This window comes from Aminobacter sp. 01T433 (genome assembly GCF_056398585.1).
Map to the genome: position 1 here is coordinate 167,652 of NZ_JBFTPR010000003.1, position 224,083 is coordinate 391,734.

The following is a 224,083-nucleotide window of genomic DNA, read 5'->3' on the forward strand; positions in this document are numbered from 1 at the left end:
CAGCGCGAAACGGTCGTCATCTGGGACAAAGCGACCGGCAGGCCTATCCATAACGCCATCGTCTGGCAGGATCGGCGGACAGCGTCGCTCTGCGCCAAGCTCAAGGAACAAGGTCTGGAGCCGCGCTTCACCAAGAAGACCGGCCTGCTGCTCGATCCCTATTTCTCCGGCACCAAGATCGCCTGGCTGCTCGATCATGTGAAGGGTGCGCGCAAGCGGGCCGAGCGCGGCGAGTTGCTCGCTGGCACGATCGACTCGTTCCTGATCTGGCGTCTGACCGGCGGCAAGGTGCACGCAACCGACGCCACCAACGCCTCGCGCACGCTGGTCTACAACATTGAGGAGAATGCCTGGGACGCCGAATTGCTCGACCTCCTGCGTATTCCCGCCGCCATGCTGCCGGAGGTCAAGGATTGCGCCGCCGACTTCGGCGTCACCGACACATCGTTGTTCGGCGCCGAAATCCCGATCCTGGGCGTTGCCGGCGACCAGCAGGCGGCGACCATCGGCCAGGCCTGTTTCGAGCCGGGCATGATGAAATCCACCTATGGCACCGGCTGCTTTGCCATCCTCAACACTGGCAGCGACATCGTGCGCTCCAAGAACCGGCTGTTGACCACCATCGCCTACCGGCTCGACGGCAAGACGACCTATGCGCTGGAAGGCTCGATCTTCGTTGCCGGGGCTGCAGTGCAATGGCTGCGCGACGGCATCAAGGTGATCGGCAAGGCCGAGCATAGCGGCGAGCTGGCGGCAAATGCCGACGACACGCAAAGCGTCTATCTCGTGCCGGCCTTCGTCGGTCTCGGCGCGCCGCATTGGGACGCCGACGCGCGCGGCGCGATCTATGGGCTCACACGCAATACAGGCCCTGAGGAGTTCGCACGGGCGGCGCTGGAATCGGTCGCCTACCAGACCCGCGACCTGCTCGACGCGATGAAGAAGGATTGGAAAACCAGGAACGGCAAGACGGTGCTGCGCGTCGACGGCGGTATGGTCGCCTCCGACTGGACAATGCAGCGCCTCGCCGACATCCTGGATGCGCCTGTCGACAGGCCGACAGTGCTCGAAACCACCGCCCTTGGTGCTGCATGGCTGGCCGGCTCTCACGCCGGCGTCTGGCCGAAGGCCAAGGAATTCTCCAAGGCCTGGGCGCTCGACCGCCAGTTCACGCCTCAAATGGAGCCAAAGCTGCGCACGGCCAAGCTGAAAGGGTGGCACGATGCCGTGCGGCGCACGCTGACGCCGAAGTAGCACCAAATCGGGTAGTTCTATCTGGCAAACTTCACAAGTAGCGCCTGTGCTTCGTCAGCGAGCGCACGCGTCAGCTCGGCTGCAGGCATTTCGCGGCCCAAGCGTGCCGCCTGTCCCGACCACAACGACATGAAATCGCCAGAACCCTGCGGCTCCGACTTCGCCCTGAGCGGAGCCATCGCGCCGCCGGCGAGCGGGAACGCGGGCGCCAGATCCGACATCGGACCAACTTCGCGCATGACGCGGTTGACGATGCCGCGCGCAGGGCGGCCGGTGAAGACATTGGTCAGTGCCGTGTGGTCGTCCTTCGCTGTACGCAGGGCGACCTTGTGGGGAGCAGCGATCTTCGCTTCCGGGCAGAACAGATATGCCGTGCCGATCTGCACAGCTGACGCACCAAGCGCGAAGGCGGCGACGATGCCACGCGCGTCGGCAATGCCGCCAGCTGCGATGACCGGGACGCGCACCGCATCGACAACCTGCGGCACCAGTGCAAATGTGCCGGGCTGGTTGGCGACATCGTCAGTCAAAAAGATGCCACGGTGGCCGCCGGCCTCGGCCCCCTGGGCGATGATGGCGTCACAGCCCCTCTGCTCCAGCCACACCGCTTCGTCGGCGGTCGTTGCCGAAGACAAGACCTTGGCGCCGATCGCTTTGACACGGTCGAGCAATGCGGCGTCGGGCAGGCCGAAATGGAAGCTCACCACCTCTGGCCGAAACTCCTCGACGATCTCGCAGAACTCGGCGTCGAAAGGCGCGCGTGCCGAGCGCGGCGCAGGCGTTGCCGGATCGAGCCCCAGCTCGACATAGAAAGGTTGGAGACGGCGCTTCCAGGCAGCTTCGCGCGCGGGATCTTCCTCAGGCTGCTTGTGGCAGAAGAAATTGACGTTGATCGGCCGCGCGGTGCGCTGGCGGATGATGCCGAGTTCCGTGCGCGCCTTTTCCGGCGACATCAGCGCACAGGGCAAGCCACCAAGCCCGCCCGCCTCCGAAACGGCAATCACCATCTCGGAATCGACAGGCCCCGCCATCGGAGCCTGAAGGATCGGAAGTTCGAGGCCCAGAAGATCAAGAATTCGACGATCGGGCCACATGGAGTCTTCCTTGTTTTACATCAGGGCAGTCAGGCCTGCTGGCGCTCGGCCCTGCGCGCTGCAATCTGGCGCATGGCGATGACGCGGCGGCGCCAGATCTCGGTGCGCATCGCCATAAGATGCAGAGTGAAGAACAAAAGGGTAAAGCCAAGCGCCATCGTCATCAGGGGCCACAGCATGCTTGGGTCGATCGTCGGGCCGCCGAGACGGAACACGGAAGCCGGCTGATGCAGCGTGTTCCACCACTCGACTGAAAACTTGATGATCGGGATGTTGATGAAGCCGACAAGCGTGATGACCGCTGCCGCCCGGGCCGAACGTGCCGGATCGTCGAGTGCGCGGGTCAGGGCGATGATGCCGAGATACATCAGGAAAAGGACGAAGACCGAGGTCAGCCGGGCGTCCCACACCCACCATGTGCCCCACATCGGCTTGCCCCAGATCGAACCGGTGAGCAGTGCAAGCGCGGTGAACACGGCGCCAACCGGTGCCGCCGACTTCAGCGCGACGTCGGCGAGCGGATGGCGCCAGACAAGCGTTCCAAGCGCTGCTATCGCCATCACCGAATAGCACATCATGGAGAGCCAGGCGAAAGGCACGTGGATGTACATGATGCGGACGGTGCTGCCCTGCTGGAAATCCTCGGGCGCTGCAAAGCCGAGATAGAGCCCGGCTGCCAGCACCAATGCCGACGCCCCGGCAAGCCAGGGCACGATCTTGTCCACCAGCGCGATGAAGCGGGTCGGATTGGCGAGGTCGCTGAAACGCCAGGCTTGCGAGGTCGTCTGTGTCATGGACGCTAAATAGCCCTGGCAGGTTTTCTTCGCAATCGGTTCCGACGTCGCGGGCGACAATGCAAACGGGGCGCCGAAGCGCCCCGTTCCAAATCTTGCATCAGGCCAACAACCGTCAGGCCGCAGCCTCGACGTGGGTGACGCGGCGGACTTCCTCATCGTTGAGCAGGCCACCGGCGCGCAGCAGCGAGGCAAAACGCCCGTTGCGAGCCGAAAGCTCGGCGAAGCCACCCATCTCAACGACATGGCCACGATCCATGAACACGACAAGATCCGCGTCGCGGACAGTGCTCAGTCGGTGCGCAATGATGAAGGTCGTGCGGCCGTCGCGCAGCATGTCGATGGCGTCCTTGACCCTGTTCTCGGTCTCGACGTCGAGCGCGCTCGTCGCCTCGTCGAGAACCAGGATCGGCGCGCTCTTGAGGATGGCGCGGGCAATCGCGATACGCTGGCGCTCGCCACCGGACAGCTGTCCGCCGCGCTCGCCGACATTGGTGTCGTAGCCTTCGCTCTTCGACAAGATGAAGTCCTGCGCGGCCGCCGCACTTGCAGCAGCATGCACTTCCTCATAACTCGCGCCGGCGCGGCCGACGCGGATGTTGGCCTCGATCGAGCGGTTAAGCATGCCGGCGTCCTGGAACACGGTGGCGATCGAATGGCGCAGCGACTTCTTGGTCACCGTGCGCGTATCGATACCATCGATGAGAATGCGGCCCTGGTGCGGCGTGTGGACCCGCTGCAACAGGTTGATCAGCGTGGTCTTGCCCGCACCCGTCGGGCCAACGATGGCGACCGTCTGGCCGGCGCTGACTTCGAAAGAAACGTCGGTGACGCCCTGCCCCGAATTCGGGAACTCGAAGCTGACATTCTCGAAGCGCACGTGACCGGTGACATTTTCCAGCTCGCGCAAACCTTCTGGCTCGCGATCATCGCCCGCGGAGTCCTCAAGGCGATAAAACTCTTCTAGCTTCGAACGCGCATCGAAGATCTGGTTGGCGAAGTTGGAAACCTGGTCGAGCCTGCTGATCAGCAAAGCGGCGAAGCCGGTGAAGGCAACGATGTCGCCAATGCGCAACTGGTCCTTGCTGACGAGATACGCGCCGATCAGCAGCACGACCATCATCGAGATGGTCGAGGCCAGCCGGTGCATGGCCGAAGCCAAAGCCCACCAGTCGAGGACCGGGTTCTGCGTCGCGATCAGCGCCTTCACATAGCCGCGAAGGGCTTCGGTTTCCTGGCCGACACGGTTGTAGCTCTGCAGCACCGCGACGTTGCTGACCGAATCCGAGACGTGGGAAAAGACCTTGTGGTAGTGGCGCTCGACCGAGGCCTGACCTTCCTTGGTCTTGCGCATGACGAGCCGGCCGATAGCGATATAAAGCACGCCCAGAACCATCAGCACCAGCGACATGCGGGCGTCGAGCGAAAACGCAGTCGGGACAAGCAGCACCAGCGCCACCGCCGTCGACAGATGCGTGCGCATGAATTCGAGCCACAGGCTGAACAGTGCTTCGATCGCACGCAGCAAGGTGTGCAGCGAATGCGACGTGCCGCTCTGCTGATGCCAGGCTAGCGGCATGGTGATGACGCGTTCGAACGACTGGCAAAGCACCTCGCCGCGCCGCGCATGAGCGAGGCGGTCGGCGCCGCGCGCCACCAGCACGAAGGCGACGATATTGAACGCGCCGAAGCTCGCCCATAGCGCCATGGTCGGCACGACTTCTGTCTTCCCGGCGATGGCATCGATGATACGCCCGAACAGGATAGGCTCAGCAATAGTGACGATTGCCAACACAATGTTGGCAGCGCAAATCAACCCGACCTTCTTGCCGTCTGCGGCAAGATAACGCAGGGCTCTCCAATAGACTTCAAGCAACGACACTTTGGTACCCCTTGAGTCCCGTTCGTCCCTTTATTGTGCACTGCACCATGGCCGACAGATAGCGACCTCAGGTCCGCAAGACAATGCGCAGATAGCCGTTGGGTTCAAAAAAATCGACCAACACATTTCAACGGCCCGTAATCTGGTGTGATCCGATAAGGAATTGAGAACTAACGTAAAAAAGGCATCGTTGCGGCGAAATGATGACGAAGATCGCGGACTAGCGCATTGACGCAAAAAAAGGCAAGCCCGATTTGCTGATTGAATGAAAAAGAGCGCCGCCCGTCGTGTTGACGCGCGGCGCTCCAATCATCCTTGTCGCACGGCTGGCTAGGCCGGAATGCGGATTATTACTTCGACCTCGCCGCTGTCGCGCATGGCAAAGGACGCGTCCTTGCCCTTCACGCCATCGACTTCGGCTTTCACAGCTTTAGCGGCTTTGTCCCTCACCACCCGCAACCTGTAGACGGCGCCGCCCAAACGAAGCGTGGCCGAATAGCCTTCCCAATGCTTGGGAATAGCTGGCGAAACCACCAGCCGATTGCCGCGCTGGGAGATGCCGAGGATGCTTTCGACGGCCGCGCGATAGAGCCAGCCGGCCGAACCGGTGTACCAGGTCCAGCCGCCGCGCCCTGCCTTGGAGGCATCGGCATAGACATCTGCCGCCACGACATAGGGCTCTACCCGATAGGTCTCGGCTGCCTTCTCGTCGAGCGCATGGTTGACGGGGTTGAGCATGGAGAAGCAGCGGTAGGCCTCGTCGACCTGCCCCATTTCCGCCAAAGCAATGACAAACCACGTCGCGGCATGGGTGTACTGACCGCCATTCTCGCGCACACCGGGTGGATAGGCCTTGATGTAACCCGGATCTTTTTCGGTCTCCGAGAAAGGCGGCGTAAACAGCTTGATGAGCTGCAGCTCGTCGTCGACCAGCATTTTTGTCGCCTGCGCCATGGCGGTCTGCGAGCGGGCTGGGTCGCCCTCGCCCGAAATCACGCTCCACGATTGCGCGATCGAGTCGATCTTGCATTCGTCGGAATTTCGCGAACCAAGAGGGGTGCCGTCATCGAAGCTGCCGCGACGATACCATTCGCCATCCCAGGCGGCATTCTCAAGCGCCCGCTTCAAGGCATTGGCGTGCTTGTCCCAGGCGTTGGCACGCTTGGAATCGCCCTCGGCCTTGGCCAAGGGGGCGAATTCGCCCAGGGTTCTCAGCAGGAACCAGCCAAGCCAGACACTGTCGCCCTTGCCCTCTTCGCCGACACGATTCATGCCGTCGTTCCAATCGCCCCCAAGGATCAGCGGCAGGCCGTTTTTGGCCGTCCGCTTGATCGCAATGTCGAGCGCACGCGCGCAATGCTCGTAGAGCGAGACCTTCTTCTTCGACGCTTCCGGCGTGAAGAACGCATCGTGCTCGCCCGGATTGAGCGCCTGGCCTTCGATGAAAGGCAGTTGCTCGCCCAGGATCGCTGTATCTCCGGTCACCGAAACGTAGCGCGCGGCAGCACTCGCCAGCCACACGACATCGTCAGAGATCATCGTGCGCACGCCCGCGCCGGTGCGCGGCAGCCACCAATGCTGGACATCGCCTTCGGCGAACTGCCGGCCAGCCGCAGTCAGGATCTGCTCGCGGGCGAGGCCTGCGTCATGCATCAGCAGCGCTAGCGTGTCCTGCAACTGGTCGCGGAAGCCAAATGCGCCGCTTGCCTGATAGAAGGCTGAGCGCGCACGGATGCGGCAGGCAAGGCTCTGATAGGGCAGCCAGTTGTTGACCATTGCGTCGAGCGCCTTGTCGGGCGTCTCGACCTCGATCGTGCCCAGGAAAGAGCGCCAATTGCGTTCGTTCTCAGCCAGCCTCTGGTCGAAATCGACCTTGAGATGGCGGGTTACAAGCGTGCTCGCCTCTTCGTCCGAGCCGGCGTCTCCGAGCAACCAGAGCAGCGTGACAGAACCACCCGCGGGCACCTCGATGTCCCTTGATATCGCCGCACATGGATCAACGCCTGCCTCGACGCGGCCTGTCAGCTCGACGCCGAGCGTAACTGCGCGTGGCGCCTCGACCGTTCCGCCTGAGCCGATGAATTCATGGCGATCGGAGGTGACCGAACTGGCCTTGCCATCCATCGCCATGAAGGCAACGCGCTCGCCGAAATCAAGCCCGTAGGTGTTGCGAGCCAACAGCGCCCCGGTTGCTGTGTCGAGCGAGGAGACGATATTGGGCGCGGTCTTGGCCCGGCTATTGCCGAGCACCCACTCGACATAGGCATAGACCTTGAGTTTTGCCGGCACAGCGCCGCTATTCTCAATACGCAGGCGCGAGATGCGAACCGGGTCGTTCGGGTCGACAAGATGGGTCAGTTCGGTGGACAGCGTGCCACGCTTGGAGCTGAAGGTCGAGAAACCCTGGCCGTGGCGGGCCTCATAGGTTGCGCCCGCGTCGCGGGCGACAGCTGCAATCGGCGAATATGTCCGCCCGCTGGCACGATCGAAGATGTAGATCGCCTCGCCCGGACGGTTGGTCACCGGGTCATTCGACCATGGCGTCAGCTGGTAGTCGCGGCTGTTGCGGCTCCAGGTAAAGGCAGCACCCTCGGCCGAGCTGTGGAAACCGAAGCCCGCATTGGCAATGACGTTGATCCAAGGCTGCGGCGTGGCGCGGGCTCCATTGAGGCGCACGACATAGTCGCGCCCGCCAGCGTCAAAGCCGCCGAAGCCGTTCCAATATTCCAGCCCGTCGCCGACGCTCTTGCGGGCGCTACGTGCAGGCGACGTTTGAAGCGCCGCCGTGTCAGGCCTGTCGGTAGCCTGGGCAGCCATGAGCGCGTCGCGCGCCTGAAGCGCTGCGGCCTCGGCCCGCTCTATCTGGTCGAAGATAGTGCCGTTGCGGGTGTGCAGGCACACACGGGCGACAGCCAGCAGCGTGCGGTACGACGCCTCGTCCATCAGGTCGCGGCGCACAGCGAAGATGTGCTGGCGAGGTCCGAGCTCCTTGCCGCGCAGGCGGCTGTTCTCGCAAAGTGCCTCGATCGCCTGCTGCAGGTCCTGCACGTAGGAAGACGCCTGCTCGTTGACGATGACGAGGTCGGCGACAAGGCCGCGTGCCCGCATATATTCCTGGAACCGGAGCACCTGGGCGATAATCTCGATGTCGGCGATATCGCCGATCCTGATCGCCAGGATGGGGAAATCGCCAGAGATCGCCATCGGCCATAGTGCCGACTGCCGGCCAAGACCGGAAGCGATGGCATCCGCCGACAGGCGCAGGAACGGATCGGGATAGATCAGGTAGCGTGCCAGCTTCTGCACATTGGCGGCGTCGGTGAGATTAAGGCCAAGATGCCTGGTCTGCACCTGCGAGCGCGTCCAAGACAGCATCGCCTGGCGCGGGAAGCCCTCGGGGTGGTCAAGCCGGGCGACCGTCTCTTCGACTTCCTCGCGGGTCGAACCGACGATCGTCCAGAAGGTCAGCGACACTTTCTTGTTGGCCGGCACGCGGACACGCCGGCGAAGGGCTGCCACAGGATCGAGCGTGAAGCCGGCGCTGCCCGAAAGCTTGGCGCCGGGATCGAAAGCCGCCGCATCGGCGATGGTGCGGCCGCGGCCGATGAAGGCGCGTCGGTCGGTTTCGGCTTCGGTGTCGCGCACGAAACCCGACTGGTCGGTGACGAAATGTGCTGCCACCACCGATGGCTCGTTGGCTGCCCGCGTGCGGCGGGTCGCCAGGATGGCGCTGCCGTTGTGGGTGATTTCGGTCTCGACGAACATCTTCGAGAACGCTGGATGCGCGTTGTCATTGGCTTCGGGTGCGAGCACCAGCTCGGCGAAGGAGGTCACCTCGATGTGGCGGTCAACGGCTGCGTCGTTCCAGATGGTGACCTTGCGGGCTTCGCCATTGCCTTCGGAGACGACGATGCATTCGACCTCGCTGCGCAGCGAGCCCACGGTCTTGATGAAGCTCGCCTTGTCGTCGGAGAAGACCGTCTGGGTCTGCTCGCCGGTGGCACGCTTTGGCTCGGCCGTCGCGGACCACCAGTCACCGGTGTCGATATCGCGCAGGAACAGGTAGGTGCCCAGTCGATCCTCGGTGGGATCAGGTTGCCAGCGCGTGATCGCCATGTCGTTCCAGCGGCTGTAGCCGGAGCCGGTGGCGGTCACCATCACCGAATAGCGGCCGTTCGACATCAGATTGGTCGAGCGCAGCGCGCGCATCGGATTGAGCACAATGCGCGTGTCGGCGCTGTGATCGGCCGTCTCGTCCTTGGTGTGCTCGGCCACTTCGGTGCGGACGGTGGCGACGGGAATGTCGCGCGGTGCCTTTTCCTGCAACAGAAGTTCGGCTGCCTCGATCACGGGATCGCTGTGGAAGCGGTCGCGCATGCGCCCTTCGAAGATGGCGTTGGCGATCGATACGATCGACATGCCCTGATGGTGAGCCATGTAATTGTAGACGACCGCATGGTCGGTGCCTTCCGGCACGCGCTGCGGCGTGTAGTCGACGGCATCGTAGTAGCCGTAGCGGCCTAGCGCGCCGAGCTTGCGCAACCGCCTGAGGTTGGCGGTCGCCTCGCTCGGCATGAACTGGGCTGCCAGCACCGTCGCATAGGGCGCGATGACCGTGTTCTGGCCAAGGCCACGCTTGAGGCCAAGCCCCGGCACGCCGAAGTTGGTGTACTGATACGTCAGCTCACGGTCGCGGCCATTGTAGGCGGCTTCGGAAATGCCCCACGGCACGCCCTTCGAGCGACCGTACTGGATCTGCCGGCGGATGATCAGCTTGTTGGTCTGGTTGAGGATGCCGCCTTGCGGTTCCTTCATCACCAGCGGCGGCATCAGATACTCGAACATCGAGCCCGACCACGACATAAGCGCGCCCTGGAAGCCGATCTCGACGATCGGCCGGCCAAGCCTGAACCAATGCTCGGTCGGGATGTCACCCTTGGCGATGCCAAACAGGCTGGTCAGCCGCGCCTCGGAGGCAAGCAAGTCATAGCAGCTTTCATCGAGCTGGTGCTCCTCGACGCGGTAGCCGATGGACAGGAGCTTGCGCTCGTTGCGCATCAGGAACGAGAAATTCATCTCGAAGGCGAACTTGCGGGTTCGCTCGCGCAACTCCACCAGCTTGGTCCGCAAGGCGGTAACGGTCTGGTCGTCGCTGTGGGCGTCGTGCACATGCGCCTCACAGGTGACTTCGAGCGTCCTTGCCCAATCGGCCAAGGCTTCGCTCTTTGTCGAGGTGGCCTCGGCGTGGATGGCGCCCGCGAGCTTGCGGATTTCACCTGACAGCACCGCCAGATTGATGGTGCGGATCGACGCCATTTCAGGCTGCGACTTGATGGTTTCCACCGCCCGGCGCATGCCGTCGATGCGGTCAATGAGCCTCTGGCGCAACGGCCTCAGCTGCCTGCGATCGTCAGGCAGTTCGGCGACGCTCTCCTCGATGATCGAAACAATGTCGAGAATGCCGTCGAAGTCGCCCTGCAGATGGACCGACGGTGCCTCCGCCCATTCCGCACAGGCGGCAGCGACCGCCACAAGATGGCCGGCGAGATTGCCGCTGTCGACGCTCGAAACATAGAGCGGGTAAAGCGGCCTCAGGCTCGTGGTGTCATACCAATTGTAGAGGTGGCCCCGGTAACGCTCCATTTTCTCGATGGTCGAAACCGTGGCATCGATGCGGGCAACAGCGTCGGCAAGGCTGATCCAGCCGAAATCGCGGGCCGAAACAACCGACAGGAGATAGACGCCGATATTGGTTGGCGAGGTGCGGGTGGCGATGACGCCTGTGGGGTTTTCCTGGAAATTGTCCGGCGGCAGATGGTTCTGCTCAGGCGTCACGAAAGTTTCGAAATAGTGCCAGGTGCGGCGCGCCACCGTGCGTAGCATGTGCACATCCCATGGTGCGACATGCAGCCGGTCTTCGGTCTCGGCCGAGCGGCTGATCAGGCAGGCGAACGCCGGCGAGCCGGCCCAGAAGATGGCAAAGGCGAACGCGACGAAAGCTCCGGTCGAATCCGTCATCACCGGCAATACCAGGCCGATAAGGGCGATGATCACCGCGCCATACATCATGCGGTAATAGGCGGCGAGATCGTTGTCGCCCGACTTGTGGGCCTGCGAGGCGGTGCGCCACTCCAGAAGGTTCTTGCGGCTGACGAACAAGCGGTAGAGCGTGCGGATAATGGCGTCGCCCATCATCCAGGCGAGATGCGCCATCAACACGATCTTCAGCGCCACCATCGCCGTGCCGAATGCCAGGTCGCGGGCGAGCGCGCTGAAATGGCCACGCGGCGTGGCATCCCGGTTCTTGGGCAGGATGGCGTCGATGATATCGAAGGTCGGCGCCATGAACAGGGTGAGGATCAACAGCGCCTGCCACTGCGCGGCCTGGGTGAACGGCAACAAAGTCCATCCGGCAATCGCAGCCATGACCCAGAAGATCGGGGTCAGCGAGCGACGGAGATTGTCGACCATCTTCCAGCGCGACAGTGCCGGCACACCCGACTTCGGATCAAAGATGAAGCCGAGCAGCTGCCAGTCGCCGCGCGCCCAGCGATGCTGGCGCGAAGCGTCGACCGAATAGCGGGTCGGATAATCCTCGACCACCTCGACATCGGTCACCAGCGCCGAGCGGGCGAGCGCGCCTTCGAGCAGATCGTGGGAAAGCACGGTGTTTTCGGCGATGCGTCCCTTGAGGGCCGCTTCCATCGCATCGACATGGTACAGGCCCTTGCCGGTGAAGGTGCCTTCGCCGAAGACGTCCTGATAGAGGTCGGAAACGGCAAATACATAGGGATCGAGGCCACGGTGGGCCGAAAACACGCGCTGGAAGAACGAGGCTTCGTCGCCAGTCGTCAGCGACGGCGTCACGCGCGGCTGCAAGATCGCATAGCCAGCCGTCACCAGGCGCTTTTCGACGTCGAACTCAGGGCGATTGAGCGGATGGCACATCTTGCCGACCAGCTTGGTCACCACGCCGCGCGTCATGCGCGTATCGGCGTCGAGCGTCATGACGTGAACGACGTTATCGGGCAGCGGCGTGTCGGTCGGCATGAAGGTGGTGTCGCCGTCGCCGCGCAGCAGCAGATTCAGCTCGTGCAGCTTGCCACGCTTGCGTTCCCAGCCCATCCAGCAGCCCTGCGCCGGGTTGTAGAGCCGGCGGCGGTGCAGCAGGTAGAAGCGCGCTGCGCCTTCGCTTGGATAGCGCTGATTCAGCTTGGCGATTTCGCGGCGCGCGTAGTCATAAATCTCACGGTCGCTGACCGAAATCTCCGCCTGGCTGTCGGGCCAGTCCGACAGTACCGCAAAGTGAATTTCGCCCGACATGTTGGCGAGATAATGCACCTCGATGTTGCGGATATTCTCTTCTACATCGTCGCGCGAGCCGATCAGCGATGGCACCACGACAAGCGTGCGGGCTTCCGCAGGCACGCCGTCCTTGAATTCGTAGCCGATAAGGCGGGTCGGCTCGAGGAACTTGAGCACGATGGTGTTGAAGAAGGCGAGCGCGCCTTCGCTCGCCGGCACTGCAAACAGCGTCAACATCAGCACGATCGCTGCTGTCGTCATGCTCGGCAAACCGAGAGCGGCAAGCGCATTACCCGCCAGGAAAAGCAGCAGCACCGTCAGGGCAAAGACCGGGAGAGCTATGCCCACCCAGTTGGTCTTGCGAAACGCACGATTGATCAGACGCCCGATGGTCGGGCGATAGCCGATCGCCTCCTCCAGCTCCTGCCGGCGCGGGCCGACAAGGAAGAAGCCGACATCGGAGCACTCTTTTTGCAAGCCGTCGCGATGCTCGGCCGGGGCAGGCCTTTCGGTGTGGGCGAAATCGGTCGCACGCTCGGCAACCTGAAATTCGGACAGGTTGGAGTGACGGGCCAGTTCTTCGATCGCAGTGCGATACTGGTCGCGCGAAGCAAAATCGAGCGCGGCAAAATTGGTGCGTTCGCGCAAGAGCATGTCGACACGGCTGACATCTTCGAACCAGACGGTCCAATCCTGGTCGTCGATGAGACGAAGGCCACGAATAATATTGCCGGTGGTAACGTTGCCGCTCGACAGCGTGTGGTGTTCGCCGATGATGATTTCTTCGGCGTCGCTGCCCGACTTCTCAAGCTCGTCTTCGAGCCAGATCAATGCCTTGCCGGCGTTTTGCGAGCCGTCACGCAAGCGATAGAGCAACTGCGTGGCAAAGGTCGTGTCGCGGGCATGGACGGCATAGGCCTTCAGCAACGCAAGACCGTCGTCCTGTTCCTGCACGCTCTGCAAGCGGTCGGCGACGTCGTTGGCGATGGCGCGCATCTCGCGCGCGCGGTTGACCCGCACGGCGATGCGCCGCAGGTTTTCGACCAAAACGAAACGCAGAAGTGACGGAAGCGCCCAAAGCTCGCCGATATGCAGCGGTTCGACGGACTGGTAGCCCTCGACTACAGCCTTGAACATCTGCGCCGACACGGTGCTGTCGGAATGGGCGACATAGACCCAGGCGATGGCGAGCGCGCGTGGCACCCGCTGTCCCTCGGTGAGTTCGATCGTCGGCAATTCGCGATAGAATTTGCGCGGCAGGTCGCGCTTGACCTGATAAATGGTCTCTTCGACCAGATAGTTGTTGTCGAGCAGCCATTGCGCGGCGGGCGTGATCGGTTCGCCCCTGCCCTGCGCGGCATTGGTGTCGCGATAGACCTGCAGGATCTTTTTGGCGCTCTCGCGGATGCGGGCGTGGAAGTCGAATGCTTCGAGACCAAAATACGAGCGGAGCTCCTTGCGCGCCAGGCTTTCACCCGTCGCCCTGAGGCGGTCCTCATGCAGCACTGTGGCCCTGATCGGCTGTTCCGCGACAGCCGGGAAGCTGGGCACTACATCTTTGATCCGGCGCAGGTCAGTCTGAATATTCATCTACAGCATTTCCGTTTGACAGAAAGTCCGCGGCGCCTGTCGACGTCGCGGACCTGTCGCATAAACCGTTTCAAACAAGAATTGGTTGCATCGCAACACAACAGGTCGATAGATCGCTCTCGCACCGCCATTAAGTGGAAAATATGGCAGCGTCGGCGCCCACGCCGCCACGCGTCTCATAGCAGTGCCGGGCAAAGATCGGAACGCAAGGATTCGGGCTTTTTCGTGTTTTGATTGCTGAAATTTGGCCATGTTTCAGGCAGCGTCCGTCAAAGGGCTTCGTGTTGGCTTGTGCGAAGCCGAATCTGCATCCTGACGTCTTCCCAGTATCCTTTCGACGGCGCGTGTCTCCGCCATGAAAGGCTCGCTGCGCCAGTCACCCGCCTCGCGGCAACACAGTGTAGACCCTGACGACAAACTGATGGAATTTGACCATGTATTCCTTCAGGAACTCAGCGGTTTCGTCATTGGTCACCTCGCCATCGTCGGTGATCAGGCCGGGCTTGAACTGGATGTAGGCTTCGGGCGCGTTCATCTGCGGCGAATTGCAGAAACTGAGCACGCTGCGCAGGCTTTGCTGGGCCACCGCTGTGCCGATCGCACCCGGCGACGCCCCGATGACGGCCGATGGTTTGCGGGTGAAAGAATTGCTGCCATAGGGCCTGCTCGCCCAATCGATGGCATTCTTCAGGCCGCCGGGGATGGAGCGGTTATATTCGGGTGTAACGAACAAAACAGCATCGACGCTGGCCAGCGCCTTCTTGAAGGCGCGGGCGGGCGGCGGAAAATCAGCGTCATAATCATAGCTGTAGAGCGGCAGGTCCCGAAACGGGATCTCCTCCATGTGGAGATGTTTCGGCGCGAGCCTGACCAGAGCCTTGGCGAGCTTACGGTTGATCGAGCCGACAGCAAGGCTGCCGACCAAATAGCCGACCTTGTAGGTGTCCATGGCACATTCTCCATTACGCCGCACGACAACCATCGGCGGCCTGACCTACCCGTCCCCACGGGGATAGTTGGCCAGTTCCATCAGGATGTCACGACGATTTTGGAGATTGCTCGGTCAATGGTTGCGAATGACGACGTGCAGAAGCGTCACGGGCTCGCTCGGTTCGATGCTCAGGATCGACGGCCCGTCGTAGAGATGCAGCGTGTCCAAAGCTGAAAGCGTCTCGTGGCCGATGCGCGCCGAGCCCGAAGCCAGGAAGACCAGATTTGCGCCCTCGCCTAAAGCGATTTCGGTCGGCTCGGAAAACTCCAGCCGCGCGACCACATGGCTGAAGCGGCCACGTCGGGTCATGACGTTGAAATCGAGGACGGGGCCATCGATCAAGGTGGCGCCGGTGCTCACATCGCCGGGAAACGCATAAGGCCGCGACTGCGGCGTGAGTTCGACCGACGACGCATCAGTTGCGGCTAGGCGCATAGAGCCAGCAAGAACCGTCAGTGTTCGGTCAATGCCGGCAAAAACGGAGAATGGCCCGCCGGACGCCACCTGCGCCATCGAGATGCGCCAATCGAAACTGTCGAGCCCGGCCTTGGGTGGCCAGGCCATGATTTCGGTCGTCACGCCACCGCCGTTCTTCCACGGCATCGGGCGGCGGTCGGCATGACGAATGATGCGCATGGTTCAGCCCAGAATACCCGGCAGATCGAGGCCGTGCTGCTTGGCGCAGTCGACGGCGATGTCGTAGCCGGCGTCTGCATGACGCATCACGCCGGTTGCAGGGTCGTTCCACAGCACACGTTCGAGACGCCGCGCCGCATCATCCGTACCGTCCGCAACGATGACCATGCCCGAATGCTGCGAGAAGCCCATGCCGACGCCGCCGCCATGGTGCAGCGACACCCATGTGGCGCCCGATGCGGTGTTGAGCAGCGCATTCAGCAACGGCCAGTCGGATACCGCATCAGAGCCGTCCTTCATCGCTTCGGTCTCGCGATTGGGTGAAGCGACCGAGCCCGAGTCGAGGTGGTCACGGCCGATGACGACGGGCGCTTTCAGCTCGCCATTGGCGACCATCTCGTTGAAGGCAAGACCGAGCCGGTGACGATCGCCGAGACCGACCCAGCAGATGCGCGCCGGCAGGCCCTGGAAATGGATGCGCTTGGCCGCCATGTCGAGCCAGTTGTGCAGGTGCTTGTTGCCGGGTGTCAGCTCCTTCACCTTGGCGTCGGTCTTGTAGATGTCCTCCGGATCGCCCGACAGTGCTGCCCAGCGGAACGGGCCCACACCGCGGCAAAACAGCGGCCTAATATAGGCTGGCACGAAGCCGGGGAAATCGAAGGCGTTTTCAACGCCCTCTTCCAGCGCCATCTGGCGAATGTTGTTGCCGTAATCGACGGTTGGCACGCCCATCTTGTGGAAGTCGAGCATGGCGCGGACCTGGACCGCCATGGAGGCACGAGCCGCCTTTTCGACAGCCTTAGGGTCACGCTCGCGCTTTTCCTCCCACTGCGCCACGGTCCAGCCCTGAGGCAGGTAGCCGTTGACCGGATCATGCGCCGAGGTCTGGTCGGTGACAGCGTCCGGGCGAACACCGCGCTTGACCAATTCGGGGAAGACATCGGCGGCATTGCCGAGCAGCGCAACCGAAATCGCTTTTTTGTCCTTGCCGGCCTTGGCGATGATTGCGAGCGCTTCATCGAGGTCCTCGGCCTGCACGTCGACGTAGCCGGTCTTCAGCCGCATCTCGATGCGGCTTGCCTGGCACTCGACGGCGAGGCAGGACGCACCGGCCATGGTGGCGGCGAGCGGCTGCGCGCCACCCATGCCGCCCAAGCCGGCGGTCAGGATCCAGCGGCCGGAAAGGTCACCGCCATAATGCTGGCGGCCCATCTCGACGAAGGTTTCGTAGGTGCCCTGAACGATGCCCTGGCTGCCGATGTAGATCCAGGAGCCGGCCGTCATCTGGCCGTACATCATCAGACCCTTCTTATCGAGTTCGTTGAAATGGTCCCAATTGGCCCAATGCGGCACCAGGTTGGAATTGGCGAGCAAGACGCGCGGCGCATCCTTGTGGGTGCGGAACACACCCACCGGCTTGCCCGACTGGACGAGCAACGTCTCGTCGCTTTCCAACTTGCGCAGGGCGCCGACGATACGGTCAAAGCTCTCCCAATCGCGCGCAGCCCGGCCGATGCCGCCATAAACGACAAGCTCGCCCGGCTTTTCGGCGACCATCGGGTCGAGATTGTTCATCAGCATGCGCAGCGGTGCTTCGGTGAGCCAGCTCTTGGCCGTCAGCTCGGTGCCGGTGGCGGCGCGGATGACGCGGGCATTGTCGATGCGGGTATGTTGGGTCATGCAAAAACCTCCCTTGGAGTGGGTGTCAGCTGCCCGCCCAAGCGAGCGCAGTTTTGAGGATGTCCGTCAGCGTCGCCCTGATAGGGGCGGCGAAATCGGCGTCGTAGCGCACCGGCCAGTTCGACGGCTCGCCCTTGCCTTCGGGCTCGAGCAGGTAACCGCGATTGGCGATCTCCATCTGCAACCCATGGATGCCGTTGGCGGGATTGGCGTGATGACGGGTGATCCAGCCGCCCTTGAAGCGACCATTGACCACCCACGGGCGTCCGGTCGCCGCGATGATCGCAGCGACTTTCTCTTGCAACACCGGATCGGTGCTCTTGCCGTCATTGGTGCCGAGATTGAAGACCGGCAGCCGGCCTTCAAACAGGCGCGGCAGCACCGAGCGGATCGAATGGCAATCGTAGATCACGATCTTCGGATGCAAGGTCCTGAGGCGCGCGATCTCGCTTTCAAGCGTGGCGTGATAAGGATCGAAATAGGCGGCACGCCGCCTGGAAATCTCATCCGCATCCGGCTCCTGCCCTGCTTTATAGAGCGGGTCGCCATCGAAGGTGACGGTCGGGCAAAGCTCGGTCGTCGTCTGGCCAGGATAGAGCGAAACACCTGAAGGGTCACGGTTGACGTCGATGATCGAGCGCGAAACCGTGGTGCGCACAATGGTTGCGCCGAGATCTTCTGCGAAAGCATAGAGCTGATCGATCCACCAGTCGGTGTCGCGCCGTGCCAGCCAAGGCGACACGAAACGGTCGTCGAGGCCGACAAGATCGGTCCCGGTGTGCGGCAAGCTCACCAGCAAAGGTGAATTGCCACGGATAGTCGTAAGCCAGGGCGTGTCGCTCATGCCTGGGCTCCCGATATCTGCGGCAAGCCAACACCGGCAATCGCCTTGACGATCGCGCCGCTGCGCACCAGGGCAATCGCCTTTTCCATATCAGGATGGAAATGGCGGTCGTCGTCGAGATGCGGAACCTGCGCGCGGACGACCTTGCGCACCGCTTCCAATGCGTCGCTCGACGCCATCGGAGCGTGGAAATCGCAGCCCTGTGCTGCCGCAAGCAATTCGATGCCAACCACGCCACAGGCATTTTCGATCATCGACAGCAGGCGGCGCGCGCCGTGGGCGGCCATGGAGACGTGATCCTCCTGGTTGGCCGAGGTCGGGATCGAATCGACTGATGCCGGATAAGCCTTCTGCTTGTTTTCCGAGACCAGTGCCGCAGCGGTCACCTGTGGGATCATGAAGCCGGAATTCAGCCCCGGCTTTGGCGTCAGGAACGCCGGCATGCCGGACAGTGCCGGGTCGACAAGCATGGCGATGCGGCGCTCGGACAACGAACCGATCTCGCAAACGGCCAAAGCGATCATGTCAGCGGCGAAGGCCACTGGCTCAGCGTGAAAATTGCCGCCCGAAAGTGCTGTATCGTCCTCAGTGAAGATAAGCGGGTTGTCGGTGACACCGTTCGCTTCGGTACCGAGCGTATCGGCGGCCTGGCGCAGCAAGGTAAGCGCTGCCCCCATCACCTGGGGCTGGCAGCGCAGGCAATACGGATCCTGCACGCGCTCGTCGCCGACACGGTGGCTCTCGCGAATGGCGCTGCCGGCCATCAAATTGCGCAAAGCGTCCGCGGTTTCGATCTGGCCGCGATGCTTCCTCAACACGTGGATGCGCGGATCGAAAGGCGCGTCCGAGCCCTTGGCCGCATCAGTCGACAGCGCACCGGTGACGAGTGCCGACTGATAGAGCACTTCCGCCTCGAACAGGGCAGCCAGCGCATAAGCGGTCGAGAACTGTGTGCCGTTGAGCAGCGCCAGGCCTTCCTTGGCGCCCAGCGTGATCGGCTTGAGCCCATGCGTGACGAAGGCCACCTTGGCTGGCACGATGCCATGCGGGGTATGGCAATCGCCAACGCCGATCATCGTTGCCGTCATGTGCGACAACGGGGCCAGATCGCCCGATGCGCCCACAGAGCCTTGCGCCGGGACCATCGGGATGACGTCCCTGGCGAGCATCGCCTGCAGAAGGTCGATCGTCTCGGGCCGCACGCCCGAGGCACCCTGCGCCAGGCTCGCGAGTTTGAGCGCCATCATCAGCCGCGCCACAGCCACCGGCATCGGCTCGCCGACGCCCGCGGCGTGGCTCAGCACGATGTTACGTTGCAGCGTTTCGAGATCGCCCGTCGGGATACGCACGCTGGCGAGCTTACCAAAGCCGGTATTGATGCCGTAGACCGGCTCGCCCTTGGCAACGATCCGCGCCACGGTCTCAGCGCTGGCCTTGATCTTCGGCCGGCAGGCCGCGTCGAGTTCGGGAACCGCGCCGCGATAGATTGCGCGCCAGTCGGCAAGCGTGGCATTGCCCGGGTTCAACACAAGCGTTGTCATTTCCCTCTCCAGATACGGGCATGGAGCGGGTTGAACCCCATGCGATAGACAAGTTCGGCCGGGCTTTCGATGTCCCAGATGGCAAGGTCGGCCCATTTTCCTGTTACAAGCGTGCCGGTTTCGGGCAGCAAGCCGAGCGCACGCGCGGCCTCGCGGGTGACACCGGCGATGCACTCCTCGACCGTCATAGCAAACAGCGTCGCTGCCATGTTCATGGTCAAAAGCAGCGAAGTCAGTGGCGATGTGCCGGGGTTGTTGTCGGTGGCGACCGCCATTTTCACGCCGTGCTCTCGGAACAGCGCCACCGGCGGTTTTTTGGTCTCGCGGATGAAATAAAAGGCGCCAGGCAGGATGACAGCAACCGTACCGGCCTTGGCCATGGCGGCGGCACCCGCCTCGTCGGTATATTCGAGATGATCGGCCGACAACGCGCCATAGCTCGCGGCAAGCGCTGCGCCGCCAAGATTGGACAACTGGTCGGCGTGGAGCTTGACGGGCAGGCCCTTGGCCTTGGCGGCATCGAAGACGCGCGACATCTCCGCAGGCGAGAAGGCAATACCTTCGCAGAACCCGTCTACGGCATCGGCGAGGCCTTCAGCCGCGATCTTGTCGAGCATCGGCCCGCAAACGAGGCCGATATAGGCATCCTTGTCGCCATTGGCTTCCGGCGGCAAAGCATGTGCGCCCAGAAAAGTCGTGCGCACCGTCACCGGCCGCAGCTCAGCAAGTTGCCTGGCGGCACGCAGCGACTTGGCTTCGTTCTCCAGGTCGAGCCCATAGCCCGACTTGACCTCGACAGTGGTCACGCCTTCGGCGATCAGCGCATCGAGCCGCGGCAAGGTCTGCGCCACGAGCTCGGACTCGCTTGCGGCGCGCAGCGCCTTGACCGACGAGACGATGCCGCCCCCTGCCCGCGCCACCTCTTCATAGGTGGCGCCCGCAAGGCGCATCTCGAACTCGTTGGCGCGGTTGCCGGCATGAACCAGATGGGTGTGGCAGTCGATCAGGCCTGGCGTGATCCAACGGCCCTGGCAATCTATGATCTCGACACCGTTGTTAAAGCCCGAAGGCAGATCGGCTTCGGGGCCAACAAAAACGATGCGGCCGTCGCGCGCGGCGACCGCGCCATGCTCGACAACGCCAAGACCAGCCAATCCTTCGGCAAGCGTGGCCAGCCGTGCATTGCGCCAGACCCGTGCTGCTGATTGCTCTCCAGCCATGATCTTTTTCGTTTCCTCCACCTGCTGTTATGTATATACATATCAAAACGCGATGCAAGTGCTATCGTGTGGCGCGCAAAAGAGGTGGGGAGATTATGGTGGCGACAATCTTCGCGGAGCAAGCGCTTCTGGCCGATGGCTGGCAGCATAACGTCAGGCTGACGCTTGCTGGCGGCCGCATCGACAAGGTGGAAACCGCAGCCAAGGCGGAAGCCGGCGACGAGCGCCACGCCATTGTCCTGCCCGGAATGCCCAATCTGCACAGCCACGCCTTCCAGCGCGGCATGGCAGGCCTCGCCGAAATCAGAGGACCTTCGTCAGACAGTTTCTGGTCGTGGCGCGACGTGATGTACCGCTTTGCGCTGAACATGACGCCCGAGCAAGTCGAAGCGGTCGCCTCCCAGCTCTATGTCGAGATGCTGGAGGCCGGTTTTTCACGCGTCGGCGAATTCCACTATCTCCACCACGACCGCGACGGCAGCCCCTATGCCAACATCGCCGAGATGGTCGAACGCATTGCAGCTGCCTCGGTCGAGACCGGTATCGGGCTGACGCTTCTGCCTGTGTTCTATGCGCATTCTGGTTTCGGCGGCGCGCCCGCCAATGAAGGCCAGCGGCGTTTCATCAACGATACGAATCGCTTCGCCAGGCTTTTTGAGAAGTGCGGCGAAGTACTCAACGGCATAGACGGCGCCGTGCTCGGTCTCGCACCGCACAGCTTGCGCGCGGCAACGCCAGATGAACTGGCCGCTGTCACCGCCATGACTGGCGGCCCGATCCACATCCACATCGCCGAGCAGGTCAAGGAGGTCGAGGACTGCCTTGCCTGGTCCGGGGCACGACCCGTCGACTGGCTGCTTGGCCATGCCGACGTCGACAAACGCTGGTGCCTGATCCACGCCACCCACATGACGGAAGCCGAAACCATCGCCCTTGCCCGCACGGGGGCGGTCGCCGGCCTGTGCCCGATCACCGAAGCCAACCTCGGCGACGGTGTCTTTTCAGCACCGCTGTTTGTAGAACATGGCGGTAAATTCGGCGTCGGCTCGGACTCGAATGTCGAAATCGGCGTCGCTGACGAGTTGCGCATGCTCGAATATTCGCAGCGCCTCGCTCACCGCGCCCGCAACGTGCTTGCCACTTCTGGCCAGTCGACCGGCCGCGCGCTGTTCGATGCCGCACTTGGCGGCGGCGCTCAGGCGCTTGGAGCTGGCCCGGCAGGGCTCGCGGCAGGCTCGGCGGCGGACTTCGTCTCGCTCGACCCAAACCACCCGACGCTCGCCGGTAAATCAGGGGACGCCATACTGGACGCCTGGATCTTTGCCCGTGGCGGCAAAGTCGACTGTGTGTGGGCGCATGGCCGCAAGCTCGTATCGGGTGGCGCACATTTCCGCCGCGACGCTATTGCCGCGAGGTTCCGCAACGTGATGATGGAACTGACGGCGGCATAGACGGAGGAAAATTCTGGTGCCTGATTCGATGGCGGAGATTGTTGAAGAGCCGGTAGGCAGCGATGCGTCGACATCGCTCTACCAGCGCATCCTCAACGATATCCGCGACCGCATCGTTTCGGGCGAATGGGAGCCTGGCTACCGCATTCCCTTCGAGCACGAATTGACCGAAGAATATGGCTGTTCGCGCATGACGGTGAACAAGGCGCTGTCGCAGCTCGCCAAAGCCGGGCTGATCGAGCGCAGGCGTCGCTCGGGCAGCTTCGTGCGCCGACCACAGTCGCAAGCCGCAGTGCTCGAAATCCACGACATCCGCATCGAGGTCGAAGCGCTCGGACTGCCCTATCGCTATGAACTAATCTCGCAGTCGAAGCGGCGGGCCGGTACAGGCGACCGCGAAAGGCTGGGATCAGGCGTATCTGGACAGCTTCTGGCGTTGAAATGCCGCCATTATGCCGGGGTGCGACCGTTTTGCACCGAGGACCGACTGATCAATCTTGCCGCCGTGCCGGAAGCGGCGGACGAGGGATTCATCGAAACAGCGCCTGGGCCGTGGCTGATCGGCCAGGTGCCATGGAGTGCGGCCGAGCACGTCATCCGGGCCGCTGCCGCCGATGCCGAGACCGCCGCCGATCTGAATCTGGCAGCCGGCGCACCTTGCCTTGTCATCGAAAGGCGAACCTGGAGCGCCGAACGCCCCGTTACCCATGTGCGCTTCACCTATCCGGCGAATGCCCATGCGGTGGTGGCCCGCTTCACGCCGTCAGACAGCTGAAGCGGACCATTCCGTCGTTCTGCTTACGCAGCGGCCGTGATGATGATCTCGACCTTGTATTCCGGGCCAGCGAGCTTGGCTTCGCCGGTCGCGCGCGCCGGCGTGTTGCCCTGCGGCACCCAACCGTCCCACACCGAGTTCATTTCGGCGAAGGTCGACATGTCGGACAGCCAGATGATCGCCTGGATGATCTTGGTCTTGTCCGTGCCTGCCTTGGCCAGCAAGGAGTCGATCTCGGCCAGGATGGCCTTGGTCTGCGCGGCAACGCTCTCGCCCGGTGCGCCAACCTGGCCAGCCAGGTAAACCGTGTTGTTGTGGATCACGATCTGGCTCATGCGCGGGCCGACATCGATACGACGAATGCTCATGGTGGTCTCCTTCCGTTAGGGGTGGCGCCTTCTTAGATTTTGCCTGCCCCCCGGCGCAAGGCCGCAGCGATGGATTTCCGTAGGCCAGACGCACTACCCACCGGGTTTGCTAGATAAATCCACCGGATTGTCAGGTCGCGCTCGTTGACTAATGTAATAACATCACATATCCAATGACGACTTCGCCGCAGCTGAGCCATGAGCCGATGACCGACGCCTGCCTGACATTCAAGGACCTGACGCTGGGCTACAGCAGCCATCCGGCGGTGCATCACCTCAATGGCTCGATCAAGAGTGGCTCGCTGACCGCTGTCGTGGGTGCCAATGGCTCGGGCAAGTCTACCTTGATGAAGGGGATCGTCGGCGTGTTGAAGCCGATGGCCGGCGCCTGCACGGTCGCGGCAGGCAAGCGCGTCGCCTACCTGCCGCAGCAGTCGGAGCTTGACCGCAGCTTTCCCGCGCGGGTCGTCGACCTCGTCTCGCTGGGCCTTTGGCCCAAGCGCGGCCTGCTTGGCCGCTACAGCCGCGAAGATCGCGTAGCCGTGTCCGAGGCGCTGATGGCAGTCGGCCTCGAAGGTTTTGAAAAACGTGCGCTCGACACGCTCTCCGGCGGCCAGCTCCAGAGGGCGCTGTTTGCCCGCGTTCTGGTGCAGGACGCGGACCTGATCCTGCTCGACGAGCCGTTCAACGCGGTCGACGCCAAGACGGTCGGCGACCTGATCAAGCTCATCAAGCGCTGGCACGGCGAAAACCGCACCGTGATGGTGGTCGCCCACGACCTCGATCTGGTGCGCGCCCATTTTCCCAACACCTTGCTGCTGGCCCGTCAGCCGGTGGCCTGGGGCGAAACACTCGAAGCGTTGCGCCCGGAAAACCTGCTCAAGGCCAGGCGTTTCGACGAGGCCTGGCACGACGATGCGCCCTGGTGCGAGCCGGATGGCGGTCATGCCCATGTCCATGCGCATTCCCATACTCACGACGAGCATCACCATCACGATCACGGCGAGGTCCATGATCGTCCCGACCATGAATCCGGCCCCCGGGCAGCGTGAACCTCGCCATGTATGATTTCCTGATCGCCCCGTTTGTCGAATTCGGCTTCATGCAGCGCGCGCTTGCCGGTTCACTGCTGCTGGCGCTGGGTTCATGCCCGGTCGGCGTGTTCCTGATGCTGAGGCGCATGAGCCTGACCGGCGACGCCATGGCGCATGCCATCCTGCCCGGCGCTGCCGCTGGCTTCCTGCTTTATGGACTGCAGATCGTTCCGATGACCATCGGCGGGCTGATTGCCGGCGTCATAGTGGCGCTTGGCGCAGGTGCCGTGTCGCGCTTCACCGTGCAGCGCGAGGATGCCTCGATGGCGGCGTTCTATCTGATTTCCCTGGCGCTCGGCGTTTTGATCGTGTCGCTGCGCGGCTCGAGCGTCGACCTGATGCATGTGCTGTTCGGCACCGTGCTGGCACTCAACAACGACGCGTTGACGCTGATCGCGCTGATCTCGGGCATCACGTTGCTTACGCTTGCCATTTTCTGGCGAGCGCTGGTCGCTGAATGCCTCGACCCGCTGTTCCTGCGCTCGGTCAGCCGACTCGGCACGCCGGTGCATTTCATCTTCCTCGGCCTTGTCGTGCTCAACCTCGTCGGCGGCTTCCAGGCGCTCGGCACGCTGCTGTCGGTCGGCCTGATGATGCTGCCGGCTGCCGCCGCGCGCTTCTGGACGTCGCGCGTCGAGCCGATGTGCGCGCTTGCCTTCGGCTTCGGCGCCATATCCTGCGTCAGCGGGTTGCTCATTTCCTATCACGCCTCGCTGCCCTCGGGCCCGGCGATCATCTTATCGGCTGGTGCGATCTATCTCACTTCCATTCTTTTCGGCACGCGCGGCGTCTTCAACACCAAGCTTCGCCGCCACCGCCACCGCACCGCCTGATCCGCTTCAACATGGAGAGACCTATGCTCAGGACAATTGGCTTCGCCTCGCTTATGAGCGTTATAACATTAACTCCTTTCACCGCGACTTCGGCCTCTGCCGAACCACTGAAGGTCGTTGCCAGCTTCTCGATCATTGGCGACTTTGCCCAAAATGTCGGCGGCGACCGCATCGAGTTGACCACTCTGGTCGGCCCCGACGGCGACGCCCATGTCTACGAGCCTTCGCCTGCCGATGCGGTGAAGATGTCAAAGGCCGACGTCGTTCTTGTCAACGGTCTGCAGTTCGAAGGCTTCCTGCAGCGCCTTGTCGAAGCGAGCGCCACCAAGGCTTCGGTGGTCGAGCTGACCAAGGGCGTCGAGCCGATCAAAATGAAGGAAGAACATGAGCACGCCGCCGAGGCAGGCGGCGATCACCATCACCATGGCGACCTCGACCCGCATGCCTTCCAGGCGATCGCCAACGCCAAGATCTATGTGAAGAACATCGTCGATGCCTTCTGCGCCGCCGATGCTACCGGCTGCGATGCCTATAAGGCAAATGCCGGCGCCTACACTGCCAAGCTCGACGCAGCAGAAGCCGAAGTAAAGGCTGCGGTTGCCTCGATCCCCGAGGAAAAGCGCACCATCATCACCTCGCACGATGCCTTCGGCTATTTCGAAAACGCCTATGGCATCACGTTCCTGGCGCCTGAGGGCATTTCGACCGAAGCGGAGGCATCGGCTGCCGATGTGGCCGCGCTGATCTCGCAGGTTCGGGGCGACAAGGCTTCGGCGATCTTTGTCGAAAACATCACCAATCCGCGCCTGGTCGAGCAGATTTCCGCCGAAACCGGCGTGAAAATCGGCGGCACGCTCTATTCCGACGCGCTTTCCAAAGCCGATGGTCCGGCCGCGACCTACATCGACATGATGAAAGCCAACATCGCCATCATCAAGGGCGCGATCCTCGGTAGCTGATCGCGCTCAACTGCGGCAATCGGCTCTGCCGGTCGCCTACCGGCCCAGCACAAGGGCCCGATCAACCAGCCTGAATGAAGGCGGGGCCAAAACCTCGCCTTTTTCTTCAAGTCAATCTGTTATGTAATAACATTATATGAGGAAAACATGAAACATCTGCTCGCCACAGCCTCCGGACTTGCCATGCTGCTCGCCCTCGCTGCCGCTCCGGCCTTTGCCGAAGAAAAGACAGCATGGCGGCTCTTCGTCTCCGATCATGCCGCGCCGATCGTCCACGCCATCGACATGGAAACTGGCACAAAGATCGACACGTTCAACGTAAAAGCACCGACCAGCCTCTATCGCTCCGACAGCGGCCGCACGGTGTTTGCCGTCCAAGGCAAGGGCGATGTGATCTCGGTGCTGTCGAGCGGCATCTCGTTCGGCGACCATGGCGATCACGGCGACATCCACGTTGAAGCACCGAAATTGCTCGACGTCGCATTCGAGGGCAAAAAGCCGTCGCATTTCGTCGACCATGACGGCGACGTCGCCCTGTTCTTCGATGGCGAAGGCAAAGCCCGCGTCACCCGCGAAGCCGATATTCTGGACGGTAAACCGGCCATTCGCGAGGTGGCAACCGCAGCACCGCACCATGGCGTGGCCGTGGCACTTGGCGATCACGTCCTGATTACGGAGCCGAACCAGCAAAAGCCGGACGAGCTTCCGATCGGTATTCGCGTGGTCGACCGTACCGGAACCTCGGTTGGCAATGTCCACGACTGCCCCGACCTGCACGGCGAGGCCTCGTCTGGCAATCTGCTTGCCATTGCCTGCGCCAAAGGCCTGTTGATCACCTCGTCAAGCGAAAGCACCCCGGCGATCGAGCTGCTGCCCTACGCCGGTCTTCCCGAGGGAAAATCGACGACTCTGGTCGGCGGCCGCGGCCTTCAGTATTTTCTTGGCAGTTACGGTCCCAGTGCCGTTGTTCTGATCGATCCGAAATCCGAAGACGCCTTCCGGCTCATCGACCTGCCGACGCGCCGCGTGCATTTCGCCGTTGATCCGGTGCGGGCGAAATTCGCCTATGTTTTCACCGAGGATGGCCAGTTGCATCGGATCGATGTGGTGGCGGGCAAGATCGATGCCTCGCTCAAGCTGACAGAGCCCTACAGCATGGACGGCCACTGGAGCGATCCGCGCCCGCGCATCGCTGTCGCCGGCAACCGGATCGTGGTTTCCGATCCGCTCAAGAGCGTGCTGCATATCGTCGATGCCGAAAGCTTCAAGCAGGGCGACGACATCGCGCTCGAAGGCAAGCCCTTCAACCTCGTTGCCGTAGGCGGCTCTGGCGAAACGCACTGAGGCTTGGGCTGGCTTCGGTTGCCAGGCTCTCAAGGGGCAACAACAGTTGCCCCTTGGCTCCGACAGTGGCAAGACTGGCGCCGACCAGCCGCAAGCGTGGCCAACAAACTCGCGAGGACGAACATGGAATACCGCCAGATCACCGACGACTACTCGGTTTCCGGCCAGATCACGCCGGAAGAGGTTGCCGCCATCAAGGCCGCCGGCTTCAAGAGCGTCATCTGCAACAGGCCCGACGACGAGCAGCCCGGCCAGCCTTCCGCCGACAGCGTCAAGGCAGCGGTCGAAGCCGCCGGCCTCGCCTTCCGCTACATCCCTGTCATCAGCGGCCAGATGACCGGCGACAATGTCGCCGACATGGCCGACGCGCTCGACGAGATGGACGGCCCGGTATTCGCCTATTGCCGTTCGGGCACCCGCTGCACCAACCTCTACATGGCGATCCAGCAGAGCAAGAGCTGAGCAGCAGAAACGGCGACGGGATCACGCTTGTTTGCGTGAAGAGCAATTATGACCTAAATTATGGTCATGAGGATTACGCCGATGAATGTTTCCGTCGCCGAAGCCAAGGCCAAGTTCTCCGAGCTCATCAAGCGGGCGGAAGCCGGCGAGGAGATCGTTGTCACGCGCCACGGCAAGGCGGTGGCACGCGTCATGCCACCGGAGCCGGAACAAGAAATGCTTCCGCGCATCGGAGCACTCAAGGGCAAGATCTGGATTGCCGATGATTTCGACGCGCCTCTTGACGACTTCAAGGAATATATGAAGTGACCGGCGAGGCGTTCCTTGCCGATACTCATATCATTTTGTGGTCAATCAACGACGATCCGCGATTGAAGCGAGCGCACAGGGAAGTCCTTGCTTCATCAGCCCTCGTCTATGCAAGTGCTGCGAGTGTCTGGGAGATCGCAATCAAACAAAGCATCGGAAAGCTGGATGTGCCAACCGATCTCGGCTTCCTGCTTCCAAGGATGCAGTTTACGCCACTTGCCATCACTATTGAGCACGCCCAACGGGTGGCGGAACTACCTCGCCACCACGGAGATCCATTCGACCGGCTGCTGATCGCGCAGGCGCAGATCGAAAACCTGTCGATCCTCACCGCCGATCCATTGTTTGCGCGCTACGACGTGGTGCTCGCTTAAAGCTTGAGCCGCTCGACCTCTTCACCTCGAAAACGCAGATCATAGTCCAAGAAGAATTCGTCGAGCGGAGGTGGCGCAACTGACGTGCCCGACAGCATCGCATGCACCTGCCCGCGATGATGGATCTCGTGCAGGAACAGATGCGTGAGCAGGTCGCCGATACGCTCGGGTATCTGCCCGGCCTTGCCACGATCAGACAGGACCCGCCTATCGAGGTCAGCCTCCGTCAATCGGTCGCAGCAAGCCACCAGACGTCGGTCGAACGCGCCTTGGGCCTTGGCGATTGCTTCCGCATCGTCAAACTCGATGAAACGGTCGAACACTTTCTGCCCTTCGCCGCCTTCCTCGATCATGTCGAGATAATAGATGTCGACAGACAGGATGTGGTTCAGTGTCTCCTTGAGCGAAGGAAAAAAGCTCGTGCGTGCAGCCTCGAACTCGCCTGACTGCAAGGCCTTCACGGCGCGGTAGATGCGGTCGTTGGACCACAGATTGTTCCGCGCCATGCGGCGAAAATGGCTGGCCATGTCCATCGCTACTCAGGCCGGTTCGAACCGTCCCACCTGCCGCTCGATGGCGCCGAAGATCGAATGCCCGTCCTTGCCCTTCATCTCGACGCGCAGCGTGTCGCCGAGCGAAACTGAGAGCGTCTCCACCGCGCCCCTGACGATGGCACCGGTACCGATCGGCCGGGTGGCCGAAGCGTCCGCGATCAGTTTCGGAAAGCTGGTCCAGACGGAAGTGACGCTTCGCCCACCGGCGAGCAGCGGCAGGTGCACGGCCCCGTCCCAGGCGTCGCCCAATTCATCTGGCGTTACCGCGACGGGCGACAAGACGGACGTGCCGTCTTGGCCGCCATCCAGCACCGTGTCGGCGGAGAGCACGACAAGGGCGATCGCGTCCTTCGCATTCTCCAATGTCGCGGCCATGGCAACATCAGAGACGATCACTGATACAGCCGCCTCGACCTTGGCATCGCGCGTCTTGCCGGCGAGTTCGAGCGGATCGCGGGGGCCGGCGAAAGCATCGCCCCCACCCAGGCGCTGATAAGCGCGTGGCAAAGGTGAATGCGCATCATGCTCATGGAATCGCGACGATGGCACCGAACCGACCTCGAGCGATTCGGCCAGGGCCGCGAGGTGCGGAGAAATCCGGCGCCAGTCGTCGAGCGCCGCCTGCAGGCTCAGTGCCAGGAAAGAGGCATCGGTGTATCGCGTCAGGTCGCGCGAGACGATGACCAGTTTTCCGTCACGCGAACCGTTCTTCAGCGTCGCCAGTTTCATGCGGGTCCTCCTGAGTTCGGACGGTATCGTCCTCGATCACCACAACAAGCCCGTCGCGGCCGATCGTCAAGGGACCATTCCATGTTTTCCTGACAGCCTCGATCCAATCGGCCTCGCCGATCTCCGGATCGTCGGCCGGAATGAGATGGTTGAGCACCAACCGCCCGACCCCGGCGCGCGTGGCAATGGTCCCCGCCTCGCCGGCCAGGCTGTGGCTTGCCATCAGATGCTCCTTCAACCGCGCACCGTTGCCAGTGCGTGCAACGAGCCGCTCGACGCCCTCTTCCAGCATAGCCTCGTGAAGCAGGATGTCGGCACCATGCGCGAACTCGGCCAGCGGCGGGAAGAAGGCGGTGTCAGCAGAAAAGACGACGCTTGCGCCTGCGTGCTCGAAGCGGAAGGCAAAACATTCTGTCACGGGCGGGTGGTCGACTCGCAAGGCAGTGACGTTCAACGCGCCGTCGCGCAATACCTCGCCTTCGCCGAACTCCACGACCTCGACCATCTCGCGCAGGTCGGGGCGGCCTTCATCGTCGATCCGGGTTTCGATGTCGAATTCAAGCGCTTGCACAAAATTCTGCCAGTATCGATTCAAGCCGACAGGGCCGAACAGCCTGACCGGCGTCGCAAGCCCGGCCGTCCAGGCGGTATGGATCAGCGGCCCGAGTTCCAGCACATGGTCGGAATGGAGATGGGTGATAAAGACCAGGTCTAGCGCCTTGAGGCTCAGGCCCGCATCGGTCAAACCGCGCGTCACGCCGAGCCCGCAATCGACGACGATGGCGCGACCGCCAAGTTCCAGCAGTGTCGATGTAGGCCAGGGTCCGCCGGGCCGGATCGCCGGGCCGCCCTTGGTGCCGAGCAGCACGAGACGGCCGCTCATGCGCACCTGCCCGAGCAAACAGCGGCGAGTTGAACTTCAAGTTTCATGCCCGTACCTCTTCACGCCTGCGCCCAAGCTAGAGCGCCTGTAGCAACCGAGGCAAGATCAAAGCGTCAATCGACGCGGCGCGGATATTGCGCGCGAGGCGGGATCCAGTGATGGACCAGCGCCAGCAGCAGCAGGCTGATACAGCTCAACAGCACCACGATGAATAGCGTACTTCCCTGATAGGGCGTGGCTGTTGCAACAAGCGGGATTGCCCCCGCAGGCGGATGGGTGACACGGAACATCAGCATCAGGGCAATCGAAACGCCAACCGCCACAGCCGATACCTCCCACAGACCGGGGAATGCCATCGCGGCGGCAACGCCAACTAGCGTGGCAATGAAATAGCCGGCGAAAATGTTGATTGGTTGCGCCAAGGGACTAGCCGGTTGGCCGAACAAGAGCACCGCGGTTGCACCCAAGGGGGCGATCAGCATGGGCAGGCCGGTCATCGAAGCAAGCCCGCCAACTGCCGCCAGACCGACAACAGCGCCCGATCCCGACTTTACGTGCGAGAGCATCTGTCCTTTCGGCTCATGCCGGGCGGTAAGGGTGCGTATGTGACGGCGCATCGTCGTTTCCAGCCGAAGGGCCTGTTTCGATAGCAACAGCAACTTCGGCTGGCAACGTGGCTTTGTTCGAAAAATTCACCTTACAGTAAAAAAACTTTCCCTACATCACCAATCCATGACGACTTTGCCTGAGTTGCCGCTACGCATGGCGTCGAAACCGGCTTGATAGTCGTCGATGCCGAAGCGGTGGGTGATCAGCCCGGTGATGTCGAGCGGCCCCTGCACAAGCGCGATCATCTTGTACCAGGTCTCGAACATCTCGCGCCCATAGATGCCCTTGAGGTGCAGCATCTTGAAGATCACCTTGTTCCAGTCGATCTCAAAACCGGTCGGCGCAATGCCAAGAATGGCGATCTTGCCGCCATTGTTCATGGTGTCGATCATGTCGCGGAAGGCGACAGCAGAGCCCGACATCTCGAGGCCGACATCGAAGCCTTCGGTCATGCCCTCATCACGCATCACGTCGCGAAGTTTTTCCTTGGAGGCGTCGACGACGTGATGGACGCCGAGTTTTTTTGCCAGCGCCAGGCGCACCGGGTTGATATCGGTGATGACGACCTTTCTGGCGCCAACACATTGGGCGACCAGCGCTCCCATGATGCCGATTGGCCCCGCCCCCGTCACCAAAACGTCCTCGCCTACGAGGTCGAATGACAGGGCGGTGTGCACGGCGTTGCCGAGCGGATCGAAGATCGCGGCGATCTCGTCGGGCACATCGTCGGGGATCGGCACGACATTGTGCTGGGGGATCGCGACATATTCGGCGAAAGAACCCGGCCGGTTGACGCCGACGCCAAGCGTATTGCGGCACAGATGCCCGCGCCCGGCACGGCAGTTGCGGCAGTGACCGCAAACGATATGGCCTTCGCCCGACACGCGCTGGCCTACCTTGTAATCGGTCACGCCCGCGCCGAAGTCGGCGATCGTGCCGACGAACTCGTGGCCGGTGACCATCGGCACAGGCACTGTCTTTTGCGCCCACTGGTCCCAGTTGTAGATATGGACGTCGGTGCCGCAGATCGCCGATTTCCTGACCTTGATCAGTACATCGTTGGGGCCGACCTCGGGGAGCGGCACTTCTTCCATCCAGATACCCGGTTCGGCCTTGGCCTTCACCAGCGCGCGCATCATGTTCGACATCGTCTTGTCCTCGGAATCGCTTGATCCAGAATCGCTTTTGGCGATTCTGCCACGTTATGAAATGACGCCCAACTCACGCCCGACTTCACCGAACGCAGCGATCGCACGATCTATATCGGCTGTCGAATGCGCTGCCGACATCTGGGTGCGGATGCGCGCCTGGCCCTTGGGCACCACTGGAAATGAAAAGCCGATCACATAGATGCCACGCTTCAGCATCCTTGCCGCCATCTCCTGGGCTAGGGTCGCATCGCCCAGCATGACCGGGACAATCGGGTGATTGGCGCCGCCAAGCGTGAAGCCGAGCTTGCCCATGCCGGATCGGAAGCGCTCGGCATTGGCATAGAGCTTTTCACGCAAGGCCGCACCCTCGGCTATCAGGTCCAGGACCTTGATCGAGGCACCGGCAATCGAAGGGGCAAGCGTGTTGGAAAACAGATAGGGCCGCGAGCGCTGGCGCAGCCAGTCGACGACGTCGCGTTTGCCGCTGGTGTAGCCGCCCGACGCACCACCCAGCGCCTTGCCGAGTGTGCCGGTGATCATGTCGACACGGCCCTCGACGCCGCAATGTTCCGGCGTGCCGCGGCCATGCTTGCCGACGAAACCTACGGCGTGGCTGTCGTCGACCATCACCATCGCCCCATATTTTTCGGCGAGATCGCAGACGCCCCAGAGATTGGCGATGATGCCGTCCATCGAGAACACGCCGTCGGTGGCGATCAGCTTGAATCGGCTGCCTTCGGCTTTCTTCAATTCCTCCTCAAGTGCCGCCATGTCATTGTTGGCGTAGCGAAAACGCTTGGCCTTGGACAGGCGCACGCCGTCGATGATCGAGGCGTGATTGAGGGCATCAGAGATGATCGCGTCTTCTTCCGAGAGCAGCGTCTCGAACAGGCCGGCATTGGCATCGAAACAGGAGGAATAGAGGATCGTGTCCTCCATGCCGAGGAAAGTCGACAGCTTCGCCTCCAGTTCCTTGTGCTCTTCCTGCGTGCCGCAGATGAAGCGCACCGAAGCCATGCCGTAGCCATAGCGGTCGAGCGCATCCTTGGCGGCGTTGCGCAGCTCATGGCTGTCGGCGAGGCCGAGATAGTTGTTGGCGCAGAAGTTCAGCACTTTTTCGCCACCGACTTCGATTTCGGCGCTCTGCGTCGAGGTGATGACGCGCTCGGACTTGTAGAGGCCGGCCGACTTCAGCGCCTCCAGTTCGGAGGCGATATGAGAAAGGAAATTGCCGCTCATGCACTTGCTCCCTGCTGCCGCGAAAATCGGGCGTAGCTTGCCTCAACGCTATCACAAATGCGACTTGGCCGCTCGCCGCTTCCCTCGCCTCGGCAGCGGAGCCGACGCGCTAAGCTCCATGCGATTTCGCACATGACCGTCTTGGGGACAGCATGATTGACGCTACGATTTCAAGCATCCGCATTTTTCGCCAATGGCAGCCGTTTCGCGACGGCACCTACCGTTGTTCGGGCGGACGAAGCGCGGAAGGCTTTGATTCGACAATCGTCGAGATCACCAGCCGCGACGGCATCAGCGGCCACGGCGAGATGGCCCCACTTGGCAGCTTCTACGATCCCGCGTTTGCCGCCGGTGCGCGCGAGGCAATGCAAGAACTCGCACCGCAGCTTCTTGGCTGTGACGCATCCGGCATCGAGGCGCTGAACCGGCGCATGGATATTCTGCTCAAGGGCCACCCCTATGCCAAATCGGCGCTCGACATGGCGCTGTGGGATCTTGCCGGCAAGCGATCGGGCCTATCGCTTGCCGCAATGAGCGGAGGGGCGGAAGGCACAAAGCTTGCGCTCTATCGCTCAATCGCCCAGCAATCCCCCGACGCGATGGCGACGCGGGCACAAAAATACGTCGCGGAAGGCTACCGCCGCCTCCAGGTCAAGGTTGGGCTCGACGTCAATGAGGACATCGCCCGGCTGGAAGCGGTCCGCGCAGCTGTGCCGAACGACACGGTGCTGTTTTGCGACGCCAATGCGAGCTGGGGCACAGCCGAGACCCGACGCTTTCTGATGGCGACGCGGACACTCGATTACACGCTGGAGCAGCCCTGCGCGAGCTACGACGAAAACCTCGCCATCCGCCGCGCCACCGACCGGCCGCTCATTCTCGACGAGACCATCGACTGTGTGGATGTACTGTTGCGCGCCATATCGGACGGGCTTGTCGACGGCATCACCATCAAGCTGGCGCGTGTCGGCGGCCTGACCAGGGCCAAGCTTTTGCGCGACATCGCCATTGCCAAGAACCTCAAGGTGACAATCGAGGATACTGGCGGCGCGCAGATCGACACTGCGGCCTATTCGGGCCTGCTGTTGTCGACGCCAGAGAATCTCAGGCAGCACACTGTCGACTTCCACAACTGGGTGACTGTGTCGAACGCGCGCGGCGAATTCGCCATCGCCGAGGGCATGATGGCCCTGCCCGGCGGTCCAGGCCTTGGCCTGGACGTCGACCCGGCAGAATTCGGCACGCCGATATTTGCCTTCAAATCATGAATTGGATGGCTGGACGGACACGCCCCCGCACCCGTCCAGCCAGCATCGGCGCTATGGTAGCGGCGCGCCGATGACCTGGATGTTGTTTTTCGCGCAAGCATCGAAGAAGCGCTTGGCAGTCTCCGGCGTCCGCTCGGCCTTGGGCGGCAGGGCTGCCGACGGCGCCGGCAAGCTCATCTGACGGACCATTTGCTCGAAGTCGCCACCCTGGGTGACGATCAGGCAGGTCGCGCCATCGGTCGATTCGACGCGGAAAGTGTGTGGAACTCCCTTGGGCGCCATGACGGTCTGCCCGGCATTCGCGAGGAAAACCTTGCCGTCGACGCGAAAGCGCATCGTGCCTTCAAGGATGTGGATGATCTCGTCTTCGCAAAGATTGACGTGCAGCGGCGTCGTTTCGCCTTGCGGCATGCGGCATTCAATGATGCTGATCTGGTCATTTCCCGCACTGGCGGGCACGCGGATCGTCATGAGATTGTCGCCAAACCACAAAATCTGGCTGGCACTCTCAACCTTGGCCTGGGCGTTCACCGACAAGATCCCCTCTCCTCACAGCCGGCGAACTGCCGGACAAATCGGGAATTATCGGCGCGATGTAACCGTTTGAGGTCGGGAACGTCAGTGACTGTTTCCGTACCATGAAACAATTCGCACTTTAGACGAATTATATTCGAACCACCTAAACTCCAATTCGAAAGCCGCACGCAACTCAGAGTCAACAGATTTGCCTGAAAATGAAAAGACGGCCGCGGGATCACTCCCACGGCCGCCAATGCAGTGCCCAGATATGATTCAGGCTTAGAAGAACGCCTGCAGTCCGGTCTGTGCCCGGCCGAGGATCAGCGCATGGACGTCATGCGTGCCCTCATAGGTGTTGACCGTTTCCAGGTTCTGCGCGTGGCGCATGACATGGTAGCCGATCTGGATGCCGTTGCCGCCATGCATGTCGCGAGCCTGCCGCGCGATATCGAGCGCCTTGCCGCAATTGTTGCGCTTGACCAGCGAAATCATCTCAGGCGCAAACTTGTGTTCGTCCATCAGGCGACCGACGCGAAGCGAACCCTGGAGCCCGAGAGCAATCTCGGTCTGCATGTCGGCGAGCTTCTTCTGGTAGAGCTGGGTGCCGGCCAGCGGCTTGTTGAACTGCTTGCGGTCGAGGCCATACTGGCGGGCGCGGTGCCAGCAATCTTCGGCAGCGCCCATGACGCCCCAGGAAATGCCGTAGCGGGCGCGGTTGAGGCAACCAAACGGCCCCTTCAGGCCAGACACGTTGGGCAGAAGCGCGTCTTCGCCGACTTCCACGCCTTCCATGACGATCTCGCCGGTGATCGAAGCGCGCAGCGACAGCTTGCCGCCAATCTTCGGAGCCGAAAGCCCCTTCATGCCCTTTTCGAGCACAAAACCGCGAATCTGGTTGTCATGCGCTGCCGACTTCGCCCAGACGACAAAAACGTCGGCGATCGGGGAGTTGGAAATCCACATTTTCGAACCGCTGATCTTGTAGCCGGTGGCGGTCTTTTCGGCGCGGGTCTTCATGCCGCCAGGATCGGAACCGGCATCCGGCTCGGTCAGGCCGAAGCAGCCGATCCATTCGCCCGAAGCGAGCTTGGGCAGGTATTTCTTGCGCTGCTCCTCGGAACCATAGGCGTAGATCGGATACATGACCAGCGACGACTGCACTGACATCATCGAACGGTAGCCCGAATCGACGCGCTCGACTTCACGCGCGACCAGACCATAGGTCACGTAGCCGGCACCGAGACCGCCATATTCCTCAGGAACAGTGATGCCCAACAGGCCGGCCTCGCCCATCTCGCGGAAGATCGCCGGATCGGTCTTTTCGTCGAGATAGGCCTCTTCGATGCGCGGGGCGAGCTTGTCGGCAGCAAATGCCGATGCCGCGTCGCGCATCATGCGTTCGTCTTCGGTCAGCTGATCTTCGAGAAGGAAGGGGTCGGCCCAGACAAAGCTGGCGGCCGCCGCCGGTTTGGATGTGTTCATTGTTCCTCCGGGAGAATGAGAGCGCTTTTTCATATCCTAGCCCGCTTCAGGCCTTTTCGCTAACAAGTAATCTTGTAAAGTTGATGCGCAAAATCGATCAACTCAAACTCCAGGCCACCCCATGCGCCGCGCTTATGTGCCAACAATCGCCGAACTTGAGGCGTTCCGCGCCAGCGCACGCTACGGCACCACAATTCGCGCTGCCGATCAGCTTGGACTGACGCAAAGCTCGGTGAGCCGGTCTATCGGCCAGCTGGAGGACAGACTAGGCGTCGCCCTGTTCCACCGCGTCCGCCAGCGCCTGGCCCTGTCGGATGCCGGCCGCCGCTTTGCCCGCGACGCCGACGCGATCCTCGACGCCCTGCATGAGGCTACCGTCAGAACCATGGCCTTTGGCGGCCAGTCCGACATGCTCAGCCTCGCCGTGCTGCCGACACTTGCCGACCGCTGGCTGATCCCGCGACTGGCGGGTTTCCACCTCGCGGCTCCTGATGTCGCCATCGATCTGGCGGTCCGGCTTGAAACGGTCGATCTCGAAACCGAGGCCTTTGACGCGGCGATCCAGCGCGGGCCGGTCGAGCCCGGCCAGCCGGGCATGCTGCGCCTTTTCGACGAAGAACTGGTGGTGGTTGCCTCGCCTGTGCTTCTCGACGGCCGAGCTTCGCTCGATGATGCCGAACTCGCAGCACTACCACTGCTGCAGCAATCGACCCGCCCCACTCTATGGCTGCAATGGTTCCAGGCCGCCGGCATCGACCCGCGTACCACCTTGCGCGGCCACCGCTTCGAGCAGTTCTCGATGGTCGTCGAAGCGGCAGTCGCCGGGCTCGGCGTCGCTTTGGTGCCGCAGGTGCTGGCCGCGCGCGAATTGGCTTCTGGCCTGCTGGTCATGGCCTCGGCCAACCGCCTCGCCGGCGAGTTCCCCTATCGTCTCGCCTTCCGGCCCGGCACGGAGGATCGCCCGGGCCTGCGTGAATTCCTGCGCTGGATCACGGCTGATGTGGCCGCGTTCAAATCCTCAGGCCGAACCTGATCCCGTCATAGATCGCCGCATGAATGTTGCGGGCCTGGACCGCATCGCCGATGCGCAGCAAGACGAAGCTCGCGTCCCTGACCTCGGGGAAAATCTCTCCGCCATGGATGAGGCGTTCGTAGTCGATCGCGCCGCCATTCTTCGACAGCGGCTTGAGCTCAAGATAGAGATCGTCGAGCGGCAAGGTGCCATGCTCGACCACCACCTGGTCGACCCGGCGCTCCTCGCTCCAGCCCTTGGCGTAGTCGGAAGAAAGTGTGGCCACCAGCTGATTGCCCTCACGCCTGACCGACTGCAGCCGCGTGTTGATGGTGATCTTCACGCCAGTGCGGTGGAACGCCTCCATATAGGGCACATGGTTCATGCCGCCCATTTCGGGTGCGAAGAAACGCTCAGGCGTGACCAGTTCAAGCTTCGAGCCACCCTTGCCGATCAGCTCCGCTGCCGTCATGCCCTGGTGGCCGCCATTGTCGTCATAAAGCAGCACGTTTTCGGCCGGCTTCACAGCACCTGCTATGATGTCCCAGCTCGACGTCACCAGCTCGTCGCCGGCATCCAAAGGCGGGTTCTGCGGCAAACCGCCGGTAGCGATGACGACTGCGTCGGGATGGAGCGCAAGAACATCGTCCTTGCCGGCCCAGATGTCGTAGCGGATCTCGACGTGAAGCCTCTCAAGCTCGGCTAGGCGCCAATCGACGATACCGATCAGCTCACGCCGGCGCGGATTCTGCGCCGCCAGCCGCACCTGCCCGCCGGCCTGGCTCGACGCCTCCAGCACGGTCACCTTGTGGCCGCGTTCGGCCAACACCCGCGCGGCCTCAAGGCCGGCGGCACCCGCGCCGACCACGACAACCTTGCGCAGCGGGCCTTCGGTGCGGGAAATCACATGCGGGATGGTTGCCTCGCGGCCGGTCGCGGCGTTGTGGATGCACAGCGCGCCGCCCCCCTCATAGATCCGGTCGAGGCAGTAGGTGGCGCCGACGCACGGCCGGATCTGATGCTCACGCCCCTCCAGCACCTTCTTGATGATGTGCGGCTCGGCGATATGGGCCCGCGTCATGCCGACCATGTCGAGCTTGCCATTGGCAATGGCATGGCGGGCTGTTGCGACGTCGGAAATACGCGCGGCATGAAAGACCGGGAATTTGGTTGCCGCCCTCACCTCGCCGGCAAAATCGAGATGCGGCGACGAGGCCATGCCGTGCAGCGGGATGACACCGGTCAGTGCCGCGTCAGTGTCGATATGGCCGCGGATGATGTTGAGGAAATCGAACTTTCCCGACGAAGCCAATCGACGTGCGATCTCGATGCCCTCGTACTTCGACAGGCCTTTTTCGAAATCCTCATCAGCGACCATGCGGATGCCGACAACGAACTCCTTGCCGACAGCCGCGCGCACCGCATCGATCACCTGCCAGGTAAATCGCAGCCGATTGTCGAGCGAGCCGCCATAGTCGTCGTCGCGGTGGTTGGTCGCCGGCGACCAGAAACCATCCATCAAATGGCCGTAGGCCTCGAACTCGATCCCATCCAGCCCCGCCGCCTGCATGCGCTGGGCAGCGGAGGCATAGTCGGCGACGATACGCTCGATGTCCCAATCCTCGATGGTCTTGGGGAAGGTTCGATGGGCGGCTTCGCGCACCGGAGAAGCGCTGAGCACCGGCAGCCAATCGGCCTTGTTCCAATTGGTACGGCGGCCGAGATGGGTGATCTGGATCATCACCTTGCAATCATGCTCGTGGCAATCATCCGCGAGTTCACGCAGCCACGGCACGATGGCGTCATCATAGGCGTGCAGATTGCCGAAAGCGGCCGGACTGTCGCGCGAGACGATCGCCGAACCCGCAGTCATCGTCAGCGCCATGCCACCCCTGGCCTTTTCGGCATGGTAGAGCCGGTAGCGCTCCTTGGGCATGCCGTCTTCGGAATAGGCCGGCTCGTGGCTCGTCGACATGACGCGGTTTTTCAGCGTCAGATGCTTGAGCTGGTATGGCTGGAGGAGCGGGTCGTTGCTGGTCATTGCCTTCCTGCATTATCCGGCGCTAGTACACGCCACCTAAATAATCTGGCCCGCGCAGTTTGGCGTCCGCCGTTGCGCTAGCAATAAGCCAGAGCAAGTCAGAAGAGCCACCCAATGACTGCCACCGACAGCCTTACCCAACTCGGCGCGAAGGTCGAAACGCCGACCTCGCCGGAAACGGCCGTGCTCGAAACCGTGCCCTACACGCGCGGCGACGGCCCACCGGCGATCGTGCGCTTCACCTGCCCCGAATTCACCTCCTTGTGCCCGGTCACCGGCCAGCCCGACTTCGCCCACATCGTCATCGACTATGCCCCGGACAAGCTCCTGGTCGAATCGAAGTCGCTGAAACTGTTCATGGTCTCGTTCCGCAACCATGGCGCCTTTCACGAGGACTGCACGGTCATGATCGGCCGCCGCGTCGTCGAAGCTACCAAGCCGCTGTGGCTGCGCATCGCCGGCTACTGGTATCCGCGCGGCGGCATCCCGATCGACGTGTTCTGGCAGACCGGCACTCCGCCTGAGGGATCGTGGTTGCCGGACACCGGCGTCGCGCCTTATCGCGGGCGAGGCTGAGCTGCTGTCGGGCTTCTTGAGGGCGTTCATTCGCATTGGTACTGGCTGAACGCCCATTCGTTGGTCACCGACAAAAAGTCGGCGATCTTCCATTCGCCGTCGACCTTCTTCAACTTCCATTGCATGCGGTGCGGCTCGCCTGACGCCGTGAACGTTGCAACCACGATCGCGCTGTCGCCGCTCTCCGCTTCGTTCAGTTTCAGGCTCTTGTCGAGCTCGGCCTTGTCGTAGGCGACACTGTCGAGAGGCATGTTCGCATCAAGACAATCCCCCTGCCCTGATTTTTCGAGCTGGTCGCGGGCATCGAGCACGGCCTTTGCCGGGTCGACGAACCGACCGCGCTCGGCTGGATCGAGCTCCAGGCCGATATGGTCGTAGAAGGGTTTTACGGCTTCCAGTGGTGTTCCGGCCATGGCCGGCGTCATGAGCAGGGGTAGGATGGCAGTTGCAAAAGCGGCTTTCATGGCGGGCTCGGCGTTGGATTGGCTGCCCTCAATACCATGCATCATGAATTGTTGCCTTGCGCAGCAGCGTCATCTTTCACCTCGACGCGAATGATCCTGCCCTGCGCATCGAAATGGACCGTCTCTTCGCCGGAACGTTTGAGGCATGCGCCGGTGACCGCATGGGTCGCTTCGAGCCGCCAGCGCGACCATGCGGAGCGCGGCGACAGCATGGCCACCTCCTCATCTTTGGAAACCTGGTCGCCATAGACGGCGAAATAGCCACGAAACGCCTCCAGGATCGCGTGGCGGCCAACAATCGCGCCAACGCCGTCCGAGACATATTCGGCATCGGGCGCAAAAAAGGCTTCGATGGCTGCGAAGTCGAGGGCGTCGATCGCCGCATGATAGGACTTCAGCGCCGCCATGGGATCGAAGGCCGGATCGCGTTGCGTGCTATCGTCCCGCATCAATACCACGCATCGTCCATCGACGCCTTCTTGCGCGCCATGAAGTCGTTGAGCGCTTCGTCGATGCCCGGATCGAGCGGCGGCGCCTCATATTCTGCGAGCATCGTCTTCCAGCGTTTGTTGGCGCGCGTTGCAGCGTCCACCGAGCCGGCCGCCTGCCATTTTTCAAAAGGCTCGTTGTCGGCGACCGCCGAATCCCAAAAGGCTGTCTCGTAATTCTGCATCGTGTGCGCGCAACCGAAGAAATGGCTGCCCGGGCCGACTTCCCTGAAGGCGTCGAGCGCCAGCTGGTTGTCGTCAATCTTCACGCCGTCGAGATAGGTGTGCAGCGCGCCGCAAAAATCGGCGTCCATGACGAACTTTTCGTAAGACATCGACAAAAGCCCGTCGAGGAAGCCGGCCGAATGCAGGATGAAATTGGCGCCGCAATGCACCGCCGCCAGCATCGACATCGTGCCTTCGTTCATGGCGTGCGCGTCGGGCAGCTTCGCTGTGGTGAAGTTGCCGGAGCAGCGGAGCGGCAGGTTCAGTCGCCGCGCAAGCTGCCCGATGACCATCGAGCCGATGGCCGGCTCTGGCGTGCCGAAGGTCGGCGAGCCGGACCTGAGCGACATGGACGACAAAAAATTGCCGAAAATGACCGGCGCGCCGGGCCGCTCGAGCTGGGTCAGCGCGCAGCCGGCCATGGTTTCGGCCAGCGACTGGGCAATGGCGCCGGCATTGGTGACCGGCCCCATGGCACCGCCGAGGATGAAGGGCACAACGACCGCCGCCTGGTTGGCCCGCGCATAGGCGCGCAGCGCCGTGGTCATGGTGGCGTCCCAGACCAGCGGTGAGTTGGCGTTGACATTGCCCAGGATGACGCAATTCTCGTCGGTGAATTGCTCACCGAAGACGATGCGGGCCATGTCGATGGAGTCTTCCGCCCGGCTCTCCGACGTTACCGAGCCCATGAAGCCACGGTCGGAGTAGCGGATATGGCTATAGACCATGTCGAGATGGCGCTTGTTGACCGGTACGTCCACTGGCTCGCAGATCGTGCCACCGGAATGATGCAGCCAGGGCGAGGATTGCGCCAGCTTCACGAAGTTGCGGAAGTCCTCGATGGTGCCGTAGCGCCGGCCATTGTCTAGATCCATGACGAATGGCGAGCCATAGGCCGGCGAAAAGACGACGCCCTTGCCGCCGATGTCCACCGAGCGTTCAGGGTTGCGGGCATGCTGGGTGAATTGGGCGGGTGCTGTCTTCAGCACTTCGCGCAGCATGCCCGGCTCGAATTTGACGAGCACGCCATCGACCTTGGCCCCAGCCCGCTTCCAGTGATCGAGCGCCACCGGGTCGTCGCGAAACTCCATGCCGATTTCAGCCAGGATGCGGTCGGCCGTCTCTTCGATGCGGACGAGGTTTTCCTCCGACAATATGTCGTAGGTCGGGATGTTGCGGAGGATGTAGGGCCGACCATGCGCCTCTGGCCCGTGCGAACGCTGTTCGCGGCGCGCATTGCGGCCGCCACGCTCGCGGCGCTTCGTTGGCTCAGTCTGGATTTCAGGCGCAGCGACGTTCATGCATGGCTCCAAAGCATTCCAGCATGAAGCTAGTCTTTGGACCGGTTGCTGTGACGCTTGAAAATCCTCATCATTTGCATAAGCTGCATTTATGCAAAGCCTACGCCATCTCTTGCCCTCCGCCGGCAGCCTGATCGTCTTCGAGGCGGCGGGTCGGCTGTCGAGTTTCACAGCTGCGGGCCGCGAGCTCGGCATGACCCAGGCTGCTGTCTCCTATGCCATTCGCGGGCTGGAAGAGCAGCTCGGCGCGCAACTATTCCAGCGCCGCCACCGTCAGGTTTTGCTCACGGAGGCAGGCGAGCGCTTTCATGCCGATGTGACACTCGGGCTATCGCACATCCGCAAGTCGGCAGAAGAGCTGCGCGCTCGTGCCGGCGGCATGCATGTCACGCTGTCGGCGTCGACCGCCTTTGCTTCGTTCTGGATGATGCCGCGCCTGCAGAAATTCCGCGACGACCTACCCGGCATCGACCTGCGCATCCAGACCGCCGACCGCGATCTCGACCTGATCGCCGAAGGCATTCCTTTGGGCATTCGCGGTGGCGACGCCGAGGACTGGCCGGACTACGAGCTGCTGCCGATATCAGGCGAGGAAATCTATCCGGTCGCAGGCCCGGCCTATGTCGCGCGCGCCGGCACCCCGAAGACACCGGCCGAAATGACGCTGCATCACCTCATCCATCTCGAAGAACCCTTTCGGCCGGCTGCAACCTGGAACGAATGGTTCCAGTCGGCGGGCCTCAACGGCGCGGTGGCCAAGCGTGGGCTGGTCATCAACGACTATGTGCTCGTCATCCAGGCCGTCATGGAAGGCCAGGGCATCGCGCTCGGCTGGCGCCATCTCACCGACCGGTTGATCGCTGCCGGGCTGCTGGTACGCCTGACCGATCACATCATGACCACAGGCAAGGGCTTTCACGTCGCCTGGCCGAAAAATCGCCCTCTTAGCGAAAGTGCCGAAAAGGTCCGCGACTGGCTGGCAGCGCAGGCTTGAGAAGCCTGTTCACCAAGCAGATCAAGCCGGGCTGGCAAGCGCGTTCCTGACAGGGATTTCCGCCAAGTATCCATAGGCAAGAGCCTGTCCGCGCCGACGCGAATCCCGCTATAGTGCCCCGATGTCCATTCGCCAGCTTTCCGAAACCATGATCAACCAGATCGCTGCCGGCGAGGTCGTCGAACGACCTGCCAGCGTGGTCAAGGAACTGGTCGAAAACGCGCTCGACGCCGGAGCCTCCCGCATCGAGGTGGCCACCGCAGGCGGCGGGCTCAATCTGATCCGCGTCGTCGACGACGGCTCGGGCATGCCCGAACAAGAGCTTTCGCTGGCGATCTCGCGCCACTGCACCTCCAAGCTCGGCGAAGACATTCTCAACATTCGCTCGCTCGGCTTCCGTGGCGAGGCGTTGCCGTCGATCGGCTCGGTGTCGAAGCTCGCCATCCGCTCGCGAACCAAGGCTGCCGACAGCGGGGCTGAAATCACGGTCGAAGGCGGCCGCGTTTCGGCGGTGCGGCCGGCACCGACCAATCGCGGCACCTCGGTCGAAGTGCGCGACCTGTTTTACGCCACCCCTGCCCGGCTCAAATTCATGAAAACCGAGCGCGCCGAGGCGACCGCTATCGCCGATGTGATCAAGCGGATCGCGATTGCCTTCCCCGCCGTGCGCTTCACGCTGTCCGGCACCGACCGCTCCACACTGGAACTGTCCGCCGCATCAGACGATGTTCAAGGCAGGCTGACCCGCATCGCCCAGGTGATGGGCAAGGATTTCCCCGACAATTCGATCGTGATCGAAGCCGCGCGCGAAAGCGTGCGCCTCGATGGCCATGTCTCGATCCCGTCCTACACCAGGGGCAACGCGCTGCAGCAATATGCCTATGTCAACGGCCGGCCGGTGCGCGACAAGCTGATCGCTTCGGCCATCCGCGGTGCCTATGCCGACGTGCTGCCGCGTGATCGTCACGCCGTGACGGTGCTGTTTTTGACCCTCGACCCCGCCTATGTCGACGTCAACGTGCATCCGGCCAAGGCCGACGTACGTTTCCGCGATCCCGGGCTGGTGCGCGGGTTGATTGTCGGCGCGGTACGCCAGGCGCTGGCTGGCGCGGGCATCCGCCCGGCCACCACAGGCACGCAAGCAATGATGGGGGCGTTCCGCCTCGGTGCGACCGCCTATGGCCATCCCGGACCGGCCAGTGGCCATCGCGCCTACAATCCGGATTTTCGCGCCGCGACCTCTGGGGGATTCGACCCGCTGCGTTCACCGCACCGTCCGCTCGACACTGGTTTTGCCGAGCAGCGGCAGGCAAGTTTCGATACCGGCCCGCTGCACAGCGCCGACGCGCGCGCCGGGCTGAGCGAGGTTGCCGAAGCCCTGCTGCGAACCGAACTGGGTGCGGCGCGTGCGCAAGTGCACGAAAACTACATCGTCGCCCAGACCACGGATTCGCTTATCATTGTCGACCAGCACGCCGCCCATGAGCGGCTGGTCTATGAGGCGCTCAAGAACGCGCTGCACTCACGACCGGTGCCGGCACAGATGCTGTTGATGCCCGAGATCGTCGACCTGCCGGAAGAAGATGCCGAGCGCCTGGCGCTGCATTCGGAGACGCTTGCCCGCTTCGGTCTCGGCATCGAGCGCTTCGGCCCAGGCGCAGTTGCGGTGCGCGAAACGCCTGCCATGCTTGGCGAGACCGATGTCACCCAGCTGGTGCGCGACCTCGCCGATGAGATCGCCGACAGCGATACGGCGGATACGCTGAAGGAGCGGCTGGATGCGATTGCCGCGACCATGGCCTGCCATGGCTCAGTGCGGTCGGGCCGCCGTTTGAGGCCTGAAGAGATGAACGCGCTGCTGAGGCAGATGGAGGCGACGCCGGGTTCGGGCACCTGCAACCACGGCCGCCCGACCTATATCGAACTCAAGCTCGCCGATATCGAAAAGCTGTTTGGCCGGCGCTAGAGCCGGCCAAATCGGCCATCACCGCTTGAGATTGACCAGCACCACACCTGCCAGCGCCAGTACGCCGCCCAATATGCCGAACAGGCCAGGCGTCTCGCCGCGCCACACGAAGCCGATCAACACGGCGACCGGCGGCACGCAGTACATGAAGTTGGCAGCGCGCGAGGCAGGCAGGCGAGACAGCACCACCGACCAGCTGGCATAGGCGATCAAGCTCGGCACGATGCCGAGAAAGATGACCGACCAGAATGGCTCGCTATCGGCGACCGCCATCTGCGCGAAACCGCTGGGCAGTGCCGGCGCCAAGCATAATGCGCCGAGGATCATGTTCCAGGCCGAGACGGTCAGCGGGTGGTGGCGGCTGAAAAGCCGCTTCTGCACGATGCTGTTGATCGAGGTGCAAAGTGCCGAGCCCAGGATCAGCAGAGCGCCGGTGTTGAAGGTAAGTCCCTGCCCTTCGCCAAGCGCGATAATGCCGATGCCGGCGAAAGACAGGAAGGTGCCCGCCCAAGCCAATGCAGGAAAGCGCTCGCCCAGCAACATCATCGCCAGCACCGCTGTGATGATCGGGTTGACGTTGATGATGAAGCTTGCGGCACCGGCCGAAATGGTCAGCTCGCCGTAGTTGAGCAGGATGGTGTAGAGCGCGACGAAGAAGATGCCGCCAAAGGCGAAGCGCCAGAGTTCGTTGAATGCCGGCAAGGCGGGCCGGCGGATCAGCAGGTAGATCGCCGACGGCACCGCCGCTATGGCGAAGCGCAAGGCACCAAGCTCGATGGGACCGATCGCCGTCAGCCCGGCGCGGATGGCCGGGAATGCCGAAGCCCAGCCAACGATGGTGACGACCACGGCAAGGATGGTCACGGCGGACGCTGCCGGTGCGGAATTCAACGTACTTGTCTGGATGGCCATGGCATTGATCTCGAAAATTGGCTGAGGGCCATAGATGACGTCATTCCGAGCTGATTGACAAACGATCAATTCAAGGATCAGCTGTGAGCATGGATCACAGCTTGGAACCGATGCTGCCGCTTGAAACCCTGCGCGCCTTTCAGGCGGCGGCGCGTTCCGGCAGCTTTTCAGCAGCCGCCGAAAAGCTCAACATGACACATGGCGCAGTCAGCCGGCAGGTTGCCAAGCTGGAGAGCTGGCTTGGCCTGAAACTGTTCGAGCGCAAGGCGCGCGGCGTTTCGCTGACGCTCGAAGGCCAGCGCCTGCACCTCAGGACCAGTGAAGCCTTTTCGCTGATCGCCAACACAACCGACCGTTGGGTCGAGCCGCGTGGTGCAGCGGTGGTGCGGCTGAGCTCTATCCCGTCAGTCGCGGGGCTGTGGCTGATGCCGCGCCTTTCGGCGCTCGAAGCCGGCACCACCCCACTGCGGATCGTGCTCGACATCGACATCCGCCAGGCCGACCTCGCCGACGAGGGCATCGACCTGTCGGTCCGCTGCGGCCGCGGCAAGATCCCCGGCCGCGTGTCGGCACAGCTTTTCGAAGAGTACTGTTTCCCGATCGCCGCGCCGGCACTCGCCGTCCAGATCGGGGCCGGCAAGGCCGAACGACTGCTGAAGCACCCGCTCATCCACGATTCGGATGCCTCAAGCTGGCGCTCATGGTTCAGCGCCCACGGCCTCGACTATCGCCCCCGACCGCAGGATCGCCGTTTCGAGGATTACAATCTGGTGCTCGACGCCGCCGCTCATGGCCTCGGCATAGCCTTGGCACGTCCACCGCTGACCGAATCCCACCTCAAATCCGGCCGCATCGCCGTTATCGACGAACGGAGCGCGCTGAACCCGGTATCTTATTGGCTCGACCGGCCGGTTGGACGGCCTCGGCCTGCTGCTGCGGAACTCGCGCGCCGCATCGGTGCGCAGGCAGGTCTTGCGCCCGAACGGATCGAGCGGTTCCTGGCAGAAGACAGGTAACTTGACCTCAGGCATTTTGTGGCCATAAAAGCCAATATGCAGCGCAGCCACTCCCTTCTGGGGACGCGCGGACGCGGTTAGATTTGAACCTGTGCATTGATCGATCCCGATTTTCGAGACCATGCACCAGGATGTTGAGCACAAAGCGATGATGAACCGTTTCGAAGGCCCCGGCGCACGCGAAGCTCGCATTCGCTACCTCGACGGCGATTTCCAGGTAACGAGCCCCGGTTCCTTCGTGCGCTGCGCCGTGACGTCGGAGTCGATCCCTCTCGACGAGCTCAAATACTGGAGCGTCGCCCGGCAGGAACCTTATCGCGATGCAGCGATTTCATTGGCGCGCGAGATCGAAATGAACCCGGATCTGCGCAAGCGCGGCTAGTCAGCCCGATATCTTTCGCCGCCGCCAGACTTCGAGCGTGTCGCCTATGATGCGTTCGGCCGTGTGCTCGATGTCGAACACCGCATCGATCTCCATCACGTTAAGCCGCTCCAGGAATTCCGGTGAAGCTGCGCCGTGACGCAGCCGTGCGGCATCCTTCGATGTCGTGACAAGTTCCAGCTCGCCGGCCTGAGCTGCGGCAACCAGATCGTCCAGATCTTCAGGCAGATAGAAGTGATGGTCGGCAAAAGCCCGTTCCAGCACCACCGTACCCCCAGCCTTGTTCAGCGTGGCGAAGAACTTTTCGGGATGACCGATGCCGGCAAATGCGAGGAAACGCCGACCCACGAACGCCTTCTTGTTGCGCGGCCGCGCGGTCGCAGCGAAGATGGGCTTGCCGGCGCGCGCCGCCTGACGCACCACCGCATCGGCCTTCTCGCCCTCGCCCATCTTGAGGACGGCATCGGCAAATCGAAGTTGGTCAATCAGCCGCGCGCGCATCGGCCCGCCGGGGATGACATGGCCATTGCCGAGGCCGTAGCGCGCATCGACCACCACCAGCGCATAGTCGATATGGATGCGCGCGCTTTGGAAACCGTCGTCCATGATGAGGAAGTTGCAGCCGCGCTCGATCAGCAGGCGCGCACCCGCTGCCCGATTGGCGGAGACAGCGACCAGCGCGTGTTCGGCCAGAAGCAGCGGCTCGTCGCCGACATGCTTGGCGCTGTCATGGTGCGTGTCGACGACATGGGGTTCAGCGAAGCTACCGCCATGGCCGCGCGACAAGATGCCAGGCACGAGCTGCATGCGCTTGGCCTGCTTGGCGAGCGCGATTGCGATCGGGGTCTTGCCGGTGCCGCCGACGGTGAAATTGCCGACGCAAAGCACCGGCGCATCCATCTTCTCGCGCCGGGCGGTTTTCATGCGCCGGCCAGCGACCAAGGCGTAAAGCGACGAGACCGGGTAGAGCGCGTAAGCGCGCCAGTCCGGCTTTTCCCACCAGAAAGGAGGCGCTTCGCTGGCCAGCTCTACCTCCCCCCCGCGCCCTTGAGGCGCGACTGAACGATCAGTGGATGAATATAAGGTTCGAGCGCCTTCAGCGTCCGTGCCAGCGCGCCGCGCATTTCCTCGACGGTCGAGGCACCGGCCGCCATCATGTCATGGCGGGCGATCTCGTTACCGAGCAGGAAGTTGACGGCACCCGCCAGCATGTCGCGGTCGCGGACAATCTTGGCGCCGCCGCGATCGATCAGCCGCTGATAGGTGTCGCGGAAATTCTGGACGTTGCGTCCTGCAAGCACGGCGGTGTCGAGCATAGCCGGCTCGAGCGGGTTCTGGCCGCCCTGTGCGGTCATCGAGCGCCCAACGAAGGCAATCTCGGTGAGGCGCAGGTAAAGCCCCATCTCGCCTATCGTGTCACCGAGCAGGATATCGGTATCAGGCGTGATCGGATCGCCGGTGCTGCGACGCGCAACATTCAGCCCCATCGCCGTCAGTTCCGTCATCAGCGCTGTGGCACGATCGGGATGGCGCGGCACGATTATGGTCAAAAGACCCCGATGACGATTGCGCAGCATGGTATGCACTTCCGCCGCCATGACTTCTTCGCCGTCATGGGTCGAGACGGCAGCCCAGGTGGGACGCCTGCCGATCTGGCGCTGAACCATGTACAGCGCGCGTTCGTCGACCGGTGGCGGCGAGGTATCGACCTTGAGATTGCCCGAGACGGTAACCGGACGCGCACCGAGCGCGCGGAAACGCTCGCCGTCGACCTCCGACTGCGCCACCACATGCGCCATGTTCTCAAACAGAGCCTCGGCGATATAGTTGCGCTTCTTCCACGACTTGAACGACCGGTCCGAAAGCCGCCCATTGACCAGGATCTGCGGTACGCGCCGTGCGCCAAGCTCAAGGATGGTCATCGGCCAGATTTCCGATTCGGCGATGATGGCGAGATCCGGATGCCAATGATCGAGGAAACGGCTGACCGCAGGCTTGAGGTCGAGCGGCACATATTGATGGATGATGCGGTTGCCCAGCCGCTCTTCGGCGACCTGGGCGGAGGTGACGGTGCCCGTCGTCAGCACGACGTTGATGCCGTAGCCAAGGATAGCCTCGATCAACGGCACCACGGCAATCGTTTCGCCAACGCTTGCGGCATGGAACCAGATCAGCGGCCCATCAGGCCGTTCGCGGCTGGGCACGCCATAGCGCTCACGACGGCGATTGTGGTCTTCCTTGCCCTTGGACGCGCGCCAAGCGACATAGCCACCGACCATCGGATAGGCCGCGGCGCCGGCATAACGATAGGCTTTCAGAAAAGCACGAGCCCAGCGTTCGCTCATTGGATGCCATCCACCAGGCGGTAAGCCTGCACGGTGGCGTGATCGATGGCAGCGGTCAGCTCCTGGCGCTTGCGCTCCATCTCGGCGTCATCAGCATCTGCGGCAACCTCGATCGGAGGCGCGACGAAGAGCGCGCAACGGCCGAAAGGAAGATTGATCGTGGTCTTGTCCCAAGTGCCTTCCAATACCTTGCGGCGGCTCGTGGCGATGGCTGTGGGGGCGATCGGTCTGCCCGAAATGCGCGCAAGAAGAATAATGCCCATGCCCGCGTCGCGGGGCGTGCCATGCGGAATGTCGGCAATCATGCAGACATTCTTGCCTGCATCGAGTGCCTTTTTCAGGGCAATGAGCGCGGTTGCTCCGCCCTTGTCGAGCCTGCTTTTGGTTTCGCGGCCACCCGACCCGCGTACCGCCTCGATGCCAAACTTGTTGACGACCAGCGCGTTGAGCTCGGCGTCGGCACTGCGCGACACCATTGCCACCAGGCCGCGCTCGCTCGGATAAAGCGCTGGCGCAAGCAGATGCTGGCCGTGCCAGAGGCCAATGATCAGCGGTTCGCTGTCGGCGTAGCTGCCACCTGCGAGCTTGAAAGAGCCTTTCGCCATCGGGTTGGTCAGTTTGACGAAGCGCATCGCGCCGGCGAACAGGCTCGCTATCGCGCCCTTGGCAAAGCGCGACTTGGCGAGCGGCTCGCGAATGCGGCGCCAGAACGTCTTCGACGCCGGCTGCTTGACACGCTTCTTCTTCGCCGCCGACCTGACGGCCGGCGACGCCATGCGGGGTTGCTCCATCAGTTCTGACCGGCGACCTTCGCGTCCGGCTCAAGCAACCGATGCAGGTGGACCACGAAGTAGCGCATGTGGGCGTTGTCCACGCTCGCTTGTGCCTTCGCCTTCCAGGCCAGCTCAGCCGACTTGTAGTCGGGGTAGATGCCAACGATATCGAGCGCATCGAGATCGCGGAACTCGGTTCCACCCAACTTCGTCAGCTCGCCGCCGAACACCAGATGCAACAGCTGCTTTTTTCCGTCTTCTTCGGACATCTGCTTCCTTGATTCATCATCTCAGGGACCGCCTGATCTAGACCAAAGCGGGCCATTTTGAAACACTTCGCGAATTCTTAGCCGTCGTGGCTTGCCATCACTCTAGTCATGACGTCGAGCAATGTCCCACTGCCCGCCATCAATGCGCCGTGAACTATGTCGCGGCCGGCAAAGGCCGGCTGGCGGCCTTCTTCATCGAGTAGCTTTCCGCCCGCCTCGGTCAATATAAGCTCGGCAGCGGCAATATCCCAGTCATGCGCGTTTGGCTTGACGAAGGTTGCATCGAGTGCACCGCTCGCGATCATCGCCACGCGATAGGCAAGCGAAGGTATGTACGCTTCGCGATCGAGCCGCTCTTGCCATTCTTCCGGCATCTTGTCGATCATCGGCTTGGGACCGGCGATACGTGCGCGTTCGCCCAACTCACGCACCCTGAGCGGGGTTCCGTTGAGGAAAGCACCGCCGCCGGCTATCGCCCAGTAAGTCTCGTTGCGTGCAGGGCATTCGAGTACGCCGGCCAGCGAACGGCCGTTCTCGACGACGGCAACACTCACGCACCAGGCCGTCCGGCCCTCGACGAAGCCACGCGTGCCGTCGATCGGGTCGACGACGAAAGTGCGGCGCGCGGCGAGCCGGTCGAGATTGTCGGCGGTCTCTTCCGACAGCCAACCATAGTCGGGCCGCGCTGCCATCAGCGTTTCGCGCAGATAGTGATCGGCGGCGTAGTCGGCTTCGCTGACTGGCGAATTGCCGCCCTTGAACCAGACTTCGGGGCTTTGACGGAAATAGCCCATGGCTATCCGCCCGGCCTCGGCAGCTGCCGCACGCAGCAGTTCGAGCTCGGTCTGAAGTTCTGATTTGTCGATAATCTCAGTCTCCGGCAAGGGTCATGCCTTCGATCAATAGTGTAGGCGCGGCGGTACCGAAATTGCGATCGAGATCGCTTGCCGGCACCATGCGCAGGAACATGTCCTTGAGGTTGGATGCGATCGTCACCTCCGAAACGGCCCAGGCAAGCTCGCCGTTTTCGATCCAGAAGCCCGATGCGCCGCGGCTGTATTCGCCCGTCACCATGTCGACGCCCTGGCCGAACACCTCGGTGACGTAGAAGCCGCGTTTCAACGAACGGATGATGTCTTCGGGCGACTTCTCTCCCGGCTCAATGGCAAAATTGGTCGAGGACGGCGACACTGACGAGCCGCCACGCGCGCCGCGCCCGTTGGTCACAAGACCGAGTTCGCGCGCCGCCGAGGTCGACAGGAACCAATGGTTGAGAACGCCCTTGTCGACCATCTTGAGGGTCGCGCCCTCGATGCCTTCGCCGTCGAAGGGGCGCGACGCCTGGCCACGCCGTTTCAATGGCTCGTCGATAGCTGTGATGGCGGCTGATGCCACCTGCTTGCCCATCATGTCGCGCAAGAAGCTGGTCTTGCGGGCGACCGAAGCGCCATTGATGGCACCTGCCAGATGGCCAGCAATGCCGCGCGCGACGCGCGGATCGAAGACGACGTCGACCGGTCCGGTGGCTGCCTTGCGCGCATTGAGCCGCTTGACCGCGCGTTCGCCAGCCTTGCGACCGATCTCGTCAGCGGCATCCAGATCGGCGAAATGCAGGCGCGAAGAATATTCGTAGTCGCGCTCCATCGAGGTACCCTCGCCGGCAATGACGCTGGCGGAACGCGAGAAGCGCGAGCCGACATAGTGGCCGACGAAACCGTGAGAGGTCGCAAGCACCAGACCACCGAGACCAGCGGCGGCACCCGCGCCGGCTGAGTTGGTGACGCCCTTGACGGCGAGCGCTGCCTCTTCAGCGGCAAGCGCGTCTTCCTTCAGGCGCTCGGCCGAAACCACAGTGTTGTCGAAGAGGTCAAGATCGCGCGGCGCATGGGCCAGCAACGATGCGTCCGCCAGACCTTGATACGGGTCCTCAGGCGAAACCTTCGCCATCGCCACCGCGCGTTCCGCAAGGGTCTTGGGATCGGAAGCGGCGGTCGCCGAAACACTGGCCACACGCTGGCCAACGAAAACCCTGAGCGACATATCCTCGCTCTCCGAGGCCTCGGTGCCCTCGACCTTGCCGAGACGCACGGAAACGCTCGTCGAGCGGCCACGCACGGCAACCGCATCCGCGGCGTCCGCCCCGGCCCTTTTTGCCGCCTCGACGAGGCTCGCCACCCGGTCGGCCAGTTTCGCGGCGTCGTTGGTATCGTTCATTGGCGTGTTCCGATTGCTCGCCGCCCATTGGTCGCGGCCCGTACCACCCATCTATTGTCCCGAACCCGCTTGTGCAATGGGCGGGTGCATGGTCAAACGACCAGACTGCGGCGCTTCGGTGCCGAAATCCTTGGGAAAACGCATGTCCAAACAGGCCCCGGCGGCAGTTCCGGCAAAGTTCACCACCGGTTCGACCATGCGCCATGTCGTGGTCATGACGGGCACCGGCTCGATCGGCCTGATTTCCATTTTCATCGTCGATGCGCTCAATCTTTTCTACATTTCGCGGCTCGGTGTCGAAGAGCTGGCAGCAGCGATCGGCTTTGCCTCCACGCTTTTGTTCTTCACCCTTTCGATCTCGATCGGCTTCACCATCGCTTGCGGCGCACTCGTGGCACGCTGCCTCGGCCGCGGCCAACGCGAGGAAGCCGCTCGCATGGGTGGCGCATCGATGGTCTTCATGGGGCTGGCGACCTTGCTGATGACCATCGCTGCGATGCCATTCCTGCGTCCCATGCTGTCGATGCTCGGCGCGACCGGTGCCACGCTCGACCTGTCGACACGGTTCCTGCAGATCGTCCTGCCATCGTTCCCGATCATGGCGCTTGGCATGTGCACCACCGGCATCCTGCGCGGTGTCGGCGACGCCCGACGGGCAATGTATGTGACGTTGGGCAGTGGCATCGCCGCTGCGATCCTCGATCCTATCCTGATCTTCGGCTTCCATCTCGGTCTCGACGGTGCTGCCATTTCGACCGTGCTGACGCGCTTCGTGATGCTGGCCATCGGCCTGCACGGTGCCCACGTCGTGCACAAGCTGATCAAGCTTCCCGATCTGAGCGGCTTGCGTGATGCCGTCCGGCCATTCTTCGCCATCGGCGTTCCGGCCATGCTGACGCAGGTCGCTACCCCTGTCGGCAACGCCTATGTCACGATAGAGATGGCCTCTTTCGGTGATCAGGCAGTAGCCGGCTGGGCGATCATCGGCCGCCTGGTGCCAGTCGCCTTTGGCGTCATCTTCGCGCTGTCAGGCGCAGTCGGGCCGATCCTCGGCCAGAACTACGGCGCCCACAAATTCGACCGCCTGACCACGACGATGCGCGACAGCCTGTTGTTCACGATCGCCTATGTACTAGCGGTCTGGGCGCTGCTGGCGATCTTCGCCAATCCGATCGCCAGTGTTTTTGGCGCTGAAGGCGTGGCGCGTGAACTCATCGTGTTCTTCTGCCACTTCGCCGCCGCGAGCTTCCTGTTCAACGGCGCGATCTTCGTGTCGAGTGCCGCCTTCAACAATCTCGGCTACCCGACCTATTCGACGGTGTTCAACTGGGGCCGCTCGACGCTCGGCGTCATCCCCTTTGTCTGGGTCGGCGCGCATTACTGGGGTGCCATCGGCGTCATCGCCGGTTGGGGCCTGGGCGCGGTTGTGTTCGGCGTGGTGTCGATGCTGGTTTGCTTTCGTGTCGTCAACGCCATTGCAAGCGAACCCCAGCATCAGGACGAACCAGTGCCGACACCGCCGCCAGCTTCACAGTCGCCCTTCTCCACCGGCAAGGCATCGACGCTGCAGTAAGGACTGCTGCCAGAGCGAAACTACTGGAGGATTTCGTCCACAGCGCGCTTGAGCTCGTCCTTGATCGCCGCCGTTTCGGCCATCACCTGGTCGATCTTGAGGAAATCGAGCGCCCTGAAGCGCGACACCGGCGGCCTGAGGAAGATGTCGGGCGGGTTCTGGCCGAGCTTGTTGGCGATGATCGACTGCATCATCAACTGGCTGGCGCCGAACATCAGGTCGATGGAATTCGGCTGCTTGCGCCCATTTTCAAACGGTGCGCCAACGACATCAATGGCGATGGTGAAGTCTGCAAGTCCCTCAAGCAGGTCGAACGGCACCGGGTTGTAAATGCCGCCGTCGATGTAGAGCGTATTGCCTCGCGTCACCGGCCTGAACACCGCCGGAATGGCCGCCGACGCGGCAAGCGCCGAAAACAGCTCCCCCTCCTCGAACACCGACATGCAATGGCCGTAGTAATCGGTCGCCGTCACCTTCAACGGTAGCTTGAGCTCCTCAAAAGTTGCCGGCACGCCTTCGGGCAAGAAGGACTTGAGGATACGCTCGACATTGAACTGGGTGACCCTGATGCCGCTTTCGACCATCTCAGAAAGCGTGCCCGGCCGCGCCCGCCACATGCGGCTGGCGACTTCAGTGGGCCGGCCAAGCACCGCACGCGAGTGCTCATGGATTTCACGCCCTGTCAGGCCGGCAGCCATGCCAGCGCCCATGACCGCGCCGATCGATGAACCGGCGATAGCCACAGGCTTGATACCGAGTTCGTCCAGGGCCTCGATGACATGGATATGCGCAAGACCGCGCGCGCCGCCGCCGCCGAGTGCGAGTGCGAAGGTCGGGCTCATCCCTTTTTTGCCTCGGCCAGTTTCGGGCCGAGGATCATGACCGCGGGGTCGACAGACAACAGCTTGCGCGCTGCCGCCTTCACGTCATCGAGCTTGACCGCGTTGATGAGATCGATGCGCCGCTGCATGTAGTCGATGCCGAGCTTGTCGGTCTGCAGGTCAACCAGCGTGGTGGCAATCGCGCCCGACGAATCCAGATTGTTGATGGCATAAGCGCCAATCATGTATTTCTTGGCAGCCTCAAGCTCCGCTTCGGTCGGGCCTTCTTCCACCATCTTGCGCACGACATCGCGGATGACACCAAGCGTTTCGGCCGCCCTGTCCGAACGTGTCGCCGTGCCGATCACCAGCGACGATGAATGCTCCTGGTCGATGAGTGCGGAACTGACGCTATAGGCCAGGCCGCGCTTTTCGCGCACTTCGTCGAACAGGCGCGAGGAGAAGGTGCCACCGCCAAGAATATGATCCAAGAGGGCCGCGGCGAGGAAATCGGGCGCCTCGCGCTGCACACCGGGATAGATCAGTTGCAGAGAGGTCTGCGGCAGCGGGTACTCGATATGCACTGTCTGGCCGAGCTTCGGCTCAACGCGCTCCACTGGGAGCAGTTCCGCCTTTTCCGGCAATTCGCCGAAGACCTCATCCAATCGCTTCTTCAGTGTTTCGGCATCGATTGCGCCGACAACCGCGACATGGAGGTTTTCACGCGTGAAATTGGCCTTGTGGAAGGCGCGCAAATCATCCGCCGTGACCGTCTTCAGCGATGCTTCCGTGCCGGTATCCGGGCGTGCGTAAGGATGCGTGCTGTAGATCGCCTCGGCCCATTTGCGCGAAGCCTGGGTTTCGGGGTCACGCGCATTGGCGGCGATGCCGGAGACAATCTGCGAGCGAATGCGGTCGATCGGCGCCTGATCGAAGCGCGGCTTTTCAACCGCAAGCTCCAAGAGTTCGAAGGCCTCGTCCTGCCTGTCGGCCAGCATGCGCATGCCGCCGCCGACGGCATCCTTGCTTTCGCTGAAGCCCATTTCGGCGCCGGCTTCGTCGAGCTTGGTCTGGAAAGCGTCGCTGTCGAGGTCACCGGCACCTTCGTCGAACAGTCCGGTCATCAGATTGCCAAGCCCTTCCTTACCGGCCGGATCCTGGGTACTGCCGCCATCGAACCGGAACTTGATCGCAATGATCGGCACCGAATAATCCTCGACGAGCCAGGCGGTTATGCCCTTGTCGGACCTGACCTCCTGGATCCGGACCTCGGCGCGTGCGGCAACGACAGCCGGCAGCACCAGAAACATCAGCGCCAGCACCAGCGTCGTTGCCGATGCAAACACCCTGAAACGCATTGCCATGAGCGTGGTCATCAAATCATTTCTCGACAGATTTTGCCGGCAACAGATAGCCGGCAACCGAATGGTCGGGATTGAGGTACTTGGCGGCAACCGCTTTGATCTGGTCGGCTGTCACCGCCTGAATCCTGTCTGGCCACTTTTCGATATCTTCGACCGTTCCGCCGGTGGCCAGCGTGCTGCCATAGATGTTGGCCATGCTCGCCTGATTGTCACGAGCAAAGATCATGGCGCGGACGAAGCGGTCCTTGGCCTTGTCAAGTTCATCGGCCGTCACGCCGTCCTTGATAATGCGACGGATCTCGACATCGACCGCCGTTTCGACCTGCTGCAGCCCGGCTTCGCCACGCGGCGCGCCATAGACCGTGAAGCTGGTGTCATCGACCATGGTGCCATCAAACATGGCGCCAGCAGACGAGGCAATCCCGTCCTTGACGACCAGCCCCTGATAGAGCCGGCTGCGGTTTCCGCCGCCAAGGATCTCCGAAAGCAGGTCGAGTGCTTCTGCCTCCCCGGCTTTGGCCGTCTGGTAGGACGGCACCACCCAGGACTTGGAGAAACTTGGAATGCTGACACGCTCGTCGGTAAGCTCGACGGTGCGCTTGGTGTTATGCTCCGGCTCTGTCGGGCGAATGCGTGGTGGAAGGTCCGGCCCACGCGCGACCTTGCCATAGGTCTTTTCGGCGAGCGCCTTGACTGTATCAGGCTCGACATCGCCGGCAACGATCAGGATCGCGTTGTTGGGCGCGTAATACTGGTTGTAAAAGGCGGTCGCGTCGACCCGGTTGAGCTTTTCGATCTCATGCATCCAGCCAATCACCGGAATGCGGTAAGGCTCATTTTGGAACAGCGTCGCATCGACCTCTTCATTGAGCAGCGCGCCGGGGTTGTTTTCGATGCGCGCGCGGCGCTCTTCGAGGATGACGTCGCGCTCAGGCCCGATCACCGCATCGGTCAGCACCAGATTGCGCATCCGGTCGGCCTCGAAACTCATCATCGTTTCAAGTGCCGCAGGCGTGACCGTTTGGTGGTAGGCCGTATAGTCATACGTGGTGAAGGCGTTCTCGCTGCCGCCGATTTCGGCAACCTTCTGCCCGAACTCGCCGGCCTTATGGTTGGATGTGCCTTTGAACATCAGGTGTTCAAAGAAATGCGCGATGCCCGACTTGCCGGGCGCCTCGTCGGCACTACCGACCTTGTACCAGACCATGTGGGTGACGATCGGCGCGCGGTGGTCGGGGATGACCACGACCTGCATGCCGTTGTCGAGCGTGAAGCTGGTGACGGTCCAATCGCTGCGCGGTACTTCTGCCAGAGCCGGTGCCGCCCAGGCCAGGCCCAAGGCAAACACGGTCGGCAGCGAACCTTTAGCCCGCAAGAATCCCAATATCATCGACTGCCTCTGATTGTAGACGTGCCTGCCTTATAGGCTTTGGCACAAAGCGGCGGGAAGTGAATTGTTCGTAATGTTCGGCTCGGAAAGAGGCCGAAGTCAGGCGCAGCCGGCTATTCAGCCACGATGAAGCGGATCACTGTCTCGCCGTAGGAGCGCTCGTCGACGATGGAAAAGCCGGGGCCAGGCTCGAAGGAAGCCGTCGCAGCCTCCTCGATGACACACAGTGCGCCAGGCGCGAGCCAGCCGCCAGCACGGGCCGAGCGCAACGCCTTTTCGCCCAATCCCTTGCCATAGGGCGGGTCGGCGAAGACCAAGCCGAAGGGCCCAAGCGTGCCGGCGTCGCCGAGACCGATTGCGTCGCGGCGGAAGATCTTGGTCCGGCCCGTCAGGCCGAAGCTTTCGACATTGGTGCGGATGAGCCCGCGGCCTTCCGCTGATTCCTCGATGAACACGCAATAAGACGCACCGCGCGACAGCGCCTCGATGCCAAGGGCGCCGGTGCCCGCGAAAAGATCGAGCACGCGCGCGCCTTCGAGCCTGTCGCCGAAGCGATGGGCAAGCATGTTGAACACCGCCTCGCGGGTGCGATCGGTGGTGGGACGGATGGCGTTGTCACGCGGCGTGGCCAAGGGCCTACCGCGCAATTCGCCACCAACAACCCGCATCAGCCGCGATCCCGGCGCGGGCCGCCCGGACGTCCACCGCGCGGACCATCGCCCTTGGGCTTGTCAAAGCGGGGCTTGTCAGAACGAGGCTTATCGAAATGCGACTTGTCGCGCGGCGGCCTTGCCGCAGCTTCCGCCTTGGCCTTTTCGCTCTGCGGCCGTGCTCCCGGTGCCATCCAGACATTGGCCTTGCGCGCGCCAGGGGTTTCGAACGGCTTCTTTTCGCGTTCGTCACCCTTCTTGCCGCCGAACTTAGGCTTGTCGCCAAATTTGGGCTTGTCACCAAACTTTGGCTTATCGCCGAAGCTGGGGCGCTCGGTCGACAGACGGCCGAGCATATCCTCGCGGTGGCGCTCGTTGGAACGCTTGCGGTTCTTGATCAGCCCGCCCTCGCCGATACGGCCACGTTCGCCGTCGCGCTGGAACTTCGGACGCTCCGGTTCTTCGGCACGTGGCGTCTCGTTGCGGAAGGTCGGCTTGTTGGAGAAGGGCTTGACGATGTCGGCGTCGAAATTGGCACCCGACTCCTCGATCAGCCGCTCGCCAAGCTGGTCGCGCAGCATCTTGCCCTTGATCTCCTGGACATGGCCCTCGGGCAGCTCGCCGAGCTGGAACGGGCCGTAGGAGATGCGGATCAGGCGGTTCACTTCGAGGCCGAGCGCGCCGAGGATGTTCTTGACCTCGCGGTTTTTGCCTTCGCGCAGGCCAATGGTGATCCAGGCATTGCTGCCCTGCTCACGGTCGAGCGTTGCTTCGATCGAGCCATAAAACACGCCGTCGACAGCCATGCCGTCCTTGAGCCCATCCAGGGTCTTCTGCTCGACCTTGCCGTGAACGCGGACGCGGTAGCGGCGCAGCCAGCCGGTTGCCGGAAGCTCGAGCACGCGCGACAGCCCGCCATCATTGGTGAGCAGCAGCAGGCCTTCGGTGTTGATGTCGAGCCGGCCGATGGTCATCAGGCGCGGAAGTTCCTGCGGCAGCACGTCGAAGACGGTCTTGCGGCCTTCGGGGTCGCGGTTGGTGGTGACGACACCTGCCGGCTTGTGGAACAGGAACAGGCGCGTGCGCTCGATGGGGGGAATTTCCATGCCGTCGAGATGGATGATGTCGTTCGGCATGACGTTGACCGCCGGCGACGTCAGTATCTTGTTGTTGACCTTGACACGGCCTGCGGCAATCAGCTCCTCGGCATCGCGGCGCGAAGCCAGGCCCGCACGCGCCAGGCGCTTGGCGATACGCTCGCCTGGCTCTGGTGCATCCTCGGGAGCGCGCGAACGCGGCTTGAAGCCCTCGGTGGCCGGACGACGGTCGCCATCGGGCCGTGGCCGGAACGTCCTTGCTTCGCCATCGCCGCGTTTCTCGTAAGGCCTGCCGCCTTCAGGGCGAGGCCCCGAACGGAACGGGCGATCGCCACCCTCGGCAGGACGCGCGCGGTAAGGCTTGTCGCCGCCAAACGAGCGGCCGCCTTCACGCTTTTCATAAGGCTTGCCCTCGGGGCGCGGACCCTTGTTGAACGGGCGCTCGGAGCGAGCTTCACCATCGCGCGGACGGTCGCTGCGGAACTCGCCGCGCGGACGCTCAGCGCCTTCAGCTGGACGCGGACGATATGGCTTGTCGCCAAAGGAACGGCCACCTTCACGCTTTTCGTAAGGCTTGCCCTCGGGGCGCGGCCCCTTGTGGAACGGTGCCGCCGAGCGTTCGGGACGCGCAGCACCGTCGCGCGGAGCGAAATCGCGCTTGGGACGCTCGCCGCCTTCAGCACCTTCGTCGCGCCTCACATATGGCTTCTTGGCAAAGGGCTTGTCGCCGAAAGGCTTGCCTTCACGCTTCTCGTAAGGCTTGCCCTCGGGGCGCGGACCCTTGCGAAATGGCGTTGCCGAGCGTTCGGGACGCGCAGCACCGTCGCGCGGAGCGAAATCGCGCTTGGGGCGTTCGCCGCCTTCGGCACCTTCCGCGCGCTTCACAAATGGCTTCTTCGCAAACGGCTTGGCGCCGCCTTCAGCGCGCGGCTTGCCGAATTTCTTCGGAGCGCCGTCACGGTCACCTGCGCCAGCTGGTTTGGAACCGCCCTTGCGCGGGAATTTTTTTCGATCGTCGTCCATGGTGGCCTTTGCCCTTTTCGGCGGCTAGATAACAGGAAGCTCGGGGGTTAGCGAGGGGTAACAGGATGGTTGAGGCGTGAAACGGCCCGATTACATGGCATTGGCCTTCGCGGAGGCCGAAGCTGCCGCCCAACGCGGCGAAGTGCCGATCGGCGCGGTCATCGTCCGTGGCAACGAAATCGTCGCCCGCGCTGGCAACCGCACCCGCGAACTCAACGACGTCACAGCCCATGCCGAAGTGCTGGCGATCCGCGAGGCGTCGGAGAAATTCGGCTCCGAACGGCTCACCGGCCACGATCTTTATGTCACGCTGGAACCCTGCACGATGTGCGCTGCCGCCATTTCGTTCGCACGGCTGAGGCGGCTTTATTTCGGCGCTGTCGACGACAAGGGCGGCGCGGTGGTCAGCGGCGTGCGCTTCTTCGCTTCGCCGACCTGCCATCACGCGCCCGATGTCTATCCCGGGATAGGCGAAATGCGCGCGGCCGAAATACTCAAAGGCTTCTTCAAGGACCGTCGCGACCTTTAGAGCCGCGACGCGTAATCAACGCTCGATCAGAACGGCCACCAGCTGCTGCTCTTCTTGGCCTGCTGCTTCTTGCGGCGTTCCTTCTTGACCTCGTCCTCGCCGAGCTCGTCTTGCGCGGCGGTAGAGGCTGCCTGACGATAGGCCAGCGGCGGTTCGCTCAGATATTTGCGCGATGTTGTGCTGCCCTGCTTGCTTTCGCGCAGGCGGCGCTCGATCTCGAGCTTGCGCTGCTCTGGCGTCCACTTGCTCATGTCAGGGCCATTCAGCGCCGACATGTCGTTGATGACCTGAGGCTCGAAATTCGGGTTGTCGCGGTTCTTGGTCGCGTCGTCGCGAATCCGGGCGCGGCGCGCCTCAGGCGATTCGGGCCAGTCGGCGCTCGCGGTCTGAACGATGTTATCCTGCGGGGTCGGCAGTGCGGCCTGAGTCCCGGTCTTCGGCTTCACCAGTTCTGGACGCGGCTTGTAATCAATGTTGTTGGTCTTCGGCTTCAACGACACGATGTTCGTCAAGTCGCTGGCAAGCTGATTGGTCGCCGACCTGTCGGTACCGTAGGTGGGCGCGCTCATGCAGCCCGTAAGCGCCAGGCCGGAAACGGCGAGCGACGCAAGCAAAGCTCCGCGCGCGCTGATGCGGTCCGTCATGCCAGTAATTTTCACTCGAACGCCTCTCGCTAGATGCCGGCTTTGAGCCGTGTCCCGGTCCGTATGCTCATCCGACGGAATTCCGGCGACAAAATGTCTGCCGAAGTTTCGCGCTTTTACCTTAACGAGCCGTCAAGGGCAACGACCGGCCGGAGATGTCAGGCCGGTCGTTGCATTTCAGCAACCGACTACAGGCGACCCAGCGCCTGCAGTTCGTGCAGTGCCGCCGCATCGCGGGCGGACACGTCGGCGAATGCAGCGTCCGAGCCGACGTCGCTTGTGTAGCGCCAGGAGCGCGCGCACTTGATCAACCCGCGACCTTCCGCCTTTTCCACAACGACCGCCACCCCCGGAACCTCGCGCAACGCCAAGGAATCGACCGGGATTTCTTCGTGGGAAATGACAAGATCGCTGGTGATGCTGATCTCAGCCAGGTCGATGCCCGACAAGGCCTCTTCAAGCACCGCATCGGTCATGTAGACGACTGGAACCGCTTCCAGCGACGATCCGATGGTCTTTTTTGCCCGCTCCAGCTCCAGGGCACCGGTGACAACACTGCGAACCTGACGGATCTTGTGCCACTTTTCGGCCAGGGCTTCGTCGCGCCAGGCCGCAGGCACCTCCGGGAACTGCTCGAGATGCACCGACTCAGCCTGCGGGTTGCGCTCCAGCCATGCCTCTTCGGTGGTGAAAGGCAGCATCGGCGCCAGCCACTTCACCAGGCAGTTGAACAGCTCGCGCACGACATGCACGGCTGCCTTGCGGCGGGTGCTCGACGGCGCATCGCAGTAGAGTACGTCCTTGCGGATGTCGAAGTAGAAGGCCGACAGCTCGACGCCCATGAAGTCGATCAATGCACGCGTGATGCGCTTGAACTCGAAGTCGTCATAGCCCTTGCGCACCAGCGCATCGAGTTCGGCAAGCCTGTGCAGCATCAGCCGCTCCAGTTCAGGCATCTCGGCAAGTGCGACCTCCTCGCCCTCGTCATGGGCGAGCGTGCCGAGCATCCAGCGCATGGTGTTGCGCAGCTTGCGGTAGGCATCGATATTGGTCTGCAGCACGTTCTTGCCGAGGCGCTGGTCTTCCCAATAATCAGTGGTCATCACCCACAGGCGCAGGATGTCGGCGCCCGACTGCTTGAGGACGTCCTGCGGAACGACCGTGTTGCCGAGCGACTTCGACATCTTGCGGCCTTCCTCGTCCATGGTGAAACCATGGGTGACGACGGCCTTGTAGGGTGCACGGCCACGCGTGCCGCAGCTCTCGAGCAGCGACGAGTGGAACCAGCCGCGGTGCTGGTCGGAGCCTTCGAGATAGACGTCAGCAGGCCACTTCAGGTCGGGACGGTCTTCAAGCGTAAACGCATGCGTCGAGCCCGAGTCGAACCAGACGTCGAGAATGTCCATCACTTGCTTCCACGCCTCATTGGCGCGGGTCCCCAAAAAGCGCTCGCGTGCGCCTTGGGCGAACCAGGCGTCGGCACCTTCTTTTTCAAAGGCTTCGACGATACGGGCGTTGACCGCCTCGTCCTTCAGCACATTGCCGTCGGCATCGGCGAAGATGGCGATCGGCACGCCCCAGGCGCGCTGACGCGACAGCACCCAGTCCGGGCGATCCTCGATCATGGCGCGCAGACGCGTCTGACCGGCAGCGGGCACAAAGCGCGTGTCATCAATGGCTTGCAGCGCGCGGCTGCGCAACGTCGTGCCGTCGCCAAGCTGCCTGTCCATGTAGACGAACCACTGCGGCGTGTTGCGGAAGATGATCGGCTTCTTTGAGCGCCAGCTGTGCGGATAGGAGTGCTTGAGGCGACCGCGCGCGAAAAGCGCGTTGCGCTTGATCAGCTCGTCGATGACCGCCTTGTTAGCGTCGCCCTTCTTGCCGTGATCGTCGATGACGCGGACTGCCCCACCCTCGCGGTCCGGACCGAAGCCTGGCGCGTCCTTGGTCAGGAAGCCAGCATCGTCGACAGTGAAGGGGATCGCCGGGTTGATGCCGCGCTTTTCAAGCTCGGCAACTGCGTCCATCCACGCGTCGAAATCCTCGCGGCCGTGGCCGGGTGCGGTGTGCACGAAGCCGGTGCCGGCGTCGTCGGTGACGTGGTCGCCGGCGAGCATCGGAACTGGGAATTCATAACCGCCGCCGAGGCCTTCGAGCGGATGAGAAAGCACAAGCTTTCCAAACTCTTCGCCTGAAACGTTGCGAAGCAGATTCAACGTGACCTTGGCTTTGGTTGCAGCCTCTTCGGCAAGCGCTTCGGCAAAGATCAGCTTTTCGCCCGGCTGCGGGCCAAAATCGTTCTCAGCAGCGGTGACCTCGTAGAGACCGTACCCGATGCGCGGCGAATAGTTGACGGCGCGGTTGCCGGGGATCGTCCAGGGCGTGGTCGTCCAGATAACGACAGAAGCACCTGCCAACGCGTCCGAGCCGGAAGCCACCGGGAATCTCACCCAGATCGTGTCGCTCTCGTAGTCCTGATATTCAACTTCGGCCTCCGCCAGTGCCGTGCGCTCGACCACCGACCACATCACCGGCTTGGATCCGCGATAGAGCTGGCCCGACATGGCGAACTTCAACAGCTCGCCGGCGATGCGTGCTTCGGCGCGGAAGTTCATCGTCGTGTAAGGATTGTCGAAATCGCCGACGACGCCGAGCCGCTGGAACTCAGCGGCCTGCACCCCGATCCAGCCGGCGGCGAACTCGCGACATTCCTTGCGGAACTCGTTGATCTCGACCTCGTCCTTGTTCTTGCCGGCGGCGCGATACTTTTCCTCGATCTTCCACTCGATCGGCAGGCCGTGGCAGTCCCAGCCCGGCACGTAGTTGGAGTCATAGCCGCGCATCTGGAACGAGCGGGTGATGACGTCCTTGAGGATCTTGTTCAGCGCATGGCCGATATGGATGTTGCCGTTGGCATAGGGCGGGCCGTCATGCAGCACGTATTTTTCGCGGCCGGCTGCGGTTTCGCGCAGGCGCTTGTACAGCCCCATCTTCAGCCAGCGCGCAACCGTCACCGGCTCCTTCTCGGGCAGGCCGGCGCGCATCGGAAACTCCGTCTGCGGCAAATAGAGGGTCTTGGAATAGTCGATCTTTTCGGACGTATCGGTCATCTGTCTTGCCATCGTCTTGCCCGGCAAAGTTGCCACGGGCGTTCAACTGTCATGATCTGGAAAGGCGCCATGCGGCGCGCAGGCAAAAAGTCCCGGACTTGCGGACAGCCTTAGGCCACCCGGAAGGCCGGGCCAGTAATTCGTATCGCAGTCGCGAAGACGGGCGCGAAAAATCTCATGGCCGCGCTTTTAGCGGAGGTGCCGCGCGGAATAAAGCGTCTAATTCGCTTGAGATCAAAGGTTGAAGTCGAACCGGTAGCTGGTCGAGACACCAACCGTCACCTGATCGCGTGAGCCACGCTCCTTGACGATCGTGGAATCCGCTGCCGGTCCCATCAGCCTGGAGTACTCGGTGAACAGGCTCGCGGTGACATTATCGGTAGCCTTCCAGCCGATCGCGCCACCGATGCCAACCGAATTGATGCCACTGCCAGGATCATACTGGCCAAGACCTGATGCAGCCGATTGCTGCGCGTTGACGCCATAGTAGGTTTCAAAATAGTCGGCCGACGCGAACGAAACGCGCGGCCCGCCCGAAAGTCGAATGTTCGGCGTGACATCGCGGTACGCATCCAGCGCGATGTCGCCAACGAAACCGTTGTGCGACCTGATGCCATGGCGCAGCTCGGCGCGTGCCCGCAGCCAGTCGGTGGGATAGAATTCGAAGAAACCGCCGAGCTCGCCGCCCCAGGGGATGTCATCCAGTCCCTGCAATTCATCTTTGGCGTCGCGGCCAAAATTGATTTTTCCGGCGATACCGGCGCGAACGACGCCGTCATCGATCATCGCAAACGAAATGTTGTCGTTTCGCGAGGAATAGCGCAGCTCCGGACCAGCCTTGCCGAGCGACACGAGCGGCAGAGCACTCAGCATGTATTCCTTCGAGCCCTCGAAGGTTGGACGGACCATGCCGGTTGCGCCAAGCGTCAGATACCAGTCGCCCGACAGCCAACCGAAGGCACCTTCGCCTGCCATTGCCGGGCCGCTCGCCAGGGCAAGCGCCGAGACCGCTACCGAAATACGACGAACAAAAACCATCACAACCCCGCGTACGCCACAAACCCAATCGCCAGGAACGACTGGGTTTGATGCCAACAGCGTAAAATTTGAATTAAATTCTTATGCTGCCACAAACGTTTATTTCTCTGCCTCGACCGCCCACCACTGGACCGACTCGGTTGCCGAGACTAGCCTCCAAGATGGGCACAGTGCCACTCTTGTTGAGGACTGATCATTTCAAGGAGACGGGTTCGATGGCTATTTCAGAACAATTGCCGCAAGTACGCTCCAAGTGGGGCTGGTTCGTAGCACTTGGCGTACTTGTACTTGCCTTGGGTATCATCGCTGCGGGCAATCTTATGGTCGCGACCGCCGCATCGGTGCTTTTCGTCGGAACGCTGATGATCGTGGCCGGCGTGATCGAGATCGTGCACGCTTTCGGCGTGAAGAGCTGGGGCACGTTCTTCTGGTGGCTGCTGAGCGGCATCCTCTATGTCGTCGCCGGCTACCTGGCTTTCACCAATCCGTTGCTCACGACGGCAATCCTGACACTGTTTCTGGCGATCAGCCTGATCGCGTCGGGCGTTCTGCGCATCTGGATCGGCTTCACGAGCAAGGGGCTCGAAGGCTGGGGCTGGGTCGTGTTCTCCGGTGTCATCACCGTGCTTGCCGGCCTGGTCATTGCGGCCGGCTGGCCGGTCAACAGCCTATTTGTCCTCGGCATCTTCCTTGCCGTTGACCTTATCATCCAGGGCATCACCTACATCGCCTTTGGCCTGGGCCTCAGGAAAGTTGCTTAAAAGGCGATAGCCTGGTCAAGTTCCGAGAGAGGGCGCACGCCAGAGAGCAGCGCCCTCGCCTCGGCTTCGTCCTGCTTCATCTGGGCAACCAGCGGGTCAAGGCCGTCGAACTTCACTTCGCCCCTGAGATAGCCGAACAGCGAAACCGACGCGACCTCGCCATAGAGATCGCCGGAAAAGTCAAAGACAAAAGTCTCGAGCAACGGCGCGCCATTGTCGTTCACGGTCGGGCGCCGGCCAAAACTTGCCACGCCGTCAAACAATGTGCCGTCGGCACGGCGGAAGCGGACGGCATAGATGCCTTCCTTCAGCCCGGTTTCGGGCGAGAGCCGCATGTTGGCTGTCGGAAACCCCAGCGTACGGCCAAGCTTCGCGCCGCCCACCACCTCGGCCTCGACCGTGTAGCGATAGCCAAGCAAGCCCGCCGCTTCGGCCGGCTCTCCGGCTGCAAGCAGCTCGCGGATGCGGCTCGACGAGATGATCTCGGCACCCTCGTCGCGAAACGCATCGACCAGAGTCACGCCAAATCCGTGTTGTTCACCCGCCGCCATCAGGAAGGCTGGGCCGCCTTGGCGGTTCTTGCCGAAATGGAAATCGAAGCCGGTCACCACATGGCTGATGCCGAGCTGCTGCTCCAAAATGGCGGTGACGAAATCCTCGGCCGAGAGACTGGAGAACTCCCGCGTAAACGGCCGCTCTATCACGGCTGCAAAGCCGAGCGCCTCAAGAAGCCGCGCCTTGACATGGGGCGGCGTCAGCACGAACAGCGGAATGTCGGGGCGGAACACTTTGCGCGGGTGCGGCTCAAAGGTCAGCACGAGTGCCGGCACATTGCGCCGACGCGCCTCTTCCAGGGCGCGTTCCAATACCGCCAGATGGCCACGATGGATGCCGTCAAAATTGCCGATGGCAACGACGCCGCCACGCAGCCGCTCCGGCACGGATTCCTCACCTGAAACGCGGATAAAGCCCTGTTCCATCACCTTGCCTACCGAAGCTTCGGAATGGTGGCCACCGGTGCATAACCGTGCTTGTCGAGGAAGGCGGCAAGCTTGGCCGGATCCGGCATGTGTGCATGCTCTCCATAGTCGCGGGCGTGGATGCCACCGGAGACGTAGAGCACATCGATGCCGTTGTCTGCTGCACCCTTGACGTCGGTGAACATGCCGTCGCCGATGGCGAGCGCCTCCGATCTGTCAACCTCGCGGCCGAGCACATCGCCGGCAGCAGCGAGTGCCGCCTCATAGATAGGGCGATGCGGCTTGCCGGAAACCAGCGTGCGTCCGCCAAGTTGTCCGTAGTCGCGGGCAAGAGCACCGGCGCACCAGATCAATTCGTGGCCGCGCTCGACCACGATGTCGGGGTTGGCGCAGATGAACGGCAGGTTGCGCGCGCGCAGCCGGCGCAACATTTCGGCATAGTCGTCGGGCGTCTCGGTCTCGTCGTCAAAGAGCCCGGTACAAACCACTGTCGATGCCTCGAACTCCTCGACCAGGTCGACATCGAGGCCATCATAGAGCGGGTAGTCGCGGTCGGGGCCGATGTGGAAGACGCGGCGCGGTCCAGAGCGGATCAGCTCGCGGGTGACATCGCCAGATGTGACAACCTGGTCCCAGGCGGATGTGGGCACACCAAGGTTGGCGAGCTGGGCGATAACGCCTTCGCGCGGACGCGGCGCGTTGGTGATCAGCACAACCGCCACCCCCTTCTCGCGCGCCGCCCGAAGGGCCGCGGCTGCTTCAGGAAAAGCTTCAACACCGTTATGGATAACACCCCAGACGTCGCACAGCAGGGCCGAATAACGGCCGGTCAGCGCTTCGAGCGACGCGATTGATTGCGGCAAGCCCGCCATTGTCTGTCCTTCGATCGATCCCAACGGGAGAGATTGGCCGGTCGGCCAAGCAGCCCGGAATTATCCGAACCGGCCCGTCCTGTCACCAGCTTTCGCCTGAGACAGCAGCAACGACGGCGCAAACGCCCCCCGCCAGTGGCTGCAAACCTTGCAGCAGCGCTCACATGGTAAACGACAGGCTAAGCCGGCGCTGAACTTTCTCGGTTGCTCGGGAACCGCAATTTCATGGTTTTGCGCGACTTTATTAGCTTGAGCTTGGGGGCCAAATCCATGATCCGCAAATTCCTGAAAGACGAACGCGGCAACTACGCCATCATGACGGTGGCTGCGATGGTGCCGATCATGGGCGCGCTAGCCCTCGCCATCGATTACGCGGAGATCTCGCGCGAGCGTGAGGCAACGCGCAACGCGCTTGACGCGGCGGGCATCGCAACCGCGCGACGAATTGTCGAAGGCGTAACCGACGATCAGGCCAAGGCTTATGCGAAGAGTTTTTTCGAGGCAAATCTGGGTCACGTAAAGCCGGCCAATACGACGCTTACCGTGACCCTGCCAAACAACACTAGCGGCGGCGGCACGCTGAAGCTCGAAGCTGCACTCAAATACGACCCGTATTTTGTCCCTGTCGCCGCCGCCCTGCTGGGTAAGAGTTCCGGCTCAACGCAGATCGATTTTTCAGCAAAATCGGAGATCCGCCTCAAGAACACGCTCGAAGTGGCACTCGTCCTCGATAACTCGGGATCGATGGATTACATCGGCTCCGGCACCGGCAAGAAGCGGATGACGCTGCTCAAAGAGGCGGCGGCACAACTTGTCGATACGCTCTCACTTCAGGCCGAGCAGATGAAGCAGGTCGTCAATCCGGTGCAGTTCGCCGTCGTGCCATTCGCGGCATCAGTCAATGTCGGAGCTGGCAACAACAAAGAAACCTGGATGGACACGACTGGGGTATCGCCAGTTCACCACGAGAACTTCACCTTGCCTGTAACAATTGGAACCAACAAGAAAATCGAACGCGTGGGCAGCTATGTTCGCAAGACGGGCAAAGGCTGGGGCGCGAATGAAAACGATATTTTCACGCGCTTTACGCTCTACGACGACATGAAGGTCTATTCGAACTCTGGGCAGACACAGACCAAAGCCTATACCAGCTGGCAGGGCTGCGTCGAATCCCGTCCGGCACCTTACAACATGCTCGACACGGCACCGACCTCAACACATCCGGAAACATATTTCGTTCCGATGTTGGCTCCGGATGAGTGGGACAAAACAAAAAACACCAACAATAACGATGTCAGCGCTTTGAACAGTTGGTGGTCCGACAACACGAGCTACAGCTACAACACACCGGCAAACGCCGCTGCCAGGCAGCGAGACCTCGCCAAGTACTACAACGTCATCCAGAGCTACGGTGCCACGGTCAAGAGCAGTGAGGGGCCGCACTACAGCTGCACGACCAAGCCAATCACGCCATTGACCGACGTTTCCAAACCGGCAGGCGTTACCGCCATAAAGGCGGCAATCACCGCAATGGCATCAAGTGGCGCAACCAACGTTCCGGAAGGGCTGGCCTGGGGCTGGCGTGTATTGTCGAGCGGGGCCCCATTTACCGGCGGACGACCGGAAACCGAAAAAGGCAATGACAAGGTTGCCATCGTTTTGACCGACGGCGCGAACACTTATTATCCCTTGAGCTTCTTCAACGTGACCGACTTGGCTGGAAGCAAATCGAGCTACTCTGCGTACGGCTATGCTGGACAGGCGCCTATTGGTGGCTCGGATACAAGGCTGTTTATGGCTCAACCCACATCCGGCTTCGACAAGACCCAGCACACGGAAGCCAACTACACCGTCGCCATGAACAACCACATGGCAACCACATGTACGAACGCAAAAGACAAAGGCGGCGTCATCGTCATGACGGTTGCGCTCGATCTCGATCCGACAAAGGGCACAGCGGCTGAAAAAAAGGCGACAGCAGCCCAGATCGACGGTCTGAAGTCCTGTGCTTCGGAGTCGCGCTTCCGCAAGGACGCAAACGGCAAGCCGGAAAAGCTTTTCTTCAACACGACCAGCGGCGACCTGGTTGAAACTTTCAAGAAAATCGCTGACGAACTATCCAACCTGCGCATCGTTGGCTGACGAAAAATCGCCTGCCAACGGACTGAAAAAGGCGCCCTCCACGCGGGACGGGCGCCTTTTCCTTGTCAGTCCATGTGTGCCGCAGGTGCGCCGCCAACCGGTTGGGCCGTTGGCTTGCGCAGCAGCAGCGCCAGCGGGATGGCACAGAGCGAGACGATCATCATCAGCTTGAAGTCGTCGATGTAAGAGATCATCAGCGACTGGATATTGACCATCCCGTCGATCTGCGTCAGCGCCAGGGGGTCACCCGCTGCCGCACCGGGCGACACGGCCATGAGGTTGGGGTTGAACGCTGTGATGTTCGTCGACAGTTCCGCATGGTTGATCTGGATGTTGCGGGTCAACAGCACAGAGACAATCGAAATGCCGATCGACGATCCAATGTTGCGGACGAGGCTGAACAGGCTCGCCGCATCGGTGCGGTGACGCGGCGCAAGCGTCGCGAACGCCACAGTCGACAGCGGCACGAACACCAGCCCCAGCCCCAGCCCCTGGATCACGCCTGTCGAGATGATCAGGAAAGCGTCCATCTGCGGCGTGAAGCCTGTCATGTAGTAGAGCGAGAGTGCAGTCAGCAGCAGGCCAGCGACAACCAGATATCGGTTGTCGACCAGGCGCACCAAACGCCCGACAAGCAGCATCGAGACCATGGTGCCGACGCCGCGCGGCGCCATGACCAGGCCGGTGGTGATGGTCGGATAACCGTAGATGCGCGTCAGCATCGGCGGCAGGAGCGCAAGGCTAGCCAGCAGGATGACGCCGATGACGAAGATGAACACCAGACCGGTCACGAAATTGCGGTCGGTGAATATCTTCGGGTCCAAAAAAGTGTGTTCGGACGTCGCCATGTGGACGGCAAAGACCCAGAAACCAGTGATGGCGAGCCCGAGCTCGATCCATATCTCGGCCGCCGAAAACCAGTCGACCTCGCCGCCGCGGTCAAGCATCAGCTGGAGTGCGCCGACGCCAAGCGACAGCATGGCAAAACCGAAGAAATCGAACCCGCGCAGGCGCTTGACGATGGTCGGCAGATAGGCGGCCGAGCCCAGGAAAGCGACGATGCCCACCGGCAGGTTGATGAAGAACACCCAGCGCCAGTTGAAGCTTTCGGTGAGCCAACCGCCGAGCGTTGGGCCGATGATCGGCCCAACCATGATGCCGGCACCCCACATGGCCATTGCCTGGCCGTGGCGCTCCTTGGGATTGATGTCGAGCAGGAAGGTCTGGCTCAGCGGCACGATCGCCGCGCCGAACACGCCTTGAAGCAGGCGGAACAGCACCATCGACTCGAGGCTCCAGGCAACGCCGCACAGCATCGACATGATGGTGAAGCCGACGACGGAAACGAGAAACAGTTCCTTGCGGCCGAAGCGATCCGACAGCCAGCCAGTCAGCGGCGTCATGATGGCGGCGGCGACGATGTAGGACGTCAGCACCCAGTTGATGGTGTCCTGGGAAGCACCGAGATCGCCGACCATCGAGGGCAACGCAACATTGGCGATGGTGGTGTCGAGCACCTGCATCACCGTCGCCAGCATGATGGCGATGGTGATCAGGCCGCGATGCGGCACCTCGGTAAGGGGCTTAGTGGCTGACTGGCTCATTCGACCAACTCTTGCGACCAACTTGGGACCTGCGGTCGTCAAGCGGCGACCCGAAAAATCGGAGGGCCGGCCGCTTTGACGGCCGGATCAGTCCGGGACTTTAAGCGCGCCGCTGTGGCGCGGATTATTCCGCGGCCACCGCGTGGCCGAAGATGCTGCCGAAGCCGCGGGATTTGCCGGTGTCGATCGACACCGTGGCGCTCATGCCGGTGCGCATCGCCAAGCCAGCATCGGCGGTGTCGACCTTGACCCGCACAGGGATGCGCTGCGTGACCTTAACCCAGTTGCCGGTCGCGTTTTGTGCCGGCAGCAGCGAGAACTCCGCGCCAGTGCCGGCGCCGATCGCTTCCACCGTGCCGCGGAAGGTACGGTCGGGATAGGTGTCGAGCACGATATCGGCTTCCTGGCCGGGCTTCATATGAGTGAGCTGCGTTTCCTTGAAATTCGCCTCGACCCAGGTGTCGCCGGTCTCGACCAGGCTGAACAGCGCAGTACCTGCACTCACGAACTGGCCGACCTTGAAGGATGCGGCCTGCGAGACCACGCCATCGGCAGGGGCGCGAACCGACGTCTGCGCCAGGTTGAAGGCTGCGTTGTCACGCGCAGCGAGTGCCGCCAGCACTGTCGGGTGCTTGTCGGTCTCAATGTCGGGATTGCCACCGAGTGCTGCCTTGGCGCTGACGATGCCCTGCACGGCAGCGCTGTGCTGCTGCCGGGCCTTGTCGAGTTCCATGCGGGCCTCGTCCAGCGAAGACTTGGTATTCACGCCCTTGGTGACCAGATCATTGCTGCGGTCGAACTGCGCCTGGGCATAATCTAGCCCGCTGGCCGCGACCCGCTCCTGAGCGACTGCCTGGCTGTAGGCGGCGCGAAGCTGCTCGACGTTGAGACGTGCACCGGCGAGCGCGGCATCGGCCTGCGCCAAAGCGATCCTGTAGGGCTCGGGATCAACCTCGAACAGCAGGTCGCCGGCCTTCACCGTGGTGTTGTCGGCAACATCAACCTTGATGATGCGGCCAGCCGCCTCCGAGGCGATGATCGCCCTGGCCTGGCGCAGATTGGCGTTTTCGGTTTCCTGGTAGCGGCCGCCGGTCACGTAGAAATAACCGCCGCCGACAACCAGGGCCAGCGGCAACACCGCCATCAGCACAAAGCGCCCACGCTTCTTGGGAGCCGGCGCTGGTGCCGCCAATGCGGGTTGAAGCTGGGCTGCCGCAGGGCTCTCGAGTTCGAGCTTTGCGCTGTTTTCGTTCACTTTCGCCACCGCGTTCATTTTGTCGTCTCTCTCAAACAATTCACATTGGCGGGTTCGCCCGCGGAAAGGTTGTCGACTATGGTGCGCAGGCCATGGACCGTGGCGAGCCGCTCTTCGGGAGAAAGTCCGTCCAGCGCCCGCTCATAGACCTCGCCGGCAACTGCCTTGACCTCGGAAAAGGCCTCAAGCGCCTTGTCGGTCGGGAAGATCATGCGCACACGCCTATCCGCATTACCTTGACGGCGTTCGATCCAGCCGCCCTCCTCCATCCGGTCCAGCAGTCGCGACACGCTGATCGGCTCGATTTCGAGAAGCTCGGCAAGACGCGCCTGCGCCACACCCTCTTCCTTGACCAGCCTGACAAGCAGTCGCCACTGCGCCGCCGACAGCCCAAATTCGCTACCGCGCTGCTCAAAGTTGCGACGCATCAGCCGCGCCGCGTCGTGGATGAGGAAGCCCAGCCTTTCGATGCCTTCATTTTTCATGAGCGGCATATATTATAAGCATGCTCACCATTCAAGCGGGGATTTTGCACCGCACCATGATTTTACGTTCACACTGTTGTGCGCTCACGCGACGATCAGGCCGCTGTCAATCATGGTCGCTCATCGTTTAGGAAAGGCCCCAGACGTGAACAGGATCGATTGCATGCAGGACCGGTCGCCAAACAGGCGTCATATTCTCAAGGGCATTGCTGGGCTGAGCGTGATGGCGCCCATGCCGCTTTGGGCCAATCCAATGCCGAGCGTGGACGAAGTGGCCTTCGATCCTGATATACCGGTGCTCGGCAATCCGGACGGCAACGTCACCGTGGTCGAATTCACCGACTACCAGTGCCCCTACTGCAAGGTGAGTTTCATCGAACTCTCAAAGGTCATGGCTGAGGACGGCAACATCCGTGTTCTCTTGCGCGACTGGCCAATCTTCGGCGAAGTATCGCGCAACGCGGCTTTGCTGACGCTGGCTTCCCACAGCCAGGGTCGCTACGCCGACGCCGTGCGCACGTTGATGACCACGCATGAGCGCCTGACGTTTCGCAGCACCGCCGACCTTCTGGGTGATATCGGCGTCGATGTCGCGCAAGCCCGCGGCGAGCTCGACTCACGTCGAGACACCTTCGTGGGCCTGCTTGCGCGCAGCCACGCCCAGGCCACAGCCTTCCAGCTCCGGGGCACGCCCGGCTTCCTTATCGGCAAGGCTTTGTACAAGCGCGGCATGACGGCTGACGACTTCCGCAAAGCCATCGCCCAGGCACGGGCATAAACCCACGAATCTCGCTGTCATGTGGATGTCGTTCCCTTGACAGTAAAAGGGCGACGGCCTATCTCACCGGCACGTTAGCACTCTCCTGAAGTGAGTGCTAACCAAGTCCGGCCAGCCCGGACCGAGGAACGTTCTCAACAGTTCACCGAGGAAATTCAAATGACAAAGTCGAAGTTCCGCCCGCTGCATGACCGCGTGGTTGTTCGCCGCGTCGAATCCGAGTCCAAGACCGCAGGCGGCATCATCATCCCCGATACGGCCAAGGAAAAGCCGCAGGAAGGCGAAATCGTCGCCGTCGGTTCCGGTGCCCGCGACGAAGCTGGCAAGATCATTGCGCTGGACGTCAAGGAGGGCGACCGCGTCCTGTTCGGCAAGTGGTCCGGCACCGAAGTGAAGCTCAATGGCGAAGACCTTCTGATCATGAAGGAATCCGACATCATGGGCATCATCGGCTGAACCGTCGAAGTTAGTTCGCAACCACACCAGAAGTAACGGGCATTCAGCCCAGGAGCTAAAACATGGCTGCTAAACACGTAGTATTTTCCCGCGACGCCCGTGAGCGCATGCTGCGCGGCGTCAACATCCTCGCCGACGCCGTGAAGGTCACGCTCGGCCCCAAGGGCCGCAACGTCGTCATCGACAAGTCGTTCGGCGCCCCGCGCATCACCAAGGACGGCGTTTCCGTCGCCAAGGAAATCGAGCTTGAAGACAAGTTCGAGAACATGGGCGCGCAGATGGTCCGCGAAGTTGCTTCGAAGACCAACGACAAGGCCGGCGACGGCACCACGACCGCGACCGTTCTCGCACAGGCTATCGTCCAGGAAGGCCACAAGGCCGTTGCCGCTGGCATGAACCCGATGGACCTGAAGCGCGGCATCGACCTGGCTGTCGGCGAAGTCGTCGCACACCTCGTCAAGAGCGCCAAGAAGATCAAGACCTCCGAGGAAGTCGCCCAGGTCGGCACGATTTCGGCCAACGGCGAAGCCTCGATCGGCCAGATGATCGCGGAAGCGATGCAGAAGGTCGGCAACGAGGGCGTCATCACCGTCGAGGAAGCCAAGACCGCCGAGACCGAACTCGAAGTCGTCGAAGGCATGCAGTTCGACCGCGGCTACCTCTCGCCCTATTTCGTCACCAACCCCGACAAGATGATTGCCGAGCTGGAAGACGCCTACATTCTTCTCCACGAGAAGAAGCTCGGCAACCTGCAGGCCATGCTGCCGATCCTCGAGGCTGTCGTTCAGACCTCGAAGCCGCTCGTCATCATCTCCGAGGACGTCGAAGGCGAAGCTCTTGCAACGCTGGTCGTCAACAAGCTGCGTGGCGGCCTGAAGATCGCTGCCGTCAAGGCACCGGGCTTCGGTGATCGCCGCAAGGCCATGCTGGAAGACATCGCCATCCTCACCGGTGGCCAGGTCATCTCCGAAGACCTCGGCATCAAGCTCGAGAACGTCACGCTGGACATGCTCGGCCGCGCCAAGAAGGTGTCGATCTCCAAGGAGAACACCACCATCATCGACGGCGCCGGCAAGAAGCCTGAGATCGAAGGCCGCGTCGGCCAGATCAAGCAGCAGATCGAAGAGACCACGTCGGACTACGACAAGGAGAAGCTGCAGGAACGTCTGGCGAAGCTCGCCGGCGGTGTTGCCGTGATCCGCGTCGGCGGTGCGACCGAAGTGGAAGTCAAGGAAAAGAAGGACCGCGTCGATGACGCGCTGAACGCAACCCGCGCTGCCGTCGAAGAAGGCATCGTGGCTGGCGGCGGCGTCGCTCTCCTGCGCGCCACCCAGGCGATCACTGCCACCGGCATCAACGCCGATCAGGCTGCAGGCATCAGCATCGTCCGTCGCGCTCTGCAGGCTCCGGCCCGCCAGATCGCTTCGAACGCAGGTGCTGAAGCCTCGATCGTCGCCGGCAAGATCCTTGACAACAAGGGCGCTACCTTCGGCTACAACGCCGCGACCGACGAGTATGGCGACATGATCGCCATGGGCATCGTCGACCCGGTCAAGGTCGTCCGCACCGCACTTCAGGACGCAGCCTCGGTTGCCGGCCTGCTCGTCACCACCGAAGCCATGATCGCCGAAGCTCCGAAGAAGGAATCGGCTGGCGGCGGCGGCATGCCTGGCGGCATGGGCGGCATGGGCGGTATGGGCGGCATGGATTTCTAATCCAGCCACCTGGCTCAAGCTTACGGAAAGGGCGCCTTCGGGCGCCCTTTTTCGTTGCGCGGCGCGCTTCCTTGCGACCTACGCGGTTGATCAATACTCGGCGCGCATGACCGAGACGCCAGTTTGAGAGAACGCCGCGACACGGTCATGCGCGGCCTTGCCGTCGACGATCAATGTAGCGATGTCATCGAGACCGCCAACCTGGAATGGCGACACGGCACCTACCTTGTCGCTTGTCGCAAGCACGACCGTTTCGGCGGAGCAGGATACCAGCTGCCGCTTGATCGCCGCCTCCTCCATATCGCCCGTGGTCAACCCTTCCGTCACATGGACGCCGGTGACGCCGAGGAAAAACAGATCGGCACGGATGCGCGATATCGCCTCGGCCGCCAATGCTCCAACCGCCACCATCGAGTGGCGGTACAGTTTTCCGCCGATGATCACCGCCTCCACCTGCGGTTTGTCCTCAAGTGCTACCGCGATGGTCGGGCTGTGGGTGATTGCCGTGAAGCTGGCCGCAACCGGGAGGTGGCGGATGATCTCCAGGTTCGACGTACCGCCATCGAACACCACCGTCATGCCATCCCTGATCATCGCCGCCCCTGCCTTGCCCAGCGCCGACTTGGCGTCCATCGCCATGGTTCGGCGTTCGCCGATCGGAACCACCGTTGGCGACACCGGCATCGCGCCGCCATGCACGCGCAACAGCAATCCTTCCGCCGCGAGATCCCTGAGATCGCGCCTGATCGTGTCTTCCGACAATTCCAACTGGTGGCTGAGACGCTTGGCGACGACCTGTCCATCCTTGGCAAGCACGTCGAGGATCAGGCGTTTTCGTTGGCTTGTGAGCACTTTGACGTTCCGTTCGTTCAGTGATGCCACACGATATTGCATGATATCGCACGAAGCTATATTCATTTCGTGCAGATTCGTGCAATTTCGGGAGACCTCATGAACACCGTTATGAAACCAATGCTCATCTTGATCGCCGGCCCCTACCGCTCCGGCACCGCCGACGACCCCATCAAGATGGAGGAAAATCTGAACCGTCTCGAAAGCGCCGCGGTTCCGCTTTTTCGCGCGGGCCATATCCCGATGATCGGCGAATGGGTCGCACTTCCGCTCGGGCGGCAGGTCGGTTCGAAGGGTGCCGGCGATCCGCTCTACGATGAATTCGCCTACCCGGTCGCCGACCGGCTGCTGCGCCATTGCGATGCCGTGCTGCGTTTGCCCGGCGCCTCCAAGGGGGCGGATGAGGATGTGCGACTGGCCTTGGAGCGCGGCCTCAAGGTCTATTACGACCTGTCTGAAGTGCCCAGGCTGGCGTGAGGCCAGGCATCCTTTTTCGTCGCGACAATTTTCTGAAAATAAACTGCAACGAGATGGAACCTTTTGCGGCGATGGCCGTTTCATGCTGGTCCGAGGCACGTCTGGATGGAGCAATCCTGAAGGAACACCAAAGGACAAACAGGACGCCTCCAGCACTATTGAAGGTGCGGGAGGCGTTCTGATTCATGCCCTCCTGCAGCCGCCGAGCCGGTCAGTTCGCGCCGCGAGATGCAATTTACAGAGCGTCCAACACGCCGGCGTGGCGGCGGATGTCGGCAACGGCCTCCTGAAACCGATCATTGACCCTAAGTGTCTCGCGCCCTGCCGCGATGGTAAGGTCGACCTGATCGATCGGCAGTTTCAGTCGGGTCGGAACGCGGTTGAGCTCGGCTTGCGCCGAGCCATCAAGATCCGAAAACGACAGATGCTCGACCACCAGGCGCACGTCGTGGCAATCCCAGCCAGCCAGCGAACCGCGGAGGCGCCTGACGGCCTCAGCCGGCAGGCTGCAGCGATAGCGGATGAGTTCGCCACGCCACTCACTGACGGCGAATTTCAGCGCATCCAGCTGATCGCGGACCGAAGCCGAAAAAGAAGTATTGGTCGCGGCTTCGAGAAGGTTGGCCAACCTGGGACCTTCTATCCGTTCACCCCAATCCACCTCCTGGTCGCGGCCAGCGTCGGCAACAAGGAACAGTAGCGTCCGCAGCTTTACGGCCGCCGCCGGCGACAGCGGTCCATAGGGTGTGCCAGCTGACGAGCGCTCGATGGTGAAGCCGGTGATGCCGAGATTGTCGGTCAGTCCGCCATCAAGCAGCTTCACATAATCGAGGCGGTCAGCTTCTTGATAGGCCTTCAAGGCACCGGCATAGGCCTTGAGACGGATTGAGGCGTCGGCATCGGCAAGCGCGCGGCTTAGCCACTCAGGCTTGCTGTATCCGCATTTCGGGCTGGTTGCGGAGATGACCACCGGCGCAAAGATGACGGGAACAGCGGCCGACGCGGCTACGGCATCGGCAAGCCGGACCTTGTCGAGATCGCTGCACAGGGCGGCGAACGTATCGTAGGTGAACAGGAACGGCGTGCGATTGTAGATATCGGAGGCGTTTATCCAGACGATCGGGGCGTCGGAGCGTCGCAAACTCGCGTAGCTCGCACCATCGAAGAGGTTGTCGTCGAGCCATTTGGCGAAACTGTTGCGGTCGTTGACGCCGCCGTTGAGCGCGCGCGCAAGATTGAGCGGCGATATTCTTGATTTCCTGAGATAGGCTTCGGCGTCCCGGATCAGAAACCGTTCACGGAAATCGCGGTAGTCGTCCCTTCCCCTGTAGCCAAAATATGAAGCGGCGACCGCACCGCCCGACGCGCCCGAAATCATGCGGATGTTATCGGCGAGGCTGCGCGTTGCCGGTTGCTCGTCGATGATGGTGTCGTCGAGTTCGCGCAACACGCCAAAAGCGAAGGCGGCCGCCCGCATGCCACCCCCGGAAAAGGCAAGCCCCACCACCGTCGAGCCATCATCGCCCGGCTCCGGGATGAATTCCGGCGAGGACTGGCCAACCTGCGAGGTGAGCGTGTTGATCGGACCGACATCGCCGGCCACGCAGCCGGCCAAAGCAAGGCTCGCGGCTAACGCTACACTAACTGCCCACCGCATCCATTCCCCCGACTTCTGCCCGCCCAGCTATATCGAAACACCGCAACAGGGGAACCCCTCGGCGTCCCGCACGTTGATCCCGCGCATAAGCCACAGGAGATGCGAAATGGTGAACAAGGATCAGGTCAAGGGCGTTGGCAAGCAGATTGCCGGCTCCGTCAAGGAAGCGGCCGGCAAGGCCACCGGCGACAGGGAAACCCAGGCCAAAGGCACTGCCGAGAAGATCGCCGGCAAGGTTCAGAAGGCCTATGGCGACACCAAGGAAAAGATCAAGAAGGCGCTTTGACCACAAGTGCTTGCGGGACAAGAGGCGGCTTCGGCCGCCTTTTCTCATGCCAACAGCGTCGATCTTCACGCGACATCCAAGCTGAACCGATTAGGTTCTTGCGCAGCGCCAATCTCCGCTTGAAGCCTTGTGTGCAACGCGATAGGCCGATGCCCGCAACGACATTTTGCGGAGACAGATCGTGACAGCCCAGAAGACCAGAACCGAGACCGACACCTTCGGACCGATCGAGGTCGCTTCCGACCGCTATTGGGGTGCGCAGGCACAGCGCTCACTGGGCAACTTCAAGATCGGCTGGGAAAAACAGCCTCTTTCCGTCGTCCGCGCGCTCGGCATCGTCAAGCGCGCCTGCGCCGAAGCCAACATGGCGCTTGGCCGCCTCGATCCCAAGATCGGCGAAACGGTGGTGGCTGCCGCGCAGGAAGTCATCGACGGCAAGCTCAACGACCACTTCCCGCTGGTCGTCTGGCAGACCGGCTCGGGCACGCAGTCGAACATGAACGCCAATGAGGTGATCTCGAACCGCGCCATCGAGATGCTGGGCGGCGAGATGGGCTCGAAGAAGCCCGTCCACCCCAACGACCACGTCAACATGAGCCAGTCGTCGAACGACACCTATCCGACGGCCATGCACATCGCCTGCGCCGAGCGCATCGTCCATGACCTGTTGCCGGCGCTGAAGCACCTGCATGCCGCCCTCGACAAGAAGGCTCGGGAATTCGACCACATCATCAAGATCGGCCGCACCCATACCCAGGATGCGACGCCGCTGACGCTGGGCCAGGAATTCGGCGGTTATGCCGCGCAGGTCGCCTCGTCAATCAAGCGCATCGAACTGACCCTGCCCGGCCTCCAGGAGCTCGCCCAGGGCGGCACCGCCGTCGGCACCGGCCTCAACGCCCCGATCGGCTTTGCCGAAAAGGTCGCCGAGCAGATCGCCGCTATCACCGGTATTGCTTTCGTCACCGCGCCCAACAAATTCGAAGCGCTCGCCGCCCACGATTCGATGGTCTTCAGCCACGGCGCCATCAACGCCACGGCCGCGGCACTGTTCAAGATCGCCAACGATATCCGTTTCCTCGGTTCGGGCCCGCGCTCGGGCCTCGGCGAGCTGTCGCTGCCCGAAAACGAGCCGGGTTCCTCGATCATGCCGGGCAAGGTCAACCCAACCCAGTGCGAGGCGCTGACGCAGGTCTGCGTGCAGGTGTTCGGCAACAACGCAGCGCTTACCTTCGCAGGCAGCCAGGGCCATTTCGAGCTCAACGTCTACAACCCGGTCATGGCCTACAACTTCCTGCAGTCGGTGCAGCTGATGGCGGACGCTGCAATCTCGTTCACCGACAATTGCGTTGTCGGCATCGAAGCACGCGAAGACAACATCAAGGCGGCACTCGACCGCTCGCTGATGCTGGTGACGGCGCTTGCGCCCACCATTGGCTATGACAATGCCGCCAAGATCGCCAAGACCGCGCACAAGAATGGCACAACGCTACGCGAGGAGGCCTTGGCGACTGGACTGGTGTCTGCGGAAGACTACGACCGGATCGTACGCCCGGAAGACATGACCCATCCCGGTTGATTACCTGTTTTCCTACGCATAGAGCGCTGCGCCTCCGAATGGACGCGCGGCGCTTTAACGCAAAATCATTCCAACTGTGAACGATCTGTCGACACATTCGCGTCTTTAGTGAACAGTCGAAATCCACTAGATGTGGGGCATCGAATTTCAACGGAGCCTCACCCCAATGTCCAACGCTTCCATCGCTTCCGAAAAGGCCATCAGCGGCAACGCTTCGGCCCTCATCCTCGCCGGCCGCGTCCTGCTGTCGATCATCTTCATCCTCGCCGGCTTCGCCAAGCTGACCGCCATTTCCGGCACTGCCGGTTGGTTTGCCAGCATTGGCCTGCCGCTGCCGACAGTCACGACCGTCGTTGTCGGCCTGGTTGAACTGGTCGGTGGTATCGCCATCCTAACTGGTTTCCAGACCCGCATCTCAGCGATTGTGCTCGGCCTGTTCACTCTGGCTGCTACCGCCATCGCCCACACCGACTTCGCCGACCAGGTTCAGATGATGTTCCTGCAGAAGAATCTGGCAATCGCCGGTGGCCTGTTCGTGCTCGCAGCATTCGGCGCAGGCGCTCTGTCGATCGACGCGCGCCGCCGCTAAGCCAAGCAGAATTCCTCCCCAAGATTGGCCCGGGTTCGTCCCGGGCCTTTTTGCATCGTGAAGCGTTCGACACGGTGATGACATCAAGGACGCGCGGGTGCATCCTGCGGCTGCGAGGACACGCCGATGCTCAACAATCTGTTGCTGCTTGTCGCCAGAATCCTGATCGCCGCGCTTTTCCTGCCCAGCGGCATCAGCGCCCTGTCAAACATCTCCGGCGCCGCCGGCTATTTCGCCGGGCTCGGCTTTCCCCTACCGACATTCGTCGCGCTGGGCGTTGGATTGCTGGAACTGATCGGTGGAGCGCTGATCCTGGTCGGCTTTCAGACCCGCGCGGTGTCACTGCTGCTCGCCGCCTTTGCGCTGGCTGCCGGTTTCATTGGCCATTACGGCCAGGGCGGCGACAATCCGGCGATGGCCTTCATGCACCAGCAGGCCCTGATGAAAGACATCGCCACATCAGGCGGCCTGATTGCGCTGTCAGTCGCAGGTGCCGGTGCGATCTCGCTCGACCGGATGCTGTTCCGCCGATCTATTTGACCGAGATGCTCGGGCCGTCTTCGACTGCCAGCACCAGCTTGCGACCAGTGACCTTGGCAAGTTGCGCCAGACGCCCTGCCGGCCGCTCACCGTAGAGCTGGCCGAATTCGGCTGGGATGATCAGCGCCAGCACGCCATTGCCCCGGTCTTCCCAGCGCAGCTTCGGCATCACGCCGGGCATCGAGGCCGTGAGCAGATAGACCACCCGCATCATGGCGCCCAGGAGGCGTGCGCGTTCGAGATAGCGTGGTGTCGCCAGCTCCTTCAGCTCCGGAGCAAAGGTGTCGTTGAAGACCCCGTCGTGGCGGAACAGGTTGGCCAGGGCCAGAAAGGCACGGCCCGGATGGTCGACACCGATAAACGAGGCGTGCGCGATGATGTTGAGCGATTGCCTGCCCCGATACTCAGGATGGGCGCGCCAGCCGATATCGGCGAGCAGGCAGGCAGCATGACGATAGCGCGCCTCCTCCTCCGTCTCTTCGATGCCAAAGGCAGCGAATGACTTGCGTGTCCATTCGGCAAGCTCATGCGCATGGCGCACCGAACGCGCGCGCAGCAAGGCCAGTTCTTCGGCAGCAGAGATAAGCGGATCGGCACGTTGCTCCTGCTCGTCGAGCAGCGAAAACAAAAAGCCCTCGCGCACACCGAGAGCCGAGACAACGATCTTCGACGGCTCCATCGCCTCAATGATTTCCTGCAGCACCACAGCGCCATAGGGCAAAAGCGAGCGGCGGTTCTTCGACACGCCTTCGATGCCCTTGACCTTCTCGACATCGCCACGCGCGACCTGCTTGAGGAAGGGGATCAGGCTCGTGGGATCGAGTTCGTAGTGGTGCATCACCTCAAGCGGATAGTTGGTGATGTTCATATGCAGGCGGGCGAGGTTTCGCCACGTGCCGCCGACGGCATAGAAGGTCCTGCCCTGCCCGCCCTTGAGCAGCTTGGCGCGCATGAGTTCGGTACGCGCGATCTTGGCCGCCACCACCGGCGAGCCTTTCGCCATGTCCTGGAGTCTCAGGCCACCGAGCGGCAAGGTGATGCCCTCGCCGATGTCTTCGCCCCTGACGTCGACGAGTTCCAGACTACCGCCGCCCAGATCGCCGGCGATGCCGTCAGCGGGATGGAAGCCGGAGATCACGCCAAGAGCGGAATAATGGGCCTCTTCGCGGCCGGTAAGCACCTGGATCTTGGTGCCGAGTACGTCTTCTGCGCGCTGGATGAAATCGGGACCGTTGATGGCCTCGCGCGCGGCAGCGGTCGCCAGCACATACATTTTTTCCGCGCCCGCCTGTTCGGACAACCCGCGAAAACGCCTGAACTCCTCCATCGAGCGCGTCACGCCCTCAGGGTCGAGCTTTCCCGTCGAAACGATGCCGCGGCCAAGACCGGCCAGCATCTTTTCGTTGAACAGAAGGGTCGGCGAGCGCGCCAACCCTTCATAGACGACCAGACGGATGGAGTTCGAGCCGATATCGATGATCGACAGCGGTCGGCGGTCCTTGAGCCGGCCCTGCGAAAGTTGCGCCATCAGGTGGCCGCCGCCTCAGCCTTCTTGCGACGTTTGAACTGGGCAATGCGCTTGGGCGCATGAGACTTCAGCGCGTCACCCCGTCCGGACAGACTCGGATTGGTCATGAAATATTCCTGCGCATTGAACGGCTCTTCGCCCTCGTCCAGCGTGATCCGCCGCGAGGTTCCATCCGCCAATACTTCGAAACTTTGCTGGTTGTCCATGATGTTTCCGAGCATGACCTGGCCAAGCACCTGCTCGTGCACAGTCGAATGCGTGGTGATCGGCACCATGCATTCGACACGGCGGTCGAGGTTGCGCGGCATCAAATCCGCCGAACTGATGTAGACAACGGCCTCGTCTGACGGCAGGCCATGGCCATTGCCGAAGCAGTAGATGCGGCTGTGCTCGAGGAAGCGGCCGACGATCGACTTGACTCGAATGTTCTCCGACAGCCCGGGCACCTGTGGCCTCAGGCAGCAAATGCCGCGCACCACAAGGTCGATCTCGACCCCGCTTCGGCTGGCATCGTAAAGCGCGTCGATGATGATCGGATCGACCAGCGCGTTCATCTTCATCCATATCTGCGCCGGCTTGCCATTGCGGGCATGCTCGACCTCCTCGGCGATATGCTTGAGGATGCGGCTGCGCAGCGTGTAGGGCGACAAGGCGATGCACATCTCCTCCGCCGGCTCGGCATAGCCAGTGATGAAATTGAAGATCTGCGCCACGTCGCGCGCGATCGCCGAATCGGTGGTGAAGAACGACAGGTCGGTGTAGATGCGCGCGGTGATCGGGTGGTAGTTGCCGGTGCCGAGATGGACGTAGTTGCGAAGGCGCCCGTCCTCGCGGCGAACCACGAGCGACATCTTGGCGTGCGTCTTGAGTTCTAGGAAACCGAACACCACCTGCACGCCAGCGCGCTCGAGGTCGCGCGCCCAGCGGATATTGGCTTCCTCGTCGAAGCGCGCCTTGAGTTCGACAAGCGCGGTCACCGACTTGCCGGCTTCGGCAGCATCGACCAGCGCACGCACGATCGGGCTGTCATTGGACGTCCGGTAGAGTGTCTGCTTGATCGCCACCACTTCAGGATCGATCGCCGCCTGGCGCAGGAACTGCACGACGACATCGAAGGATTCGTAAGGGTGATGGACGACGAAGTCCTTTTCCCGGATCGCCGCGAAGCAGTCGCCGCGGTGTTCGCGGATACGCTCTGGGAAACGCGGATTGAATGGCGGGAACTTCAGGTCGTCGCGCGGCACGGCGACGATCTCGGATATCTGGTTGATGGCCAGCGGCCCACTCAGAATGCTGACGCGGTTGGCAGCAACGCCAAGTTCGCCGGCAACAAATTCGCGCAGTGCCGCCGGCATCTGGCTGTCGAACTCGATTCGGACCACCGAACCACGCCGCCGGCGCTTGAGCGCGGTCTCAAACAGCCGCACCAGGTCTTCGGATTCTTCCTCGACCTCGATGTCGCTATCGCGGATGATCTGGAACGTGCCGGAACCTTTGACCTCGTAGCCGGGGAAGAGCTTGCCGATGAACAGGCTCACCGTCTCCTCGATCGGGATGAAGCGCACCGCACGTTTGCGGTCCGGTAGGCGGATGTAGCGGCGCAGGGCTACCGGCAGGCGCAGCAAGGCCGTCATTTCCTCACCGTTCTTGCGGTGACGCAGCTGTAGCGCGATGGAGAATCCGAGATTGGGGATGAACGGGAAAGGATGCGCCGGGTCGATCGACAGGGGCGTCAAGACCGGGAAGATCTGCTCCATGAAGTGGTCCTCGAGCCACTTCTTCTCATCCTTGGTGAGGTCGGTCGCGGAAATGCTCTCGATACCTTCGAGCTTGAGCAGCTCCATCAGGCTCGACAGGCTCTTCTGCTGATCTTCCTGCAGGCGTTCGACCTCGAGCAGCAGCTGTTCGAGCTGTTGTTCGGGCGTGCGGCCATCGGGGCTGCGAATGGTGATTCCCTCGCGCACCTGCCCGGCCAGGCCAGCGACGCGGACCATGAAGAACTCATCGAGATTGCCGGCCGAAATCGACAGGAAGCGGACGCGTTCGAGCAGCGGGTGGTTGGGGTTTTGCGCCTGTTCGAGCACCCTTCTGTTGAATTGCAGCCAGGAGAACTCACGATTGACGAAGCGATCGGGGTTGCCGTCTGCCGCGTCTGTCGGCGACTTGTCGTTGACGAAATCGGTATGTACCGGCCTCAACTGATTCATATGCAACCCTTCCCCACCGCAGCGTTCCGCCGCTTATCCGGCTCAACTTATCCTCTGACAGGCAATTGCGACAGTTTCATTTCAGCATCTTGCAAACCTGCCGCTTATGATACAAACGCTTCGGATAACGGCGTCGCAGATCCCTTGGACGTGCAAGCGAGCCGTGGCATTCATGCGCGCAGTTCCTCGGAAGGGAAAAACACCATGGCCGGCGGCTCCATCCCCCACTTCCAGAACGATGCTGGACATGCCTTGATCGAGATCGGCGTGAAGGAATTCATGTGCGTGGGCGCCAACCCGCCCTTCGATCACCCGCATGTGTTCCTCGACATGGGCGCGGACGCCGAAAAGGTCTGCCCCTACTGCTCGACGCTCTATCGTTTCTCGTCCAAGCTGAAGGCGACCGAGACTCAGCCGTCAGGTTGCCTGTACGTCGCCGACCGCGCAGCCTGACGACTAAGCCGCGGTCATGCAATCGCGACAGATCGTGATTGCGGGAGCCGGCGTCGCCGGGCTCACTGCGGCGCTCGCCTTCGCAAGACATGGCTTTGGCGTTCGCGTTCACGAACGCGCGCCGACGCTCGAAGAAGTCGGTGCAGGCCTCCAGCTTTCTCCCAACGCGAGCCGCATACTAGACCGCCTTGGTGTGCTCGACCTCCTCAGTGCCTCGACCGTGCGGCCGGAAGCGGTCGTTCTGCGCGACGCAGCGACCTTGGCCGAACGGGCGCGTGTGCCGCTGGGTGCTGCGGCCGAGCGACGCTGGAAGGCTCCCTACCTCGTTGCCCATCGCGCCGACCTTCAACATGCCCTGCTCGCACAGGTCGCGAAAAGCCCCTTGATCGAGGTCACCACCGGCTCCGAGGTCACCGGCGTCGAGGCGCAGGCGGACGGTATCACGGTGTCGATCACGCAAGGCGGTGTCGCCTCCAATGTCGAGGCTGTTCTGTTCGTTGCGGCAGACGGCGTCTGGTCGGCCAGCCGGCGCCTTGTCGGCCCAAACGAGAAGAGCCGGTTTTCCGGCGAACTGGCCTGGCGCACCACGCTGTCTGCTGACGGCGACGTCGGCCGACATTTTGCCGAGCTGAGCTCGCCAGCCATGGTGACGACTTATCTTCACGCGGGCTTTCATCTCGTCGCCTACCCGATCCGTGCCGGCACAGCGATCAATCTCGCCGCCTTCACGCCAGGCAATTCGATCGCCGAGCAATGGTCGGGCGAGACCGATGCTGGTGCATTGAAACGAGCCATGCGAGGCACGGCACCTGCCCTTTCAAAGCTGATCGACGAAGCCGGGCCGTGGACGGTCTGGCCACTGCATACCGTCGACCAGGCCCGCCCATGGACCGCGCCAAGCGGCATCGCGTTGATCGGCGACGCGGCGCACGCCATGACGCCCTTCGCCGCCCAAGGTGCCGCGATGGCGATCGAAGACGCCTTTACGCTGGCGGATGCAATTGTGTCAGGCCCGGCGATCGCTGACGCGCTGTCGCGATGGGAAATGGAGCGCAAATTGCGCGTGCGCAAAGTGGCACGGCGCGGCGCGCTCAACCATTTCGCCTGGCATGCCAGCGGGCCGGTGGCAGTGGCGCGCAATCTGTTCCTCAAACTCAAATCGCCGGAAAGCCTCGCCGCCGACATGGATTGGCTCTATGGCTGGACCCCGCCCGGCTGGTCGGACCAAGGCCGGTTATAGAGCCCAAGCGACCAGTTCAGCGTCGCCGGCAAGGGGTTCCACCAGCCCGTCGTCAAACCGGCCTCACGCAGCGCCGCCGCCGTCCAGGTGTTGCATCCCGCCAAGGCGTTGAACTTGCCTTTGGCCTCAAAGAAACCGTCATAGGCGCCGTAGTTCACATCCGGTATGCGCTGTACGCCATTCGGCCCTTGCTGGAAGCTGCGCTCGATGAAATCGAGCAGTGCGGCAAAGCCGGCCTCGCCGATATCGAAGCGACTTACAGTCGGGTGCGGCAGTGCAATTTCGCCAGCCAAATCGACATGCATCACTGAATTGTCGAGCGTGAGCGCCGCAAGCACAGGCCCTGGCTTGAGCTCCGCCCATGTCGGCGTGCCAATGTAAAAGGCCTTGCTGCCCCAGCCGAACACCAGATAGCGCGCCCCCGGCAGGTCCGCCTCAATACCGGCGTCGAGCAGAAAGCTGAACTTTTCCAGCACCGACGCATCAAGTGGCACGGCAATGTCGGTGTGGATTGGGTTGGTGAAAACAAGGATGTGGCGCGGCGTTACGGCAGCTTGGTCGCCGCCGAAAAGCGGCCTTGGCACCAGCGCGCCGAACGCCACTGCGGTGAAAACCAGCAGGACAACGATGCCCAGAAGACGAAAGATTCTTCTCACTGGCAGGCTGTCCCCATTGTCGAAGCGTGCAGTTCCAACAAAAAAGCCCGGCCGAAATGCGACCGGGCTTTTGGATCGTTGAGCCAGGGCCTAATGCAGGATCTGGCTGAGGAACAGCTTGGTGCGTTCGTGGCGCGGATGGTCGAAGAACTCGCTCGGCGTGTTTTCTTCGACGATCTGGCCCTGGTCCATGAAGATGACGCGGTTGGCGACCTTGCGGGCAAAACCCATCTCGTGGGTCACGCACAGCATGGTCATGCCCTCTTCGGCGAGGCCAACCATGGTCTCGAGCACTTCCTTGATCATTTCGGGATCAAGTGCCGAGGTCGGCTCGTCAAACAGCATGATGCGCGGGTTCATGCAAAGCGAGCGCGCGATCGCCACGCGCTGCTGCTGACCGCCCGACAGCTGGCCGGGATATTTGTTGGCCTGCTCGGGGATCTTGACCCGGCGCAGGAAGTGCATCGCCTGCTCTTCGGCCTGCTTCTTGGGCGTCTTGCGCACCCAGATCGGCGCCAGTGTGCAGTTTTCCAGGATGGTCAGATGCGGAAACAGGTTGAAGTGCTGGAACACCATGCCGACTTCGCGGCGAACCTCGTCGATCTTCTTGAGATCGTTGGTCAGCTCCTTGCCATCGACAATGATCTTGCCCTTCTGGTGCTCTTCCAGCCGGTTGATGCAGCGGATCATCGTCGACTTGCCCGAGCCCGACGGGCCGCAGATGACGATGCGCTCGCCGCGCATGACGCGCAGGTTGATGTCTTTCAGAACATTGAACTCGCCATACCATTTGTGCATGCCGACAATGTCGATCGCCACATCGGTGTCCGAGATGTGCATCTTGGCCCGATCGACCTTGATCTCGTCGGCGCTGACTGCGTTTTCGATGGCCATGGGCCGTTCCCTTTTGTTGTTCGTTATCGTTTATGCCCGGTGTCGAGCCGGTGTTCCATATAGATAGAATAGCGCGACATGCCAAAACAGAACATCCAGAACACCAGTGCCGCAAAGACCAGCCCTGACGACGGGGTCTGGGGCGATGCCCAGGCCGGATCCGAGAAGTTCTGACGCACGACGCCAAGCAGGTCGAACATCGAAATGATATAGACGAGGCTGGTGTCCTTGAACATGCCGATGAAGGTGTTGACGATGCCGGGAATGACCAGCTTCAACGCCTGAGGCAGCACAACCAGCCTCATCTTCTGCCAGTAGCCAAGGCCAAGCGAATCGGCGCCCTCGTACTGCCCCTTGGGGATCGCCTGCAGACCGCCGCGCACAACTTCCGCCATGTAGGCCGAAGCGAACAACGACACGCCGATCAGCGCGCGCAGGAATTTGTCGAAGCTGACCCCCGCCGGCAAGAACAGCGGCAGCATGACGCTCGCCATGAAAAGCACCGTGATCAAAGGCACGCCACGGATCGTTTCGATGAAGATGACGGAGAGCATCTTCACCACCGGCATCTTCGAACGCCGGCCAAGTGCCAAAAGGATGCCGAGCGGCAACGACACAACGATGCCGACGAAGGAAAGGCTGAGTGTCACCAGGAGCCCGCCCCAGAGCGGGGTTTCGACATGCGGCAGGCCAAGCATGCCGCCAATCAGCAGCATGAAGGCGACGATCGGGAACACCAGGAAGAGCAGGAACGCGTTCAGCCCCTTGCGCGGAACGCGCGGCATCATCAGCGGAACCAGCAGCACCACGAACATGATGGCCACCAGGATGACGCGCCAGCGTTCCTCTATGGGATAGCGGCCAAACATGAACTGGCCGAACTTGGCATTGACGAACGCCCAGCAGGCGCCTGACCAGCCGTCAGGCTGTATGCCGCCCTGTGCCACAGTCGCACAGAACGTCCGGTCAGTACCCGTCCACTGGGCATTGACCACTGCCCAGTTGAACAGCGGCGGCACAATCATGGCCACGATCACTAGACCGAGGATCGTCAGCACCGAATCGAATGGATTGGCAAAAAGGTTCTTGCGTATCCATGCCGCTGGCCCGCGCTCGCGAAGAGGTGCTGGTTGGGGCAGCGCCAATTCGGTGCGGACGTATCCGATATCTTGCGACATGTCCGCCTCCTACCTTTCCACCAGCGCCATCTTGGCGTTGAACCAGTTCATGAAAGCGGACGTGACCAGGCTGAGACCGAGATAGACAACCATCCAGATGACCACGATCTCGATTGCCTGTCCGGTCTGGTTGAGCACCGTTCCGCCTACCGCGACCAGGTCGGGGTAGCCGATGGCGATGGCCAGCGACGAGTTCTTGGTCAGGTTGAGATACTGGCTGGTCAAGGGCGGGATGACGATGCGCAACGCCTGCGGCACCACCACCAGCCTGAGCGCTTGTCCCGAGCGCAAGCCAAGTGCCGAGGACGCCTCGGTCTGGCCCTTGCTGACACCCTTGATGCCGGCACGCACGATCTCGGCGATGAAGGCCGCGGTATAAAACGACAAGGCCAGATAGAGCGCCAGGAACTCCGGCTTGATCTGCAAGCCGCCGGTCAAATTGAAGGTCGATTTCTTTGGGAAATCGAAGCTCATGGGAAAGCCCGTCGCGGCGAGCGCCAAAAGAGGCAAGCCGATGATCAGCGCAAGCGACGTCCAGAACACGGGGAATGTCGCACCCGTCGCCATTTGCCGCTGGCGGGCACGCCGGGCGACGAACCACGACATCCCGATGCCAAGCAGGAACGCCACCGGCACCAGCATCGAACCCTCGCCCCAGATCAGCTTCGGGAAATAGAAGCCTCGGCTGTTGAGAAACGAGCCGAAAGGCAGCTCAATGCTCTCCTTGGGCAGCGGCAGCACCGAAAGCACACCGAAATACCAAAAGAAGATGACGAGCAGCGGCGGGATGTTGCGGAATATCTCGACATAGACGGTGCAGATCTTGCGGATCAGCCAGTTGTGCGACAGCCGGCCGATGCCGATGAGAAATCCTAGGATCGACGCGGTTATGATGCCGGCGACAGCCACAACAAGCGTGTTGAGGAAGCCAACCAGCAAAGCGCGCTTGTAGGTCGAATCGGAATCGAAGGCGATCAGCGAATCGCTGAGGTCGAAGCCGGCACGGCCGTTGAGAAAGGCGAAACCCGACGCGATATTGGCGCGCTTCAGGTTCTCGATCGTATTGCCAATAATCCACCAGACGAACGCCGTAAGCGCAACGACCACGAGGATCTGGAAGAAGATGCCGCGCACCTTCGGATCGTAGAGAAGCGACGCGCGGCCGCCCCCTACGTCATGGGGTATGTCCTGCGTAGCCATCGGAAGTCCCTCTTAAAGAGTGACCGGAAGGCGGATTCGCCGCCTTCCGGGTGAGACTTCGGATCAGCGGATGGGCGGTGCGTACTGCAGTCCACCCTTGGTCCAGAGCGCATTGATGCCACGTGCAATCTTCAGCGGGCTGCCCTGGCCGACATTGCGTTCAAAGACTTCGCCATAGTTGCCCACGGACTTGACGATGCTGACGACCCAGTCATTGCCGAGGCCGAGATCGGTGCCGATCTTGGTGTCAGTCTCGGTGCCGAGGACGCGCTTGACCTCGGGATTACCCGACCCCTTCATTTCCTCCACATTGGCCTGAGTGATGCCGAGTTCCTCGGCGGTCAGCAGCGCAAAATAGGTCCACTTGACGATGTGGTACCACTTGTCGTCGCCCTGGCGCACGGCAGGTCCGAGCGGTTCCTTGGAGATGATCTCGGGCAGAACGACGTGATCGTCTGGCGAAGCAAGCGTCAGACGGATGCCATAGAGGCCCGACTGGTCGGTGGTGTAGACGTCGCAACGGCCGGCATCATAAGCAGCGTTGACCTCTTCAAGCTTTTCGAAGACGACCGGATTGTACTCCATCTTGTTCGCCTTGAAGTAGTCGGCGAGATTGAGTTCGGTCGTGGTGCCCGTCTGCACGCAGACTGCAGCACCCGAGAGCTGGAGCGCGGAATTCACGCCCGGCAGCTTCTTGGCATTGATCATGAAGCCCTGGCCGTCGAAATAGGTAACGCCAACGAAGTTCAGGCCAAGTGCCGTATCGCGGTTGATGGTCCAGGTGGTGTTGCGCGACAGAAGGTCGATTTCGCCCGACTGAAGAGCGGTGAAGCGCTCCTTGGCGGAGAGCGGCGTGAACTTGACCTTGGTGCCATCACCAAAGACCGCTGCTGCAACCGCGCGGCAGAAATCGGCATCGAGCCCCTGCCAGTCACCCTTGTCGTTCGGTGCGGAGAACCCGGCCAGGCCGGTGCTGACACCGCATTGCAGGAAGCCCTTTGCCTTGACGTCCTCGAGGGTGCCGGCAGATGCGGCGGTCGCCACCATGCCGAGCGTAGCAGCCCCGAGAATGCCTGAAATGATATACTTCATGACCCACGAACCCTTTTCTGTTTTTTTGCAGGCGTTGCCTGTCTTTTTGATCTGTGAACTCAGCGTCCCCTATCCGGCCCATTTCCCGGATTGCGCACCTATCCGGCGCGCATTGCTGCAGTCCGGTTCACAAATGACATCGAAGGCGATAATTCTTATTAGGTCAAGCAATAAAGGCCCGGGATGGACGCCTCGGTCTTTAGTATTAGAAAGGTCCCGGCGCGATCTGTGCTGCGCGCGACTGGCGTGGTTCCAGCCGCTTAGCCGGCAGCGCGCTTCAACCTGCGGAATCCGGTGGCGGCTGGCAGGAGCTTGCCCGGTATTGGGCGGAAACCGACCCGACGCGCAGCAAAGAACCTGGCGATAATGATCGTCACGATGAGCCCGAACAGATAGCCGGCCGCAACGTCGGATGGATAATGCGCGGCGGCCGGAATCCGCAAAGCCGAAAACAGCAGGCCAACGATGCCGATCGGCAACCAATGGCGCGGGAACCAGATCATCAGGATCGCGGCGACTGTTCCCAGCGTCGTCGCATGGCCCGAGGGAAAGCTCGACGAATAGCGCGTCACCACGAAGGGATCGAAATAATAGGCACCGTATTCGCCGTAAAATGCCGGCCTGGCGCGGCCGAAAAACAACTTGACGATATTGACCGCGATGCCAGTGACTGCAACGCAGCCGAAAACAAAAGCTGCCTGGCCAAACAGCGTCACCAGCCGAGCCCGGAAGCCATAGCCGACGCCGCGCCAATCGGCGGTCGCGGTTGCCAGATAGACCAACAAGGAAGGAATGAGGTACCATTCGGACCTGCCGACATCGCTCAGCCAAGCCAGCCAACTCGTCAGCTTGTTGCGGTTGGAAAGGATGAAATTCATCACCGCCGAATCGATGAAAAACAGCAATCCGACAACACAAGCACCGCAAAGCAACAACAGCGTCAGCTGACGTGTCCAGACCGGCGGCGGAGTGCCTACAGGAGCGCGCCACATGCGGCGCCAGGTAAACGCGATCGTCACAAAGAGGCGCCCGGCAAAACCCGCTGGCCATATCTGGCCCAGCCGAACGGGGCCGCGCGGCGGTTGCGCCGGTAGAGCGGTCGCATTATGGCTGGCGTCTTCGCTGAAAGGGTGCGGTTTCATGACTCGAGACAACGGTAGGATCAAAGGCGTCAACACGCGGCTCGCGCATTGCGGGCACGATCCACACGGCTTTCATGGCTTTGTCAATCCGCCGGTCGTGCGCGCCTCGACGGTTCTTTATCCCAATGCCGCAACGATGGCGGGGCGTGCTCAAAAATACACATATGGCACCCGTGGAACGCCCACGACCGACGCCCTGTGCGAGGCGATTGACCAGCTTGAAGGTTCGGCCGGCACAATCGCGGTTCCCTCGGGCCTCGCCGCCGTCACCGTGCCGCTGCTCGGCTTCCTGTCGGCCGGCGACCATGTGCTGATCACCGACTCGGTCTATCATCCGACCCGTCATTTCGCCGACACCATGCTGAAGCGTCTCGGCGTCGAGGTCGTTTATTACCACCCGCATGCGGGTGCGGCCATTGCCGAACTGATCAAGCCCAACACCAAGGTCGTGTTCACCGAATCGCCGGCATCCAACACCTACGAGGTGCAGGACATCCCCGCGATCGTCAAAGCCGCGCATGCAGCGGGTGCGATCGTCATGATGGACAACACCTGGGCCACGCCGCTGCTGTTCAAGGCGCTCGACTTCGGCGTCGATGTCTCCATCCACGCCGCAACCAAGTATCCGGCCGGCCATTCCGACATTCTCAGCGGCACGGTTTCGGCGAACGCCGCCTGCTGGCCGCGCCTCAGGGAAGCCTTCGACACGCTCGGCTGCTGTGCTGGCCCTGACGACGTCTACCAGGTGCTGCGCGGCTTGCGCACAATGGGCGTCCGCCTTGCCCATCACGAGAAGAGCGCGCTTGAAATCGCCCGCTGGCTCGAAGGCCAGCCCGGCGTTGCGCGCGTGCTGCACCCGGCACTCGAAAGCCACCCCGACCACGCCATGTGGAAACGCGACTTCGCAGGCTCCAGCGGCATCTTCTCGGTGGTGCTCGCCGGCGGCGGCACCAAGAAGGCGCATGCCTTCCTCGATGCGCTCGAAATCTTCGGCCTCGGCTATTCCTGGGGCGGCTATGAGAGCCTTGCCGTGCCGGTATTCCTCGGCGACCGCAAGATTGCCAACGAGCCTTACGAAGGACCGGTCATCCGCCTGCAGATCGGGCTGGAAGACGTTGCCGACCTCAAGGAAGACATTGCGGCCGCCCTGGCTGCGGCCAACAGCGCGGAGTGAGGTCGAGCCGTTCGGACCGATTCGAACCTTCGGGGTAATGCTGCACACATTGACGGCGTAGTCGGCGAGCGCAACAGTGGTGCCTTGGCAACTCTTGGCGAGGATCCAAATGGCCGCGTCCGACCGTCCTTCAGAAATCGCCCACTGGACCGAGGTCGAACGGCCGGACGGCGAGACATTTTCCGGCACCGACGAATTGAGGGGCATTGGTGCCCCCCTTGGCGCGCATTTTGGCCTTGAGCGGATCGGCATCCACCATGTCCGTCTGCCGCCTGGCCGGCGGACGTCGTTTCCGCACGCCGAAAGTGCCGAAGAAGAGTTCGTCCATGTCCTGGAGGGCGAGCCCGATGTCTGGCTGGACGGCAACTTGCATCGGCTGAAGCCCGGTGACTCCGTGGGATTTCCTGCGGGCACCGGACAGGCCCACAGCTTTCTCAACAACACCGAAACCGAGGTTCGACTTCTGGTGATCGGCGAAACCAACAAGTCCGAAAACCGCATCGTCTATCCGCGCAATCTTGAGCGCAAGGCCATGCGCGACGACTGGTGGGGCGATGCGCCTGAACGGATGCTCGGAGACCATGACGGGGTGCCCGACAAGCTTCGTGCGATGCGAGAAAAAGGGCGCAGCTAGCGCCAGGATTGAATTCGTCCAGCGGCTACTCGGGCGGTGTTGTTGAGGTCCAGCTCGTCGCAACTATCTGGGGCGTAACACTCAATTCGCCGACAAGATGCTCCACCAGGCTGTCTTCCTCGCGCGCGCTGAATACCAGAGCCTCGACCTCTACCGAGCTCGTATCCGGCAGCGCATGGCTTTCCAATGACTGCAACCTGAGCTTGCGCACGCTGAGCGCCTGGAGAAGCATGGTTCGCACCATCGCCTCGTCACGCGCTTTGCATTTCAGCTCGATGACATAAAAGCGCGGGACTTCCTTGCTCTCGGGGGCCATTTCATCGACGAGCCAGCTCAGGCGCGGAAGGACAAGGTTGATGAAGACGATCAGAACCGCCAGTTCAGCCGCCTCCACGGGATTGCCGTAGCCGGCAAGCACGCCAACGGCGCCAGTTGCCCACACGGTTGCCGCGGTGCTCAGGCCGCGCACGCTGAGGCCGTCCCTCATGATCAAGCCGGCACCCAGAAAACCGATGCCCGTTACCACCTGACTGCCCATGCGAACTTCGCTGGTGACACCGACCAGTGTCGGCAGCGCGCTATAGGCCGCAGCGCCAAGCGCCACCAGCGCATGAGTGGTCAGTCCCGAATGTCGCTGTCGCCACTGACGTTCGATGCCGATCAGCACGCCAAGCAAGACGGCAACGACAAGTCTGGGCGCAATAGACAGGAATTCAGGCAGTGAATGTGTCATTCGATCCCGCTGGCCAGCTATGAAGCAATGGAGCGAGCCCTGCCCGCAAGCAGGATTTAAGCGGCTTGCGTCTTGAGAGGCAAGCTGGCGTCAGATGCCAAAGAAGATGGTGTCCAAAGTCACCGCAATCGCAGTGCAAGAAGATGGCGATCCCGACAGGATTCGAACCTGTGACCATCGGCTTAGAAGGCCGGTGCTCTATCCAGCTGAGCTACGGGACCGCTGGCCGGCCCATGGCGAGCCGGCATAATCATGCCTTAAGACGTCAGTGCGTCCAGGGCGTCCTGCGGTCATAACGGAAATTGTCCGAGTAGGAAATCTGCCGGCGCTTGGCTTCTTTCGGCTCCTGGACGCGGAAGGCTAGGCCTTCCTTTTCGGCATAAGCAACCGCTTCTTCGCGGGTCTCGAAGGTCAGACGAATCTGGCTCTTCATGTCGCCGGAGCTGGTGTAGCCCATCAGCGGATCGATCTTCTTCGGCTTTTCGGCGTCGAATTCGAGCACCCAGTGCCCGGTTTTGGCTTTGCCCGACTGCATGGCGGTCTTGGCAGGGCTGAAAATTCGCGCGGACATACTTACCTCACTCGTGATTCCGCGCAGACGCACGGACATCCAGATGAGCCCGTCATTACTGTGCAATCGCCTTTGCTGCAAGACGAAAGCCGGTTTCGTCGTTTTTGCCCTTGCCTTGTCGAGCGGAAGCCACTAGGCACGGCATCGAAATGTGATTTCGGAGTGTAGCGCAGTCTGGTAGCGCATCTGGTTTGGGACCAGAGGGTCGGGAGTTCGAATCTCTCCACTCCGACCATTTTACTTTGCAAGATCAATTGCCTGGATTGCGCAGCCCATTGGCCTTGCCGATCAGGCAAACTCCCCTCCACAAGCACATGTTAGGCACGGCGACGGTCGAAACGAATCGCGCGCGGCCCGATGGCTTCATGCCTCCCGCCCTCGTAGCGAAGTCGCTGGGTGTCGGATCACCGCGTCCCCGTGAGTCGTTCGAAGCTCGACAGGATCAGGATCGCGGTCGCCGCCAGTCCAGCGCTGAGCCCCCACCACACGCCCGTCGGGCCGAGCGCATAAGACAGGGCCACGGCCACGGGAAAGCCGACCAGCCAATAGCCGACGAGGGTCAAGCCAAGCGTCAGCCTGGCGCGACCGAGGCCACGCATCAGACCCACGCCGATGTTCTGCGAGCAGTCGAAGATTTGCAGGATTGCGGCAATCGTCAGCAGTTGGGCGGCAAGCCTCATCGTCTCCGTGGTGCTCGGTCCCGTATCCGATCCGAACGGAAGAAGCACAAGACCTGGCATCGCGATGTAGCCCGCACCAACGATCGCCATGATCACTATGCCAATGCCGACGCCGATCGCACCGTAGCGCCGTTTCAGGGCGCCCTGCCCCTGGCCCTGCGCCTCGCTGATGGCAACTGATGTGCCATGCGACAAGCCAACCGCCAGCATGAAGGCGATGTAGATGATCTGGTTGACGATATTGTGCGCGGCCAGTGCCGCCTCGCCGAACGTGCCCATCAACAAGGCAATGGCGACTGTGAAAGCGGCCTCTGAACCATATGCCGCCGAGGTCGGCACGCCGAGGGCCAATGTTCGTTTCCAGGCGCCCACATCAAGCTGCAGCAAAGCCGGCACGATTCTGTAGGCGCCATAGCCCGGCGACCGCAGCACATGCATCGAAAGCGCGGCGAAGCTCGCCAGGTGCACCAAGGCTGCAGCAAGGGCAACGCCTGTCGCGCCAAACTGCGGCAAGCCGAAACGGCCGGTGGCAAGGCCGAAGGCAAGTGCCGCGTTGATGGCGATGGAGGCCAAGGTGATCGCCAGGACCGGCCCCGGCTTTCTCAAGCCGACGGTGAAGCTGCGCAGCGCATTGAACCAAAGGCACGGAAGAATGCCCCAGGACGTCGCCATCAGGTAAATGCCGGCAAGCCGCGCGACCTCAGCATCTTGTCCGAACGACAAGAGCAGCGGCTCGACCTGCGTCATGAGCGCCACGGCGACGAGGCCGGCCAATGTCGATATCTGGAGGCTTGAGGCGGCGTAGTGGGCGATCTTTTCGGCATCGCCCGTGCCGCGAACTTCTTCGGCGACGAGATTGGCGGTTCCGACTGCAAGGCCGACGCCCATGGTGCGCATCAGGTTGAACAGGCCGATCGCCAGGCCGCCAGCGGCGAGCTCGGCCGAACCAAGCAGGCCGAGCACGATGATCGAGGTGGTCGAGATCGCCACTTGGGCAAGCTGAGTAAGTGCCAGCGGCACCGCCAGCTGCAGGATGTGGCGCGCATCGACGATGAAGCGCGACAAGATGAATGTATTCGCCATGTCGCGCTTCGGAAGTCCCTCTATCAGGCGAGAATGCGGGCCGCGATGATGCGCGGGGCATCGGCCTTGAAGACGTCGGGATAGAGAATCGCCGCAGCCTCGTTAATGACGACGCGGCGGGCGATGGGACCGTGCGATTCGATCCAGTGATCGCCAACGAAATGAACCTTGCCTTCCTGCACCGCGCGCAGCGACGACCAGATCGGGTTTGTCTCGAACGGGCGATCCGGGCCGTAATCGTAGACGATGATGACGTCGGGATCGGCAACGAGCATGGCCTCGAGGTTCATCTCGAAGGCGGTGTTGTCGGGCACCTCGGGCGTCGGGTTCTTGCCGGCGACATTGACGCCGCCGAGCGTGGTCAGGATCGAGGCGGTGACGTCGTCTTCGTAGAAGGTCCATGGCGCCTCGCCCGAACCGTAGAAATAGAGATATTTGACGCCCCGGTCCTTCGGCGCCTTGGTCTTCAGGGCGTCGAACTCGGCGTGGAAATCGGCGACAAGCTTTTCGCCTTCGGCCTTGTTGCCAAGCGCTTCGGCCACCAGCAACAGGTCGCGCTCGGAGTCCTCTGGTGTCTCCAGGCGAACCGCGAGATAGGGCGCGATCTCTTCGAGCTTGCCCGCATTGGCTTCGGTGTAGCGCTTGATGGCGACGATCAGATCAGGCTTGGCCTGGGCCAGAAGCTCCAGATTGGGGCTGGCCCGCTGGCCGATCTTGGGCACGTCGACAAGCCTGTCGAGCAGGTGGTCGGGGTTGCGGCCTTCCACCATGTAGGTGGTGGCGACAGGCGTGATGCCGAGTGCCAAGGCAACATCGGCGCCGAAATAGGAAATGGCGGCTACCCGCTTGGCATCATCGGGAAGCTTGATAGCCACACCGCGATCGTCGGTGATGGTATGCGGTGCCGCCTTGGCTGCGGTCGCGAACATCGCCACCATGCCAACGGCGGTGGAGCGGATCAGGAAATCTCTGCGATTCATGACATAAGCCTTTCAATGGATGAGACGTGAAGGAGCCTTGATCGAGCCGGTGGGAATGAAGACCGGCGGATGGTCTTGGTTGCGGGTGACGGTGGCGCTGACGCGAAAGGTCTCGGTCAACAGATGCTCGGTCATGACATCGGCTGGAGCACCCTGGTCGATGATGGTGCCGCGATCGACGGCGACGAGATGGTCGGCGAAACGCACCGCCTGGTTGAGGTCGTGCAGCGACAGCACCACCGTGATGCCCTGGGTGCGGTTGATGTGCTGCAACAGCTCGAGCACCTCGAACTGGTGGCCGATGTCGAGGAAGGTCGTGGGCTCGTCGAGCAACAGGATCCCGGCGTCGACGGCAAGCGCCATGGCGATCCAGGCGCGGCGGCGCTCGCCCCCGGAGAGCGTTGAGACCATGCGGTCGGCGAGGCTGCTCATGTCGGTGGCAGCGATCGCGCGCGCCACCGCTTCCGCGTCACCGGGCGCTGTCCGCCCCAGAAGGCCGCGATGCGGATGCCGGCCATAGGCAACGAGTTCGGCCACCGTTATCTCCGGCGGGTCGACCATTTCCTGAGGAAGGAATGAGAGCCTGCGCGCCAATTGCTTGCGCGGCCATGCCGACAGCTTCTGGCCATCGAGCGCGACCTCACCCGACATCGGTCGCAACAGGCCTGCCATGGCACGCAGCAAGGTGCTCTTGCCGCATCCATTGGCCCCGATCAGCGCGGTGATCTTGCCCTTGGGAACCGACAGGCTGACATCGCACAGCACCTGGCGCGCACCATAGCCGAGGGAGATGTCCTGGCAGATCAGGCCGTTCATAGGCGTCGTCCCAAAAGCACGAGGAAAATCGGCACGCCAATCAGCGCGGTGACCGCACCGACGGGGATTTCGGCCGGCGGGGTGGCGATGCGGCCCAAAAGGTCGCCTGATGTCACGAGCAAGGCGCCCAGAAGTGCCGAAATCGGCAAAGATTTGGCCAGCGAAGTGCCGACCAGCCGACGCGCGGCATGAGGCGTAATGAGGCCGACAAAGCCCAATGGCCCGACTATCGCCACGGCACTCGACGCCAGCACGGTGGCAAGGGCGATGGCCGCGAGCCTGATCGCGCCGACATTGACGCCAAGCGTCGCCGCCGCATCGTCGCCGATCGACAGCAAGTCGAGCTTGGCCACCATCACCGGCAGCGCCAACAACCCGCCAATGGTCCAAGGCAGCAGATGCAGTGCGTGCTCCCAGCCACGGGCATAGAGGCTGCCCGACAGCCATAGCAGCACCGTCTCCATGCGGGTCGAGCCCCAGGCGGCGAAGATGCCGAGGCCAAGCGCCTGGAAGGTGATGCCAATGGAGATACCGGCCAGCACCAGCCGCAACGGGGTGGCACCCGCACGCCAGGCGACGAGATAGGTCAAGGTCGCTGCGACCAGGCCGCCAACGAGCGCGACGAAGGGCAAGGGTGCTACCGGATAAGAGGTCAGCTTGCTGCCGTCGGTCTGGCCCCAATAGACGGTGAAAAGCAGGAAGATCATCACGGCGAGCATGGCGCCGCCTGAAATGCCGAGCACATTGGGATCGGTCAGCGGATTACGGGTGGCTGCCTGCAGCAGATGCCCCGAGACGGCGAGATGAATACCAACGAGGATACCGATGGCAACACGCGGCAGCCGGATGTCCCACAAGATGCCGGCGGCGTCGCCAGTGTGGAAAAACAGGGCTTCGAGCCCACGATACAGACCGAGATCGGCAGCACCATTGAGCGCGGCAAGAAATGCAAGCGCAATGAGTGCGCAGAAGGTGACAGAAGCTGTCGGCCAGAACGGAAGCCTGCTCACGCCGTCTTCCTCCAGACCATGTGGATGAGGAAGGGGCCGCCGACGATTGCCGTCAGGACGCCGATCGGCAGTTCGCGCGGAGCGGCCATGGTGCGCGCCAGCGTGTCGGCGGTCAGCAGCGCGATCGCTCCCAGCATGGCCGAGACGGGCAACAAAACCTGATGCCTGACGCCGACGATGCTGCGGGCCACGTGGGGAATGCACAGGCCGAGGAAGCCGATGGGGCCCGCGACCGCAACGACGCCGACCGACAGGACGATCGCCGTCACAGCACCAGCAAGACGCCAGAAGCGCACATTGAGCCCGAGCGTTTCAGCAGCCTCGTCGCCGAGTGCGAGCAGATCGAGCGGACGCGCCAGCACGACGCAAGCACACAAACCCGCCACGGCCCAGGGCAGCAGGATGATGAGATGCTGCCAGCCGCGGCCGGCAAGTCCGCCGGTGAGCCAGAAAAACACCGAGGCGACCGTCGGTCCAGCGTGGATCAGTGCCGTGGTGATGCCGGCGGCGCAAAAGAAGGCGACGGCAGACCCTGCCAGCGCCAGCCTGACCGGCGACAGGCCGCCGGCTGACGCAATCAGGAGGCTCGTACCGCCAGCCAGCAATCCGCCGGCGAGGCCGATGAAAGGATGGGCGATGGCCGGCACCGAGGGCACGAAGACGTAGAAAACGACGATGGCAAAGCTTGCGCCGGTCAGCACGCCGGTCAGGTCCGGCGACGCGAGCGCGTTGCGCGCCACGCCTTGCATCACGACGCCCGAACAGGCGAGCGCTGCCCCGGCCAGAATGGCCAGAAGTTCACGCGGAATGCGCAGTCTCCACAAGATCGCCGCTTCAGGTCCAGCGCTACGCCCCAGCAGCGCGTCGATGACCAAGGGCACCGGCGTGGTGACACCGCCAACGAACAGCCCGGCAAAGCCAATGCCAGCGAGCACGACGAGGCCAGCGACCAGCAAGCCGACAATGCCGAAGCAGCCTTTGCGGCTCAGTTTCGCCGCTCCGCCGTCAGCCGATGCGCCGTCGATCAGCAATGTCATTGCGCCGCGCCGGTCTTCTGGTGAAGGAACATCGTTCGCATCGCGGGCCATGTTTATTGGTGAGGACAATTATCAAGTTTTATGGCAAATTGCCCACCAAGACCCAATGTGCAATCGAAAACTTCTCAATCCGGCATGCAAAACTCTCAAGCAGGACCCTCCCGGTTCCCGTCTTTGAACACCTTGCCCGCGTTCGTTGCGGTGGCCCGCACCGGCAGCCTGACGCTTGCCGCCGAGGAACTGCGCCTGACGCCCAGCGCGATCAGTAGGCAGATCAAGACGCTTGAGGAGAGCCTTGGCGCCGCTCTTTTCCAGCGTAGCCACAACGCTGTCGTATTGACCGAGTCCGGGCGACGTTTCCTCACCCATGCCAAGGGTGCTCTGGCTCTTGTTGAAACCGGCGCGCGTGAGATTTCGCCCCATCGGGCGCGGCTGACCGTTCAGGCACCGATCACGCTGACGCAGCGCTGGCTGATCCCGCGCATCGGATCGTTCAGGAGCAGCTGCCCGGGAGCTGACCTATCGTTTCGTTCGCAGAAGCCCGGCAATGATGCGGCGGATCTTACGATCGGCTATGTCAGGGGCACGGAGACGACCGCATTTTCGAATGCGTTCCTGTTGGACAAGACAGTGAGCGTCTGCACGCCGCAACTGCTTCGCGGGCTCACTGATCCACTTTCGCCTGAAGCGCTGTTCGACCTGCCGGTTCTGCTCGACACGGCGGATGCATGGTCATGGCTGCAATGGTCGGCATCTGCCGGCATGGCGTTTGCACCCAAGGCAGGAGCCATCACATTCGACACCGACGAAGCGGCCATCGACGCCTGCATTTCAGGTTTGGGCGTAGGGCAAGCCAATCCTGCTTTCATCGAAAACGAGCTCAGGAGCGGCATGCTGGTGGCGCTGTGCCCTGAAATAACAGCGGTCGTCGGCGCCTATGAAGCGTCGATAGACACCTCCACCGCGCTGAGCCAGCAGTTCTCGTCCTGGCTCAGCCAATGGGGGTCGGGATCGACTGCTATCTGACATTGGCCAAGAAGGCGGTTTCGAACTCATTCCTCGGCGCGTGATTCGGCCAGGGTCAGGATGAGAAGATTGACCAGTTCATTCTTTTGGTCAGTTTCTCCAGCGCAATCGAGCCGAGCATCGAGTTGCCGCGATCATTCAGGCCAGGCGACCACACCGCAATCGACGCAACTCCAGGCACGATCGCCAATATCCCGCCCCCAACGCCGCTCTTGCCGGGAATGCCGACACGGAACGCGAACTCGCCCGAGCCGTCGTAGTGGCCACAAGTGAGCATCAGGGCATTGATACGCCGGGCCCGCTCGCCTGATATGACCGTGTGGTTCAAGGAAGGAATTCTGCCGGAATTCGCCAGGAAGCGTCCGGCATTCGCCAATTGCTTGCAGCTCATGGCGATGGCGCAGTGATGGAAATAGACCCCAAGCGTCAGCTCCGGCGCGTGGTTCAGGTTGCCAAATCCCTTGAGATAATTGGCAAGCGCGAAGTTGCGGTAACCGGTAGCGCGTTCGGAATTGGCGACGTCGCGGTCGATCACGATGGTATCGTCATCGGCAAGGGAGCGCACAAAACTCAGGATCTCGCCGATGGCCTCGCGCGGTTGATGGCCGGCCAAGAGCACATCCGAGACAACGATCGCACCGGCATTGATGAATGGGTTTCTGGGTATCCCCTCTTCCCGCTCCAACTGGACAATGGAATTGAAGGGCGTGCCCGAAGGCTCCCGGCCAACTCGGTTCCACAAGGTGTCGCCAGCTCGCCCCAAAGCCAGCGCCAGGGTGAACACCTTGGATATGCTCTGAATGGAAAAGGGTTCGTCAGCGTCGCCGGCAGCCACCACCTCGCCATCATTCATGATGACCGCAATGCCAAACTTCGCCGGATCGACCTTGCCAAGCTCCGGGATGTAGGAAGCGACCTCGCCGCGCTCAGGCGCGTTCGCCATCTCCGCAACCACTTCGTCCAGAACATCTTTCAATTGAGACATCGCGGTTCCTGATAAGCCGTCCGGCTAGAATCGAATTGTGGCGTCAGTAATCCACCTTACATGCGCCCAAGCCAAGCGCGGCGGCAATCGGCCCGCCCTCGGGGCATCCGCCAAGAGCATTGAGAACTCGGCAACATAGGGCCACGGATGTCCACTTGCCGCCTGCACTTACCCTTGAAACACGCGCTTTGGCGCGATTGCGACATTTGCGCACCACGACCAGCGCTTGATGAATCCAAGTGTAGTGCTATCGTTCTACTAAAGCGTGGTCAGCAAAACCGAATCCGGCTTTGCGTTCGATCATGCCCTAGCCTAGTGGATCCGCCCACAGGCCGGTCGCCAGGGGGCGAATGACTTTGGTCAACAGGCGGCGGACCAGGGTGGGGAGTGGCAAACGATTGGCGGAGCTATCCGAACAATTCATCGATCAGATCTACGAGGCTTCCTTCATACCGGAGAAGTGGCCCGTATTACTTGATGGACTGGCGCAAGCCGTAGAGGGCCTGGGCGGCTATCTCTTCACCATCAGCCAGGGCGCGTCGGCCTATCTCGCTTCGGAAGCGGTCGCGCCGCATGTGGAAGCGTTCATGCGCGAGGGCTGGATGGCGGTCAACGCGCGCAAGGCCCGCGCAGAGGCCCTGGCCTATCCCGGTTTCATCACAGATCTCGATGCCTTCACCGAGCAAGAGCTGGAAACGGAGCCGATCTATCGCGATTTCCTTCATCCCCGGGGAATCGGCTGGGCAGCAGGCACCCACATCCCGATCCCGACCGGCGATGTGCTGTCTTTCAATCTCGAACGGAAGACAGAGCGCGGTCCCTTCGAGCGGGACTATGTCGACGCACTCGACCGCATGCGTCCGCATCTTGCACGCGCCGCGATGGTCAGCGCCCGAATCGGTCTTGAAAAGGCCCGTGCCGGTGCCGACGCACTGGAGGCGCTTGGACTGCCGGCCGCGGTTTTGGGCGGGCGCGGGCAATTGCTGGCCTGCAACGGGCTGATGGACACGCTGATACCGGCCACCGTCCAGGATTGTTCAGGCCGCGCCAAGATCACCGACAAGAAAGCCGACGCCCTGCTTGAGAGCGCGCTGTCGGCGCTCGCGGGCGGCGCCAGGCGCGGTATCGTCCAGTCGTTTCCGATCGCTGGAGAGAACGGCAGGCCATCAAGTGTCGTGCATCTGCTACCGGTCCGCGGATCAGCACATGACCTGTTCAGCCGCATTCACTGCATCCTCGTCATCATGCCCCTGCCCGGACCGGGCGCGCCATCGGCCAATGTGCTTCAAGCGCTGTTCGACCTGACGCCGAGCGAAGCTCGGATTGCATCCGCCCTCGCCGACGGCCGCTCGATCGACGCCATCAGCGTCGATTTCGGCATCGCCAGGGAAACCGTGCGATCACATCTACGTTCGATCTTCGCCAAATCGGGCGTTTCCAAGCAGTCGTCGCTGGTGCGGCTATTGCTCGGGGTCACGCTGCCACGCGCGTCCTGCTGAGTGCTAGACCATAGGCTTACTGGACAGTTCGGGCGTGACCTGCACATCTGAATTTGGGAGGAATGCCAGTGCCCTATCTCGATATCTATCTCGCCCAGCTTGTCGATCCGTTCCGCATCGGCCTGCTGATTGCGCTGGTGCTCACCGCGGCCAATACCGCGCAGGTGCTCAACCGCTGGATTCCGATTGCGCTTGGCATCGTCTTCGTTGCCGTGTTGATCCCGCTCAGCCTTGGGTCGGCGGACGGTCACAGCACCGCCACCGCAGTGGTCGTCGGCTTTGCCTCCAATGCGACCATCCTCGGCGTGCTGCTTGCGGCAAAGGCACTTTATTCGCGACTGGCCTGAAGCTCAGAGTTCCAGTTCGCCCTGCCCGGCGTCGAGCGCACCGATCGTCTCGGCGGCAAGGGCTCGTGTGATGCGGGTCTTTTGTTCGAGCGCGGCACGGTCGAGGCGATCGACGACGTGGATGGCGGTCGACAGCGAGCGTTCGATTCGGCGAACCAGGAACTGCACCACATGCGGCTCAACCTCGACCTGACGGTCGGCGAAGAGTTTGGTGATGACGCCGGCAAGCAGAATGTCGTCGGGCTCCTCGATCTCCACAGTCGCCGCAGCCTTCAGCCGAGAGGCGAGATCAGGCAGCGTCACGCCCCAGGCGGTGGGAAAGCTGCGCGCGGTGAGCAGCAGATGCGAGCCCGCGCCGCGCACTGTGTTGATGAGGTGAAACAAGCCTTCCTGGTCGAGCCTGCCCTGATCGGCATCGTCGATCAGCACCGGCACGGAACCGATATCGCCCAGATGGGCGGAAATGTCGGACGGGCTGAGCTCGATCGCGCCGGCATAGTCGCGCCAGATCGCAGCGAGATGCGACTTGCCCGACCCTGCCGGGCCCGCGAGCAGCACCACGGGGGCCGGCCACTCCGGCCAGCGGTCGATCAGGGCGGCTGCCTGCTGATTGGCCTGCGACACGACCAGATCGTCGCGCGTAAGCCCCGGCGAATGGCCGAGGTCGAGCGGCAATTGGCGCGGTTTGAAAGGCTCGCGCGTCACGGTCATTTTTCCGAACTTGCGCCGCCCGTCTCACGGGGATCGGCGGGCGGGCGCACCGCATGGCCATAATAGAGCGGCGACTCAAGATAGCGCGAGATGGCAAAACGGACCAGAACGGCGACAGCCGCAGCGGCAGGCACGGCCACCAGCAGTCCGACAAAGCCGAACAGCGCGCCGAAGGCAAACAGCGCAAACATCAGCCACACAGGATGCAAGCCCACGCTCTTGCCGACCAGGCGCGGCTGCAAGATGTTGCCTTCGATGAACTGACCAACGAAGAACACGGCGGCCACGGCCACCACCATCGTCCAGTCCGGCCAGAACTGGACGAAAGCCACGCCGACCGACAACACCAGCCCGACCATGGAGCCGACATAAGGAATGAAGCTGATGAGGCCAGCAAACAGGCCGATGAGCACGCCGAAATTCAGACCGGTCAGCGTCAGGCCAATCGCATACATCACGCCAAGCACAAGGCAGAGCGTGCCTTGCCCGCGCACGAAGCCCGCGGTCGCCGCGTTGATGTCGGTGGCAAGCTGGCGCACCGTCTCGACATGGTCGCGCGGCACCCAGCTGTCGACGACGGCAACCATGCGGTCCCAGTCGAGCAGCATGTAAAAAGCGACGACCGGCGTGATGATGAACAGGCTGGCGATGGAAAACAGCGCCACGCCCGAGCTCCAGATCGACTGGAACACGGTCGACAGGAAGCCGAAGCCAGTGCTCAGCAGCGAGTTGAGCCCTTCGCGCAAGCCGGCCGCATCGACGCCAAAGCGCTGCTCAAGCCATTGCGGGTCGAAATTGGTGACCAGCTGCTGCAGCTTTTCGACATAACCGGGCACCTTGGCGGCGAAGTCGGCCATCTGCGAGGCCAGCACCGGGATCAGCACCACAAGCGCCAAAGTCAAAATCACGATGAAGCAGATGAGGATCACCACCGTCGCCATGACTCGCGACAGGCCAAGCCGTTGCAGCCGGTCGGCGACCGGATCGAGGAAATAGGCCAGCGCCATGCCCGCCACGAAGGGCAGCAGGATATTGCTGAACAGATAAAGAAACGCGGCGAACAGAAGGGCCGTGATCAGCCAGAAGCGTATCTGCTTGCGGAATGCCGCCGACGCGGCTTCTTCGGCCGCCTCGTTATCGGTTGGGAGTTTCGCCTTCGCCATTACCGCTCATGTGCCTCAGCCAAGCCACGAGATAGGCTGCCGCGGAAGCGACGGTCAAGAGGCCGGACAGTATTATCAACGCCGGGCGAACAGGGCCCAAGTCGAGCGTGAAAGCCAGTTCGGCCAGCACGATTGCCGCCAGGATGATCTGCATGGCGGTGTTCACCTTGGACACCATCAGCGGCTTCACCACCACTGGATTGCCCATCACCGTCGACAGCAGCACCGCACCGATGATCAAGGCGTCACGCGAAACCGCCAGCATCACGAGCCACAGCGGCAAATGCCCCATGATGCCGAGCACGACAAAGACGCTGACCAGCAGCAGCTTGTCGGCCATCGGGTCAAGATAGGCGCCGAGTTCCGAGCGCTGGTTGAAATGGCGAGCGATGAAACCGTCGATCCCATCCGAGACGCCGGCAATGACGAAACCGGCGAAGGCCCAATCCCACTCCCCCGACAACATGGCGTAGATCACGCATGGCACGAGCACCAGGCGCATGATCGTGATCATGTTCGGAATAGTCACAACCTGCGTCCCCCCTTGGTCTTTTGTCGATACTCTTTGTCTTTTCCCGATACATGGGCGAGACTTGGCACCTCCGCAAGGGATGGGCCGGAATGTGGCCCTGTCCACTGCTTTGGCAGGCTGATTGCGCTGCTTCCGGCCTGTCTCGCTTGCGGGGAAGAGCCGTTCATGCGAATAGCGCCCAAAAGCGCACGGCATCAGGACTTGACGATGAGCGAAGGCAAGAACGGTCTCACCTATGCGCAGGCGGGCGTCGACATCGACGCCGGAAACCTGATGGTCGAGAAGATCAAGCCGCTGGTGCGATCGACGCGCCGGCCAGGCGCGGATGGCGAGATCGGCGGTTTCGGCGGATTGTTCGACCTCAAGGCCGCCGGCTTTACCGATCCGATCCTGGTCGCAGCCAATGACGGCGTCGGCACCAAGCTCAAGATCGCCATCGACGCCGGCAAGCACGACACGATCGGCATCGACCTCGTGGCCATGTGCGTCAACGACATCGTCGTGCAGGGTGCCGAGCCACTGCTGTTCCTCGACTATTTCGCCACCGGCAAGCTCGACCCCAACCAGGGCGCCGACATCGTTTCGGGTATCGCCGAAGGCTGCCGCCAGGCCGGCTGCGCGCTGATCGGCGGCGAGACCGCCGAAATGCCGGGCATGTATCACGGCAACGACTACGACCTCGCCGGCTTTGCCGTCGGCGCCGCCGAGCGCGGCCAGCTTCTGCCCACCGACGATGTTGTCGAAGGCGACGTGCTGCTCGGCCTCGCGTCTTCGGGCGTTCACTCCAACGGCTATTCGTTGGTGCGCCGCGTCGTTGAAACATCCGGCCTCAAATGGAGCGACCGCGCGCCCTTCGCCGACGGACCGACGCTCGCCGAAGCGCTGCTCGAGCCGACGCGCATCTATGTAAAGTCACTGCTCAAGGCGATCCGCGAAACCCACGGGATCAAGGCGCTGGCCCACATCACCGGCGGCGGTTTCCCCGAAAACATCCCAAGGGTGCTGCCCAAGGAATTCTCCGCCGAGCTCGATCTTTCCGCCATCGACGTGCCGCGCGTCTTCTCCTGGCTCGCCGCGACCGGTGGCGTTGCGCCCGAGGAAATGATGCGCACTTTCAACTGCGGAATCGGCATGATCGCGGTGGTTGCCGACAGTCAGGCAGCGCAGGTCGCAGCCGTGCTGCAGGAAACAGGCGAGACGGTCACGCCGATCGGCCGCATCGTGCCGCGCCGTGACACCGGCGTCATCTATCGCGGTTCGCTGTCGCTATGAGCACGCCTCGCAAGCGCACCGTCATCCTGATCTCTGGCCGCGGCTCGAACATGGCGGCCCTGATCGATGCAGCCTCCGACCCAGCCTTCCCGGCCGAGATCGTCGGCGTCATCTCCGACGAGGCCAACGCTGCGGGCCTGGGTATCGCGGCCAGCCGCGGCATCGCCACCAAGGTGGTTGCGCGCAGCGACCATGCCAGCAAGGACGCGCACGATGCTGCGATCGATGCAGCCCTTGCCTCTTTCGGCGCCGAGATCGTCGCCCTTGCAGGCTACATGCGACTGTTGACCACCGGCTTCGTCGAGAAGTGGCAAGGCCGGATGATCAACATCCATCCAGCTCTGCTGCCGTCCTTCAAGGGCCTCGACACCCACAGCCGCGCGCTCGACGCCGGCATCCGTGTTCATGGCTGCACCGTGCATTTCGTCACGCCCGCCATGGATGACGGGCCGATCATTGCCCAGGCTGCCGTGCCGGTGTTGATTGACGACGACGAACCTACGCTTTCAGCACGCGTGCTCAAGGCCGAGCATCGGCTCTATCCCCTCGCCCTCAAGCTGTTTGCCGAGGGCAAGGTGCGGATGGAAGGCGGCCGTACCGCCTATTCCAGCTTCCACGACACGATCGGCCAGGACGAGATTGCCGCGCCCAACCCGGCGCGCGACGAGATCGATCTCGAGCAGTTGGCGCGCATCACCCCCTGACCGGGAGGCCGGTATGGCGAAGACCAGGCAATTGCTGCTTCTGCGCCATGCCAAATCGAGCTGGGACACGCCTGCACTTGCCGACTTCGACCGGCCATTGTCGCCGCGTGGCCAGAAAGCCGCGCCGCGCATGGGCACAGAGATCGCCGAACGCGGCTGGCTGCCTGATCTCGCTCTTGTTTCGCCAGCGGCGCGCACGCGCGAGACCTGGCAGCTCGCATCAGCGAGTTGGCCGAAACCTCGGCCCAAGGTTGTTTTCCTGGAAAGCCTCTACGGGGCTTCGGCCAATGACCTTTTCAACGCCGCAAGGACGACGTCCAGGGACATCGGCACAGTGCTGATCATCGGCCATAATCCGGGGCTTGAGACATTTGCCCTGCAGCTCGCCGGCCCCGGCTCGAATGGCGAGGCGCTTCATCTGCTTGAGGAAAAATTCCCAAGTGCTGCCCTTGCCCGCTTCGAATTCGAGGGCCGCTGGGACGAGCTGCAAAGTAGCGCCGCCCGTCTCACCCACTGCCTGCGTCCCAAAAATCTCGACTGAAGGCTGCGCGTCAGGCGCGGCGGCGGCGCAGCAGGGACACCAGCCAGGGCGCGCCAAGAATGAGTACAGCGCCACCCAACCACACGACGACGATCAGCGGACGCAGGACGACACCGACCAGGCCAACCAATCCGCCGAGAAAGCCGCTGGTCTGCGAGCTGTCGAACGCACCGACGACCTCAGTTCCGATGCCGGTCGCCGTCGCGGCATCCTTGCCGGTTTGCACGATCGCGTCGACATTGGTTGACGTCCAGGCAAGAATGCTGTCGACGAGGCTGTAGCCGACCCAGGCAAACAGTGACCACAACACAAGCACGATCAATGCCACCGCCATGCCGAACTTCGGCATACGCGAACGGCGCTCGACCTTCGCGGAACCATCGCGGCCAAATGCTTGGCTTCCGTCGCTGGAGCCCCACTTCCCGGCGCCATCACGACGACCGTCAGCCGCCTTGTCGCCTTGCCAAGCGTTGATGGCCTTCAGGACCTCTCCGAGCTCGCCGCCATGGCCCTTTTCGGGTCCCTTATTCTTGTTCTTGAAGCCCTGTTCGCCCATCGACCGTCTCCGCATTGGTTCAGCACCGACGAATCATCGGCCGAGCACACATAGGACGAGTTGTTAGAGATAAAAGGACAAACCGCTGAAAAGACAGCGTGACGCAGGGTGCGTCAGTGAATGCGCTCCAATGGCGCGCAGTTTTCGCGTTCCATCTGAAGCGTGGTGTGGTGGAGGTCGAATTTCTCCTGCAGACGCGCTTCGATAGCCTGGCGCACGATCTCGGCGTCAGCCCCCTCATCCAGGACCGTATGCGCGGTCAGCGACGCCTTGCTTTGGGTGATCGCCCACAAATGCAGGTCGTGCACCGAGGCCACGCCTGGCACCGTTGCGATCGCGTTTTCGACCTCGGCCAGATCCATGCCAGGCGGAACACCTTCGAGCAAGATGTTGATGCATTCCTTGAGCAGTACCCAGGTGCGCGGGAAGACCATGAAGCCGATGCCGACCGCCAGCAACGAATCGACCCATTGCCAGCCGGTAAGCCAGATGACCACCGCAGCTACAATGACGCCGACCGAGCCGAGCATGTCGGCCCAGACTTCGAGATAAGCGCCCTTCACGTTGAGGCTGCCGTCCTTGTGACCTGCCAACAGGCGCATCGAGGTCAGATTGACCAGCAGGCCGATGACGGCGATGCCCAGCATGCCAATCGACTGAATGTCTTGTGGCGCAGATAGCCTGACATAGGCCTCGTACAGGATGTAGAAAGCAACTGCGAGCAACAGGAGCGCATTGAATGCCGCAGCCAAAATCTCAAAACGTGCATAGCCGTAAGTGCGCAGAAGATCGGCCGGCCGGCGACCGACATTGATCGCCACAAGCGCGATCGCCAGCGCCATGGAGTCTGTCAGCATATGCGTGGCATCGGAGATCAGCGCCAAGCTGCCGGTGACGAAGCCGCCGACTGCCTCCGCCACAGTGAAGGTGGCGGTCAGGCCGAAAGCGATCCATAACCGCGAGACCGGGGTGTTTTCGATGTCGCCGTGCGCGTGGTCGCCGCTCATGGTGCCCTCAAGTTGATAGTGCCACCGGATATCAAGCGGCGGGTCTGATCCAGACCTTGTTGTCGTGGACGGCGGCACCGCCATAAGGTGCCGGCGCATCGGCACCAGTCAGGACATTGATGCCCTCGCCGCGCTCGTGATCCGAATTCGGCCAGATGCCCTCGGCAATGACCACGCCGCGCTTGATCTTGTCGAAGAGCCTGACATGCAGAACGACTTCGCCGCGCTTGTTGCCGATCTCGACACGGTCGCCCGATGACAGGCCTAGCTCGGCTGCGTCTTCAGAGTGGATCAGAAGCTCCGGGCGTCCCTCCTTCGCGCGCGACACAGGGGTTTCGGCGAAGGTGGAATTGAGGAAGTTGCGCGCCGGCGAGGTTGCCAGCCGGAACGGATGTTCGGCATCCGCCACCTCGATCAAGTCGACATGGTCGGGGAATTCCGGCAACTGCGCGACGGGGCCGAAGATGCCCATGCTCTTCGGCGGCTTGTTGGGTGCCGCCCCGCCATTCCACTGCGGCTTGAAGCGGAACTTGCCGTCGGCATGGCCAAAGCCCTTGAGGAAATGCGCGTCCTCGAATTCCGGCTGCAAGTCGGCCCATTTTTGCTCCCTGAACGAGTCGAAATCGCCAAGGCCCTTTTTCTCCAGCATGACGTCAATGTGCTGGCGCTCGGTCATGCCGAAACCCGGCAAATGCGACACGCCCAGCCGCTTGCCCAGCTCTTCGATGACATAGTGGTTGGTGCGCGGCCCTTCCGGCGGGTCGATCAGCTTGGGCCCAAGCGTGATGTGCTGGTTGCCGCCGCCCTTATAGATGTCGTCATGTTCCAAAAACATCGTCGCGGGCAAAACGACATCGGCGAGCTTGGCCGTGTCGGTCATGAACTGCTCGTGCACACAAGTGAACAGGTCCTCGCGCAGAAAACCCTGCTTCACCAGTCGCTGCTCTGGCGCGACATTCATCGGATTGGTGTTCTGGATCAACAATGCCGTCACCGGCGGGCCGCCATACAGCGCGTCTTCATGGTTCATCAGCACCGGGCCGATGCGCGAATGATCGAGGTAGCGGATGTTGGGGTCGCGGAACTTCGTTCCCTCGAGCAGTTCGCCATTGAGCTTGAAGATGCCCGAATTGGAATGAAAGGCGCCGCCGCCCTCATATTGCCAGGCACCCGTCACCGCCGGGATCGACAGCGCCGCATGCATGTTGACCGAGCCGTTACGCTGGCGCGAGAAGCCGTAGCCCAAGCGGAAGAAGGTCTTCTTGGTCGTGCCGACGAGTCGGGCAAAGGCCTCGATCTCCTCGACCGCAAGGCCGGTGATCGCAGCCGCCCATTCCGGCGTCTTGTCGCTGAGATGCGCTTCCAGCCCCTTGGGGTCGTCGGTGTATTTTTCGAGATAGGCACGGTCGGCCATGCCTTCCCTGAACAGTACATGCATGACCGCGCAGGCCAGTGCTGCGTCCGTGCCAGGCCTCAGCACCAGGCCCATGTCAGCCTGCTTCAGCGTCGCATTCTCGTAGATGTCGATGACAACGATCTTGGCGCCGCGTTCCTTGCGCGCCTTGATGGCATGGGTCATCACATTGACTTGGGTGACCACCGCATTGGTGCCCCAGATCACGACGCAATCGGACTTGGCGATCTCGCGCGGGTCGGAACCGCGGAGCGAACCGGTGCCCATCACATAGCCAGTCCAGGCCAGGTTGGTGCAAATCGAGCCGAAGAAACCGGAATATTTCTTGGCGTGGCGCAGCCGCTCGATGCCGTCGCGCTGCACCAGCCCCATGGTACCAGCGTAGAAATAGGGCCACACCGTCTCGGAGCCGAGTTTCTCCTCGGCGGCGATGAACTTTTCGGCGACCAGATCGAGCGCGGCTTCCCAGCTCGCTTCCTTCCAGTTGCCGTCGCCCTTGGCGCCGGCTCGGATGAGCGGCTTCAGCAGTCGTTCGGGATGATGGACGCGGTCGGCATAGCGGGCAACCTTGGCGCAAATGACGCCGGCGGTGTAGCTGTTGTCCTTGGCACCATGCACGCGGCCAATCGTCTTGCCGTCAAGCAGCTCGACTTCGAGCGCGCAGGTCGAGGGGCAATCATGCGGACAGGCCGAATGGCCGATGCGAATTTTGGTATGGGTGTTCATGTGCCGACCGTATCGGGATTTGCGTCAGCGAGACATAGAGATGTTCGCTCGCCAATGTCCAGTCAACACACATTGGTCGACAACCTCAGGATGTCGACAAAAACCAATTTGCAATCTATAATAACATATTCGGCATCCGGACAATCAGCGATTGCAACCTTTCTCAGACACCAGTTAGGGAGGTTTTCATGGCCGCAGATCCAAGGACATACCAATTCAATCTTCCCAGCAATTCGGCACCATCCAACGTCAGGCTGGACGAGGAATGGTACCCAGGGATCATTCCTTACGCCCTTTCAGCCTCGACCAGGCGCAATGTCGATCCCATTACCGGCATCAGGGCCGTCGTCATCCATGCAACCGCGGGCTCTTCATCTGAAGGCGCGGTCTCCGTCATCAAATCGAGAAGCGCAAGCTTCCACTGGCTGGTCCCTGACGAGAATGAAGCCGCACATGGCAAGAATGTATGGGCCACCTGCCATGAGGCACGTCGCGCCTGGCACGTCCGCAACCAGGCTTCCCACCAGGACGTTTATTTCGGCGAGGAAGGCGTTAACGACTACTCGCTCGGGATAGAGATCGTGAACACCGTGGCATCGAGCGACCGATATTCAGATTGGCAGGTGGCCGCCACGTCACAGATCGTCAGGTATTGCTGGGAGAAGTATCCAAACCTGAAATACATCGTTTCCCACGCCAAGCTGGATCCGGACCGGCGTGATGACCCCGGAGCGCATTTTCCGTGGGACAAGTTTCGAGACATGGTCCTGAACTCCCCGGTGGATTCAGGAGGAGCCGTGGTTGCTGGATATGCGCGCAACGCACGCGAGGTCAGGGAACAGGTGATCTTCGACGACTGATCGCGCCCAACAGGCCAGCATCGCTACAAGATGTGGAATGTTGGCCTGTCGCGCCAGTCCGGCCCGACAGCACCTGGAAACACCTCTGTTGCAATAGACTCGCGGAGTAAGCCCCTACTCCGCGATGCCCTCTTCATATTCCGCCGACATCGCAAGCCATTTTTCCTCATGGCCGTTGAGCTGGGCGGCAAGCTGAGAGCGCTCCTTGGCAAGCTGCGTCGCCGTCGTGGGATCCTTCTCGTACAGCTTCGGATCAGCAAGCTGATCCTCGATGGCGTCGGCGCGCTTGCGGATGCGGTCCATCAACGCTTCGGTGGCGCGGATCTCCTTGGCCAGCGGCTCCATGGCGGCGCGACGCGCGGCAGCCTCGCGGCGGCGGTCGGCCTTCGACGCCTTGTCGGCCTCGCGACGCTCCCTGCGATCGCCTGACACGCCTGTGACCAGCGTCTTGTAGTCCTCAAGGTCGCCGTCATACGGATTGACGCTGCCGTCCTTGACCAACCACAGCCGGTCAGCCGTCGCCTCGAGCAGGTGGCGGTCGTGCGAAACCAGGATCACAGCGCCGGGGAATTCGTTGAGCGCAAGGATAAGCGCTTCGCGGCTGTCGATGTCGAGATGGTTGGTCGGCTCGTCGAGGATGAACAGATTCGGCCCGTCGAAGGCGGCCAAGCCCATCAGCAGACGCGCCTTTTCACCGCCGGACAGGTCCTTGGCGGCGGTGTTCATCTTGTCGGTGGCGAGGCCGAACTGGGCGACACGAGCGCGCACCTTCGATTCCGGCGCATCCGGCATCAGCCGGCGCACATGCTCATAGGCGTTTTCATCCGGCCTCAGATCGTCGAGCTGGTGCTGGGCGAAGATCGCGACCTTGAGACCAGGCGCGATTGTCACTGAACCCGTATCGGCCTTCAGCCTTCCGGCCAGAAGCTTGGCGAAGGTCGACTTGCCATTGCCGTTGGCGCCGAGCAGCGCGATGCGATCGTCGGCATCGATGCGCAAAGTCATCTTCTTGAGGATCGGGCTGCCCGGCTGGTAACCGACGCTGACGGCGTTGAGTGCCACGATCGGCGAAGCCACCGTCTTCACCGGCTCGGGGAAGCTGAACGGCCGAACATTGTCTTCAACGAGAGCCGAGATCGGCTTCATCTTTTCCAGCGCCTTGATGCGCGACTGCGCCTGGCGGGCCTTGGATGCCTTGGCGCGGAAGCGGTCGACGAAGGACTGCAGGTGCTTGCGCGCTGCGTCCTGCTTGACGCGGCCCTTCTCCTGCAACTCGCGCTGCTCGGCGATCTGGCGCTCGAACTGGTCGTAACCACCGCGCCAGAAGGTCAGCTTCTTCTGGTCGAGATGGACGATCGAATTGACGGCGCGGTTGAGCAGGTCGCGATCATGGCTGATCAGTAGAACGGTATGCGGATATTTCGAGACATAGTTCTCAAGCCACAGCGTGCCTTCAAGATCGAGATAGTTGGTCGGCTCGTCGAGCAGCAGAAGGTCGGGCTCGGCAAACAGCACCGCGGCAAGCGCCACGCGCATGCGCCAGCCACCCGAGAAAGACGAAGCCGGGCGCCTTTGTGCTGCGTCGTCAAAGCCGAGGCCGGCAAGAATTGTCGCCGCGCGGGATTCGGCCGAATGGGCATCGATGTCGGCAAGGCGAATATGGATCTCGGCGATTCGGTGCGGATCGGTCGTCGTGAGCTCTTCGGCCAGCAGGGCTGCGCGCTCGACATCGGCCTTGAGCACGATTTCGATCAGCGGCTCCTCGGTGCCGGGCGCTTCCTGCGCCACCTGGCCGATACGCGTGTTCTTGGGCAGGCTGATGTTGCCGGTTTCGGAGCTGAAGTCACCGGTGATCGCCTTGAACAGCGTGGTCTTGCCCGTACCGTTGCGCCCGACCAAGCCCGCCTTGGTCCCGGCAGGCAGGGTCAACGACGCATGGTCGAGGAGAAGACGTCCGGCAATGCGGAGGGAGAGATCATTGATTATGAGCATGGCGTGGCGGTTTTGGCGGAGAGTTGTGGCAATGGCAAGGGCGCGCGGCACCTATCAGGCACAACGCGCGGTCGAAAACGCCACTGGCGCACTGCTTTCAGGCGAAAGCGGGCCTGCGGGTACGGTGCAGCGCGTCTCCGGCGAGTTCGCCCACGGCATCGACGGCCGGTCCGTCGAGCGACGCCGGCGGCGGTGAGGCATACCCGATAGCAAACAGCACAGCGCTGCCAGCGGCCAGGATGGCGAAGAGCACGAACATGCCCGGCCCGCCCAATGCTCCAAGCGCCAGGCCACCAAGCAACGGTCCGAGAAAATTGCCGACCGAGCACAACGAGTGCGCGCCAAAATAGGCGCCGCGATTGTCGTCGTTGGAGATCTTGTCGACCAGCACATATTCCGCCGGCACGACCAGCACCTCGCCAATGGTGAACAGCACCATGAAGCCGATCAGCATCGTCGCACTTGTGGCAACGGCAAAGCCAAGCTCGCCGCCGAGGAACAGCAGGCAGCCCAAAACCATCGCGCGAAGCGGTCCGATCCTTTCGATCAGCATCCGGGCGGGTGCTGTGGCAAGCACAACCACCGTCGCGTTCGTGGTCACCAGCCAGGCGAATATCTTCATGCCGTCGGCAAGATTGGTGGTCAGATATTGCGACAGCGTCACCGACCACTGGCCGTAGACTGCCATCAGCAGCGTTCCACCGCCAACGTAAAACAGCAACCGGCGGTCGCGCAGCGCCGCACTCAGCCTGCGGAATCCGGGGGCCTGAACCGCGGCTTGCTCGCCATTGCGGCTGGCAGGCATATTGGGAACAATGATGAAGATCGCTGCCGAGAAGGCGAAATGGACGATGCCGGCGATGACGAAGGGCAGCGGCGAGTTGGCGCCGATGGCAAGGCCGATCATCGGGCCGATGGCCCAGCCGGCATTGATCACCAGATAGCGCCACGAAAACATCTTCAACCGAAGTTTTTCAGGTGCGGCATCGCTCATCAGCGCACGCGACACCGGCTCATAGACGGCGGCGGAAACCGACGAGACGATGTGAGCCAGCGCGAAGGCCGCGACTGACTGTGCCAGGCCCAGGCCGACAAGCCCCAGACCGGCGAACAGCAGGGCCGTAACCAGCACCACCCGCCTGCCGATGCGATCAGAGATCGTTCCGGCAAAGGGGCTGACAGCGGCGCCCAGCAATGGCCCAGCGCCGATCAGAACGCCGATCATGGCCGGGCTGAGCCCAAAATCCTGCTGCATCCGTATGGCGAGGAAGGTCAGGCTCATGCCACGCGCGATCGCCACCATGCCGGAGCCCGCAATGAGCAGCAGCACGATCGCCTGGCCGGTCTTTTCGCCATAGGCGCGCAATGAATTCTCCGCGTTTCGAAAGCGCCTGCCCGCCGGCGCAGAGGCCGTGGCGGTCGCCATATCGTCTGGCTGAGATACCAGCCGAAGGCAAGGCAAACCACCTCCCGATCCTATGATCCAGACAGCTCATGACAGGACATTCGCCGTGCCGAAAACTATCCGGGCCGCCTTCAGGCAAATGCCCTTCCGTCTTCCGTCCGCTGGAAATAGATGAGGTCGAGCCCGACGGATTCCCGGCCAAGCACCGTCAGGATCATGTGCGCCTGCCCACGATGATGTGTCTGGTGATTGAAGAGATGAGTGAGCGCAGGCGCGAGCCTTTGTGAAATCGTGCGCATGTCCGTAATCGTCATATAGGTGAAGCGCCCGGCAAATGCCTTGTCGGTGAGCGAGCCAATCCATTGCACGATGCGCTTGTCTTCGGCCTGCCGCGCGGCTCGGAGCTTTGCGAAATCGGCGTGAACGATCGTGTCCAGCGACGACGGCGCATCGCCCTCGCCGGTGAAGCGTTTCAGCCAGACCCGATCAGCCACCAGCAGATGGTTGAGCGTGCCTTTCATCGACTTGAAGAACGCACCGGTGTCAGCTTCATATTCCGCCACGTCCAGATCGGCGGCGGCCTCGTAAATCCTTTCGTTGGCCCATTGATTGTAAGCGGCCAACATCATGAAATGCTGCTTCATCTGTTATCCTTCGGTGCTTCGAAAATCACTGCCCACTTACTACAGCCCATCGGGAATTACCGCCAATGACCATTCTCTTTTACGACCTCGTCGGCAGCGATCCGGCACGTCCGTTCAGCCCGCATTGCTGGAAAGTGGCGATGGCGCTGGCTCATAAAGGGCTCGACTACCGGGCGGTGCCGACCCGTTTCCTCGAAGTGCCCGCGATCGAAAGCGGCACTTCGAAGACCATCCCCGTCATCCGTGACGGCGACAAGATAATCGCGGATTCTTTTGCCATCGCGCTCTATCTCGAAGAAGCCTATCCGGATCGGCCGACGCTGTTTGGCGGCAAGGGCGGCGAAGCACATGCCCGTTTCATCGAACGCTGGTCGCAGCTGACGGTGCACCCCTATCTCGGTGTCACAGCGCTTACCGCACTTCACGCCATGCAGGATGAAGCCAATGGCGTCTATTTCCGCCAAAGCCGGGAAACGCGCTACGGCAAGACGCTGGAAGAGGTGAGTGCCGCACGCGACGCCGGGCTCAACGCCTTCCGAGCTTCGCTCGAGCCGCTGCGCAGCATGCTGACCTACCAGCCTTGGATCGGTGGCAACGGGCCGCTGTTTGCCGACTACATCGTGTTTTCTGCCTTCCAGTGGGCCCGCATCGCTACCTCTTACAGACTGCTCGACGACGCCGATCCGGTCGCCGAATGGTTCGGCCGCTGCCTCGCTCTCCATGATGGTCTTGGACAACGCGTGCCGGCAGCCGCGTAGGCTGCGGCCTTGCCCCCTTGGCAATGTGGCGGGCGGCCTGTATAGAGCCCGCCACACTGCAAATCCCCAGATCACAAGGACCTATCATGGCGATCGAACGCACATTTTCGATGATCAAGCCGGACGCGACCAAGCGCAACCTGACCGGCGCCGTCACCAAGATGCTTGAGGATGCCGGCCTGCGCGTCGTGGCGTCCCGCCGCGTGTGGATGAGCCGCCGCGAGGCCGAAGGCTTCTACGCCGTCCACAAGGAACGCCCCTTCTTCGGCGAACTGGTCGAGACCATGACGTCCGGCCCGACGATCGTCCAGGTTCTCGAAGGTGAAAACGCAATTGCCAAGAACCGCGAAGTGATGGGCGCCACCAATCCGGCCAACGCCGACGAAGGCACCATCCGCAAGGTCCACGCACTGTCGATCGGCGAAAACTCGGTGCACGGCTCGGACGCTCCTGAGACCGCAGCCCAGGAGATCCGCTACTGGTTCTCCGATACCGAAGTCGTCGGCTAATCCAGCCAGCGAGCAGCGGCCTTCAAGCCACTGAACAAGAATCGAAAAAGCCGGGGTTCGCGCCCCGGCTTTTTCTTTTGTCCTCAGCAGCCTCGAAGGAGGCAAGCACCAAGCATTTCAAGCTCTTGGGACAATATCCCAAGAAACCGATTCAATCAGGCGCCGTCGCCGAAGCGCAGGATTTCCTTGCCGTCCGCGTCTCCCAGCACCAGCTTTCCGCCCTCAACGCGATACGTCTTGGCCCGGCCAAGCGCATCGAGGAACTTGTGTTCCTGATCCATCACTGGCTGGGGGCATGCCATGAAGGTCGAGCCGAGCGGGCCGAAGGAAATCCCCTTGCCCTCGACAGTCGCCTTGCCGAAAAAGTTGTTGCAGCCACCGCGACCGGTGACCTTGCCGTCGACAGCGATGCGCAGGGACGACTGCGGCGTGTCGAGCACGCCTGTGCCGCCAATGTCCTCGGCCACCCATTCGCGGTCGAAGATGTCGTCGGTCTTCTCCTCGCTCGCCTGGCTTACCATCCTGAGCACCATGCTTTGCGGGCCTGCAGTCAGCGGGTCGAGCGAATGGCGGACATCATTGATGAACCACAGCCGGTCGTCGACAGTGATGCGGGCCTGGAGCGCGTAGCTCAAAGTGGGCTGGATGGCCGCGGGATTGAAGGGAACGGAAAACTTGATCGGCACTTGGCCGGCAGGATCGATCTTTTGCTGACCGACAACGGTCGAGGGTGCGTCGGCCAGCGACACGTCGACCAATTGCACGGTGAGCACGGCATGCGGTGGCAGCGCGATACGCTCGCGGTAGAGCACCTCGCCGGTGATCGTCTTTTCTTCCGCTGTAGCCATTTCCGGGACCGCTAGAACGCCGACCAGCAGCGGCGCGAAGCCAAAGAGGATGAATTCTGCGAGCTTGCCAAGCATGGTCGTCTCCCCGGATGAAATGCGCCTAACGATCGAAGGTGCAAAGGATTGCGGTGGTTCCGTGGCCGCGAGCCCAGGTCACTGCCACCTCAGGACTTCGCCCAGCGCGCGGCAGCGGCGTCGTCGCTTTCCTTGGCGTCGACCCAGCCGCCTTCACTGCCGTCGACGCGGTGCTCCTTCTTCCAGAAGGGCGCGCGCGATTTCAGATAATCCATCAGGAAGCTTGCCGCCTCGAACGCCACCTGCCGGTGCTTCGACGCAGCGACCACCAGCACGATGTTTTCGCCGGGCTTGATGCGGCCGAAGCGGTGGATGGCGGTGATGCCGGCCAAGGGCCAACGTTCGATCGCCTCGCGGGCGATGCGCATGATCTCGGCTTCGGCCATGCCGGGATAGTGTTCGAGCTCGAGGGCCGCGAGACTTCCGGCCTCGTCGCGGCACAGGCCGGTGAAGGTCACGACCGCGCCGACATCCGCCCTGCCCTCTGTCAACAGCGCGATTTCCGCGGCGACATCAAAATCGGCCGCCTGGATGCGCACCATCGGCACCACCGCGACCGTCATCGCTTCAGCCACCTGTCATCGGCGGAAACAGTGCGATCTCGCTTGCGCTTCCGATCAGTTCGCGGTGATCGACATGCTCCTGATTGATCGCAACACGGATCACCTCGGGATGCTGCAATGCGCGTTCGAACTCCTCGCCGCGCGACTTGAGCCACAGCAGCAGGTCGGAGACCGTCTTCACGTCGCTGGGCAGGTCGACGTCTTCTTCGGTCTTGCCAATCCGTTCGCGTACCCAGGCAAAATAGATGAGCTTGGTCATGCCTTCACTCGTCCATGATGTGCTTCAGGCCGGCGCGGAAATAGTCATAGCCGGTATATAGCGTCACAAGGGCTGCGATCCACAGCAGCACGAGGCCGATCTGCGTGGTCAGCGGGAAGATCTTGTCGCCCGCGGGGCCAGCCAGCAGGAACGCGATCGCCACCATCTGGATCGTCGTCTTCCATTTGGCAAGCTGGGTCACCGGCACGCTGACCTTGAGGGCGGCGAGATATTCGCGCAGGCCCGAGACGAGGATTTCGCGGCACAGGATGATGATTGCCGCCCAAAGCGACCAGCCGGCAATGCCGCCACGATGGTCGGTGTCGGCCGCCAGCAAAAGCAGGCAGGTGGCGACCAGAAGCTTGTCGGCAATCGGGTCAAGCATGCGGCCGATGTTCGACGTCTGCTTCCAGGCGCGCGCCAGATAGCCATCGAGATAGTCGGTGAGGCTTGCGATAACAAAGATGGCAAGCGCGCTCCAGCGGGCAAAATCGCTCGATTTCAGGCTGCCCTCGAGGAAGAAGCAGAGCACGACCAGCGGCACGGCAATGATACGCGCATAGGTGAGCATGTTGGGCAGGTTGAATGCGCGCTGGGCCATGGTCTCTGTTGCTCTTTCGTCTGCCGTAGTGAAATCAGAATGGGGGGCTGGGGGTCAACTGCCTATAGGTAGTCCAGGTGAAGACCGGACGACAATTATCGTTGATCACCCATTATCGTGAAAATGGTTGTAAACAAGGCGTGCAATGGATTCCGAAATGCCTTCGACGGCCATCAGGTCGTCGACCGCCGCCCGGCTTACCGCCTTGGCGGTGCCGAAAGCCAGGAGTAGCGCGCGCTTACGGCTCGGCCCTATACCGCCGATCTCATCGAGCGGATTCTTGACCATCTCCTTCTTGCGCCGCGCCCGATGCGAGCCGATGGCAAAGCGATGCGCCTCGTCGCGCAGGCGCTGGACGAAATAGAGCACGGGGTCGCGCACCGGCAGCGAGAACGAATCCTTGCCCTTGACGAAGAAACGCTCGCGGCCCGCCTCGCGGTCCTGCCCCTTGGCGACGCCGATCGCAACGACACGGTCCTCGATGCCGAGCTCGGCGAGCATCGCTCGGACCGCGGTCATTTGGCCCTGGCCACCGTCGATCAGGATGACATCAGGCCAAGCCGGAAACGCGCCGGCGTCCTCGACCTCGGCTGCGTCAGGCTGTTCATCGCCGTGATCCTTGAGCAACCGGGAAAACCGCCGCTCCATGACCTCGCGCATCATGCCGAAATCGTCGCCCGGGGTGATGTCGGTCGAACGGATGTTGAATTTGCGGTACTGGTTTTTGACGAAGCCTTCCGGCCCCGCGACCACCATGCCCCCGACGGCATTGGTGCCCATGATGTGGGAATTGTCGTAAACTTCGATGCGCACCGGCGGCTTTTCCAGTCCGAAGGTCTGGGCGAACCCTTCCAGCAACCGCGCCTGGGTCGACGTCTCGGCCAACCTGCGCCCCAGCGCCTCGCGGGCGTTCTGCACGGCGTGGTCGACAATGTCCTTCTTTTCGCCACGCTGCGGCACGGAGATCGCCACCTTGTGGCCAGCGCGGGTGGAAAGCGCTTCGGCCAGCAGCTCTTGCTCTTCGACCGCATGCGACAGCAGGATCGCGCGCGGACACGGCTTGTCGTCGTAGAACTGCGCCAGGAACGAGCCGAGCACTTCGGCAGCCTCCAGCGACGAATCAGCCTTGGGGAAGTAGGCGCGGTTGCCCCAGTTCTGGCCTGTGCGGAAAAAGAACACCTGGATGCCGGTCTGCCCGCCCTCCTGATGGATGGCGAAGACATCGGCCTCGTCGATGGTCTGCGGGTTGATGCCCTGGTGGCTCTGCACATGCGAGAGTGCGGCTAGCCGGTCGCGATAGACGGCCGCACGCTCGAAATCGAGTTCTTCGGCCGCCTGCTGCATCTGCCCCGAAATCTCGGTTTTCACCTTCTGGCTTCGGCCCGACAGGAAGTCCTTCGCCTCGCTGACCAGCTCGGCATAGCCTTCTTCCGAAATCTCGCCGGTGCAAGGTGCAGCACAGCGCTTGATCTGGAACAGCAGGCACGGCCGGGTGCGGTTTTCGAAGAACGAGTCCGTGCAGCTGCGCAAAAGGAAGGCGCGCTGCAGCGAATTGATGGTGCGGCCCACCGCCTGCGCCGACGCAAACGGCCCGAAATAGTCGCCTCCCTTGTGCGAGCGCGCGCCGCGATGCTTGTAGATGCCCGGCGCCGCGTGGCCGCTGGTGAGCATGATGTAGGGGAAAGACTTGTCGTCGCGCATCAATACGTTGAAGCGCGGGCGCAGGCGCTTGATGAGGTTCGCTTCGAGCAGCAAAGCCTCGATCTCGGTACGGGTGACGACGAACTCCATCGTCGCCGTCTCGCGCACCATCTTGCCGATTCGGTTGGTGTGGAAGCGCCCTTGCGCGTAGTTGGTGACGCGCTTCTTGAGGCTGCGCGCCTTGCCGACATAAAGCACGTCGCCGGCGGCATTCATCATGCGATAGACGCCCGGCGCATTGGGCAGCCGCTTGACCAGCGTCTGGATCACTTCGGCGCCGACCATGCCGTCCGCGTCGCCGGCGTGCGCTGTCCAGTCTATGGCGGTGAAAGGCAGATCCGGGCCGCTGGGCGCAACGGTCTCTTCCACCGCCTCGTCGTCATCGAGCTCGGTGTCGGGCATGTCTTCGGCAGCCTTGCCGCCTTTTCCGGGGCTCGGCTTGGTGTCGGATTGGCGAGGACTCATTCCACCATGCCTGTCACATCGGGCGTCTGCCAGGCAAGATGCTGGCCGCCATCGAGTGCAATCATTTGGCCAGTGACCGAGCGCGCCTGCCAGAGGTAACGGATCGTCGCGCCAAACTCGCCAAGCGCTGGTCCCCGCTTCAGCAGCAGGCCGTCGAGCTGGGCGCTGAAGGCGGCGGCGTCCTGGCGTGAACTCGGCAGCGTCGGACCAGGACCGATAGCATTGACGCGAATGCGCGGCGCCAGTGCCTGCGCCATCGTTTTGGTAGCGGCCCAAAGTGCCGCCTTCGACAGCGAATAAGAAAAATATTGCGGTGTCGGCTTAAGCACGCGCTGGTCGATCATGTTGACGATCAGCCCCTCGGCGCCTTCTGGCAGCGCTGCGGCGAAATTCTTCGCCAGCAGTGCCGGCGCCTTCACATGCAGGGCAAAATGCCGATCCCAGGCCTCCCAGCCGAAATCGGTCACCGAATCGCCTTCGAAGACCGAGGCATTGTTGACCAGCAGCGTTATCGGCCCAAGCGCGGCATCGGCCTCCGCAAGCAGCGCGTCGACGGCAACCATGTCGGCGAGGTCGGCCTGAACGACCACTGCTCGTCCACCATTTGCCTTGATCGTCGCTGCGAGGTCGTCGGCTACCGCACGGGAGCGGTTGCAATGGATGGCGACGCCAAAGCCATGCGCGGCAAGGTCTTCCACGATCGCGCGGCCGATACGCTTGGCCCCACCCGTCACCAGCACATTGCCCGCCATCTTCGCCATCCAGTCGTCCTCTCATGCGATCCGCCAGCTTCCCTTGAGGCAGGCGCGGCCACCTTTTTTGGTAACCTTTGTAAAAAGCCGTTCATCGATCTGGCGGCAATGTGGCGAAGGCCTCCAGCGCCGTCCAAAACACTGCCTGCGAACCATGCCGGCAAGCGAGATATAGAACGCCCAACCCCTTGTACCAAGCGGCTTGCGGCAAATGGTCAGCAAAGCTCCTGACAAGGTTGTTGCAATAGCGCAACGTCACGCTTCAGCCTCATTTGCGCCCGGCAATCACCTCACTTCAGGTTCGGTTCAGCCGCATTTCGACACGACATTCAGCACCGTTCGGCGCCACTACCGTTTCTCCCCCCGGACGGTTCATCAACGGCGCCATTTCGAAAAAGAGCCAGTGTTCAGTTGGCTTAAGGAGTGAAATTATGACTGCCATTCTCAAGCACGCCCGTCCCCTCGCGGCGGCTTTCGGCCTGATCGCCCTGGCGGCTATGCCTGCATTCGCAGCTGACGTCGTCATGGAAGAGCCGCCAGCACCTTCCGCCCCGATGGTTCAGCCCCCGCTCAACACGTGGTCTGGCCCCTACGCCGGTGTCTCGCTCGGTTATGGCTTCAGCGGCGACGCGAATGACAAGACCTTCAACAACGAGATCGGCACAAGCGGCTTCGTTGGCGGCGCATTCGGCGGCTACAACTACCAGATGGACAACTTCGTCATCGGTGGCGAAGCCGATCTCGGCTACAACGGCGTGGAAGGCGACAATGCTGGAACGTCCGTGAAGGGCGGCCTCGAAGGCTCGCTGCGCGCTCGTCTGGGTTATGTCGTCACGCCTGACATCCTGGTCTACGGTACGGCCGGTGGTGCTGGCTCGCAGGTCAAGGTCACGGACGCCGTTGGCAACAGCGAATCCAACACCGCCCTCGGCTGGACGGCCGGCGTCGGCACCGACATCAAGCTGACCGAGTCGGTCTTCGGCCGCGTCGAGTACCGCTACACCGACCTCGGCACCGACGGCTACAACCTCGGCGGCACCAACCACGACGTGTCGTTCAAGGATCACCGCGTCACGTTCGGCGTCGGTATGAAGTTCTGATCCTCAGGATCACAACAAACGAAAAAGCCGGGCTCGCGCCCGGCTTTTTTGTTGTTTGAACCGGCTACGCCTGCGGGATGATCGCTTTCAGTTCCGGGAATTTTTCATCGAAACGCGCAGCCCAGCGCTTGAGACGCGGGCGGCCCTTGTCCCACTTGCCGGCGAAGCGAAGCTCCATGTAGGCGATGGCGGTGCGTAGCGCGATCTGGCCGGCACCGATCGATTTCGGCAGCTTCGGCGGGTTGGCATTGAGCAGGTCGAGCGCGCGTGCAGCCTTTGCCCACTGCTTGTCGAGCCAGGGCTGGTGCACCAGTTCTTCAGGCCGCGACCGGCGCTCGTAGACAATCGCCAGCAGGCAATCGCAGATGCCGTCGGCGATTGCCTCCAGACGTTCGGCGTCAAGCCGCTTTTCGGCGTTGCGCGGGAACAGCTTGTTGCCCGAAAGCCGGTTCAGATATTGCGTGATCACCCGGCTGTCGTAGATGCCGTCGCCCTCGTCGGTGATCCACACAGGGATCTTGCCCAGCGGATTGGCATCGGTCAGCAACGCCGGCTGGGCGGCCGTGTCGACAATCACCGCCTCAAAGGCGATGCCGGCATAGGTGGCTGCCAAACGCACCTTGGCGCTGTAGGGCGATGTTGCGGAATAGAGAAGTTTTGGCATGGCAAGGGTCCCTTTTGGCGAGGACCATATTCCGCGCGATTTTCGCCGGCAACGCGGCGTAGCGCTAAATCAGCGGCCACGCACAGGCGGCATCACCACCTTGTCGAGGCGGCAGGCGCGCCGCTCGATTTCCGGGCAGGCCCGGAAGTCGAGATCCTTGGTCATGCAGATGCGCACCTCCTGCAGATAGCGTCGGTCGCAAGCAACCGCGATGCCATCCGCCCTCATCGCCGGGTTGGATTGCAAGAAGGCGCGTTCGGCCTGCCCTGGCGCCAAGGTGCGATAGGCATCGAGCCGCTTGAACTCGGCGGGAATCTCGACCTTTTGCCGCGCTGCGCGCAGCACCTTGAAATAGTCGTCCTGGCTGAGGCCCGAGCAGGTGCCATGCTTGCGCCATTGGTGGCGAATCAAGCCGGCCGACGGCATCAGATCGTAAAGCCCGCGCAGCTTGTCGCTCGAGACATCGCTGTTGTTGGTCTGGCAGTCCTGGGGGTAGCCGCGCTCATATTGCGGCCACAGGCCATGGACCACGAAGGCATAGGGCCTCCCGGCACGGCATTGCTGGCCGTTGGCCTGCTCGCCCTCGGCCTCGCAATAGCTGGGAGACCACGACAGCGACAAAACGTAGAAATCGAAGCCCTGCCCCCTGGGCACGACCGCTTCAGACGATGCGGGCGGCTTGGTTTCGCTGGATTTTTCCTCGGCTGGCTTGCAAGCGGAAAGTGCGAGCAACGCGGCGAACGCGAATACCCACCCGCAAGCCAATCGTCTCATGGCAAAGTCCAGCCTGCCTCAGCGCAGGATGCGGCAACCAACCTGATCGCCACGGTAACCGCCATTGTAGACGTACCAGCGGTCGAAGCCCGCGACGCAAAATTCGACATTGTTGCCGATCGAGGCAAAGCCCATGCCTTCCTCGACAAGGTACCAGATGCTGCGGTCGCGACCGTCCGAAAGCGTCACGGTAGCGCCACAATAGGTGCGGCCGATGGGATGGTCTTCATCAGACGGCTGATAGCGGGTCTCGTAAATGCGCTGGAAGTCGGTGATCGCGACCTGGGGCAGGTTCGGAACGTAGCGAACCTGATGGCTGAAACGGCTGGTGATGCGATTGAGCACGGAGGCGTTGCTGCACAATCCGGAATAATCGGAATAGGTCGTCGCAAGATCCGCGGCCTGCACCGAAGCGGTGCCGAGCCCGGCTGCTCCAAGTCCGATGATTGCGGCAAAGAAGGTGCTGGCGATGCGACTCATGGTTCCCACTCCAAGACTGGTGCAACCTAGTTTGCGGCTTCTCCGCGTTCCGGTCAAGAAGCCGCAGCTTCGCCGGCGAGCCACTCGACCGACCAGCTGGCGCCTGCGCCCTCGGCAAGAATCCCGCTCAGCACCGGAAGCATCGTGCGCAACTCGCTTTCCAGCGGATAAGGCGGGTTGACCACCACCATGCCGGTGCCGTCGAGCCGAGGCTCGGACGAAGGCGAGCGGATATAGAACTCGATATCCATGATCTTGGGAATGCCGGCGTCAGCCAGCCCTTCACGGAACCGAGCCACCGCCTTGCGATCCTTGACCGGATACCACAGCGCGAAGATGCCACCGGGCCAGCGCCGGTGCGCCTTCTTGAGCCCGTCAACCAGGCGATCGAACTCGCCGCCGATCTCGAAAGGCGGATCGACCAGCACCAGCCCGCGCTTTTCCTTCGGCGGCAGATGCGCGCCAAGTGCCAGCCAGCCGTCCAATTCGGTGACGCGGGTCTGGAAATCGCCTTCAAACTGGGCAGCCAGCGTCTTTGCATCCTCGGGATGCAGTTCGATTGCCGACAACCGGTCCTGCTTGCGCAGCAGATGCCGGGCGATCAGCGGCGAGCCGGGATAGTTTTCGACGCCACCCCCAGCGTTGACCGCACGCACGGCATCGAGATAAGGCGCAAGCAGTTCCGCAGCATCTGCCGGAAGCTTCGCCTCGATCAACCGACCGATGCCGTCAATCCATTCGCCCGTCTTGCGCGCCTGTTCCGAAGAAAGATCGTAAAGGCCGATGCCGGCATGGGTGTCGATGACCCGAAACGCCTTGTCCTTGCGCTTGAGATATTCGATCAGCCGGGCGAGCACTGCGTGCTTGACCACGTCGGCAAAATTTCCGGCATGATAGACGTGGCGATAATTCATGACTTGTCAGCGCCCCTGCCCCAGCGTGGCGCCGGCGGCTGTGAATTCGGGTTTTCCGGGCGACCGCCGCCGCGTCGCAGCGACAGCACCAGGCCGATGAAGCCGATCGCCATCAGCGAAATGCCGACAGGCTGGGCGCGCGCGTCGGCCTCGCCGCCGCTCGAGCGCAAGATGAGGTCGACGCGCTGGATCTGGACATTGTCGGCATCGCCCTGGCCGATGACGAACCGATAGGTTCCCGGCTGCACATCGCGGATCAGGCCGGCGTCGTCGCGGAAAATCGGATCGGGCAGCTGCGGGCTGCGCTCGCGCGGCGTGGTATCGTTGAAGTTCAACGCTTGGGCCAGCACGGTTTCGCCGCGCGTCGAGGCAGTGATGGTCAGCACGGCGCGCGCGGGTGTGACCACCGGCGGCGCCAGCGTTGTCAGGTCGACCAGCACCCGCACCGGCGCATCAGATGTCGCGAGTGCCACCTCGACGGGGCGAAAGCCGCTGGCGCGATCATAGGCGCGATAGGTGCCGATCTCACGGCCGGTGAAATTGGTGGTCGCCCAAGGATAGATGATGCCGAGGCCGGTGCCCGCAAGCAGGATGAGAAGAAACAGGAACCGCATGGTGCTCGATACTCTGTAGCCGCCATCAAACCAGGGCGGCGGGCGGACGGACAACGTGTCTCCTACTACGGCTTTTGCCCGGCGCCGGAAAGTGCGGCGCGAGCGTTGCCCGCAACTTCGCGCTCCATCTCGTCGAGCAGCATTTCGAGGCCCATTTCAAATGTCTTGTCGAATTCAGACACCGCAAAATATGGGCCTGCCGCCGCAACATTCGGAAAATCGCGACGCAGCCGCTCCTCACCGACCGTGGTCACCGCCGACGGCCCTTTCGCGTAACCCGCCGTTTCGTCGAGGATCGCCCCCATCAGGTAATAGCCGATGGCACGGAACATGCGGGCGGAGCCTTCCTTGCCGAAGCCCCCGTCCTCGAAAACACCAAGCACGCCGTCGAGCCATTTCAGGCATTTGGGCGAGTTCATGCGATAGGTGACCAAAAACGGCGCAAACGCCGGATGCGCCCGCCCCACAGCGCGGAAATCGGCCATCACCAACCGCGCCCGCTGTCGCCACGGCAACTCGCGCGAAGGTATCTCCAAGTCGCCGACCAGCCGTTCCACCAGCGCCTCGAACAGATGCGCCACCGAGGGGTAATGGTGGTAGATGCTCATCGCTTGGCAATCGAGTGCCTGCGCCAGCTTGCGCATCGAAAAGCCCGCCAGGCCTTCGCGTTCGACCACCTCGAATGCCGCCGTCTCGATCATGTCGCGTGAAAGCCGCGCTCGCTTTTTGTTGATTGGCTTGTCCATGGCCTAGCTTGACAACTTACACTGTAAGGCTCATCAATTCCATACCTTACACCGTAAGGGAAAAATGATCCAGAGGAGGAAGTCATGTCAGCATACGACACATCCGCCCTCGCCTCGTTCCGCCGCACGATGACGGTCCTGGCCGGCGCAGCAGCCTGTTCAGCCACCCTCGCCCTGATGCCCCTGCCTACTCACGCCGACGACTACGATGCCACTGTGCAGGATATCCAGAAGTCGATGGGCGGCGTACCGAGCTTCATCAAGCAGTTCCCCAAGGCCGGCCTCCCCGGCGCCTGGTCGGAGCTGAAGAACATCGAATTCGGCGACAAGACCGCGTTGCCGCCGAAAACCAAGGCGCTGATCTCGCTTGCCGTCGCAGCGCAGATCCCGTGTACATATTGCATCTGGGCCGACACGCAGGACGCCAAGAAGCTTGGCGCGACGCAGGAAGAAATCCAGGAAGCCGTGGCGATGGCCGCGCTGACGCGCCATTGGAGCACGATCTTCAACGGCATGCAGGTCGATTTCGAGATCTTCAAGAAGGAACTCGGCGGCGAGATGAGCGCCGCGAAGTAGCAGATTGCAAATCGAGAGGCAGCCGGTCCGCGGTTGCCTCTACGCCTTGCGCTCCCAGCGCCGATCCGGCGTCTGCTGCCAGTAGGTGACGGTGTGACCGGCGGCCTTCATCGTCTTCCAATGTTCGCGCGCGCCTTCGAGCTGTGCTGCGTCATGACCGTCGAACAGGAAAACCGCGCGCTGATAAGGACTGATGTCCGGCGGCGATGCGCCGTCGACCAGGAAACGGATCTCGGCCGCGTTCGGATTGTCCTCGCTCACCGTCAGCACCACCGGCTGATCGGCCGCATGCGCCTCGCGGTCGCTGCCATGTGCGAGGAACGAATCGTCGCGGAATGTCCACAAATGCGCATCGAGCGCATCGCGACGCTCCTCGGTGCCGGTCTGCACCACTGCTTTCCAGCCACGCTGCAGGCTGCGTTCGAGCAAGCCTGGAAGCGCGTCTTCGAGCGTCGATTCGGTCAGGTGGTAGAAAAGGACTTCGGCCATGGGGCAATGCTATGCCCCAATTCCACGCGGCGGTGAAGCGTCCCGCCGCGCCGGACAAGCCCGACGCGGCCAATTGTTGGAGGCTCAGCCTTCGTAGTGGTCGCGCACCAGCCTATCGAGCAGCCGTACGCCGTAGCCCGAGGCCCAGGACTGATTGATCTCGTTGGTCGGCGAGCCCATCGCGGTACCAGCAATGTCGAGATGCGCCCACGGCGTTTCCTTGACGAAGCGCTGCAGGAACTGTGCCGCCGTGATCGAGCCGCCATAACGGCCGCCGATGTTTTTCATGTCGGCGTTCTTGGAATCGATCAGCTTGTCGTAGTCGGAGCCGAGCGGCATGCGCCACAGCTTCTCCTGCGTCACGGTACCGGATGCCGTCAGGCGGGTCGCCAGTTCGTCATTGTTGGAGAACAGGCCAGCATGACCCTGGCCAAGGGCCACCATGATCGCGCCCGTCAGCGTCGCCAGATTGACCATGAATTTCGGCTCGAAACGCTGGTTGCAGTACCACAGCGCATCTGCGAGCACGAGGCGCCCTTCGGCGTCGGTGTTCAGCACTTCGATGGTCTGGCCCGACATCGAGGTGACGATGTCACCGGGGCGCTGGGCGTTGCCGTCGACCATGTTTTCGACCAGGCCGATAATGCCGATCACATTGGCCTTGGCCTTGCGGGCGGCAAGCGCGTGCATCAGTCCGGTGACTGCGGCGGCACCGCCCATGTCGCCCTTCATGTCTTCCATGCCGGCCGCCGGCTTGATCGACACCCCACCCGAATCAAAGACCACGCCCTTGCCGACAAAGGCGACTGGCTTGTCCTTGGCCTTGCCGCCGTTCCACTGCATGACAGCCAGGCGCGGCGGACGCACCGACCCCTGGGCGACGCCGAGCAAAGCGCCCATGCCGAGCTTCTTCATTTCCTTCTCGGTCAGGATCTCTACCTTGACGCCGAGCTTTTCGAGTTCCTTGGCCTGTGCTGCGAACTCCACCGGACCGAGCACATTGGCCGGCTCGTTGACGAGATCGCGGGCGAGCACCACGCCGCCGACGATGGCCTCGGCATCGGCGAAGGCCTTCTTGGCCGCCGCCGGATCGGCGCAATGGATCACGACCTTGGCCGGCTTCTTGTCGTCGGCCTTGCCGTCACCATTGTCCTTCTTGGTCTTGTATTTGTCGAAGGTATAGGCCCGCAGCAGGATTCCGGCGGCGACGCCAGCGGCGGCGGCGCCATCGACAGTGACGCCCGGAATGTCGAGAATCACAGCCACTTCGGTCGCCTTGCGCAATTGCGCCGCAAGCGCCCCGCCAAGCTTCAGCCAGGAATATTCGTCGAGTGCTGTGGTCTTGCCCGTGCCAATGGCGACGAGCCGGTCAGCCGCCGTCCCCTCGGGTGCGAGGACTTCCACCACGCCGCCGAACTTGCCGGTGAAATCGGCTACGGGGAAAGCACGGTCGAGCGTCTTGGCCGGATCACAGGCGCGCGCCGCATCGCTCAGGCCTCCATCTTCGGCCGAGAAGATGAAAACGGTGCCTTTTTTCGGCACACCCGGCTTGGCGAAACTGATCGACGGCTTAGAAGTCATGATATCCTGCTTTCGGATCCCGTTCTGATGGTGCGCGACATTTCGTCGTTTTCGAGAGTTTGGCAAGCCTCCCGTCATCTAGGGCAGCTATTGCTAAAGTTGAAATGTTGTCAGAAACGTCGCGTTAACCACCTCTGTTCGGCCTTTCTTAGCCAATAGTGCCCAGACTCGACCCTGGTGAGAGATGGTGCGGGAACAGTGTCGGCCTGAAGGGGCCAGTTGTGCCGGCTTGCCTTGGACTATATCTTAGACCCGCACCGGCCGCGCGACATCCTGTCGGCCGGCCAAGTCGGAAACACGGAATCCTGATCATCGATGAAGGTTGTTGAGCGCTACATCCTGCGTCGTGCGTCCGTGGTTTTCATCGCCGCGCTGACTTGGACTTTGGCCATCGTCTGGACCACTCAGGTGCTCGGGCGAATCGACCTCGTCACCGATAGCGGCCAGTCGGCGCTGACCTTCTTTGAGGTGGCGGCACTTATCTTGCCCACCGTCATCCCCATCGTCGTCCCCTTTGCAGTCGTCATCGCCGTGGCGTTGACGCTGAGTACGATGAACAGCGATTCCGAGCTGGTGATCCTCAATGCCGCGGGCGCCTCACGACTGACGGTCATTCGGCCCATCCTCATCCTTGCAATCGGCGCCAGCCTGTTTTCCTTCGTCGTCGACAACGTCGTCGAACCGATGGCGCGCCAGCGCAACCGCGAACTGATCGCCACTTCGCGCGCCGACCTTTTGTCGCTGATCATCCAGGAAGGCACGTTCCGCAAGGTCGATGAAGGTCTGTTTGTTCAGGTCGGCGAACGCCTGCCCAATGGCGGATTGGGCGGTATTTTCGTCGCCGATTCGCGCGAACCAAACGTCGACCTCGTCTATTACGCCAAGGACGGCTCCTTCATCGAGCGCGACAGCAAGCAGATGCTGGTGATGAACGAAGGCGTGATCCACCGCAAGGCGCCGGGCGGCGAGGTTTCGGTGATCAGTTTCGATTCCTATGCCTTCGACCTCAGCGAATTCTCCGCTGCGGCCCAGGAGGTCACCATGGCGCCGAAGGATCGTTCAACAGCCTATCTGATGGACCCCTCGCACAGCGACAAATTCTATCAGCGCAATCCGCGGCTGTTCACGGTCGAACTCGACCGCCGCTTCACCGAGTGGTTCTATTCGATCGCCTTTGCGCTCATCGCGCTTGCCGTGGCAGGCGATGCGCGTTCGCACCGTGAAGCGCGCATCCATCCGCTCATCACCACTGTCACCATCGCGCTGTTCTTCCGCTGGCTCGGCTTCTTCGCCGGCAGCAAGGCCGAGACGGTGCCTTGGGTCAGCTATGTCATCTACGGCATTCCGATCAGCGCGTCGTTGCTCGCCATCTGGTTCATCCGCAACAACCGCACCATGGAGCTGCCGGTCTCGGTCGCCGACCGTGTGGCGGCGATGGCTGCGCGCGTCCGCGACAGGTTCATCGCGTTCCGCCTGCGGCTCGGCGGCGGCGCTTCCGGCCAGGGAGCGGCATGATGGGCTGGACGCTCGGGCGCTATTTCCTGGTCCGCTATGCCGTCATCACGACATGGTTCTTCATCGGCATTTTCGCGCTGATCTTCATCATCGACGTCACTGAATTCTCCAGCAATGTCGGCAGCCTGCCGGGATTCAAGTTCAGCATGGCCCTTACCGTGTCGGCACTTCGCGTGCCGATGATCATGCAGCAGACAGTGCCGTTCGTGGCTCTATTCAGCGCCATGGCGACACTTGTGTCACTCAACCGTCGCTACGAGCTGGTCATCGCGCGCGCCGCCGGCATTTCGGCATGGCAGTTCCTGCTGCCCTGCTGCATCGGCGCCCTGATTTTCGGCATGATCACCGTCGGCATCCTCAACCCTATCGCAGCGCACGGTTTTTCACGTGCCGAAAACATCGAATCCGAGCTGCGCTCGCGCCAGTCGAATTCGGTTTCGGCATTCTCGGCACCATGGCTGCGGCAGAAAGCTAACGGCACCGAAGTCATCATCGGCGCTCGTGCGGTCCTCAACCAGGGCCTGGAACTCGCTGACGCGGTGTTCTTCATCTTCGACTCGAACGGTAACATGGTCGAGCGCAAGGATGCCGAACGAGCCTATCTGCGGGAAGGCCATTGGGAACTCGTCAACGTCCGCAGCATGAAGGGCGCCGAGAATTTCACCTCGGAAAAAACCGACCAGGTACCAACCAATCTGAAGCCGGAATTCGTGCAGGAACGACTGGCGCGACCGGAAACGATTCCATTCTTCCAACTGCCTGCAAAGATCGAAATTGCGCGCTCGTTCGGCCTCAGGGCAAATGCATTCGCCATGCAATTTCATTCACTTGTCGCCCTTCCCTTCCTTCTGGTTGCGATGACTCTCATTGCTGCAACAGTGTCGATGCAATTTGCGAGGATGGGGCAGTCAGCAACGATGATTCTGGGTGGCGTCCTCGCTGGCTTTCTGCTTTATGTCGTTTCGGTTCTGGTCAAAGCATTTGGCAATGCGGGATTCGTGCCGACTTATATTGCGGCGTGGCTTCCAGTTGTCGTAGCAATGTTTTTCGGGGTGACTTTCCTGCTCTACAAGGAGGACGGTTAGTGAGGGGCGTAATGGCCAGCCGCAGGACGGCCCTTAGGGCACGCCTTTTCGGTGCGACCGCGCTCGCATCTCTGTTCGCGTGCGCGCTTCCGCTCGCTCCAGCGTTCGCTCAAACCGTCGCCGACCTCGCACCCAGCGTGCCCGAAGGCTCGCAGATGCTGCTTGAGGCGGACACGCTCGTCTACGACAATGACGTTCAGACGGTGACCGCCGTCGGCGGCGTGCAGATCGATTATGCCGGCAACCGCCTCGTCGCCCAGCGCGTCACCTATGACCGCAAGACATCGCGCCTGGTTGCCAGCGGCAATGTCGCAATCGTCAATGCCGACGGCACCAAGATCTTCTCGCAAGAAATCGACATCACCGACGACTTCGCTGACGGCTTCGTCAACGCGCTGCGCGTCGAAACCGTCGACAAGACCTATTTCGCCGCTGAAAGCGCCAAGCGCGAAGGCGGTGTGCTGACTACGTTCAATAACGGCGTATACACGGCCTGCGCACCTTGCGAAAAAACGCCTGACAAGGCACCGATCTGGCGCGTCAAGGCGCAGAAGATCATTTGGGACGGCCAGAAGAAGACCGTGCGCTTCGAGAATTCGAATTTCGAGTTTTTCGGCTTCCCCATCGCCTTCTTGCCAGCCTTCGAAATCGCCGACCCGACGGTCAAGCGCAAGAGCGGCTTCCTGATGCCGGGTCTCAAATTCAAGAGCGACCTCGGCGCAGGTCTTTCCATCCCTTACTACTTCGCTCTGTCGCCGACTTATGACCTCACCGTCACAGGTACCGGCTTCACGAAGCAAGGCTTCCTCGGCGAGGCTGAATGGCGCCAGCGCTTCAACAACGGCGGGTACACCCTCAAGATCGCCGGCATCCACCAGATGAATCCGGACAAGTTCGACGTCAACACCGTCGACAGCGGGCCTGTCGGCGATCCGAACAAGCTGCGCGGCATGGTCGGCACGAAAGGCCGTTTCGACCTCAATCCGCGATGGGCGTTCGGTTGGGATATTCTCGCCCAGACCGACAAGAATTTTTCGCGCACTTACAGCATCAATGGTTTTTCCGACAGCACGCATCGCTCGGAAGTCTATCTCACCGGCCTGAACAACCGTAATTATTTCGACCTGCGCGCCATGCGCTTCGACGTTCAGGAAGAGGTGCTCGACAGCGATCCCTCGGCTCGAGCCGACAAGCAGCCCTGGGTGCTGCCGACGCTCGACTACGCCTATATCCCTGATATGCCGGTGGCTGGCGGCGAACTGTCATTCGACGTCAATGCGCGCGTCCTCCAGCGCTCGGAACTCGATTCGGCGTTGGCTGCCGCAAACGGGCCGACCATCCACGGCCTCGAAAGCTCGTCCGGCCGCTTGACCGCCGAAGCCGAGTGGAAGCGCACGATCACCACCGATGGCGGCCTGCTGGTCACGCCGTTACTCGCGTTCCGCGGCGACGGCAGCTATCTCAACGCATCGGCAGATTCGCTCAACGCCATCAACACGATGGCTGCAAACCCGCAGATCAACGTCGCAGACGACGTCCGCTCGTCCCTGTTCCGCTATATGGCAACACTCGGCCTCGAATTGCGCTGGCCGGTATTGTTCTCGTCGACAAGTTCGACCCATGTGCTTGAGCCTATGGCGCAGCTGTTCGCTCGCCCGAGCGAGAGCCATGTCGGTGGACTCGGCATCCCCAACGAGGATGCCCAGAGCTTCGTCTTCGACGCCACGTCTCTATTTGAGCGCGACAAGTTCTCGGGCTACGACCGCATGGAAGGCGGCACGCGCGCCAATCTCGGCTTGCGCTACTCCGGCAGCTTCAACAATGGCTGGACCACCAACGCGCTCGCCGGCCAGTCCTATCAGCTTGCTGGCGACAACTCGTTTGCCGCCCCTGATCTCGTCAATGCGGGCGCCTTTTCAGGCCTGGAAACCGACACGTCCGATTACGTCGCCCTTGCCGGCATCGCCAGCCCGAATGGTTTCTCCGCTTCGGTCAGCGGCCGCTTCGACGAGCAATCACTCGACGTAAGACGCGCCGAGTTCAAGGTCGGCCTGGACGCCCGTCCACTCGCTGTTTCGGCACGATATGCCTTCGTCGAGGCGCAGCCGCTCTACGGTTTTCCCACCGACCGCCATGAAGTCACGCTCGGCGCCACAGCTCGTTTCAACGACAATTGGCGCGGCTTCGGCTCCGGCACGTACGACATCCAGAACGATCTGCTCGTCCAAAGCGGCCTTGGCTTTGCGTATGACGACGAGTGCTTCACCTACATGATGACCTATGCGGAAAGCCGCGATCATAACGATCCGGACGATGTCACCCGCACTGTCGGCTTCAACATCTCGTTCCGCACGATCGGTGATTTCGGCACGGCAACAAACGCCTTCTAGGATCGGCATAGGAACGGCGTTTGGGGGCGGCCCGACATCGTTTTGCCGCATAAAGTGGCCATTTACGGGGCAATAACGTCCGGGCGAAGCTCGGATTGGGGTTTGAACGGGACTTTTTCCATGCGGAAGTACCTCTTTTCGGCAGGCTTTGCTCTGCTCGTGGCGGCGACGTCGGTTTCAATGACCGCCTATGCGCCGCAGGCTCAGGCCAGCGAAATCAAGTACGTCGTCAATGATGTGCCGATCACCAGCTACGATATCCAGCGTCGGGCCGCCTTTCTCAAGTTGCAGAAACGCAAGGGCGATGCCAACGAGGAAATGATCGAACAGACGTTGCGTCTGGGCGAGATGAAGCGCCTCAACATCCGCATCTCCGACAAGCAGGTCGAGGATGCCTATGCGCGCTTCGCTGGCTCCAACAAGCTCAAGCCCGCCCAGATGGACGAGATCCTGGCAAAGGCCGGCGTGACCAGCAGCCACTTCAAGGAATATATCCGCGCCCAGATGGGCTGGAACCAGGCGCTCAGCTCGCGTTTCCGCGCCGAGCAGGGCGGCGGCGGCACCACCGAGCAGGACGCCGTGCGCCGCATGCTGCAGCAGGGCGGAGCCAAGCCCAGCGCCACTGAATACATGCTGCAGCAGGTGATCTTCGTCGTACCCGCCTCCGAGCGCGGCTCGATCGCAAAGCGCAAGCGTGATGCCCAGGCCATGCGCGGCCGCTTCAATGGCTGCGAACAGACGCGTGAGTTTGCCAAGGGCCTGCTCGATGTGACCGTCCGCGATCTCGGGCGCGTGCTTGCACCCCAGTTGCCGCCTGAGTGGGCCGAAGACATCAAGAAGCTCAAGGCAGGCGGTGCGACGCAGGTGCGCGAGACCGATCGCGGCGTCGAATTCATCGGCGTTTGCAGCGCCCGCGAAGTTTCCGACGACAAGGTTGCCCAGATGGTCTTCCAGGCGGAAGACGCAGGCAAGGGCGACAACGCAAAGGCCGACGAGCTCAACAAGAAGTACATTGCCGAGCTGCGGAAAGTTGCTCGCATCGTAACGCGCTAGGTCGTGGATTCCCGTAGCGTCCCGCTGGCGCTGACGTCGGGCGACCCCTCCGGCATCGGCCCTGAAATCGCGATCGCCGCGTGGCGCCTGCGCAACGAAGCGAAGGTACCGGCCTTTTATCTTCTCGCCGACCCAGCGCTTGTTGTCGCGCGCGCCAAAGCCCTGGGCATGGACCTTGCTATCGCCGAGACCGATCCAGCCGGGGCTGCACACCTCTTTGCCAATGCCCTGCCGGTCGTGCCACTCGCAACGTCTCTGATCGACGCACCTGGCCAGCCGGACAAGCGCAACGCAGCCGGCATCATCGAGGCGATCGACCGCGCTGTCGCCGACACCTTCGAAGGCCGTGCGGCAGCCGTCGTCACCTGCCCGATCGCCAAGAAGCCGCTCTATGACGCCGGCTTCCGCTTTCCCGGCCACACCGAATATCTCGCTTATCTGGCCAGCCAGAAGACCGGCGCCGAATTGACACCGGTCATGATGCTGGCCGGACCAGACCTGCGCGCCGTGCCGGTGACCATCCACATTGCTCTGGCTGAAGTGCCCAAGGCGCTGACCACGGCTGCCATCGTCGAGACCGTTCGCATCACCGCGCACGACCTGCGCACCCGCTTCGGCATCGCCAGGCCGCGCATCGCCATATCGGGGCTCAATCCGCATGCCGGCGAAGGCGGAGCCATGGGCCACGAGGACGAACGTGTCATCCGGCCAGCCGTGGAAGCACTCAAGGCGGAAGGCATCGACGCATTCGGCCCCCTGCCCGCCGACACCATGTTCCATGCCCGCGCGCGCGCAGGCTATGACGCTGCCATCTGCATGTATCACGACCAGGCGCTGATCCCTGCCAAGGCACTGGCCTTCGACGAGACGGTCAACGTCACGCTCGGCCTGCCCTTCATCCGAACCTCGCCCGACCATGGCACCGCTTTCGACATTGCCGGCAAGGGTATTGCAAGGCCTGACAGCCTGATCGCTGCACTGAAGCTGGCGCGCCAGCTCGCCGACGTGGAAGCCAAAACATCATGAGTTCAGCCGTCACCAGCATCGATGGCCTGCCGCCGTTGCGCGATGTCATCGAACGTCACGGCCTCCAGGCCAAGAAGACGCTCGGCCAGAATTTCCTGCTCGACCTTAACCTCACCGGCAAGGTCGCGCGTGCTGCCGGCGATCTCACCGGCGTCACCGTCATCGAGGTTGGGCCTGGCCCGGGCGGGCTGACCCGCGCACTTCTGATGCATGGCGCAAAGCGCGTCATCGCCATCGAACGCGACGAACGTTGCCTGGCAGCACTGGCCGAAATCTCCGACCATTATCCCGGCCGATTGGAAGTTGTGTCGGGCGATGCCCTGAAAACCGACTTTGCAGCCCTGGCAAACGGCGAGCCGACAAAGATCGTCGCCAACCTGCCCTACAATATCGGCACGGAACTGCTCGTCCGCTGGCTCACCGTCGAGACCTGGCCACCATTTTATCAGTCGCTGACCTTGATGTTCCAGCGCGAGGTCGCCGAGCGTATCGTGGCGCGTCCGGCGAGTTCGGCCTTTGGCCGGCTCGGCGTTCTCGCCGGCTGGCGCACCGACGCCCGCATCGCCTTCGACGTGCCGCCGCAGGCCTTTACGCCGGCGCCCAAGGTTACCTCGTCGGTGGTCCATCTGGAGCCACGCATGGTGCCGCTGCCGGCCGATGTGAAGGTACTTGGCCGCGTCACCGAGGCGGCCTTTGGCCAGCGCCGCAAGATGCTGCGCCAGAGCCTTAAAAGCATGGGCGGTGAAAAGCTGCTGGAAACCGTCGGAATCGACCCGACGCGCCGCGCCGAAACCCTCAGCGTCGAGGAATTCGTTGCGCTGGCAAAGGCTGTCTGAGCGTTAGCTGGCCCTTACCCTTTGGGTAAGGGCCGCCTGCCTCAAACCTTTTCGTCGAGCAATTTCGAAACGAAATCGAACAGGCCCGGCCTGCGATCGCGGCGCAGGCGTTCGGCGGCCACGATCGCCCGCACTTCGCCAAAGGCGCGGTTGAGATCGTCATTGATCACGACGTAATCGTATTCGCCCCAGTGCTCGATCTCGTCGCGGGCGTTCTTGAGCCGCGTTTCGATCACCGCATCCTGGTCTTCGGCCCGGCGCTTCAGGCGGCCCTTCAATTCGCCCATGGATGGCGGCAGGATGAAGATCGAGACAATGTCGCCACGCATCTTCTCCTTGAGCTGCTTTGCACCCTGCCAGTCGATATCGAACAGCATGTCGCGCCCCTGCGACATCGCCAGTTCGACCGGCTCTCGCGGAGTCGCATAGAAATTGCCGTGGACTTCCGCCCATTCGAGCAGCGCGTCGTTGTTGCGCAAGAGCTCGAACTCGCGCTTGGTGGTGAAGTGATAATGGGCACCGTCGATCTCGCTGCCGCGACGTGGACGGGTGGTGACACTCACCGACAGCCGCAATTCCGGGTCGGTTTCGATGAGGTTGCGCGAGATTGTCGACTTGCCCGCGCCAGAAGGCGACGACAACACCAGCATCAGGCCGCGCCGCTTGATGGCAATTGAGGGGGTCTCTGCGCTCATGCGCTACTCCAGATTCTGTACTTGTTCGCGAAACTGATCGACCACGGCCTTCAGTTCCAGCCCGATGGCGGTCACCGTGGCGGCGTTCGACTTCGAGCACAGAGTATTCGATTCGCGATTGAATTCCTGCGCCAGAAAATCGAGCTTGCGGCCAATCGCACCGCCGCCCGAGATCAACGCCCGCCCGGAGGTGACGTGTGTCTTCAGCCGGTCGATCTCCTCGCGGATATCGGCCTTGGTCGCCAAAAACGCCGCTTCCATGTTGAGCCGCGTCTCATCGAGTGCCGGCGATGCCTCAAGCAGCAGGCGCACCTGTTCAGCCAGGCGCTGGCGGATCTGGGCAGGCTCGCGCGACGGATCGGCCTCGGCACGCAGCGTCAGCGTCTCGATGGTCGCGATGTGACCCGACAGCAGGCCTCGCAGCGCCTCGCCCTCGGATTTGCGCGCCTCAACGAGCCCGGCAAGCGCGGCTTCCAGGCAATTCATGGTCACCGCATCGATCGCCGCACGCTGTTCTTCGGTCTCGACCGCCTCAGGCACGTCGAACACACCGCGCAGCGAAAGCAGCCCGTCTGCACTGGCAGGGGCTGTGCCATATTGCTTGACGAGGCGGTTTGCCAACTCGGCAACGTCGCGCAGGAACACTTCGTTGATCACCGGCTGCACCATCGAACCGCCGGTGCGGCTGACAGTCAGGGTCGCTTGCACATTGCCGCGCGAAAAGCGCTTCTGGATGGCTTGCCTGACCAAAGGCTCCAGCCGTTCGAAGCCCTGCGGCAGGCGCAAGCGCACTTCCACGCTCTTGCCGTTGACCGACTTCACCTCCCAGGCGATCGCCGTTCCGTCATGCTCCGCCGCTACGCGGGCGAAGCCTGTCATGCTTTGCAGGTTCATCTAGCAGCGAATTCCTGTTTTTACAGCGCAGCGCGTCCGAATGGCGCAGAGGATACTGTAACACTTTCAATCTGTGCATGATCCTTTCCGAAAATCGATTCCGATTTTCGGGGTCATGCACGGGCTTGGTTACTTCTTGACAGTGTTGGTGGTCGTTGGGTCTTTCTTGGCCGGATCGGCTTCATCAGCCGCCTTCTCGTCCTCGACGACCTTGCGCTGGAAAGCACGCCAGCGCGCGACGTTTTCGTTGTGCTCGTCGAGCGTCTCGGCAAAGACGTGCCCGCCCGAACCATCGGCAACGAAGTAGAGATCCTTGGTCTTGGACGGGTTGGCCACAGCCTCCAACGAGGCTTTGCCCGGATTGGCGATCGGCGTCGGCGGCAGTCCCTTGATGGTATAGGTATTGTAAGGGGTCGGCTTGTCGATGTCGGAGCGGAAGATTGGCCGGTCGGCCGGCTTACCCTTGCCGCCAAAGATGCCGTAGATGATCGTCGGGTCAGACTGCAGCCGCATGCCCTTGTTGAGCCGGTTGATGAACACGGCCGCCACGCGCGAGCGTTCGTCGCCGCGAGCGGTTTCCTTCTCGACGATGGAGGCCAGCGTCACGAACTCGTTGACATCGGCAATCGGCAGGTCCGGTGAACGGCGCGCCCAGATGGTCTCGACCAGTTCCTTTTGGTCGGCCAGCATCTTGTTGACGATCTGCTGGCGCGTCAGTCCACGCGTGAAGCGCTGGGTGTCGGCCGCAAGCGTGCCCTCGGCCGGCATCTCGGCCGGCATGTCGCCGCTGAGCGCTTCTTGTTCGGCGATACGTTTCCAGGCCTGCTCGACGGTCAGCCCTTCTGGGATCGTCAGCGAATACTGCACCGACTTGCCGCTCTTCAACAGCTCCATGATCTCGTGCATCGAAGCACCAGCCGCGATCTCATATTCGCCGGCCTTGAGAGAGCCGTCATTGCCATAGGCGCGCACCCCCATGCGGAAGATCCGGGCATCGCTGACCAGACCGCGTCGCTCAAGCTGGTCGGCGATATCCTGCACGCCGGTCTTTTCCTTGACCAGGAATGTCGTGGGAGTCGACGAAGGGCCCTCGCCGTTGAATTCCCGCTTGCCGAAATAAAGTGCTGCACCACCAGCCAGCATCACAAGCACCGCCGTCGACATCATGAAATTCATGAACACGACGATCTGGTTGCGAGAAGCGCGCGAACGCTTGGGCGGCGGCGTCCCGATTTCGGGGCGCAGCGCTTCCTGCGCGGTCTTTGGAACGATCGGATTTGCAGCGCGCGGCGCGCCTTGCCCCTGATCTGGCGTATTGATGCTCATCTTGCCTCGCCACTTCCTCTTGCGTCGAATCCCCGCCGGGAGACTAGGCCCGAATGTGGCAGAAATCACGGCAAAGGGCCCCTAAAGGGCCCCCTGCCCACAGGCGATCAGCCGTTATAGCGCTGGAAGACCAGCGATGCGTTGGTTCCGCCGAAACCGAAGGAGTTCGACAGGGCGACATCGATCTGACGGGCGCGCGGCTTGTGCGGCACGAGATCGATCGCGGTTTCACGCTCGGGGTTATCGAGATTGATGGTCGCAGGCGCGATATTGTCGCGAATGGCGAGGATCGAAAAGATCGCTTCCGCGGCACCGGCAGCACCAAGCAGATGGCCGATCGACGACTTGGTCGACGACATCGAAACCTTGGAGGCAGCGTTGCCGACGAGGCGTTCGACAGCACCCAGTTCGATCGTGTCGGCCATGGTCGACGTGCCATGGGCGTTGATGTAGTCGACATCCGCCGGCGACAGGTTGGCGCGCTTGAGGGCGGCCGTCATGCAGCGGAAGGCGCCGTCGCCGTCTTCGGCGGGAGCGGTGATGTGATGAGCGTCACCGGTCAGGCCGTAGCCAACCACTTCGGCGTAGATCTTGGCACCGCGCGCCTTGGCGTGCTCGAGCTCTTCGAGAACGACAACGCCGGCTCCCTCGCCCATGACGAAACCATCGCGGTCGCGGTCATAAGGACGCGAGGCCTTCTCGGGCTCGTCGTTGCGGTCGGTCGACAGCGCCCGGCAAGCCGCAAAGCCGGCAAGCGAGAGGCGCGTCACAGGCGCTTCGGCACCGCCGGCCAGCATCACGTCGGCATCGCCGAACATGATCAGGCGGGCTGCATCGCCAATGGCGTGCGCACCGGTCGAGCAGGCGGTGACCACGGCATGGTTCGGGCCCTTAAGCCCGTGCCGGATCGAAACCTGGCCCGAAACCAGATTGATGATCTGGCCTGGAATGAAGAAGGGGCTGATGCGGCGCGGGCCGCGTTCCTTGAGGATCAGCGCGTTTTCGGCAATGCCGTCAATGCCGCCGATACCCGAGCCGATCATGACGCCGGTTGCGTTTTGCTCGTCCGGCGTCTTGGGCTGCCAGCCCGAATCCTTCAATGCCTCGTCGGCGGCCGCGATCCCGTAAAGGATGAAGTCGCCGATCTTGCGCAGTTCCTTGTGCTCAAGGACCGCTTCGGGATTGAAGGTATTGTCGCTCCCGTCACCCCTGGGGATGACGTTGGCGATCTTGCAGGGGAGATCTTCGACCTCGAACTCCGAGATACGCCTCGCGGCGCTACGACCGGAAAGAAGCTCTTTCCAGCCGTGCTCATAGCCCATGCCGAACGGTGAAAGCAGGCCAAGGCCCGTGACGACCACACGCCTCATCGCAGGCATCCCTGACAATTCGCGATCGCTCAGGCCGAAGCCTTGTCGATGTACTTCACGGCGTCGCCAACGGTGAGGATGGTTTCGGCCGCGTCGTCAGGAATTTCGACGCCGAATTCTTCTTCGAACGCCATAACGAGCTCGACCGTGTCGAGGCTGTCCGCGCCCAGGTCGTCGATGAAGCTTGCAGCTTCAGTCACCTTGTCGGCGTCAACGCCAAGATGTTCGATGACGATCTTCTTGACGCGCTCTGCGGTGTCACTCATGTGGGCATCCTCAGTCTGATGTTTGTTAGGTCTTCGTTAGCGGGCGGATTGCCGCTAATCAAGCTGTAATCTGCGCTTTCCCAAGCGCTCGGGTGGCGGTCCGGTTTCGGCCCGGCCACCTGATGGAGCGCGGCAATACACGAAAACTTCACCGCGTCCAAGGCAAAAGGGCCGGTTATCCCGGCCTATTGCGTCTATCAGATCATCGCCATGCCGCCATTTACATGGATTGTCTGGCCGGTGACATAAGCTGCTTCGTCCGAAGCAAGATAAGCGACTGCCGAAGCTACTTCCTTGCCGGTGCCCATGCGCTTGGCCGGGATCGCAGCCATGATCGTCTCTTTCTGCTTGTCGTTGAGCTTCTCGGTCATTGCCGATTCGATGAAGCCGGGGGCGACGCAGTTGACGGTGATGTTGCGGGTCGCGATCTCCTGGGCGAGTGACTTGGAAAAGCCGATCATGCCCGCCTTGGAGGCGCAATAATTGGTCTGGCCGGGATTGCCGGTGACGCCGACGATCGAGGTGATGTTGATGATGCGGCCATGGCGACGGCGCATCATCGGGTGCGTCAGCTCGCGCGTCAGGCGGAACATCGCCGTCAGGTTGATCTCGATGACGCTGTCCCAGTCGGCGTCGGACATGCGCACGAACAGGCCGTCCTTGGTGATGCCGGCGTTGTTGACCAGGATATCGACGCCTTCGAGATCGGCCTCGGCCTTCTGGCCCAGTGCCTTGACCTCGTCGCGGTCGGCGAGATTGGCTGGGAACAATTTCACGCGGTCGCCAAGCTCGCTGGCCAGGGCCTCGAGCTTTTCAACGCGTGTGCCGTGCAGGCCAACGATGGCGCCCTGCTTGTGGAGGATGCGGGCGATTTCTTCGCCGATGCCCCCGGATGCGCCGGTGACGAGTGCCTTGCGGCCGGTCAGATCGAGCATTTTTTCAATCCCTTTCAGAGATCGCCCTTCACGGGCGGGTCGATTGAATTGTTCAGACGAGTGCGGCGATTGCCGCGTCGATGTCGGCCGGGTTGTTGACCGCAGCCGTTGCGATGTCCTTGTTGATGCGGCGGGCGAGGCCCGACAGCACCTTGCCGGCGCCCACTTCGTAAAGTGTGGTGACGCCGTTGTTGCCGAACCATTCGACCGTCTCGCGCCAGCGCACGCGACCAGTGACCTGCTCGACGAGGCGGGCGGCGATCTCTTCGGGGTCGGTGATCGGCTGAACCGAGACGTTGGCGACAACCGGAACGATCGGCGCATGCTTCTTCACGCCGGCGAGTGCTTCGCGCATCTTTTCAGCCGCCGGTGCCATCAGCGCCGAATGGAAAGGCGCTGAGACCTGCAGCATCAGGGCGCGCTTGGCGCCCTTTTCGGTGCAAAGCTTGGCGGCGCGTTCGACGGCTGCCTTCTCGCCTGAGATCACCAGCTGGCCGCCGCCATTGTCGTTGGCGATCTGGCACACCGAACCCTGGGCAGCTTCGGCACAGGCCGCGTCGACATCGACCTGCTCCAGTCCGATGATCGCAGCCATCGCACCCTGCCCGGCCGGCACCGCCGCCTGCATGGCGTCGCCGCGGATGCGCAGCAGGCGCGCCGCGTCGGCGACCGAAACAAAGCCTGCGGCAGCAAGTGCCGAATATTCGCCGAGCGAGTGACCCGCGACATAAGAAACCTTGTCCTTGAGCGACAGGCCGCGCGATTCCAGCGCCCTGAAGGCAGCCATCGACACCGCCATCAGCGCCGGCTGGGCGTTGGCCGTCAGCGTCAGCGTCTCTTCAGGACCTTCCCAGATCAGCTTCGAAAGCTTTTCGCCCAATGCATCATCGACTTCTTCGAACACGCGGCGCGCTTCGGGAAAAGCATCGGCGAGTTCCTTGCCCATGCCGACGGCCTGGCTGCCCTGCCCGGGGAAAGTGAATGCAACGGCCATGTTGGTCTCCTGGCTACTTGCCGCATCGGCCCGAACCGGAATCGGTTTCACCGGGTGCGAGGCGCAGACTTATCACGTGGAGCGCCCTTGCACGTTCGGGAACAAGCAGCACGCCATATCGTTGTGCCTCTGGCGCAATGGATACCGTGAAGTCAAGTCTTGAGGGCTTTAGGACCCCGCTGGGGCAAATAATCACAGATGATTAATACGAAACACCTTTTGTTTGCCCCATCCTTCTCAATTTTGCCATATGCGCTAGGTTTTCGATGACCGTTTTGTGACAGTTGCGTGATGCCGCTGTCGAGGCTCCGGGGAAGTTGAGTTGGCAAAGCTATTGGCGGACGGCAAGGCCGTCGTCAGAGATGACGAAAACGAGGCCGCGCAAGCACGTGGCCGGCGTGCCTATACCTTGTGCGTGTTGCGCTCGGTGATGGTCACCCTCGCCGTTTCGGCGGTGCTGGTCTTTGCCATCGAGTTGGTCGCGCGCGGCTCCTTCGTCGACACCCTCAACTTCTTCCAGCAGCCGTTCAAGCCGAGCTGGACGACGGTCGCACTGTTTGCCCTTTTGATCATCGCTCTCGATGCACTCCTGGGCCGGCCCTACAACGGCCTGTTGATCGTTGCCCCCGTCGCACTTGTGCTCGCCTTCGTCGGCCATCAGAAATCGCTCTATCTCGGCGACCCGCTCTACCCGACAGATTTCCTCTACGCCCGCCAGATCGTCGAATTGATGCCGCTGCTCGTTCGTGAGCGGCCGCTGGCCGGCATCGGCATTGCCGTCGGCTTGATCGTGGGCATCTCGCTGCTTGTGCTGGCCTGGCGCTACTGGCGCCGCCGCATGCCGACCTTGACGCTTTGGGCACGCGTCTCGCGTCTGGCCATTGCCATTCCGACCCTCGCCTTCTTTGTCTCGATCATGGACTACGCGACCTTCTCGTGGACGCGCGACCGCCTCCAGATCATCCCGATGATGTGGGACCAGAAGGAAAATTACGCCTCCAACGGCTTTGCCATCGCCTTCGCGCTCAATGTACCGATGGCCAAGGTCAAGGCGCCGGAGGGCTATTCCGAAAAAGCGATCGACGCCATTGCCCGGCCTGAACAGGCTGTCGCGGCCCTGCCCGAGGAAAAGCCCGACGTCATCATCGTGATGAGCGAATCCTTCTGGGATCCGACGCTTCTGCCTGGCGTATCGATCACACCCGATCCGATAAAGAACGCACGCGCTTCGCAGTCGGGCCATGTCTTTTCGCCCGAATTCGGCGGCATGACCGCCAATGTCGAGTTCGAGGCGCTGACCGGCTTCTCCAACGCCTTCCTGCCGGCCGGCTCCATCCCCTACCAGCAATATGTCCGCGCGCCGGTGCCTTCGCTGGCCACCTTCTTCAAGAGCGAAGGCTACGAGACCCGCGCCATCCATCCGTTCGGCAGCTGGTTCTGGAATCGCGCGCCTGTCTACCAGGCCTTCGGCTTCGACAAGTTCATGTCGGAAGAAAACCTGCCGCCGCTCGAAAAGCGCGGGCCGCTGGCATCCGACGCCGCCTTGATGGAAGAGATCATCCGCGAGGCCGATGCGACCGAGCATCCGTTCTTCTTCTTTGCGGTCTCCCTGCAGAGCCACGGCCCTTACGAGCCGAACCGCTACAGCGACACGACCCACAAGGTCGAGGCCGCAACGACACAGTGGGCACGCGATTCGATCCTGACCTATGCCGAGGGCGCTTCCGACGCGGACCGCGGCCTCAAGCGGCTGATGGACTGGGCGAGCAAACGCGAGCGCCCGACCGTGATCGCCTTCTTCGGCGACCACCTGCCACCGCTCGGGCCCGTCTATGTCGAGACCGGCTTCATGAAAGAGCCGGTGGCCAAGCGCAAGGCGGCGATCGGCGAGATGCTGGTCCAGCACGAAACGCCGCTGGTGGTGTGGTCGAACCGCACAGGTCCCGCGCGCGACATCGGCTCGATCAGCCCGGCCTTCCTGCCGCTGCATGTGCTCGAGACCGCCGGCATCAGCCACCCCTACTACACCGGCTTCCTTGGCGACCTGCATGACCGGTTCCGGGTCGTCGATCGCAACGTGCTGCTGCCGCGCGAAGGCGAGTCGGTGTTCGACTGGTCACGCGAAAAGCAGCTCGACCCGGCGATCCGCGATTTCCGCTGGCTGCAATACGACATGATGTTCGGCAAGCGCCGCGGCGCCAAGGGCTTCTTCCCTGAGACGGTCGACAAGGTCGTTGCCGACCGCACCCGCTCGCCGCTTTTCCTGCAACCCGAGGCACTCGGCTGAGCCGCGAAAAACCCAGGCAAATGGCCGATTTCGGCGGGATTTTTGGCCCCGCCCCTTGCCTTGGCCGCACTTAGCATGTAGACGCCCGCCATCTGCCGGTCCCAGCTGGGGGCTGAACGGAGGGCCGGAGGCTTTCTTGAAAGTCGCCGTGTGAAGCGAAAACGCTTCCGCCTCCCGTGTCTCCGCTCTCGACCGTCTCGTCGTGCTCCTTTCTTCCCCTGAGGAGGCCGTAAGGCCCTCGAAGGGTCAGCGAGGTCGCAGAGGCTCTAGCCGCCGGGACCGGAAGATCGAAACGAAGAAAGGCAAAAGCTATGGCTCTTTATGAACATGTGTTTCTTGCCCGCCAGGACCTCTCGCAGCAGCAGGTCGATGCACTTGTCGAACACTACAAGGGCATCATCACTGCAGCAGGCGGGTCGGTTGGCCGGGTTGAGAACTGGGGACTGAAGTCCCTCACCTACCGCGTCAACAAGAACCGCAAGGCGTATTACACGCTTATGGACATCACTGCTCCGTCGGCTGCCGTCAAGGAAGTCGAGCGCCAGCAGGGCCTGTCCGAAGACGTTCTGCGCTTCCTGACCATCAAGGTCGACGCGCATGAAGAAGGCGTCTCCGCCATGATGCAGAAGCGCGAAGAGCGCTCCGAGCGTGGTGGCTTTGGCGATCGTCCGCGCAGCTTCGGCGACCGCGACCGTGGTGATCGCGGCCCGCGCAGCTTCGGCGACCGCGATGGCGGTGGTGATCGTGGCCCGCGCCGTCCGCGCGAAGGTGTTGAAGGGGGTGCAGAATAATGGTCGACATCAATCAGATCCCGACCCGTCGTCCCTTCCATCGCCGCCGCAAGACCTGCCCGTTCTCCGGCGCCAACGCTCCGAAGATCGACTACAAGGACGTGCGTCTGCTGCAGCGCTACATTTCCGAGCGCGGCAAGATCGTTCCTTCGCGCATCACCGCCGTCAGCCAGAAGAAGCAGCGTGAACTCGCCAAGGCGATCAAGCGCGCCCGCTTCCTCGGCCTGCTGCCCTACGTGGTGAAGTGATCTAGTTTCTGGCCCGGGCGTTTGGTCGCCCGGGCCAGAATTTTCCTGCCGCGACGGGCGTGGCCGGTTAAGTCTCAAAATCCCGAGTTGGGTCTCCTCAAGAGTCCCTAACTGCCGCAACGACAGGCAGGACAGCGAAACCGGCGGTACCCGCCCTTCCCTGCTTCCTTGCCCGTTGAATTTTATTCGCTGCCTTTGCAGCCAACGAAAGGACAGGAAAATGGACGTCATTCTCCTCGAACGCATTTCCCGCCTCGGTCAGATGGGCGACACCGTCAAGGTCAAGGACGGCTTTGCCCGTAACTTCCTTCTGCCCAAGGGCAAGGCGCTCCGCGCCAACGAGGCCAACAGGAAGAAGTTCGAAGGCCAGCGCGCTCAGCTCGAAGCCCGTAACCTCGAGCGCAAGTCGGAAGCCCAGCAGGTCGCCGACAAGCTCGACGGCAAGACCTTCGTGATCGTGCGCTCGGCTGGTGAAACCGGCCAGCTCTACGGTTCGGTCTCGACCCGCGACATCGCCGATCTTCTGATCGCCGAAGGCTTCACGGTTGCCCGCAACCAGGTCGAGCTCAACCAGCCAATCAAGAACATCGGCCTGACCAATGTGGCGATCGCGCTGCACGCCGAAGTCGAAGTCACCATCACGCTGAACATCGCACGCACGGCCGAAGAAGCCGAGCGCCAGACGAAGGGCGAGACGCTGACCACGGCTGAAGCCATCTACGGCGACGACATCAACGAAAACGCCCGTCCGGACAGCTTCTTTGATCCGAACGAAGACGAAGGCGACGAGGGCTGATTTCAGCCAACGCCTTTTCTATCCAGTTTTCTGGACCAAGCCCGGATGGCAACATCCGGGCTTTTTTTGTGCCAGCTTGTGGAACTTGTCAGCCCTGTCACTATCTTCCAAGATCGGACTACAGGACTGACCTCTTTCGCGAGCACGCCATGAACATGTTGTTGCAGCGTATCGTCGGTAAGCTTGTGCGCACGGGCGATCTGACAGTCACCGGCCCCAATGGGCGATCTCATCGATTCGGCGACGGTTCCGGCGAGCCGGTGCATTTATTGATCAAGACGCGGCGCGCCGAGAGCGCCATTGCGCTCGATCCCATGCTGGCCCTGCCCGAGGCCTATATGGACGGCGATGTCGACATCGTCGGCGGCGATGTGCTCGGGCTGATGCGGGTCGTCTTCCAAAATCTCGGCAATGGCAGCATCGACACTGCCTGGACCAAGGCGATCGACAATGTGAGGCTCGCCTTTCGGCGCTTCCAGCAGGTTAACACTGCCGCGCGCGCCAAACGCAATGTCCAGCGGCACTACGACCTGTCGGGTGATCTCTACCGGCTCTTCCTTGACACCGACATGCAATATTCCTGCGCCTATTTTGCCCATCCGGACATGACGCTGGAAGAGGCCCAGATCGCCAAGAAGGCGCATATCGCAGCCAAGATGCGGTTGAAGCCGGGCCAATCGGTGCTCGACATCGGTTCCGGCTGGGGCGGACTTGGGCTTTATCTCGCCCGCAGCTTCGAGGTCCAGGTGCTCGGCGTCACCTTGTCGAGCGAGCAGCATGCTGTCGCCACCGAGCGCGCGCATGAAGAAGGGCTGGATGGCCACGTCCATTTTGAAATCAGGGATTATCGCGAACTGGTCGAGCGCTTCGACCGCATCGTTTCCGTCGGCATGTTCGAGCATGTCGGCGTCAACCACTACCGCACCTTCTTCGACAACGTCGCCAAGCGCCTGAAGCCCGATGGTGTCATGGTGCTCCACTCGATCGGCCGTGCCGGCCCGCCTGCCTCGACCAGCGCCTTCATCCGCAAGCACATCTTCCCCGGCGGTTATATTCCCGCTCTGTCGGAGGTGCTGCCAGCGATTGAAAAGGCTGGCCTGATGGTCACCGATGTCGAGATCCTCAGGCTGCATTATGCCGACACGCTGAAGCATTGGGGCAAACGCTTTGCGGCTAACCGCGACAAGGCCAGGGCGATCTATGACGAACGCTTCTGCCGGATGTGGGAGTTCTATCTCGCGGCGTCCGAAGCTGCCTTCCGCTGGCAGGACCTGATGGTGTTCCAGATCCAGCTCACCCACCGCAACGACACGCTGCCATTGACCCGCGACTATATCGGCAAGTGCGAAAAGGCGCTCGCCATGCACGAGCTGGCGCACCGCGAGACCGAACCTGCCGCCAAAAGCAGCCGTCGCAGGAAAGTGGCGGACAAGGGGTAGGTTCCGCCCTTGCCTCCGCTACCTCGATTGTAGGAGATGGGCCCGTTGCCAATTTTAACTGTTAGAGCGTCCTTTGCGCGTCCGAGTGGACGCGCGGCGCTCTAATCGCGCGGGCCTTTTTCATGACCTATGCCATCTACGCTGCCGCCGCCCTTGCCGAGATCGCTGGCTGCTTTGCCTTCTGGGCCTGGTGGCGGCTTGAAAAGTCGCCGCTCTGGCTCGCACCGGGCCTGCTCTCGCTGATTGCCTTTGCCTGGCTTCTGGCGCTGGTCGAGGCCAACGCTGCCGGCCGCGCCTATGCCGCTTATGGCGGCATCTACATCGCCGCTTCGCTCGGCTGGCTGTGGCTCGCCGAAGGCATCCGGCCCGACCGCTGGGACATGATCGGTGCCGTCATCTGCATTCTCGGCGCCTCGATCATCCTGCTCGCGCCACGAAGCGCGTGACTGCCCCTTATTCCTGTTTTGTTCCTGCCGGTTACCGGTTAGACTCACCGCGATTCGCGTCAACCGCATTCCCTGACATTTCACGTTCGCCTGTGAACAGCGGGGATCGTGTGGCTAGCGGCGCTAAAGACTGCGATTGCCGGGCCGGCTCTGATACTGGAGATGCTTGGTAATAGATTGGGGACGACATTGGCTGAGGCAGCGCGCAAGTTCGAGGTGGCGGAAACCCCACTCTACCGGGAAGCCCCCAACAACATCGAAGCCGAGCAGGCACTGCTGGGCGCGATGCTGGTCAACAACGACGCCTTCTACCGCGTGTCGGACTTCCTCAAGGCGACCCATTTCTACGAACCGCTGCACCGCAAGATCTTCGAGGTTTCCTCCGAGCTCATCCGTATGGGCAAGATGGCGAACCCGGTGACCATCAAGACCTTCCTGCCTGCCGACGAGAAGGTCGGCGACATGACGGTCTCGCAATATCTGGCCGCTCTCGCCTCGAATGCCGTCACCGTCATCAATGCGTCCGACTACGGCCGCGCCGTCTACGACCTTGCCACCCGCCGCGCGCTGATTACCGTCGGCGAAGACATGGTCAACATCGCTTATGACGCGCCTGTCGACATGTCACCGGGCGAGCAGATCGAAGATGCCGAGCGCCGCCTGTTCGAACTCGCCGAGACCGGCCGCTACGATGGCGGTTTCGAAAGCTTCTCCGACGCGGTCAAGACCGCGATCGACATGGCCAGCGCCGCCTATATGCGCGACGGCCATCTCTCCGGCGTCGCCAGCGGTCTACAAGATCTCGACGCCCGCATGGGCGGCCTGCAGTCCTCCGACTTGATCGTGCTCGCCGGCCGCCCCGGCATGGGCAAGACCTCGCTCGTCACCAACATCGCCTTCAACGTCGCCCACGCCTATGTGCCGGCCCAGCAGGCCGACGGCTCGTTCAAGGCCGAAAACGGCGGTGTCGTCGGCTTTTTCTCGCTCGAAATGTCGTCCGAACAGCTGGCCACCCGTATCATTTCCGAGCAGGCCGAAGTGCCCTCCTCCAAGATTCGCCGTGGCGATCTCACCGAGGCCGATTTCGAAAAGCTGGTCAGCTGTACCCAGACGCTGCAGAAGATCCCGCTGTTCATCGATTCGACCGGTGGTATCTCCATCGCCCAGCTTGCCGCGCGTGCCCGCCGCCTCAAGCGCCAGCGCGGCCTCGACGTCATCATCATCGACTATATTCAGCTGATGCAGGGATCGTCGAAATCCTCGCAGAACCGCGTCCAGGAAATCACCGAGATCACCACCGGCCTCAAGGCGCTGGCCAAGGAGCTCAACGTTCCGATCATCGCGCTGTCGCAGCTGTCGCGTCAGGTCGAAAGCCGCGACGACAAGCGTCCCCAGCTCTCCGATCTTCGCGAATCCGGCTCGATCGAGCAGGACGCCGACGTCGTGATCTTCGTTTATCGTGAAGAGTACTATCTCAAGAACAAGGAGCCGAAGCCCGGTACCGACGATTACCTGAAGTGGGAAGGCGACATGAACGATGTGCGCGGCAAGGCCGAAGTCATCATCGCCAAGCAGCGTCACGGCCCCACCGGCACCGTCAGCCTCGGCTTCCAGGGCGAATTCACCCGCTTCTTCGACCTCGCACCCGAGCATCACCTGCCGGACAGGTTTGGAGAAGAGTAGGCTTGTCAGACGCCTTGAGCCTTACCTCGACAGCAAAAAAGCATCCCCACACCCATGGCTAAAAACCGCGTCCAATTCATCTGCCAGAATTGCGGCTCAGCACACCAGCGCTGGGCCGGAAAATGCGATTCCTGCGGCGAGTGGAACACGCTTGTCGAAGAAGGCACGGCGGGCGGCATCGGCTCAGGCCCTGGCGCGCTCAAGAGCGCGCGCAAGGGCCGCGCGGTCACGCTGACCTCGCTCGACGGCGATATTGAAGATGCGCCGCGCATCGTCTCGGGCATCAGCGAACTCGACCGCGCCACCGGCGGCGGTTTCGTGCGTGGCTCCGCACTGCTCATCGGCGGCGATCCGGGCATTGGCAAATCCACCTTGCTTACCCAGGCGGCCGCAGCCCTCGCATCGCGCGGCCACCGCGTCGTCTATGTCTCAGGTGAAGAAGCGGTCGCCCAGATCAGGCTGCGCGCCCAGCGCCTCGGCGTCGCCACCTCGCCGGTCGAGCTTGCCGCCGAGACCAATGTCGAAGACATCCTCGCCACCATCGCCGACGGCAAGCGTCCGGATCTTGTCATCATCGATTCGATCCAGACGCTGTGGACCGATCTCGCCGATTCAGCGCCCGGTACTGTCACCCAGGTGCGGGCCTCGTCCCAGGCGATGATCCGCTATGCCAAGTCGACAGGTGCGGCCGTGGTACTCGTCGGCCACGTCACCAAGGAAGGCCAGATCGCTGGCCCGCGTGTCGTCGAGCACATGGTCGACGGCGTGCTTTATTTCGAAGGTGAAGGCGGTCACCATTTCCGCATCCTTCGCACCGTCAAGAACCGCTTCGGCCCGACCGACGAGATCGGCGTCTTCGAGATGTCGGACAAGGGCCTGCGCGAAGTCGCCAATCCGTCCGAACTCTTCCTCGGCGAGCGCCATGCCAAGGCGCCGGGGGCCGCCGTCTTTGCCGGCATGGAAGGCACAAGGCCGGTGCTGGTCGAGATTCAGGCGCTCGTCGCAGCCTCCTCGCTCGGCACACCGCGGCGCGCGGTCGTCGGCTGGGATTCGTCTCGGCTGTCGATGATCCTCGCCGTGCTCGAGGCCCATTGCGGCGTGCGCTTTGCCCAGCACGATGTCTATCTCAACGTCGCTGGCGGCTACCGCATCTCCGAGCCGGCCGCCGATCTGGCGGTGGCTTCCGCACTGGTTTCATCGCTCACCGGTCTTGCCCTGCCCGCTGATTGCGTCTATTTCGGCGAAATCAGCCTTTCAGGCGCCGTAAGGCCAGTTGCGCATGCGCAGCAGCGCCTTAAAGAGGCCGAAAAGTTGGGCTTCGGAAGGGCCGTGCTGCCCTCCGGCAGTGGGGAACTCGCAGGTGGACTCGGAGCCGGATCGTTCCAGCCGACCGCATTGGCGGATCTGGTGGCGCGTATTGCCGGCACAAAACGAAGCCGCGCGGAAGAGACGGCCTGAAACCGTCGTCATGGAGTGAGTGGACACGATGCCGATTACGCTGCTTGACGGAATTCTGGTCGGCTTCACCCTGGTTTCGGCGATGCTCGCCATGGTACGCGGTTTTTCGCGCGAAGTACTTTCGGTCGCCTCCTGGGCGGCTGCCGCTGCCGCTGCTTTCTTCTTCTACAAGCCAGTCATTCCTTACGTTCAGCCCTATATCGACAATGAAAAGATCGCGATGGCCGCAGCCGCCGGCGTCGTCTTCATCGTCGCGCTGATCATCGTCACCATCATCACCATGAAGATCGCCGACTTCATCATCGACAGCCGCATCGGCGCGCTCGATCGCACGCTCGGCTTCCTCTACGGTGCAGCGCGCGGTGTCCTGGTCGTTGCCGTCGGGCTTTTGTTTTTCAACTGGCTCGTTGGCACCAATGCGCCGGCATGGGTCAGCGAGGCCAAGTCGCGGCCCTTGCTCGAAAGCATCGGCACGTCGATCGAAAACCTGCTGCCCGAGGATCCGGAAAACTCGATCCTCAAGAAGCTCAAGCCGCAAGGGGCAGAGCCAGAAGCAGGAACGGCAACGCCGCCTGCCGACGCTCCGACCGATGGCGAGGCGGACACGCCCGCCGAACCGGCACCGACCAATAACTAACGATCGTATGAGAGGCGGGGAAGTTCCGTTGCCCTTCCCGCCTCTTCGCACTATATAGCGTTTTTGCGACGAGAGGCCTCGCCCCATGGCAGACGCATCGACCGCCCTTTCAGCGGAAGCTGACGATCATTTCCACGACGAATGCGGTGTCTTCGGCATCTTTGGCCGGCAGGACGCTGCGGCAATCGTCACGCTGGGGCTACATGCGCTCCAGCATCGCGGCCAGGAGGCTGCGGGTATCGTCAGCTATGACGGCAGCCAGTTCCACGTCGAGCGCCATGTCGGTCTGATCGGCGACACCTTCACCAAGCAGCGCGTCATCGACAGCCTCAAGGGCAACCGCGCCATTGGCCACACCCGCTACGCCACCACCGGCGGTGCAGGCATGCGCAACATCCAGCCTTTCTTTGCCGAACTCGCCGATGGCGGCTTTGCGGTCGCCCATAACGGCAACCTCACCAATGCCATGACCGTGCAGCGTGCTTTGCAGAAGCAGGGCTCGATCTTCTCGTCGACCTCCGACACGGAAACCATCCTGCATCTGGTCGCCACCTCCAAGGAACGCGACCTTAATTCGCGCTTCATCGATGCGGTGCGCCAGGTCGAAGGTGCGTTCTCGCTCGTCGCCATGTCGTCCAAGAAGATGATCGGCTGCCGCGATCCCCTCGGCATCCGCCCGCTGGTGCTGGGCGATCTCGACGGCGCCTGGATCCTTGCTTCGGAAACCTGCGCGCTCGACATCATCGGCGCGCGTTTCGTGCGCGACCTCAAGCCCGGCGAGATGGTTATCGTCACCTCCAAGGGCATCGAGAGCATCTTCCCGTTCGAGCAGCAGAAGTCGCGCTTTTGCATTTTCGAATATGTCTATTTTGCCCGTCCCGACTCCTCGGTCGAGGGCCGCAATGTCTATGAGGTGCGCAAGCGCATCGGTGCTGAGCTGGCGATCGAAAGCCCTGTTGAAGCCGACATCGTCGTGCCGGTGCCCGATTCCGGTACGCCCGCGGCCATCGGCTTTTCGCAGCAAGCCGGCATTCCCTTCGAGCTCGGCATCATCCGCAACCATTATGTCGGCCGCACCTTCATTTCGCCCGGCGATTCCATTCGCCACATGGGCGTCAAGCTCAAGCACAACGCCAACCGCCGCATGATCGAAGGCAAGCGCGTGGTGCTCGTCGATGATTCCATCGTGCGCGGCACCACCAGCCAGAAGATCGTGCAGATGGTGCGCGATGCGGGTGCCAAGGAGGTGCATATGCGCATCGCCTCGCCGCCCACCCGCGCCTCGTGCTTCTACGGCGTCGACACGCCGGAAAAGTCGAAGCTTCTAGCCTCGCGCATGACGATCGAAGAGATGGCCGAGTTCATCCGTGTCGATTCGCTTGGCTTCCTGACCATCGATGGCCTCTACCGCGCCGTTGGCGAAGCGAGCCGCGACAACGAACAGCCGCAATTCTGCGACGCCTGCTTCACCGGGCAGTATCCGACCCGCCTCGCCGATTTCGATGGCGCCGACAATGTGCGCACCTTGTCGCTGCTGGCAACAGGCGGACTGTAAACCACGCCTCATAAGGTCGGCTGGTTTCCGCATCAATTCGCGGAAACCGCCTGGCTCTTCCAGATGAAGCCCTGCCGCGCGAGTTTTTCGCCCTGCCCGTGGACGGCCGCGAATAGCAGCAACCCAGGACGCCCGACTACAGGCAATTCCGACACCTCAGGCCCGAAAATTTCACGGGGTGCGGCACCAAGTCGATGGTCAATCTCCGTTGCGGGGTTTTGTTCCAGACAAAATCGTCCTATCAGGCAGCGGATCGACCAGTTCGAATTGGGTGCCTGCATGACCACCATCCCCGACCTCTCCGGCCGTATCGCCCTTGTCACCGGCGCTTCGCGCGGCATCGGCTACAACACCGCCAGGCAGCTCGCCGCGGCCGGCGCCCATGTGATCGCGGTCGCGCGCACAGTCGGTGGGCTTGAAGAACTCGACGACGAGATCAAGGCAGCCGGCGGCAAGGCAACCCTTGTGCCGCTCGACCTCACCGACATGGCCGGCATCGACCGGCTCGGCGGCTCGATCCACGAACGCTGGGGCAAGCTCGACATCCTGGTGGCCAATGCCGGCGTTTTGGGCGTCATTGCCCCGATCGGCCATGTCGAGGCCAAGGTTTTCGACAAAGTCATGGCGGTCAACGTCACAGGCACCTGGCGGATGATCCGCTCTGTCGATCCGTTGCTGAGGCTTTCCGACGCCGGCCGCGCCGTCATCGTCAGCTCGGGTTCGGCGCACTCGGCCCGCGCCTTCTGGGCGCCTTATGCAGCCTCCAAGGCAGCTGTCGAAGCGCTCGCCCGCTCCTGGGCCGACGAAACCAAGAACATGGCATTGCGCGTCAACATCTTCGATCCAGGCACCAGCCGCACGGCGATGCGCGCCCAGGCAGTGCCCGGCGAAAATCCCGCGTCGGTGACCCATCCGTCCGAAACGGCAAGCCACATCCTGCCGATGGTCGACCCCGCCCTCACCCGCACAGGGCAGATCTACCAGATCAGGGAACAGCGCTGGGCGTCCTACCAACTGCCGGCCTGAACGCGTTCCTCGCCGTTTTCGACACGCAGTCGTGATTGGCTGCGTTGTTGCCCGCGTCCTAGTTTTTCGCGCGTGGGAAACAATAAAACGGGAGGACCAAAGATGAAACGCATTCTCGTCCTGACGGCTGTGCTATGCGCCGGACTTTCGGCGGCCAGCGCCCAGGACAATACGATGAGCTTCTTTGTGACCAGCAGCGGTCCTGGCAAGGGCGCCAATCTCGGTGGCCTCGCAGGCGCCGATGCCCAGTGCCAGAGCCTGGCGGCGGCAGCCGGCTCAAACGGCAAGACGTGGCATGCCTATCTCTCCACCAAGGACGCCGACGCCAAGGACCGCATCGGCAAGGGCCCATGGGTCAACGCCAAGGGCCAGAAGATCGCCGACGATGTCGCCTCGCTGCACAGCGACGCCAACAACATCAACAAAGAGACCGCGCTCGACGAAAGGGGCAACGTCATCAACGGTCGTGGCGATACGCCCAACCGGCACGACATTCTGACCGGCTCCAAGCCGGACGGCACCAGGATCGCCGACCAGACCTGCGGCGACTGGACGCTCGATGGCACCGAAGGTGCCGCCATGATGGGCCACCACGACCGCAAGGGGCTCGACGAGTCGGCAGCGGCCAAGTCGTGGAACTCGGCGCACGCCTCGCGCGGCGGCTGCAGCCAGGACGCGCTCAAGAGCACGGGGGGCGACGGCCTGTTTTACTGCTTCGCCGCCAACTGACGGCGCCGGCAAGGCACCACGCTACCGTTCGGCCGAAACCGACAGTTCCGGCCGAACATTCAGCGTCTGGAACACCACGCAGTAACGTTCGGTCAGCTTGATCAGCGCATCGATGCGCTCCTGCGGCTCGTCGGTGTCGAGCTTGAAGGCGAGCCGGATGGCGCGGAAGCCGACCGGCGCGTCCTTGGCCACTCCCAGCGTGCCGCGAAAATCGAGGTCGCCTTCGGCGGACACCTGGGCCTCGCCCAGGCGGAACACGAGCGCCGTTGCCACCGCCTTCAAGGTCACCCCGGCGCAGGCCACCAGAGCTTCGAGCAGCATGTCGCCGGAGCACAGTTCCATGCCGCTGCCGCCCGTCGCCGGATGCAGGCCAGCGGTGACGATCGCCCTGCCGGTATCGACCTTGCAGGCGATCGACTGGTCGTCGACCGCGCCTTTCGCCTTGAGCGTGATCAGCGCACGCCCGGCATCCTCGCGATAGGCGTCCTTCATCGGCGCCTGCAGCGCCTTCAGTTGAGCGGCATCCATCGATTTCTCCCGGTTTTCGCCACTTGCGATCCTATCACAATGCCAAGCTGACATGTTTGCTGACAGCAGGCTGGCAGGAGCGGCGCGATAGGTTAGGCTCCTTCATCGGAGGCGTGGCAATGACCAGCGAGACCAAAGCCGCTTCGCAGCACAGGCTCGGCGTCCTCCTCATTGCCAGTTCGGCAGCCGTCTTCGGACTTGCTGGCATCCTCACCAAGTCGATCGACGCCGACCCCCTGACCATTACCTGCTGGCGCGGGCTGATCGGCGGGCTGCTGATCTCGGCCTATGTCTTGTGGCGGCGCCGCTATGGTGGCGGCGAAAGCCTTCACCTTGGCTGGCAGGGCTGGATGCTCGCCATACTGGGCACATTTTCCAGCATCGCCTTCATCGCCGCGTTCAAGAACACCTATGTCGCCAATGTCGTGGTCATCTACGCCACCGTGCCGTTCGTGGTAGCCCTGCTTGCCTGGCTGGTCGCAGGCGAAGTCTTTCGCCGCCAGACGGCGATTGCCGCTGCGGTGTGCCTGGTTGGTGTCGCGGTCATGGTCTGGTCCGGCTTGGGCGGCGGCCGTGCCTTCGGCGACGCGCTCGCCTTGCTGATGACCTTCACATTCGCGCTCTATGCGGCACTTGTGCGCTGCTTCCGAAATGCACCTGTCGTCTGGGCCGGCGCCGTGTCGGCGTTTTTGGGCTTCATTCCTGCCTGGTTCGTCACCGACCCGCTTGCCATATCCAGATCCGACATAGCCCCGCTTGCGTCGTTTGGCTTCACCTTCGCGCTCGCCGTCGTCTTGTGGACCGAAGGTGCGCGTCGCATTCCAGCCGCTGAAGCCGGCCTTCTCGGCACGACGGAGGTGCCTTTCGGCATCTTCTTCGCCTGGCTGTTCCTGGCAGAACTACCACCTGTCGCGAGCCTCGCCGGCGGCGCAATCGTGCTTGCCTCGGTGTTCTCCCACGCCTTCTACGACTGGGCCAGCGCACGACGCACACAGCCCCAACAGGCGTAATCGAAAAAGAATCACAAAAAGCTTGAACGCTTCGGAACCAATTTGGCCCCATCGCGTTCTTGCACACAGGACGGGTTGCCCCATCCCCCCATCCCCTCCACCCGTCCCTTTTACTTAAGCCGGTCGCAAGACCGGCTTTTTCCTGTCCCGAGGCCAAGGGGATGGTGGGATGACGATGCGCATTGACGTTGCGTCGTCATCGTCTAGTTTCGATGCGCGCGGTGGGTGCTGCGGGCATCGGGAGGTGCGGCATGATCCTGGCCAGTGCAATTGTGCTCGGCTTCGTCGCGGCATGGATGCTTGCCGCAGGTGTTTTGATGCATGGCCGCGGCATCCGCTTCCGCCAGGCACTGCTTTATCTGCCGCTCAAGCTGATCTACCGGGTGGACGACGAGGCCCTGCGCAAGGCACGCGACGTCGATACGCCGGTGATCTATGTCATTTCGCATCAGTCGCGCCTCGAACCGGCGCTGATGCTGTCGCTGCTGCCTGAGCACACCCTGCACATTCTCGACGATGCATCCGCCCGCGCGCATTGGCTGGAGCCCTGGCGCGAGCTGGGCCGCACCATCGCCTTCAACGCCGAGCACGTTTTCGTCAGCCGGCGCCTTGTGCGCGTGCTGCGCGGCAAGGGCCGCCTCGCCGTTTATCTGCCCGACACCGTCGAGCCCGACGTCAAGTCGTTCAGGCTGTTCCGCGCCGTCGCCCGTATCGCCATGCAGGCCGACGCCCGGATCGTTCCGATCTTCGTCAGCGGTGCCCGGCATCTGCCTTTCTCGTTGACGCCGGCAGAACGCGCGCCGCGTCAATGGTTCCCGCGCCTGAAGATCATCGCTCTCGCGCCGATGACCATGGCCGATTTGCTCCAGCGCGCCGGCTTTTCGCAAAGCACCACCGCCAATGCCTTGTTCGACCGTTGCGCCGAAGCGCGTCTTGCCGGCACGGATCTCGACCGGGGCGTGTTCTATTCGTTGTGCGATGCCTCCAGCCGCTACGGCGCCTCGCGCCCGATCGTCGAGGACGTGGTCAGTGGCGCCTTGAGCTACCGCCAGCTTCTGACCGGCGCTCGCGTGCTCGGCAAGCGCTTCGAAGCCTTATCCGGTTCCGGCGAAGCCGTCGGCATCCTGCTGCCCAATGCCAATGGCGTGGTGCTCAGCATGCTCGGCCTGCTCTCGGCGGGCCGTGTCGCTGCGATGATCAACTACACCGCAGGTGCTGCCAACGTCGCCTCGGCAGTGAAAACGGCTGACATCAAGACCATCGTCTCCTCGCGCGCATTCATCAAGAAGGCCGATCTTGCCGACGTCATCACTGCTGCCGAACAGGCTGGCGCCCGGATGATCTGGCTGGAGGATCTGCGCGACAGCGTGTCGACCTTGGAAAAACTGGCCGCCGCGCTCCAGTGGCGGCGTGCGCTGCAGCCCCAGGACGCATCCAAGCCCGCCGTCATCCTGTTTACTTCAGGATCGGAAGGCACGCCCAAGGCGGTTGTGCTGTCCCATCGCAACCTCGTCGCCAACGCCATGCAGGCCGAGGCGCGCATCACCATTTCGCCCGCCGACAAGCTGTTCAACGTGCTGCCGGTGTTCCACTCCTTTGGTCTCACAGGCGGCACCATATTGCCCCTGCTCACCGGCGTGCGCCTGTTCCTCTACCCCTCGCCGCTGCACTACAAACTCATCCCGGATGTCGCGCGCAAGATCCGCCCGACGATCATGTTCGGCACGGACACTTTCCTCGCCGCCTATGCGCGTACCGCCGAAGACGGCGATTTCTCCAGCCTGCGCTTCATCGTCGCCGGTGCCGAACCGGTTCGGGCCGAAACGCGGCGTGTCTGGCGCGAGCGCTTCGGCGCCGAGATCATGGAAGGCTTCGGGCTGACAGAAGCCGCCCCCGTGGTTGCCGTCAACACGGCGACACACAGCCGCGACGGCACCGTCGGGCGCTTGCTGCCGGGCATGCGGATGCGGCTCGAAGAAATCGAAGGCGTGCCCGAAGGCGGCCAGCTCTGGCTATCGGGACCCAACCTGATGATGGGCTACATGACCGCCGACAGGCCGGGCGAGTTGCAGCCGCTCGAAGGCTGGCACGACACCGGCGACATCGTTTCGGTCGACCGGGAGGGCTTCATCACCATCCGTGGCCGGGCCAAGCGCTTCGCCAAGATCGCTGGCGAGATGGTGTCGCTGGGTGCTGTCGAAATGCTGGTGCAGGCTTTGTGGCCGGAGGAGCGCCATGCGGCGGTCGCCGTGCCCGACAAGCGCCGGGGCGAGCGCATCGTCTTGGTCACCACCGCCGGCAATGCCGATCCCGAGACCTTGCGTCTCTACGGCAAGCAGGCCGGCGCCGCTGAACTGATGGTGCCGCACGACATCATCAAGGTCAGCGAAATTCCGGTGCTCGGTTCAGGCAAGACCGACTATGTCACCGCCCGCCGCATGGCGCTCGATCGGCTTGGACTTGCTGCCTAAGCTTCCGGCTTGGTTTCATCAGGCGTGGTTTCGGCGGATGCTGCTTCAGCAGCCGCTGCGGCAGCAGCACCTTCGATCTTGGCGCGACGCGCATAGGCGCTGGCGCTCAGCGGCAGGAACAGCAGATACGCTCCCACCGAAGCCGTCAGCGTCTGCCAGGGATAGACGGTCAGAAGCAGCACATAGAACACCGCCGCCAACATCACCGGCAGCAGATATTCGCGCGGGACCTTGAGCGTCTTGCCGGAATAGATCGGCCAACGGCTGACCAGCAGGAACGCAACCAGAATGGCAAAGGCAGTGCCGGCATAGGCAACCGTGCGTGTCGGTTCGAGCCCGAGGAAACAGATGTAGAGCGGCGCCATGACCACAACGGCGCCGGCGGGTGCCGGCACGCCGACGAAATACTCCGCCTGCCAGGCCGGCCGGTCGAGATCCTCGTCAAGCACGTTGAAGCGGGCGAGCCTGAGGCCGCAGGCAATGGCGAACAAAAGGGCTGCAATCCAGCCGAGTGAACCTGCGCCATCGAGCAGGAAGGCATAGAGCACGAGCGCGGGTGCGACGCCGAAATTGACGATGTCGGCCAGCGAATCCATCTGCGCGCCGAACTTCGAGGTGGCTTTCAGCATCCGTGCCAACCGGCCGTCGATGCCGTCGAGGAAGGCTGCCAGCAGCACCATCACGACAGCCGATTCGAAGCGGCCTTCAAAGGCGAGGCGGATGCCCGACAAGCCGGCACAGATTGCCAGAACGGTGATCAGATTGGGCAGGACCATGCGCAGCGGAATTTCGCGAATGCGCGGTCCGCCCTGGCCATGGGGTTCAAAGGGTTTGAAAGATGACACCAGCGTTGTCCTCAGGAGACCCGCACCAGCAGTGCGTGGCTGGTGCCGCCGAATTCGGCAAGCACGGTTTCACCGGCAACCGCGGTCTGGCCGACAGCGACGCGTGCGACTGCTGTTGTGGGCAGGAACACATCGACGCGCGAGCCGAAGCGGATCAGGCCGAAACGCTCGCCAACGCCGATATTGCCGCCGACATCGGCCCAGCAGAGAATGCGTCGCGCCACGAGACCGGCGATCTGCACGGCGGCCACCTGGCCGTTCGGGCTGTCGATGACAATACCGTTGCGCTCGTTTTCCTGGCTCGCCTTGTCAAGTTCGGCGTTGAGGAATTTGCCCGGACGGTGCTCGATGCGTATGATCTTGCCGCGCACCGGCGCACGGTTCACGTGGACGGAAAAGACGTTCATGAACACCGAGATGCGGGTCATCTCGGCGGTGCCGAGGCCAAGCTCGCGTGGCGGCACGGCGGGACCGACTGCCGACACCACGCCATCGGCGGGACTTATCACCAACTTGTCGTCGACAGGCGTCACCCGCTCGGGGTCACGGTAAAAATAGGCGCACCAGGCCGTGAGAATCGCTCCGACCCAGAACAGCGAAGTAGAAAAGAAGCCCAGCAGGACGGCGACCGCCGCAAATCCGGCAATGAAGGGATACCCCTCGCGATGGACCGGAACGAAGGCGTTGCGGATCGTGTCGGCTATGCTCATGAAGGGGATGCCGTTGCTGTTGAAGTCTGGGAGTGCTTACCGGAAACGACGCTAAGCCGCAACGCGGCATTGCTGACGCCCCCTGCTATCGCAGACAACGGGCAACAAATGCTGCCCGTGCGGCCGAACTGGCGGCCCGGCGCGGGCCGATCACCCGGCCTCGGTAACCTCCGGGGTCCGGCGACGCACCACAACACCAAATTCGTCGGCCTCGCGGGCCTGGCGCAGACGCTCCTCGGCTTCGGTGGCCTCGCGCTGGCGATCCCACATCGAGGCGTAAAGCCCACCCTGCCCCAGAAGCTGGGCATGGGTGCCGCGCTCAGCGATGCCGCCATCGGCCAAGACGATGATCTCATCGGCTGAAATGACCGTCGACAGCCTGTGGGCGATGACGATCGTGGTGCGGCCCTTGCTGACCAGGTCGAGCGCGCTCTGGATCTCCTGCTCGGTCTGGGTGTCGAGGGCCGACGTCGCCTCGTCCAGCATCAGGATCGGCGGCGCCTTGAGGATGGTGCGGGCAATCGCCACGCGCTGTTTTTCCCCGCCCGAAAGCTTCAAGCCGCGCTCGCCGACCATCGACTTGTAGCCATCCGGCATGCGCTCGATAAAGCTCGAAATCTGGGCCAGGTCCGCTGCCCGGCGCACGTCTTCCTCGTCAGCGTTCATGCGGCCGTAGCGGATGTTGTAGGCAATCGTGTCGTTGAACAGCACTGTGTCCTGCGGCACCATGCCGATCTCGCCGCGCAGGCTCTCCTGGGTGACGTCGCGGATGTCCTGGCCGTCGATCAGGATCGCGCCCTGCTGGATGTCGTAGAAGCGGAACAGCAGCCGCGAGATCGTCGATTTTCCGGCCCCCGAGGGACCAACGATCGCCACCGTCTTGCCGGCCGGCACCTCGAAGCTCACGCCCTTGAGGATCTGGCGGTTCGGATCATAGGCAAAATGCACATCGCGGAACTCGACGCGGCCATTGCCGACCACGAGCGGCTGGGCGCCCGGCCTGTCATTCACCTCCTGCGGCACGTCGAGCAACTCAAACATCTTTTCGATGTCGGTCAGTCCCTGGCGGATTTCGCGGTAGATCATGCCGATGAAATTGAGCGGCACCGAAAGCTGCATCAGCATGGCGTTGACGAAGACGAAGTCGCCCACGGTCTGGGTCCCGGCCATCACCTCTTTTGCCGACATCCACATGACCACCGTCATGCCGAGACCGAAGATGACGCCTTGGCCAAAGTTGAGCCAGCCGAGCGAGGTCCAAGTCTTTGTCGCCGCGGATTCGTAACGCGCCATCGAGCGGTCGAAGCGCTCGGCTTCCATGCTCTCGTTGTTGAAGTATTTCACCGTCTCGAAATTGAGCAGCGAATCGATCGCCTTGGTATTGGCGTCGGTGTCGGAATCGTTCATCTCCCGACGAATGGCGATGCGCCAGTCGCTCGCCCGCACCGTGAACCAGACGTAGAGCCACACGGTCACAGCCACCACGGCCACATATTGCCAGCCATAGGCGAAGGCAAAGATGCCGGCCGTCAGCGCGAATTCGAGGATGGTAGGGGCCGTGTTGAGGATGGTGAAGCGGACGATCGTCTCGATGCCCTTGGTGCCGCGCTCGATGATGCGCGACAGCCCGCCCGTCCGGCGCTCGAGATGGAAGCGCAGCGACAGCTGGTGCATGTGCACGAAGGTGCGATGAGCGAGCTGGCGCACCGCATATTGGCCAACGCTGGCAAACAGCGCGTCGCGCAGCTGGTTGAAGCCGAGCTGGACGATGCGCACGAAATTATAGGCAACCACCAGCATGACAGGTGCTGCGAGCAATGCCGGCAACGCCAGCGGCGTGCGTTGATCGCCAGCGAGCGCATCGGTCGCCCATTTGAAGAAATAGGGCCCCGCCACCAGCGTCAGCTTGGCGACGAACAGGAACACGGTTGCCCACAGCACCCGCGCCCTGAGGTCGGGCCTGTCTTGTGGCCACATATAGGGCCACAGGTTCCTGATCGTGCTGAGGGTCGAGCCGCGTTCGGCGGAGACGGTCTTGTTAGCCACTATGCTTGCCTTGATTAGATGTCCGCGCCTTCGACGGCGCAGCAGGATTCGACGAGCGCCGAGACGGATGCGGAAACAGCGGTCAATGCCGCCTGGTCGATCTGATAGCGCGAGCGCTGCCGCTCCGGCGCGTAGCGGACCAGTCCGGCCTCGACGAGGATTTTCAGATGTTGCGAAACGGTCGACTGAGCGAGGTCGAGATGCTCGACCACTTCCTTGCAGCAGCACGACCTGCCGCCGCCGAGACGTCGCAGGATTTCAAGCCGTGCGGGATGTGAGAGAGCCGCAAGCTTTTGCGCCACATCCGCAACGGAGGCGGCGCGGCATGACGGTGCGGCGGTGGAGAATGATTTCATCGTTCATCGACGATAAACGATGAAATCTATCCACGCAACCCAACTTGGCTGAAATGCCGTACCTGAAAGCTACGGCTTGGGCGCTGGCATCGCCTGTTCGCCCATCGCGCCCATATTGGCCGCCTCGCCCTCCTGGGACTTCTCCGGCACGCGGAACACCTGCCCCGGCCAGATGCGGTCGGGATCGCTGATCTGATCCTGATTGGCGAGATAGATGTTGGAATAGCGCACGCCCTGGCCATAGACGCGGCGCGAGATACGCCACAATGAATCGCCGCGACGGATGATGACGGCACCATCGACCGACTCGAGTTTGGGCGCAGTCGCTTCAGCCCCGGCCGAAGCGACTTCGGCAGGCTTTTCCGGTGACTTCGTCTGAGCCTGTGCCGCTGGCGCAGCCGGCGCGTCGCTCGCTGCCGGCGCTTGCGGCTTCGTTGCGGTATCAACCGGTGCGGGTGCCGGTGCAACCGCTGCGACCGCTTCGCCCGGCTCGCGCTGGAACGGCACCGCCGCACGCGCCGCGACCTTGACACCGTCTGGCTCAAGAGCGTCGGCGCGGATGATGTAATCGCCGACCGGCAGTTCGCGCTCAGCCTCGATCAGGAAGCGGCCTTCCGGCGTGGTCTGGGTTTCGCCGATCAGAATCTCGTTGGCATAGGCACGCACCTTGCGGCCCGCATCGGCAACACCAGCGATGAAGATCTTCTTGCCTTCGATCTCGACGGCTTCAACTGCGATCTTCACCTTCGATGCGGATGCAACCGACTTTGCCGGAGCCGGCTGCGATGCGGTCTGTCCTTCGGCCGTCGCTGCCGGCGCATTGGCAGGCTGGTCGGCTGCAGGCAGCTTCGTTGGCGCCTGGGCTGGCTTGGGAACGGTAATCAGCTCGGAGGGTTTGCCCGGCTCTTCGACAAGTGCCAGCACCTGTCCGCCTGGCTCCGAAGGCACGGAAACCACGGCGGTCTCGGTCGACGTCGCCACGACATTGTCGGGCGCGGTCGCGCGCAGCACGATCTGGTAGTCGCCCGGCTTGAGCGGCTGGTCGAGCACCACGGCGAAATCGCCGTCCGTGCCTGCGACCGCAGCCCCGATCACCTTCGACCCGGTCACGATCTCGACCTTGGCGTTGCCCGCTGCCTTGCCAGCGATCACCATTGAGCCATTGTCTTCGACGCGCACGACATCGAAGGACGGCGCCACCACAACGGGTGCCTGCGCAGCGGGTGCCAGCCCAGCGGGGGCTTGCCCCTCGGCTGCCGGCTTTGCCGCCCCAGGGATCTTGTCCGCCTTCGGCGCGGCTATTGGGGGTGCCGGCAAGCTCGCCACCACGGCGGGCGGCGCCAGGTAAGGATCAAGCGCACCAGACACATATGCAATGGTCGCAGCAGCGGCCGAGCCACCTGCTGCGAGAAGGAAGATTTTCAACGGATTAATTGCCATATATCGCTGCCCCTAGCCCTCCGATGGGTCTACCTTGTTTTGCCGGCAGCGACAAGAAAAAGCCCTGTCCGGGCTTGACCCGGCCTGTGGAGGCAATACCCAATCATATCATGAACACGATTCGATCCATCTGCGTCTATTGCGGCTCCTCACCGGGCCACGATGAGGTCTACATCAAGGCCGGCCATCTGCTCGGTCATTCGATCGCCAAGGCCGGGCTCAGGCTCGTCTATGGCGGCGGCACCAAAGGCATCATGGGTGCGGTCGCCGATGGTGCGCAGCGCGCCGGCGGCAAGGTCACCGGCATCATACCGCGCTTCCTGATGAACAAGGAAGCAACCGAAACCGCCCTGACCCGGCTCGACGAACTCGTCATCACCGACAACATGCATGAGCGCAAGCACTTGATGTTCGAGAAATCGGACGCTTTCGTTGCGCTGCCGGGCGGCATCGGCACGGTCGAGGAGATCGTCGAGATCATGACCTGGGCGCAGCTAGGCCATCACCGCAAGCCGATCGTCTTTGCCAATGTCAAAGGCTTCTGGGACCCGATGCTGGCGCTGCTCGATCACATGAAGGCCGAAGGCTTCGTGCACACCTCGCATCTGGTCCAGCCGCTGGTGGTCGACGAGCCGGAAGCCCTGGTCCCCGCGATCCTGGTCGCGGCAGGTTCCGACTCCACCCCCACCGAAGGCATGCAGTCGCTCATCGACAAGATGTAATTGCGCCCGTCAGGCCATACAGCGCCGCGCGTCCTATCGGACGCGCAAATCGGTCGTTATGACGCCTGAGGCCAAAATCTCGTCTTCATGCGGCTGATCGCGCCACGTCTCCGCCAGTGCTGCGTCGTACCATTCGCGCATGGCCACGGTGTTGAGCATCATGGCGATGTATTCGCCTGAATTTCCGCCGAAATCGAGCGCGTAGGTCTGCGCCCTAAACACGACCGGGGCAAAAAACGCGTCCACTGCGGTGAATTTGTCTCCGCCAAGGAACGGACCGCCGAAGCGCTCGAGCCCCTGGTTCCACAACGCACCAATGCGCGCGATATCTTTTTCGAGCCCCGCCGGCCGCTCCTTGAGGCTGACACGCACGCCGCAGCTCATGCCGCAGACAGTGCGCAACGTCTGGAACCCGGAATGCATCTCGGCTGCGGCTGAACGCGCCCATGCCCTGGCTGCGGGATCGTGCGGCCAGACACCCTCATGGCGCTCGGCCAGATATTCGACGATCGCCAGCGAGTCCCACACGGTCAGGTCGCCATCGATGAGGACCGGTACGCTGCTCGTCGGCGAGAAGGATTGGAAATCGGGCTGCCCGGACAGGTTGCCGAACGGCACCTGACGCTCGGTGAAGGCAATGCCCTGCCCGCGCATCAGCGCCCAAGGCCTAAGCGACCATGAGGAGTAGTTCTTGTTGGCGATATAGAGGTGGTACATTCGCTTAGCCAATCAGCCGTTCTTCGAGCGCTCGGAAAACATTGACCACGTATAGATCGCCAATGCCACCCAGATCAGGGCAAACGCCAACGCGCGCTCGCTTGAGAACGGCTCGTGGAAGATGAAGATCGCAATGACGAAGATCATGGTCGGCGCAATGTATTGCATGATGCCGATGGTCGACATCCGCAAAAGCTTGGCGCCGTTGGCAAACAGGATCAGCGGCACGGCCGTGACCACGCCGCAGCCGAGCATCAGCCAGACGTCGGTCATGCCGGTGGTGCCGAAATGCCCCGCGCCGGTCGCCTGCAGGTAGAAGATATAGCCAAGTGCCGGCACGCACAGGATCAGAACCTCAAGGAAAAAGCCCTGCGCCGGACCGATCGGCAGCGTCTTCTTGAACAGGGCGTAAAAGCCCCAAGACAGCGCAAGCACGATGGAAACCCACGGCAAGCCACCGCTTTCCCAAGTCAGCAGCCCCACGGCTATCACCGCGAGCCCTATCGCCACCATTTGTGCCCGGGTCAGCTTCTCACCAAGCACGACAGCGCCCAGGAACACGCTGAACAGCGGGTTGATATAGTAGCCAAGCGCGGTTTCGAGCGCGCGATCATTGCCGATGGCCCAGACATAGACGCCCCAGTTGATGGTGATCAGGCTCGCCGTCAGCGTGCCCATCATCAGTGTGCGCGGCGTGCCCAATGCCACCTTGATGTCGGAGGTACGGCCAAGCCACCACAGCAAAAGGGCCGCGATTGGAATCGACCAGGTGATGCGATGCGCAATCACCTCAGCGGCCGGAATATGGGCCACGGCCTTCATGTAGAAGGGCAAGAAGCCCCACATCAGATAGGCCGAAAGGGCAAACAGGAAGCCGCGAGAGGCTTCGTCCTTGGTGATAGCAGGCGCTTGTGTGCTCATGGCGCGAACCTATGCGCCGGAGTGCTGCCGCAAACCATTTCAAAATAGCGATGGTCCACCCGCTTTTCGTTGATGGATCAATCGATAGGGCCAGCCTTTGGCGCTGGCCCCAGCCTTTCGAGCCAGCGTTCTATTCCGCCGCCACCAGCCCGGCCATCTCGCGGTTCTTCATCAGCTTGTAGATGATCGAATCCATCAGCGCCTGGAACGAGGCGTCGATGATGTTGGTCGAAACGCCAACCGTCCACCAGCGCGCGCCGGTACTGTCATGCGATTCGATCAGCACGCGGGTTATCGCCTCGGTGCCGCCATTGAGGATACGCACCTTGTAGTCGACAAGTTCGAGGTCGCCGATCTCGTTCTGGAATTTGCCGAGATCCTTGCGCAGCGCGATGTCGAGCGCATTTATCGGACCGTCGCCCTCGGCAACCGACATCTTTTCCTCGCCATCGACCAGAACCTTCACCACTGCTTCCGACACGGTCTTGAGGTTGCCATTGGCGTCGAAACGCCGCTCGACAAGGCAGCGGAACGAGGTCACACGGAAGAAATCAGGTACCTCGTGCAGCATGCTGCGCGCCAGAAGTTCGAAGCTGGCATCGGCCCCTTCGTATGCGTAGCCCTCGGCCTCGCGCTCCTTGACCACCGCAATCAGCGAGTCGAGCCGGCGGTCGTCCTTGGGCACGTCGATGCCGCGCCGCTTGAGCTCGGCGATGAAGTTGGCCTTGCCGCCCTGGTCCGACACCATCACCTTGCGGCGATTGCCCACCATCTCCGGCGGCACGTGCTCGTAGGTCTTGGGTTCCTTGGCGATGGCGGAAGCGTGGATGCCGGCCTTGGTCGCAAAGGCGGACGCGCCGACATAAGGCGATTGCGCTTCGGGCGCCCGGTTGAGCAATTCGTCGAACGCGCGCGAAAGCCTGGAAATGCCGGCTAGAGCGTCTGATGTAACGCCTGTTACAAAACGCTCGGCAAAATGCGGCTTCAGCGCCAGCGTCGGCACGATGGTGATCAGATTGGCGTTGCCGCAGCGCTCGCCGATGCCGTTGATGGTGCCTTGTACCTGGCGAACGCCGGCGTCGACAGCCGCGAGCGAATTTGCCACCGCCTGGCCAGTGTCGTCATGGGCATGGATTCCGAGATTGGCGCCCGGTATGCCCGCCGCGATCACCTTGGCCACGATCTCGCGCACTTCGGCTGGCTGGGTGCCGCCATTGGTGTCGCACAAAACCACCCAGCGCGCGCCGGCATCATAGGCCGTGCGGGCGCAAGCCAGTGCATAGTCGGGATTGGCCTTGAAGCCATCGAAAAAATGCTCGCAGTCGACCATCGGCTCCTTGCCGGCGTCGCGGGCAGCTTCGACCGAAGTCTTGATCGATTCGAGGTTTTCCTCGTTGGTCACGCCCAGCGCGACCCGGACGTGATAGTCCCAGCTCTTGGCAACGTAGCAGATCCCGTCCGACTTCGCCTGCAGCAAGGTTGCAAGACCGGGGTCGTTGGAGGCCGACACCCCTGCCCGCTTGGTCATGCCGAAGGCGACGAACTTCGCCCGCTTGGTCCGCTTTTCGGTGAAGAACGCCGTGTCGGTCGGGTTCGCGCCGGGATAGCCGCCCTCGACATAGTCGAGGCCGAACTCGTCGAGCATGGACGCGATCGCGATCTTGTCTTCAACCGAAAAGTCGATGCCCGGCGTCTGCTGGCCGTCGCGCAGTGTCGTGTCGAAAAGATAGATACGTTCGCGTGCCATTGTCATTTCCCTGCGAACCTGTCGGTCGCCCTGACCAGCTGGTTCAATATGCCCGGTTCCGAATATGCATGGCCGGCGCCCTCGATGAGATGGAACTCGGCTTCCGGCCAAGCCTTATGCAACGCCCAAGCATATTTCGCCGGGCATGGCATGTCGTAACGCCCATGGACGATGACGCCGGGAATGTCGCGCAGCTTGTGGGCGTCGCGGATCAGCTGACCCTCGTCCATCCAGCCGGCATGGACGAAATAGTGATTTTCGATGCGGGCAAACGCCACGGCGAAGTCGTCCTCGCCGAACTTGCCGCTGGTCTCTGGATCGGGCAGCAGCGTGATGGTCTCGCCTTCCCACAGGCTCCAGGCAAGTGCCGCTTCCACCTGCGCCTTGCGGTCGTCGCCCACCAGGCGCTTGCGATAGGCGGCCATCATGTCGCCGCGCTCGGCTTCCGGGATCGGGGCGACGAAGCGTTCCCACTTGTCGGGGAACATCTCGGAGACGCCGAACTGGTAGTACCATTCGAGTTCGGCACGGGTCAGCGTGTAGATGCCCCTCACGACGAGCTCGCTCACCCTGTCGGGATGCGTTTCGGCATAGGCCAAGGCCAGCGTCGAACCCCAGGAGCCGCCGAACACCAGCCATTTGTCGTGGCCAGCCATCTCGCGCAACCGCTCGATGTCGGCGACCAGGTGCCAGGTGGTGTTGGCGTCGAGCGAGGCGTTCGGCACCGACTTGCCGCAGCCGCGCTGGTCGAACAGCATGATGTCGTAGAGCTTGGGATCGAACAGCCGGCGGTGTTTGGGCGAGGTCGCACCACCTGGGCCGCCATGCAGGAACACCGCTGGCTTGCCCCCCTTGGTGCCAGAACGCTCCCAATAGACCTGGTGGCCGTCGCCGACGTCCAGCATGCCACTGTCGAAGGGTTCGATCTCGGGATAAAGGCCGCGCAATTCGGTGCTCATAGTTTCAGTCCATGTTCCGGCCAGTTGGCGGTTTCTTCGTCGGGATGCTGGAAGGAGATGATCTGCTCCTGCCGCTTGTAATAATCGGGGTTTTCATGGATCGGCTGGTCGAAGATGGTCTCGACCCAGGGCAGCCGGGCGCCATGATTGATCTGGATCGTCGGCGCGAGATCGGAACGGTCGTCGAACGAACCGATGGAGATTTCGAGCCCGTCGGGCTGGCGATAGGTCATCGGCGTGCCGCAGCGCTGGCAAAAGCCGCGCGCGATGTTGACCGACGACTGGAAGTAGCTCGGTTCCTCGCGGGTCCATTCCACACCGTCGTTCGGAACGGCGACGAAGGCCCCGAAAAACGAGCCAAACTGCTTCTGGCACATGCGGCAATGGCAAATGGACGTGCGCCCAAGCGCGCCCTGGATGCGGAAACGCACAGCACCGCACTGGCAGCCACCTGATCTAACTGTCTCGGTCATGACCTTCTCTCCGGTGGCCATTGTTCAGTGTCGTGGTCGGGATGTTGACGGTTCGACGCCTTGATCGCCGCCGCCCATTCCGGCGAGTCGATGTCTTCGGTCTTGCCCGAGTCCGGCACCGAAGTCAGTTCGGCGAACCAGGGCATGCGCCCCTCGATACTGTCCTGCGATTGCGGCTTCAGCCGCTCGGGATGGTCGAGTGAGCCGATGGTGACGCTGATATATTTGCTGTCGACGCCATTATAGAACAGCGGCGTGCCACAATCTCGACAATAGCCGCGCTCGACATTTTCGGAACTTCGAAACACAGCTGGCTCGCCGCGCGTCCAGGTCGTCGTCTCCTTCGGTGCCCCGACGAGCGCGGCAAAGAAGTTGCCGACCGCCTTCTGGCACATGCGGCAATGGCAGATATGAGCGTTGTCGACGATCAGCTCGGCGCTGTAGCGCACCGCCCCGCACTGGCAGCCGCCGGTGAACGGATCGCTCATGTCCTGACCTCCGGTGGCCATTGATCGGTGTCGTGGTCAGGATGCTGGTAAGAGACGATCTCGTTGATGAAGTCGGCCGCCTCCATGTCTTCTTCAGTCGTCTGGCCCGGCAGTTCGTGGATGTGGTCGACGTAAGGCAGCTTGGCCTCGATACCCCACTGGATGACAGGTGCGATCTCTTCCGGCTCGTCGAAGGCAGCGATCGCCAGTGCCACACCGTCGGGTGCCTCGTAGCTCAGCGGTGTACCGCACTCACCGCAAAAGCCCCGATAGGCAAGGTTCGAGGAACGGAACTTCTTCGGCTCGCCGCGTGTCCAGGTCAGTTTTGCCTGTCGAACAGAGACAAGCGGCGCATAGAAGTTGCCGAACGCCTTCTGGCACATGCGGCAATGGCAGACCGATGCATCGCCAAGCGCGCCTTCGATGCGAAACCGCACCGCCCCGCACTGGCAACCGCCGGTATAAACAGGCTTGTTGTCGAGGCTCATCGCAGCGCCTCCTTATACTGGCGCATGGCACACCGCCTCGATGTTGTTGCCGTCGGGATCGAAGACGAAAGCGGCATAATAGTCGGGGTGATAATGCGGCCGTGGCCCCGGCCCGCCATTGTCTTTGCCACCGGCAGCAATCGCTGCGGCATAAAACGCGTCGACCTCGCCGCGGCTTCGCGCGGTGAACGCATAATGACGCCCCGGCCCCGCCTCGGCTTCATGTAGCCAGAACACCGGGCGCTCACGGCCATAGCCGCCGACCTTGACGCCGCCGGTATATTCGCCCGGCACCATCATCAAAAGGGAAGCGCCGAGTGGCGCGAACGCCTTGTCGTAGAAGGCTTTCGCCTTGTCGAAATCTGCAACCGAAATCCCAGTATGGTCGATCATTGCACGAACTCCTCCTTCATGCGGATGCTGCCGGCCGTTCCGCCTTGGCCGGCCACGATGACGATATGCTGGCAGACATTGTCGATAGCGCGAAGAATGTCGTCGTTCCAGAAACGGACAATGGTCCAGCCGCTATCCTGAAGATACCCCGTCCTTACGGCGTCGTGTTCGGCGCGTTCAGCCTCGGCGTGTTGACTTCCATCGACCTCGACGATCAGACGATGGGTCGAACAGGCGAAGTCGACAATGTAAGGTCCGATCGGCACCTGCCGTCGGAAACCTAGCCCCATCAGCCTATGAGCGCGCAGCTCGTTCCAAAGCTTCAGCTCTGCCTCGGTCATGACGTAACGCATGGCCTTGGCATTCTTGCGCTGACGCCGTGGGACGAGGTCGTGGCCCATGGTCAGCCTCCCTGCGAATAGGATGGAAAGGGTGGCGTTCCCTCACACCCCCCTCTGTCCTGCCGGACATCTCCCCCGCAAGGGGGGAGATAAGCAGCTTCTGCTATGGCGCAACGTCGACGACTGGCGAAAGCGTTGATGACAGGTGATCTCCCCCCTTGCGGGGGAGATGTCCGGCAGGACAGAGAGGGGTGCTGTCCCGCAAACCTACCGCCCTGCCCTTTCATCATCACCGCTTCACCTCCCAGGTCGTCACGCGTTCGCCACTCACAGGGTCCTTGCCGTCCTTGAGTTGCACGCCCTGCGCCAGAAGCTGGTCGCGAATGCGGTCGGCTTCGGCCCAGTTTTTCGCCGCGATGAAGGCCAGACGCTGTGCAATCACTTTCGCAACTTCCGCCTCATCAACCTCGGCCGCATCCAGCCCAAAACCGAGAAACAGCAGTGCCGCTTTCAATCTCGCAGCCGCTTCGACATTCCCAGCCGCCTCGCTCGCCAGCTGCGACAAACCATGGAAGGCTGTGGCGGTTGCCAGATCATCGCTCAGTGCTGCGACCAGCGCCTCGGGCACCTCGCCTTCCGCCGCACCAGCGCTATCGGCCGCGCGCTTCCATTTGCGCAGCGTATTCTCCGCCTCTTCCAGCTTCCTCACGCTGAAATCGATCGGCTCGCGGTAATGCGTCATCAGCATGGCCAGCCGCAGCACCTCGCCCGGCCATTTGCGGCCGCCGAAACGCTCGGTCTCCAGCAGTTCCTGGATGGTGAAGAAGTTGCCCAGGCTCTTGGACATCTTCTGGCCCTCGACCTGGAGGAAGCCGTTGTGCATCCAGTAATTGGCCATGACTTCGGTGCCGTGGGCGCAGCGCGACTGGGCGATCTCGTTTTCATGATGCGGGAAGATCAGGTCGAGCCCGCCGCCATGAATGTCGAAAACTTCGCCGAGATAAGCCGACGCCATGGCCGAGCACTCGATGTGCCAGCCTGGCCGCCCGCGACCCCAGGGGCTGTCCCAGCCCGGCTCTTCCGCTGAGGATGCTTTCCACAAGACGAAGTCGCCGGGGTTCTTCTTGTGCGCCTCGACCTCGACACGCGCGCCGGCCTGCTGTTCGTCGAGATTGCGCTTCGACAATTGGCCGTAGTCCGCCATCGAGCCGGTATCGAACAGCACTTCGCCTTCAGCTTCATAGGCATGGCCGCGTTCGATGAGGCTGAGAATCAAGGTGATCATGTCGGCGCGGCCGTCGGCACGCGGCTGCACGAACTCCGTTGCGCGCGGCTCGACGGTCGGTTCGAGGCAGCCGAGCGCCTTGACGTCGGCCTGGTACTGGTTCGCCGTCTTTTCGGTAACGCGCCTGATCGCCTCGTTGAGCGGCAGATCGGGAAAGTCACGCAGGGCGCGCGCGTTGATCTTGTCGTCGAGGTCGGTGAGGTTGCGCACATAGGTAACGTGATCGGCGCCATAGACATGGCGCAGCAGGCGGAACAGCACGTCGAAGACGATCGCCGGCCGCGCGTTGCCGATATGGGCGAAGTCGTAGACGGTCGGCCCGCAGACATACATCCGCACGTTTAGCGGATCGATCGGCACGAAGTCTTCCTTCGTGCGCGTCAGCGTGTTGGTAAGCCGCAAGCCTTTGATTGTCTCAGGCTTCATCATTGAATCAGACATAAAACTCCCCTGGCCTGCTGGCCCGGGCGTTTGACCTGTCTCGTGTGAAGATGAGGCGAAAACGTCCTGACCAGCGCGAACGCTAGCCAATAATGCAAGTGCCGGAAATGGCGAAAGACGTTTTCATCACGGGCTTTATCGCCTCACCAACCTGTTGCCGTCAAGACGCAGCGACACGAAACTTTACCGCCCCAACCGGAACGGAAGCGGTACCGAAACAATTTATTAAGCATCCCGGCACCGTAATGAAACATCGCCCGGATAAAAGGCCCCGCATGCCACGAATTCGACCGAATCCGTAAGCAAATGCAGCCGCTCTCGACAGAGCTGACTTTAGGGAAGAGACCAATGAAACGAAAACAAGCCGAAGCAGACCGAGCGCGTAGCCAGTACGCCGAACTCGCCAAGCACTACCGGGCCATCGGCCCCGCAGCAATTCTTGCCGCGCTGATCTGCGCGCCCAAGAAAGACAAGACGACAACGTCCAAGCAGACCAAGGCAGCCTAGGCCCGGCTCACCAGGCTGAGACCGATCGCGGTCATCACCACGCCGATCAGAAGATCGAGCACGCGCCACGCGGCAGGCCGGGCAAACACCGGCTCAAGAAGCCGGGCGCCATAGCCGAGCCCGAAGAACCAGACGAACGATGCGGTAGCAGCGCCAAGCCCGTAGGCAAGGCGCGCCTGACCTTCATAGGCGGCCGACAGGCCGCCCAACAGCACCACCGTGTCGAGATAGACATGGGGGTTGAGGAAGGTGAAGGCGAGGCAGGCGGCAATCGCCGGCCACAGCCGCGTCTCGCCCGATTTGGCCGCCTGCAGCACTTCGGGCTTGAGGGCGCGGCGGAAGGCGATCACGGCATAGGTGAACAGGAACAGCGCGCCGCCGACAGTCACCGCCATGATCAGGTTCGGCGATTGCGAAATCAGCGTGCCAAGCCCGGCGACACCGGCAGCGATCAGCAAGGCGTCCGACAGTGCGCAAATCAGGCTCAGGATGAAAACGTGCTGGCGCAACAGCCCCTGGCGCAGGATGAACGCGTTCTGCGCGCCGATCGCGATGATCAGCGACGCACCAAGCAGGAAACCGGAGATGGCGGCGGAAACGATGGGCGTGGACACGCGGCCCTTCTAGCGTGACCTCAAAACAGTTTCATCTGGTCGTCGTCGCTGGACTTACGCTTTTCCACTTTTGGCTTGGCTGGCGCTGCTTCAGGCAGCGGCTCGACCCGTTCCTGGATTTCGGGCCCGACATTGGCGACCTTGTTGACCAGTTCCGACACCGGGATCTGCTCGAAGAAATCGGGCTGCGCCGGGCGCATCAGTTCGGCCACGTCGCGCGGCTCCTGGGTGCGGCAGTCGAGCCAGCGGGCGAAATCCTCAGGCTGGATGACCACCGGCATGCGGTCGTGGATGTGCAGGATGTCGGCACTCGCGTTGGTGGTCAGGATGGCTGCGGTATCCATCTCCGAGCCGCCCGGCTCGCTCCAGGTCTCCATGAGCCCCGCCAGCGCCACCAAGCCGCCTTTGAGCGGCCTCAGCCAATAGGGCTGACGTCGGTTGCCCGGCAGCTTTTTCCACTCGTAGAAACCCGACACCGGAATCAGCGCGCGCCTGTGGCGCATCGCCGTCTTGAACGAGGCCTTTTCGATCGCCGATTCGGAACGCGCGTTGAACAAAAGCGGCATGTCGTTGGGGTTTTTCGCCCAGCCGGGAATCAACCCCCAGCGCGCCAGCAGCGCCATGCGGTCGGGCAAATTCGAGCCGGGAGGACGCTGCGGCCCAGCCATCGCCACCAGAATCGGCTGCGTCGGCGCCACATTGTAGCGCGGCGGAAAACTTTCGAGATCGCCGACACCCAAAAAGGCGGCCGTTTCGTCCGGTGACGCCAGAACCGCTATTCGTCCGCACATGATTTTTGGCCTTCGCTCATACTCGTCTTGAAAGTGGCGATGGATCGCTGCGACCGCAACCGCTAAAGCATTCTCGGCCCGTCGCTCCCCAATGGAGCAAAGGCCAAGGGTGGTGAGATGATCGACGCAACAATAGTCCCCGCTGTTTCGGTCGCCGTGTTGCGCGACCGCGCGATCATGCTCGTTCGCCGTGGCCGCGCGCCTTCCAAGGGCCTCTATGCCTTTCCCGGCGGTCGCGTCGAAGCCGAGGAAACCCTTGAGGACGCTGCCCGCCGCGAACTCATGGAAGAGACCGGCATCGCTGTCGGCACGCTGGTGCCGTTGCGCGAGATCCTCATCGACAGTCGGGCCGAAGGTGCTTCGGTCTACCTGCTCACCGTCTTTGGCGCGCGCCATATCGGCGGCGAACCGGTCAGCGGCGACGACGCCGACGACGCCGCGTTTCATGACCTCGAAGAGATCAAGCGCCTGCCCCTGACCGATTCGACACTGGAGATCGTGCTTGAACTTCTGGACGGCCACGTAATTCTGCCGGGATAGACCAGGCTGCAGCCTTGCCGGCGACAAATTGTTTCGCCACAAAAGCTTATGAGCCGCGTTTCGACCTTGTTGATTGCCATGACGCTTGCCGCGAGCACCGTGTTCGCAGCACCGGCGCGGGCTGTCGACGCTCCCTTCGAGCCAGGCCTGCTGCGGCTTGCCGAAGTTTTGGGGTCGCTGCATTTCCTGCGCAATCTGTGTGGCGAAAAGGGCACCGAATGGCGCGGCGAGATGGAAAAGCTGCTCCAGGCCGAGAATCCCTCGCACGAGCGCCGCGCCCGTTTCATCGCCAGTTTCAACCGCGGCTATCGCTCTTTCGACGGCGCCTACACTGCCTGCACGCCGTCCGCCACCGCAGCGATTACCCGCTACATGAAGGAAGGCGAGGCGCTCAGCCGCGACATCGCCTCGCGCTACGGTAATTAACAGGCTATTTACTTTCCCGGCATTGCCGAGGGTACACAGCCTGCCGATTGTGTTAGCTGTCTTAACGGGACATTAAAGGGATAGCTCAAGTTGATCCGAATCACCGGGTCGCTTGGCAGGGTGAAAGACCGAAATGGAACAAAGCGTAACCGACATCGACGCCCTGGTTCGGGAAGAAAAGCGCCTGACCGCCGTCGAGAGCCACAATGAGGCATGGGCCGAAGGACTGTCTGCCGGCATCGAGCCCGAGATCATCGCCGAAGCAGCGCTTGCGACCGCTTTTGCCGAGATCGTGGCTGCCAATGGCGAGCGCGCTGCCCTTGCAATGCTCGACCGCATGCGCGCCAAGGTCGAGGCTGGCGAGTTCGAGCCACTGCGCCTGCGGCATTGAGCCCAACCCCAGTTCTTTGACTAGCCGACACGGTTTCGGCATCATGCCGGGCAGATTTGAAGTGGTGGAGCGTCCCTAGCGTATCCGAAAGGAAGCGCGGCGTTCTAGAATACCGGAGCCTGGAATTGATGCGGCCACAGACTGACACGGCGTCCCGCGGCGCATTGAAACTTGCTGTTCTCGGCCTTGCCGCGTCGCTTGTCCTGCCGCTTCATGCCTCAACGGCGTTTGCACTGAGCGAGATCAAGCGCGAAGAAATTCCGGCACCTGTCACGCCGCAAAAGCCCACGACGGATCAGGGCACGCCGGAAAAGTCGGTGCCGATGCCCGACCCGATCCAGACGCCGCCTGCCGCCACTCCCCCTGCCACCATCGATGAGGCACCGGAGGACCAGCAGACCGAGCCCCAGGACGAGCCGGCAACGCCTGACGCCACGGGTCCTGCCGCGCCACATCTCGACACCGAAGGCCCTTTGCCCGAGATCGTTTACGACCTCAGCCGCCTGCCCGAGCCGGTCGCGCGCATGCGCAGCCTGCTTGTCGAGGCCGCCAAGACCGGTGACATCGAAAAGCTTCGCCCGCTGATCGGCAAGGGCGATGCCATGCCGCAGCTGTCCTTCACCGAAGTCGAAGGCGACCCGATCGCCTTCATCAAGGGGCTGTCCGGCGACGGCGAAGGCCAGGAAATCCTCGCCATCATGGAAGAGGTTCTGAATGCCGGCTACGTCCATCTCGGCGAAGGCACCGACGACGACCTCTATGTCTGGCCCTATTTCTTCGGCATCCCGCTCGACAAGCTCGATCCGCGCCAGAAGGTCGAACTGTTCAAGATCGTCACGGCCGGCGACTACGAGGACATGAAGCAATACGGCGCTTACGTCTTCTACCGCCTCGGCATCACGCCCGAGGGCCGCTGGGCCTTCTTCGTCGCAGGCGATTGAGGGTCGACGCAGCCTCTTCCTTCGCCCCGTTTACGGGGAGAAGGTGGCCCGAAAGGCCGGATGAGGGGCAGCGCATTCATCTGTGAGGTCGGCTCCGCCCCTCATCTGCCTGCCGGCATCTTCTCCCCGTGAACGGGGAGAAGAGACTACCTCACCACCGCTTCCGAAAATTCCACCGCCCTGCCCTGCGACGGCGTGACAATCTCGCCCTGCCACATCACGCGGGTGCCGCGGATGATCGTGCCGACCGGCCAGCCGGTGACCTTTTTGCCGTCATAAGGCGTCCAGCCGGCCTTCGAGCCGGCCTGCGCGTTGGTGATGGTCTCGGTGCGCTTCATGTCGACGACGGTGAAGTCGGCATCGTAGCCGGCGGCGATGCGGCCCTTGCGTGCCATGCCGAAAATGCGATTCGGGCCGTGGCTGGCGAGATCGACGAAGCGTTCGAGCGTCAGCCTGCCTGAATTCACATGGTCGAGCATGATCGGCACCAGCGTCTGCACGCCGGTCATGCCGGAGGGCGACGCGGGATAAGGTTTTGCCTTTTCTGCCAGCGTATGCGGCGCATGGTCGGAGCCAAGCACGTCAACAACGCCCTGCGAAATCCCGTGCCAGATGCCGTCACGGTGGCGCGCGGCGCGCACCGGCGGGTTCATCTGCAGCAGCGTGCCGAGCCTGGCATAATCGTCCGAACTCATGGTCAAATGATGCGGCGTCGCCTCGCAGGTCGCGACATCCTTGTGATGTTCGAGGAAGGCGATCTCTTCAGCAGTCGAAATGTGCAGCACATGGATGCGCGCGCGGGTCTCATGCGCGATGCGCACCAGACGCTCGGTGCACTGGAGGGCGGCGATCTCGTCGCGCCAGATCGGGTGCGAGGACGGATCGTTGTCGACACGCTCGCCAAGGCGTTCGCGCAGGCGGAACTCGTCTTCGGAATGGAAAGCGGCGCGGCGGCGCGTATTGCGCAGGATCGAGGCCACGCCCTCGTCGTCTTCGACCAGAAGGTCGCCGGTCGACGAGCCCATGAACACCTTGATGCCGGCCGCACCCGGCAGGCGCTCCAGCTCGGCCACATCCTTGGCGTTCTCGCGCGTGCCGCCAACCCAGAAGGCGAAATCGCAATGCATGCGCGCGGTCGCACGGCTGACCTTGTCGGCGAGCGCTGCCTCGCTGGTCGTCAACGGGTTGGTGTTGGGCATTTCGAAGACGGCGGTGACACCGCCGAGCACGGCCGCGCGCGAACCGGTCTCCAGGTCTTCCTTGTGCTCGAGGCCGGGTTCGCGGAAATGGACCTGGCTGTCAATCACGCCAGGCAGGATGTGCAGGCCGCGGCAGTCAATGGTCTCGCCGGCCGACGCGCTGCCCAAATCGCCGATGGCGGCGATCCGGCCATTGGTGACGCCGACGTCGCGGACGCCTGTGCCGTCATGATTGACGACGGTGCCGCCCTTGAGGATGAGATCGAAGGTCATAGCCATGTCGCGCGTGCCCTTGTCTGGGAATTGACTGCGGCTTACGTAATGGCTCTCCGAAATGCAAGATCAGGTCCATGCCGACAGCCATCCTCGCAGACCGCGCCATCATCGATGTTTCCGGCCCCGACGCCGAGCATTTCCTGCAGAACATCCTGACGCTTGATCTGGATGCGCTCGGCAAGGATGAGGCGAAACCCGGCGCGCTGCTTGCGCCGCAAGGCAAGATCATGTTCGATTTCCTGGTCTCGCGAAGCGGCGAAAACGCACTCAGGCTGGAGTGTCGCGCTGACATCGCAGATGATTTCGTCCGCCGCCTGATGCTTTACCGGCTGCGCGCCAAGGCCGATATTTCCAAGCAGGATCAGCCAGTTGTCGCCGTTTCGTGGCAATCTGATTCAGCCGCTTCGCAAACTGATTCAAGCAAGACCGTCCGCGACAGCCGCTTTCCGACGCCAGTCACCCGTTTCTACGGCGATGCGCCCATTGCTGATGCCAGCGAAGCCGACTGGCATGCCTTCCGCATCGCCAACGGCGTCGCTGAAAGCGGGCCCGACTACACACTGAGCGACGCCTTCCCGCACGACGTTCTGCTCGACCAGATGGGCGGGGTCGGTTTCAAGAAAGGCTGCTTCATCGGCCAGGAGGTCGTCTCGCGCATGCAGCATCGCGGCACGGCGCGCCGCCGCGTGCTGCTCGTTTCGGCCGGCTCGGACCTGCCCACCGCCGGTACCGAACTCAAGGCCGACGGCAAGGTTTTGGGCGCGCTCGGTTCGGCTTCGGGCGCAAGCGGCCTAGCCATAGCCCGCATCGATCGGGTCAAGGCAGCACTTGACGCCGGCAGCGAGATCACCGCCGGCGACGTGGCGGTATCGCTCGAAATCCCCGCCTGGGCGAGCTTCACCTATCCCGAAGCCGCAAGCGCGGAAGAAGCGTAGTGGCCGACCGCCCCGGCGCCCCGCCGCGCGCCTGGCAGCGCATGCTGTCTGGCCGACGGCTCGACCTGCTCGACCCCTCGCCGCTCGACATCGAGATTTCCGACATCGCGCACGGGCTTGCTCGTGTCGCGCGCTGGAACGGCCAAACCTCGGGCGACCACGCCTTTTCCGTGGCGCAGCATTCGCTTTTGGTCGAGCAGATTTTTCGCGCCATCGAGCCGGACGCTTCGCCCGACGCGCAGCTCGCGGCCCTGCTCCACGACGCGCCCGAATATGTCATCGGCGACATGATCTCGCCGTTCAAATCGGTGGTCGGGGGCGGCTACAAATCGTGCGAGGAGCGCCTCCAGCATGCCATCCATCTGCGCTTTGGCCTGCCCGCCGAGATCGGCCAGGGCCTGAAGAAAGACATCAAGCGCGCCGACCAGATATCAGCCTATTTCGAAGCGACGATGCTTGCCGGCTTTTCGATTTCGGAAGCGACGGAGTTTTTCGGCCGCCCGCGCGGTATCACGGCCGATGGGCTCGATCTCGCGCCACAGCCGGCAAAACGCGTGCAGGATGCTTTCCTCAAACGTTTCGCTGCGATCGAAAGGCAGCGATCCAAGTAGTTCAAGCCGGCGGGATGAATTCCTGGCTGATCTCCTGGAACACCGGCATGGCTTCGAGCCTTGCCGCATCCCTGGCGAGCCCAGGGAAATCCGTCATATCCAGCAGTCCCTGATGCGCATCGTTGATGAAGCGCAGCACGACGGCAACGGCGATATCGGCATGACCGATCCGGTCACCGAACCAGTAATCGCCGCCCCTTTTGCCCCGCTCGGCTTCCAGCACCTCAAGAACCGACGCGATCTGGGTGCGGCAGCGCTCGACCCAGACCTCCGACACATGCGTGTGCAGCCGCTTTTCGTAAAACAGGCTGACGGCCTTTTCACCGACGCCCATGGCCAGCGAGGCGATCTTGAGCGCCTGATGCCGGGCTGGCTGGGCTGTGGGGAACATCGCCTCTCCGGCGGGTGCCAGGCTGTCGAGATAGTCGAGGATGATGTGGCTTTCGATCAGCACCTCGCCATTGTCCAACACCAGCGTCGGCACGCGCGTCAGCGGGTTGTAGGCGCGGATCTTGTCGGCATCGCCGAAGGCCGACCACGGCTCGTGCTTGAACGGCAGGCCATAGAGCCTGAGCGCGACACCAACGCGGCGGACGAAGGGCGAGTCGAACTGGCCGATGAGGATCATGCGCTGTTTTCCAAGATCTGATCGTTCGAATGGAAGGCCGTGGCGGCCAGCAGTCAAGTCCTGGGATGCCGCCCCGGCTGGCCGCGCAGTTCGAGCACCGTCACCAGCACCAACACGGCGGTCGTCGCCGCCCCCAGCAGCAACGGCGACATGTGACTGGCGAGCGGAACCAAGGCCGCAAGGACAGCGATGCCGATCAGATGCGACAGCGGCGTTCGGCCTGTGACGTAGCGCTTGAACAACAAATTGCCGAACAGATAAAGCGCCGAACCGCCGACCGAGGTCCAGATCACGGCTGCCTCGGAATGGCCGAGCGGATGGGCCAGCACCAGCTCGTCCGACACCGCCACCACGATGATGCCGGCAACCAGCACGACGGGGATGTAGGTGTAGGCGACGCGCGCGATGCGGCCCCTGTCGGCGGCTTCGGCGATCTTGTGATGCGCCACCTCCTGGCCGACGTTGAAATAGATCAGCCACATGGCGACCGAAGCAAAGAAGGTCGTCAGGAATGCCGCGAGGTTGATCCAGTTCCATTCGAGTTCGGCAAAAGTCGCGCCCGAAACCAGGATCGATTCCCCGAGTGCTATGATGATGAACAAGGCGCTGCGCTCGGCCATATGGCCACCGTCGATATCCCAGTCGGCGGTCGTCGAAGCACCATGCCACGGCGTCCAGAACCCGAGGGCCGGCGAAATCAGCTCGATGGCAAGTGCCATGCCCCAGAGCAGGAAACGGCTTTCGGGTGCGGCCAGCCCGCCCGCTATCCAGAAGATGCCGGACAGGCTGAGCCACAGGCCGATGCGGACGAAATTGGCATGATTGTCGGGATTGTGATGCTTGAGCGCCCACAACATGAACAGCGTGCGGCCCAGCTGCATGAAGACATAGGCGACCGCGAATTGCAGGCCGCGCCCCTCGAACGCCTCGGGGATCGACGTCGACAGCATCAGCCCCGCCAGCATCAGCACGAACAGCATGCCGCGCACCGGTGCCTTGGTCGGATCGAGCCAATTGGTCACCCAGGCGGTGTAGTTCCACACCCACCAGACGGCGATGAGCATCAAAAGGCTTTCGAGCGCGCCTTGCGTGCTGAGATCGCGCAACAGGAAATGCGACAGCTGGGTAATGGCGAAGACGAAGACCAGGTCGAAAAACAGCTCGACGAAGTCGACCCGCGCCGCCTCGCCTGCGGTGCGTTTGCGCTGGTAGTTGTGTGTTGCCCCTGTGATCGCCATGCCCGCCCCCCCATTGCTGCTCGCCGCAACTTTGACGGCGATCCCTCGGCGGTCAAGTCAGGCTGGAATCTCTGTGTCAGATACGCTCAGTCAGCTTGGCGGCGCGGGAAGCGACGTGTCGGCCTGGCATTTGCGCAAGGGCAGGATATCGCCGGCAAACACCTTGGTGATGCGTTGCTGCTTGGCGTCGGTTTCGACAGTCATGCAGGCACAGCCATAACCGTAACCTGCGCCAGGAACGTTGGTCTCGACGAACTGCTTGGGATCGAAATCCGGTGCCTTGTCGGCGTCGATCGCATCCGCTCCCGCCGCCGCGCCCTGCGAGGTGATCGTCCAGGTCGCCTGCCTGTCGATGAGCCACAGGTTGCCGGGTGTTGGAGAGACATACCAGCCGCAGCGCCGCTCGGCCGCCGAGGCCGAGCTCAGCGACGTAACGACGAGTGCGCCAATCGCAAGAGAGAGAATTCGCCGCATGCCATCCTCCAACACTCAAGCAGGAGAACAAGCCGCGACGTCATTTGCAAGCGTCGATTGACATGCCCCGCAAACACACGCAGCTCAGAGATGGGGAGCCAGCCCTGCGGCGGTGTCCTTGCTTGATGCCACCGGCACGATCTCGAAACCGACGAGGTCGGCCCATTCGACGACCCAGCGCTGGAGCAGCGTCACGTCATCGGCTTCCACCAGCATGAAGCAGCGGCTCATGTCGGCCGCGATCCAGCTGTGGTGAACAGTGAACCCCTCGGGCGCCAACCGTCCCTTGTCGCGGAAGCGGCGATAGATAGTCTTCGGGTCGCGCCCGCGAAAATCCTCGATGACAAAGAAAAGCATGTTGTCCGTGCCCCAACTCTCCATTGAAGAAGATCAGGGGGCACGGAGCTTGGCAAGGCCATGCCGGTCAGTCGACCAGCGTACCGCAGCTCAGATTGGCGATCGCACCTGTCATGGCACCCGCACGGTCGGAGGCAACGAAAGCGGCGAAGTCGCCGATCTCGGCCAGCGTCGGAAAACGCCGGAGCAACGGCCCCGAAGCGGCGCGGGCGGCGAGCATATCGTCGACCGACATGCCGGCGCGCTTGGCAAAGCCCTCGAAGGCCGCACGGGCGTGCGAAATTTCAAGGGATTCCGGGATGGCGTCGGGTCTCAGGCAGATCACCCTGATGCCACGCGCACCAAGCTCGCCGGCGAGGATGCGCGACATGGCTTCGACCGCCGCACTTGCCACGCCGTTGCCGAGAAAGCCCACACCCGACATTCGCGCGCCCGGCGTCGACAAGGTCAGGATCACGCCCCTGCCCCCCATGTGCCGCGCAACCGCCTTCGCGGTCAGGAAGTTGGTCCTGGTGTAGGCAGCAACAGGGGTTTCGAAATCGGCAAGCGAAAGTTCGGCAAGCGGCGTGCCCTGCACATGAGAGATGCCAACCGCGTTCAACGCAATGTCGATGCCACCTGTTTTTTGGGCCACCGCATCGGCATGACGCTCGACCGCCTGCTCATCGAGTGCGTCCAGTATGGCAATTTCGGCGAACCCGCCTACGGCACGGATGTCGGTTGCGACCGCCTCCATCCTGGCGCGCGTACGCCCGGCCAGGAAGACGCGGGCGCCGTCTCTGGCGAATGCCTTTGCTGCGGCTCCACCAATCGCGCCGCCGCCGCCATAGACGACGGCCGTCTTGTTCTTCAGCAACATGTCACGCTCCACTTTTTGTAGCGGTTGAGGTCTGCGAGCTTTCGATACGCTGTGCGTATTCGCCCACCAGCCTGGTGTGGGTCCGCCAGAATCCCTCGGGTTCGCGCCCCTCAAGCCTGTCGGCCAATATGCCGAGATGCGTATGCCAGCCGGCGGCGACGTTCAGCATCGCGCCATGGTCGGTGAGACGACGGTGGGTGACCGTCAGCAACACCTTGCCGTTGCGCGGTGAAAGTTCGAAACGCACCTCCGAACTTGCACCCACCTCGGCCGAACCGCCCCAGCTATAGGCAAGCAGATGCGGCGGCTCGCAGGCGATGATCTCGCCAGGAACCCGATGCTCGGCGAAAGCGGCCATGTGCGCTGGGGGCGGATCGTCGTTGCGGGTCAGTTCGGAATTGCGGAAGATATTCTCGACCTGTCCGCCTGCTCTGAGGTCCATCGGCCCCGCCGCGAGCCATGTCCGGCGCTTGTCCGACTGTGTCAGGTAATCCCACACGCGCTCGATCGGCCCGGGCAGAAGACGCTCGATGCGCACCGTGCCCGGCTCGGTGACGACGCCGTAGGAAGCTTGCAGAGCCTGTAGGGTCATGGCTTGATTCCTTTGTGTTTGTCCTCGGCGGCAGCGCGGTCCTCCGCCTCCAGGATGGCCTCAAGTGTGTCGAACTGCTGGTTCCAGAACTTCTCGTAATGGCGCATCCACTCGACGCCGGCATGCATCGGCAGCGCATCGAGGCTGCAGACATGGGTGCGACCTTGCACGCTGCGTTTCACCAGCCCCGCCTTCTCCAGCACCTTGATGTGCTTTGACGCCGCGGCCAGCGACATGTCGAAGGGCGCGGCAAGATCGCCGACATTGCGCGGCCCCCTGGCCAGCCCGCTGAGCATCGCCCTGCGGGTCGGGTCGGAAAGCGCGTGAAAGATCGCGTCGAGCAGTTCAGTATTTTGTTCAACCATAAGGTTGAAGATAGAGTCGCAAATCCGAATAGTCAACCATTCGGTAAAATGTTTTTTGAGGCTACTTGCCGTTGCGCTCCAGCCGGTCGAGGAACCACTGGGTCAGGCGCACCCAGACCTCGTCCTTCTCGCCCGAATCCTCGACGCCGTGGTCGAGATTGGGATTGTCGTTGACCTCGATGACGAACACGCCGTCCTTGGTCTCCTTGAGGTCGACGCCGTAAAGCCCGTCGCCGATGCAGCGCGCCGCGCGCACGGCGGTGTCGATGACATGGGCCGGCGCGTTCTTCAGCGTAAACGTCTTCATGCCGCCCTCGTCGGGCTTGCCGGCGCGGTCGTGATTGACGATCTGCCAATGCTTCTTGGCCATCAGATAATGGATGGCAAACAGCGGCCTACCGCCGAGCACGCCGACACGCCAATCATATTCCGTCGGCATGAATTTCTGGGCGATCAGCAGGTCGGAATCCTCAAGCCACGAGGTCGCCAGCGCCTTGAGCTCATCGAAGTTCGACGCCTTCTTGACGCCGCGCGAAAACGAACTGTCCGGGATCTTCAGCACCAGGGGAAAGCCGAGCGTGTCGGCCGCCAGTCGCAGATCAGACGGTCCCGCAATCATGACAGTCGGCGGCACCGGCACGTTGTTGTAGGCCATCAGCTCGTTGAGATAGACCTTGTTGGTGCAACGGATCATCGACAACGGATCGTCGATGACAGGCATGCCTTCCTGCTGGGCGCGGCGAGCGAAGCGGTATGTGTGGTTGGAGATCGACGTCGTCTCGCGGATGAACAGCGCATCGTAGTTGGCGAGCTTGGCCAGGTCCTTCTTGGTGATCGGCTCGACCTCGACGCCCATCTTTTCGGCGATGCGCGACCAGTAGCGCAGCGACGATATTTCAGACGGCGGCATCTGCTCGTTGGGGTCGATCAGTGTGGCGAAGGTATAGCGCGAGGGCGTGCGCGCCTTGGTGTCGCGCCACTCACGACTGGTATAGGCATCCAGCGCCGCAACGAAGCGCTTGTTGTCGGCGTCGTCGAGCCGCCCAAGGGTGGCGAAGCCGATCTTGTGGATCGAGGCCCATTCGCCGTCCTTGATCACCACTTCCAGTGCCGGTGCGCGGAACCAGTCGAACAATAAACGGGCGAAGCGGTCCCAGGCTTTCGCAGGTCCTACGCCGAAGAAGACGGTCACCTTCGCCGGAAACGTACCGCCCAAATCCTTACGGCATTTGTTGAGCGCCAGCTCGAGTTCCGGCAGCGCGTTTTCGTAGAGCTTGCGCTCCGACAGATCGATCATGGTCTCGACGGTGGGGATCACCTTGTGGCCGCGCGAGCCCGCAAGCAGCGAGGCGTAGTAGCCGCGGCTCTGATAGGTATATCGGTTCGACAGGTTGATGATTTTCGGCCGCTGGCCGCGAAACAGCGCCGGATGGGCGAGATAGTCGCGATTGGTGATGATCTTGTGCGGCGTCGCCGCCTGGTCGAGATCGCTTTGGCGGCCGGTAAGAATGACCCAGGTCATCGTTTGCTAGGCTTTCCGAGAATGATTGCGGCGCGCAGGCCATCGCGGCCGAACTGCGCCATGCGCATGAAGATGTCGTAGGGAACAGGAATGTTGGCGGCGTCGGACGCTGTCTCGCGCTGCTCGTCTTCGATCCACGGATCATGGATCAGGATGTGGCCGCCATCGTCGCTGATGGCGAGCACCCAGTGCGGCACCTTCTTGCCGAACATCAGGAAGCCCGAGATCAGCACCAGCACAAGCTTGCCCTCGGCCAGCTTTCCCCTGATGTCCTCGAGCGCGAATGGGCGGTAAGTCACGGCAATGGCGTATTTTTCGGCGCGGTTGCGGAAATCGGCCTGCGCCAGTTCCATCACCCGGCGCTTTTCAGCGCTACGCACGGACTGCAAAAACAGCGCACCTGGAAAGGACACGAAAATCTCGGTGCCCAGGCCGCTCTCGTGTGCTGCGACCGCCAGCCCGAAGGGTTCGCAGCCACCGGGCCCCGACATCATGAAGATCGTCGTTGCCTCGCGCCACAGCCTGACTTCCATGATCGGGTCGGGCACAAACCCACGGTCGAAATTGGCCATAGCCATCATCAGGCAGCACGGGCCGCAGGTGAAGTCGCAGGTCTGCGCGTAAAACGGCACCTTGGTCGCCACCGGCACGTCGCCGCGCAGCGTCTTTTCATAGCGAAGCGCGGTCATGCCGTCTTCGTAGTAGTCGGGCTCCTGGCCGATCTTGCGGTAGCCATTCTGCTCGTAGAGGCGGATGGCGCGGGCATTGTCCTCGCGCACCTCGAGCCGCAGCATCATGCGGCCATGCTCGAAGGCAACATGCTCGGCCGCGTCGAGCAGGCTGCGGCCGATGCCCTTGCCGCCGAAATCGGGCGCGATGGCAAAGGAATAAAGCCGCGCCACGCCGCTGCCCTTGCGAAACAGCACCATGGCGTAGCCGGCGACACGCCCGTCGCTTTCGGCGACAAGCGCTTGCGCGGTCTCGTGATCGATCAGTTGGCGGAATGAGCGGCGCGAGATCCTGTCGCCTTCAAAGACGGCGTTCTCGATGGCGCAGAGCGCATCGACATCATCTGCGCGGGCCGTACGAATGTCGGCAGCCATGCGGACCTGAGAACCTCGATTGGGCGGAAGACTGCCCCAAAGATGCATCCTGCGAAGCACTCATGCGCTCGCCGTTCCAGCGCAGTCACGCCTCGATTCGGGCCATATTGTGACATGGCCGAGGGGCTGCTGGGCATATGAATCTCGTAGTGAATCGAGAAGGACGCACCCGCGCTCAGGTCATGCCCGCGCCGGCGATCAACTGCATGTAGGCATCCTTGGCGACCACACCCATCTGCTCCGCTGGCAGCGTGCCGACGATGGCGCAGCCATAGCCCTTGTCCTGCCAGTAGACGGCCTCGGGCCCACCACTGGCAAGTGTGACCGTGCCCTTCGAGCGCTCGGTGCCTTCGGTGGTGACATAGACCGAAATCCGGTTGCCCTCGGCGTCGGCATAAAGCATGAGCGCCGCCGTACTTCCATTCGCCGGCACCAGGCGACCGCCGAGAAGCGTAAAGCCGTTCTTGGTCAGGTCCGGCGCCACAAGCTTCAGCCCGGTGCGCTTGGACAGCCAGCCGGTCAGATAGGCCGGGTTGCTGCCATCGACCTCGACGGGCCGGTTCTTGTCGGCGGCAAAGGTCTGATGCGCGGCGATTGCCAGCTGAGCCATGCGGTCGTCGGTGTCGGAACCAGAGCCCAGGCCGCCTGCGCCTGCGAAATAGCCGCCAAGACCACCGGCGACCAGCAGCGCGGCAGCCGCCGCCATGCGCCAGCGCTGCGGCGCCTCCTTGCGCTTGGGCGTTTCGCCATTGACCGCCGCTTCGAGCCGCGAAGGCACATTTTCGTCGAGCACGCCGGCAAAGATATCGCGCAATGCCGAATTGTCGGCGGCATAGCGCTGGCTCCTCGCCTTCATGTCGGGGTTGGCCTCCAGCCAGGCCTGATAGGCGGCGCGTTCGTCCTCCGGCAGCTCGCCGTCAAGCGCCAGGTGGATATCGCGATCGGTAAAGGCGCGCGCGTTCATTTCTCGACGATCCTTATCGTCCGCCGGCGTGCCTGATCGTCAAGCAGTCCGCGCAGTTCCTCGCGTCCGCGCGCAATGCGCGACATCAGCGTGCCGGCCGGCACGCCCAGCATCATTGCGGCCTCGGCATAAGAAAAACCTTCGATGGCGACCATCACCAGCGCGGCGCGCCGGTCTGGGCTGATCGCCTGCAGCGCATCGACGATCTCGCGCGAGGCGACACTTTCGGCCTGCGTCGCCGGTGTTGCCAACGCTTCCGAGGCATCGAGCGGCAGCATCGCCGCCTCGCCGCGCCGGTTCACCTTGCGCATTTGGTCGATGAATAGATGATGCATGATCGTAAACAGCCACCTCCTGGGGTTTTCTCCGGTTCGCCAGTTGTCCATACGCAACAGCGCGCGTTCGAGGCAGTCCTGGACGAGGTCATCGGCGGCGTCGCGGTCGCGCAGAAGCGCGCGCGCATACCGGCGCAAACGGGGGATCTCCTGAAGTATCGCTGCCTTCTTTTCTTCCATGACCGCGGATCGCAAGTCGCCCTTTGAACATGCCGATTGAACGCGCGTTGTGCGCGCGGCGCAAGCATTCTGACTGTTGGCGGCTTGCCACCCCAGTCACCCAAGCACACAACCAACGCTTGCTGTGCTGCGTTTATTCCCGACACATCAGAATTCTTGAAGCATTGCACTAGTTCAATTGATTTTGAACATCGCACCGGATCGGCTAGAGAAGCGCTCCCACGGGAGATGCGACGATGACGGCAGCAGCAGCAAGCACCAGGTCGAAGTCGAGCGTTCCCTGGCTCATCATCATCTGCGGCTGCCTGATCGCCGCGCTGACCTTCGGCCCGCGCTCGGCGATGGGCTTCTTCCAGCTCCCCATGCTTGCCGAAAAAGGCTGGGACCGCACCACCTTCGGTCTCGCCATGGCAATCCAGAACCTGTGCTGGGGCCTTGGACAGCCGATCTTCGGCGCCATCGCCGACAAGTTTGGCAGCTGGCGCGTGCTGACGCTGGGTGCTGTCCTTTATGCGCTCGGTCTGTATCTGATGGCCCATGCCGACAGCGCCACCATGCTGCATCTGAGCGGTGGCGTGCTTGTCGGTCTCGGCGTTGCCGCCGGCTCCTTCAGCATCGTACTGGCGGCGTTCGCCCGCAACACCAACCCTGAAAACCGCTCCATGGTGTTCGGCATCGGCACCGCAGCAGGTTCCGCCGGCATGTTCATCTTTGCGCCGATCAGCCAGGGACTGATTGACGCCTATGGCTGGTCCGACACGCTTGTCTACATGTCGATCGCCATGTTGATCATCCCGGCGCTGGCGATTCCGCTGGTCGGCAATGCGCGCTCGGGCAAGGTATCTCAAGCCGAGATCGACCAGACGCTCGGCCAGGCGCTGTCCGAAGCTTTCGGCCACAAGAGCTACCTGCTGCTGACCTCCGGCTTTTTCGTCTGTGGCTTCCAGGTCGCCTTCATCACCGCCCACTTCCCTGCCTATATCAGGGATATAGGCATCGACGCGCGTTATGCCGTGATCGCGCTGGCGCTGATCGGCTTCTTCAACGTCATCGGCTCGCTCGCCTCAGGGGTCATCGCCCAGAAATATTCAAAGCCGCACTTCCTCGCCTGGATTTACATCGCACGCTCGGTACTGGTGACCGCCTTCCTGCTGTTGCCGCAGACACCGACAAGCGTCGTGGTCTTCGCCATCATCATGGGCTTGCTCTGGCTGTCGACCGTGCCGCCAACCAACGGCCTCGTCGCCATCATGTTCGGCACCCGCCATCTCGGCATGCTCGGCGGCATCGTCTTCTTCTCGCACCAGATCGGCTCGTTCCTCGGCGTCTGGCTCGGCGGCTACCTCTACGACCATTTCGGATCCTACAATCCGGTCTGGTGGCTCGGCGTGATCCTTGGCCTGTTCGCCGCCGCCGTGCACTGGCCGATCAAGGAACGCCCGGTCGCACGGCCAGCAGTGCTGGCGCCAGCGGAGTGACACCATCGCTGGCCTGACCGTGTCAGGCCAGATCGGTCTGGGAAAAATCATTGCCCTTGTAGAGCGCCTTGGCGCAGGCATAGGCGAAGAAGGCGGGCATGGCTGGCATGCCCGCCTTCGGAAATGCCTCGTCGACTCAGAACCGGTAGTTAAGTCCGGCCTTCACCGTGTTGCTGTCGAGTTCGTCGGCTTGCTTGGCGCCACCGACGGTCGAGCGCACCTTGCCGTAGTCGACGCGGTTATACTCGATCTTCGCCGAGACCTTGTCGCTGATCGCCTGTTCCACGCCTGCGCCCAGAAGCAGGCCGCCTTCCCAGTTGTTGCCCGAAGTGACATTGCTCCTGGGCGTGAACTTGGTCACGCCGTAGCCGGCGGTTCCGTAGACCAGCGTGCGGTCAAGGGCAACGCCGGCGCGCGCCTTGGCTGCGGCATCGAACTTGCGCTCCAGCTGGGCGCCATTGGCGATGTTGTGGCGAGTGCCATTGGAGAAGCTGGCGTCGGCCTCCGCACCATAGACGAACATTCCGGACTGGAAGTTGGTGCCGACCTGGCCGCCAAGCTGCCAGCCGGTCTTGCTCGAGAACGGGTTCGGGAAGCCGTCCGAGGAAACGCCGACATGGGCACCGCCATAGACGCCAGACCAGTCATAGGCGCCGGTGCTTTCCTGGTAATAACCCGATGCCACGTCGGCCGCATTGGCGACGACGGGCATGGCGACGGTTGCGAGGGCAGCGAAGAGAACGAAATGCAGATTTCGCTTGGACATGATGTAGTGCTCCGACATTGCTTGGGACCGCGCCGCCCGAGACTTCGCGGTCCTGTGACGGGGCTTCGACACATCGGCAATGGGAGGAAGTCCGCGAGCCGAATCCCGTGCGCCATATCATTGACGCGGGCGGAACTTCGCCCTGATCCGTTGCCGAAAACTTGCGCAATTCGAATAAAAAGCGATCTTGGCTGGCAATCTTTCAGTAATGTTAACCGCTAGTTAACGGCGCAGGCGGTCGCACGGCCGGCAGTGCTGGCGCCAGGAGTAGTCAGCTACAATAAAAGCGGCGGCCGCCGTGGCCGATGAAGGTGTTGCTGCGCCGGTCGTAGCCATAGCGCTGGTGGCAAGGCCCGTTCCACTTTTCGCGCCGGCGCTCCTTGGCGTTCTGCTCTGCCACCGATCCGGCAACGATGGCGCCCACCGCAAGGCCAAGTATGCCAAGGCCGATCGCGGCTTCAACGTCGCTATCCTTGTAGCGCTTGCGGCGTTCGTGGCGATCCTGACGGTCACGCCACCGGTCGCATTGCCGGCGCTCGTAACGGTCGCGCGGCCACGAGCAATCGATGTCGTCGTCATCGTCGTAGTAATAGCTGTCGCCGACCAGTTGTACCGAGGCAGCCGCCGTGACGTTTCGGCTGCCGGCATGCGCGGGAAGGCTGGTCAGAAGGCTTGCGGTCAACAGGCAGGCAAGCGGTTTTGCAAACAACATCACGCTCTCTTTTCTGGGATCACCCGATCATCGAAAACAGGCCGATTGGGAGGGGGACTGTCTTCGATACGCTGGAAAGTGCTGCGCGCCCTCCCTGGAGGTGCAAAGGACGCCGCAGCACTTTGGACCAGCGTCTGATCCGTTTCGAAAATCGATGCCGATCTTCGGCAGCCGGGCCTAGAAGCGGTAGTTCAGGCCGAGCTTGACGCTGTGGCTGGCGGCGTCGGCGCTGGTACGGGCGCCGCCCTTGAGCACGGCGTTCACGTCGCCGTAGTTGACGTAGTTGTATTCGGCACGGGCCGAAATGCCGCCATCGAAGGCCTGTTCGATACCGCCGCCGACCAGGTAGCCGCCTTCCCACTTGTCGTCGGAAATGACGTTACCCTTGCCCTTGAACTTGGCCATGGAGTAGCCGGCCGTGCCGTAGACCAGCGTGCGGTCGAGGGCGACGCCGGCGCGGACCTTGGCCGCACCGTTCCAGGTGCGCTGGAGTTCGGCACCGCGACCGAGGTCGTATTTCGAACCTTTGGAGTAGCTGCCTTCGAGCTCGGCGCCGTAGACCATGGCGCCGGACTGGAAGTTGGTGCCGACCTGACCGCCGAACTGCCAGCCGCTCTTGTCCGCGAACGGGTTGGGAAAGCCCGAGGACGCGGAACCGAGGTGAACACCGGCATAGACGCCCGACCAGTCATAAGGCGCATCGGAAAACTGCTGGGGGGCGTAATTCTGGGCCACATCCGCAGCCATCGCGGGCATGGCAAAAGGCGCTAGGCCAGCGAATACAACGACAAACAGATTTCGCTTGGACATGATAATTCTTGCTCCGACATTGACGTTGGGCTGCGAAGCAAATGCCTCGCAGCCCGTTGACGGGGCATCGACGCGGCGGCAACGGGGGGAGAACCCGCCGGCGAAGTCCCGTGCAGCCTATTTGGTTGCGAGCGGAAACTGCGCCTTCTGCATTGCAGCAACATTGCATCGAATATAATAAAATCAACTATTTATCGGTAATCTTTCAGTAATCTTCATTAAGCGATCCTTGCGCATCTGGGCTGTCTTACCGTGCCGCGCGTGTCAGCAGCCGCTGATAGAACAGCCCGATGCCGATCAGCACCGCACCCAGTCCGATGAAGGACAGCGCGCGCAGGACGCCTTCGAGTTCCGACATGTCGAACAGGAAGACTTTTGCCACCGCAATCGAGATCAGCGCTGCCGAAGCGATGCGCAGGACCTGCGATTTCAATGTCACGCCGGCGACCAGAAGCCCGACGCCCATGGCAAGCCAAAGTGCCGAATAGGTGTAGGTCTCGACCTGCCCTAGCCCGGCCCACAGGGCGATATTCTCGCCCTGGAACAGCCGCCTGACCGACAGCGTGGCATAGGCGAAGGCGAGCAGTGCCGCGACCAGCGCCAGCATCGCCGAATACCATTTCGGCCGCTTGCCCCTTGCGTAAAATGCGAGCCCGGCTGCTGCCGCCGCCGGCAGCAGATAGGCAAGGAACAGAAGGTTGAAGAACGGAATCCTACCGGTGGCCTCGTCGGTGAACAGCGGGTTGAGCACCACGAAATGCTGGGCAAGGATGAACAGCACCGAAAGCACGCCCATGCCAAGCGAACCGTAGCGCAGCACGGCACTTGGCGAGCGCATGTCGAGCGCCACCATGATAGCCGCGCCGCCGAGCGAGATCAGCGTGTAGATCGCCTGCTCGGCCAGGGTCGGGGCGTTGGAGGTGATGACCCCGCCATTCATCGCGTGGCGCACCAGCATGGCCACCGTCAGCAGCGCAAACAGTGCTGCCACCGCTTCCATGACCAGACGTGGCCGGCCATTGGTGGTGCGCGCAAGTTGCCAGGCGGCAAAGCCGAAGGCGAGCGCGGGGATGCCGTAGCCTGGCAGCAGCCAGTTGAACACAGGCGTCCTACCCAAGACATCGGCACCGACGATGGTCGGATCGAAAGCCACACGCGCCAGCACGGCGATGGCGGCGGCGACGCTCAGCCAGCCTAGCACCGGATAGATCCGCTGGCGGGTTGCCAGCGCCGGGACCACGGCCGCCAGGCCGAGCAGCACGGTCGTAAAGCCCGAGCCGAAGCCCATATGCAGCGCCAGCAACAACGCCACCCCTGCCCCGCCCAGCGCGAAGGAAACGGCCGGCCCACCAGTCAAAGGCGGCTGTTCGCCGCGCGCGATCCATTCGCCGCCGGCGACAAATGCAGCGACCAGCACCGCCGCGACAAGCGCGCGCACAAGGTCGCGATCAGGATTGCCGTAAGCGATCCAGAGCGAAAACAGCACCACCAAAGGCACAGCAACACCCCATCCGGCCCAGCTCGCGGCACGCAAGGGTGCGGCCACCACCTGCCGCCTGGCGTTCCAGAAGCCCGCGCCGGCAAAGACCAGCCCAAGCCCCCAGCCGATGCGGGTCAGCGTCGAACCGGCGACCTCGATCGGCAGGCCTTCAACCGTCAGCCCACCAATAGGCAACTCGAGGTCGAATGTGCCGCCGATGGCGTTGCGCAGGTAGATGAGCACCACGGCAAAGCCGGCTGCGAAAAGCATTGACACTGCGGCCGGACGGTAAAGTGCTACCGCCAGCATGCCGAGCAGCAGCAGGGTGCCGCGCAACGGGCCGCCAAGGGCGGCATAGGTCGGGTGGATGAACAGCACCAGCGCGGTGACGGCGACAAAGAACGCCGGCACCATCGAGGGCCAGTCGAGTTCTGTCTCCTCGTCGCTGCGGCCGAGCCACAACCAGGCAAGCGCTGCGAGTGTCACAGCGCTCATGAACAGCACGATGGCGAAGCTCGCCAGCGGTGCGTCGGCGAGGTAGAGCAGCGTCCACAGGCCGGTGCCGATGAAGGCAGCCCCGATCAGCAGCGACCATCTGCGGGTCCGGGCAACGGCTGCTGTCGCAACCAAAACGATGGCAAGGTAGCCAAACAGCGCCCAGTAGTTCGGCGCCGTCGATGAGATCAGAACAGGGGTCACCATCGAGCCGAGCAGTCCGAGGCCGGCCAGCGCCTGGCCGTGCGCAAGGGCCGCGGCAATGGTCGCCACGCCGACGATGCCCAAAAGGGTGAAGGCCGGACCAGCGCCGATGAAACCGTAGATGCCATGCGCGGCGTAGATGGCGCCGAACAGGGTAAACGCACCCGCAGCCGTCAGGATCGCCGGAATATAGGCGCTGCCGCCATTCTGGATCGGCACGCGAAAGCCGGTGCGGCGGATGAATTCGCCGCCGCCAACCAGGATGAGCCCGAACAGTGCGGCCATGGTCAGCCGCGCGCCGGGGCCGAAGAAGCCGGATTCGATCGAGTAACGGATCAGGAACACACCGCCGAAGGCCAGCGCCAAGCCGCCGACCCACACAGCCCAGCGCGTGCCAAGCGCGGTTTCGATATCGGGTCTTTCACGCGCCGGTGTTGGTTCAGCGGGCGCAGGCTTGGCGCTCCACGGTCCCGGTTCGCCCGGCTCGGCTTGTGCTGCGACCGGCAATTCTTTGCTGACGGCAGTTTCGGCGGCGGCAGCCGCCATTGCTGGCTCGGCCTCAGGCTTGTCCACCGTTGCAGTCGCCAGCGCCTCGGGCGAGATCGGCGCGCTCACCGTCTCCGCCGAAGTTTCCGGCGCCTTCGCGACCGGCGCTGGAACCGCCCCCGACAGCACTAGGTTGCGCAGTGCGCCCAATTCACGTTCGAGCAGGCCAAGACGGCTTTGCTGCTTCGATATGACGATGATCAGCGCGACAATGGCGATGACGCCCAAAAGGCTCTCAAGCATGGCCGTTCCCCCTCAGATTGGCCTGCTCACCGCGCCGCCAGATTGGCTGCGGGAAGGCATGTTTCGGTGCCGCAAGCGCGCAGCTTGCCGTCCTTGTCCTTCGGCATGGCCTTGGACAGGGCTGCTGTAGGTACTTCGCTCATGCGGCAGTGTCTCCATGGGAGATGGCTTGGGCAGCGTAGAATTTGCGCAGTGCCATGAGCAGCCCGCTCCGCGCGTCGGGAACATCGATCCCGCGCGGCTCATAGACATGGCGAGCAAAAAAGAAACTCGACAGCCTGAAAGCATCCTCGATGGCTTTGAGGTCGGCACCTTGCCGTGCCCCGCGTCGCAAAAAGGGCGGCAGGGCAAACAGCTTGTCGCGCCAGGGTTCGCCGGCCGTGCGCGACACTGCCCGGCCTGATTTCGGCGAGACATAAGTCAGCTCCTCGACCGTGCCGGTGGCAGCGCATTCGGAAAGGTCGAGGCCGAAGCCGAGTTCTTCCAACACCAGAAGCTCGAAGCGCACCACCAGCTCACCGACCGCCTCGGCTTCGTTCAGGTGATCGATCAGGATCGCCAACGTCTCGTAAAGTGCTGCATGCGGGTCGCGTTCGGGCAGTAGCCTCAGATGCGCTGCCAGTGTCTGCAAGGCATAGACGGCAATGGCACTGTCGATCAGCCTGGCGGCATTGAGCTCGATCGGCTCGGCCTGGAAGGTGCCCATATGCTCGTCGAGCCGGGCGCGCCAGACAAGGTCGACGCGGTTTCCCGCCTGCAACACGGGCTGCTGCTTGCGCGAGCGGCCGCCGCGCACCAGCCCGAGATGCCGGCCATGCGCACGCGTCATCACCTCGAGCACGGCGGAGGTTTCGCCATGCTTTCGGGTGCCGAGGATGATTCCTTCGTCGCGCCATTCCATGGCCGGACCATCAGCCGGTTGGGTGGCGAAATCAAGAACATTGCAGGGCCAAAGCCATGTAGAGAGCATCCTGCCTTCGGCATGGACATGGCGAGTGCTGAGCGTGCATGATCCCGAAGGTGTCGAACGCGAGGGGCGGTCGCGCTCTTCCATCGGGGGACAGATATGTTTCGCAAGCTGGTTACGCCATTTCGACTGCCGCTGGCCGTAGTTGGGTTTCTGCTCGGATTTGGCCAGGCCAGTTTTGCCATCGATGACCTGGAGACGGCACCTCCCCCACTTCCTGTCACCACCGACGTAACCCTGTTTGAGAACGTCCGGATCTTCGACGGCAAAGGCACCACGCTCTCTGAGCCTTCCAACGTGCTGGTCAGGGGCAACATCATCGAGCGGATTTCACAAGCGCCGATCGAGGCCGGCGGCGAGGCAAAATTGATCGGCGGCAATGGCCGCGTGCTCATGCCCGGCCTGATCGACGCCCACTGGCACGCCTTCATGGCCGCCACGCCGCAGCCGCTGTTGATGACGGCCGACCCCGCCTATCTGCAATTGCTGGCGGCGCGCCAGGCGGAGGCAACGCTGATGCGCGGCTTCACCACCATCCGCGATCTCGGCGGGCCGGTCTTCGGGCTCAAGCGCGCCATCGACGAAGGCGTCACGCCTGGCCCGCGCATCTATCCCTCGGGCGCGATGATTTCGCAGACCTCCGGACATGGCGATTTCCGCTTTCTCTACGAGCTCCCCCGCAACCCCGGCGGACCGCTGAGTTTTTCCGAGCGCGAAGGCATTGCCGCCATCGCCGATAGCCCCGACGAGGTCAGGCTGCGCGCACGCGAACAACTCAGGTTGGGCGCAAGCCAGGTCAAGCTGATGGCCGGCGGCGGCGTCAACTCGCCCGCCCACAATCCGATTGAATCCATCCAGTACACCGAGCCGGAGCTGCGAGCGGCAGTCGAGGCGGCCGAGAACTGGGGCACCTATGTCACCGTGCATGCCTACACCCCGCCCTCGGTCCAGCAGGCGATCCGCGCCGGCGTCAAGGTCATCGACCATGGCCAGCTGCTTGACGATGCAACAGTCAAGCTGATGGCCGAAAAGGGCATCTGGTGGAGCCTGCAGCCGCTGACCTATGACCCGGACGTCTTTGCGCGCATGGACCCGTCATCCCAGCGACGGGCCAAGCAAGTGTTCGACGGTACCGACAACGCCTACAGGCTGGCCAGGAAATACAAGGTCAAGACGGCCTTCGGCGCCGACATCCTGTTCGACCCGGTTGCTGCCAGCCGTCAGGGCGCAGCACTGGCGAGCCTCGCCAAATGGTACACGCCAGCCGAAGCGCTCAAGATGGCCACCGGCGACAATGGCGAGCTGATGGCGCTGTCGGGCTTCATCAACCCCTATCCCGGCAAGCTCGGCGTCGTCGAGGAAGGCGCGCTCGCCGACCTCCTGCTTGTCGAAGGCAATCCGCTGGAAGACCTCAATCTTGTCGCCGAGCCCGACAAGAATTTCTCCATCATCATGAAAGACGGCAAGGTCTACAAGAACACGCTGGCGAAGTGACCGGCCGCCGCGTCGCCACGGCGGCCGGGTGGGATCAGGCCGGCTTCATCGCCCGGGTACCGAGCCAGTCGAGCGCGAGCATGACCAGCAGCGAGATGCCGACGAGCGGAAACAGGATACCGCCGACAGCCAGAATCGCGATCAGTCCACGAAATACGCGCAGGTCGGTGGGCAGCGGCGGCACGCCAAGCGAACTGGCCGGGCGCCGCTTCCACCACATCGCGGCAGCCGACAAGGCCAGCAGGACGATGCCCAGGCAGGCAGCCAGCAGCACCAGCTGATTGGCGAGGCCGAACTCCTGACCCATATGGACTGAGATGCCCCATTCCAGCCATTTGCCGAGCGGGCCGTAGTCGGCAAAGCCCATGTCGATCAGCGGCTTGCCACTATACTGGTCGAGATGGATGACGCGCTGCTGGTTCGCATCGTCGGGATAGACCGAGCCGGTATAAACGCCTTCCGGCGTCGCTGGAATGTTGACGGCGTAGCCGCGATGCAGGTCGAGCCTGTCAAATGTCGCGACCGCTGCGTCGAGGCCTATGGGCGCCGTTGCATGCTCGGCCGTTGATTGCGGCATCTGCGCCTGCTCCAGCGACCACGACGTCTTGGCGACATGGTTGAGATGTTCATCGGACATCGGCACGGCCACGCGCACGCCGGCGGGATAGCCGAAATTGCTGCCATTGGCCCATTCATTGACCTTTTCGCCCCACACGCCCGACCAGGGCATGCCGGTGATCGCCAGAAAGACGATGAAGACGCCAACGAAGATGCCGGTTACCGCATGCGTGTCGCGCCAGAACATGCGGTTCTTCGGCTTGCCCCGTACGGTGACGACACCTCCCGACTTGCCGCGCGGCCACCAGAGATAGATCCCCGTCGCCACCAGCAGGATCGACCAGCCGGCGGCGAGTTCGATCAGCATCCGGGCGGTGTCGCCGAAATATTTGAGGCTGTGCAGATAGCGCACCATCCACATGATGGTGCCGCGATCGGGAAGCGCGCCCAGCACCTCACCGCTATAGGGGGTCACATAAACCGCAAGCTTGCCCTCGGTTTCCGTCTTGACGGTAATCTCCACCGATCCTGTCGGTGTAGCCGCGTCGGTGAATTTGACGGCGGTGCCGGGATGAGCCGCAAGCGCTGCCGCAACCATCGCTGAGGGCGCGGCCTGGCCCTCTGAAATCTCGACACGCTTCAGGTCGGAATAGACGAGTACGTCGATCTCATCCTTGAAAAGATAAAGCGCGCCGGTCACGGCAAGGCTGATCATGAAAGGCAGCACCAGAAGGCCGGCATAGAAATGCCAGCGCCAGACGGCGCGATAAAGATTGGACGGCGAGCGCGCAGCCACAGCACTGCTCTCCCGTCCGAGGGTCATTTCGGACATTTTTGTCTCCATAGGCGTGGAATGGCCGCTTGAACGGCCCTAGTCGGTTCGACGTCAGATGGAGATCGTTGGTGGTGCCCTTGCCTCGGCGATCAGCCCGCGCAGGCCCTGCCGAACGGGCTCAGCCAGCTCGGCAATAACAGTGCCATGCGCCTCGGGCCGGTCGAGGATGAAGGCAAGCTGTTCGCCCGGCAGGCCGGGAGCGGTCGCCACCGCCAGCTGGCAGAGCGTGCCGCAGGGGCATTCGGCGGGGCTGCGGACAGGCTGCTTGTCGCCGCCCGCAGGGGCCATGCCGTCCATGGTGCAGATGACGCCGAGCGGGTCGGCGGCAGAGGCCGCCATGGCGCCGGACGCGGCACCTGAAAGCAGCGCCTGGAAAAGCAGGAGGAACGCGATCATGCCGGCGATGGCGCCGGCCGATACCTTGTCCCGCAAAATGAGCCGCATGCTCTTCATCATGGCGCCATGCCACAATGCCGCCGCAAAGTCACTGCGGCACGGGAGTCGTCAGCGCTCGCGCGGCCATTGCGGATGCAGCGTATCGATGACGAAGCCATGGGCATGCCGGCGTCCATGGCGATGCGCGCCCTCCGTCCAATGCGGATCGTCCTCGGCAAGGTCATCATGGTGATGGCCCACTATATCGGGATCGGAAGCCGGCCACATCAACACGGCCACGGCCACCGCAACCGCTGCGATACCAGCCATGATGACAAAGGTCTGCGACAGGCCGACGGTCACGCCGAGCCAGCCGGCCAGCGGATAGGTGATCAGCCAGCAGGCATGGGAAAGCGCGAATTGCGCGGCAAACAATGCCGGCCTGTCTTCCGGGCGCGACGAACGCCTCAGCAGCCGGCCCGCCGGCGTTTGCGCGACCGAATAGCCAAGGCCGAGAACGAACCAGAGCGGCAGCAGGGAATCAAAACCCTGCACCAGCGTGCCGCACACGAGCCCAAGCGCCAGCAGAGCTATGCCCGCCAGCATGATCGAGCGGTCCTGGACCCGGTCGAGTATTCGCGGCAGCATCAGTGCCGCCACCATCGATCCGCCGCCATAAGCCGCCAGCGCCATGGCCGTCGATTTTTGCGTCAGGCCGTATTCGCCCTGCACGATGACGACGGTGTTGACGATCACCATCGCACCGGAAGCCGCAACCGCCATGCTGACGGCCAGCAAGCCCTGCAGCCGTGGCGTTGCCAGATAGATCCGCAAACCCCGCGTGGTCCGCTCATAGATCCCGCGCGGCGCGGACGCATGCGGGCTCGGCAGCGTCACCGAGACAACCAGCGCCGCCGATGCCAGGAAGCCGATCACCGTGCCGGCAAACAGGCTGTGGAAGTTGATCACCGTCAGAAGTGCCGCCGCCAGAATGGGGCTGACCAGGCTTTCAAGGTCGTAAGCAAGCCGGGTCAGCGAAAGCGTGCGGGTGTAGTCCTTTTCGTCAGGCAGAATGTCGGGAATTGTCGCCTGGAATGCAGGGGTGAAGCCGGCGGATGCCGATTGCAGCACGAAGATCAGCACATAGACCTGCCAGACTTCGGTGACAAAAGGCAAAAGCAGCACCACCGCCGCGCGCACGAGGTCGAGGCAGACCAGCATCGGCCGGCGCGGCAGCCGCTCGGCAAAGGCAGCCGCCACAGGTGCTACGATAACAAAGGCAATCATCTTGATCGCAAGGGCGGTGCCAAGCACCACACCGGCATCCGGCCCAGCCAGATCGTAAGCCAAGAGCCCGAGCGCGACGGTCGCAAGACCGGTGCCGATCAGCGCGATCAGCTGGGCAGCAAACAGATGGCGATAGGTTCGGTTGGACAGTATCTGAAGCATCGATCGGGCTCGGTGATGTCAGGCGGCCCGAGGGCTGCAAATTGCTCGGCAGAAGGCGCGACGCGGCCGCAATCGGCGGCGTCTCACAGGTATTTGGTGATTTCCTTGAACTCGTCGATCGACTGCCGCTGCTCGCGCGGCAACGGTCCGACCGCTTCTTCCAGGCAATGGTCGAGATGGTCCTGGATCAGCGTGCGCTTGGCCTGGCCGACAGCCTTTTCCACCGCGTGCAATTGCTGGGCGACATCGAGGCAAGGCCTGCCCGCCTCGATCATGGCGATGATGCCGCGAAGATGGCCTTCGGCCCGCTTCAGCCGCTTGAGCGTATCGGGATGCGACGCGTGGGTATGCGCATGTTCTGTCATCCTCAGATGCTATCCCCCTGGGGGGCATATGGTCAAGGCAGCATCCCTACTTGTCGCCGACCTTCTTCTTGCCGCTCAGCAACGCGTAGACCGCCATCGAGTGTCCGTGCCCGAGGGCGAAATCCTCGCGCAGCCATTCGATGACCTGCCCGGCCTTGACATCGGCCTTGAGTTTTCCCTGTTCGGAAAAGCCCTTTTCGTCGGACAGTTTCAAAAGGTCCTCCGGACCCTTGCCGGTCTTGGTCTTGATGGTGTCGAGATAGGCTTGAAATGACATTGCGGTTTCTCCTTGTTGAAGGTTGGGTTGATCAGGCGCGCCGACGGTTCGCCAGCACGCCGCCAGCGATGATCGCCGCGAGGCCCGCGACCGAAAGCATGGTCAGCACGTCGTTGAACAAGAGCGCTGCCAGCACCACGCCGAAGCCCGTGCCCCAGTAGCCAAGCTGGCTGAAGAACACCGGCCCGCCGATCTCCTGCAGGCGGAAGTTGAGCAGGTAGGACGAGGCCGAGGTGGCGACCATGCAGCCGATCCAGAACAGCACGTCACGGTCGAAAAAGACCCAGCTCGACGGCGCCTCGAAGAAGGGCGCGACCAGCGCCACCATCAGGCTGGAGCTCAATAAAATGCAGCAGGAGAAGGCGAGCGCCGACGAGCCCTTGGGCCAATAGGCCGAGCGGATGATGTTGCCGGCAGCGGCACAGGCCGGGATAGTGATGCCGAGCAGCACCCATACCGTCTGAGAGAGGTCGATCTCTGCCAGCTGCTGCTGCACAAGGGCCGCCATGCCTGCAAGGCCGATCAAGATTCCGGCGAAGCGCCTCAAATACATGCGCTCGATGCCGAGCCCGGCGGCGAAGCTCATCGTCAACAGCGGCGACAGCGAATAGACGGTCGAGGTGTAGGCCGGCCCGACACGGTCGACGATGTAATAGCCCAGTACCGTGGGCACGGTGAAGCTGATGATGCCGAGCACCAGGTAGAGCACGATGTGCCGACGCTCGCGCGGGATGCCCTGCCCCGACGCGGCCAGCAGCGGCAACAGGATCAGGCCAGCGCCGATATTGGCGACCAGCGCCAACTGGAACGGCTGCATGCCGGCGTTCAGCGCCGCCTTGGAGATCATGATGCGGGTGGCGAAGACGAGGCCGCACAACGCCAGCAGGATCAGCGGCGAGCGCGCGGCGTAGGACACCGGCAGACGAAGAACTTCCTGTTGCGTCATGGCGAACCTCCAGATATCTTAGCGCTAAGATAAATGATGGAGCTATCTTAGTGTCAAGACATCTCGACGAAAATAATGGGGAGTTGGCCGGCGGCGGCCTGCAGGACGGCATCGATGCGCGGCGCGCCCAATGGGCCAAAGAGCTCCCTCATCTCGATACGCGCGGCATGGCGATCCTCGGCCGCGCCCGCTGGATCACGCTTGCCGCCCGCCCGAAAATCGAGGCGATCTTCGCCTCCTATGGCCTCGACAGCGGCGAGGCCGACGTGCTGTTCACGCTTTTGCGTTCCGGGCCGCCCTATCGCCTTCGCCCGACAGAGCTGTACCGCTCGATGATGATTTCGTCGGGCGGTGTCACCAACCGCATCGTCAAGCTGGTTAAGGCAGGCCTAGTCAGGCAGGTCGCTTCGGAAGGCGACGGGCGTAGCATGCCGGTGGAGCTCACCGAGGACGGCATCGCCCGCGCCCGTGAGGCCTTCGAGGCTGACATGGCGGTCGAGACGCTGATGCTGGAAAGCCTGACCTGGGACGAGCAGACGCAGCTGGCAGCACTGCTGCGCAAACTGGCGCTATCCCTTGGCAGTGCCGGCACGGCAGAGTGACGCCCACGAATCGTCATGCTGGCAGCAATGGGAATGGAATGAACAGCGAAGATCTCGCCGCACTTGTCCATCGGCAACAGGTGCCGCTGGCACTGTATGCCACCGGCAAGGGCCTCGACCGGCCTTGGGAAATGGCCACCGGCATGGCCGACGAGGCGACAGGCCAGCCGATTTCCGCTGACACGCCGCTTAGGGTCGCAAGCAACACCAAGACCTTCGTGGCCGCCACCGTTCTCCGGTTGTGGGAACAAGGACTGATCGACCTCGACAGCCCGATCGCGCCACTCATTACGCCTGTGTTCAACGACCTGCTCTCGTCCGCCGGATACCGCACGGGCAAGATCACCGTTCGCCATCTGCTGAACCACAGCGGCGGACTGGTCGATCACACTGAGGATCCGCGCTACTTCGCCACCGTGCGTGCTGATCCCGCCCGCTTCTGGACGCGCGAAGACCAGGTGCGCCTCGCAGCGGAGTACTCGCCCCCCTTGAGCGACGCCGGGACGCGGTTCAGCTATTCCGATACCGGCTACATCCTGCTTGGCGACATCATCGAGCGCATCTCGGGCGAAACGCTCGCCACAACGGTTCGGCGCGAAATGTCGTTCGACAGGCTGGGCCTGACATCGACATGGTGGGACGTCGCAGAGCCGCAGCCTGTGACAACCGAGCCAAGGGCGCGTCAGTTTCTGGGCGCGGTCGACGCCACCGACATCAACGCATCGATGGACCTCTATGGCGGTGGCGGGCTGGTGATGTCCGCGCGCGATCTCGCCACTTTTTTTGCGGCCCTGTTTGAAAACAGAGTTTTCGACAGCCCGCAAACGCTCCAGGAAATGCTCTCGAAGGACACTCATGAGGGCGCCGACGCCTACCGTCTCGGCATTGCCGTGAGCCGCATCGACGGCATCGAATGTTTTTCGCATCTCGGTTTCTGGGGAACGGTCGCCTACTATTCGCCGGCCTCGGGCACGGCTATCGCCGGCTTCACCACCAACCGCGAAGCGCGCGCTGGGCTCGTGTCGATCATCGAGCAGATCCTCGCGACAACCCTGCCCGTTTCGGCTATCGCCTGAGCAAGGATCATGTAGTTTCGCAAACTTGCCGCAGGGCCTGGCCAATGCGGACTGACCACTGGAGCGCAGACATGCCGTCGACCGAGCTACTGATCGCCTTTTTCGCCACCACAGCGATCTTCGCTTTCATGCCGGGTCCTGCCATGCTTTACGCCGCGGCCCAGACGCTGGCGCGCGGGCGCTGGTCAGGCATGATGGCAGCGCTCGGCATCCATCTCGGCGGCTATGTACATGTCATTGCCGCCGCTGCCGGCCTGTCGGTGCTTTTCCACGCCGTGCCGCTCGCCTACATGGCCGTCAAATTTGTCGGCGCGGCCTACCTCATCTGGCTCGGCATTGCGCTGTTCCGTGCCAAGGTGCAAGGCGATGGCGATCTCCCCGTCATCGAGCCGAAATCTGCCCGGCGCGCCTTCTTCGAAAGCGTCACCGTCGAGGTGCTCAACCCCAAGACGGCGATCTTCTTCATGGCATTCCTGCCGCAATTCATCGATGCGTCGGCGACATTTCCGGTCTGGCTGCAATTCGTCCTGCTGGGCATGATCGTCAACATGATGTTTTCGAGCGCCGATATCATCGGCGTGATGCTGGCGGGCGCAATGATCACCAGGCTGCGACGCTCAAGCCGCGCCCAGCGCATGATGCAGCGTGCCGGCGGTGCGGTGCTCGTCGGCCTTGGCGTTCACGTGGCCCTGCAAAAGAGCTGAACGACAAACCACAGACCACCGACAATGCCCTTCGAAAATGACGCCAGCCGACCACACCGCGCCCCTCGCCGATCAACTCGCCCGGGGTCAGCGCTCATTCAAGGCCCTGCAACTCGCAGGTAGCGATCTCGCGCGGCTTGATTTCAGCGCTTGTGAGTTCGTCGACTGCAATCTGGCCGGATGCGATCTTTCGGCAGCGACGCTCACCGACACGCGCTGGATCAGCTGCCGCATGGCGGGCGCCAAGCTCGCGGCGATCGATGGCGTCGATGCCGAGTTCCGCAATTGCGACCTCTCCAACACCGATTGGACGCGGTCGCGGCTCAACGCTTCGAAGTTCAGCCAGAGCAAGCTGACGGGCGCGAATTTCGCCGACTGCGCGTTGATCGGCACTGATTTCCAGGAATGCCGGCTGGTCAGCGCCTTCCTGCCCGCCGTCTCGTTCCGGCGCAAATCGCTCAACAATCTCGATTTCAGCGATGCCGAACTCAGAGGCTGCGATTTCCGCGAGGCGATCTTCGACGGCTGCAGCTTGCGGGGCGCCACCTTGCGCTCCTGCCGCTTTGAAGGTGCCGACCTGCGCGGCTGCGACCTTGGCCCGCTGAAGCTCAACGAGGCGGCGATCCTCAAAGGTACGGTGATCTCGAAAAGCCAGGCAACAGACCTATTGCGCAATCTCGGCCTGCAGGTGCTGTAGCCGCCCAGCGGGGCTACGCTTGCACGCTGCTTCTGCCGAAACACGTGTGGATGCAGCGGAGAGATTTCGACCGATGCTCCGCGCGGCCTCGAGATGGTCAGCCGGCCCCTGCGTTTCGGAGTCGAGCAGGAGCTCTGACGTCACCACAGACGCACCGACATAATCGAAGATGCCATGGTCGATCTGCGTTTTCATCGCGCCGAAATAGCCGTGCCGCGCATAGGTCCGCATGGTTGCGCCACCGATGGCGACGAGATGAACCTTGAGATGGCGCAACCGCTTCACCGGCTTGATGCCGGGGCCTTCATCATAGGCCCAACCATTGGCGAACACGCGATCGACCCACCCCTTAAGCAGCGCCGGCATCGACCACCAATAGACAGGATAGACCAGCACAAGCGTGTCAGCGCGATCGATCCTTGCCTGCTCGGCGGCGACATCGGCTGACGGTGGCACCTCCCTGCGGTGAACGGCGAGGTCGATAGCGGTGTAGCGCGGATCGAAAGCTTCCGCCGCAAGGTCGGCAATTTCGAAGCTGTTGCCTGGGTCGGACTGGGACAGGCCCTCGGCGATTTGCGCGGCGACGCTGTGGCTGAGCGATTTCGGATCGGGATGCGCGACGACGATGAGGGCGTGCATGTCGAAAACTCCTGCTTGATGGTTGCGGGTGGCTGGCGCCGCTTATATACTTTCTGTAAGCTACTTCTAGTAATGTACTTATGGTATATAATGATGTCAAGCACCGCCACGACAGCCCCGCGCCTGCGCAGGCGCCTGCTGCGGGAAGACCGCCATCGCCAGCTTCTGGACGTCGCATGGGCTTTGATCAGCGAGGAAGGAACGGAAGCCTTAACGCTGCCACGGCTTGCCGAACAGGCGAGCGTGGCAAAACCCGTCGTCTATGACCATTTCGCCACACGGCCGGCGTTGCTCGCAGCACTTTACCAGGAGTTCGACACGCGCCAGACCGCGCTGATGGACTCGGCACTTCAAGCGAGCGAACCGACCCTATCGGGCAGAGCCGCAGTCATCGCATCGTCTTATGTCGAGTGCGTGCTTCTGCAGGGCCGCGAGATACCGGGCGTGATCGCTGCCCTTGCCGGCTCGCCCGAACTGGCGAAGGTCAAGCGCGACTACGAGGCAATCTTCATGGAGAAATGCCGGACCCTGCTTGCCCCGTTCGCACCGAGCGGCACCGTCACGTCACAGGGGCTTTTGGCGATGCTCGGGGCGGCCGAAGCACTGTCCTTCGCCGCCGCGAGCGGAGACATCACGCCCGCTCAGGCCAAAGACGAGCTGTTCGAAACAATCCTCGCCATGGTCACCAGAAACGCGCCGCGCAGCCAATGATGACGTTCTGGGGCGCGCGCGGGCACCCACGCGAAAACCCCATTCCGATCAACTGCGAAACCCGGCTGCCGCTCTTTCGCTACGCAGGCCCTCGCTTCGGGATCACGCTAGCAATAATACACGCCAACCGCGCAGCGCCGCACGGTGCGCCGCGCCACGCCGGCAACGCTCACTGGCGTAAGAGGCCGACCGACCCTGGCTTCGGCCGTTGAGACGAAACCATGGAGCCCAGGCACTGTCGGATGCTCCAGCGTTTCGAGCCCGATAAACCCGACAATTGCGGCGAGCAGATAAATTCTCAGCTTCCTTGACGCGTTCATTTGCCACCTCCTGGTGCATAATGGCTGGGCAGTTCATCGATGTCGCGCAACTCCTTCACATCGATCTTCTTGGCACCGTCCGGCGCCTTGAAGGCAAAATCATCTGCCTCTACGTCGGCGCCGGCTTTCCAGTCGCTGATCTGGATACTGTATTGCGGCCCTTGGGCCACCTCTTTGGAGGTAATGACATACCGGCACGGATAGGGATGTTCGCCTTGCGCGATCCAGATCTGCCAATCGACGTCCTTGGCCCGGAAAGCCAGATGATCGCATTCGGTGCCACCGATGACGCCGCTGCCGAGATCCTTGACGTTGGTCACGCCATGCATCAGGTCGTCATAGACGTTCGACAACAGGAGATCGGCGCCCGGAATCGGCTTGCGGTATTTGTCGCGCAACTCATTGACGAGATGATCCACCGTGCCAGGGGCATCGACCTGGGCGTAGGCATTGGCGTCCTTGCCCAGCAGAGTCAGAACCTTCCCGTCGAAGAGCATTTCGACATTGGCGAACCCGCCGGTGCGCGTCGCGCGGAACTTGTCGGGCCGGCTGAGTTCGACCTCGCCCGAACTCGCCAGCAACAGTTTCTGGTGATCCTTGGTGACGACCTCGAGGTTGGTGTCGAAATCGAACGATATGTTTTTCTGCGCGGCAAGATAGTCGGACATCGCCTTGAGCATGGTCTTGGCCGCTGCTTCATCAGCTTTTGCGGGCGCTCCAAGGCCAATAGCCAAGACCACAGCAGAAGCCGTCGCGGCTATGAGCGCGATACGGTTGGTCCGCTTGAGGAAATCATGCTGCACGAACATGGGAATACCTCCGCTTTGATTGACGTGTTCAATTGGGGTATCTGCTTTGGGAAAATGGTGGCCTAAGCCTGATCGGAACCGAAGCTGCGTGTCGCTCCAGTCGAGCGCGAATTTCCTCCGGAAAAGACAGCGATGCGGATACGGCAAAGGTGCTGCATTGCCGTTCCCTCAGGCCCAGATGCAACCTGAGCCTGCAATCCGCAGCCTACTCCCCGAATGTCCCGTGGTCCACCACCGGGGAGCGATCGAGGCGGCGCTCGACGCCGCCATCATTTCCTCCCCTGGCGGGTGGGCCGTAATTGTTTCAGCTGCGCGCCGCGTAAACATGTCTTCCCAAAGGACAAATCATCCACTATCCGCAGCTTGACCTTCGCTGGACAATGGATCGAGACGTGATCAGACCCGCAGATATGACGGATGCTTCCAGCCTCGCGGCGCTCGGTCTGGAAGTTTGGCTGAACACTTACATTCGCAATGGTGTCAACGCATTCTTTGCCGATTTTGCATTGAGACAATTCACTACCGCTCGGTTCGAAGAAATCTTGTCGCAAGCAAACCACACCATCCTGGTTTCGCAGAATTCCGTTGGCATCGACGGGTTCATCCATGTCTCATTGGGCGCTGCGGCACCCGTAACCACATGCTCCGATCTCGAAATTTCGACGCTGTATGTCCAGCCCCGGCACCAAAACGGTGGCGCCGGCAGAAGGCTGCTTGCGGCTGGGTTGCAATATTGCGCATCGACCGGGCGGCCCGATGTCTGGCTGTCGGTCAACGCCGAAAATGACCGCGCCACCCAGTTCTATCTGAGGAAGGGTTTTGCCAAGGTCGGCGAAACGCAGTTCCAGATCGATGGCCAGTCTTATCCGAACCACGTGCTGCGATACGCTCTGGCGTAGCAAGCCCGCAGATGCGGACGGCCTTTGACATTGCCTTTGTCGGCGCTTGCCTCGCGGGCGGAGCATTGTTACCGTCCTCCCATTCCCGGGGACGTTCCAGCATTCGATAGTTCAGCCCGGCGGTGCCTTTTCCAACACGACTTGCTCGACAAGCTCGACACGACGAAAAGCAAGCCCTGGAGGGAAATTCACGCCTACGCAATTTCGGGCCAATTGTTTGGCCCAACGCCTCCTGGATACCGGTCTCAGCGCAACCGCACGTGCAGCACGTCGTTTTCTACCAAGCACAACAAAGGAGAAGCGCATGTACACGAAGACAGTAGTGGGTATGGCACTGGCTTTTTCTGCTTTGGCTGCCATGGCCTCCGCCCAGGAGCCTCCAAAAAAATACGGCTCCGAGGCGGGCTGGGACATCTTTATCAAGCCAGAGATGGGCCCCGGCTGCGTGATCGCAAAGAAACTCAACAACGATGCGCAATTCCAAATGGGCATCGATGCAACCGCTGAAAAACGCGGCTACATGGCGCTCTACACCAAGGCCGATGCCCAAGTTACATCAGGGGATGAGCTCTCAGTTATATTCGATGTCGATGGGCAAAAGTTCAGCGGGGCCGCTACCGGCCAGCAGATAGACGGGATGAAGGGGGCCTTTGTCTGGGTCAACAATCCCGAGTTCATCTACGATCTCGCCAAGAAAAAGAGCCTGACGATCGCCCCGGCGGGACGTGAAGCGATCGTGTTGCCTCTTACCGGAACCGACGCTGCCTTCAAGAGCCTGCGCGCGTGCCAGGAAGCTCAGAAACCGGCGTAGACTAAGCGCTGGAGCCGGCATTGCTGGCGGGAGGCGCAGTTGTTCCCTTCGTGGGGGCACTGCGCCTCTCGAACACCTTCCGACCGTCATGCGTGGATGCCCGGCCTGAACCGTTTTCAGCTCGCCCGCGCCAACGCCGCCGCGTCCGGCCCGGCCGGAAAGCGGAGCTGTCCCGAAACATCGTTCGCGGCCTGCCACACGGCTTCGGCGACATCAGTTTCCTTCGTTACCAGCGCGGGCGTCGCGAATCCGGCAAAGATCGGCCCCGCAAAAGCGGCATAGGCCTCGGGAATGAGATCCTCGACGCGCAGCTCGGTGTTGTGGGCAAAGCGCGTGCTCGGTGCATAGCCGGGCTCGACAAGCTTGACCCTGACATCGAACGCGCCAAGCTCATGGGCCAGCGACCCGGTAAAGCCCTCGATCGCCATCTTGCTTGCGGTGTAGGCAGCGGCCAGCGGCATCGGCGCCAGCGTGACGCTCGAAGTGACATTGACGACCACGCCCGACCGCCGCGCACGAAACTTAGGGATCACCGCCTGGGTCATCGCCATCACGCCGAAGGTGTTGGTCTCAAACAGCTTGCGCACATGCTCCATCGGCATCGCCTCGAAGGCGCCGACGAGGCCGATGCCCGCATTGTTGACGAGCACGTCGATCGGGCCGCTGGCGTCGAGCGCTGCGGTAATGCTCTCGTCATCGGTCACATCGAGCGGCAGGACGCGCATCCGCTCCGTGCGCGGCAGGATGCCTTCGCGCGGATTGCGCATGGTGGCAACGACATTCCAGCCCAAGGCATGGAAGTGGCGGGCGGTCTCCAAGCCATAGCCTGACGAGCAGCCGGTGATCAGTACGGTTTTCATGGACTTTTTCCTGATTGATGTTGACGCCACGAAAATACCGTCCAAAATCCGGACTATCATCAACCGCTGGTCCTATATTCATTGGCAATAGTCTTGATATGACCGACCCCCTCGCCCAAATCATCGAACTGCTCCAGCCCCGTACCGTGTTCTCGAAGGGGATCAGCGGTGCCGGGCGCTGGGGCATCCGCTACTCCGAATTCGGCCAGCCTGGTTTCTGCGCGGTGCTCGAAGGCAGCTGTCGCCTCGCCGTTGACGGTGAGGCGCCCGTCACGCTCGAACAGGGCGACTTCGTGCTTTTGCCGGCCACCCCTGCCTTCACCATGTCCGGTTTCGAACCTGTGGCGCCAAGGCGTATCGATCCCAAAACGACGCCTGCACCCACGGAGGAGGTTCGCCATGGCCGGCAATATGGCCCGGCTGATGTCCGCTTGCTCGGCGGCTATTTCGTTTTCGGTTCTCCCGATGCGGCACTGCTGGTGTCGCTGCTGCCAGCGATGGTCCATATCAGCGGTGTCGAGCGGCTTTCGACACTGGTGCGGCTCGTCGGCGAGGAAGCTGGCCAGCACAATGACGGCCGCGACCTCGTGCTCGGCCGACTGGTCGAGATCCTGCTGATCGAGGCGCTCAGGGCAAGCCGGGCAAAGGGCTCGCCGCCCGGCTTGCTCAGCGGGCTGGCCGACGCAAGGGTGTCAGGGGCGATGCGGCAGATGCACGGCGATCCGCAGCGGCCGTGGACCGTGGCCGAGCTCGCCGGCGAGGCCGGCCTGTCCCGCTCGGCCTTTTTCGACCGCTTCACGCGCACCGTCGGGCTCAGGCCGATGGAATATCTGCTCGCCTGGCGCATGGCGCTCGCCAAGAACCTTCTCAGCGGCAAGGCGATAGCGCTGGACGAGGTCGCGCGCCAGGTCGGTTACGGCTCAGCCAGCACCTTCAGCACCGCCTTCAGCCGCCACGTCGGGCAATCGCCGGGCCGCTACGCGCGCAGCGATCGGCACGGCTGAGAGGCTTGCAACAATGGCAAGTCGCCCCTGCCCTAATGCGGGAAATCCAGGCCCATTTCGCGATAACGTTCGGGGTCGTCGCCCCAGTTCTCGCGCACCTTGACGAACAGGAACAGGTGCACCTTCTGTTCCAGAATGCCTGCGATTTCCATGCGCGAGGCCTGACCGATGGCGCGGATCGTCTCGCCCTTGTGGCCGAGCACGATCTTTTTTTGGCTGTCGCGCTCGACATAGATGACCTGCTGGATGCGCACCGAACCGTTGGGCAGCTCTTCCCACTTCTCGGTCTCGATATGCGACGAGTAGGGCAGCTCCTGGTGAAGGCGCAGGTACAGCTTTTCGCGCGTTATCTCGGCGGCGAGCTGGCGCATCGGCAGATCGGAGATCTGATCCTCGGGATAATACCACGGCCCTTCGGGCAAGCGCTTGGCGAGGAAATCGAGCAGGTCCTTGCAGCCCGAGCCGGTCAGCGCCGAGACCATGAAGGTGCTTTCGAAGTTGACGGCCTCGTTGGCCGTCGCCGTCAGCTTGAGCAGCGCTTCGGGATTGACCCGGTCGACCTTGTTCAGGATCAGGATCTTGGGTTGGCGCACGTCCTTGAGCCGTTCGAGGATGGCGGCGGCATCACCCTTGATGCCGCGCTCGGCGTCGATCAGCACCAAGATCAGGTCGGCGTCCTTGGCCCCGCCCCAGGCGGTGGTCACCATCGCCGTATCGAGACGCCGCTTCGGCTTGAAGATGCCGGGCGTGTCGATGAATACGATCTGGGCATTGTCGTGGGTGGCGATGCCGCGCACGATGGCGCGCGTGGTCTGCACCTTGTGGGTGACGATCGACACCTTGGCGCCGACAAGCTTGTTGACCAGCGTCGACTTGCCGGCGTTCGGCGCGCCGATCAGCGCGACAAAACCCGAACGGGTGGCACCCGTTTCAGGCGTAGCGGTTTCAGGGGCATCGGTCACGATGCGGTCTCCTCATGCTTCCAAACGCCCTCACGCACCAAAAGGGCGGAAGCTGCGTTCTGCTCGGCCTCGCGCTTGGAGCGACCGGTGCCGGTGGCGGGCAAAAATTTGCCGACCCGCACGCTCACCGAAAAGACGGGGTCGTGGTCAGGGCCGGTACGGCTTTCGATCTTGTAGGCAGGCACTGCTGTCGACGCCTGATGCGCCCATTCCTGCAATTCGGTCTTGGGGTCGCGGCGTGCCGCACCCGCGGCCTCGGCGCGCGGCTTCCAGTACTTATGGATGAAACGCTTGGCCGCATCCAGCCCGCCGTCGAGATAAATGACGGCGATCAGCGATTCAAGCGCATCCGCACGCAGGTTGACGCGCTTGCGATCGGCAAGATTGCGCACTTCCGAGCCAGCACGGATCAGATCGGCGAGCCCGATCTCGTCGGCGATCTGGGCCAGTGCCTCGGCATTGACGAGCGCGTTGAGCCGGACCGAAAGCTCGCCTTCTGGCGCTTCCGGAAAATCAGCAAGCAGCATGTCGGCAACAGCAAGCCCGAGCACCCGGTCGCCCAGGAACTCGAAACGCTCATAGTCGACGCCTGCGTTGGCGCTGCGCGCGCTGCCATGCGTCAGCGCCCGTTGCAGGCGCTGATGGTCGCGGAAGATATGGCCGGTGCGAAGTTGCAACGCATCGGCGAGTTCCGTGGCGGTGAGCCGTTTGCCTGCCATGCCTATCGGACGAAGTTGAACAGGCGCGAGCCGCGCATCTCGGTCGGCCACTTCCAGATTTCCAGCGGGCTTGCGCCATTGGCGATCGAGAAGAAGATGATGTTGGCGCGGCCGACAAGGTTCTCGGCCGGCACGAAACCGACGTTGAAGCGGCTATCGGTCGAGTTGTCGCGGTTGTCGCCCATCATGAAGAAATGGCCTTCGGGCACGAGGAACTCACGCGTGTTGTCGCCGATCGAATCCGGCGTCAGGTCCAGCGTGTCATAGGAAACGCCGTTCGGCAGGGTCTCGCGATAGACGTCGACCGGGCGATTGACCTCGGTGATATCGGGATTGTCGATCTGGCCGACCTTTTCGCGCGGCACGGCGGTGCCATTGATGTAGAGCTGGCCTTCCTTCATCTGGATGCGATCGCCAGGCAGGCCGACGACGCGCTTGATGTAGTCGAGCGAAGGATTGGGCGGGAACTTGAAGACAACCACGTCGCCACGCTCAGGGTCGGAGCCGAAGATACGGCCGGAAAACAGGTTGGGCGACAAAGGCAGCGAATAGCGCGAAAAGCCGTAGGCCCATTTGGTGACGAACAGATAATCGCCCTCGAGCAGCGTCGGCCGCATCGAGCCGGACGGGATCGAGAACGGCTGGAACAGCAGCGTCCTGATCACCAAAGCAAGCAGCAGCGCCTGGACGATGACGCTGACGGTTTCGCCAAGCCCGCCGGACTTCTTCTGTTTTTCAGCCACGCTCATATCGTCCTCGATTGTAGGTCGCGATGGGTATAAGGGCTCGCCGTCGCGGGGGCAATGTCTCAGCCGCCGCCAAAACCCTAAGATAGTGGCGGTTGTTCGACGGGCACGGCCTCGATGATCACAAAGGCTTGCGCGAGCGGAAAATCGTCGGTGATTGTCAGGTGAACCACGG

At 62.4% G+C, this 224,083-nt stretch carries 223 protein-coding genes and 2 tRNA genes (2 of these 225 only partly in view); 83 read left to right on the top strand and 142 right to left on the bottom strand.

Annotated features, from left to right (window positions below; translation table 11 throughout):
- Positions 1–1,254, top strand: partial view of a glycerol kinase GlpK gene (glpK, locus tag AC1DLV_RS06110; protein ID WP_476798665.1) — the 3' portion only. Its footprint begins 240 nt before the window's first position; 1,254 of the gene's 1,494 nt are visible here — the last part of the coding sequence; its start codon lies beyond the left edge, outside the window; it ends in the stop codon at positions 1,252–1,254.
- 17 nt (positions 1,255–1,271) lie between these two features.
- Here glpK and AC1DLV_RS06115 read toward each other — a convergent pair whose 3' ends face one another.
- The 10 genes from AC1DLV_RS06115 to hutI all read right to left on the bottom strand — a co-directional run bounded on the left by AC1DLV_RS06115 (position 1,272) and on the right by hutI (position 20,831).
- Entirely contained in the window at positions 1,272–2,348 is a 1,077-nt protein-coding gene (locus tag AC1DLV_RS06115; protein ID WP_476798666.1) for an NAD(P)H-dependent flavin oxidoreductase, read from the bottom strand.
- A gap of 29 nt (positions 2,349–2,377) precedes the next feature.
- Positions 2,378–3,142 (bottom strand): heme ABC transporter permease, encoded by a 765-nt coding sequence (locus AC1DLV_RS06120; protein ID WP_476798667.1) that lies wholly within the window; start codon positions 3,140–3,142, stop codon positions 2,378–2,380.
- A gap of 115 nt (positions 3,143–3,257) precedes the next feature.
- Positions 3,258–5,024, bottom strand: a complete 1,767-nt coding sequence (locus AC1DLV_RS06125; RefSeq protein WP_476798668.1) for a glucan ABC transporter ATP-binding protein/ permease — start codon at positions 5,022–5,024, stop codon at positions 3,258–3,260.
- A gap of 330 nt (positions 5,025–5,354) precedes the next feature.
- Positions 5,355–13,919 carry a GH36-type glycosyl hydrolase domain-containing protein gene (locus AC1DLV_RS06130; RefSeq protein ID WP_476798669.1) on the bottom strand — a complete coding sequence of 2,855 codons (8,565 nt, stop codon included), beginning with the start codon at positions 13,917–13,919 and terminating at the stop codon, positions 5,355–5,357.
- A 376-nt stretch (positions 13,920–14,295) separates the two neighbouring features.
- A complete protein-coding gene (locus AC1DLV_RS06135) occupies positions 14,296–14,868 on the bottom strand; it encodes an NADPH-dependent FMN reductase (protein ID WP_476798670.1) in 573 nt (190 codons plus the stop codon).
- A 114-nt stretch (positions 14,869–14,982) separates the two neighbouring features.
- On the bottom strand, positions 14,983–15,546 hold the full coding sequence (locus AC1DLV_RS06140) for a HutD/Ves family protein (protein ID WP_476798671.1): 564 nt from the start codon (positions 15,544–15,546) through the stop codon (positions 14,983–14,985).
- Between the two features lie 3 nt (positions 15,547–15,549).
- Positions 15,550–17,226: a urocanate hydratase gene (gene hutU, locus AC1DLV_RS06145; protein ID WP_476836130.1), complete on the bottom strand. Its 1,677-nt coding sequence runs from the start codon at positions 17,224–17,226 to the stop codon at positions 15,550–15,552.
- A 25-nt stretch (positions 17,227–17,251) separates the two neighbouring features.
- Complete coding sequence (gene hutG / locus AC1DLV_RS06150; RefSeq protein ID WP_476798673.1) at positions 17,252–18,070, bottom strand: N-formylglutamate deformylase; 819 nt, start codon at positions 18,068–18,070, stop codon at positions 17,252–17,254.
- Positions 18,067–19,611 carry a histidine ammonia-lyase gene (gene hutH / locus AC1DLV_RS06155; protein WP_476798674.1) on the bottom strand — a complete coding sequence of 515 codons (1,545 nt, stop codon included), beginning with the start codon at positions 19,609–19,611 and terminating at the stop codon, positions 18,067–18,069. Before hutH ends, hutG begins: the two co-directional genes overlap by 4 nt.
- Positions 19,608–20,831: an imidazolonepropionase gene (gene hutI / locus AC1DLV_RS06160; protein WP_476798675.1), complete on the bottom strand. Its 1,224-nt coding sequence runs from the start codon at positions 20,829–20,831 to the stop codon at positions 19,608–19,610. The genes hutH and hutI overlap by 4 nt, the downstream gene beginning before the upstream one ends.
- A gap of 98 nt (positions 20,832–20,929) precedes the next feature.
- On the opposite strand from hutI, the gene AC1DLV_RS06165 reads away from it, so the two are divergent.
- Both AC1DLV_RS06165 and hutC read left to right on the top strand, forming a co-directional pair.
- Entirely contained in the window at positions 20,930–22,282 is a 1,353-nt protein-coding gene (locus AC1DLV_RS06165; protein WP_476798676.1) for a formimidoylglutamate deiminase, read from the top strand.
- A 28-nt stretch (positions 22,283–22,310) separates the two neighbouring features.
- The gene (gene hutC, locus AC1DLV_RS06170; protein WP_476798899.1) at positions 22,311–23,057 is read left to right on the top strand and encodes a histidine utilization repressor; all 747 of its coding nucleotides are present in this window, start codon (positions 22,311–22,313) and stop codon (positions 23,055–23,057) included.
- A gap of 23 nt (positions 23,058–23,080) precedes the next feature.
- Here the strand turns inward: hutC and AC1DLV_RS06175 are convergent, their stop codons facing one another.
- On the bottom strand, positions 23,081–23,425 hold the full coding sequence (locus AC1DLV_RS06175; protein ID WP_476798677.1) for a RidA family protein: 345 nt from the start codon (positions 23,423–23,425) through the stop codon (positions 23,081–23,083).
- A 206-nt stretch (positions 23,426–23,631) separates the two neighbouring features.
- On the opposite strand from AC1DLV_RS06175, the gene aztA reads away from it, so the two are divergent.
- The 7 genes from aztA to AC1DLV_RS06210 all read left to right on the top strand — a co-directional run bounded on the left by aztA (position 23,632) and on the right by AC1DLV_RS06210 (position 28,800).
- A complete protein-coding gene (aztA, locus tag AC1DLV_RS06180; RefSeq protein WP_476798900.1) occupies positions 23,632–24,477 on the top strand; it encodes a zinc ABC transporter ATP-binding protein AztA in 846 nt (281 codons plus the stop codon).
- An 8-nt stretch (positions 24,478–24,485) separates the two neighbouring features.
- Entirely contained in the window at positions 24,486–25,352 is an 867-nt protein-coding gene (aztB, locus tag AC1DLV_RS06185; RefSeq protein WP_476798678.1) for a zinc ABC transporter permease AztB, read from the top strand.
- Positions 25,353–25,375: 23 nt separating this feature from the next.
- Positions 25,376–26,311, top strand: coding sequence for a zinc ABC transporter substrate-binding protein AztC (gene aztC, locus AC1DLV_RS06190; RefSeq protein ID WP_476798679.1), 936 nt, complete (start codon positions 25,376–25,378; stop codon positions 26,309–26,311).
- Between the two features lie 147 nt (positions 26,312–26,458).
- The gene (gene aztD, locus AC1DLV_RS06195) at positions 26,459–27,655 is read left to right on the top strand and encodes a zinc metallochaperone AztD (protein WP_476798680.1); all 1,197 of its coding nucleotides are present in this window, start codon (positions 26,459–26,461) and stop codon (positions 27,653–27,655) included.
- A 123-nt stretch (positions 27,656–27,778) separates the two neighbouring features.
- Complete coding sequence (locus AC1DLV_RS06200) at positions 27,779–28,117, top strand: protein tyrosine phosphatase family protein (protein WP_476798681.1); 339 nt, start codon at positions 27,779–27,781, stop codon at positions 28,115–28,117.
- A gap of 81 nt (positions 28,118–28,198) precedes the next feature.
- Complete coding sequence (locus AC1DLV_RS06205; RefSeq protein WP_476798682.1) at positions 28,199–28,426, top strand: type II toxin-antitoxin system Phd/YefM family antitoxin; 228 nt, start codon at positions 28,199–28,201, stop codon at positions 28,424–28,426.
- On the top strand, positions 28,423–28,800 hold the full coding sequence (locus AC1DLV_RS06210) for a type II toxin-antitoxin system VapC family toxin (RefSeq protein WP_476798683.1): 378 nt from the start codon (positions 28,423–28,425) through the stop codon (positions 28,798–28,800). The genes AC1DLV_RS06205 and AC1DLV_RS06210 overlap by 4 nt, the downstream gene beginning before the upstream one ends.
- On the opposite strand, the gene AC1DLV_RS06215 is transcribed toward AC1DLV_RS06210, so the two are convergent.
- The 6 genes from AC1DLV_RS06215 to AC1DLV_RS06240 form a co-directional block, all read right to left on the bottom strand.
- Positions 28,797–29,333 carry a DinB family protein gene (locus AC1DLV_RS06215; RefSeq protein ID WP_476798684.1) on the bottom strand — a complete coding sequence of 179 codons (537 nt, stop codon included), beginning with the start codon at positions 29,331–29,333 and terminating at the stop codon, positions 28,797–28,799. The genes AC1DLV_RS06210 and AC1DLV_RS06215 overlap by 4 nt on opposite strands.
- A 6-nt stretch (positions 29,334–29,339) precedes the next feature.
- Positions 29,340–30,083 (bottom strand): fumarylacetoacetate hydrolase family protein, encoded by a 744-nt coding sequence (locus AC1DLV_RS06220; protein ID WP_476798685.1) that lies wholly within the window; start codon positions 30,081–30,083, stop codon positions 29,340–29,342.
- The gene (locus AC1DLV_RS06225; RefSeq protein WP_476798686.1) at positions 30,049–30,966 is read right to left on the bottom strand and encodes an MBL fold metallo-hydrolase; all 918 of its coding nucleotides are present in this window, start codon (positions 30,964–30,966) and stop codon (positions 30,049–30,051) included. The genes AC1DLV_RS06220 and AC1DLV_RS06225 overlap by 35 nt, the downstream gene beginning before the upstream one ends.
- A 113-nt stretch (positions 30,967–31,079) precedes the next feature.
- A complete protein-coding gene (locus tag AC1DLV_RS06230; RefSeq protein WP_476798687.1) occupies positions 31,080–31,532 on the bottom strand; it encodes an HPP family protein in 453 nt (150 codons plus the stop codon).
- Between the two features lie 156 nt (positions 31,533–31,688).
- The gene (gene tdh, locus AC1DLV_RS06235; protein ID WP_476798688.1) at positions 31,689–32,723 is read right to left on the bottom strand and encodes an L-threonine 3-dehydrogenase; all 1,035 of its coding nucleotides are present in this window, start codon (positions 32,721–32,723) and stop codon (positions 31,689–31,691) included.
- 54 nt (positions 32,724–32,777) lie between these two features.
- The gene (locus AC1DLV_RS06240; protein WP_476798689.1) at positions 32,778–33,965 is read right to left on the bottom strand and encodes a glycine C-acetyltransferase; all 1,188 of its coding nucleotides are present in this window, start codon (positions 33,963–33,965) and stop codon (positions 32,778–32,780) included.
- A gap of 152 nt (positions 33,966–34,117) precedes the next feature.
- Here AC1DLV_RS06240 and AC1DLV_RS06245 point away from each other — a divergent pair, with 152 nt between their 5' ends.
- Positions 34,118–35,233 (top strand): mandelate racemase/muconate lactonizing enzyme family protein, encoded by a 1,116-nt coding sequence (locus AC1DLV_RS06245; protein WP_476798690.1) that lies wholly within the window; start codon positions 34,118–34,120, stop codon positions 35,231–35,233.
- A 51-nt stretch (positions 35,234–35,284) separates the two neighbouring features.
- On the opposite strand, the gene AC1DLV_RS06250 is transcribed toward AC1DLV_RS06245, so the two are convergent.
- Both AC1DLV_RS06250 and AC1DLV_RS06255 read right to left on the bottom strand, forming a co-directional pair.
- Complete coding sequence (locus tag AC1DLV_RS06250) at positions 35,285–35,764, bottom strand: cupin domain-containing protein (protein WP_476798901.1); 480 nt, start codon at positions 35,762–35,764, stop codon at positions 35,285–35,287.
- A gap of 267 nt (positions 35,765–36,031) precedes the next feature.
- Complete coding sequence (locus AC1DLV_RS06255; protein WP_476798691.1) at positions 36,032–37,234, bottom strand: acyl-CoA dehydrogenase; 1,203 nt, start codon at positions 37,232–37,234, stop codon at positions 36,032–36,034.
- A 121-nt stretch (positions 37,235–37,355) separates the two neighbouring features.
- Between AC1DLV_RS06255 and AC1DLV_RS06260 the strand changes: the two genes are divergently transcribed.
- Positions 37,356–38,267 carry a LysR substrate-binding domain-containing protein gene (locus AC1DLV_RS06260; RefSeq protein WP_476798692.1) on the top strand — a complete coding sequence of 304 codons (912 nt, stop codon included), beginning with the start codon at positions 37,356–37,358 and terminating at the stop codon, positions 38,265–38,267.
- On the opposite strand, the gene AC1DLV_RS06265 is transcribed toward AC1DLV_RS06260, so the two are convergent.
- Positions 38,245–40,287 (bottom strand): FAD-dependent oxidoreductase, encoded by a 2,043-nt coding sequence (locus AC1DLV_RS06265; protein WP_476798693.1) that lies wholly within the window; start codon positions 40,285–40,287, stop codon positions 38,245–38,247. The genes AC1DLV_RS06260 and AC1DLV_RS06265 overlap by 23 nt on opposite strands.
- Before the next feature lie 114 nt (positions 40,288–40,401).
- Between AC1DLV_RS06265 and queF the strand changes: the two genes are divergently transcribed.
- Positions 40,402–40,863 (top strand): preQ(1) synthase, encoded by a 462-nt coding sequence (queF, locus tag AC1DLV_RS06270; protein WP_476798694.1) that lies wholly within the window; start codon positions 40,402–40,404, stop codon positions 40,861–40,863.
- A 26-nt stretch (positions 40,864–40,889) separates the two neighbouring features.
- Here the strand turns inward: queF and AC1DLV_RS06275 are convergent, their stop codons facing one another.
- From AC1DLV_RS06275 to AC1DLV_RS06285, 3 genes are read right to left on the bottom strand one after another with little or no spacing between them, the layout of a single operon-like run.
- Positions 40,890–41,327: a nuclear transport factor 2 family protein gene (locus AC1DLV_RS06275; RefSeq protein WP_476836131.1), complete on the bottom strand. Its 438-nt coding sequence runs from the start codon at positions 41,325–41,327 to the stop codon at positions 40,890–40,892.
- Between the two features lie 41 nt (positions 41,328–41,368).
- On the bottom strand, positions 41,369–41,776 hold the full coding sequence (locus AC1DLV_RS06280; protein WP_476798696.1) for a nuclear transport factor 2 family protein: 408 nt from the start codon (positions 41,774–41,776) through the stop codon (positions 41,369–41,371).
- Entirely contained in the window at positions 41,776–43,341 is a 1,566-nt protein-coding gene (locus AC1DLV_RS06285) for a trimethylamine methyltransferase family protein (RefSeq protein WP_476798697.1), read from the bottom strand. The genes AC1DLV_RS06280 and AC1DLV_RS06285 overlap by 1 nt, the downstream gene beginning before the upstream one ends.
- A 91-nt stretch (positions 43,342–43,432) precedes the next feature.
- Here AC1DLV_RS06285 and AC1DLV_RS06290 point away from each other — a divergent pair, with 91 nt between their 5' ends.
- Positions 43,433–44,335 carry a LysR substrate-binding domain-containing protein gene (locus AC1DLV_RS06290; RefSeq protein ID WP_476798698.1) on the top strand — a complete coding sequence of 301 codons (903 nt, stop codon included), beginning with the start codon at positions 43,433–43,435 and terminating at the stop codon, positions 44,333–44,335.
- A 121-nt stretch (positions 44,336–44,456) separates the two neighbouring features.
- On the top strand, positions 44,457–46,301 hold the full coding sequence (mutL, locus tag AC1DLV_RS06295; RefSeq protein ID WP_476798699.1) for a DNA mismatch repair endonuclease MutL: 1,845 nt from the start codon (positions 44,457–44,459) through the stop codon (positions 46,299–46,301).
- An 18-nt stretch (positions 46,302–46,319) separates the two neighbouring features.
- On the opposite strand, the gene AC1DLV_RS06300 is transcribed toward mutL, so the two are convergent.
- Positions 46,320–47,213: a DMT family transporter gene (locus AC1DLV_RS06300; protein ID WP_476798700.1), complete on the bottom strand. Its 894-nt coding sequence runs from the start codon at positions 47,211–47,213 to the stop codon at positions 46,320–46,322.
- 89 nt (positions 47,214–47,302) lie between these two features.
- Between AC1DLV_RS06300 and AC1DLV_RS06305 the strand changes: the two genes are divergently transcribed.
- Both AC1DLV_RS06305 and AC1DLV_RS06310 read left to right on the top strand, forming a co-directional pair.
- Entirely contained in the window at positions 47,303–48,229 is a 927-nt protein-coding gene (locus AC1DLV_RS06305; protein ID WP_476798701.1) for a LysR family transcriptional regulator, read from the top strand.
- A 148-nt stretch (positions 48,230–48,377) separates the two neighbouring features.
- Positions 48,378–48,611 (top strand): DUF2093 domain-containing protein, encoded by a 234-nt coding sequence (locus AC1DLV_RS06310; protein ID WP_476798702.1) that lies wholly within the window; start codon positions 48,378–48,380, stop codon positions 48,609–48,611.
- Here the strand turns inward: AC1DLV_RS06310 and lpxK are convergent, their stop codons facing one another.
- The 6 genes from lpxK to AC1DLV_RS06340 form a co-directional block, all read right to left on the bottom strand.
- A complete protein-coding gene (gene lpxK / locus AC1DLV_RS06315) occupies positions 48,612–49,637 on the bottom strand; it encodes a tetraacyldisaccharide 4'-kinase (protein WP_476798902.1) in 1,026 nt (341 codons plus the stop codon). It abuts the gene before it with no gap.
- A 2-nt stretch (positions 49,638–49,639) separates the two neighbouring features.
- Positions 49,640–50,956, bottom strand: a complete 1,317-nt coding sequence (waaA, locus tag AC1DLV_RS06320; RefSeq protein WP_476798703.1) for a lipid IV(A) 3-deoxy-D-manno-octulosonic acid transferase — start codon at positions 50,954–50,956, stop codon at positions 49,640–49,642.
- Positions 50,953–51,747: a lysophospholipid acyltransferase family protein gene (locus AC1DLV_RS06325; protein ID WP_476798704.1), complete on the bottom strand. Its 795-nt coding sequence runs from the start codon at positions 51,745–51,747 to the stop codon at positions 50,953–50,955. Before AC1DLV_RS06325 ends, waaA begins: the two co-directional genes overlap by 4 nt.
- Complete coding sequence (locus AC1DLV_RS06330; RefSeq protein WP_109574520.1) at positions 51,747–51,998, bottom strand: DUF4170 domain-containing protein; 252 nt, start codon at positions 51,996–51,998, stop codon at positions 51,747–51,749. Before AC1DLV_RS06330 ends, AC1DLV_RS06325 begins: the two co-directional genes overlap by 1 nt.
- Before the next feature lie 77 nt (positions 51,999–52,075).
- Positions 52,076–52,882: a 3'(2'),5'-bisphosphate nucleotidase CysQ gene (locus AC1DLV_RS06335; RefSeq protein ID WP_476798705.1), complete on the bottom strand. Its 807-nt coding sequence runs from the start codon at positions 52,880–52,882 to the stop codon at positions 52,076–52,078.
- Positions 52,869–54,212, bottom strand: coding sequence for a TldD/PmbA family protein (locus AC1DLV_RS06340; protein WP_476798706.1), 1,344 nt, complete (start codon positions 54,210–54,212; stop codon positions 52,869–52,871). The genes AC1DLV_RS06335 and AC1DLV_RS06340 overlap by 14 nt, the downstream gene beginning before the upstream one ends.
- Positions 54,213–54,354: 142 nt before the next feature.
- Here AC1DLV_RS06340 and AC1DLV_RS06345 point away from each other — a divergent pair, with 142 nt between their 5' ends.
- Complete coding sequence (locus AC1DLV_RS06345; RefSeq protein ID WP_476798707.1) at positions 54,355–55,785, top strand: MATE family efflux transporter; 1,431 nt, start codon at positions 54,355–54,357, stop codon at positions 55,783–55,785.
- A 20-nt stretch (positions 55,786–55,805) separates the two neighbouring features.
- On the opposite strand, the gene AC1DLV_RS06350 is transcribed toward AC1DLV_RS06345, so the two are convergent.
- The 5 genes from AC1DLV_RS06350 to AC1DLV_RS06370 all read right to left on the bottom strand — a co-directional run bounded on the left by AC1DLV_RS06350 (position 55,806) and on the right by AC1DLV_RS06370 (position 62,130).
- The gene (locus AC1DLV_RS06350; RefSeq protein WP_476798708.1) at positions 55,806–56,627 is read right to left on the bottom strand and encodes a patatin-like phospholipase family protein; all 822 of its coding nucleotides are present in this window, start codon (positions 56,625–56,627) and stop codon (positions 55,806–55,808) included.
- The gene (locus tag AC1DLV_RS06355) at positions 56,624–57,982 is read right to left on the bottom strand and encodes a M16 family metallopeptidase (protein ID WP_476798709.1); all 1,359 of its coding nucleotides are present in this window, start codon (positions 57,980–57,982) and stop codon (positions 56,624–56,626) included. The genes AC1DLV_RS06350 and AC1DLV_RS06355 overlap by 4 nt, the downstream gene beginning before the upstream one ends.
- A gap of 4 nt (positions 57,983–57,986) precedes the next feature.
- Positions 57,987–59,360 carry a M16 family metallopeptidase gene (locus AC1DLV_RS06360; protein WP_476798710.1) on the bottom strand — a complete coding sequence of 458 codons (1,374 nt, stop codon included), beginning with the start codon at positions 59,358–59,360 and terminating at the stop codon, positions 57,987–57,989.
- Positions 59,361–59,473: 113 nt separating this feature from the next.
- Positions 59,474–60,028: a 16S rRNA (guanine(966)-N(2))-methyltransferase RsmD gene (gene rsmD / locus AC1DLV_RS06365; protein ID WP_476798711.1), complete on the bottom strand. Its 555-nt coding sequence runs from the start codon at positions 60,026–60,028 to the stop codon at positions 59,474–59,476.
- Positions 60,028–62,130, bottom strand: a complete 2,103-nt coding sequence (locus tag AC1DLV_RS06370; protein ID WP_476798712.1) for a pseudouridine synthase — start codon at positions 62,128–62,130, stop codon at positions 60,028–60,030. The genes rsmD and AC1DLV_RS06370 overlap by 1 nt, the downstream gene beginning before the upstream one ends.
- Positions 62,131–62,206: 76 nt before the next feature.
- Between AC1DLV_RS06370 and AC1DLV_RS06375 the strand changes: the two genes are divergently transcribed.
- Positions 62,207–62,659 carry a nucleoside deaminase gene (locus AC1DLV_RS06375; protein WP_476798713.1) on the top strand — a complete coding sequence of 151 codons (453 nt, stop codon included), beginning with the start codon at positions 62,207–62,209 and terminating at the stop codon, positions 62,657–62,659.
- A gap of 26 nt (positions 62,660–62,685) precedes the next feature.
- Here the strand turns inward: AC1DLV_RS06375 and AC1DLV_RS06380 are convergent, their stop codons facing one another.
- The 3 genes from AC1DLV_RS06380 to AC1DLV_RS06390 all read right to left on the bottom strand — a co-directional run bounded on the left by AC1DLV_RS06380 (position 62,686) and on the right by AC1DLV_RS06390 (position 67,451).
- Complete coding sequence (locus tag AC1DLV_RS06380; RefSeq protein ID WP_476798714.1) at positions 62,686–63,303, bottom strand: hypothetical protein; 618 nt, start codon at positions 63,301–63,303, stop codon at positions 62,686–62,688.
- Between the two features lie 188 nt (positions 63,304–63,491).
- Positions 63,492–66,413, bottom strand: a complete 2,922-nt coding sequence (ileS, locus tag AC1DLV_RS06385) for an isoleucine--tRNA ligase (protein WP_476798715.1) — start codon at positions 66,411–66,413, stop codon at positions 63,492–63,494.
- Positions 66,414–66,647: 234 nt separating this feature from the next.
- On the bottom strand, positions 66,648–67,451 hold the full coding sequence (locus tag AC1DLV_RS06390; RefSeq protein ID WP_476798716.1) for a MipA/OmpV family protein: 804 nt from the start codon (positions 67,449–67,451) through the stop codon (positions 66,648–66,650).
- Between the two features lie 215 nt (positions 67,452–67,666).
- On the opposite strand from AC1DLV_RS06390, the gene AC1DLV_RS06395 reads away from it, so the two are divergent.
- Positions 67,667–68,212: an HdeD family acid-resistance protein gene (locus AC1DLV_RS06395; RefSeq protein ID WP_476798717.1), complete on the top strand. Its 546-nt coding sequence runs from the start codon at positions 67,667–67,669 to the stop codon at positions 68,210–68,212.
- Here AC1DLV_RS06395 and AC1DLV_RS06400 read toward each other — a convergent pair.
- Both AC1DLV_RS06400 and AC1DLV_RS06405 read right to left on the bottom strand, forming a co-directional pair.
- Entirely contained in the window at positions 68,209–69,192 is a 984-nt protein-coding gene (locus tag AC1DLV_RS06400) for a bifunctional riboflavin kinase/FAD synthetase (protein WP_476798718.1), read from the bottom strand. The genes AC1DLV_RS06395 and AC1DLV_RS06400 overlap by 4 nt on opposite strands.
- Positions 69,193–69,200: 8 nt before the next feature.
- Positions 69,201–70,064, bottom strand: a complete 864-nt coding sequence (locus AC1DLV_RS06405) for a TIGR01459 family HAD-type hydrolase (RefSeq protein ID WP_476798719.1) — start codon at positions 70,062–70,064, stop codon at positions 69,201–69,203.
- A gap of 225 nt (positions 70,065–70,289) precedes the next feature.
- Between AC1DLV_RS06405 and AC1DLV_RS06410 the strand changes: the two genes are divergently transcribed.
- Positions 70,290–72,206 carry a pilus assembly protein TadG-related protein gene (locus AC1DLV_RS06410; protein WP_476798720.1) on the top strand — a complete coding sequence of 639 codons (1,917 nt, stop codon included), beginning with the start codon at positions 70,290–70,292 and terminating at the stop codon, positions 72,204–72,206.
- A 65-nt stretch (positions 72,207–72,271) separates the two neighbouring features.
- On the opposite strand, the gene AC1DLV_RS06415 is transcribed toward AC1DLV_RS06410, so the two are convergent.
- The 3 genes from AC1DLV_RS06415 to AC1DLV_RS06425 all read right to left on the bottom strand — a co-directional run bounded on the left by AC1DLV_RS06415 (position 72,272) and on the right by AC1DLV_RS06425 (position 75,559).
- Positions 72,272–73,810: a DHA2 family efflux MFS transporter permease subunit gene (locus tag AC1DLV_RS06415; protein ID WP_476798721.1), complete on the bottom strand. Its 1,539-nt coding sequence runs from the start codon at positions 73,808–73,810 to the stop codon at positions 72,272–72,274.
- A gap of 124 nt (positions 73,811–73,934) precedes the next feature.
- Positions 73,935–75,083: an HlyD family secretion protein gene (locus tag AC1DLV_RS06420; RefSeq protein WP_476798722.1), complete on the bottom strand. Its 1,149-nt coding sequence runs from the start codon at positions 75,081–75,083 to the stop codon at positions 73,935–73,937.
- Positions 75,080–75,559: a MarR family winged helix-turn-helix transcriptional regulator gene (locus AC1DLV_RS06425; protein WP_476798723.1), complete on the bottom strand. Its 480-nt coding sequence runs from the start codon at positions 75,557–75,559 to the stop codon at positions 75,080–75,082. The genes AC1DLV_RS06420 and AC1DLV_RS06425 overlap by 4 nt, the downstream gene beginning before the upstream one ends.
- A 136-nt stretch (positions 75,560–75,695) precedes the next feature.
- On the opposite strand from AC1DLV_RS06425, the gene AC1DLV_RS06430 reads away from it, so the two are divergent.
- From AC1DLV_RS06430 to groL, 3 genes are all read left to right on the top strand, one after another.
- Positions 75,696–76,328: a DsbA family protein gene (locus AC1DLV_RS06430; protein WP_476798724.1), complete on the top strand. Its 633-nt coding sequence runs from the start codon at positions 75,696–75,698 to the stop codon at positions 76,326–76,328.
- 159 nt (positions 76,329–76,487) lie between these two features.
- Positions 76,488–76,784, top strand: coding sequence for a co-chaperone GroES (groES, locus tag AC1DLV_RS06435; protein ID WP_476798725.1), 297 nt, complete (start codon positions 76,488–76,490; stop codon positions 76,782–76,784).
- Between the two features lie 62 nt (positions 76,785–76,846).
- Positions 76,847–78,499, top strand: coding sequence for a chaperonin GroEL (gene groL / locus AC1DLV_RS06440; protein ID WP_476798726.1), 1,653 nt, complete (start codon positions 76,847–76,849; stop codon positions 78,497–78,499).
- A gap of 90 nt (positions 78,500–78,589) precedes the next feature.
- Here groL and AC1DLV_RS06445 read toward each other — a convergent pair whose 3' ends face one another.
- A complete protein-coding gene (locus tag AC1DLV_RS06445) occupies positions 78,590–79,351 on the bottom strand; it encodes a DeoR/GlpR family DNA-binding transcription regulator (protein ID WP_476798727.1) in 762 nt (253 codons plus the stop codon).
- A gap of 120 nt (positions 79,352–79,471) precedes the next feature.
- Between AC1DLV_RS06445 and AC1DLV_RS06450 the strand changes: the two genes are divergently transcribed.
- On the top strand, positions 79,472–79,828 hold the full coding sequence (locus AC1DLV_RS06450; RefSeq protein ID WP_476836137.1) for a DUF4406 domain-containing protein: 357 nt from the start codon (positions 79,472–79,474) through the stop codon (positions 79,826–79,828).
- A 235-nt stretch (positions 79,829–80,063) separates the two neighbouring features.
- Here AC1DLV_RS06450 and AC1DLV_RS06455 read toward each other — a convergent pair whose 3' ends face one another.
- Entirely contained in the window at positions 80,064–81,485 is a 1,422-nt protein-coding gene (locus AC1DLV_RS06455) for a patatin-like phospholipase family protein (RefSeq protein WP_476836132.1), read from the bottom strand.
- 106 nt (positions 81,486–81,591) lie between these two features.
- On the opposite strand from AC1DLV_RS06455, the gene AC1DLV_RS06460 reads away from it, so the two are divergent.
- The 4 genes from AC1DLV_RS06460 (at position 81,592) to AC1DLV_RS06475 (ending at position 84,479) form a co-directional block, all read left to right on the top strand.
- Positions 81,592–81,771, top strand: a complete 180-nt coding sequence (locus AC1DLV_RS06460; RefSeq protein ID WP_476798729.1) for a CsbD family protein — start codon at positions 81,592–81,594, stop codon at positions 81,769–81,771.
- Positions 81,772–81,952: 181 nt separating this feature from the next.
- Positions 81,953–83,350, top strand: coding sequence for a class II fumarate hydratase (gene fumC / locus AC1DLV_RS06465; protein ID WP_476798730.1), 1,398 nt, complete (start codon positions 81,953–81,955; stop codon positions 83,348–83,350).
- Positions 83,351–83,516: 166 nt separating this feature from the next.
- Positions 83,517–83,939 (top strand): DoxX family protein, encoded by a 423-nt coding sequence (locus AC1DLV_RS06470; protein WP_476798731.1) that lies wholly within the window; start codon positions 83,517–83,519, stop codon positions 83,937–83,939.
- A gap of 126 nt (positions 83,940–84,065) precedes the next feature.
- A complete protein-coding gene (locus AC1DLV_RS06475) occupies positions 84,066–84,479 on the top strand; it encodes a DoxX family protein (RefSeq protein WP_476798732.1) in 414 nt (137 codons plus the stop codon).
- Here the strand turns inward: AC1DLV_RS06475 and ppx are convergent.
- Positions 84,472–86,007, bottom strand: a complete 1,536-nt coding sequence (ppx, locus tag AC1DLV_RS06480) for an exopolyphosphatase (RefSeq protein ID WP_476798733.1) — start codon at positions 86,005–86,007, stop codon at positions 84,472–84,474. The genes AC1DLV_RS06475 and ppx overlap by 8 nt on opposite strands.
- The gene (locus tag AC1DLV_RS06485) at positions 86,007–88,214 is read right to left on the bottom strand and encodes an RNA degradosome polyphosphate kinase (protein WP_476798734.1); all 2,208 of its coding nucleotides are present in this window, start codon (positions 88,212–88,214) and stop codon (positions 86,007–86,009) included. Before AC1DLV_RS06485 ends, ppx begins: the two co-directional genes overlap by 1 nt.
- Positions 88,215–88,418: 204 nt before the next feature.
- Here AC1DLV_RS06485 and AC1DLV_RS06490 point away from each other — a divergent pair, with 204 nt between their 5' ends.
- Both AC1DLV_RS06490 and AC1DLV_RS06495 read left to right on the top strand, forming a co-directional pair.
- The gene (locus AC1DLV_RS06490; protein ID WP_476798735.1) at positions 88,419–88,667 is read left to right on the top strand and encodes a zinc-finger domain-containing protein; all 249 of its coding nucleotides are present in this window, start codon (positions 88,419–88,421) and stop codon (positions 88,665–88,667) included.
- 16 nt (positions 88,668–88,683) lie between these two features.
- Positions 88,684–89,907 (top strand): FAD-dependent monooxygenase, encoded by a 1,224-nt coding sequence (locus AC1DLV_RS06495; protein ID WP_476798736.1) that lies wholly within the window; start codon positions 88,684–88,686, stop codon positions 89,905–89,907.
- On the opposite strand, the gene AC1DLV_RS06500 is transcribed toward AC1DLV_RS06495, so the two are convergent.
- The 6 genes from AC1DLV_RS06500 to AC1DLV_RS06525 form a co-directional block, all read right to left on the bottom strand.
- Positions 89,862–90,563, bottom strand: coding sequence for a TIGR02117 family protein (locus AC1DLV_RS06500; protein WP_476798737.1), 702 nt, complete (start codon positions 90,561–90,563; stop codon positions 89,862–89,864). The genes AC1DLV_RS06495 and AC1DLV_RS06500 overlap by 46 nt on opposite strands.
- Before the next feature lie 90 nt (positions 90,564–90,653).
- Positions 90,654–91,457, bottom strand: coding sequence for an amino acid ABC transporter ATP-binding protein (locus AC1DLV_RS06505; RefSeq protein ID WP_275945137.1), 804 nt, complete (start codon positions 91,455–91,457; stop codon positions 90,654–90,656).
- Between the two features lie 23 nt (positions 91,458–91,480).
- On the bottom strand, positions 91,481–92,635 hold the full coding sequence (locus AC1DLV_RS06510; RefSeq protein ID WP_476798739.1) for an amino acid ABC transporter permease: 1,155 nt from the start codon (positions 92,633–92,635) through the stop codon (positions 91,481–91,483).
- Positions 92,636–92,644: 9 nt separating this feature from the next.
- Positions 92,645–93,835, bottom strand: coding sequence for an amino acid ABC transporter permease (locus AC1DLV_RS06515; RefSeq protein ID WP_476798740.1), 1,191 nt, complete (start codon positions 93,833–93,835; stop codon positions 92,645–92,647).
- Positions 93,836–93,898: 63 nt separating this feature from the next.
- Entirely contained in the window at positions 93,899–94,927 is a 1,029-nt protein-coding gene (locus AC1DLV_RS06520) for an amino acid ABC transporter substrate-binding protein (protein ID WP_476798741.1), read from the bottom strand.
- A gap of 260 nt (positions 94,928–95,187) precedes the next feature.
- The gene (locus AC1DLV_RS06525; protein WP_476798742.1) at positions 95,188–95,946 is read right to left on the bottom strand and encodes a phosphatase PAP2 family protein; all 759 of its coding nucleotides are present in this window, start codon (positions 95,944–95,946) and stop codon (positions 95,188–95,190) included.
- 121 nt (positions 95,947–96,067) lie between these two features.
- Between AC1DLV_RS06525 and AC1DLV_RS06530 the strand changes: the two genes are divergently transcribed.
- Complete coding sequence (locus AC1DLV_RS06530) at positions 96,068–97,243, top strand: cystathionine beta-lyase (RefSeq protein WP_476798743.1); 1,176 nt, start codon at positions 96,068–96,070, stop codon at positions 97,241–97,243.
- A gap of 109 nt (positions 97,244–97,352) precedes the next feature.
- The gene (locus AC1DLV_RS06535) at positions 97,353–97,877 is read left to right on the top strand and encodes a cupin domain-containing protein (RefSeq protein ID WP_476798744.1); all 525 of its coding nucleotides are present in this window, start codon (positions 97,353–97,355) and stop codon (positions 97,875–97,877) included.
- Between the two features lie 25 nt (positions 97,878–97,902).
- Here AC1DLV_RS06535 and AC1DLV_RS06540 read toward each other — a convergent pair whose 3' ends face one another.
- From AC1DLV_RS06540 to AC1DLV_RS06550, 3 genes are all read right to left on the bottom strand, one after another.
- Complete coding sequence (locus AC1DLV_RS06540) at positions 97,903–98,610, bottom strand: MgtC/SapB family protein (protein ID WP_476798745.1); 708 nt, start codon at positions 98,608–98,610, stop codon at positions 97,903–97,905.
- 144 nt (positions 98,611–98,754) lie between these two features.
- Positions 98,755–98,831, bottom strand: a tRNA-Arg gene (locus AC1DLV_RS06545).
- A 44-nt stretch (positions 98,832–98,875) separates the two neighbouring features.
- Complete coding sequence (locus AC1DLV_RS06550) at positions 98,876–99,181, bottom strand: ETC complex I subunit (RefSeq protein WP_115732770.1); 306 nt, start codon at positions 99,179–99,181, stop codon at positions 98,876–98,878.
- Positions 99,182–99,339: 158 nt separating this feature from the next.
- Here AC1DLV_RS06550 and AC1DLV_RS06555 point away from each other — a divergent pair.
- Positions 99,340–99,416, top strand: a tRNA-Pro gene (locus tag AC1DLV_RS06555).
- A 169-nt stretch (positions 99,417–99,585) separates the two neighbouring features.
- Here AC1DLV_RS06555 and AC1DLV_RS06560 read toward each other — a convergent pair.
- Genes AC1DLV_RS06560 through AC1DLV_RS06580 form a run of 5 tightly spaced genes read right to left on the bottom strand, consistent with a single transcriptional unit; the run spans position 99,586 to position 104,787 of the window.
- Positions 99,586–100,944 carry an MATE family efflux transporter gene (locus AC1DLV_RS06560; protein WP_476798746.1) on the bottom strand — a complete coding sequence of 453 codons (1,359 nt, stop codon included), beginning with the start codon at positions 100,942–100,944 and terminating at the stop codon, positions 99,586–99,588.
- A gap of 23 nt (positions 100,945–100,967) precedes the next feature.
- Positions 100,968–101,924, bottom strand: a complete 957-nt coding sequence (locus AC1DLV_RS06565) for an ABC transporter substrate-binding protein (RefSeq protein ID WP_476798747.1) — start codon at positions 101,922–101,924, stop codon at positions 100,968–100,970.
- A gap of 12 nt (positions 101,925–101,936) precedes the next feature.
- Positions 101,937–102,740: an ABC transporter ATP-binding protein gene (locus AC1DLV_RS06570; RefSeq protein ID WP_476798748.1), complete on the bottom strand. Its 804-nt coding sequence runs from the start codon at positions 102,738–102,740 to the stop codon at positions 101,937–101,939.
- The gene (locus AC1DLV_RS06575) at positions 102,737–103,750 is read right to left on the bottom strand and encodes a FecCD family ABC transporter permease (protein ID WP_476798749.1); all 1,014 of its coding nucleotides are present in this window, start codon (positions 103,748–103,750) and stop codon (positions 102,737–102,739) included. Before AC1DLV_RS06575 ends, AC1DLV_RS06570 begins: the two co-directional genes overlap by 4 nt.
- Positions 103,747–104,787: a FecCD family ABC transporter permease gene (locus AC1DLV_RS06580; protein WP_476798750.1), complete on the bottom strand. Its 1,041-nt coding sequence runs from the start codon at positions 104,785–104,787 to the stop codon at positions 103,747–103,749. The genes AC1DLV_RS06575 and AC1DLV_RS06580 overlap by 4 nt, the downstream gene beginning before the upstream one ends.
- Positions 104,788–104,961: 174 nt before the next feature.
- On the opposite strand from AC1DLV_RS06580, the gene AC1DLV_RS06585 reads away from it, so the two are divergent.
- The gene (locus AC1DLV_RS06585; RefSeq protein ID WP_476798751.1) at positions 104,962–105,813 is read left to right on the top strand and encodes a LysR family transcriptional regulator; all 852 of its coding nucleotides are present in this window, start codon (positions 104,962–104,964) and stop codon (positions 105,811–105,813) included.
- A 55-nt stretch (positions 105,814–105,868) separates the two neighbouring features.
- Here the strand turns inward: AC1DLV_RS06585 and AC1DLV_RS06590 are convergent, their stop codons facing one another.
- Positions 105,869–106,798: a glutaminase gene (locus AC1DLV_RS06590; protein WP_476784059.1), complete on the bottom strand. Its 930-nt coding sequence runs from the start codon at positions 106,796–106,798 to the stop codon at positions 105,869–105,871.
- Between the two features lie 398 nt (positions 106,799–107,196).
- Between AC1DLV_RS06590 and AC1DLV_RS06595 the strand changes: the two genes are divergently transcribed.
- Both AC1DLV_RS06595 and AC1DLV_RS06600 read left to right on the top strand, forming a co-directional pair.
- Positions 107,197–108,297, top strand: coding sequence for a helix-turn-helix transcriptional regulator (locus AC1DLV_RS06595; protein ID WP_476798752.1), 1,101 nt, complete (start codon positions 107,197–107,199; stop codon positions 108,295–108,297).
- Between the two features lie 68 nt (positions 108,298–108,365).
- Positions 108,366–108,644 carry a hypothetical protein gene (locus AC1DLV_RS06600; RefSeq protein ID WP_476788899.1) on the top strand — a complete coding sequence of 93 codons (279 nt, stop codon included), beginning with the start codon at positions 108,366–108,368 and terminating at the stop codon, positions 108,642–108,644.
- A 3-nt stretch (positions 108,645–108,647) separates the two neighbouring features.
- Here AC1DLV_RS06600 and hdaA read toward each other — a convergent pair whose 3' ends face one another.
- Genes hdaA through AC1DLV_RS06615 form a run of 3 tightly spaced genes read right to left on the bottom strand, consistent with a single transcriptional unit; the run spans position 108,648 to position 111,047 of the window.
- Positions 108,648–109,349, bottom strand: a complete 702-nt coding sequence (hdaA, locus tag AC1DLV_RS06605; protein WP_476798753.1) for a DnaA regulatory inactivator HdaA — start codon at positions 109,347–109,349, stop codon at positions 108,648–108,650.
- A 2-nt stretch (positions 109,350–109,351) separates the two neighbouring features.
- The gene (locus AC1DLV_RS06610; protein WP_476798754.1) at positions 109,352–110,518 is read right to left on the bottom strand and encodes an AI-2E family transporter; all 1,167 of its coding nucleotides are present in this window, start codon (positions 110,516–110,518) and stop codon (positions 109,352–109,354) included.
- Entirely contained in the window at positions 110,490–111,047 is a 558-nt protein-coding gene (locus AC1DLV_RS06615) for a CDP-alcohol phosphatidyltransferase family protein (protein WP_476798755.1), read from the bottom strand. The genes AC1DLV_RS06610 and AC1DLV_RS06615 overlap by 29 nt, the downstream gene beginning before the upstream one ends.
- Positions 111,048–111,257: 210 nt before the next feature.
- Here AC1DLV_RS06615 and purM point away from each other — a divergent pair, with 210 nt between their 5' ends.
- From purM to AC1DLV_RS06630, 3 genes are read left to right on the top strand one after another with little or no spacing between them, the layout of a single operon-like run.
- Positions 111,258–112,322 carry a phosphoribosylformylglycinamidine cyclo-ligase gene (gene purM / locus AC1DLV_RS06620; protein ID WP_476798756.1) on the top strand — a complete coding sequence of 355 codons (1,065 nt, stop codon included), beginning with the start codon at positions 111,258–111,260 and terminating at the stop codon, positions 112,320–112,322.
- Positions 112,319–113,026, top strand: coding sequence for a phosphoribosylglycinamide formyltransferase (gene purN / locus AC1DLV_RS06625; protein WP_476798757.1), 708 nt, complete (start codon positions 112,319–112,321; stop codon positions 113,024–113,026). Before purM ends, purN begins: the two co-directional genes overlap by 4 nt.
- 13 nt (positions 113,027–113,039) lie before the next feature.
- Positions 113,040–113,567: a SixA phosphatase family protein gene (locus tag AC1DLV_RS06630; RefSeq protein ID WP_476798758.1), complete on the top strand. Its 528-nt coding sequence runs from the start codon at positions 113,040–113,042 to the stop codon at positions 113,565–113,567.
- A 10-nt stretch (positions 113,568–113,577) separates the two neighbouring features.
- Here the strand turns inward: AC1DLV_RS06630 and AC1DLV_RS06635 are convergent, their stop codons facing one another.
- The 3 genes from AC1DLV_RS06635 to AC1DLV_RS06645 form a co-directional block, all read right to left on the bottom strand.
- A complete protein-coding gene (locus AC1DLV_RS06635) occupies positions 113,578–114,123 on the bottom strand; it encodes a hypothetical protein (RefSeq protein ID WP_476798759.1) in 546 nt (181 codons plus the stop codon).
- Between the two features lie 113 nt (positions 114,124–114,236).
- Entirely contained in the window at positions 114,237–115,130 is an 894-nt protein-coding gene (locus AC1DLV_RS06640; protein WP_476798760.1) for a cation diffusion facilitator family transporter, read from the bottom strand.
- A 31-nt stretch (positions 115,131–115,161) separates the two neighbouring features.
- Complete coding sequence (locus AC1DLV_RS06645; protein WP_476798761.1) at positions 115,162–117,270, bottom strand: molybdopterin-containing oxidoreductase family protein; 2,109 nt, start codon at positions 117,268–117,270, stop codon at positions 115,162–115,164.
- A gap of 188 nt (positions 117,271–117,458) precedes the next feature.
- Here AC1DLV_RS06645 and AC1DLV_RS06650 point away from each other — a divergent pair, with 188 nt between their 5' ends.
- The gene (locus tag AC1DLV_RS06650) at positions 117,459–118,130 is read left to right on the top strand and encodes an N-acetylmuramoyl-L-alanine amidase (RefSeq protein WP_476798762.1); all 672 of its coding nucleotides are present in this window, start codon (positions 117,459–117,461) and stop codon (positions 118,128–118,130) included.
- A 114-nt stretch (positions 118,131–118,244) separates the two neighbouring features.
- Here AC1DLV_RS06650 and AC1DLV_RS06655 read toward each other — a convergent pair whose 3' ends face one another.
- From AC1DLV_RS06655 to AC1DLV_RS06665, 3 genes are all read right to left on the bottom strand, one after another.
- Complete coding sequence (locus AC1DLV_RS06655; RefSeq protein WP_476798763.1) at positions 118,245–120,122, bottom strand: ABC-F family ATP-binding cassette domain-containing protein; 1,878 nt, start codon at positions 120,120–120,122, stop codon at positions 118,245–118,247.
- A 97-nt stretch (positions 120,123–120,219) separates the two neighbouring features.
- On the bottom strand, positions 120,220–121,488 hold the full coding sequence (locus tag AC1DLV_RS06660; protein WP_476798764.1) for an MFS transporter: 1,269 nt from the start codon (positions 121,486–121,488) through the stop codon (positions 120,220–120,222).
- A 170-nt stretch (positions 121,489–121,658) separates the two neighbouring features.
- The gene (locus AC1DLV_RS06665) at positions 121,659–122,171 is read right to left on the bottom strand and encodes a DinB family protein (RefSeq protein WP_476798765.1); all 513 of its coding nucleotides are present in this window, start codon (positions 122,169–122,171) and stop codon (positions 121,659–121,661) included.
- 65 nt (positions 122,172–122,236) lie between these two features.
- Here AC1DLV_RS06665 and AC1DLV_RS06670 point away from each other — a divergent pair, with 65 nt between their 5' ends.
- Together AC1DLV_RS06670 and ndk are read left to right on the top strand one after the other, a co-directional pair.
- Complete coding sequence (locus AC1DLV_RS06670; RefSeq protein WP_476836133.1) at positions 122,237–122,929, top strand: glutathione S-transferase family protein; 693 nt, start codon at positions 122,237–122,239, stop codon at positions 122,927–122,929.
- An 86-nt stretch (positions 122,930–123,015) separates the two neighbouring features.
- A complete protein-coding gene (ndk, locus tag AC1DLV_RS06675; RefSeq protein ID WP_476798767.1) occupies positions 123,016–123,438 on the top strand; it encodes a nucleoside-diphosphate kinase in 423 nt (140 codons plus the stop codon).
- A 155-nt stretch (positions 123,439–123,593) separates the two neighbouring features.
- Here the strand turns inward: ndk and AC1DLV_RS06680 are convergent, their stop codons facing one another.
- The 6 genes from AC1DLV_RS06680 to AC1DLV_RS06705 form a co-directional block, all read right to left on the bottom strand.
- Positions 123,594–124,361, bottom strand: a complete 768-nt coding sequence (locus AC1DLV_RS06680; protein ID WP_476798768.1) for a YbaY family lipoprotein — start codon at positions 124,359–124,361, stop codon at positions 123,594–123,596.
- Positions 124,362–124,450: 89 nt separating this feature from the next.
- The gene (locus AC1DLV_RS06685) at positions 124,451–124,924 is read right to left on the bottom strand and encodes a molybdenum cofactor biosynthesis protein MoaE (protein ID WP_476798904.1); all 474 of its coding nucleotides are present in this window, start codon (positions 124,922–124,924) and stop codon (positions 124,451–124,453) included.
- Positions 124,925–124,928: 4 nt separating this feature from the next.
- Positions 124,929–125,183: a molybdopterin converting factor subunit 1 gene (gene moaD, locus AC1DLV_RS06690; RefSeq protein ID WP_476798769.1), complete on the bottom strand. Its 255-nt coding sequence runs from the start codon at positions 125,181–125,183 to the stop codon at positions 124,929–124,931.
- 4 nt (positions 125,184–125,187) lie between these two features.
- Positions 125,188–125,784, bottom strand: coding sequence for a CDP-diacylglycerol--glycerol-3-phosphate 3-phosphatidyltransferase (gene pgsA, locus AC1DLV_RS06695; protein ID WP_476798770.1), 597 nt, complete (start codon positions 125,782–125,784; stop codon positions 125,188–125,190).
- Between the two features lie 105 nt (positions 125,785–125,889).
- Positions 125,890–127,950, bottom strand: coding sequence for an excinuclease ABC subunit UvrC (gene uvrC / locus AC1DLV_RS06700; protein ID WP_476798771.1), 2,061 nt, complete (start codon positions 127,948–127,950; stop codon positions 125,890–125,892).
- A complete protein-coding gene (locus AC1DLV_RS06705; protein WP_476798772.1) occupies positions 127,947–128,711 on the bottom strand; it encodes an SDR family oxidoreductase in 765 nt (254 codons plus the stop codon). The genes uvrC and AC1DLV_RS06705 overlap by 4 nt, the downstream gene beginning before the upstream one ends.
- Positions 128,712–129,133: 422 nt before the next feature.
- On the opposite strand from AC1DLV_RS06705, the gene AC1DLV_RS06710 reads away from it, so the two are divergent.
- Positions 129,134–129,802, top strand: coding sequence for an outer membrane protein (locus AC1DLV_RS06710; RefSeq protein WP_476798773.1), 669 nt, complete (start codon positions 129,134–129,136; stop codon positions 129,800–129,802).
- Positions 129,803–129,866: 64 nt separating this feature from the next.
- On the opposite strand, the gene AC1DLV_RS06715 is transcribed toward AC1DLV_RS06710, so the two are convergent.
- From AC1DLV_RS06715 to AC1DLV_RS06740, 6 genes are all read right to left on the bottom strand, one after another.
- Positions 129,867–130,466, bottom strand: a complete 600-nt coding sequence (locus AC1DLV_RS06715) for a glutathione S-transferase family protein (RefSeq protein ID WP_476798774.1) — start codon at positions 130,464–130,466, stop codon at positions 129,867–129,869.
- A 69-nt stretch (positions 130,467–130,535) separates the two neighbouring features.
- Entirely contained in the window at positions 130,536–131,240 is a 705-nt protein-coding gene (locus AC1DLV_RS06720; protein ID WP_476798775.1) for a ribonuclease T2 family protein, read from the bottom strand.
- Positions 131,241–131,258: 18 nt separating this feature from the next.
- On the bottom strand, positions 131,259–131,720 hold the full coding sequence (locus AC1DLV_RS06725; protein WP_476798776.1) for a hypothetical protein: 462 nt from the start codon (positions 131,718–131,720) through the stop codon (positions 131,259–131,261).
- Between the two features lie 53 nt (positions 131,721–131,773).
- Positions 131,774–132,634 (bottom strand): 23S rRNA (adenine(2030)-N(6))-methyltransferase RlmJ, encoded by an 861-nt coding sequence (locus AC1DLV_RS06730; RefSeq protein ID WP_476798777.1) that lies wholly within the window; start codon positions 132,632–132,634, stop codon positions 131,774–131,776.
- Positions 132,631–133,248, bottom strand: a complete 618-nt coding sequence (locus tag AC1DLV_RS06735; RefSeq protein WP_476798905.1) for a hypothetical protein — start codon at positions 133,246–133,248, stop codon at positions 132,631–132,633. Before AC1DLV_RS06735 ends, AC1DLV_RS06730 begins: the two co-directional genes overlap by 4 nt.
- Before the next feature lie 65 nt (positions 133,249–133,313).
- Positions 133,314–133,994: a TetR/AcrR family transcriptional regulator gene (locus AC1DLV_RS06740; protein WP_476798778.1), complete on the bottom strand. Its 681-nt coding sequence runs from the start codon at positions 133,992–133,994 to the stop codon at positions 133,314–133,316.
- An 84-nt stretch (positions 133,995–134,078) separates the two neighbouring features.
- Between AC1DLV_RS06740 and AC1DLV_RS06745 the strand changes: the two genes are divergently transcribed.
- Positions 134,079–134,570, top strand: a complete 492-nt coding sequence (locus AC1DLV_RS06745) for a carboxymuconolactone decarboxylase family protein (RefSeq protein ID WP_476798779.1) — start codon at positions 134,079–134,081, stop codon at positions 134,568–134,570.
- A gap of 39 nt (positions 134,571–134,609) precedes the next feature.
- Here the strand turns inward: AC1DLV_RS06745 and AC1DLV_RS06750 are convergent, their stop codons facing one another.
- Both AC1DLV_RS06750 and AC1DLV_RS06755 read right to left on the bottom strand, forming a co-directional pair.
- Positions 134,610–135,059, bottom strand: a complete 450-nt coding sequence (locus tag AC1DLV_RS06750) for a DNA polymerase III subunit chi (protein ID WP_476798780.1) — start codon at positions 135,057–135,059, stop codon at positions 134,610–134,612.
- Between the two features lie 84 nt (positions 135,060–135,143).
- Positions 135,144–136,640 carry a leucyl aminopeptidase gene (locus tag AC1DLV_RS06755; RefSeq protein WP_476798781.1) on the bottom strand — a complete coding sequence of 499 codons (1,497 nt, stop codon included), beginning with the start codon at positions 136,638–136,640 and terminating at the stop codon, positions 135,144–135,146.
- A gap of 315 nt (positions 136,641–136,955) precedes the next feature.
- Here AC1DLV_RS06755 and lptF point away from each other — a divergent pair, with 315 nt between their 5' ends.
- From lptF to rsmA, 6 genes are all read left to right on the top strand, one after another.
- The gene (lptF, locus tag AC1DLV_RS06760) at positions 136,956–138,155 is read left to right on the top strand and encodes an LPS export ABC transporter permease LptF (protein WP_476798782.1); all 1,200 of its coding nucleotides are present in this window, start codon (positions 136,956–136,958) and stop codon (positions 138,153–138,155) included.
- The gene (gene lptG / locus AC1DLV_RS06765) at positions 138,152–139,240 is read left to right on the top strand and encodes an LPS export ABC transporter permease LptG (RefSeq protein WP_476798783.1); all 1,089 of its coding nucleotides are present in this window, start codon (positions 138,152–138,154) and stop codon (positions 139,238–139,240) included. The genes lptF and lptG overlap by 4 nt, the downstream gene beginning before the upstream one ends.
- Positions 139,241–139,251: 11 nt before the next feature.
- Positions 139,252–141,630, top strand: coding sequence for an LPS-assembly protein LptD (locus AC1DLV_RS06770; protein ID WP_476798784.1), 2,379 nt, complete (start codon positions 139,252–139,254; stop codon positions 141,628–141,630).
- Positions 141,631–141,750: 120 nt separating this feature from the next.
- Positions 141,751–142,683, top strand: coding sequence for a peptidylprolyl isomerase (locus AC1DLV_RS06775; RefSeq protein ID WP_476798785.1), 933 nt, complete (start codon positions 141,751–141,753; stop codon positions 142,681–142,683).
- A 3-nt stretch (positions 142,684–142,686) separates the two neighbouring features.
- A complete protein-coding gene (pdxA, locus tag AC1DLV_RS06780) occupies positions 142,687–143,709 on the top strand; it encodes a 4-hydroxythreonine-4-phosphate dehydrogenase PdxA (RefSeq protein WP_476798786.1) in 1,023 nt (340 codons plus the stop codon).
- Positions 143,706–144,545 (top strand): 16S rRNA (adenine(1518)-N(6)/adenine(1519)-N(6))-dimethyltransferase RsmA, encoded by an 840-nt coding sequence (gene rsmA, locus AC1DLV_RS06785; RefSeq protein WP_476798787.1) that lies wholly within the window; start codon positions 143,706–143,708, stop codon positions 144,543–144,545. Before pdxA ends, rsmA begins: the two co-directional genes overlap by 4 nt.
- Before the next feature lie 41 nt (positions 144,546–144,586).
- Here rsmA and gmk read toward each other — a convergent pair whose 3' ends face one another.
- From gmk to fabD, 7 genes are all read right to left on the bottom strand, one after another.
- Positions 144,587–145,240: a guanylate kinase gene (gene gmk / locus AC1DLV_RS06790; RefSeq protein WP_476798788.1), complete on the bottom strand. Its 654-nt coding sequence runs from the start codon at positions 145,238–145,240 to the stop codon at positions 144,587–144,589.
- Between the two features lie 3 nt (positions 145,241–145,243).
- Positions 145,244–146,134 carry a YicC/YloC family endoribonuclease gene (locus AC1DLV_RS06795; RefSeq protein WP_476798789.1) on the bottom strand — a complete coding sequence of 297 codons (891 nt, stop codon included), beginning with the start codon at positions 146,132–146,134 and terminating at the stop codon, positions 145,244–145,246.
- Between the two features lie 129 nt (positions 146,135–146,263).
- Positions 146,264–147,460, bottom strand: coding sequence for an endolytic transglycosylase MltG (mltG, locus tag AC1DLV_RS06800; RefSeq protein WP_476798790.1), 1,197 nt, complete (start codon positions 147,458–147,460; stop codon positions 146,264–146,266).
- 107 nt (positions 147,461–147,567) lie between these two features.
- On the bottom strand, positions 147,568–148,830 hold the full coding sequence (gene fabF / locus AC1DLV_RS06805; RefSeq protein ID WP_476798791.1) for a beta-ketoacyl-ACP synthase II: 1,263 nt from the start codon (positions 148,828–148,830) through the stop codon (positions 147,568–147,570).
- 29 nt (positions 148,831–148,859) lie between these two features.
- A complete protein-coding gene (locus AC1DLV_RS06810) occupies positions 148,860–149,096 on the bottom strand; it encodes an acyl carrier protein (RefSeq protein ID WP_055978681.1) in 237 nt (78 codons plus the stop codon).
- Positions 149,097–149,293: 197 nt separating this feature from the next.
- Positions 149,294–150,031, bottom strand: a complete 738-nt coding sequence (fabG, locus tag AC1DLV_RS06815) for a 3-oxoacyl-[acyl-carrier-protein] reductase (protein WP_476798792.1) — start codon at positions 150,029–150,031, stop codon at positions 149,294–149,296.
- A 52-nt stretch (positions 150,032–150,083) separates the two neighbouring features.
- A complete protein-coding gene (gene fabD, locus AC1DLV_RS06820; protein WP_476798793.1) occupies positions 150,084–151,025 on the bottom strand; it encodes an ACP S-malonyltransferase in 942 nt (313 codons plus the stop codon).
- A 430-nt stretch (positions 151,026–151,455) separates the two neighbouring features.
- On the opposite strand from fabD, the gene AC1DLV_RS06825 reads away from it, so the two are divergent.
- From AC1DLV_RS06825 to purF, 10 genes are all read left to right on the top strand, one after another.
- Positions 151,456–153,312 carry an LTA synthase family protein gene (locus tag AC1DLV_RS06825; protein ID WP_476798906.1) on the top strand — a complete coding sequence of 619 codons (1,857 nt, stop codon included), beginning with the start codon at positions 151,456–151,458 and terminating at the stop codon, positions 153,310–153,312.
- A 311-nt stretch (positions 153,313–153,623) separates the two neighbouring features.
- A complete protein-coding gene (gene rpsF / locus AC1DLV_RS06830) occupies positions 153,624–154,103 on the top strand; it encodes a 30S ribosomal protein S6 (protein ID WP_476783955.1) in 480 nt (159 codons plus the stop codon).
- Positions 154,103–154,351, top strand: coding sequence for a 30S ribosomal protein S18 (gene rpsR / locus AC1DLV_RS06835; RefSeq protein ID WP_019170551.1), 249 nt, complete (start codon positions 154,103–154,105; stop codon positions 154,349–154,351). The genes rpsF and rpsR overlap by 1 nt, the downstream gene beginning before the upstream one ends.
- Positions 154,352–154,571: 220 nt before the next feature.
- Complete coding sequence (rplI, locus tag AC1DLV_RS06840; RefSeq protein ID WP_476798794.1) at positions 154,572–155,147, top strand: 50S ribosomal protein L9; 576 nt, start codon at positions 154,572–154,574, stop codon at positions 155,145–155,147.
- Between the two features lie 149 nt (positions 155,148–155,296).
- Positions 155,297–156,586 carry a class I SAM-dependent methyltransferase gene (locus AC1DLV_RS06845; protein WP_476798795.1) on the top strand — a complete coding sequence of 430 codons (1,290 nt, stop codon included), beginning with the start codon at positions 155,297–155,299 and terminating at the stop codon, positions 156,584–156,586.
- Positions 156,587–156,708: 122 nt separating this feature from the next.
- On the top strand, positions 156,709–157,032 hold the full coding sequence (locus tag AC1DLV_RS06850) for a YnfA family protein (RefSeq protein WP_476798796.1): 324 nt from the start codon (positions 156,709–156,711) through the stop codon (positions 157,030–157,032).
- A gap of 189 nt (positions 157,033–157,221) precedes the next feature.
- A complete protein-coding gene (locus AC1DLV_RS06855) occupies positions 157,222–158,715 on the top strand; it encodes a replicative DNA helicase (protein WP_476798797.1) in 1,494 nt (497 codons plus the stop codon).
- Positions 158,716–158,769: 54 nt separating this feature from the next.
- A complete protein-coding gene (gene radA, locus AC1DLV_RS06860) occupies positions 158,770–160,173 on the top strand; it encodes a DNA repair protein RadA (protein ID WP_476798798.1) in 1,404 nt (467 codons plus the stop codon).
- Positions 160,174–160,201: 28 nt separating this feature from the next.
- The gene (locus AC1DLV_RS06865; protein ID WP_476798799.1) at positions 160,202–160,810 is read left to right on the top strand and encodes a CvpA family protein; all 609 of its coding nucleotides are present in this window, start codon (positions 160,202–160,204) and stop codon (positions 160,808–160,810) included.
- A gap of 85 nt (positions 160,811–160,895) precedes the next feature.
- On the top strand, positions 160,896–162,365 hold the full coding sequence (gene purF / locus AC1DLV_RS06870) for an amidophosphoribosyltransferase (protein WP_476798800.1): 1,470 nt from the start codon (positions 160,896–160,898) through the stop codon (positions 162,363–162,365).
- A gap of 32 nt (positions 162,366–162,397) precedes the next feature.
- Here purF and AC1DLV_RS06875 read toward each other — a convergent pair whose 3' ends face one another.
- Positions 162,398–162,646: a hypothetical protein gene (locus tag AC1DLV_RS06875; protein WP_476798801.1), complete on the bottom strand. Its 249-nt coding sequence runs from the start codon at positions 162,644–162,646 to the stop codon at positions 162,398–162,400.
- On the opposite strand from AC1DLV_RS06875, the gene AC1DLV_RS06880 reads away from it, so the two are divergent.
- Together AC1DLV_RS06880 and AC1DLV_RS06885 are read left to right on the top strand one after the other, a co-directional pair.
- Entirely contained in the window at positions 162,645–163,391 is a 747-nt protein-coding gene (locus AC1DLV_RS06880) for an SDR family NAD(P)-dependent oxidoreductase (RefSeq protein WP_476798802.1), read from the top strand. The two genes, AC1DLV_RS06875 and AC1DLV_RS06880, sit on opposite strands and share 2 nt — an antisense overlap.
- A gap of 102 nt (positions 163,392–163,493) precedes the next feature.
- Positions 163,494–164,120: a hypothetical protein gene (locus AC1DLV_RS06885; protein WP_476798803.1), complete on the top strand. Its 627-nt coding sequence runs from the start codon at positions 163,494–163,496 to the stop codon at positions 164,118–164,120.
- A gap of 21 nt (positions 164,121–164,141) precedes the next feature.
- On the opposite strand, the gene AC1DLV_RS06890 is transcribed toward AC1DLV_RS06885, so the two are convergent.
- Positions 164,142–164,648 (bottom strand): OsmC family protein, encoded by a 507-nt coding sequence (locus AC1DLV_RS06890; RefSeq protein ID WP_476798804.1) that lies wholly within the window; start codon positions 164,646–164,648, stop codon positions 164,142–164,144.
- 119 nt (positions 164,649–164,767) lie between these two features.
- Between AC1DLV_RS06890 and AC1DLV_RS06895 the strand changes: the two genes are divergently transcribed.
- Both AC1DLV_RS06895 and AC1DLV_RS06900 read left to right on the top strand, forming a co-directional pair.
- Entirely contained in the window at positions 164,768–165,658 is an 891-nt protein-coding gene (locus AC1DLV_RS06895; protein WP_476798805.1) for a DMT family transporter, read from the top strand.
- Positions 165,659–165,909: 251 nt separating this feature from the next.
- A complete protein-coding gene (locus tag AC1DLV_RS06900) occupies positions 165,910–168,129 on the top strand; it encodes an AMP-binding protein (RefSeq protein WP_476798806.1) in 2,220 nt (739 codons plus the stop codon).
- Here the strand turns inward: AC1DLV_RS06900 and pssA are convergent.
- The 5 genes from pssA to AC1DLV_RS06925 form a co-directional block, all read right to left on the bottom strand.
- Positions 168,126–168,977 (bottom strand): CDP-diacylglycerol--serine O-phosphatidyltransferase, encoded by an 852-nt coding sequence (gene pssA, locus AC1DLV_RS06905; protein ID WP_476798907.1) that lies wholly within the window; start codon positions 168,975–168,977, stop codon positions 168,126–168,128. The genes AC1DLV_RS06900 and pssA overlap by 4 nt on opposite strands.
- An 8-nt stretch (positions 168,978–168,985) precedes the next feature.
- On the bottom strand, positions 168,986–169,684 hold the full coding sequence (locus AC1DLV_RS06910; RefSeq protein WP_476798807.1) for a phosphatidylserine decarboxylase: 699 nt from the start codon (positions 169,682–169,684) through the stop codon (positions 168,986–168,988).
- Between the two features lie 150 nt (positions 169,685–169,834).
- On the bottom strand, positions 169,835–171,730 hold the full coding sequence (locus AC1DLV_RS06915; RefSeq protein WP_476798808.1) for an ABCB family ABC transporter ATP-binding protein/permease: 1,896 nt from the start codon (positions 171,728–171,730) through the stop codon (positions 169,835–169,837).
- A 14-nt stretch (positions 171,731–171,744) separates the two neighbouring features.
- On the bottom strand, positions 171,745–172,086 hold the full coding sequence (locus tag AC1DLV_RS06920; protein ID WP_476798809.1) for an ArsR/SmtB family transcription factor: 342 nt from the start codon (positions 172,084–172,086) through the stop codon (positions 171,745–171,747).
- A 69-nt stretch (positions 172,087–172,155) separates the two neighbouring features.
- On the bottom strand, positions 172,156–173,526 hold the full coding sequence (locus tag AC1DLV_RS06925) for a LysM peptidoglycan-binding domain-containing protein (protein WP_476798810.1): 1,371 nt from the start codon (positions 173,524–173,526) through the stop codon (positions 172,156–172,158).
- A gap of 110 nt (positions 173,527–173,636) precedes the next feature.
- Here AC1DLV_RS06925 and AC1DLV_RS06930 point away from each other — a divergent pair, with 110 nt between their 5' ends.
- Complete coding sequence (locus AC1DLV_RS06930; RefSeq protein WP_476783843.1) at positions 173,637–174,248, top strand: LOG family protein; 612 nt, start codon at positions 173,637–173,639, stop codon at positions 174,246–174,248.
- A 33-nt stretch (positions 174,249–174,281) separates the two neighbouring features.
- Here AC1DLV_RS06930 and AC1DLV_RS06935 read toward each other — a convergent pair whose 3' ends face one another.
- The 10 genes from AC1DLV_RS06935 to cysS all read right to left on the bottom strand — a co-directional run bounded on the left by AC1DLV_RS06935 (position 174,282) and on the right by cysS (position 182,501).
- The gene (locus AC1DLV_RS06935; protein WP_476836134.1) at positions 174,282–174,965 is read right to left on the bottom strand and encodes a glutathione S-transferase family protein; all 684 of its coding nucleotides are present in this window, start codon (positions 174,963–174,965) and stop codon (positions 174,282–174,284) included.
- A gap of 12 nt (positions 174,966–174,977) precedes the next feature.
- Complete coding sequence (gene rarD / locus AC1DLV_RS06940) at positions 174,978–175,886, bottom strand: EamA family transporter RarD (protein ID WP_476798812.1); 909 nt, start codon at positions 175,884–175,886, stop codon at positions 174,978–174,980.
- Positions 175,887–176,016: 130 nt separating this feature from the next.
- Positions 176,017–177,639: a citramalate synthase gene (gene cimA, locus AC1DLV_RS06945; protein WP_476798813.1), complete on the bottom strand. Its 1,623-nt coding sequence runs from the start codon at positions 177,637–177,639 to the stop codon at positions 176,017–176,019.
- Positions 177,636–178,592, bottom strand: coding sequence for a prolyl aminopeptidase (pip, locus tag AC1DLV_RS06950; RefSeq protein WP_476798814.1), 957 nt, complete (start codon positions 178,590–178,592; stop codon positions 177,636–177,638). The genes cimA and pip overlap by 4 nt, the downstream gene beginning before the upstream one ends.
- The gene (locus tag AC1DLV_RS06955) at positions 178,589–179,065 is read right to left on the bottom strand and encodes a GFA family protein (RefSeq protein ID WP_476798815.1); all 477 of its coding nucleotides are present in this window, start codon (positions 179,063–179,065) and stop codon (positions 178,589–178,591) included. The genes pip and AC1DLV_RS06955 overlap by 4 nt, the downstream gene beginning before the upstream one ends.
- Positions 179,062–179,553 (bottom strand): GFA family protein, encoded by a 492-nt coding sequence (locus AC1DLV_RS06960; protein WP_476798816.1) that lies wholly within the window; start codon positions 179,551–179,553, stop codon positions 179,062–179,064. Before AC1DLV_RS06960 ends, AC1DLV_RS06955 begins: the two co-directional genes overlap by 4 nt.
- Positions 179,550–180,041 carry a GFA family protein gene (locus tag AC1DLV_RS06965; protein WP_476798817.1) on the bottom strand — a complete coding sequence of 164 codons (492 nt, stop codon included), beginning with the start codon at positions 180,039–180,041 and terminating at the stop codon, positions 179,550–179,552. The genes AC1DLV_RS06960 and AC1DLV_RS06965 overlap by 4 nt, the downstream gene beginning before the upstream one ends.
- 12 nt (positions 180,042–180,053) lie before the next feature.
- Positions 180,054–180,434: a VOC family protein gene (locus AC1DLV_RS06970; protein ID WP_476798818.1), complete on the bottom strand. Its 381-nt coding sequence runs from the start codon at positions 180,432–180,434 to the stop codon at positions 180,054–180,056.
- On the bottom strand, positions 180,431–180,835 hold the full coding sequence (locus AC1DLV_RS06975) for an endonuclease domain-containing protein (RefSeq protein WP_476798819.1): 405 nt from the start codon (positions 180,833–180,835) through the stop codon (positions 180,431–180,433). Before AC1DLV_RS06975 ends, AC1DLV_RS06970 begins: the two co-directional genes overlap by 4 nt.
- Positions 180,836–181,064: 229 nt before the next feature.
- Positions 181,065–182,501: a cysteine--tRNA ligase gene (cysS, locus tag AC1DLV_RS06980; protein ID WP_476836135.1), complete on the bottom strand. Its 1,437-nt coding sequence runs from the start codon at positions 182,499–182,501 to the stop codon at positions 181,065–181,067.
- 348 nt (positions 182,502–182,849) lie between these two features.
- Between cysS and AC1DLV_RS06985 the strand changes: the two genes are divergently transcribed.
- Entirely contained in the window at positions 182,850–183,008 is a 159-nt protein-coding gene (locus tag AC1DLV_RS06985) for a transcriptional regulator (RefSeq protein WP_476798821.1), read from the top strand.
- Here the strand turns inward: AC1DLV_RS06985 and AC1DLV_RS06990 are convergent.
- Both AC1DLV_RS06990 and AC1DLV_RS06995 read right to left on the bottom strand, forming a co-directional pair.
- Positions 183,005–183,610 carry a LysE/ArgO family amino acid transporter gene (locus AC1DLV_RS06990; RefSeq protein ID WP_476798908.1) on the bottom strand — a complete coding sequence of 202 codons (606 nt, stop codon included), beginning with the start codon at positions 183,608–183,610 and terminating at the stop codon, positions 183,005–183,007. The two genes, AC1DLV_RS06985 and AC1DLV_RS06990, sit on opposite strands and share 4 nt — an antisense overlap.
- Positions 183,611–183,642: 32 nt before the next feature.
- Entirely contained in the window at positions 183,643–184,413 is a 771-nt protein-coding gene (locus tag AC1DLV_RS06995) for an SOS response-associated peptidase (protein ID WP_476798822.1), read from the bottom strand.
- Positions 184,414–184,530: 117 nt separating this feature from the next.
- Here AC1DLV_RS06995 and AC1DLV_RS07000 point away from each other — a divergent pair, with 117 nt between their 5' ends.
- The 4 genes from AC1DLV_RS07000 to AC1DLV_RS07015 all read left to right on the top strand — a co-directional run bounded on the left by AC1DLV_RS07000 (position 184,531) and on the right by AC1DLV_RS07015 (position 186,711).
- Entirely contained in the window at positions 184,531–184,953 is a 423-nt protein-coding gene (locus tag AC1DLV_RS07000) for an NUDIX hydrolase (RefSeq protein ID WP_476798823.1), read from the top strand.
- Positions 184,954–185,001: 48 nt separating this feature from the next.
- Positions 185,002–185,379: a TIGR02301 family protein gene (locus AC1DLV_RS07005; RefSeq protein ID WP_476798824.1), complete on the top strand. Its 378-nt coding sequence runs from the start codon at positions 185,002–185,004 to the stop codon at positions 185,377–185,379.
- 133 nt (positions 185,380–185,512) lie between these two features.
- Positions 185,513–185,770: a hypothetical protein gene (locus AC1DLV_RS07010; RefSeq protein WP_109574637.1), complete on the top strand. Its 258-nt coding sequence runs from the start codon at positions 185,513–185,515 to the stop codon at positions 185,768–185,770.
- Positions 185,771–185,898: 128 nt separating this feature from the next.
- Positions 185,899–186,711 carry a hypothetical protein gene (locus AC1DLV_RS07015; RefSeq protein ID WP_476798825.1) on the top strand — a complete coding sequence of 271 codons (813 nt, stop codon included), beginning with the start codon at positions 185,899–185,901 and terminating at the stop codon, positions 186,709–186,711.
- Between the two features lie 146 nt (positions 186,712–186,857).
- Here AC1DLV_RS07015 and AC1DLV_RS07020 read toward each other — a convergent pair whose 3' ends face one another.
- Positions 186,858–188,189: a dihydroorotase gene (locus tag AC1DLV_RS07020; RefSeq protein WP_476798826.1), complete on the bottom strand. Its 1,332-nt coding sequence runs from the start codon at positions 188,187–188,189 to the stop codon at positions 186,858–186,860.
- Positions 188,190–188,260: 71 nt separating this feature from the next.
- On the opposite strand from AC1DLV_RS07020, the gene ygfZ reads away from it, so the two are divergent.
- Entirely contained in the window at positions 188,261–189,121 is an 861-nt protein-coding gene (ygfZ, locus tag AC1DLV_RS07025) for a CAF17-like 4Fe-4S cluster assembly/insertion protein YgfZ (RefSeq protein ID WP_476798827.1), read from the top strand.
- Positions 189,121–189,732: an HD domain-containing protein gene (locus tag AC1DLV_RS07030; protein ID WP_476798828.1), complete on the top strand. Its 612-nt coding sequence runs from the start codon at positions 189,121–189,123 to the stop codon at positions 189,730–189,732. The genes ygfZ and AC1DLV_RS07030 overlap by 1 nt, the downstream gene beginning before the upstream one ends.
- Position 189,733: 1 nt before the next feature.
- Here the strand turns inward: AC1DLV_RS07030 and AC1DLV_RS07035 are convergent, their stop codons facing one another.
- The 11 genes from AC1DLV_RS07035 to AC1DLV_RS07085 form a co-directional block, all read right to left on the bottom strand.
- Positions 189,734–190,360, bottom strand: a complete 627-nt coding sequence (locus tag AC1DLV_RS07035) for a glutathione S-transferase family protein (RefSeq protein ID WP_476798829.1) — start codon at positions 190,358–190,360, stop codon at positions 189,734–189,736.
- Positions 190,361–190,413: 53 nt separating this feature from the next.
- Entirely contained in the window at positions 190,414–191,598 is a 1,185-nt protein-coding gene (locus tag AC1DLV_RS07040; RefSeq protein ID WP_476798830.1) for a low temperature requirement protein A, read from the bottom strand.
- 90 nt (positions 191,599–191,688) lie between these two features.
- Positions 191,689–192,072, bottom strand: a complete 384-nt coding sequence (locus tag AC1DLV_RS07045; protein WP_476798831.1) for a DUF4087 domain-containing protein — start codon at positions 192,070–192,072, stop codon at positions 191,689–191,691.
- 84 nt (positions 192,073–192,156) lie between these two features.
- On the bottom strand, positions 192,157–192,429 hold the full coding sequence (locus AC1DLV_RS07050) for a DUF3303 domain-containing protein (protein ID WP_476798832.1): 273 nt from the start codon (positions 192,427–192,429) through the stop codon (positions 192,157–192,159).
- Between the two features lie 67 nt (positions 192,430–192,496).
- Entirely contained in the window at positions 192,497–193,288 is a 792-nt protein-coding gene (locus AC1DLV_RS07055) for an SDR family NAD(P)-dependent oxidoreductase (protein WP_476798833.1), read from the bottom strand.
- Between the two features lies 1 nt (position 193,289).
- Positions 193,290–193,880, bottom strand: a complete 591-nt coding sequence (locus tag AC1DLV_RS07060; RefSeq protein WP_476798834.1) for an SRPBCC family protein — start codon at positions 193,878–193,880, stop codon at positions 193,290–193,292.
- The gene (locus tag AC1DLV_RS07065) at positions 193,877–194,245 is read right to left on the bottom strand and encodes an ArsR/SmtB family transcription factor (protein WP_476798835.1); all 369 of its coding nucleotides are present in this window, start codon (positions 194,243–194,245) and stop codon (positions 193,877–193,879) included. The genes AC1DLV_RS07060 and AC1DLV_RS07065 overlap by 4 nt, the downstream gene beginning before the upstream one ends.
- 61 nt (positions 194,246–194,306) lie before the next feature.
- Positions 194,307–195,767: a RimK family protein gene (locus tag AC1DLV_RS07070; RefSeq protein ID WP_476798836.1), complete on the bottom strand. Its 1,461-nt coding sequence runs from the start codon at positions 195,765–195,767 to the stop codon at positions 194,307–194,309.
- On the bottom strand, positions 195,764–196,870 hold the full coding sequence (locus AC1DLV_RS07075; RefSeq protein WP_476798837.1) for a peptidase C39 family protein: 1,107 nt from the start codon (positions 196,868–196,870) through the stop codon (positions 195,764–195,766). Before AC1DLV_RS07075 ends, AC1DLV_RS07070 begins: the two co-directional genes overlap by 4 nt.
- 175 nt (positions 196,871–197,045) lie before the next feature.
- The gene (locus tag AC1DLV_RS07080) at positions 197,046–197,834 is read right to left on the bottom strand and encodes an anti-sigma factor family protein (protein WP_476798838.1); all 789 of its coding nucleotides are present in this window, start codon (positions 197,832–197,834) and stop codon (positions 197,046–197,048) included.
- Positions 197,831–198,349 carry a sigma-70 family RNA polymerase sigma factor gene (locus tag AC1DLV_RS07085; RefSeq protein WP_476798839.1) on the bottom strand — a complete coding sequence of 173 codons (519 nt, stop codon included), beginning with the start codon at positions 198,347–198,349 and terminating at the stop codon, positions 197,831–197,833. Before AC1DLV_RS07085 ends, AC1DLV_RS07080 begins: the two co-directional genes overlap by 4 nt.
- Before the next feature lie 236 nt (positions 198,350–198,585).
- Between AC1DLV_RS07085 and AC1DLV_RS07090 the strand changes: the two genes are divergently transcribed.
- Positions 198,586–199,827 (top strand): MFS transporter, encoded by a 1,242-nt coding sequence (locus tag AC1DLV_RS07090; protein WP_476798840.1) that lies wholly within the window; start codon positions 198,586–198,588, stop codon positions 199,825–199,827.
- 136 nt (positions 199,828–199,963) lie between these two features.
- Here AC1DLV_RS07090 and AC1DLV_RS07095 read toward each other — a convergent pair whose 3' ends face one another.
- The 5 genes from AC1DLV_RS07095 to recO form a co-directional block, all read right to left on the bottom strand.
- Complete coding sequence (locus AC1DLV_RS07095) at positions 199,964–200,593, bottom strand: outer membrane protein (RefSeq protein ID WP_476798841.1); 630 nt, start codon at positions 200,591–200,593, stop codon at positions 199,964–199,966.
- A gap of 271 nt (positions 200,594–200,864) precedes the next feature.
- Positions 200,865–201,305 carry a hypothetical protein gene (locus AC1DLV_RS07100; RefSeq protein ID WP_476798842.1) on the bottom strand — a complete coding sequence of 147 codons (441 nt, stop codon included), beginning with the start codon at positions 201,303–201,305 and terminating at the stop codon, positions 200,865–200,867.
- Positions 201,306–201,482: 177 nt separating this feature from the next.
- Entirely contained in the window at positions 201,483–202,115 is a 633-nt protein-coding gene (locus tag AC1DLV_RS07105) for an outer membrane protein (protein ID WP_476798843.1), read from the bottom strand.
- 247 nt (positions 202,116–202,362) lie between these two features.
- Positions 202,363–205,083 carry a DUF2339 domain-containing protein gene (locus AC1DLV_RS07110; RefSeq protein WP_476798844.1) on the bottom strand — a complete coding sequence of 907 codons (2,721 nt, stop codon included), beginning with the start codon at positions 205,081–205,083 and terminating at the stop codon, positions 202,363–202,365.
- Positions 205,084–205,222: 139 nt separating this feature from the next.
- Positions 205,223–205,984, bottom strand: a complete 762-nt coding sequence (gene recO, locus AC1DLV_RS07115; protein ID WP_476798845.1) for a DNA repair protein RecO — start codon at positions 205,982–205,984, stop codon at positions 205,223–205,225.
- Between the two features lie 165 nt (positions 205,985–206,149).
- On the opposite strand from recO, the gene AC1DLV_RS07120 reads away from it, so the two are divergent.
- On the top strand, positions 206,150–207,544 hold the full coding sequence (locus tag AC1DLV_RS07120) for a metal-dependent hydrolase family protein (RefSeq protein ID WP_476798846.1): 1,395 nt from the start codon (positions 206,150–206,152) through the stop codon (positions 207,542–207,544).
- A gap of 34 nt (positions 207,545–207,578) precedes the next feature.
- On the opposite strand, the gene AC1DLV_RS07125 is transcribed toward AC1DLV_RS07120, so the two are convergent.
- From AC1DLV_RS07125 to AC1DLV_RS07150, 6 genes are all read right to left on the bottom strand, one after another.
- Positions 207,579–208,934: a PepSY-associated TM helix domain-containing protein gene (locus AC1DLV_RS07125; protein ID WP_476798847.1), complete on the bottom strand. Its 1,356-nt coding sequence runs from the start codon at positions 208,932–208,934 to the stop codon at positions 207,579–207,581.
- A gap of 54 nt (positions 208,935–208,988) precedes the next feature.
- Positions 208,989–209,381, bottom strand: a complete 393-nt coding sequence (locus AC1DLV_RS07130; RefSeq protein WP_476798848.1) for a DUF2946 family protein — start codon at positions 209,379–209,381, stop codon at positions 208,989–208,991.
- A 60-nt stretch (positions 209,382–209,441) separates the two neighbouring features.
- Positions 209,442–210,761: an MFS transporter gene (locus AC1DLV_RS07135; RefSeq protein ID WP_476798849.1), complete on the bottom strand. Its 1,320-nt coding sequence runs from the start codon at positions 210,759–210,761 to the stop codon at positions 209,442–209,444.
- An 83-nt stretch (positions 210,762–210,844) separates the two neighbouring features.
- The gene (locus AC1DLV_RS07140) at positions 210,845–211,126 is read right to left on the bottom strand and encodes a metal-sensing transcriptional repressor (protein ID WP_476786235.1); all 282 of its coding nucleotides are present in this window, start codon (positions 211,124–211,126) and stop codon (positions 210,845–210,847) included.
- A gap of 46 nt (positions 211,127–211,172) precedes the next feature.
- On the bottom strand, positions 211,173–211,403 hold the full coding sequence (locus tag AC1DLV_RS07145; RefSeq protein WP_476798850.1) for a DUF4287 domain-containing protein: 231 nt from the start codon (positions 211,401–211,403) through the stop codon (positions 211,173–211,175).
- A 31-nt stretch (positions 211,404–211,434) separates the two neighbouring features.
- On the bottom strand, positions 211,435–212,349 hold the full coding sequence (locus tag AC1DLV_RS07150; RefSeq protein ID WP_476798851.1) for a DMT family transporter: 915 nt from the start codon (positions 212,347–212,349) through the stop codon (positions 211,435–211,437).
- Positions 212,350–212,399: 50 nt separating this feature from the next.
- On the opposite strand from AC1DLV_RS07150, the gene AC1DLV_RS07155 reads away from it, so the two are divergent.
- The 4 genes from AC1DLV_RS07155 to AC1DLV_RS07170 all read left to right on the top strand — a co-directional run bounded on the left by AC1DLV_RS07155 (position 212,400) and on the right by AC1DLV_RS07170 (position 215,428).
- Positions 212,400–212,951, top strand: a complete 552-nt coding sequence (locus AC1DLV_RS07155; protein ID WP_476798852.1) for a MarR family transcriptional regulator — start codon at positions 212,400–212,402, stop codon at positions 212,949–212,951.
- Between the two features lie 38 nt (positions 212,952–212,989).
- The gene (locus AC1DLV_RS07160) at positions 212,990–214,027 is read left to right on the top strand and encodes a serine hydrolase domain-containing protein (RefSeq protein ID WP_476798853.1); all 1,038 of its coding nucleotides are present in this window, start codon (positions 212,990–212,992) and stop codon (positions 214,025–214,027) included.
- A 71-nt stretch (positions 214,028–214,098) separates the two neighbouring features.
- Positions 214,099–214,731 carry a LysE family translocator gene (locus tag AC1DLV_RS07165; protein ID WP_476798854.1) on the top strand — a complete coding sequence of 211 codons (633 nt, stop codon included), beginning with the start codon at positions 214,099–214,101 and terminating at the stop codon, positions 214,729–214,731.
- 37 nt (positions 214,732–214,768) lie between these two features.
- Complete coding sequence (locus AC1DLV_RS07170) at positions 214,769–215,428, top strand: pentapeptide repeat-containing protein (RefSeq protein WP_476798855.1); 660 nt, start codon at positions 214,769–214,771, stop codon at positions 215,426–215,428.
- On the opposite strand, the gene AC1DLV_RS07175 is transcribed toward AC1DLV_RS07170, so the two are convergent.
- Entirely contained in the window at positions 215,396–216,067 is a 672-nt protein-coding gene (locus AC1DLV_RS07175) for an NAD(P)H-dependent oxidoreductase (RefSeq protein WP_476798856.1), read from the bottom strand. The genes AC1DLV_RS07170 and AC1DLV_RS07175 overlap by 33 nt on opposite strands.
- Before the next feature lie 93 nt (positions 216,068–216,160).
- On the opposite strand from AC1DLV_RS07175, the gene AC1DLV_RS07180 reads away from it, so the two are divergent.
- Complete coding sequence (locus AC1DLV_RS07180) at positions 216,161–216,778, top strand: TetR/AcrR family transcriptional regulator (RefSeq protein WP_476798857.1); 618 nt, start codon at positions 216,161–216,163, stop codon at positions 216,776–216,778.
- Between the two features lie 107 nt (positions 216,779–216,885).
- Here AC1DLV_RS07180 and AC1DLV_RS07185 read toward each other — a convergent pair whose 3' ends face one another.
- The gene (locus AC1DLV_RS07185) at positions 216,886–217,098 is read right to left on the bottom strand and encodes a hypothetical protein (protein ID WP_476798858.1); all 213 of its coding nucleotides are present in this window, start codon (positions 217,096–217,098) and stop codon (positions 216,886–216,888) included.
- Positions 217,095–217,778: a DUF2092 domain-containing protein gene (locus tag AC1DLV_RS07190; protein WP_476798909.1), complete on the bottom strand. Its 684-nt coding sequence runs from the start codon at positions 217,776–217,778 to the stop codon at positions 217,095–217,097. The genes AC1DLV_RS07185 and AC1DLV_RS07190 overlap by 4 nt, the downstream gene beginning before the upstream one ends.
- A gap of 521 nt (positions 217,779–218,299) precedes the next feature.
- On the opposite strand from AC1DLV_RS07190, the gene AC1DLV_RS07195 reads away from it, so the two are divergent.
- Positions 218,300–218,806: a GNAT family N-acetyltransferase gene (locus AC1DLV_RS07195; RefSeq protein ID WP_476798859.1), complete on the top strand. Its 507-nt coding sequence runs from the start codon at positions 218,300–218,302 to the stop codon at positions 218,804–218,806.
- Positions 218,807–219,110: 304 nt separating this feature from the next.
- Entirely contained in the window at positions 219,111–219,617 is a 507-nt protein-coding gene (locus AC1DLV_RS07200; RefSeq protein WP_476798860.1) for a hypothetical protein, read from the top strand.
- A gap of 116 nt (positions 219,618–219,733) precedes the next feature.
- Here the strand turns inward: AC1DLV_RS07200 and AC1DLV_RS07205 are convergent, their stop codons facing one another.
- Positions 219,734–220,477, bottom strand: a complete 744-nt coding sequence (locus AC1DLV_RS07205; protein WP_476798861.1) for an SDR family oxidoreductase — start codon at positions 220,475–220,477, stop codon at positions 219,734–219,736.
- Between the two features lie 98 nt (positions 220,478–220,575).
- Here AC1DLV_RS07205 and AC1DLV_RS07210 point away from each other — a divergent pair, with 98 nt between their 5' ends.
- Positions 220,576–221,481, top strand: a complete 906-nt coding sequence (locus AC1DLV_RS07210; RefSeq protein WP_476798862.1) for an AraC family transcriptional regulator — start codon at positions 220,576–220,578, stop codon at positions 221,479–221,481.
- A gap of 32 nt (positions 221,482–221,513) precedes the next feature.
- On the opposite strand, the gene era is transcribed toward AC1DLV_RS07210, so the two are convergent.
- The 4 genes from era to acpS all read right to left on the bottom strand — a co-directional run.
- Positions 221,514–222,443, bottom strand: a complete 930-nt coding sequence (era, locus tag AC1DLV_RS07215) for a GTPase Era (RefSeq protein ID WP_476798863.1) — start codon at positions 222,441–222,443, stop codon at positions 221,514–221,516.
- Complete coding sequence (rnc, locus tag AC1DLV_RS07220; RefSeq protein WP_476798910.1) at positions 222,440–223,162, bottom strand: ribonuclease III; 723 nt, start codon at positions 223,160–223,162, stop codon at positions 222,440–222,442. Before rnc ends, era begins: the two co-directional genes overlap by 4 nt.
- A 2-nt stretch (positions 223,163–223,164) precedes the next feature.
- Positions 223,165–223,911 (bottom strand): signal peptidase I, encoded by a 747-nt coding sequence (lepB, locus tag AC1DLV_RS07225; protein ID WP_476798864.1) that lies wholly within the window; start codon positions 223,909–223,911, stop codon positions 223,165–223,167.
- Between the two features lie 77 nt (positions 223,912–223,988).
- A protein-coding gene (gene acpS / locus AC1DLV_RS07230) for a holo-ACP synthase (RefSeq protein WP_476798865.1) crosses the window boundary here: on the bottom strand, positions 223,989–224,083 show its 3' end. 322 nt of this gene lie beyond the right edge of the window; 95 of the gene's 417 nt are visible here — the last part of the coding sequence; its start codon lies beyond the right edge, outside the window; its stop codon occupies positions 223,989–223,991.

Excerpts from the sequence above, each read along its gene's own strand:
- AC1DLV_RS06115 (WP_476798666.1), bottom strand. The coding sequence starts at position 2,348 with ATGTGGCCCGATCGTCGAATTCTTGATCTTCTGGGCCTCGAACTTCCG.
- AC1DLV_RS06120 (WP_476798667.1), bottom strand. The coding sequence starts at position 3,142 with ATGACACAGACGACCTCGCAAGCCTGGCGTTTCAGCGACCTCGCCAAT.
- AC1DLV_RS06130 (WP_476798669.1), bottom strand. The coding sequence starts at position 13,919 with ATGAATATTCAGACTGACCTGCGCCGGATCAAAGATGTAGTGCCCAGC.
- AC1DLV_RS06135 (WP_476798670.1), bottom strand. The coding sequence starts at position 14,868 with ATGGACACCTACAAGGTCGGCTATTTGGTCGGCAGCCTTGCTGTCGGC.
- AC1DLV_RS06140 (WP_476798671.1), bottom strand. The coding sequence starts at position 15,546 with ATGCGCATCATTCGTCATGCCGACCGCCGCCCGATGCCGTGGAAGAAC.
- hutU (WP_476836130.1), bottom strand. The coding sequence starts at position 17,226 with ATGACCCAACATACCCGCATCGACAATGCCCGCGTCATCCGCGCCGCC.
- hutG (WP_476798673.1), bottom strand. The coding sequence starts at position 18,070 with ATGAGCGACACGCCCTGGCTTACGACTATCCGTGGCAATTCACCTTTG.
- hutH (WP_476798674.1), bottom strand. The coding sequence starts at position 19,611 with ATGACAACGCTTGTGTTGAACCCGGGCAATGCCACGCTTGCCGACTGG.
- hutI (WP_476798675.1), bottom strand. The coding sequence starts at position 20,831 with ATGGCTGGAGAGCAATCAGCAGCACGGGTCTGGCGCAATGCACGGCTG.
- hutC (WP_476798899.1), top strand. The coding sequence starts at position 22,311 with ATGGCGGAGATTGTTGAAGAGCCGGTAGGCAGCGATGCGTCGACATCG.
- AC1DLV_RS06175 (WP_476798677.1), bottom strand. The coding sequence starts at position 23,425 with ATGAGCATTCGTCGTATCGATGTCGGCCCGCGCATGAGCCAGATCGTG.
- aztA (WP_476798900.1), top strand. The coding sequence starts at position 23,632 with ATGACCGACGCCTGCCTGACATTCAAGGACCTGACGCTGGGCTACAGC.
- aztB (WP_476798678.1), top strand. The coding sequence starts at position 24,486 with ATGTATGATTTCCTGATCGCCCCGTTTGTCGAATTCGGCTTCATGCAG.
- aztC (WP_476798679.1), top strand. The coding sequence starts at position 25,376 with ATGCTCAGGACAATTGGCTTCGCCTCGCTTATGAGCGTTATAACATTA.
- aztD (WP_476798680.1), top strand. The coding sequence starts at position 26,459 with ATGAAACATCTGCTCGCCACAGCCTCCGGACTTGCCATGCTGCTCGCC.
- AC1DLV_RS06200 (WP_476798681.1), top strand. The coding sequence starts at position 27,779 with ATGGAATACCGCCAGATCACCGACGACTACTCGGTTTCCGGCCAGATC.
- AC1DLV_RS06205 (WP_476798682.1), top strand. The coding sequence starts at position 28,199 with ATGAATGTTTCCGTCGCCGAAGCCAAGGCCAAGTTCTCCGAGCTCATC.
- AC1DLV_RS06215 (WP_476798684.1), bottom strand. The coding sequence starts at position 29,333 with ATGGACATGGCCAGCCATTTTCGCCGCATGGCGCGGAACAATCTGTGG.
- AC1DLV_RS06220 (WP_476798685.1), bottom strand. The coding sequence starts at position 30,083 with ATGAAACTGGCGACGCTGAAGAACGGTTCGCGTGACGGAAAACTGGTC.
- AC1DLV_RS06225 (WP_476798686.1), bottom strand. The coding sequence starts at position 30,966 with ATGAGCGGCCGTCTCGTGCTGCTCGGCACCAAGGGCGGCCCGGCGATC.
- AC1DLV_RS06230 (WP_476798687.1), bottom strand. The coding sequence starts at position 31,532 with ATGCTCTCGCACGTAAAGTCGGGATCGGGCGCTGTTGTCGGTCTGGCG.
- tdh (WP_476798688.1), bottom strand. The coding sequence starts at position 32,723 with ATGTCGAACATGATGCGCGCGCTGGTGAAGGCCAAGGCCGAACCGGGT.
- AC1DLV_RS06240 (WP_476798689.1), bottom strand. The coding sequence starts at position 33,965 with ATGAGCGGCAATTTCCTTTCTCATATCGCCTCCGAACTGGAGGCGCTG.
- AC1DLV_RS06245 (WP_476798690.1), top strand. The coding sequence starts at position 34,118 with ATGATTGACGCTACGATTTCAAGCATCCGCATTTTTCGCCAATGGCAG.
- AC1DLV_RS06255 (WP_476798691.1), bottom strand. The coding sequence starts at position 37,234 with ATGAACACATCCAAACCGGCGGCGGCCGCCAGCTTTGTCTGGGCCGAC.
- AC1DLV_RS06260 (WP_476798692.1), top strand. The coding sequence starts at position 37,356 with ATGCGCCGCGCTTATGTGCCAACAATCGCCGAACTTGAGGCGTTCCGC.
- AC1DLV_RS06265 (WP_476798693.1), bottom strand. The coding sequence starts at position 40,287 with ATGACCAGCAACGACCCGCTCCTCCAGCCATACCAGCTCAAGCATCTG.
- queF (WP_476798694.1), top strand. The coding sequence starts at position 40,402 with ATGACTGCCACCGACAGCCTTACCCAACTCGGCGCGAAGGTCGAAACG.
- AC1DLV_RS06275 (WP_476836131.1), bottom strand. The coding sequence starts at position 41,327 with ATGAAAGCCGCTTTTGCAACTGCCATCCTACCCCTGCTCATGACGCCG.
- AC1DLV_RS06280 (WP_476798696.1), bottom strand. The coding sequence starts at position 41,776 with ATGCGGGACGATAGCACGCAACGCGATCCGGCCTTCGATCCCATGGCG.
- AC1DLV_RS06285 (WP_476798697.1), bottom strand. The coding sequence starts at position 43,341 with ATGAACGTCGCTGCGCCTGAAATCCAGACTGAGCCAACGAAGCGCCGC.
- AC1DLV_RS06290 (WP_476798698.1), top strand. The coding sequence starts at position 43,433 with ATGCAAAGCCTACGCCATCTCTTGCCCTCCGCCGGCAGCCTGATCGTC.
- mutL (WP_476798699.1), top strand. The coding sequence starts at position 44,457 with ATGTCCATTCGCCAGCTTTCCGAAACCATGATCAACCAGATCGCTGCC.
- AC1DLV_RS06300 (WP_476798700.1), bottom strand. The coding sequence starts at position 47,213 with ATGGCCATCCAGACAAGTACGTTGAATTCCGCACCGGCAGCGTCCGCC.
- AC1DLV_RS06305 (WP_476798701.1), top strand. The coding sequence starts at position 47,303 with ATGGATCACAGCTTGGAACCGATGCTGCCGCTTGAAACCCTGCGCGCC.
- AC1DLV_RS06310 (WP_476798702.1), top strand. The coding sequence starts at position 48,378 with ATGATGAACCGTTTCGAAGGCCCCGGCGCACGCGAAGCTCGCATTCGC.
- waaA (WP_476798703.1), bottom strand. The coding sequence starts at position 50,956 with ATGAGCGAACGCTGGGCTCGTGCTTTTCTGAAAGCCTATCGTTATGCC.
- AC1DLV_RS06325 (WP_476798704.1), bottom strand. The coding sequence starts at position 51,747 with ATGGAGCAACCCCGCATGGCGTCGCCGGCCGTCAGGTCGGCGGCGAAG.
- AC1DLV_RS06330 (WP_109574520.1), bottom strand. The coding sequence starts at position 51,998 with ATGTCCGAAGAAGACGGAAAAAAGCAGCTGTTGCATCTGGTGTTCGGC.
- AC1DLV_RS06340 (WP_476798706.1), bottom strand. The coding sequence starts at position 54,212 with ATGAACGATACCAACGACGCCGCGAAACTGGCCGACCGGGTGGCGAGC.
- AC1DLV_RS06345 (WP_476798707.1), top strand. The coding sequence starts at position 54,355 with ATGTCCAAACAGGCCCCGGCGGCAGTTCCGGCAAAGTTCACCACCGGT.
- AC1DLV_RS06350 (WP_476798708.1), bottom strand. The coding sequence starts at position 56,627 with ATGAGCCCGACCTTCGCACTCGCACTCGGCGGCGGCGGCGCGCGCGGT.
- AC1DLV_RS06355 (WP_476798709.1), bottom strand. The coding sequence starts at position 57,982 with ATGACCACGCTCATGGCAATGCGTTTCAGGGTGTTTGCATCGGCAACG.
- AC1DLV_RS06360 (WP_476798710.1), bottom strand. The coding sequence starts at position 59,360 with ATGATATTGGGATTCTTGCGGGCTAAAGGTTCGCTGCCGACCGTGTTT.
- rsmD (WP_476798711.1), bottom strand. The coding sequence starts at position 60,028 with ATGCGGGTTGTTGGTGGCGAATTGCGCGGTAGGCCCTTGGCCACGCCG.
- AC1DLV_RS06370 (WP_476798712.1), bottom strand. The coding sequence starts at position 62,130 with ATGGACGACGATCGAAAAAAATTCCCGCGCAAGGGCGGTTCCAAACCA.
- AC1DLV_RS06380 (WP_476798714.1), bottom strand. The coding sequence starts at position 63,303 with ATGACGGACCGCATCAGCGCGCGCGGAGCTTTGCTTGCGTCGCTCGCC.
- ileS (WP_476798715.1), bottom strand. The coding sequence starts at position 66,413 with ATGACCGATACGTCCGAAAAGATCGACTATTCCAAGACCCTCTATTTG.
- AC1DLV_RS06390 (WP_476798716.1), bottom strand. The coding sequence starts at position 67,451 with ATGGTTTTTGTTCGTCGTATTTCGGTAGCGGTCTCGGCGCTTGCCCTG.
- AC1DLV_RS06395 (WP_476798717.1), top strand. The coding sequence starts at position 67,667 with ATGGCTATTTCAGAACAATTGCCGCAAGTACGCTCCAAGTGGGGCTGG.
- AC1DLV_RS06400 (WP_476798718.1), bottom strand. The coding sequence starts at position 69,192 with ATGGAACAGGGCTTTATCCGCGTTTCAGGTGAGGAATCCGTGCCGGAG.
- AC1DLV_RS06405 (WP_476798719.1), bottom strand. The coding sequence starts at position 70,064 with ATGGCGGGCTTGCCGCAATCAATCGCGTCGCTCGAAGCGCTGACCGGC.
- AC1DLV_RS06410 (WP_476798720.1), top strand. The coding sequence starts at position 70,290 with ATGGTTTTGCGCGACTTTATTAGCTTGAGCTTGGGGGCCAAATCCATG.
- AC1DLV_RS06415 (WP_476798721.1), bottom strand. The coding sequence starts at position 73,810 with ATGAGCCAGTCAGCCACTAAGCCCCTTACCGAGGTGCCGCATCGCGGC.
- AC1DLV_RS06420 (WP_476798722.1), bottom strand. The coding sequence starts at position 75,083 with ATGAACGCGGTGGCGAAAGTGAACGAAAACAGCGCAAAGCTCGAACTC.
- AC1DLV_RS06425 (WP_476798723.1), bottom strand. The coding sequence starts at position 75,559 with ATGCCGCTCATGAAAAATGAAGGCATCGAAAGGCTGGGCTTCCTCATC.
- groES (WP_476798725.1), top strand. The coding sequence starts at position 76,488 with ATGACAAAGTCGAAGTTCCGCCCGCTGCATGACCGCGTGGTTGTTCGC.
- groL (WP_476798726.1), top strand. The coding sequence starts at position 76,847 with ATGGCTGCTAAACACGTAGTATTTTCCCGCGACGCCCGTGAGCGCATG.
- AC1DLV_RS06450 (WP_476836137.1), top strand. The coding sequence starts at position 79,472 with ATGCTCATCTTGATCGCCGGCCCCTACCGCTCCGGCACCGCCGACGAC.
- AC1DLV_RS06455 (WP_476836132.1), bottom strand. The coding sequence starts at position 81,485 with ATGCGGTGGGCAGTTAGTGTAGCGTTAGCCGCGAGCCTTGCTTTGGCC.
- AC1DLV_RS06460 (WP_476798729.1), top strand. The coding sequence starts at position 81,592 with ATGGTGAACAAGGATCAGGTCAAGGGCGTTGGCAAGCAGATTGCCGGC.
- AC1DLV_RS06470 (WP_476798731.1), top strand. The coding sequence starts at position 83,517 with ATGTCCAACGCTTCCATCGCTTCCGAAAAGGCCATCAGCGGCAACGCT.
- AC1DLV_RS06475 (WP_476798732.1), top strand. The coding sequence starts at position 84,066 with ATGCTCAACAATCTGTTGCTGCTTGTCGCCAGAATCCTGATCGCCGCG.
- ppx (WP_476798733.1), bottom strand. The coding sequence starts at position 86,007 with ATGGCGCAACTTTCGCAGGGCCGGCTCAAGGACCGCCGACCGCTGTCG.
- AC1DLV_RS06485 (WP_476798734.1), bottom strand. The coding sequence starts at position 88,214 with ATGAATCAGTTGAGGCCGGTACATACCGATTTCGTCAACGACAAGTCG.
- AC1DLV_RS06490 (WP_476798735.1), top strand. The coding sequence starts at position 88,419 with ATGGCCGGCGGCTCCATCCCCCACTTCCAGAACGATGCTGGACATGCC.
- AC1DLV_RS06495 (WP_476798736.1), top strand. The coding sequence starts at position 88,684 with ATGCAATCGCGACAGATCGTGATTGCGGGAGCCGGCGTCGCCGGGCTC.
- AC1DLV_RS06505 (WP_275945137.1), bottom strand. The coding sequence starts at position 91,457 with ATGGCCATCGAAAACGCAGTCAGCGCCGACGAGATCAAGGTCGATCGG.
- AC1DLV_RS06510 (WP_476798739.1), bottom strand. The coding sequence starts at position 92,635 with ATGTCGCAAGATATCGGATACGTCCGCACCGAATTGGCGCTGCCCCAA.
- AC1DLV_RS06515 (WP_476798740.1), bottom strand. The coding sequence starts at position 93,835 with ATGGCTACGCAGGACATACCCCATGACGTAGGGGGCGGCCGCGCGTCG.
- AC1DLV_RS06520 (WP_476798741.1), bottom strand. The coding sequence starts at position 94,927 with ATGAAGTATATCATTTCAGGCATTCTCGGGGCTGCTACGCTCGGCATG.
- AC1DLV_RS06530 (WP_476798743.1), top strand. The coding sequence starts at position 96,068 with ATGACTCGAGACAACGGTAGGATCAAAGGCGTCAACACGCGGCTCGCG.
- AC1DLV_RS06535 (WP_476798744.1), top strand. The coding sequence starts at position 97,353 with ATGGCCGCGTCCGACCGTCCTTCAGAAATCGCCCACTGGACCGAGGTC.
- AC1DLV_RS06540 (WP_476798745.1), bottom strand. The coding sequence starts at position 98,610 with ATGACACATTCACTGCCTGAATTCCTGTCTATTGCGCCCAGACTTGTC.
- AC1DLV_RS06550 (WP_115732770.1), bottom strand. The coding sequence starts at position 99,181 with ATGTCCGCGCGAATTTTCAGCCCTGCCAAGACCGCCATGCAGTCGGGC.
- AC1DLV_RS06560 (WP_476798746.1), bottom strand. The coding sequence starts at position 100,944 with ATGGCGAATACATTCATCTTGTCGCGCTTCATCGTCGATGCGCGCCAC.
- AC1DLV_RS06565 (WP_476798747.1), bottom strand. The coding sequence starts at position 101,924 with ATGAATCGCAGAGATTTCCTGATCCGCTCCACCGCCGTTGGCATGGTG.
- AC1DLV_RS06570 (WP_476798748.1), bottom strand. The coding sequence starts at position 102,740 with ATGAACGGCCTGATCTGCCAGGACATCTCCCTCGGCTATGGTGCGCGC.
- AC1DLV_RS06580 (WP_476798750.1), bottom strand. The coding sequence starts at position 104,787 with ATGACATTGCTGATCGACGGCGCATCGGCTGACGGCGGAGCGGCGAAA.
- AC1DLV_RS06590 (WP_476784059.1), bottom strand. The coding sequence starts at position 106,798 with ATGTCTCAATTGAAAGATGTTCTGGACGAAGTGGTTGCGGAGATGGCG.
- AC1DLV_RS06610 (WP_476798754.1), bottom strand. The coding sequence starts at position 110,518 with ATGGCGAAGGCGAAACTCCCAACCGATAACGAGGCGGCCGAAGAAGCC.
- purM (WP_476798756.1), top strand. The coding sequence starts at position 111,258 with ATGAGCGAAGGCAAGAACGGTCTCACCTATGCGCAGGCGGGCGTCGAC.
- purN (WP_476798757.1), top strand. The coding sequence starts at position 112,319 with ATGAGCACGCCTCGCAAGCGCACCGTCATCCTGATCTCTGGCCGCGGC.
- AC1DLV_RS06630 (WP_476798758.1), top strand. The coding sequence starts at position 113,040 with ATGGCGAAGACCAGGCAATTGCTGCTTCTGCGCCATGCCAAATCGAGC.
- AC1DLV_RS06635 (WP_476798759.1), bottom strand. The coding sequence starts at position 114,123 with ATGGGCGAACAGGGCTTCAAGAACAAGAATAAGGGACCCGAAAAGGGC.
- AC1DLV_RS06640 (WP_476798760.1), bottom strand. The coding sequence starts at position 115,130 with ATGAGCGGCGACCACGCGCACGGCGACATCGAAAACACCCCGGTCTCG.
- AC1DLV_RS06645 (WP_476798761.1), bottom strand. The coding sequence starts at position 117,270 with ATGAACACCCATACCAAAATTCGCATCGGCCATTCGGCCTGTCCGCAT.
- AC1DLV_RS06650 (WP_476798762.1), top strand. The coding sequence starts at position 117,459 with ATGGCCGCAGATCCAAGGACATACCAATTCAATCTTCCCAGCAATTCG.
- AC1DLV_RS06655 (WP_476798763.1), bottom strand. The coding sequence starts at position 120,122 with ATGCTCATAATCAATGATCTCTCCCTCCGCATTGCCGGACGTCTTCTC.
- AC1DLV_RS06665 (WP_476798765.1), bottom strand. The coding sequence starts at position 122,171 with ATGAAGCAGCATTTCATGATGTTGGCCGCTTACAATCAATGGGCCAAC.
- AC1DLV_RS06670 (WP_476836133.1), top strand. The coding sequence starts at position 122,237 with ATGACCATTCTCTTTTACGACCTCGTCGGCAGCGATCCGGCACGTCCG.
- ndk (WP_476798767.1), top strand. The coding sequence starts at position 123,016 with ATGGCGATCGAACGCACATTTTCGATGATCAAGCCGGACGCGACCAAG.
- AC1DLV_RS06680 (WP_476798768.1), bottom strand. The coding sequence starts at position 124,361 with ATGCTTGGCAAGCTCGCAGAATTCATCCTCTTTGGCTTCGCGCCGCTG.
- AC1DLV_RS06685 (WP_476798904.1), bottom strand. The coding sequence starts at position 124,924 with ATGACGGTCGCGGTGGTGCCGATGGTGCGCATCCAGGCGGCCGATTTT.
- moaD (WP_476798769.1), bottom strand. The coding sequence starts at position 125,183 with ATGACCAAGCTCATCTATTTTGCCTGGGTACGCGAACGGATTGGCAAG.
- pgsA (WP_476798770.1), bottom strand. The coding sequence starts at position 125,784 with ATGGCCCAGCGCGCATTCAACCTGCCCAACATGCTCACCTATGCGCGT.
- uvrC (WP_476798771.1), bottom strand. The coding sequence starts at position 127,950 with ATGAGTCCTCGCCAATCCGACACCAAGCCGAGCCCCGGAAAAGGCGGC.
- AC1DLV_RS06705 (WP_476798772.1), bottom strand. The coding sequence starts at position 128,711 with ATGGCGAAGATGGCGGGCAATGTGCTGGTGACGGGTGGGGCCAAGCGT.
- AC1DLV_RS06710 (WP_476798773.1), top strand. The coding sequence starts at position 129,134 with ATGACTGCCATTCTCAAGCACGCCCGTCCCCTCGCGGCGGCTTTCGGC.
- AC1DLV_RS06715 (WP_476798774.1), bottom strand. The coding sequence starts at position 130,466 with ATGCCAAAACTTCTCTATTCCGCAACATCGCCCTACAGCGCCAAGGTG.
- AC1DLV_RS06720 (WP_476798775.1), bottom strand. The coding sequence starts at position 131,240 with ATGAGACGATTGGCTTGCGGGTGGGTATTCGCGTTCGCCGCGTTGCTC.
- AC1DLV_RS06725 (WP_476798776.1), bottom strand. The coding sequence starts at position 131,720 with ATGAGTCGCATCGCCAGCACCTTCTTTGCCGCAATCATCGGACTTGGA.
- AC1DLV_RS06730 (WP_476798777.1), bottom strand. The coding sequence starts at position 132,634 with ATGAATTATCGCCACGTCTATCATGCCGGAAATTTTGCCGACGTGGTC.
- AC1DLV_RS06735 (WP_476798905.1), bottom strand. The coding sequence starts at position 133,248 with ATGCGGTTCCTGTTTCTTCTCATCCTGCTTGCGGGCACCGGCCTCGGC.
- AC1DLV_RS06740 (WP_476798778.1), bottom strand. The coding sequence starts at position 133,994 with ATGGACAAGCCAATCAACAAAAAGCGAGCGCGGCTTTCACGCGACATG.
- AC1DLV_RS06745 (WP_476798779.1), top strand. The coding sequence starts at position 134,079 with ATGTCAGCATACGACACATCCGCCCTCGCCTCGTTCCGCCGCACGATG.
- AC1DLV_RS06750 (WP_476798780.1), bottom strand. The coding sequence starts at position 135,059 with ATGGCCGAAGTCCTTTTCTACCACCTGACCGAATCGACGCTCGAAGAC.
- AC1DLV_RS06755 (WP_476798781.1), bottom strand. The coding sequence starts at position 136,640 with ATGACTTCTAAGCCGTCGATCAGTTTCGCCAAGCCGGGTGTGCCGAAA.
- lptF (WP_476798782.1), top strand. The coding sequence starts at position 136,956 with ATGAAGGTTGTTGAGCGCTACATCCTGCGTCGTGCGTCCGTGGTTTTC.
- lptG (WP_476798783.1), top strand. The coding sequence starts at position 138,152 with ATGATGGGCTGGACGCTCGGGCGCTATTTCCTGGTCCGCTATGCCGTC.
- AC1DLV_RS06770 (WP_476798784.1), top strand. The coding sequence starts at position 139,252 with ATGGCCAGCCGCAGGACGGCCCTTAGGGCACGCCTTTTCGGTGCGACC.
- AC1DLV_RS06775 (WP_476798785.1), top strand. The coding sequence starts at position 141,751 with ATGCGGAAGTACCTCTTTTCGGCAGGCTTTGCTCTGCTCGTGGCGGCG.
- rsmA (WP_476798787.1), top strand. The coding sequence starts at position 143,706 with ATGAGTTCAGCCGTCACCAGCATCGATGGCCTGCCGCCGTTGCGCGAT.
- gmk (WP_476798788.1), bottom strand. The coding sequence starts at position 145,240 with ATGAGCGCAGAGACCCCCTCAATTGCCATCAAGCGGCGCGGCCTGATG.
- AC1DLV_RS06795 (WP_476798789.1), bottom strand. The coding sequence starts at position 146,134 with ATGAACCTGCAAAGCATGACAGGCTTCGCCCGCGTAGCGGCGGAGCAT.
- mltG (WP_476798790.1), bottom strand. The coding sequence starts at position 147,460 with ATGAGCATCAATACGCCAGATCAGGGGCAAGGCGCGCCGCGCGCTGCA.
- fabF (WP_476798791.1), bottom strand. The coding sequence starts at position 148,830 with ATGAGGCGTGTGGTCGTCACGGGCCTTGGCCTGCTTTCACCGTTCGGC.
- AC1DLV_RS06810 (WP_055978681.1), bottom strand. The coding sequence starts at position 149,096 with ATGAGTGACACCGCAGAGCGCGTCAAGAAGATCGTCATCGAACATCTT.
- fabG (WP_476798792.1), bottom strand. The coding sequence starts at position 150,031 with ATGCTCGATCTGACCGGCCGCAAGGCACTCGTCACCGGCGCATCCGGG.
- fabD (WP_476798793.1), bottom strand. The coding sequence starts at position 151,025 with ATGGCCGTTGCATTCACTTTCCCCGGGCAGGGCAGCCAGGCCGTCGGC.
- AC1DLV_RS06825 (WP_476798906.1), top strand. The coding sequence starts at position 151,456 with ATGGTCACCCTCGCCGTTTCGGCGGTGCTGGTCTTTGCCATCGAGTTG.
- rpsF (WP_476783955.1), top strand. The coding sequence starts at position 153,624 with ATGGCTCTTTATGAACATGTGTTTCTTGCCCGCCAGGACCTCTCGCAG.
- rpsR (WP_019170551.1), top strand. The coding sequence starts at position 154,103 with ATGGTCGACATCAATCAGATCCCGACCCGTCGTCCCTTCCATCGCCGC.
- rplI (WP_476798794.1), top strand. The coding sequence starts at position 154,572 with ATGGACGTCATTCTCCTCGAACGCATTTCCCGCCTCGGTCAGATGGGC.
- AC1DLV_RS06845 (WP_476798795.1), top strand. The coding sequence starts at position 155,297 with ATGAACATGTTGTTGCAGCGTATCGTCGGTAAGCTTGTGCGCACGGGC.
- AC1DLV_RS06850 (WP_476798796.1), top strand. The coding sequence starts at position 156,709 with ATGACCTATGCCATCTACGCTGCCGCCGCCCTTGCCGAGATCGCTGGC.
- radA (WP_476798798.1), top strand. The coding sequence starts at position 158,770 with ATGGCTAAAAACCGCGTCCAATTCATCTGCCAGAATTGCGGCTCAGCA.
- AC1DLV_RS06865 (WP_476798799.1), top strand. The coding sequence starts at position 160,202 with ATGCCGATTACGCTGCTTGACGGAATTCTGGTCGGCTTCACCCTGGTT.
- purF (WP_476798800.1), top strand. The coding sequence starts at position 160,896 with ATGGCAGACGCATCGACCGCCCTTTCAGCGGAAGCTGACGATCATTTC.
- AC1DLV_RS06880 (WP_476798802.1), top strand. The coding sequence starts at position 162,645 with ATGACCACCATCCCCGACCTCTCCGGCCGTATCGCCCTTGTCACCGGC.
- AC1DLV_RS06875 (WP_476798801.1), bottom strand. The coding sequence starts at position 162,646 with ATGCAGGCACCCAATTCGAACTGGTCGATCCGCTGCCTGATAGGACGA.
- AC1DLV_RS06885 (WP_476798803.1), top strand. The coding sequence starts at position 163,494 with ATGAAACGCATTCTCGTCCTGACGGCTGTGCTATGCGCCGGACTTTCG.
- AC1DLV_RS06890 (WP_476798804.1), bottom strand. The coding sequence starts at position 164,648 with ATGGATGCCGCTCAACTGAAGGCGCTGCAGGCGCCGATGAAGGACGCC.
- AC1DLV_RS06895 (WP_476798805.1), top strand. The coding sequence starts at position 164,768 with ATGACCAGCGAGACCAAAGCCGCTTCGCAGCACAGGCTCGGCGTCCTC.
- AC1DLV_RS06900 (WP_476798806.1), top strand. The coding sequence starts at position 165,910 with ATGATCCTGGCCAGTGCAATTGTGCTCGGCTTCGTCGCGGCATGGATG.
- AC1DLV_RS06910 (WP_476798807.1), bottom strand. The coding sequence starts at position 169,684 with ATGAGCATAGCCGACACGATCCGCAACGCCTTCGTTCCGGTCCATCGC.
- AC1DLV_RS06920 (WP_476798809.1), bottom strand. The coding sequence starts at position 172,086 with ATGAAATCATTCTCCACCGCCGCACCGTCATGCCGCGCCGCCTCCGTT.
- AC1DLV_RS06925 (WP_476798810.1), bottom strand. The coding sequence starts at position 173,526 with ATGGCAATTAATCCGTTGAAAATCTTCCTTCTCGCAGCAGGTGGCTCG.
- AC1DLV_RS06930 (WP_476783843.1), top strand. The coding sequence starts at position 173,637 with ATGAACACGATTCGATCCATCTGCGTCTATTGCGGCTCCTCACCGGGC.
- AC1DLV_RS06935 (WP_476836134.1), bottom strand. The coding sequence starts at position 174,965 with ATGTACCACCTCTATATCGCCAACAAGAACTACTCCTCATGGTCGCTT.
- rarD (WP_476798812.1), bottom strand. The coding sequence starts at position 175,886 with ATGAGCACACAAGCGCCTGCTATCACCAAGGACGAAGCCTCTCGCGGC.
- cimA (WP_476798813.1), bottom strand. The coding sequence starts at position 177,639 with ATGACAATGGCACGCGAACGTATCTATCTTTTCGACACGACACTGCGC.
- pip (WP_476798814.1), bottom strand. The coding sequence starts at position 178,592 with ATGAGCACCGAATTGCGCGGCCTTTATCCCGAGATCGAACCCTTCGAC.
- AC1DLV_RS06955 (WP_476798815.1), bottom strand. The coding sequence starts at position 179,065 with ATGACCGAGACAGTTAGATCAGGTGGCTGCCAGTGCGGTGCTGTGCGT.
- AC1DLV_RS06960 (WP_476798816.1), bottom strand. The coding sequence starts at position 179,553 with ATGAGCGATCCGTTCACCGGCGGCTGCCAGTGCGGGGCGGTGCGCTAC.
- AC1DLV_RS06965 (WP_476798817.1), bottom strand. The coding sequence starts at position 180,041 with ATGAGCCTCGACAACAAGCCTGTTTATACCGGCGGTTGCCAGTGCGGG.
- AC1DLV_RS06970 (WP_476798818.1), bottom strand. The coding sequence starts at position 180,434 with ATGATCGACCATACTGGGATTTCGGTTGCAGATTTCGACAAGGCGAAA.
- AC1DLV_RS06975 (WP_476798819.1), bottom strand. The coding sequence starts at position 180,835 with ATGGGCCACGACCTCGTCCCACGGCGTCAGCGCAAGAATGCCAAGGCC.
- cysS (WP_476836135.1), bottom strand. The coding sequence starts at position 182,501 with ATGTCTGATTCAATGATGAAGCCTGAGACAATCAAAGGCTTGCGGCTT.
- AC1DLV_RS06985 (WP_476798821.1), top strand. The coding sequence starts at position 182,850 with ATGAAACGAAAACAAGCCGAAGCAGACCGAGCGCGTAGCCAGTACGCC.
- AC1DLV_RS06995 (WP_476798822.1), bottom strand. The coding sequence starts at position 184,413 with ATGTGCGGACGAATAGCGGTTCTGGCGTCACCGGACGAAACGGCCGCC.
- AC1DLV_RS07000 (WP_476798823.1), top strand. The coding sequence starts at position 184,531 with ATGATCGACGCAACAATAGTCCCCGCTGTTTCGGTCGCCGTGTTGCGC.
- AC1DLV_RS07005 (WP_476798824.1), top strand. The coding sequence starts at position 185,002 with ATGAGCCGCGTTTCGACCTTGTTGATTGCCATGACGCTTGCCGCGAGC.
- AC1DLV_RS07010 (WP_109574637.1), top strand. The coding sequence starts at position 185,513 with ATGGAACAAAGCGTAACCGACATCGACGCCCTGGTTCGGGAAGAAAAG.
- AC1DLV_RS07015 (WP_476798825.1), top strand. The coding sequence starts at position 185,899 with ATGCGGCCACAGACTGACACGGCGTCCCGCGGCGCATTGAAACTTGCT.
- AC1DLV_RS07020 (WP_476798826.1), bottom strand. The coding sequence starts at position 188,189 with ATGGCTATGACCTTCGATCTCATCCTCAAGGGCGGCACCGTCGTCAAT.
- ygfZ (WP_476798827.1), top strand. The coding sequence starts at position 188,261 with ATGCCGACAGCCATCCTCGCAGACCGCGCCATCATCGATGTTTCCGGC.
- AC1DLV_RS07035 (WP_476798829.1), bottom strand. The coding sequence starts at position 190,360 with ATGATCCTCATCGGCCAGTTCGACTCGCCCTTCGTCCGCCGCGTTGGT.
- AC1DLV_RS07040 (WP_476798830.1), bottom strand. The coding sequence starts at position 191,598 with ATGGCGATCACAGGGGCAACACACAACTACCAGCGCAAACGCACCGCA.
- AC1DLV_RS07045 (WP_476798831.1), bottom strand. The coding sequence starts at position 192,072 with ATGCGGCGAATTCTCTCTCTTGCGATTGGCGCACTCGTCGTTACGTCG.
- AC1DLV_RS07050 (WP_476798832.1), bottom strand. The coding sequence starts at position 192,429 with ATGCTTTTCTTTGTCATCGAGGATTTTCGCGGGCGCGACCCGAAGACT.
- AC1DLV_RS07055 (WP_476798833.1), bottom strand. The coding sequence starts at position 193,288 with ATGTTGCTGAAGAACAAGACGGCCGTCGTCTATGGCGGCGGCGGCGCG.
- AC1DLV_RS07060 (WP_476798834.1), bottom strand. The coding sequence starts at position 193,880 with ATGACCCTACAGGCTCTGCAAGCTTCCTACGGCGTCGTCACCGAGCCG.
- AC1DLV_RS07065 (WP_476798835.1), bottom strand. The coding sequence starts at position 194,245 with ATGGTTGAACAAAATACTGAACTGCTCGACGCGATCTTTCACGCGCTT.
- AC1DLV_RS07070 (WP_476798836.1), bottom strand. The coding sequence starts at position 195,767 with ATGACCTGGGTCATTCTTACCGGCCGCCAAAGCGATCTCGACCAGGCG.
- AC1DLV_RS07075 (WP_476798837.1), bottom strand. The coding sequence starts at position 196,870 with ATGGCTGCCGACATTCGTACGGCCCGCGCAGATGATGTCGATGCGCTC.
- AC1DLV_RS07080 (WP_476798838.1), bottom strand. The coding sequence starts at position 197,834 with ATGAACGCGCGCGCCTTTACCGATCGCGATATCCACCTGGCGCTTGAC.
- AC1DLV_RS07085 (WP_476798839.1), bottom strand. The coding sequence starts at position 198,349 with ATGGAAGAAAAGAAGGCAGCGATACTTCAGGAGATCCCCCGTTTGCGC.
- AC1DLV_RS07090 (WP_476798840.1), top strand. The coding sequence starts at position 198,586 with ATGACGGCAGCAGCAGCAAGCACCAGGTCGAAGTCGAGCGTTCCCTGG.
- AC1DLV_RS07095 (WP_476798841.1), bottom strand. The coding sequence starts at position 200,593 with ATGTCCAAGCGAAATCTGCATTTCGTTCTCTTCGCTGCCCTCGCAACC.
- AC1DLV_RS07100 (WP_476798842.1), bottom strand. The coding sequence starts at position 201,305 with ATGTTGTTTGCAAAACCGCTTGCCTGCCTGTTGACCGCAAGCCTTCTG.
- AC1DLV_RS07105 (WP_476798843.1), bottom strand. The coding sequence starts at position 202,115 with ATGTCCAAGCGAAATCTGTTTGTCGTTGTATTCGCTGGCCTAGCGCCT.
- AC1DLV_RS07110 (WP_476798844.1), bottom strand. The coding sequence starts at position 205,083 with ATGCTTGAGAGCCTTTTGGGCGTCATCGCCATTGTCGCGCTGATCATC.
- recO (WP_476798845.1), bottom strand. The coding sequence starts at position 205,984 with ATGGAATGGCGCGACGAAGGAATCATCCTCGGCACCCGAAAGCATGGC.
- AC1DLV_RS07120 (WP_476798846.1), top strand. The coding sequence starts at position 206,150 with ATGTTTCGCAAGCTGGTTACGCCATTTCGACTGCCGCTGGCCGTAGTT.
- AC1DLV_RS07125 (WP_476798847.1), bottom strand. The coding sequence starts at position 208,934 with ATGTCCGAAATGACCCTCGGACGGGAGAGCAGTGCTGTGGCTGCGCGC.
- AC1DLV_RS07130 (WP_476798848.1), bottom strand. The coding sequence starts at position 209,381 with ATGCGGCTCATTTTGCGGGACAAGGTATCGGCCGGCGCCATCGCCGGC.
- AC1DLV_RS07135 (WP_476798849.1), bottom strand. The coding sequence starts at position 210,761 with ATGCTTCAGATACTGTCCAACCGAACCTATCGCCATCTGTTTGCTGCC.
- AC1DLV_RS07140 (WP_476786235.1), bottom strand. The coding sequence starts at position 211,126 with ATGACAGAACATGCGCATACCCACGCGTCGCATCCCGATACGCTCAAG.
- AC1DLV_RS07145 (WP_476798850.1), bottom strand. The coding sequence starts at position 211,403 with ATGTCATTTCAAGCCTATCTCGACACCATCAAGACCAAGACCGGCAAG.
- AC1DLV_RS07150 (WP_476798851.1), bottom strand. The coding sequence starts at position 212,349 with ATGACGCAACAGGAAGTTCTTCGTCTGCCGGTGTCCTACGCCGCGCGC.
- AC1DLV_RS07160 (WP_476798853.1), top strand. The coding sequence starts at position 212,990 with ATGAACAGCGAAGATCTCGCCGCACTTGTCCATCGGCAACAGGTGCCG.
- AC1DLV_RS07165 (WP_476798854.1), top strand. The coding sequence starts at position 214,099 with ATGCCGTCGACCGAGCTACTGATCGCCTTTTTCGCCACCACAGCGATC.
- AC1DLV_RS07170 (WP_476798855.1), top strand. The coding sequence starts at position 214,769 with ATGACGCCAGCCGACCACACCGCGCCCCTCGCCGATCAACTCGCCCGG.
- AC1DLV_RS07175 (WP_476798856.1), bottom strand. The coding sequence starts at position 216,067 with ATGCACGCCCTCATCGTCGTCGCGCATCCCGATCCGAAATCGCTCAGC.
- AC1DLV_RS07180 (WP_476798857.1), top strand. The coding sequence starts at position 216,161 with ATGTCAAGCACCGCCACGACAGCCCCGCGCCTGCGCAGGCGCCTGCTG.
- AC1DLV_RS07185 (WP_476798858.1), bottom strand. The coding sequence starts at position 217,098 with ATGAACGCGTCAAGGAAGCTGAGAATTTATCTGCTCGCCGCAATTGTC.
- AC1DLV_RS07190 (WP_476798909.1), bottom strand. The coding sequence starts at position 217,778 with ATGCTCAAGGCGATGTCCGACTATCTTGCCGCGCAGAAAAACATATCG.
- AC1DLV_RS07200 (WP_476798860.1), top strand. The coding sequence starts at position 219,111 with ATGTACACGAAGACAGTAGTGGGTATGGCACTGGCTTTTTCTGCTTTG.
- AC1DLV_RS07205 (WP_476798861.1), bottom strand. The coding sequence starts at position 220,477 with ATGAAAACCGTACTGATCACCGGCTGCTCGTCAGGCTATGGCTTGGAG.
- AC1DLV_RS07210 (WP_476798862.1), top strand. The coding sequence starts at position 220,576 with ATGACCGACCCCCTCGCCCAAATCATCGAACTGCTCCAGCCCCGTACC.
- rnc (WP_476798910.1), bottom strand. The coding sequence starts at position 223,162 with ATGGCAGGCAAACGGCTCACCGCCACGGAACTCGCCGATGCGTTGCAA.
- lepB (WP_476798864.1), bottom strand. The coding sequence starts at position 223,911 with ATGAGCGTGGCTGAAAAACAGAAGAAGTCCGGCGGGCTTGGCGAAACC.